This is a genomic window from Bradyrhizobium sp. BRP22, assembly GCF_020194175.1.
Taxonomy (GTDB): Bacteria; Pseudomonadota; Alphaproteobacteria; order Rhizobiales; family Xanthobacteraceae; genus Bradyrhizobium.
In genome coordinates, this window is record NZ_JADYVX010000012.1 from 1 (window position 1) to 192479 (window position 192479).

Below are 192479 nucleotides of genomic sequence, written 5' to 3' on the forward strand. Positions count from 1 at the left end.
AGTCCACTGCGCTGATACTGGAGACGAGCGGCTTTGGTCCACGGCATGGTGTCCTCCCTCGAATCTTTGCAAATCCGAAGGAATCACAGGCCCGCCAAAACCGCTCACCCTTTTTCGGTCAGGCTCTCAGGATGAGGTCTAATTTCGCGGCGAAATCTTAGACCCTCATGGTGAGGAGCGCCGCTTGCGGCGCGTCTCGAACCATGAGGCCCGCCTCGCGCAGATGCAATTCGACCTGATCTCATCGCGGGCTAGAGCATTTTCGGTTCTGATTGAATCAGAACCGAAGCTCTAGATTCTTGTTTGACGCGTTTTCTTCACGCGAACCGGTGTCCACTTGGCTCGAAAACGCTGTAGCAGCGAAGCGACGACGGCTTATTTTCCTCCGCGCACCTGGATCACGATCGCGCTGAGACGGGCGTTCAGGTTGGCGTAGTTGATATTGGGGCCACCCAGGCCGGCCAGGCATCTGCGCTTGCAGCCGCCGCCACCGCCGCCGCCGCGCGCAACCGGCTCGCCGAAGGTGGCGACCGGAACGGTGCCGGTGACCTGGAAGCCGCGCGCCATCAGCCGCGAGCGCACGGCAAGGCAATAGCTCACCGACAGACGGGAGAAGCGCGTCTCGCCGTGGCCGGCGCGGTACTTCATCACGGCGGTGCAGAGGTCGCCGCGGGCGAGCCGCCATGCCTGCGCGAGATAGGTCACACCATAATGGATGTTGGTCTCGGGCACGGCGAGTTCGGCATTGGTGCCGGAGAAGCCGAGCAGCCGCGCGGTCGAGGGCAGGACCTGCATCAATCCGATCTCGCCGACGCCGCCAATCGCGCCCGCATTGTAGCCGCTCTCGACGCCCATCACGGCTTCGGCGATTTCGGGCGCAAGGCCGGTGCCGGCGGTCGCCTTCTCGATCAGATCGCGATAGCGGGAACGCGGCTGCGCGTTCGAGCCCGCAACCGCTCGCGCCGGGGGCAAGCCGATCTTGGCATTCTCGCGCCAGCGCCGTTCGATGGCTGCCGGTGTCTCAGCCGGCGCGGGTTCCTTAGCGGGCGAAACCTCTTTTGCAGGCTCGCTTGCGTCATCGGCAGCGGCGGAGCCCTCCGCCACCGCGGGTGAGGTGTCGGCGAACGCGACGGCGCTGGTCAGGATGAGGCCGACGCCGGTCGTCAGCGCAAGCAACCATCCGCGCAACAACCTGGCCCCCCCGATGCCCCGCACGCCCCGCCTCGCTCACTCTGTGGATCGAAGCCGCAGCCGCTGAAGCATCTCGGGCGGCGGCGCGCCGGCATTGGCGGAAGCGAGCAGCGGACGCAGCCGGCCGCCAAGCTCGGGATCCATGCTGCCGTCGAAGGTGATGCGGTCCATCCTGCCATCAGGCGGGATCGAGGCGCTCACGACGAAGCTCAGCGGCTTGTTCTCTTTCTCTTGCCCCGCGGCGAAGCTAACAAGCCATTGCGACGTATCGCCGTCGGCCTCGAACGTGATTGGATTTGCACAGCTCATTCGGATGGGCTGAAGCACGATGATGAACGCCGCTAGCGGGCGCCGCCGGCCGACTGCGTCAACTCGCCGGCGATGCGGGACAGCGCGATCTCGTTGACCGCGGGCGGATTCTGCTCGAGCACGCGCGCGACATAGACGCGGCGGTTGAGCTCGGCGCGCTGCTGTCGCAGGCGCTGGACCAGGCCGTCCCGCACGTCGGCGAGCGGCATCGTCTCGGATGGCTTGGTCTCGATCAGCTTGACGATGTGGTATCCATCGGCGAGCTTGATCGGCTCACTGACGGTATTGACGGCCATTTCCATCACGCGCGTCTTGATCTCGGGAACGAGCTGCGGCTCGGGCAGCCAGCCGAGATCTCCGCCCTTGTCCGCGAGCTCGCGCTGGTCGGTGGTGTCCTTGGCAATCTGGGCGAAGTCCGCCTTCGGCTGCTTCAGCTTGGCCTGGATGTCCGCAACCTTCGCCTTGGCCTTCTCCTCAGTGGCGCTGTCGGATCCTTCCGCCAGCGCGACATAGATCTGCGCGAGATGAAAGCGGCGCGGCATGATCAGCGAGCCCTTGTTGGCGTCATAGGCCTTCTGGATTTCCGCCTCATCCGGATAATTCTCCGGCGGCGCCGACACCGACTGCAGGTAGCTCTCGACGATGGCCTCCTCGCGCAGCTTGGCGAGCTGGGCGACGACGGCCGGCTGCTCCTGCCACTTCTTGTCCCCGGCCTCTTTGAGGATGAGCTGCCGCGCAAAGATCGCGCGGAGCGTCTGGTTGAGAAGCGCGGGATCGCGGGCCAGCGCTGCGCGCTGATCGGGCCCGACGGCGGCCAGGAAGGTGCGGATTTCCGACGAGGAGACGTCGCGCCCGGCAACCCGCGCCACCGTCTCGCCGGTCGATGTCGGTGCTTCGGCATAGGGCGCCGGGGCGACCGGCTGGGCCGCAGCCGCAACGGGCGCCGGCGCCGCGGCGGACGGCTTCGGCTTCACCACCCGCTGCGGTGCCTGTGCCGCCGGCGGGGACGGGTTCTGCGCGAGGGCGGGTTCGACTGCAGACAATCCGATGATCGCCAAAACTACGAGATGACGGCCCGCGCGACCGCGACGGTATCGCAGAGAGGGGCCTTCAAACGCAGGACGATGGACAATCATAGTGACCTCAGGGTTCGATCTTCCGGTTCAGGATCCGGTCGCCATGGTCCTGCAGCAGGTTCTGGATCTCGACGCGACGGAATCCGAGCAGCGGTTCGTTGGGCCACTACTACATCACCAAATGTCACACTTTCATAACAAGGCGCGTTCGCAGCGACGCGGGGCAATCCTCCAGCCGACCGGAGGTATTTTTTGCACGCTGCGGAGCCGGGACATCAAGGCCGGCGGGCACATGGGCGAGCGGCATCAGCCCCAGACGTTCCGGTCGAGCCGGCCTTCGACGCGCCGCCTGTCTCTTCGTGTCACCGGCGAGCAGGTTCCTGGGCGAGAAGATTCTTGTAGACCTTCCCGCCTTTCATGATCACCAGGAAATTCTTCGCCGGTTCTTCCACGAGCCTGATGTTGTCGACCGGATTGCCATCGACCAGCAGGAGGTCGGCCAGCGCGCCCTCCTCCACGACGCCCAGCTTACCGGGGTAGGGATTTCGGAGTCCTGACAGACTGAGCAATTCGGCATTCGCCGATGTCGCCATGGCCAGCGCTTCGGCCGGCGTGTACCAGCGAGTGAGGTCGGCGAGCATGGCGCCTTGCCGCTCGGCCAGCGCCTTCGAGAACAGGATGTCGGTGCCGAAAGCTGTCTTGATTCCGTACTTCTTTGCCAGGGCATAGACTCTGTCGGTGCCGCCAACCACCTGCCGCATCTTCGCCTGCTCCGACGGCCCCAGTGCACTTGCACCCGCCAGATCGAGGAAGGGTTGCGTGCTCAACCAGATTCCCTTCTCGGCCATGAGGCGCGCGGAAGCCTCGTCCATCAGGTGGCCGTGCTCGACGCACTTTGCCCCGGCCGCGATCGAGCGCTGGATCGAAACCGGCGTATAGGCGTGCACGGCGACATAGGTGCCCCAGTTCTCGGCCGCTTCGACGGCGGCGCGCAGCTCGGGCTCGATGAAGGTGGATACATCGAGCGGGCTGAACGGCGATGCGACGCCGCCGCCCGCGGTGAGCTTGACCTGCGAAGCGCCCTGCATGAGCTGCTCGCGCGCGCGCACGCGAACCTCATCCGGACTGTCCGCCACCATGCTCCCGCCAACGCGTTCCATGCGGCTGAGCATGCCGCCGATCGTTCTCGGCAGATCGGTAAGCTGCCGGAAATCACCATGGCCGCCGGTGATGGTGATCACGGCGCCAGACGGATAGATGCGAGGGCCGGCGACGAGGCCATCGTCAATCGCGCGCTTGAGCCCAAAGGCCGGCCCGCCCATGTCGCGAACGGTGGTAAAGCCCCGCATCAGCGTGGCGGTCGCTTCCGCGGCCGCGAGAAGATTGTTGTAGCCGACATCGTCACCCAAAGCGGCCGCCGGCGTCGGGCGCACCAGCATCGCATGCCAGTGCGCGTCGATCAGCCCGGGCATCAGCACGCGTTCGCCGCCGTCGATCACCTGAGCATCGGCCTTGATCGCCGTCACCGAAATCGTCTCGATCTTGTTGTCGCGGACCAGGACATTGGATGGTGCGGAGAGCGCGGCGTTCTTTCCGTCAAAGATGCGAACGTTCTGGAACAGCACGGCGGAAGCCTGTTGAGCCTGCGCAGCCGGCAAAGCCGCGAGGCTCATTCCAATTGCGGCCAGGGATGCGGCGATCCTGAACGTCCGGCCCGGCTTCTTCAAGACTGACATATCTGATCTCCGCCAATGGCGCGTCGCGCAAGGCTCGCATTGATCCTGCTGTTGCGGGAAGAAACGCCCGCTGTGCTAGCGGGCGTTCAGCGCGTGTATGGCTCGCTCGACCCTCGCTACCCCGTTCTGGCAGCCGGCAGCCAGGCGAGGGTCAGCCATCCGACGCCGTGAGACAGCAGATCGATGCCCAGCAATAGTCCAAGCACCCATAGCCCGGTGGCCGGAAATCCGGTCAGGATGATGAGGCCCGCCACGACACCGAACAGCCCGGACACCAGCATGATCCAGCCAAGCTGCCGCCAATGGCTGATGCCGACCAGGATACGGACGATCCCGGAGATCAGAAGCAAAAGACCGAGGACATAGGTCAGGATCAGCGCGCTGGTCACCGGCTGGCTCACCAGCACGATGCCGAATGCAAGATAGAGCGCGCCGAGCAGCAACTGCCACACGAACCCTCCCCATCCCTTGGTCCAGAACGCGTGAACGATCTCGAAGCCGCCGGCGATGATGGCCATCCAGCCGATGAAGATGGTGCTGATCACGGTGAACAGCACGACATCGCCGAGCACCAGGAGGCCGGCGATGATCATGACGATCCCGAGCAGGATGCACAGCCACAAAGGCGGTGTCGGCAGCCCGGTCAGGCGCATCGTGGAGCCGTTGTCATAGGTGGTCATGTGATCCTCCTCGGTTTCAGGAGCAGTCGCCTGACGTCTCATACAATCCGGCCGTGATCATCACGGCCAGCGCGTGGTGGCAGACGGCGGCGTCGACCACGCGCTGCTTCGTGATCGGATTCACCCCACCGTCGGCCAGCGTCGCGCCCATCACGGCGAGGTCCCGGGCAGTTACATTCAGCGAGCACTGCCGCGTGTAGAGATCGGTCGCCTGCTTGGCGTCGCAATAGATGCGGTCCCGCGCCATAGACCTTCCCACTGGTCCCAACGACACACACGCCGAACAGCTCGCTCGAGACTCGGGCGAGTGCCGGATGGACCTGCGAATTCTTGCCGTCAGCGTTCGATTTAAGGCGCCGGTGTGCGTCTTCCACCAGCGACTGCACCATCTCGGGGTCAGGCAGATGACCGGTCGAAACGTAAGGCCGCTCATCGGTCGCCGCTCGTGACGCCATCGCACCACTCCGCCGAAGGGGCCATCAGCTCTGGAGCGTCATCCGTTCCAGAGCTCTATGCGGTAACATTCATCTAACGCTTACGTTTACGATTAGTCAATCTACAACCATTGCAACCATTTGCAGGCGACCACCAAATGTGAAGGCTGCCTTCTCATCTCGCGAGTGCGCAAGTTTCTCACGTTTGCTAGGTAAGGCAGGCTGTCGCAATCGCCATTATGCGCAATTGAATCAAAGCGCAGTCATTTGCCGCAGAATCCAGGCACGCAGGATCTTGCTACGTGGCCGGCTGAGTTGCGATTGTCTTCTGCCCACGAGCCTGAGCGGCATGCCAGCAACCCGTGCCGCTCAGGCGCCCTCTTGTTCGTTCAGCGCCGCCCCACAGGGGCCGAGTAGACCAGCGGCGGCGGCCGATATGGCCGCGCCGAGATACCAAAATTCTCGCCGTACTGCTGCTGCACCGCCGGTATGTTGATGACACCGACGCGGACGTCCGGCGATCGCGCGTCGATCGGCGGCTGATTCGTGATCGGAGGATTGACGCGGTCGACCTCGCCTCTCAAACGTTTGTTGAGATCGTCATAGCCGCGCTTGGCATTGCCGACGTTGCCGCCGGCGACGCTGTTATTGCCTGATCCCTGCTGTCCGATGCCGAGAGCCGGCGGCAGATTATTCCGCTGCGGATCGACGCTCACGGGCGGAAGGGAAAACGGCGGCTCCTGAGCCATGGCGGGCCCTGCCACGGCAAAAGCCGCCAGATTGACAAGCAATAATACGCGCATCCCAATCACCTGTTCGACAGTTACGATAGCGTGCACCCCTCCAATATGGTGCATGCCGCTTGCCAAAGCGTGTGTCTTGCGATGGGATATAATTCAAATTCTACGCGCGCCCATCGATTCCGCTAAACAACTTGTTCAATCGATACCCGATCAACATTTTCGGCAGGATCAACCCCAGGGTGATCGCGAGGGTGATCAGGAAGGCATTCGCTCCGTCCGCGAGTGTTGCCTGGAGCAGACTTGCGGAAACGTCACCGCCGCTCGCGACGAGTTCGACGAGTCCGTCCGCCATGCGGAACAGGAACACGCCGGGAATCAGCGAGACCACGGACGCGAAGGCAAGCCCCGCATAGGGTAATCTGAGGCGTTCTGCCACAGGCGTGGTGATCACGCCGACGATGAGGCAAGCAATCAGCGCGCCGCCCGCGAGGCTCGCGCCGGCCTTGGCCAACAACGCCCAGCGCGCGCCATGAGCCAGCATCCCGATCAGCATCGGGACTGGCAGCATCCGCCATGGCATGGAGAAAAAGGTACCATAGGCCGCGACCGCCACACCCGCGGCAATCACGTCATAGATCAACGGCACCGGCGGCGACGGCGCCGATGCCGGCAGGTTGGCCCCGCCGAACGACAGTCCGCCGAGCAGGCCGATGCAGATCGCGAAGATGATCAGGCTCGCATAGACCACCCGGCAGATCCCGAGCGCCAGGCGTCCGCGGGCAAGGTCGATCGTGCCGTTGAGGATATGCGGGCCCGGCACCAGCACCATGCAGGGACAGACGGCGACCAGTCGCTGCAGGCTGGAGAACTGGAGGTGGACGACCAGCGCGCCGATTACGCCGGCCAGTAGCGCGGCAGCAAGCTGCTGGGCAAAGGGGTTGTGACTCAATCCTGCGATCCAGCGGCGCAGGCAGGCGCCGAGGCCGGCGCTGACCGCGATGATGAGCAGGCTGGCCAGATGGGCGGCGCCGAAGATGACGCCGAGCGCGGCAGCGCCGATGGCAGCGAAGAATGCGAAACGGATGAGGGAGACGGGCGGGCGTGCTTGCACCTTTGCAAGCTCGGACCGCAGCAATTCCGGCGCAGAAGGGTGATCGCAGAAGTCATCGATCAACTTGGTCGCGGCGGCGACCTTCCCCATCTCGATCCCGACCGGCCTGGCCTCGACGGTGGTGCTCGTCGCTTTACCGCCATTCTCGATCGCGACGGTCACTTCGTCCCAGCGCAGGAAGACCCGCGCCGAAAAGCCGAGCGCTGTCGCCAGCCGCTCGACACAGTCGGTCGTGCGCTCGGTCGTCTGACCGTTCGTGAACAGCAATGTCGCGGCCGCCACGAGCAGATCGAGCGCACGTTCGGGATCGGTGCTTCGAGGTTCGGGCCGGGCGGTGGCCGCCATGTCAAGAGAATGGCTCATCGCATCAACGAAACCTGATTTCCGATCGAGCGGGCATCAAAACAGCGGTAGCGTCCGCTGCACGCATGATCTTTCCAATTGCCATAGCTCTTTTTCCGAATAGCCCGATGATGACCGTCCGGCCGCCTGCTGACTCGCTGCTCAGTGATCCGTCACGACCATGGCGTTTCGGCAAAAGGCGTGCGTCACGGAAATATTTCCCGGTTCGCTCCGCGTAGCCTAGCACGCTCGCCGCGAAGCGAGTTCATCTTCACCACATCCGGGAGTCACTCATGTCCGACAGTCAACTGAGGCAGCCCATCCGCGGCGCGAAGGGCGCAACCGATCCGGGTCCCCGCAACGCCCTGCTCGACAACCAGAACCCCGACATCCTGACGCCGCCGGAAACCGACAACGGCTCGCTTCCGAATCTCAAGTTCTCGTTTGGCATGGCCCACAATCGCCTCGAGGACGGCGGCTGGGCGCGCGAGGTGACGGTGCGCGAATTGCCGGTCGCCAAATCGATGGCCGGCGTCAACATGCGGCTCGATTCCGGTGTGGTGCGCGAACTGCATTGGCACAAGGAAGCGGAGTGGGCCTACATCCTGCAGGGCAATGTCCGCCTGACGGTGGTCGATGAGGATCGCAATGTCGCGGTCGACGATCTCAAACCGGGCGACGTCTGGCTGGTGCCGGCCGGCATCCCCCACTCCATCCAGGGCCTCGAAGGCGGCTGCGAATTCCTGCTGGTGTTCGACGACGGCAATTTCTCCGAGAACGAAACGTTGCTGATCACCGAATTCCTGGCGCATACGCCGCCCGGCATCCTGGCCAAGAATTTCGGCATTGGCGTCGAGCACTTCGCCAACATCCCGAAATCCGAGAAGTACATCTTCCGCCTCCCGGTCCCGGCCCCGCTCGAGACCGTCCGCAGGCAGCTTCCCGACAGTCCGCCAAAGCTCCCCTATGTCTGGCACGCTTCCGAGCATCCGCCGACCCCCTACAAGGGCGGATCGGTGAAAATGATCGACGTCACCAACTTCCCGGAAACCACCCTGTCGGCGCTGATCATGGAGATTGAGCCGGGCGCGCTGCGCGAACTGCACTGGCATCCCGATGCCGACGAATGGCAATATTATCTGGAGGGACAAGCCCGGATGACGGTGTTCGATGCCACCTCGAAGGCGCGCACCTTCAACTACACCTCCGGTGACGTCGGGTTCGTGCCGCGAACCATGGGCCACTACATCGAGAACATCGGCTCCACCACGCTGCGGCTGATCAACGTCTTCAACAAACCGCGCTACAAGGACATCTCGCTCAACAACTGGATGGCGCTAACTCCGCCCGATCTCGTCAAGGGGCACCTCAACCTTGACGACACCGCAATGAGGGCGCTGAAGCGCGAGCGCTGCGCCGTGGTTCGCTGATCTGCGATCACGCGAGCAGGCGTAACGTTGTCCGGCTGACGCGCGCCAGCCGGACAGCATCGAACAAAGCAACCACCCGGCGAGAAACCTTCGAAGGTTTCAATCGTTGGTTCCGGTCAATAAGCCAGGGAGGAAACCATGAATAGATTAGTGCCCGTTCTCTTGGCCGCGGCTCTGTCCGCAGGTGTGCCAAGCCTTGTGAAGGCGGACCAGCCGGGAGCGGACTGGATGCCCGCCCAGCAGGTGATCGAGACCATTCTCAAGTCGGGCTATACGCAGGTTACCAAGATCGAGGCCGACGACGGCCGTTGGGAAGGCAAAGGCATCAAGAACGGGCAGAAGATGGAGTTTCATGCTGATCCGAAGACCGGTGTGATCGCCCACGAAAAGCCCGATCGCTGAGAGTGCGGCAGCAATCCTCGCGGATCATGCCTGAGCGAGCGCCTTCTCGCGACTTGCGATCAGCACCCGCAAAGGCTCCGCCACGGCAACGGAGCTGTGGGTTCGCTGATCCGTGCATACCCACACGATCTCGCCGGTGGAGCGGAGCTCCTCGCCGCCCCTGGCGAAAATTGCGAGCGCAAGCGTGATCGAGGATCGACCGATCTTCGCGACCCGCACGCAGACATCGATCTCCTCGTCGAACCGGATCGGCGCCTTGTATTCGACGACCGACCTCACGAGATGGAAATCGACGCCGGTCCTCGAGACCTCGCCGAGATAGTCATAGCCGAGGGCGCGAAAATACTCGGTGATCGCCGTGTCGAAATAAGTCAGGTAGTGCGCGTTGAACACCACGGCCTGCGCATCGACCTCGGAATAGCGCACCCGAAACGGATGATGAAACCAGAAATCCTCGCGCATGCGTTCTCCTTCCACGAAGTGTCATCCATCCCCTGATATCACGATCGCCGCGGAAGTGCGCGAGGCCAAATTTGCCAATGGCCTGCCGATCCGGAGAATTGCGCTGGCGCCGGACGAAAAGATCGCAGGGCTGCTGGTCCAGAGCGGACTGTAGCGAGGTAATCCGCCATACAGAACGATATTGGCGGGCTAGCCTTCGCTAACCCGCCAACGAACTTGTCATTATTTCCGAATGCGGGAACGGCTCAGCTCGCGCGCCGCGATGGTTGTTCGCCTGCCCCGGAGCGGGACGCCTTGTTGCCGTCGATCGCCATCGCCTGCAACGTCGTCCGATCGACCTTGCTCAGCGCGTTGCGCGGCAAAGCATCGATCACGATGAGACGCTCAGGCACCTTGTAGGCGGCCAGCCGCGTCGCCACGTCGCTGAGGATGCCGGCAACGACTCGCTCGTCCTTTCCCTTTACGAGCGTGACGAAACCGATCACGCGCTGTCCGAGCACGGCGTCCGGCACACCGACCACGGCCGCTTCCTGAACCGAGGGATGGGCGGCGACCACCTGCTCGACTTCGACAGGCGAGATGTTGGTGCCGCCGCGGATGATGATGTCCTTCTTGCGCGCGACGAACAGGAGTTCGTCCTGCGCCTCGCGCCGCACCAGGTCGCCGGTGTAATACCAGCCGTCCTTCAGGCCTTCCGTCGTCGCCCTCAGATCGTTCCAGTAGCCCACGAACAGATTCGGACCGCGGACCAGGAGCTCGCCGAGTTCGCCATCGGCGACATCGTTGCCATCGTCGTCGACCAGCCGGATGTCCGCCGGCCGCATGATCCTCATCACCGGACCCGGCCGCAGACCGTAGCCGAGATTGCCGACGGCTTCCGTCGCGCCCCATACGTTATAAAGCGGAGCGTCGAAGGTGGCCGTGACCTGCCGCTGCAGTTCGATCGGGCAGGCGTCGGCTCCAGTCAGACAAAAGCGCAGTGACTTCAGCTCGCGCGGCTGGGCGCGCTGGCGATCGAGCAATGCGGCGTATTGTGCGGGAAAACCGACCTGCATGGTGCAGCTATGCCGCTCGATCGTGTCGAGGACGGTGTCGGCATCGAAGCTCTCGATCAGCACGAAGGGAATACCGGCCCTGATACAGGTGAGACAACAGATGAGCCCGCTTATATGCGCCACAGGCAGGGCCATGGCGATGCTATCGTGGCCGGACACGCCCCAATTGTTGATGAGGAGGTCGACCGTTTCAGCCATGCTGGAGGCGGTATGAACAACGAACTTGGGTTCGCCGGTCGTGCCTGACGTGGTGATGAGCACGGCAGGTTGATCCGCCGCGGGCAGATCCGGCAAGTCGCCACGGCCGGCGTCATCGAACAATTGCTGCAACGGCAATCCACCATGCGCGCCGGACGTCGTCTCGACCAGGAAGCGCTTGTCGCGCGGCAGGATCGAGCCGTCGATGGCGGCCACATTGCCGTAAAGTGCGGTCTCGCCGATATAGAGCGTCGGCCGCAGCCGCCGCAGAAGAGGCTCGAGCTCTGCCTGTTTGAAAGCGGTCCGCAACGGGGCCACGATCGCGCCCAGGAGAAAGCAGGCGTAAACCGCTACAACGAATTCGGGACGGTTCATCATATGCATGGCCACGCGATCGCCCGGTTTCACACCGTGGGCGACCAATCCGCGCGCGAGCAGCTCGGCCCCGGCCAGGATCCGTTCGTAAGTCCACACGTTCTCGTGAAACACCAGAGCCGCGCTTTTCTGCCGGACCTTCGCCTGCTCCCTCAACGCTTCGATCGGCGTGGGTTTCATCGGCTGCTCTCCCTGTCGTGAGTGAAGCAGGGAGACTGTGCGGGCGGCGCTACCGCACTGTTTCAGGCGACGGAAGAAATGGTTTCGATTGTAAGCAATCGGCGGAACAGGCCGGCAAGACGCTCAATTGCACGTGACCTCTTCGCGTTCGCAGGGCAGCTCGTGCAGTGACCGAGGCGCCCGGCAGCCGCCAGCGATCCCCCTTTCATGCTCCGGAGAATCTGCCATAGTAACAACAATGTGCTCCGCCCTTACCATGCTGACCCCGCCGCGGATTGCGACCGAAGCGTTCACCGACGCGGCTGCAGCGGTTGCCCGCCTGGAACAGATATATGAGCGCAACACCGCCTTCCTGCGGGATCGCTTCGAGGCCTATGCCAATGGCGGGCCGCTCACGGCGCGCGTGCGGGCCAATTATCCGTTCGTGCGCATTGCAACCGCGACCCATGTGCGGGTGGATTCGCGCCTCGCATACGGCTTTGTCGCAAGGCCCGGCATCTATGAGACCACGGTGACGAGGCCGGACCTGTTCCGCACCTATCTCACCGAGCAGATCGGACGATTGATCGACAATCATGGCGTGCCGGTGGAGGTCGGCGAGTCGAACGAGCCGATCCCGATCCATTTCGCCTATCGTCGCGACATCAACATCGAAGCCGCTCTCGCTCCCGGCGACAAGTCGAACGTGATGCGATCGCTGCGCGATCTGTTCGACGTGCCCGATCTGGCCGCGATGGACGACGCGATCGCCAATGGCACGCTTGAACTTCCGCCCGGCGCGCCCGAACCGCTGGCCTTGTTCCGCGCGGCGCGCGTCGATTATTCGCTGCGCCGGCTTTATCACTACACCGGCACCGATCCGGAGCACTTCCAGAACTTCGTGATCTTCACCAATTACCAGTTCTATATCGATGCCTTCGTGGAGATGAGCCAGAAGCGCGTGGCTGCGGGCCTAGCCGGGCCGGACGCCTTCGTTGGCCCGGGGAACGTCATCGCGCGCAACGCGCGTCTCGGCGGCGGCACTACGGGTATCGCTCCGGAGCGGATGCCGCAAATGCCGGCCTTTCATTCGATCGAGGCGGGTTATCGGGGCATTACCCTGATCAACATCGGGACCGGTCCATCCAATGCACGAAACATCACCGACCATGTCGCGGTGCTGCGGCCGCACGCCTGGCTGATGCTCGGCCACTGCGCGGGCCTCAGGAACACGCAGCGGCTCGGAGACTACGTGCTGGCGCATGGCTACGTGCGCGAGGATCATGTGCTCGACTATGAGCTGCCGCTCTGGGTGCCGATACCTGCGCTCGCCGAGATGCAGGTCGCGCTCGAGGAGGCGGTGGGCGAAGTGACCGGGCTCGAAGGGTTCGAGCTGAAACGGCTGATGCGCACGGGAACGGTCGCGAGCGTGGACAATCGCAATTGGGAGATCGGCGACCCCTCGGTCATCCGGCGCCTGTCGCAGTCGCGCGCGATCGCGCTCGACATGGAATCGGCCGCCATTGCCGCCAACGGCTTTCGTTTCCGTGTTCCCTACGGCACGCTACTATGCGTCTCGGACAAGCCGTTGCACGGCGAGATCAAGCTCGCAGGGATGGCGAGCGAGTTCTACCGGCAACGCGTCGGCCAGCATCTCGAGATCGGCCTGAAGGCACTCGAGCGGCTGCGCGAGCAGCAATTGGAGCGCCTGCATTCGCGCAAGCTCCGCAGCTTCGCCGAAGTCGCGTTTCAGTAGCGCGGCGGACCTATCCATGCCTTAACGGCGTTTCCATGCCTTAACGGCGTTCCTTGTCCGTCGGCCTGGAAACGCCCTGCAATGCGTCCTGCGCGGCCAGGCCTCTCGATCGGCCGAGATCGGCGAGCGCGATCACGCCGACCATGCGCTTGTCGCGATTGAGCACCGGAAGCCTGCGTACCTGATGCTTGGCCATGACCTGGGCTGCGGCCTCGGCATCATCATCATCGAAGCAGTAGCTGACGCCTTCGGACATGACCTCGCGCACCGCCGTATTGCCTGCGGTGCGGTTGTCGGCGACGGCGCGCACCACGATATCGCGGTCGGTCACCATCCCGATCAACCGGTCGTTCTCGCCGACCGGCAGCGAACCGACGTCATGGGCGCGCATCTTGCGCGCCGCATCACGGATCGACATGTTCGGATCGGCAATATCGACCTCGTGTTGCATGATCTCTCGAACCTGCATCGTCTATCTCCAGCTTTGATCGAAGATCCTGTTCCCCCTCGCCACCTGCCTCGGCCGCGAGTGGCCATCCGGAGGAACGTCCGGCTGCGGGATGAGTTGCGTTGAAAATTGCACGGCGCGCTCGTCCGGCTCCAGCCGGAGCGATGCGGTCGCAGGATCATCGGCGCGCGTTGCGGCAGGATCCGACGATGTTTGCTGCGCCGAGCCAACAGTCGCAAAGGGAACCCGGCATGGCCCATTCCCCTGCCACCGAGTGTTGATCATGACCGGCGTGCGAGAGCAGATCAGCGACGTCGGCATCGGTCCTCGCCATCTCGCCGGCATATTGGGCGTGCCCGAGGACGCGACCGCCATCGTGGTCTTCGCGCATGGCAGCGGCAGTGGCCGCAACAGCCCGCGTAACAATCAGGTGGCCGCCGGCCTGCGCAAGGCGGGCTTTGCCACGCTGCTGCTCGACCTCCTCAGCGAGCAGGAAGAGCGCGATCGCGGCAATGTCTTCGATATCGGCTTGCTGGCCTCGCGCCTTGCCGAAGCAGCCGACTGGGTTCATGCCAGGCGCGAATTCGCGATGCTTCCCGTCGGCTATTTCGGCGCAAGCACGGGCGCCGCGGCTGCACTGGTCGCCGCGGCCGAACGGCAGAATGTCGGCGCCGTGGTCTCGCGCGGCGGACGGCCCGATCTCGCCGGCGCCGCACTGCGCGTCGTCGCCGCGCCGACGCTGTTGATCGTGGGGGGTGCCGACCTGCCGGTTGTTCCGCTCAACCGTGCGGCCTTCGCTGAGCTCCGCTGCGAAAAGGATTTCGTCATCGTGCCGCGGGCCACTCATTTGTTCGAAGAGCCCGGCGCGCTCGAAGAGGTCATCGAGCACGCGAAAGGCTGGTTCCGCCGTTTTCTGTCATCGCCCCTGACAGGTAGCTTCGGCGAGCTCGTGTTCGCCGACCGCCGCGAGGCCGGACGCCGGCTTGTGCCGGCGCTCATGAAGTTCGGGAACGACGACCCGGTGGTGCTGGCACTGCCGCGCGGCGGCGTGCCGGTCGCATTCGAGGTCGCGCAGGCGCTGAACGCGCCGCTCGATGTCGTGCTCGTGCGCAAGATCGGAGCGCCCGGACACGAAGAGCTCGGGCTCGGCGCCGTGGTCGACGGCGCCAAGGCGCAAGTGGTGATGAACGACGAGATCGTTCGCGCCATCGAGCCCAGCGCCGACTATCTCGAGGCGGAGACATCCCGCCAACTCGCCGAGATCGAGCGGCGCCGCCAGCTCTATCGCGACAGCGAGGCGCCTGTCGACATTGCCGGTCGCACCGTGATCGTGATCGACGACGGCATCGCGACCGGCGGAACGATGAGGGCCGTGGTCAAGGCGCTCTCCCGAGCAGGCGCGCGTCGCATCGTCGTCGCGGTGCCGGTCGCGCCGCACGACACGATCGAGAGCCTGACGGCGGAGGTTGACGAAATCATCTGCCTGATTGAACCCGAGCCGTTCTTTGCGGTCGGCATGCACTACCGGGACTTCAACCAGACTTCCGACCGCGAAGTGGTGGAGCTGCTGCGTCGCGCCAAGGGAAATGGCGGCCGGCCGTGAGCGCCCGGCCGCGTCGATGATGAAGGCTCACATTCCGTACAGGATCCTCGGTTCGCCACCGGCGCGGGATCACCGGACATCCGATCTTCTTGCCGGCTTCCATCCTGTGACCGAGCGGTTCGCTAGTGCATTTTTTCGGTTCTGATTGAATCAGAACCGAAGCTCTAGATTCTTGTTTTGACGCGTTTTCTTCACGCGAACCGGTATCCACTTCGCTCGAAAACGCTCTAGAGGAGTGCGCCCACTCGGCAGACGGCATAGCTCAGCCGTCATACGCAAACAGCTCGATGGGTTCGCTGAAGCCTCGCACCGGATATTCGCCGACCCGTTCGAGAGCGAAGTCGCTTTGGACGAGATCGGCAAACGCGCGGGACAGCAGCACCTTTCTTCCCAATTGCTTGGTGAGAGATTCGAGACGCGAAGCCATGTTGACCGCGGGACCAATGACGGTGAAGTCGAGCCGGGTGCGCGAGCCGATATTGCCGTACATGACGTCGCCGACGTGGACGCCGATTCCGTAATTCAGCGGCTCACGACCGGTCTGGCCGTTCTTTTCGTTCAGGGCAATCATGGCCTGACGGGCTTCGCGCACGGCACGCAGCAGATTTGCGCAGGCCGATGGCTGGCTGAGCGGAAAAATCGCGAGCAGGCCGTCGCCGATGAATTTCAGTATTTCGCCGCCATGTCGCGCAATCGGCTCGGACATCGCGTCGAAATAGCCGTTCAGGAGATCAATGACGTCATCGCGCGGCCAGTTGTCGGAGATCCTGGTGAAGTCGCGCAGATCGCAGATCATGATGGCGGCGCGCACCGTCGTCCCGCTTCCGCGCCGGGTGGCGCCGGCCAGAATCATTTCGCCGGCATGCGGCCCGACATAGGTTTCGAGCAGTGTTCGCGCCAGCCGGTTCTTGACGCGGATTTCGCTGACCAGCGCCAGAACCGGCAACAGTTTCAACAGGCCGGCAATATGCGTGTCGGCGAAACCTCCGCGCCGGTCGGTTGCAAAGGTCACGACATGCCGCTTGCCGAGCGTATGGTACAGCGGCCAGGCCACGTAGTCGGTCAGGCCCTTCGCCCGCATCTCGTCATAGATGGCGTGCTTGCGTCCGAGCGAAGGATCGCGTTCCAGGTTTTCGCGCACCTCCGCGGCACCGTCATGAATTTCGTTGACGGGACTCCCGATGTATTCGGATCGCTCCCTGACATCGTAGTCCACTCTCGCAATCTCGGCCTCGCGCATTCCGTCGGCCCACGTCATCCGGGCGCCAAGCCATTGTGGATGGTGGATCAGGATATTGAGCGAGGCGCGCTTGACGGGAATGCCGGCTTGTTGGAGCCGAAGGCACAGCTCGGCGAAGATATTGTCAATGAAGCGCTCGTCGCGCGTGTCGTCTGTCAGCCAGCGCACGACGTCGTCGCCAGGATGCGCGGTGCCGGGATCGACGTTTGGCTGGGCGTTCATGGCGTGCTCCTGGGTCGCGAGCGGTATCGACGGTACAGCGTATGTCGTGTCCCCGCGCGATGGAGTCAACGGAAGTCCGCCCGCAATCTGCTCGCGCGCCGAGGGGTACGCGATCAGCCCTCCCTGACGCGGGCCGGAACCTGCCCGACGAAGAGATGGTATCTTGCCAAATGGGGTCCGGATGAGCGGGCGACCATCCCCTCAGCACGCTCAGGACCAGATGGATGCGATTGGCGATTGCGAACTCAGCGAGCCGTGAAGCCGCCAGATCGAGATTCTTCACGCCGGCCAGGCCGGGGATTCCGGCATGAACCCACATCACCTCGATGCCGCCCAACCTGAAGCGAAGATCACTGACCGCGGCAACGATGCACAGAGCTTTGCGTCGGATTTGAAATCCAACGAGGCTACATGCTGAAGCGTACCGGAACGACCAATTGGACAACCCTCTGACGAAGCTCCAGCGAAGGCGGCCGGAGTGGCGAGGCACGCTCGATCATCGCCAGCACTTCGCTGTCGGGCTCGGCATGCTCGGTTGAGCGGATTGCTGGGGGCGGCCGAGACCCCACCGCGCTCATCGGCTGCGCTTGGAGTTCGCATCACGACGTTACGCGTGGCCCACGACTTGGACAACGCGCAGGTCAGCAAACGGGACAGCCTCCGTCGCCCTCGCAAGAGCAGCCTGCAGGATTTCGACATCCGCTTCCGGACTAGGCTGCCAGCCGCAGGTGCAACCACCGGTCCGGTGCTGGTCGGCCACTTCCCTGTAGACCGACCCAACGACAGCCGCAGCCAGACTCATCACCGTCATCGGAGGGAGCCCGCTTTCGTTCATCACTTTGCAGAAAGCGGCCACAACGGCTCGGTGCAACTCTGCTCGTGCAGCCTCCTCGTTCGGACTGGAAGACATCTGGGCCTGTGTCCTTTCTTCGCTATCGGCTGCAGAAAGTGCGGGAAATTGTCCGCTCATCACGGCGACAGAAGGATTGTGACAAGCAAGCTGGCACGGCCAGAATGTCGAGAACGAATACGCCCCTGCATCACGATCATCAAGCTCTGTCCCCGATAGCCGATTTGAATAGTTCGAAATGACTGATGATGTCTGCAGAGACCTGTCACTGAACTCGCAACTGCCACGCGAACATGACGCCAGGTTGCAGTTGTAGTCGCGGCGGCGACTACAAGCAGTGATGGGGATATCGCGAAATGTCCCATGAACCTCGGCAACGATAGTTTGAGTTTTGCTCTGCGTTGTGCTTTTTTGCCCGCGTCATCGGTGCCCTTGTTAGGGTGAAACGGGAACGCGGTGCGGGAATCTTCCCAATGCCGCGGCTGCCCCCGCAACTGTAAGCGGATATTCGCGATCCGAATGCCACTGGGCCTGCCAAGCAGGTTTGGGAAGGCGGATCGCGAGACGACCGCGAGCCAGGAGACCGGCCGTTGACGGGTATCAACTCGTTCGACGGTGGGTCGGCGGAAGGGCATTCATGAGCTTGCGGCGTTTTCTTGCCGGGTGTGCGGCCGTTGTCGCATGCGGTCACACTGGCGCGATGGCTCAATCGCGTCCCGAACAACTTCCTGCGGTCGTCGTCGATCCGGACGCCCGGTCCAAGCCCGCATCGAGGAACAAGCGAACATCTTCAACGGCTCGTCCTGCGCGCCCAGCACCCAGCAACGAAAGCGCGCCGGCGGCTTCCGAAGTGGTCGTGACTCCTGACCGGACGCTGGAGCCCGCAAGCCGCACCGGAAGCTCGGTCAGCGTGGTCACCAACCAAGTGCTCGCAACCAGCAATCCGACCTCGCTCGTCGACGCGCTGCGGACGGTACCGGGGCTCGATATCACCGAAACTGGCGGCCCCGGCGCAACAACCAACGTGCGCTTGCGCGGCGCGAATACCGGTCAGACGCTGGTCATGATCGATGGCATCAGGGTCAACGATCCGACCGCTGCCAGCGGCGATTTCGATTTCGCGATGTTTGCCCCGAGCGCGATCGAGCGGATCGAGGTGCTGAAGGGACCACAGAGCGCGCTCTACGGATCGGACGCGATGGGCGGCGTCGTCAACATCATCACCAAGAAGGGCACCGGCCCGGCACAATTCGACGTCCGCACCGAGGGAGGAAGCTATGGGACCGCGAGCAGCAGCGCATCGCTGACCGGAACCTCGGGGCCCTGGTCCTACGCATTCACGGGAAGCGGACAGCACAGCAATGGCTTTTCGCGCTACGGCTATCGTATTCCCGCGCTCGAGGCGAAATATGGCCCGCTCGAACGCGACGGGTTCGACCGCGTCGGCGGATCGGCACGTGTCGGCTACGACGCTGGCGAAGGCGTACGCCTGGAGACCGGAATGCTGGCCTCGTTCACGCGGTCCGCCTACGATCAGGCCAGCGGGACGTTCCCGGACACGCCGTCGAGCGCCACGCGCCTTCTCGAACAGGTCTGGGGCCGCGCCTCCTTTGACACGTTCGGCGGCATCCTGACCCACAGCGTAAGCGCCTTCGAAACGCACATCGATCGTTCGTTCGATGACGTCACCTACAAGACCAACAAGCTGCCACAGAATACGACGTCCATCCTCTCCAATTTCGTCGGCGACAGCACGGGCCTGGAATATCAGGGCAACCTGAAGATCGGCCCGCTCGGCTCGCTCATCGTCGGGTCGCGCGTGCAGCACGAAACGGCGAGCACCTCCACCACCAATCTGCAGCCGATTCCCGGAGCGCCGACGCCGCAATTGACGGGAACCCAGGACACGAACTCGGTGTTCGCGCTCTGGCAACTGCCGATCGGCGAGCGACTCAACATCACCATGGGCGGTCGGGTCGACGATGTCGTGGATGTCGCACGCTTCGAGACGTGGCGGACCACCGCGGCGTACGCGATCGCGGAGACCGGCACCAAGCTGCATGCAAGCGCCGGCACCGGCGCCAAGGCCCCGACGCTCTATCAGCTATATGCGCCGACCTACGGCAATTCCGCCCTCAGCCCCGAGGAGAGCTTCGGTTACGATGCCGGCATCGATCAAAGCCTGTTCGGAGGCCGAGTCGTGGTTTCGCTGACGGGCTTCGGCAACAGGTTCAGCAACCTGATCGACTTCGTGATCGACACGGCACATCCGCTCGGGCATTACGTCAACATCTCGCGCGCCGAAACCGACGGACTGGAGCTTGGGCTCAATATCGACGTCGTGCCCGGCTACCTGCGATTCAACGCGGCCTACACCTATCTGGAGGCCAAGGATGTTTCGACCGGCCTGACGCTGGCACGCCGGCCGGAAAACCTGGCGAGATTCTCGTTTCCGATCACGCCGATCAACGATTGGCTGATCGAGCCGCGCGTACTGGCAGTATCCAAGCGCTACAGCGGTTCAAACGAAACGCTGCCGCTGAACCCTTACGTCCGTGTCGACCTCTACACGGAATACAAGATCGATGAGACCTGGAAGGTGTACCTGCGCGGCGAGAACATTTTCAACGAGCACTATCAGGAAGTGTTCAACTATGGCACGACGGGCCCTGCGGCTTATGTCGGATTTAATGCGCATTGGTAAAGCGGACGGGATGGACGCGCAGGATGCGCTATTTGGCCGAACGAAGCGCGCTGGCCAGCCGATCGAGACCATCGTCCGACGCGAGGCCAAATCGCAGGTATTCGCGTCTCCAGTCGAAACTCCGGCACCAGATGTGGCGTCGGGCCAGTTCGGCGTGGCGGATTGGTGCGTCGGGATGGGCCGCCAGACGAAAGAGCGGCGTTCCTCCGACGAGCCGGAAGCCGGCCTCCGTCAGGACATGGTCGAGTTTGGCCGACTGGCGGGTGAGCTTCGCACGCATCTCGGCAGCCCAGGATTGGTCGCGCAGAGCGGCCGTACCAACGTGAAGCGCGGGGCCAGAAACCTGCCATGGGCCCAGCGCCCCGGCGATACGTTCGACGATGTCGTGTCGTCCGACCGCAAAGCCAAGGCGAAGTCCGGCGAGCCCATAGAACTTGCCGAAGGAACGCAGCACAACGATCGGAAGGTCGGCGCTGATCCCGACAGAGCTGATGCCTGGCTCGACGTCGGCAAAGGCCTCATCGACGACCAGCCAGCCGCCGCGACGGTCGAGCCGTTCGGCGACGTGTCGGAGCGCACCGCTATCAACCATACGTCCATCCGGGTTGTTGGGGTTGACGATGACGGCGTGAATGGCGCGTTCGGGCAAGGCGGACAAATCATTCACTTGGATGACCTCCCGGCCCCCGCTGCTCCACGCGGCCGAATGCTCGCCATAGGTCGGACTGACGATGGCGACCGCGCCTGGGGCGGCGAGATGTGGAATCCATTGAATGAGGGTCTGCGTGCCGCTGGCAGCCGCGATAGCCGCATGGTCGGGCACGCCATAGGCTTTGCGCGCGGCGACGAGCAGGTCCTGCTCGTCGGCACGCGACGGCAAGCGTGTCCATGCACTGTCAGGAATGAGGTGAGGAATTCTCCACGGCCAGGGATTGATTCCGGTCGACAGGTCGAGCCAGTCCGTAAGCTCGCCGCCATGGCGCGCAATGGCTTCCGTCAGATCACCGCCGTGTTTCATGACCGCTTCATGCCATCAATCGCTCTCCTGCGCGAGGCCCTTGTTCGCGCACTGCGATTGGCGATCGGCGCAACGCTGTCGTTACTGGCAGCACTGTTCGGGGCGCATGTTGCGCTTGCAGCCGATCTGCCACGCGTCGCTTCCATCAACGTGTGCACGGACCAACTGCTGCTGGCGCTGGCCGACCCGAACCAGATCCTTGGCCTCAGTCCCTATTCGCGCGATCCCGCCCGCTCCTGGAACGTAGAGAAAGCCGCAGCCTACCCTCGACTATCGGGCGAAGCCGAAGATGTCCTGATACTGCAACCGGACGCGGTAGTCGCCGGCAGATTCACCAAGCGTGCGACGCGCGAACTGCTGAAGGACAACGGCGTCCGCGTGGTCGAATTCGACGCTGCGCGTTCGCTGGAAGGCGTGAAGAGCCAGATTCGGCAAATGGGCGAACTCTTGCACCAGACGGATCGCGCCGCATCCGAAATACAGCGGTTGGACACGGCAATCCAGCACGCCAAGGAAGCGGTATCGCAGCGACCCTATCGCGTGCTGGCCTTGTCGCGGCGCGGTTGGGTCTCGGGCGGCGGCAGCTTGATCAGTTCCATGCTCGCCACGATTGGCTTGAAGAACGCGGCAAGTGACCTCGGCAACAAGCTCGGGGGCTTCGCGTCGCTGGAAGCGATCGTCAACCTGAAGCCCGATCTCCTCCTCGTATCTGATGGCGGCGATTTCGCGGAAGACGAAGGCGAGGCATTCCTGTTGCATCCCGCACTCGAACGTTTCTATCCGCCGTCGAAACGCCTGGTTGTTTCCGACAGACTGACCGTCTGCGGCGGGCCGATGCTTTCGGAGGCGCTCGAACGTCTCGTCTCCGAACTCGGCCGCGTGGCCCGATAACATGCTGAGGGGCAGCGAGACGATCGCGATCGTGGTCCTGGCGCTCGCAGTCGACGCACTCATCGGCGATCCGGATCTGCTGTGGCGCCGCCTGCCCCATCCGGTGGCGCTGATGGGCTCGGCCATCCACCTGCTTGATCGTGCGCTTAACCGCGAGCAATGGTCGGCCGCAGAGCGCAAGGCGGCGGGATGCGTCGCCACCGGTTTGCTGGTCGCGATCTGCGCGGCCCTTGGCTTGCTGCTGGAAAGTGTGCTGGGACAGACGCTCCTCGGGCAGTTAGCCCAGGGGCTTGTCGCTTCCATGCTGATCGCGCAGCGAAGCCTCTATCAGCATGTCGGACGGGTCCTGTCCGCCTTCACCGACGGCGGACTTGCCGAGGCAAGGCGCGCGGTATCCATGATCGTCGGCCGCGATCCGGAACAGCTCGACACCAGCGGCGTGTCGCGGGCGGCGATCGAATCCTGCGCGGAGAATTTTTCCGACGGCGTCGTCGCGCCGGTGTTCTGGCTTGCGCTGTTCGGGCTGCCGGGATTGTTGGTCTACAAGGTCGTCAATACCGCGGATTCAATGATCGGCCATCGCAGTCCTCGCCATGAATGCTTTGGCTGGGCGGCGGCGCGGTTTGACGATCTCCTTAACCTCGCTCCGGCACGGTTGGCCGCGGTGCTGCTCGCCGTCGTTGCGCCGATCGCAGGCGGCTCTGTCGCCAACGCTCTCAAAGTGACGTGGCGCGATGCTTCGAAACACAGATCGCCGAATGCGGGTTGGCCGGAAGGCGCCATGGCAGGCGCTCTCGGTCTCGCGCTGGCTGGCCCTCGCCGCTATGGCGATCGCGTCGTCGATGACCCCTTCCTCAACGCCGGTGCGCGGATGGATGCAGGTCCTGCCGACATTCGTCGCGCACTCAATCTGCTGATTGCCGCCTGCCTGCTGGAGGCGGCGATCTACGCGGCGCTGGCGTTGGTGGTCTGACGGCTCCTTGCGATCTCGAGCATGCGGTCGATGTCCAGATGCGCTTCCAGATGGTCGGCCAACGCATCGAGCGCCGCCTCGATCTGCGCCTCATAGGCAACAGATGAAGCGATGCCGAGATTGGCAAGCCACGCCTTGCGGAAGGCATCATTGACGAACAACCCGTGCAGATAAGTCCCCTGCACGCGCCCATCGGCCGAGCTGGCACCATCGGAGCGGCCATCGATCATGGCCACGGGGCGTGCACAATCTTCACCGCTGGTGCGGCCGAGATGGATCTCATAGCCCTCGATCGGACTGCCCGTGGCGCAGTGAGTGGCCCGTACCAACGTCGTCGATTTGTCGGCGTCCATCGTCGTGCTGATATCGAGCAGCCCGAGCCCCTCGACCGTGCCGGCCGGACCATCGATGCCATCGGGATCAGCGATCGTCCCGCCGAGCATCTGGTAGCCGCCGCATAGTCCGAGCACCTGGCCACCGCGCCTGGCATGTGCCTTGATATCGATATCCCAGCCCTGCGCGCGCAGGAAAGCGAGATCACCGATCGTCGATTTACTGCCGGGCAGAACCACGACATCGGCCTCGGCGGGGATCGGCTGCCCCGGCCGCACGAACACCAGCCTGACGCCAGGCTCCATGCCGAGCGGGTCCAGATCGTCGAAATTGGCGATGCGCGCGAGCACGGGAACGGCGATGACCTTCTGCGCGGACGAGGTCTGCGCGCGATCGAGGTCGATGGCGTCCTCGGCAGGCAGCCAGGCTGCCTGTGGCAGCCACGGCACCACGCCGAGCGAGGGCCAGTTTGTCAGATGCGTCACGGCCTCAAGCCCTTGATCGAACAATCGGGGATCGCCGCGGAACTTGTTGATCAGGAAGCCGCGAATGCGCGCGCGTTCTTCCGCCTCCAACACCGCATGGGTGCCGACGAGGCTGGCGATGACTCCGCCGGGATCGATGTCGCCGAGCAGCACGACAGGTACAGCGGCCGCTGTGGCGAAGCCCATATTCGCGATATCGCCTGCTCGCAGATTGATCTCGGCCGGGCTGCCCGCGCCCTCCACCAGCACGATATCCGCTGCTTGGGCGAGATGGGCGAAACTGTCGAGCACGGCAGGCAGCAGCGCCGCCTTCTTTCCGAGATAGTCGGCCGCGCGAAGCGTGCTGCGTCGTTTGCCCTGCACGATCACCTGCGCGCCTGTGTCGGTCTCGGGTTTGAGCAACACCGGATTCATGTGAACGCTGGGCTGCATCCGCGCGGCACGCGCCTGCACTGCCTGCGCGCGGCCGATCTCGCCGCCATCGACCGCCACCGCCGCATTGTTCGACATGTTCTGCGGCTTGAACGGCGCGACCTTGAGGCCACGCTTCACCAGCGCCCGCGCCAGGCCCGCGACAATGGTGGACTTTCCCGCATTCGATCCGGTGGCCTGGATCATCAGCGCCGGCGTCGGCCGCGCCATCAGAATTCTATCCCCTTCTGGGCCTTCACGCCGGCGCGGAACGGATGCTTGATCAGCGTCATTTCGGTGACCAGATCGGCCATCTCGATCAGCGATGCATGCGCGTTGCGGCCGGTGATGACGACGTGCTTGTCGGCCGGCTTTTCGTCACGGAGAAACGCAAGGATCTCGTCGATCGGAAGGTAGTCATAACGGAGGACAATGTTGAGCTCGTCCAGAAGCACCATGCGGTGACGATCGTCGCGGATCAGTTCCTTGGCGCGCTCCCAACCTTTCCGGGCGGCCGCAATGTCGCGCTCGCGATCCTGCGTTTCCCAGGTGAACCCCTCCCCCATCACATGCAAGGTCACGAGCTCCGGAAACCTGGCCAATAGCCGCGCTTCTCCGGTATCCCACTTCGGCGACTTCGTGAACTGCACCACTGCGACCGGATAGCCGTGACCGATATGCCGAAACACCATGCCAAGCGCCGCGGATGTCTTGCCCTTGCCGGTGCCGGTATGGACGATCAGCAGTCCTTTTTCGCCGGTCTTGGTCGCCATGATCTTGTCGCGCGCGGCCTTGTGCTTGCGGGCTTTCTCGCGATGGCGGGCATTCTCATCGTCAGCCGCGTGGGATGGATTCGTCATGCGATTTCTCTTTTCGTTTCATGCAGACTTTCGGCAATCAGATCCGCAGCGCGATTGGAACGTGGCATCCATAACCCACGCCGGATTGCCTCCGCGAACCGGGCAGCCATCTCGCGGAGTGCCGCCGGGTTGGACTGTTCCATGAAATGGCGCATGCGGTCGTCTTCGAGATAGGCCGCGAACAATTGATCGAAGTGGTGATTTGAGACCGCATCGGTCGAGGCGGCGAAGCCGAACAGATAATCCACGGTCGCCGCCATCTCGAATGCGCCCTTGTAGCCGTGTCGCATGACACCGGCGATCCATTTCGGGTTGGCGGCGCGGCCGCGCACCACGCGGGATATCTCATGCGCCAGTGGCCGCACGGCCGGCATCTCGGGCCGTGACGTATCGATATGCGCAATGCGCGGCGGCTTCCCACGCAATGTCGACACTGTTGCCGCCAGTCCGCCAATGAACTGATAGTAATCGTCGGAGTCCAGGATATCGTGTTCGCGGTTATCCTGAGCCTGCGCGATCAGGTCGACGTCAGTCAGCCGCGCGACAAGATCGTCACGGGCAGCGCTTCCTTCGGCCCCGGCGCCATAGGAATAGCCGCCCCAATCCAGATAGACGTCCGCCAGATCGGCGCGATCGTCCCAGCCGCCCTCATCGATCAAGGCTTGCAGCCCCGCGCCATAGGCGCCCGGCTTCGAGCCGAACACGCGATTGCTCGCGCGGCGCTCGGCGAGCTCACGCTCGACGCCGCTTGCTTCCAGCGCCTGCTGCCGTCGGCGAACATTGGCTGCGATCGGATTGGCGTCGTCGGGTTCGTCGAGCGCCGCGACCGCCGCCACCGCGCTTGCGATGATGTCCATCTGGGTCGGAAACGCGTCCCGAAACAGGCCGGAGACGCGAAACGTCACATCGATGCGCGGACGCTTCAGTTCGGACAATGCGGTGATCGCAAAGCCGGTCACCCGTCCGGAAGTTTCCTCCCACACGGGCCGGGCGCCGATCAAGGCGAGCGCCTGTGCAACATCATCGCCGCCGGTGCGCATGTTGGCGGTCCCCCAGGCTGACAACGCGATCGTGCGCGGCCATTCACCGGTTTCCTGCCAGAAGGATTCGACGAGCCGTTCGGCCGCCAACTGTCCGATCCGCCAGGCCGAGGGAGTTGGCACCGCGCGCACATCGACGGCGAAGAAGTTGCGGCCGGTCGGCAGCACGTCGGGCCTGCCACGCGTCGGCGCGCCCGACGGACCGGGTGGCACGAAGCGGCCGGCGAGCCCCCGCAGCAATGCCGACATCTCCTGCGACGGGCTCGCGTCGATGGCCGGACGCAATCTCGTCTCGATCCAGTGCAGTACGGCCGTCGTGCGCACCCACGAGGGATCCGGCTTCATCTCACCCGAGACCAGCCGCTGCGCCAGTTCTTCGATCCGCTCGACGGTGTCTCCTGTCGTGCGCCACAAGCCCGAGCCGAGCTCGGCCAGGACCGCGGGTCGCGGCCCGGTGAATGTGCCAGCGAGATCGCGGGCCAGCGGATCGAAATCGGCAAGCCCGAGATCGAGCGCCAGCGAGCGATGCAGCGAGGCGTCTTCAGGCTTGCGGTCCGAACGCGGGACTCGCGCAATCGAGACGAGCAGATCGGTGCATTGTTTCGCATCCGGCGCACGCCCGAACACGTGGAGGCCGTCGCGGATCTGCATCTCCTTGATGTCGCACAAATGCGCGTCGAGCGCGCGCAGCGCCTCGCCGACCGGCATGTCCCGCGTCAGGTTGACGTCGGCATCGAGCCGCTGCGCCCGTGCCATCGAAAGGATGTCCTCGGCGATGACGGCCGCGCGTTTCGGATCGAGATCGGTCGCAACAGAATACTCGTCCACCATCGATTCCAGCCGCGCCAGATCGTCATGCAGTCCGGCGCGGGTCACCGGTGGCGTCAGGTGATCGATGATCACCGCAGAGGAGCGGCGCTTGGCCTGGACGCCCTCGCCGGGATCATTCACGATGAACGGGTAGAGGTGCGGCAACGGGCCGAGCACTGCATCCGGCAGGCAATCGGCGGAGAGCCCGGTGCTCTTGCCCGGCAGCCATTCGAGATTGCCGTGCTTGCCGAGATGAACGATCGCGTGGGCGTCGAAGACGCGGCGCAGCCAAAGATAGAACGCCAGATAGTGGTGGGGCGGTAGGAGGTCCGGATCGTGGTAGGTGCTCTTGGGATCGATGTTGTAGCCTCGCGCCGGCTGCACGCCGACCACGATGTTGCCGAAGCGATGCAGGCCGAGACGGAACACGCCGTCGGCAACGTGCGGGTCATGCGCAGGGGCACCCCAACGTTCCGTCACTGCACGCTGAACATTGGGAGGAAGCGCGCCAAATTCCGCCTCGTATTCGGCGAGCGGCCATGACGCGCCGCCACACCGCAAGGCGCGGTCGCTGAGCGCATTGGTCGGTCCCTCCTGCACGAGCCGCATCATGCCGGCCGCGTCATCAGGCGCGCCGAAAATCTCGTACCCCTCGTTTCTCATCGCAGCGAGGATTCCGATCAGGCTTTGCGGCGTATCCAGACCGACGCCATTGGCGAGACGGCCGTCACGATTGGGATAGTTGGCGAGAATGATGGCGATCCGTCGCTCGTTCGCAGGCGTACGGCGCAGCCGCACCCACGCCGCGGCGAGATCGACCGTGGCCTGGACCCGATCCTCGACGGGCCGAAAGGCCGTCGGCGTGAAGGAGCCGAGGCTCTGTCCGGATTCCTTGAACGCTATGGCATTGGCGAAGATGCGCCCATCGACCTCCGGCAGGACCACATGCATGGCAAGGTCGCGCGGATTGAGGCCGCGGGTCGAACTTTCCCAGCTCTTGCGGGAGATGCCGGCCTGAGCGACCTGCAGCACGGGACAATCGGTCTCCGACAAGATCCCCGCATTCGCCCGCGCGGTCGCCGTCGCAAAGGCCGTCGCGTTCACGATGATGTCGGGCGGATGCGCGGCAAGCGCCGTGCGGAGAAATGCGATCGAGCGTTCATCCTTGAGGCTCGTGACATAGAGCCCGACCACATTGAGACCGCGAGCCTTCAGCGCCGAGCACAGTGTATCGATCGCGGCCGTATCGCCGCCCGCGACCAGGGCTCGGTAGAAGATCACGGCGGCGTTGGGGCGCTCATCGGCGGCAGGTTCGCCGTTCCAGAAACCGGCCGCCGGCATTGGCCGCGCCGAGGGCGGCCGGTCGCCGTGGCCTATCAGATGCCCGGCGAAGCGAAGCGCCAACTGCGCGTTGTCGACTCCGCCTTCGGTGCAATAGCGCCACAGTTCATAAGTCGCGTCGGCATCCAGCGTGCCGCGCGCGGCCAGCGCTGCGTTCCATTCGGTTTCTCCGGGAAGGCAGGCGAACAACGTCCCGCGCCGGATCGCATCGCGCCGAAGGCTTTCGACGCCATGCGGCCAATAGCTTTCCCCGCCGAGCATCCTCAGCACGACGATCTTCGCCTCATTGAGCGTGCGCTCGACATAGAGATCGACAGAGGCAGGATGGCCCAGAGCCAGCAGATTGGTGAGGCGAAGGCTTGGGAAGTCCGAAGGCAACGCCGCATGCGCAGCGCCGAACGCCGCAAGATCACTGTCCGCGGCGGACAGTATGACGATGTCGGCGGTTTCCTGCCCGAGGTCGCGAGCGACGTCGCCGTCATCGATGCTGCCGCCGCTGTCGAGTTTCAGATGCATGCTCGCCCTTCAAAGGCTATCCGGCGAGCGTGCGGCGTGCTGCGTCGGCGTCGAAGCCTTTCAGGCCGATCACGACCAGATGCTCGGCCTGTTTGGCATCGGGTCGCGCAAAGGCCAGTTCGACACGGCTGCCGACCGCCTGCACAACGATTGGCGCAGGCTTTTCCGCGATCCTGGCATGGCCCTTGACGCGCAGCACGCCCGCCAGACTCAGGACGTCGCTGACCCGCGCGCGCATCGCCTCGATGCTCTCGGCTACCGCGGGCATCACGACAATGCTGTCGAAATCGTCGTGGTCGTGCTCTTCTTCCTCGCCATGATGGCCTGCCCGGGCAGCGAGGTCGTTCTCGGCGTCGGCCTTCATCCCGATCAGCACGTCAGGAGCAAGGGCTCCGTGGGAACGGACGACGCGAACGCCCCGCCTCAGTTGCGCGCCAAGCCGGCCTTCGATGTCAGCGAGCACATCTGGCGACACCAGATCGCTCTTGGAAAGGACCACAAGATCGGCGCAGGCGAGTTGATCCTCGAACACTTCCTCGATCGGGTCGTCGTGATCGATTTCCGCGTCCGCCGCACGCTGAGCCGCAACTGCATGTTCGTCGAGCACGACGCGTCCCTCGGACAGCGCCAGCGCATCGACGACGGTGACGACACCATCGACAGTCGCGCGCGTGCGGACCGCGGGCCACGCGAACGCCTTCAAAAGTGGCTGCGGCAGCGCCAGCCCGGAAGTCTCGATCACGATCGCATCCAGCGGCTGGTCGCGCGTGAGCAGCTTGTCCATGGTCGGAATGAAATCGTCGGCGACGGTGCAGCAGATGCAGCCATTGGTCAGCTCGACGATATCGCCCGGCGCACACGCCTTGGCTGCGCATTCCTCGACAAGACCGCCGTCGAAACCCGCATCTCCGAACTCGTTGACGATAACGGCGATGCGGCGGCCATCGGCCTGCGTCAACAGCGAGCGCAACAGCGTCGTTTTTCCGGCACCGAGGAATCCGGTCAGCACGGTGACGGGAACACGGGACATGTTTCAGGACTCCTTAGGAAGAACGTTTGAGCCACAGCGGAAGGCCCGCCACGACGAACACGACATTCGGAACGCTTGAGGCGACCATTTGATTGAGACGGCCCTGCGCATCGCGGAAATCGCGGCCGAGCCTGCTTTCGGGAACGATGCCGAGACCGACCTCGTTCGACACCAGGACGACAGGACTTGCAGCAACGCCAAGAAACTGCACGAGACGTTTCGCCTCGCCATCTACATCACGTTCGGCGAGCATCAGATTCGAGAGCCACAACGTCAGGCAATCCACCAGAACCGCGCGACCGGGCCGCGATACCTGCGTCAGGACTTCGATGAGCGCCAGCGGCTCCTCCACCGTGGTCCAATCCAAGCCGCGCCGGTTGCGATGATGCGCGATCCTGTCCTTCATCTCGCCGTCATCAGGCGTCGCCGTTGCCAGATACACGGCCGCAAGGCCGCTTTCGGCGATCATCCGCTCGGCAAAGGTGGATTTGCCCGAGCGTGCGCCTCCCAGCACCAGCGTGGTCGAGAGCGATGTCATTTCGGGGCGCTGCCATCTTCGGGCGACCAGCGAAGGGGCGGCAGCCGCGCCACCATCCCCTTGCGCAGGATTTCGGCGCGCTCGCGCCATGGCACCAGGCCATACATCGACTTGCGATAGGACTCGACGAAAGACATGACGGCGACAGCACCCTCGGGCTGAAGGTCGCCGAACAGGAATGTGTAACCGTCCGAACTCGAAACCGCCACCGTGGTCGGCCGCTTGCATACGCTGAGGCACTGCACGCGCCGCACCTGAACGGAGCCATTGTGCTCGGCCGCGGCGGCGTTGACGGCGTCGAACATCGCCGGGCCTGCCAGCACGCCGTCGGCCGTCTTGCAGGTGACGCAAACGCTCACGACGACGGGGCCGCCGGGCGCTGCGGCTGGCACAGTTTCATCCGGGCGAGGATCAGAATCTTGCTGATCGAAGTCGTTGCGATCCATCACAATGCTTACGTCTGGCCATGACGGCCGCGAGCTTTGTTGGATCGCGTTCGACGGTGGAACGACCATCGAACTCATTCCGTCCGGTGCACCCCGCCCGACGAACCTCCAAAGCACAGTGCGCGATGGCAGGTCTCCTGGCTCGCGGGTCGTCGCCTCCCGCCGCCTTCCCGGTCATCCCAGTGGCCTCGGCTTTGGCTCGCCGCTTACAGTTGCGGGGGCAGCGCCGGCATTGCACCGGCTTCCCTTTTTCACCTTCCCGAAGGAAGGACCATCGTTGCCACGCTAGCTGTCCCTGCGACGGCGGTCAACCGCGGTTGACCCACCCGCCTCCTTCGGTCACTTAAGGCGCGCACGAGGAGCCCATGACCTTCCAAATTCCATCAGACTGGCAAATCCCCACGATCACTCCCCTCGATCAGGCGCTTGCCAGGACGATGCGCACGCGCATCGACGGCAAAGCCAAGCCGCCGGGCTCGCTCGGACGGATCGAAGACCTGGCCGTGCAACTCGGCACGATCGCCCATCCATCCCCTGCGGCGTTCCAAAACGCCGCTCTGCTCGTGTTCGCCGGCGATCATGGGCTGACGGAAGAGGGCGTTTCGCAATATCCCTCCGCCGTGACGGCCGCGATGGTGAGGACCTATCTCGCAGGTCGCGCCAGCGCCAACGCCTTTGCGGCCGCCTCAGATGTCAGGGTCCGCGTCGTGGACGCCGGCGTCGCCGGCGAGTTGCCTTCGCATCCCGACCTCCTCGACATCAAGATTCGAGCCGGCACTGCGAATTCTGCGCGGCAGGCGGCCATGTCGCCTCAAGAAGCGCACAAGGCACTCGCTGCCGGTTTTGCGATAGCTTCCGCTGAGATCGAGGCAGGCGCCGACATCATCGCGCTTGGCGAAATGGGAATAGGCAACACGGCGTCTTCAGCGCTTCTGGTGCATCGGCTGGCGCCCGCTCCCTTGGATGACTGCATCGGCGTCGGCGCCGGCCAGGACGAGCCAGGCATGGCGCGTAAGCGCGCCGCCATCCACAAGGCGGCCAATCGCAGCGACGTCACCGCGCCGTTCGATGTGCTGAGGGAATTTGGCGGCCTGGAAATCGCGATGATGGCGGGCGCTGCGCTTGGCGCCGCATCACATCGGCGCCCGGTTGTCATTGACGGGTTCATTTCGTCCGCTGCCGCCCTTGTTGCCGTCCGGCTGGCGCCGGCGGCGCGTGACTATTGCGTGTTCGCGCATCGGTCGGCCGAAAAGGGTCACGATATCGTATTGACGGCCCTTCAGGCGCAACCGCTGCTCAATCTCGACATGAGACTCGGCGAGGGCACCGGCGCGCTGCTGGCGGTGCCGCTGCTGCGCGCGGCGTCCCGCCTGCTGACCGACGTCGCCGACCTCAGCGATGTGCTCGAGGGAAGGATCTAGCCTACGGCGCGGGAATTGCGAGCCGCTCGATGGTCTGGATGTGACGCGCGAGGAGGCTACAGGCTTGATCCACGTTGCGTGCCCGCAATGCGTGCAGGATCAGGCGGTGATCCTGATTGGACCGCGGCCGCCAACCGGCGTTGCGGGCCATTGCGAACACCAATCGCGAGTTTGCAAGCTGCAAGCCGTCGAGGCTAGCGAGCAGTCGCGGCATCGCGCAGGGGGCCACCAGCGCATGATGAAAGGCACGGTTGGCGGCCTCAAATTCGTGGATCGTCTCGGCGTTATCTGCCTCAATCAACGCCAGCTCGATACGCGCCAGATGAGCTGACGTCAGCTTCGGCGCGGCGTTCCGCAGCGCGACGACTTCGAGCGCCGCACGCATCTCGGCAATTTCCTTCACCGAGTTGGTATCGAGCGGCGCAACGCGCACCCCGCGACGGGGCACAGCGACGACAAGATGCTGAGCTTCCAGTTGGCGAAACGCTTCCCGCACCGGCACATGGCTCGAACCGAATTCCCGCGCAATGTGGTCCTGCCGAAGCGGCGCATCCGGCTGCAACGTGCCGTTGATGATGCGCGCCCCGATTGACTCGGCAATACGCCCCGCCGTGGTCGTGTTCTCATCACCAGCGATCATAGATTATCTATCATAAAAGCGCGTGCGCCTGTCAACGCCCTCGGCTAACATCAATCTTAGATAAGGATCATAGATAATATACCAATTTATCTATGAAATCGTCCCGTGAGAAAGGCAGGTCTTCTATGGTTCATGCGGTGAAAGCGAAGCGGAGCGACAGCCATGAAACAGTCCGCACTGACTGGGACCGCGCAGAGGCCGAGGCACTCTACGCCCTGCCGTTTGCCGACCTGATGTTTCAGGCTCAGAGCATTCATCGCAGCAATTTCGATCCGAACCATGTCGAGACGGCAAGCCTGCTCAGCATCAAGACAGGAGGTTGTCCGGAAGACTGCGGCTACTGCTCACAGAGCGCACATTACGACACCGGCCTGAAGGCCACGCGCCTGATGGACAAGGCGGACGTGATTGCGACCGCGCAGCGCGCGAGGGACGCCGGCGCTACCCGCTTCTGCATGGCCGCCGCCTGGCGCAATCCGAAGGACCGCGACCTCGAGAAGGTCTGCGAGATGGTGAGCGCCGTGAAAGGTCTCGGCATGGAGACCTGCGTCACGCTCGGCATGCTGACCCCCGATCAGGCCGCGCGGCTCTCCGAAGCCGGGCTCGACTTCTACAATCACAACGTCGACACCTCGCCCGAGTTCTACGACAAGATCATCACCACCCGCACTCTCAAGGATCGGATCGACACACTGGCGCATGTGCGCGATGCCGGCATCAAGGTCTGCTGCGGCGGCATCGTCGGCATGGGCGAGCGCGTTGACGACCGGCTGGGCATGCTGGTCCTGCTCGCCAATCTGCCCGTTCATCCGGAGAGCGTGCCGATCAACCTCTGGAACGAGGTCAAGGGCGTTCCGGTCAACGACACCGCGGAGCGGCCCGATCCGATCGCGCTGGTGCGGCTGATCGCGGTCGCCCGCATCCTGATGCCGAAGAGCGTGGTGCGACTCTCCGCGGGACGGCAATACATGAGCGACGAACTTCAGGCCCTCTGTTTCCTCGCCGGCGCAAACTCCATCTTCATTGGTGACGTCCTCCTGACCACCCAAAACCCGCAGCGCGATCGCGACGCGAACCTGCTGGAGCGGCTCGGCGTGACGTCCCGGCTTAGCCAAGGCCAGGTCGCATAGGATGTGACCAATGAACCCGGTCCATCTGGACAAGACCACTGGTTATGTCGCTGCTTTGCAGGCCTTGAAAGACGACGACCGGCTGCGCGGCCTCAGGCCCCGGGCCGGCATCGATTTCGTATCCAACGACTATCTCGCGCTGGCGAGCGCACCGCGCATGAAAAAGGCCATCGCGACCGCGCTCGAGGCCGGCACGCCGGTCGGAAGCGGAGGGTCGCGGCTTCTGCACGGAAATTGCGAGGAGCATGAAAGCCTGGAAGCAGAGGCTGCCCGGTTCTTCGGAGCCGAGACGGCGCTGTTTTTCGGCAGCGGATATCTGGCAAACTTTGCGCTTCTGACGACGCTGCCGCAACGAGGCGATCTGCTCGTCCTCGATTCTCTCGTACACGCCAGCATTCATGAAGGGGCGCGGGCCGGCCGAGCCGAGCATTCCATATGCGTCCACAACGATCCAGGGTCGGTCGAAAACACGATACGCGAGTGGCGAGCCAAAGGCGGTATCGGCCGCGTCTGGATCGTGGTCGAAAGCGTCTACAGCATGGACGGCGATGTCGCACCGCTTGAGGAACTCATCGCGACAGCCGACCGGCACGATGCATTCCTGGTCGTGGATGAGGCGCATGCTACGGGCGTCTACGGTGAGCATGGACGAGGACTGACAGCTCCCTATGAGGGGCGCGAGAACCTGATTGTCATTCATACCTGCGGCAAGGCGCTGGGTGCCGCCGGCGCGATCGTCACCGTACCGCGCGTGCTGCGCGATTTCATGGTCAATCGGTGCCGTCCGTTCATTTTCACCACCGCACCGTCGCCCCTGATGGCGGTCGCCGTGCAGGAGGCACTCCTCATCCTGCAGCAGGAACCCGACCGGCAGCAGCGTCTTGCCAACCTGGTTGCGTTCACGCATCGAGAGCTTGCCATACGCGGCAGCCGGAGTCCGTCACACTCGCAGATCGTGCCGTATATCGTTGGCGACAATGCGCGCGCGATGGCGCTGGCGTCCGCGATGCAGTCTCGCGGGTTTGATATCCGTGGAGTGCGGCCGCCAACGGTGCCGGCAGGAACGGCACGGTTGCGGATTTCGCTAACCCTGAACGTCAGCGAGGATGACGTGCGGGCCATGCTCGATGCCCTGTTCGAAGAGACGAAGGGCAAGTGCCAGTGAGCCAGCGCATTGTGGTGACCGGGACGGACACCGGGATCGGCAAGACGGTCTTCGCGGCAGGCCTCGCGGGCTTTCTCGGCGCCCACTATTGGAAGCCTATTCAAGCGGGTCTCGATGGCGGGACCGATTCCCAGCACGTTGCGCGACTGAGCGACCTTCGCGACGATCGCATCGTGCCAGAGCGTTACCGTCTCGAGACACCCGCTTCGCCCCATCGAGCTGCGGAGATCGACGGAGTGCACATCGACGCGGAGTCGCTCGAGGTGCCTTATACCGGGGAGTGCCCGCTGGTGATCGAGGGCGCGGGCGGGCTGATGGTGCCGCTTGGCGGCAGCAGACTGTATATTGACATCTTTGCGCGCTGGCGGCTTCCGGTCGTGCTTTGCGCGCGCACCGCGCTCGGCACCATCAATCACTCGCTTCTGTCGATCGAAGCGATGCAACGCCGCGGGATCAATATTCTCGGCATCGCATTCGTCGGCGACGAGAACACAGATAGCGAGAACATGATTTGCAGGATCGGACGGACACGAAGGCTCGGACGATTGCCCTGGCTTTCTCCTCTCGACGCGGACACGCTGCGTGCGGCATTCGAATGCTCGTTTGACCGCGACGATTTCAAGCAATGATGCCGGGAGAGAAATCGCGGATCTGGCATCCATTCACGCAGCACGCGCTGCAAGGCGCGATGACGAAGATCGTGCGCGGCGAAGGCGCGTATCTGTATGCCGCAGATGACCGTCGCATCATCGATGCAATCGCATCATGGTGGGTCGTGACCCACGGCCATTGCCATCCGCATATCGTCGGTGCCATTCAGAAACAGGCAGAGCAGCTCAACCAGATCATCTTTGCCGGCTACACGCACGAGCCCGCCGAAGAGGTTGCCGCACAACTTCTGAAACTTGCGCCCCGGGGTCTCGACTACGTGTTCTTCTCCGACAGCGGATCGACCAGCGTGGAGGTCGCGCTGAAGATGGCGCTCGGTTATTGGCACAATATCGGCGAGCCGCGGTCGCGCATCGTCGTGATGCAGCACTCCTATCACGGTGACACGATAGGGACGATGTCGGTCGGCGCGCGTGGCGTATTCAATTCGGCATATGAACCATTGCTGTTTGACGTCACCTCAGTCCCGTTTCCGGAGTGCGGTCACGAACAGGAAACGCTCGACGCACTCGAAGCTGCGTGCCGGAACGAAAATCCGGCGGCCTTTATTGTGGAGCCGCTGATCCTGGGCGCAGGCGGGATGCTGATGTATCCTGCGTGGGTGCTCAGGGAGATGAGGCGCATCTGCCAAGCATGGGGCGTCCTCTTCATTGCCGATGAGGTCATGACAGGCTGGGGCCGCACGGGAACATTGTTCGCGTGCGAGCAGGCAGAGGTGTCGCCTGACATCGCCTGTTATTCCAAGGGTCTCACGGGCGGATCACTTCCGCTCGCGGTGACACTCTGCCGCGCAGATATCTTTGACGCGCACTATTCGAAGGATCGCACCCGCACGTTCTTTCATTCGAGTTCTTATACAGCAAATCCGATTGCGTGCGCCGCAGCGAAAGCGAATCTGGATCTCTGGCAGGACCAGGCGATCCGAAACAATATCGCTGGCGTGGCGGCGATGCAGGAAAAGGGAATTGCACGGTTTCGCGCGGACGCTCGCTTCAGAAACGTCCGCCGGACCGGCACCATCACGGCACTTGACTTGGAAGTGGCTGACGGCGGCGGCTATCTTGCCAGCGTCGGTCCGAAGCTTCAGGCTTTTTTCTCCAGCCGAAACCTCTTGCTGCGCCCACTCGGAAATACGATCTACGTTATGCCTCCATACTGCGTTACGGCGGCCGACCTCAACGAGATCTATACCGGCATCAGCGACGCCGCCGACGTGCTGGCTTGAAGGTGGCGAAACCTCGCGAACCTTCGACCGTTCTCGCCGGGAGGAAGCGCAGAGAGAACCAGGACCGCAGTCAACGTTCCGCAGCGAGCTTGTCGCCGTGCAGCTTGGCCCGCCAGGTGCCTTGCTCGACCATCTCGGCAATCAGATCCGCCATGATGCGGGCGACGGCTTCACTGCCCCGAGCGTTCATGGTTCGTTGCGAAACCACGACGGCGAGGGTCCATGAAGGCACCGGGTCGACGATGGGAATTGCCACCATCTCGCCGCGCTTGAGCTCATCCGTGAATGCAAAATGCGGCATGACCGCCATGTAGTTGGCATTGCACACCAGCTTGCTGATCGCAGGCAGGCTGTCGCAATCCTTCACCGTGAGCGTCACATCGTGACGCGCCGCGAGTTGCTCGATCACGACGCGCAGCACGTTTGGCCGCCCAGGCAGCGCGATACGATCGGTTGCGAAGACCTTCCTGAACGGAACCGATTTCCGTCCGGCCATCGGATTGTCCCTGGCGACGAACAGCATCAGGTCCTCGGTCATCATCTCGGTCCAGGCGACGTGCTCGAACGCCTTGTGATTATACAGCAGAGCCACGTCGAGCCTGCCCGCCTGGATCAGTTCATCCAGGAAGCCGGTCATGGCCTCGACGAGGTGCAGCGTGACGTTCGGAAGCCGCTTTGCCATCACCTCGAACAGCGGCAATGAAAGTCCTCTCGCCGCGGATGTAGGTAGCCCGACGGAGACGCGCCCCGATGGCGCAAGCGTTTGCGAACGCACGTTCTTCTTGGCGTGATCGACTTCATCGAGGATGCGGCGGGCGTGATCGTAAAGTTGCTGGCCGTGCTCGGTGGCCGTCACCCCGCGCGCATGCCGTACCAGCAGGTCGACGCCGAGTTCCTCTTCCAGTTGCTTGATCTGTTGACTGAGGGAAGGCTGGGCGATGCGCAGCACCTCAGCCGCGCGCGAGACATTGCCGCTCTCGAATATCTGCACAAAGTACCGAAGCTGGCGAAGATCCATTGCGATTGAGACGCTTCAGTATGTCACTGCCAGCCTGCTCTCAAATTGAGCATCAGCGAAAACCTATTGCCTAGCGGAAGATATAGCGCATTGAAATCAATCATTTCCATCACGTCAAGCTGCTTGAAACGAGAGCATGCAACGTGACATAGGTTTCTCCTATATCACACCATTGGAATTTGATCTTGGTTCTCGAAGTTTTTTTCTCGTTAGCTGCCAACAAGAGGGGCGTTCGTTTCAGCAAAAGACATCGGGAGATCAGTTATGGGTTCGCGAATTGGGGTTGGCGCCGGGCTCGCGGCGGTGACGATGATGAGTTTGTTGTCGGCGGCGGTTGCCGAGCAGATGCCTTGCATTGGCAACTCGTCAGCCACGACCGGCCCCGCGGCCTTCGGCGGGCAGGCCATCAAGATGGGTGCCGAGATCGCCGTCGAGGAGATCAACGAGAAGGGCGGCGTGCTGGGCAAGAAGCTGAACTTCGTTCAGTACGACGATGCCGGCGCGCCGCCTCGCGGCGTCGACAACACCCGCCGCATCGCACTGGCCGACAAATGCATTGCGATGCTCGGCGGCTACCACTCGACGGTCGCTGTGGCGCAAGCTGAACCGGTCAACGAGATCGGCATTCCCTATGTCGGCGTGCTCGCGGCCAATACGAAAGCGATCGAAAACGGCCGCAACCCGAATTTCATGTTCCGCGTCTCCGCCAAGGACAAGTGGGTCGCGCGCTATCTGGTCGATCAGGCGCTGAAAGTCTCGAAGTCGGGCAAGGTCGCATTCTTTTATGAGAATACCGGCTGGGGCAATGGCGCGATCGTCGACGTGAAGGATGCGATGGCGAAGAAGGGCAAGGAGCTGGCCGCAGCCGAGACCTTCAACTGGGGCGACCAGGACATGTCGCCGCAGGTTATCCGCGCACGTGACGCCGGCGCGGACGTCGCGCTGTTATGGGCGCTCGATCGCGAGGGCAATCAGATCCTGCGCTCGATGGACAAGGTCGGCTGGAAGCCCACCATCATCGGCGCGTGGGGCATTGCCGGCAACCTCGGAGAGCTGGCGGGGCCTCTCGCCAACGGCGTCGAGGTCATCCAGACCTACACTTTCATGGGGTCGATGGACGCCAAGAAGCAGGCGCTGTGGGATAAAGTGAAGGCCAAGTATGGCCTGAAGGATCCCGCCGAGATCAAGATGGGCTCGGGCGTCGCCAATGCCTATGATGCTGTCCACATCATCGCCAAGGCGATCGAAAAGGCACAATCCTACGATTGGGAAAAGGTCCGCCAGGCCCTCTATACCGTGAACTATGACGGTCTGGTTGCCGAATACAAGCCGGCCTTTGAGGCGTCCGATCCCGAACGTCAGGACGCAATCCTGCCCAAATACTACAAGCTCACGGTGTGGGTCGACGGGAAGCTGTTGCCGATCGAGCAGACAGCTTACGGCAAGACGAATTAACAAGCACTTCCAGCGTTGCGGACTCCTCCTGAGCGCCCGCAACGCCAGCCGCCGTACCCAGCATCAATCAATTTCATGATCGCGCTACGAATGGCATCGTCCGAAGACGCCGCGAGTGTCTTCGGTCAATGAGCGCAAATCCGCCACGCCGCGTTCGACCGATTGGTGTGATTGCAAACCGCGAGTCCAGCAGTGACAACCACCATTCAATACATGCTGTCGGGTCTTGCCATCGGCGGCATCTATGCGCTCGTCGCACTCGGCTTCCACATCATGTGGTCGGCGGCGAAGGCGGTAAACTTTGCGCATGGCGACACGCTCATGCTGGGGGCCGTGGTCGCGGTGATCGGCGTCGATCAGGGCGTCCCCCTGCCCCTCGCCTGTCTTCTCGGCATCGCCGCCGGCGGCATATTCGGCATTCTGCTGGAACGATTTGCCGTCCGTCCGTTCGTGGGTGCGGCGACGTCGGTCGGGTGGATGCTGACGACGCTGGCCGTCGGCGTCATGACCGAAGCGCTCGCAACCCTGCAGTTTGGCGGATTTTCGCGGCCGCTGCCGTCGCCCGGTGTGACGGGTGCCGTTCATATCCTTGGAGCAGGCGTCTACCCTCAGGAGCTCTTCATTCCCGTTTTCGCCGTGGTCGTCGTGGTCGGCCTCAAGCTGCTGCAGCGGCACACGCTGGTCGGACGTGCCATGCAGGCGGTCGCCCACAACAAGCAGGCCGCCGCCCTGATGGGCATCAACGTCAACCGCATCACCGCGCTCTCGTTCGGCCTCGCATCCCTGTTCGGCGCAGCCGCCGGAATCCTGGTCGCGCCGGTGATCCAGGTATCAGCCAGCATGGGGGCAATTCTGGGCCTGAAAGGTTTCGCGGTCGCGATCATCGGCGGCATCACCAGCGCGCCGGGCGTTGTCATCGCCGGCTTCGCGTTCGGCGTGATGGAGAAGTTCGTTGAGGGTTATGTCTCGACGGCTGCCCGCGAGATCGTCGGCTTCAGCGTGATGGTTCTGGTCCTGCTCGCGTTCCCGCAAGGACTGTTCGGCAAGCGTGAGGTCCTCAAGGTATGAGGTACCTCAACGCGATCGGCTTCCTCGTCTTTGCTCTCCTCCTCGTCGCGGTTCCGCTTCAGGCGGCCAACGAGTACGAACTGCGCCTGTTCATGCTGTTCCTGATCTATGGCCTGATCGCAGCCGGATTGAACGTGCTTGTCGGGCTAAGTGGTCTGGTTTCACTGGGCCAGGCGGGTTTCTTCGCGCTCGGCTCATACACCGCGGCGATCCTCGCGACACGGCTGCATTTTGATATCGTCGCTTGCTGCATCAGCGCGGCCATCGTTTGCAGTCTCTTTGGCGCCCTGCTCGCCTATCCGTCGGTGCGCGTGCGCGGCGTCTATCTGGCGGTGGTGACCATTGCCTTCGGCATCATCGTCGAGAACGTTGCAATCGAATGGCAGTCCCTCACCGGCGGCACGACAGGGCTGACATCCATTCCCCGGCCGAACCTCTTCGGCATCAAGCTGTCCGGCTTCGCGTTCTACGGTGTGCTGGCAGGAGTTCTGTTCTTCGCGGTCCTGCTCATTCATCATCTGCGATATTCCCGCTATGGACGCGCAATGCTAGCCGTTGCCCAGAGCGAAACTGCCGCACGCGCCCTCGGCATCAACCCGACCGCGGTCCGCACGCTGTCCTTTGTCGTGGCATCGGTGACGGCGGGAATTGCCGGCGCGCTGTACGCCTTCCTGAATTCCTACATCTCGCCGGACATCTTCACGTTCTCCGACAGCGTGCGCTTCCTTTTGATGGTGATCCTCGGCGGCGCCGGATCGACCTTCGGCGGCATCATCGGTGCGTATATTCTGACCTACCTGCCGGAATATCTTCAGCAGTTTCAGGTTTGGCAGAGATTCGCCTACGGCGCGCTGTTGCTGCTGGTGATGTTCGTCATGCCCCTCGGCATCGTCGGCACACTGCGCGTGCTGTTGGACCGTCTCCGCCCGCCCGATCCCGCTCCGGCAGCGTCGGAAGGCGTTCCCGCCGAGAAGAGCCTGCATCATGAAGCCCGCGAACTCCCGGCCGAGCTCGTGGCCACCAATTTGACGGTTCGGTTCGGTGGCCTGACGGCCCTGTCGAAGGTCTCCTTGCGGGTCAAGGGCGGCGAAATCCACGCGCTGATCGGACCGAACGGCGCAGGCAAGTCCACCTTCGTGAACACGGTTTCCGGCTTTTACCAGCCGAACGAGGGACGGTTCGAACTCGATGGAATCGAGCTGACGGCGCGCCGTTCATACGACGTTGCGAGGCTCGGACTGGCGCGAACCTTTCAGAACACCGAGCTGTTCGGTGATATGAGCGTGCTCGACAACGTCATGGTCGGTTACCACCAGCGTCTGCGCTACGGACTCGCCGGTGCGCTGCTGCGCACGCGGAGGATGCGGCACGGCGAGCGCGAGTGCCGGGCCGCCGCCATTGGTCTGTTGGATTTCGTCGGGCTGCTGCCGCAAGCCAATGAGACCGCGCGGCACTTGCCGTTCGGCCTGCAACGCCGTCTGGAGATCGCACGTGCGCTCGCCACCAAGCCCCGGCTTCTGCTGCTTGACGAGCCGGCGGCAGGTCTCACAACCCAGGAAATCGACGATCTCGAGGCGATGATACGCCGGATCGCGAGCCTCGGCATTTCGGTGCTGTTGATCGAACATCACGTCGACCTGATCATGGCGCTCGCCGACACCGTCACCGTGCTCGACTACGGCCAGGTGATCGCAAGCGACACACCCGCCACAGTTCAGAACGACCCACGCGTCATCGAGGCCTATTTCGGCACGTCGCTCTCGCATGCCCTACCGGAAGAGGTCAGGGCATGAGCGAGATGCTGCTCGACGTCCGCGACATGGAGCTGCGCTACGGTGCCGCCATTGCGGTGCGCGGCGTATCGTTCACGATCAACCGCGGCCAGTTTGTCGCGGTCATCGGCAATAACGGCGCCGGCAAATCGTCGATGGTGCGCGGCGCAACCGGTCTGGTGCGGCCGTCCGGCGGACAGGTCTATTTCCGTGGCGAGGACACCGCCCACCTGAGCGCCGACCGCAAGGTCGCCCGCGGACTTGTGATGGTCCCGGAAGGGCGGCTGCTGTTTCCGGACCAGACGGTGAAGGACAATCTGATCCTTGGAGCCTATCTGCGCGGCGGCCTCAAGGATGATGCGTCGTGCGCGACGTTCGAAAAGGTTCTCGAGCTTTTTCCGCGATTGAACGAGCGATTGCTGCAGCAGGCGGGCAGCATGTCGGGCGGCGAGCAGCAGATGCTCGCGATTGCGCGCGGCCTGATGGCGCAGCCCGAGCTTCTCATCATCGACGAACTGTCGCTCGGCCTGGCGCCGAAGATCGTCGATCAATTGCTGACGACGCTCAGCAAGCTCAACCGGGAAGGCCTGACCATCCTGCTTGTCGAGCAGCTCGCTTCGCACGCGCTCGCGGTCGCCGATTATGGATTCGTGGTGTCCAACGGACGCATCACGCGCCAGGGCCCGAGCTGTGAACTCGCCCGCGATCCCGAGGTGATGGAAGCATTCCTCGGCAAGAAGAAAGCGTTCTCAACCCCAAAGCCTAAGGAGTGACCATGGCCCAACGTATCGTTGATCTCAGCCTGACTATCGAAGACAACATGCCGGCGCATAAGCTTTTTCAGCGGCCGGTGATGGCGGTCCACATGAGCCATGAGAGCACGAAATCGGCCAATCTCGGCGTGCCCGGCGACCCCATGACGTTCCAGACCAACTTCATCGCAATGCTCGATCACGTCGGCACGCATGTCGATGCGTTCAAGCACGTCAACCCGAACGGCAAGCCGATCGACGAAATGCCGCTCGAAACGTTCATGGGAAAGGCGGTTTGCTTTGACCTGCAGCACATTCCCGATCTTGGCGACATCACGGTTGCCGACATGGAAGCGGCCGAAAAGAAAGCCGGGGTCAAGGTCAACGGACACATCGTGCTGCTCTGCACCGGCTTCCACAAGCGCAACTACCCCGGCCTCGATTCAGTCTGGAAGAATCCGCTTCTGACCGTCGAAGCCACCAGATGGCTCCACGAGCGCGGATCGAAGATGCATGGCGTCGAAGGCCCTTCAACCGACAAGCCGACCGACAATATCTTCGCGCAACACCGCCTGTGCCGCGACCTCGGCATCAGCCATTGGGAATGGCTGGTCAATCTTGAAGAGCTGATCGGTAAGGGTGAATTCCAGTTCTTCGGCGTGCCGCTGAAGTTCAAGGGCGGCTCGGGATCGCCCGTGCGCGCCTTTGCTGTCCTCAACTAGAGCCGCCTCACCCAACTTGCGAAACAAATCCGGATGGGCTCCCCGTGTGCCCTCCGGAATTTCTCTTCTGCAAAGAGGTTACAGCGATGTCGGCCGAATTCGATACCATGAGCGCAACGGAGATGCGCCGACGCGTTGTCGCCAGGGAGATATCGCCGGTCGATTTGACGAAGCGCGCACTCGAGAAAGCCGAGGCGACGCAGTCGACGCTCAACGCATTTTATCTGTTGATGCCGGACGAAGCCCTCGCCGCAGCCCGGCAGGCGGAAACCGCCGTGATGAAGGGCGATCCGCTCGGCCCGATCCATGGCATTCCGTTCTCTGCAAAAGATTTGATGGCGGTGAAGGGCGTCGGTTACGCGTCCGGGTCGCTGACGATGAAATCGAACGTTGCCTGCGTCGATGCGCCGGCGGTCGAGCGGGCCAGGGCGGCCGGCGGCATCCTGATCGGCAAGACCACGACAAGTGAATTCGGCTGCAAGCCGGTGGGGGACAACCGGCTTACCGGCATCACCCGCCATCCCTGGAACCTGGGCAAGACGCCGGGCGGTTCCAGCGCTGGCGCGGCGGCATCTGTCGCCGCAGGCATCACGCCCTTCGCGCTCGGCACCGACGGCGGCGGATCGATCCGTATCCCCGCCTCCTTCTGCGGGCTTGCCGGGATCAAGGGACAGTTCGGCCGCGTGCCGGTGTGGCCGACTTCGGCGACACCGACCCTCGCACATGTTGGTCCGCTGGCGCGTTCGGTCGGGGATGCCGCGCTGCTGTTTTCCGCCGTCGCCGGCTTCGATCGCCGCGATCCATTCAGCGTCGCCGGCCCGGTCCCGGACGTCGTCGGAGCGCTGGCGCAATCCGTGGCCGGAATGAGAGTGGCTTACAGCCCGACGCTGGGCTACGCGCGGCCCAATGCCGAAGTCCTTGAGCTAACCGACCGCGCCGCGGAAACGCTTCGAACGCTCGGCTGCCAGGTGGACCTTATCGAGAAAGTCTTCGACGCCGATCCCGCGGATTTGTGGACGGCGGAGTTCTATGCCGGCGTGGGCATTCGTCTGCGGTCCTTCATGGAGAACCAGCGCGACCTGCTGGATCCGGCGGTCGCCGATGTGCTCGAACCGGCGCTGACCCAGGACATGCGCGACTATTACACCAAGGTATTTTCCCGCTATGCCCTGCGCGACACCGTTCGCGGCTTCTTCGAACGTTATGACGCATTGATCTCTCCGGTCCTTCCCGTCACCTCGCTTGAGGTCGGCAAAAATATCCCCGACGAGCTGCCGGACCGAAATCTCGTCTCGTGGGTCTATTTCACCTATCCCTTCAATCTCACCGGGCAGCCGGCCGCGTCGGTCTGCGCGGGAATCGCGGCCGATGGAATGCCGGTCGGACTTCAGATCGTCGGGCGATCGCACAGCGAGCATGACGTGGTCCGCCTCGCCGCCGCATTCGAGCGAGCCCAGAACCCCGGGTACAATGTACGCAACTATCTTGTAGGCAGTTGACGTCGACTTCGCAAATTTGTGCCGATCAGGCCTGTCTGCCGAGACGCCCCAGCCGCGGGGGGTTCACGGCCGGGGACTCTCGGGGGGAGAATGCCGTGGATCAACGGCACGGCTGTTCAATGCTTGCGTCGGAGAGACGTTCCTCTTGGGCATCGGCACGATGATATCGGGAACATCGAGCCAATAGGACTTGGCGCCGCAGCATGGAACAACACCTGCGTGAGGAAATTGCCTCTCGATGAAGATGACCAAGGCAATTCGCAAGCAGGCAGCAACCGCCGAGCGCGTGGCGGCAAGTACCGCGGACGCCTTCGTCGCGGAGCAGATGCGGTCGCTGGCCAACGCGTTCAAAGTCCAGGCCGAAGCTATGAAAAGGAAAAAGAAGAAGAAGAAACAATGAGCTTTTCCGTCAAGGCGATGTGCAAACACGGCGAAATCGTCCACCGCCGCAGGACCCCTGAAGCTGCACTCAGGAAAGCTCGGGAGCTGTCTCAAACTGGATGCTACGACGTCCACATCATCACACCGGAAGGACGCGACTATCACTCCTCGGAGTTCGGAGATCTGCCACGCTCACCGGCGCGATCCGTTCATGTGTCTCATCGAACGGGCCAGACTTCACGTTCTCACAGATAGGTGAGCTTGAGCAGTCGCATCGGTCCGATCCCGATGCCGCCTCAGGTCTCGGGCGGCGCTTCGAACCGGTACCCGACTTCGCTCGAAAACGCTCTAGGTTACGTTCTCGGCCATCGCGATGTTGGCCGTCGCACCTGGTGGAAGCTCACCAAGAGTGGCCAGGCGACGATCGATTGCGCTGATGACCTTGCGTGAAAAGGGTCCAAGATGCGCGTAGGCCGCAATCATGGCGACTGCGATTCGTGCCGAGGACGAGTCTCGCTTGGCGCAGTTGAGGAAGGTGCGCCAGAACGGATCGTGCGCTTCGGGAATGGCGGTGACGACGCGATGCACGGTCTCCAACGCCCGCACCTTGGCGCGGATGTCACCGTCAGGCAGTTCCTGACGCTGCCTCGAACGGTCGAGAATCGTCATCAGCCGGTCAACACGGCTCGCATACGCGGCTGGATGATAGACGCTCTCCAGAATTTGTCTGTAGTCCATCAAGATGTCGCGCAACGGACGTGTCGGATCGAAATTGATGCCATCGGTGCACTGATCGCCGCCGATGGTTGGTCCCAAATCGTGATTGGCGTGCAGCCGACCCTCGCGGGCGAGACGGCGCGTGAGCTGCGTGTTTGGCAAGGCATAGAGCAGGCCAACCATGCACACGGGGATGGCTGCTTCCTCGATGAAGTCGATCATGGCGTCCGCGATCGAGACTTTCTCGGTGTCGAAGCCCACGATGAAGCCCGCGGTGACGAGCATCCCGGCACCGTATATCTTGTGAATGCTCTCCGCGATATTGCGCCTTGTGTTCTGCTTCTTCCTCGTCGCTGTGAGCGTCGCCGGGTCCGGGCTTTCGATGCCGACGAAGATGCCGAAAAAGTTGGCCGCGGCCATCATGTCCAGGAGTTCCGGATCATCGGCCAGATTGATCGAGGCTTCCGTCGAAAACTCGAACGGATAGTCGTGCGCGCGTTGCCAGGCGGCGAGTTCGGGAAGAAACAGCTTGAGGGATTTCTTGTTGCCGATGAAGTTATCGTCGACGAAGTCGAGATGGCCGCGATATCCCATCTCGTAGAGCGCATCGAGCTCGGCGAGCATCTGCGGCGTCGTCTTGGTCCGCGGCACGCGCCCGTACAGTTCGATGATGTCGCAGAACTCGCAGGTGAAGGGGCAGCCGCGCGAATACTGCACGCCAAGATAAAGATAGTCCTGGAAGTTGAGCAGATCGAAACGCGGCACCGGCGTCTTGGTGACGTCGGCCTGGAACTTGGGCGCTGTGAAGACGCCCGATCGGGCGCCGCTCTCCCACGCCGCAATGAACTCGCCGATAACACCTTCGGCCTCGCCGAGCACCTGAAAGTCGGCTGCGGCATAGATATGCGGACTTGAGGTTGGGTCGGGGCCACCGACGACCACCGGCGTGCCCCATGAGCGACAAACCTCGATCAGCCGTAGCGTGTCCGCCTGTTGCGGCAACATTCCGCCCGTGAAGACGACGTCAGCCCAGGCAAGATCGTCATCCGCGAACGACGCCGTATTGCAGTCGATCAGGCGCACCGTCCAGCTTGCCGGCAACATCGCGGCGACGGAAATCAGGCCAAGGGGAGCTGCGGGGCGACGAACGCCCATCAGTTTGCAGGATTCGCCAAAGCTCCAGAACGAGTCCGCGGCGAAGCGCGGATAGAGCATAAGGACGTTGCACGGACGCGATGTGTTCATGATCACCCAACCCGGCCCATATACCGATCCGTCCGCGTTAAGAGACGAACGTAGCCCGGCCGAAGGGCAATGGTAGAACTAACCTGACGCTCCTTGCGGGTGCAACAAGAGGCTTTCAGGCCAATAGTTGGGCGATCTTTTTTTGACATACGTTGCAGAAATGGCACGCAATTAAGCAATTTTTGTGTTCCCCGGGAGTGACACGGCAGCCTTTGACACTCTATTTGGACCTCGCGCTGTGGCAATCTGTCGCCTGCAATCCGCACTGCAGGACATGAAGCAATCCTGTTGCAGCCGTGAGCGAGCTGGAACCGAATCGCCAATCCGTTCCCAGCACAGCAAGCGTTACGAGCTCCTGTCATTTCGTGAATGTGGTCAGTTGCAGGCCCTGCAAATAGATATCCGGTCCCGCCATCGCGCTTCGAAAGTGTCAGCGTCTTTCAGTGCCACCGCTTGCGCGTCTGATGGCTCGCTCGGCTTCGCTGTGAGGACGTCTCCAAATTTTCCGGATCCGGATTCGGCAGATGCCGCTTTGGGCCACTCCAGCAACGATTTCGAAAGCATCGGCTTGCCCGCATACCAGCACTTTCGTCCGTCGATCAGACGATAGGACCACCACTGCCCATTGGGATTTGATGGCATCGCGGCGCTGCATTGTTGCTTTGCCTGCGCATTCGGCATCGCGATCAACGGGAGCATGGCAATACAGGCGGTCGAAGCCAGCGATTGAAGCGGTTTTCTCATCGGCGCGCTCAACCGCTTCGTCGCTGCAATCGAATAGGACAGGGCCGGAGATATTCCGGCATGGGCTGGGCTTCACCAATTGCCTGCAAAGCCAATGGTTGATTACTCATTATAACCTACTCATCAAAATAAATGCAGCCAACGAAATCAGGAAAGGGAAAAATCAAGTCGTTTCTGCGATATATCCCCGCTGTCCTTCGAGACTATTGATCAATTTTTGTTTCAATTGCCGCTTATTTGGCGGACGAATGCCGGGATCGGCTTGCAATCCCTTGAACGGTCACGATGCCAACGAATGCCCTTGGTGGACGATCGTCATCGCGCGCGACCCAGACGACATCTTTCTTCTTTGCTTCCGAGCTCGGCTCGAGCCCGTACTCGCAGGCAGACGCCGAAAGAATTGCGACGGCCACACGACGGCAGGAGCTGCGCCTCTCGACCGCCTCGACAAACTGTTGCACGAAGGACGCACTCGATAACATCCACGTGCGCGAGCATCGGCGCTTCACGTCGGTCATCTTCCAAGACGGCTACGGCACCCCACATCTTCTCGACAGATGCGCCACTCGACCTGCCGCAACCGCCGAGCGCGCGTACGGCAGGCGTCGCCTCCTAATCAATATTTCGAACGGCGGATGATCGCGTTTTTGACGCGCGCATCAATGCCGAACGCCTGAACATGAATCCCCTGGAAGTCAGCTCTCATGGTTTCGACCTACACCAAGAACGCCATCGTGCTCGGCCTGCTGTCGGCGGTCGGCCCGTTCGCCATCGACATGTACCTGCCGGCGCTGCCGACCATCGCGCATGATCTGAACGCCTCGACGGCGGCGACGCAGATGACGTTGATGGTGTTCTTCATCGCCTTCGGCATCTGCCAGATCGTTTACGGTCCGATCTCCGACATGGCCGGACGCAAGCCGCCGCTCTATGTCGGCCTGGTGCTGTTCATCATCGGCTCGATCGGGTGCGCTCTTTCGCCCAGTGTCGGCTGGCTGATCGCCTTCCGCTTCGTGCAGGGCATCGGCGCCTCGTCGGTGATGGTAATCCCGCGCGCCATCATCCGCGACCTGCACACCGGCATCGAGGCGACACAACTGATGGCGCTGGTGATGCTGGTGCTGAGCGTCTCACCGATCCTCGCGCCGCTCGGCGGCAGCGCGCTGATCGTGCCGTTCGGCTGGCGCGCCGTCTTCGTCGCCGTCACCATCGTCGCGGTGCTGGCCTTCATCCTGATGGCGCTGCAACTGCCGGAAACACGGCCGGTGCACGAGCGCGTCGACGTCAGCGTGCGCCACGTGCTGGAAAGCTTCGGGCAATTGCTGCGGCACTGGCACTTCCTCGGCCTTACCTTCATCGGTGGGCTCGGCATGGCGAGCTTCTTCGCGTTTATCGCGAGCTCCTCCTTCATCTATATCGACCACTATGGCCTATCGCCGACCACCTTCAGCTTCGCATTTTCGATCAACGCTTTCGGCTTTATCGGCGCCTCGCAGTTTGCCGCGGGGCTCGGCCAGCGCTACGGCATGGGCCGGATGGTGATAGCGGCGACGGCGGCCTATGCGCTGTTCACCACGCTTCTGCTCGGCCTCAACCTCGCCGGCATCGACAGTCTTGCAGTGATGATGGTGCTGCTGTTCCTGGGCTTCGCCGCGATGGGGCTCGTGATCCCCTCGACCATGGTGCTGGCGCTGGAGGAGCACGGCCCGATCGCCGGCATGGCATCGGCGCTGGGCGGTACGCTGCAGATGGTGACGGGCGGTCTGATGATCGTGATCGTCAGCCTGTTCTTCGATGGCACCGCGCGACCGATGGTCGCGACGATCTCCTTGTGCGCGCTCGGCGCTCTCGCACTCTCGCTCGCCACCTTGCGCCGGCGCACGCTTGGCGCGCCGCAGCTTGCGGAGTGACCTCGGCTGCCTTTCCGATGACCGTACTACGCCGGCGGCGCGGTTCTGAACATGACGAAACCCGCTCGATGAACGGGGCGGAAGCATGAGCTGACGGATGCGTTTCATCGGCAACACAGTTCGGGCTTCCTGAAATCTGATCGTAGCCGTCGCCGTCGAATATGCCGCTTTGCCCTGAAACAGGAACAAGGACAGGCATAACAATGGATCTCGACATGGATCTCAAATCGGCACATCGACCGCGGGCCGATGCGGACGTCGATGTCGTGATCGTCGGTTCAGGACCGGCCGGGTCGACATACGCCCGCATGATCAGCGACAAGGCGCCCAACGCAACGGTGTTGTTGGTCGAGGCCGGACCGGCCATCACGACACCTCCGGCACAGCATAGCTCGACGATCGCCGACCGCGCGGCGCTCGATCACGCAAAAGCCATGTCGCAAGGTCCGTTTCGCGGCAAAGATGCTTCAGAGCGCGAATTGTCGGCGGACAGGATCGCAGGTCTGTTTCTTCTTTCGGACGGAAACGCCGAAACGCAAGGTTTTCCGGTGGCGTCGGCATCGAGCAATGTCGGTGGCATGGGATCGCACTGGCTCTGCTGCTGCCCGCAGCCGGGCGGCTCGGAGGTCATTGGCTGCATCCCGGAAAGTCGTTTGGCTCGGGCCTTTGCGCAAGCCAATCGGTTGCTGGATGTGGCATCCGATCGATTCGACAGCCCCGCCGGCCGATATGTCCGATCCGTCCTCGCATCATTGTTCAACGCCGGGCGCACAGCGGAGCGAGCCGTGCAGCCGATGCCCTTCGCCGGGTCCCATAGCGCCGGCAAGGCGATCCTGCACGGGCCCGCGGTGATCCTGCGCGACATTTTCGATCGGCCGGAAGGCTGCGTCAGATTGCTGAGCAAGACTCGGGCTCGGCGTATTTTCGTCGAGAACGGTTCCGCACGAGCCGTCGAACTGCAGGATCTCGACAGCGGGGAGATTTCTACGGTTCGTGCAAAATGGGTTGTCGTCGCTGCAGATGCGCTGCGTACCCCACAACTTCTGTTCGCGTCGGACATCAGGCCGCCGGCGCTCGGACGTCATCTGAACGAGCATGCCATGATGGTGACCATGGTGGAGTTCACCGGCTGTGATGTCGCGCCCTCGACCTCCAGGGAGGCTGGCATATGGCTCTCCTACGGCCTGTTCGCCAGCGCGGCCAATGGCGTGAGCTGGATACCGCCGCTCGGCGAGGACTTTCCTTGCTCCATCCAAACCTTCGAAGTCGATGGCAATTCGCTTGCGTCTGCGCAAGGCACCGCCGCGACCGGCAAGCCTGTGTTTGCAGTTGGCGCTTTCGTGGCCAAGGACATCCGGCCGGAGGACCGCATCGAATTCAGTGACAGCGAAACTGACTGGGCGGGTCTGCCGAAAATGACGATACGCTACGGCTTTACGCCGGTGGACCAAAAACGCATAGCCGCGGCTCGAGCGGCTCTGGACAAGATATCCTCCATTGGCAATCCGCTGTTCCCGGAGCCGCGCCTCCTGCCGCCGGGCAGTTCACTCCACTATCAGGGAACATACCGCCTGGGGGATCAGGACGACGGATCGAGCGTCTGCGATCCCACCTGCCGGGTCTGGGGGGTGAAGAATCTCTTCCTCGGCGGGAATGGTCTGATCCCCACCGAGACGGCCTGCAATCCAACCTTGACGACCGTCGCACTGGCGACGATCGGCGCCGAAGAGATCGTCCGGCATCTTTCGTCCGCCAACGGGCGATGAACGCGTTCGAGCATCGGGCTGCGAAGCGTGGAATCGAATGGCCACGGTCTGACCGCGCGGGGGAAGAAGATGCCGGATAAGTCGAGCGGCGTGGGATTTTTGGGAGGCGGTCTCGCCACACAGGCGATTCACATTCCGGTCCTCGCAACACTTCGCGACCGGTTCAACATTGTCCGCGTCGTGTCCCCTGATCCACGCGTGGCAGCCGAGGTCGCTCGCCGCTGCGGTGCAAAGGGGTCGACCCGCGAACAAGATGTCCTGGACGATCCGGCGGTCGAGATCGTTGCGATCTGCAGTCCTGATGCGGTTCACGCGCGACAGGTCATCGCGGCGTGCAAGGCGGGGAAAAAACTGATCTTCTGCGAAAAGCCGCTGGCCGTGACCAGGGCGGAGGCTGAAGAGATCGGCCGAACCGCTCGCGCGACCGGCACGCCGATCGTGGTCGGCGCCATGCACGCCTATGACCCTGCCTATAGAGCCGCGCAGGCGGCCTGGGCCGAGGCGCAGGAACAAGCTGATTTCATCCAGGCGACCGTCTTTCTTCCGAGCAATGACGTCTTCATCAATCAGGCGACGGACCCATTACCCTCTTCCCGAATGCAGCGGGCTGGAGTGCCTGGGGACGACCTCGCCTTCCGTCGACTCTTCATGAGAGGTGCGATCCTTGGTCTCGCCATCCACGACATTCCGCTCTTGCGAGACTTTTACCCCTCGGTAGGCACCGTCGTGTCGTCGCGCTTCCTGCCGCCGTTTGGCTATTCGATCTCGATGGCGTCGCGCGATGCGCAGGTCGAGTTTCTTGCCCTCCTCCCAGGCACATGGCCGGCAGATTGGCGTCTCCGGGTGATGGGCCGTCGACACGAGCTTACTGCCAGCTTTCCGCCGTCCTACGTCCTGGCCGGGTCGGCCCACGTGGTGATATCCCGGGCGCAAGGCACCACGGTCTTCGAGGAGCCCGTCAGTGGTTACCAGGCCATGTGTCCCACATCGGGGATGTAGCCCGCGGTGAAGCCGCTCCGTTGATCGCCCTTGAAACACTCCTGGACGACTTCGGCTTCGCGATGGACATCGTCGATTCCTGCGACAAGCTGCTGGGATCCGAGGAATGATCCGTCAGTTTACAGTATTGTTGCGCGAGCCGAACGCGACGGGGCCAGGTTACGGCGCCGTGCCGGCCAGTCTTGCCAGTATCCCGGCGCATTTTCGTGTCGTGGCCGATGGTCCGGCGGACGCGACCTACGCCTCGTTGGAGAATCCGCCTGCGGATGTCCGAATAGTCGTCTTCGACGCCGCCCGGCTATGGGCGCCGTCGACCCTGACGATTCCGGTCGCGCCGGCCTGGACCTATCTGCCGCGGATGGAAGCCGATGCAGGTTTCGCCGAGGCGTGCACGCGCTCATTCGCGGTGATCAATTGCATGGTCACAGTCGCCGCGGCGGAGGAGCGCCGACTGCGAGGGGCCTTTCTCGAGCAACTCGCCATATTGCGGAAGTTGACTGGCGCAGATCCGTCCGTCCGCGCTTTTCGACGCAACGCCAGGGGATATGTGGCCGACGTCGGCGTCGGGCCGACGTCGGCGTCGATGATCGGCAGAGTCTCGCCTCTGGCGCAGGATGCACTGCAGCTCCATGCCGTCGGTGTAGATCATCGCCTCGATGTCTCGATGGATGCGGCAACCTCTGCGCGGCCCGCGGCCATCCGGCTGTCCGGGGCGGATGGCCTGCGTCAGGCGATGCCGATCCACCAGAGCAGCCATCGCCTCACCTGGCTCAAGATCCACGCTTTCCTTGGCGGAAACGTTCCCGCTTCGGACCTGCCGACCGTCAATGCGGTTGACGCCGCGGCGGTCGCCCGTGCATTCGATGCTGCTTGACTGAATTGGCTTCGGGCCGCTGTCGCCCGTGACGAACTCCCGATAGACCGGGCTACCGCCCTTGTTGGGCCGCCTCCGGTCGATGCGATGAGCGGGCCGAGATCAGAATGCACCTGCCGCCGGGCGGCGTTGCACAGCCAGCGCATCGAAACTATAAGTCATTGAAATAATGGTCGGAGTGGCAGGATTCGAACCTGCGACCCCTGCGTCCCGAACTAGGGTACCAGCCAACACTTCATTGATTTTACTTACATTTCTATCCTCGACCGGGTACATTATTCGGCTTTTGTTCACGTTCATTCTGTACCCAATCTGTACCCCAAAAGATCCGGCCCGCTAAGATGGTACTACGTCATACATGCAATTTTAACGTTCAAGCCAATGGTCGTCCGGCGAGAACACCAAATCAAACCTCCTACGAGCACCTCGGCTGCCCGCAACGGCGTCATAGTTTGCGTTACGCTATAGCACACATCACGGAAACGTGACTCTATTAGGCCTAATAGATGCTCCTTTAGGCGCTAAGCCGTGGCATATATTGCCCGCGTCCACTTCCGGACCCCAAAGGAGCAAATCATGATGCCACAAGTAACCCTCGAAGCCTCGACAATTGAACGCATGAAGGCCTATGCAGAACCCTTGGTCGACACCATGGACTCGGTGATTCTGAAGGGCCTCGACGCGATCGATATGCTCAAGGCGAAGACGAACGAACCCGCTTCCGCCGAGCGCATCTTCAACCCCGCCTCACCTCCGAACTTGGCTTACACCACCGTCAAATCGATCGTGTGGAAAGGCAAGCGCCTGTCGCCCGCCGAAGCGTACTGGAATCCGCTGATGTTCATCGTGATCCGCGAATGCGTGAAACACATGACCAAGGAGCAGGCTCGTAATCTGATCCTGTGCAATAAGGTGACGGGAAAGAAAGAAGACAATGGCTACAAGTACGTCGAAGAAGTAGGCGTTTCGATCCAAGGGCAGGATGCCAACAACGCCTGGAAGACCACCTACAACGTCCTCCAGGCCCTCAAGATGCCAGTGGAAGTCATCTTCGCCTGGCAGGATAATCCCAAGGCCGCAACGCCTGGTGCAATTGGCAAGTTCGCCGTCACGTTTGAGTAAGCGAATGACCATTCCGAAATAAGGGCGGCCGAGGTGCCGCCCTTTTTCTGCAAGGCTGCGCGTCCGCCGTTACAGCGACGCTTGCAGGATCGACTACTGGCTACACCTTCTGTTCCACCGCGTCGTTGACGATAGCATCTTCATGTGCTGCCCTGAGAAGGGGGTTGATGAGGCTCTCAGCTCGCCAATGGGCACGGAGGGACTCGAAAGCCCGCTCTATCATCTCAGTTGCGTCTTCCTTGGTGATTGCATCCATCGGCGACACAATCTTATTTCCAGAAACGTCGACATAGGTGGAGTTGTTCTTTAGCGCCACCCGCTGCATTGCCTTGGAGCGCGCCTCCTTAAGCCATGCAATATCGGAGTCCGCCAGTAGGTCGAGTTCTCTTCCAAAAACGTATTGATGGAAATCGTCTGAATCGACTTTCGATTTATGATCTCGAAGTCGCTTCATAGCCCTATTCCAGTCGACGGGCTCGCACCTTATGAGGTTGCCCACAATGCCGACTATGATCGGCAGCTTCCCCAACTCCTCGCACGCGAAATGGGCGAGAAGATAAGCCCGCGCGTGGAAGCCCGCATCGAGCAGAACTTTCGCCTCCTTGTGCAGGCTTTCCGCATTGTCGAATATACGGAGCCTGAGCCCGTGCAGTTCATCGATAGATAATTGCTTCATATGATCAAAACGATTTTTGAGCTTTAGCTTGCCATCACCTCGCTCTTCACACCGAAGTGCGCTTCCACCATTGACCCGAGTCTCTTTCGAAATATGTCGTCGGAGCCAATCAGCTTAACCGTTTCAACAGCGGCGTTGCGCTCTCCCTCTGCGTACTGCAGCATCGCTGCACGCAAAGCAGCATCAACGCTCGTGTTGGAGTTCAATGGTCCATTGAGTTTACCCGAGATCGCACCGAGCGCCATACAGATGCGTGACAATCCGCGTTCGACAGCCGAAGATAGGACCTTTTTGGGAGCCGTTACAACAAGTGGCGCGTCGATAACATCTGTCTTGCGAGAAAGAATGTACGCGATCACTCGTCCCGCGGCGCCATCCCCTTCTTTCCCCTGATCGCTACACCCTCCAATTGCGCAAAATTGCGCGTGATGTCTGATGAAATCTACTTTGCGACACTCACTAGTCAGGAGACTGGCTTCCAGAAGAAATTCGCCTGTTAGATTGTGGTTCCAGTACCAGACCCCGTCGACATACCGAAGCGGCCCGTCTTCCCGGGCCGCATCGTAGAGCTGTACAGGAAGGTGCTTGACCTCTTGGTCGCTAATGAGAAATCGGCATGCCGGTGGCTTGTAGCCAGTCTGGGCTTCCACCCAATACACTTTCCGGCCCTTGACCAGATCCTTGAAATCGAATGTGAACTGCACACTTCCGTATCGCGACCCCCCAGTACCATTCGTTTGGTGAGAGCCAGACCACGGTAGTTCGCGAGTCATTCAACGCGCACTCGTCATAGATTAGTCCGCGAGCAATTTTACCGTCTTCCACAATCCGCAGCGCTGCTGGCGTGTGCGTGACGTGATGTACAGTATCCATAACAGTACATGTGCCAGTCGTTCGCTTACCCGGCACAGTGCATGCATACTTATTCCAAGGTTGGACCATGCTCACAGTCGCTTCTGCACTTCGCGAGGCACAGGCCGGATAATTCGAGAAACTACGAACGAACCCGGGTCGTTGACGTATACACGAAGAGACACATCATACTTTTGGCGATAGGTGATCTCGACATCTAGGGCGTCACCCGCCCCCAGTAGATGTTCGCGTCGATCCAATTTATCGAGAAATTCCTTATCTGTGACGGGCGCAGACAGGGGCACACCGTTCCATTCAAATGACCACTTGCGCCTGGCATGATTCAACCACGCCTTTAAGATGACTAGGCGCGCACGCTCCTTCCTAGTGCGTTCCAGTGGCTGCTCTTCCAGCTCCACAATAGGCGTCACGACGAATCGAAATTCAGAGCGCGGGATCGAGATGAGGGGGCGCGTGTCAGCAATGCTGCCGGTGATACCAAACTCCTTGACGTGAGTATCGGCCTCAAGGCTATCGAAGGTTTTTCTTACTCCTTCTTGAACCGCTGGACTTTTCTTCACGTTCTCAGTCGCATCATGGACCACACGCGGGACGATGATCGTGTCGGTCCCGTGCTTAATGATAACTTCAGTCGTGTTGACAATGATCTGGGGCTTGGGATCTGCGCCCTTTAGAGTCGCGTCATAGATGACGTTAGATACGACGTTCCACAAGATGGTGCCGGCAATGCCGGACAGCACACCGCCGGTGAACCCCTTCTTCAGTTTCCGAAGTACCGTTCGATAGCTGCCCGGACCAGTCGCCTCGACAATGATCTCGATTTCTTGGCCAGGATCGATCGCGGCGTTAACGGCGTAGGCTGTGTCAGCGAAGCCAATTAGAGCGTTCGCCAGCGTGTATGCATCGATGGTCCCCTCCGGACCACCGAAGTGCAGGACAATGGTGTCTTGAGAAAAGGCGTCGAGCCGAATGGTAGCCATCTTCCCCCCGGGAAAAATCCTAGGGGCACAACCAGCGCGCTACAAGACCCTACGCTCGTCTAATACGTGCTGTCGTCGAACGACGGCGTCAGCAAACCGCTTGCTCGTATTCAAGCAAAAATCGATCGCACCAATGCGCCCTTGAAATGCAAAGGCGACTTGTTCGACATCTACGACAACGGTAGGAGCAATACCTGAGCGCCCTGCGTGCGGCACGCACTACATGTCGCAAACCCGCGCCCAAAAAATGCGACCCATGCCGAATGCGGCCAGAAACATGCCGTTCAGGTCTAAATGAACTTAGTGGGAAGGCCGAGATTTGCTAAATCTGTACCCCAACCTGTACCCTGCGCTCAGGTTGAGCAAAATAGCAGAAAATAAAACTAAAGTATTTCAATGCTTTAGATGGTCGGAGTGGCAGGATTCGAACCTGCGACCCCTGCGTCCCGAACGCAGTGCTCTACCGGGCTGAGCCACACTCCGACTAAGAACGCGGCTTATAGCGTCGGGTTCGGGCGACCGCAAGCAGCGCATTTGAGGATTCTAGTCACAGTGGAAACCAGTCTAAAAACCCGGATTCTGCCGGCCGGAACAGCCGCGACCGCGGCGGCTGCCGACGTGCTCGCGACAGGCGGCCTGGTGGCGTTCCCGACCGAGACGGTCTATGGGCTCGGCGCCGACGCCACCAACGCCACCGCGGTCGCCCACCTCTACCAGGCCAAGGGGCGGCCGGCCTTCAATCCCCTGATCGCGCATGTCGGCGATCTCGCCGCCGCGCGGCGGATCGCCCGGTTCGACGCGGTGGCGACCGCGCTTGCCGAAGCGTTCTGGCCGGGGCCGCTGACGCTGGTGCTGCCGAAAGCCGAGGACTGCCCGGTGGCGGAGCTCGCGACCGCGGGGCTCGATACCGTCGCGGTGCGCGTGCCTGCCCACCCCATCGCCCGCGACATCCTGCGCGCCTTCGGCCGGCCGGTGGTGGCGCCCTCCGCCAACCTCTCCGGCCATGTATCGCCGACCACGGCGGAGCACGTCGCAAGCGACCTTGCGGGGCGCATCGACCTGATCGTCGACGGCGGGCCGGTCGAGGTCGGGGTCGAATCCACCATCGTCGGCTGCTTCGCGCGCGCCACGCTGCTCCGGCCGGGCGGGCTGCCGCGCAGCGAGATCGAGCGCGCGCTCGGTCACAAGCTTGAGCAGTTGCCCGCGGACGCCGAGAGCGACAGCGGCCAGCCGCTGGCGCCGGGTATGCTGGCTTCCCATTATGCCCCGCGCACAAACGTGCGACTCAACGCCGACAGGATCGAGCCCGGAGAGGCGCTTCTGGCGTTTGGGCCGTTGAGAATATCGGGGGTTGATTCGGCGGCCGCCGTGATGAATCTGTCCGCTGGCGGCGATCTTGCCGAGGCCGCCGCCAATCTGTTCGGCCATCTGCGCGCGCTCGACACCACCGCCGCGCGTGCGATCGCGGTGATGCCCATTCCCCATGAAGGTCTGGGCGAAGCCATCAACGACCGGCTGCGCCGCGCAGCCGTTGGCCGCGAATGAAAAAGCGGTCGGAATGAAAGAGACCGGGATGAACATCGCAGAGCCGCCCGCGCCGCAGCTTTCGCCGGAACTGATCGACAAGTTCCGCGCCATCGTCGGCAACAAACACGCGATGACGGATGCGACCGATATCGCGCCGTATCTCGTCGAGGAGCGCAACCTGTTCCAGGGCCGCTCGCCGCTGGTGCTGCGGCCAGGCTCGACTGCGGAAGTGTCGGCAATCTGCAAGCTCGCGAGCGAGCATCGCATCGCGCTGGTGCCGCAAGGCGGAAATACCGGCCTGGTCGGCGGACAAACGCCGCATCATGGCGAGGTCGTGATCTCGCTCAAGCGGCTGGACAAGATCCGCGAGATCGACACCGCCTCCAACACCATGACCTGCGAGGCCGGCGTGGTGCTGCAGGTGGCGCAGCAGCGCGCCAGCGACGTCGACCGGCTGTTCCCGCTCTCGCTCGGCGCCGAGGGAAGCTGCACCATCGGCGGCAACCTCTCGACCAATGCCGGCGGCACGGCGGCATTGGCCTATGGCGTGGCGCGCGAGATGGCGCTGGGGCTCGAAGTGGTGCTGGCCGACGGGCGCGTGCTCAACGCGCTGTCGAAACTGAAAAAGGACAATACCGGCTACGACCTGCGCAACCTCTTCATCGGCGCCGAGGGCACGCTCGGCATCATTACCGCGGCGACGGTAAGACTGTTTCCGAAGCCGCGGGCGATCGAGACCGCCTATGTCGGGCTGAAATCCCCGGCGGACGCCTTGAAGCTCTTGTCGATCTCGCAAAACGAGGCCGCCGGCAGTCTCACCAGCTTCGAGTTGCTGGCCGATATCGCGGTGGATTTCTCGATCCGGCACGGCATCGACATCCGCGATCCGCTTCAGGCCAAGCACCCCTGGTATGTGCTGATGGAGCTGTCCTCGCCGCGCGACGATGCTCGCGATACGCTGGAAGTCATCCTCGCCGAGGGCATGGAGGACGGCATCGTCGACGATGCCGTGATCGCGGCCAATCTGGGCCAGCGCCAGGCGTTCTGGAAATTGCGCGACGAGATGTCGGCGGCGCAGAAGCCGGAAGGCGGATCGATCAAGCACGATATCTCGGTGCCCGTCGCGGCCGTTCCGGCCTTCATCGAAGAGGCCAATGCGGCGGTGGTCAAGCTGATCCCCGGCGCGCGGCCGGTGCCATTCGGCCATCTCGGCGACGGCAACATCCACTACAATGTCAGCCAGCCGATCGGTGCCGACACCGCCGATTTCCTCAGCCGCTGGCATGAGGTCAATGCCGTCGTGTTCGACATCGTGCTGCGGATGGGCGGCTCGATCTCGGCGGAGCACGGCATCGGCGTGCTCAAGCGCGATGAACTGCCCGACGTCAAGGACAAGGTCGCGATCGAACTGATGCGCAGCATCAAGGCGATGCTCGATCCGCTCGGCATCATGAATCCCGGCAAAGTGCTGTGAACGTCGCGCCCTCAACCCCTGTCGCCGCGCTCGCGATCGCGCCGATCGCAGACGCTGACGTCACTGATGTCGTCACACTCTGGCAGCGCTGCGGCCTGACGCGGCCATGGAACGATCCAGTCGCCGACATCGCGCTGGCGCGACGCGGGCCGAATTCGGACATCCTGGTCGGCCGCGACAATGGGATGATCGTCGCGTCCGCGATGGTCGGCCATGAGGGCCATCGCGGCTGGGTCTACTACGTCGCGGTCGATCCTGACAGGCAGGGATCAGGCTTCGGCCGGGCGATCATGCGTGCGGCGGAGGATTGGCTGCGGGCGGCCGGGATTGCAAAGCTGCAATTGCTGGTGCGGCGGGAGAACGACAAGGTCGGCGCGTTCTATCAGTCGATCGGTTATGAGGAGCAGCAGCTTCTCGTCTTCTCCAGATGGATCGACGGGCGCTCACCGCCATGAGCATTTCCGACCGCGTCCGCATCAAGGACGAGCGCGTGCTCTCCGATGAGCATTACCTGCTGAAGTCCGTGACCTTCGACTATCGCCGGAATGATGGCGGCTGGCAGACCCAGAATCGCGAAGTGTTCGACCGCGGCAATGCCGCCACGCTGCTGCCGTACAATCTCGCCACGGGGAAGGTCGTGCTGGTGCGGCAGTTCCGCCTGCCGCCCTTCATCAACGGCCACGACGATCTCATGATCGAAGCAGCCGCGGGCATGCTGGACGACGAAACGCCGGAGAACCGCATCCGCGCCGAGGCGGAAGAGGAGACCGGTTACCGGCTTCACCACGTCCAGAAGATATTCGAAGCTTTCATGAGCCCGGGCTCGGTGACGGAGAAACTCCACTTCTTCGTCGCCGAGTATGACGCCTCGATGCGGGTAGGCGACGGCGGCGGCCTTGCCCATGAGGGCGAGGACATCGAGGTACTGGAAATATCGATTGATGAAGCGCAGGCGATGATCGCGGACGGCCGCATCGTCGACGCCAAGACCATCATGCTCGTGCAATACGCCGCGCTGAATATTTTCACGTAAAATGTAGGGTGAGCAAAGCGAGGCGTGCCCACTCTACGATTTTTTGCCTCACCCTACAGCTTCAGAACAAACTCCCCTGCCCGTCGTCTTCCACTGTCGGTGGCTTGCGCGGCGCGGGCCGCTTCGGCTTCGGCGCTTCCGCCGCACGCTCCTCGTCCGTGATCGGCAGCAGCAATTGCGCATCGTCATTGGCGGCGTGGTTGACCCGCGTCGAGACCTCATGCCAGACGAATTCGCCGACGGACGGGCCCTTCAGTAGCGGCATCGCCAGCGAGACCTCGTCGTTGCGGCAATCGAGCCAGCGCTCGAAAGCGTCCGGCGAAATCGTCACCGGCACGCGATGATGCAATCTCGCCAGATCGGCGCTGGCCGGTGCGGTGATGATCGCAACCGTATCGACCTCCTCGCCGTTCGGGCCCATCCAGGTCTCCGCCAGCGCCGCGAAGCCGACCGGCTGCTTGTCGCGGCGATAGATGAAGTAGGGCCGTTTGCGGCTGCCCTCATCGTGCCATTCATAATAGCCGTCGGCAGGGATCAGCGAGCGGCGGCGTCTGATCGCATTCTTGAAGGCGGGCTTCTGCAGCACCGTCTCCGAGCGGGCGTTGAACAAGAGGCCGACCTGACGGGGATCCTTGACCCAGGCGGGTATCAGGCCCCAGCGCATCAGGCGGAAATGCCGGCTGCCGTTCTCGAGGATCACCACGGGAACGGGTTGGGTCGGCGCGATATTGTGCCGCGGCGGGAAATTGGGCTGCTCAACGTAGCCAAAGAGCAGCCTGATCGCCTCCGGCGGCGAGGTGATGACGAAGCGTCCGCACATATTCCGGGAAAACTAGGTAGTCGTTCAGGACCTTTTAACCGCCCCTGTCGAACACTGGTTAGGATGAATTCAATGGGCTTACCAGCAGCGGAATCCGATCGCCCGACACCGCGACCGGCAGGCTCGGACGAGGCCCGGGCCGCGCAATTGCGCGCCGCCAACATCAATCCGCGCACCGGGCTTGCCACCGATTACCTCAATCACTTCAACGAAGCCATCATGCTGCTCGAAATGATTCCGGACATGGCGGAATGCGCCGAGGATTTCATGAGCTGGCGCCCGCTGTCCTATGCCGAGCATTTCACGGCCTCCAACTTCAGGGCGCGCGACCTCGCGATCGAGGCCTATGAAGCGGCCGATCCCAAGGTCCGCGCCGAGTTCGACAACATCACGACAACCATGACCTCGATCCTGACGGCCGTGAGCGCCGCGATGGGCAAGGTGCGTCAGGACAAGACCCGCGCCAAGCTCGCCGAGCAGGCCACGATCTGGGTCAAGCCGCTGGTCGCACTCGCCGGCGGCATCATCAATGGCGGCACCGAAGCCGACATCGAGCGGATCATGGCGAGCGAGTAGCGAGAGCGTGGCCATGGCTGGGCTTGACGAACTCTGCGGTTAACCTTTCGCCGCCAATCGGGCATGATCGGCGCCGATTTCTCTCCGTCCTGGATCGCTTCTTGACCTCCCCTGCCCAGCCTGCCCGTCCCCAGCTTGCCGTTTCCGGCGCAATCTTTCGCGACGGCAAGGTGCTGCTCGTCCGCCGCGCGCGCTCGCCCGGCAAGGGCTTCTATTCGCTGCCGGGCGGCCGGGTCGAATTCGGCGAATCCCTGCATACGGCGCTGCACCGCGAGGTCGACGAGGAGACCGGGCTCCGCATCGACATTGTCGCGCTGGCCGGCTGGCGCGAGGTGCTGCCGGGTTCGGCCGGCGGCGAGCATTATCTGATTATGTCGTTCGCGGCGCGATGGGCGGCGGGAGAGCCCAAGCTGAACGATGAGCATGATGACTTCAAATGGCTCGATCCTGATGAGATCGGCGATCTCAAGGTCACCGGCGGCCTGCAGGAGGTGATCCAGGCGGCCCGGCGGCTGATTTGAAGCCTTGTGGCGCGGCCTCCCGGCGCCTTGCCTGCAGCACAATCCAGGGGCATATGACGCTTCCATGTCGAAATATCTCCTGGCCGCTCTCATCCTGGTCACTGCATGCAATCTCTCGCCTGCGCGGGCGGAGGATGCGGCGGCGCCGTTCGACGGCGATCTGCAGCGGCTCGCCGAGATCCTCGGCACCCTGCATTATCTGCGCGGCATCTGCGGCAGCAACGAAGGCGCCAAATGGCGCAACGAGATGCAGGCGCTGATCGACGCCGAAACCCCTTCCGGCGACCGCCGCGCCCGCATGATCGCCGGCTTCAACCGCGGCTATAACGGGTTCCAGCAGACCTACCGCAGTTGCACGCCGGCAGCCGTCGTGGCGATCCGCCGCTACGTCGAGGAGGGTTCGAAGATCTCGCGCGACCTGACCGCTCGCTACGCCAACTGAGCCGCGCGGAACGATCGATAGAGCTTGGCTCGCGCCATTAACCTTTCCTAAAGATGTGGCCTAGGCGTGCCCAATCCGCATGCTACAGCTTTGTGCATGACGTGATTCGCCGTGAATCGCGCCGACATGCTCCGTGAGTTTCATGCGCATTCCAGCGTTCTCGATTGCCCGCGATCCCCTGCCCGACCACGAGCAGAAGCAGGCCGCGCTCAGCTACCTGAACGAAGCCTGGGCCGAAGCACGCCATGACGGCATCGACGGCGACTGCCTCGCGCAGGCGAGCCTGTTCGCCGCGCTGGCCGAACTGGTCGGCACCTATGGCGAGGAAGCGGTCGCGAAGTTCGTCGAAGGGCTGCCGGCGCGCGTGCGCAACGGCGAGTTTTCGCTGGCGCTGGCACGGCAGTAAGTCTCCACCTACTCAGTCGTCATCACCCGCGAAGGCGGGTGATCCAGTAAGCGGCAGCTTCTCGATTCTGCACTGCCGTCTCTGGAATACTGGGTCACCCGCCTTCGCGGGTGACGACAGCGACTATTGCCTCAGCGTCTCCAAGAACCGCACCGGCTCGCCCAGCGATGGCGTCACTACTTCGCCCTGCCACATCACCCGCTTGCCGCGGACGAATGTGCCCACCGGCCAGCCGGTGACGCGCATCCCGTCATAGGGCGTCCAGCCCGCGCGCGAGACGATCCATTGGTTGGTGATGGTCTCGCTGCGCTTGAGATCGACAATGGTGAAATCGGCGTCATAGCCGGCCGCGATGCGGCCCTTGCAGGCGATGTTGAAGAGCCGCGCCGGGCCGGCGCTGGTGAGGTCGACGAAACGCGCCAGCGACAGCCGGCCGGCGCTCACGTGATCGAGCATCAACGGCACCAGCGTCTGCACGCCGGTCATGCCGGAGGGCGAGGCCGGATAGGACTTGGCCTTCTCTTCCAGCGTGTGCGGGGCATGATCGGAGCCGAGCACGTCGATGATGCCCTGCTCGATGCCGTACCAGATCCTCTCGCGATGATCGGCCGAGCGCACCGGCGGATTCATCTGCGCGCGGGTGCCGAGCCGCTCATAGCATTCCGGCGCGGCCATGGTGAGGTGATGCGGCGTCGCCTCGCAGGAGGCGACATCCTTGTGGTCGCGCAGGAAATCGATCTCCTGCTTGGTCGAGATGTGCAGTACGTGGATGCGCTTGCCGGTCTCATGCGCGAGCTTGACCAGCCGCTGCGTCGCCATCAGCGCGGCGACCTCGTCGCGCCAGAGCGGATGCGAGCGCGGATCGCCCTCGATCCTGAGCGGCTTGCGATCGTTGAGGCGGTATTCGTCCTCGGCGTGAAAAGCAGCCCGGCGGCGGATCACCTGGAAGATGCGCCGCAGGCTTTCGTCGTCCTCGACCAGCAGCGTACCGGTGGAGGAGCCGATGAACACCTTGACGCCGGCGCAGCCCGCCGCGCGCTCGAGCTCCGGCAGATCCTGCACGTTCTCGCGGGTGCCGCCGATGAAGAAGGCAAAATCGCAATGCATGCGGTGATGGGCGCGCTTCACCTTGTCGGTGAAGGCGGCTTCCGTCACCGTCAGCGGATCGGTGTTGGGCATCTCGAACACCGCGGTGACGCCGCCCAGCACCGCGCTGCGCGATCCAGTTTCGAGATCTTCCTTGTGGGTCGGGCCGGGCTCGCGGAAATGCACCTGGGTGTCCATCACCCCGGGCAGGACATGCAGGCCCTTGCAGTCGATCACCTCGTCGGCCGAATCACAGTTCAGGCCGCCGATCTCGGCGATGCGGCCATTCCTGATACCGATGTCGCGGACGCCTTCGCCGTCCTGATTGACCACGGTGCCGGATTTTAGAATGGTGTCAAAACGCTGATTCATCGTTCCTCGCGCCCGTGTTCAAGCTGCCTGCCGGGCCTTGTTCGGTGTAGTTTAGCGCCTTAACTTCGCAGGGGATATCCGCTAGCTCCGTTTCCCAAAGGAACCTTGGAACAGGCCGAATAAAGCCGCATGAAAGCAGCATTTCTACCCGATCGAGGCGTGGTCAAGGTGACGGGCGAGGACGCCCGCAACTTCCTCAACGGCCTCGTCACGTCAGACCTGACCGACCTTGCGCCGGGTATGGGCCGGTTCGGCGCGCTGCTGACCCCGCAGGGCAAGATCATCGTCGATTTCCTGGTCACGGAGGCGCCCGCCGGCCATGGCGGCGGCTTCCTGATCGACGTGCCGCGCGCACTCGCGCAGGCGCTGGCCGACAAGCTGCGCTTCTACAAGCTGCGCGCCAAGGTCGCGGTCGAGAACCTCTCCGACGGGCTCGGCGTATTGGCCGCCTGGGATGGCGAGCCCGCGGTGAAGCCCGATCTCTGCTTCGCCGATCCCCGCAACGACGCGCTGGGTTTCCGCATCCTGGTGCCGGAGGATTTGAAAGAGAAGGTTGTGGGTCTGATCGGTGCCGACCTCGTCGACAGCGCCGCCTATGAGGCGCACCGCATTGCGAGCGGCATCCCGCGCGGCGGGCTCGATTTCAGCTATGGTGACGCCTTCCCGCACGAGACCAACATGGACCGGCTGCACGGCGTCGATTTCGACAAGGGCTGCTATGTCGGCCAGGAAGTGGTGTCGCGGATGCAGCATCGCGGCACCGCGCGCACGCGCACCGTCAAGGTCATCCTGGAGGATCTTTCGCCCGAACCGGGTGCCACCATCCTCGCCGGCGACAAGCCGGTCGGCACCATGGGCTCGACCGCGGGCCAGAACGGCCTGGCGCTGGTCCGCACCGACCGCGTCACCGATGCGCTCGATGCCGGCCTTTCGCTTTCCGCCGGCGGCCTCGGCTTGAGGCTCGCCGAGCCTGACGTCGTCCGCGCCGCGCTGAAAAAGACGGTCGCATGAGCCGCACTGCGCAACTGCATCCCGACGGCAAGATTCGTTGCCCGTGGCCCGGCGAGGACCCGTTTTACGTCGCCTATCACGACGAGGAATGGGGCGTGCCGGAATATGACGACCGCGCGCTCTATGAAAAACTGATCCTCGACGGCTTTCAGGCCGGCCTCTCCTGGATCACGATCTTGCGCAAGCGCGAGAATTTCCGCAAAGCGTTCGACGACTTCCAGCCCGAGAAGATCGCGCGCTACAACGCCAAGAAAGTCCATGCGCTGATGAACGATGTCGGCATCGTGCGCAACCGCGCCAAGATCGAGGGCACGATCGCAAGCGCGAAGTCCTATCTGAAGATCATGGAGGAAGGGCCGGGCTTCTCGAAGTTCCTGTGGGATTTCGTCGACGGCCAGCCCAAGGTCAACGAGTTCAAGACCACGGCGAGCGTGCCGGCCTCGACGCCGCTGTCGGTCAAGGTCTCGAAGGAGCTGGCATCGCGCGGCTTCAAGTTCGTCGGCCCGACCGTCGTCTACGCCTTCATGCAGGCGACCGGCCTCGTCAACGATCATCTCGTCACCTGCTTCTGCCATGAGGCCTGCGGCGGCAAGCATCGCAGCCCGCGCTTCAAAGTGAAATGACCGGCAGAAGATCGCCGGCGGCAAAAGCTGATGCCCGTGCCTGGCAGCGCATGCTGTCGGGACGACGGCTCGATCTGCTCGACCCTTCGCCGCTCGACATCGAGATCGCCGACATCGCCCATGGGCTCGCCCGCGTCGCCCGCTGGAACGGGCAGACCAGCGGCGCGCATATCTTCTCGGTCGCGCAGCATACGCTGCTGGTCGAGGCGGTGATGCGCCAGGAGATGCCGCGTGTCGACGTCAGCGTACGACGCGCCGCGCTGCTGCACGATGCGCCGGAATATGTCATCGGCGACATGATCTCGCCGTTCAAGGCGGTGCTCGGCGGCGACTACAAGACGGTGGAGAAGCGCCTGCTCTCCGCGATCCACATCCGCTTCGGCCTGCCCTCGGTGCTGGCGGAGGAGATCACGCAGCAGATCAAGGCCGCCGACCGCGGCGCCGCCTATCTCGAAGCAACCCGCCTTGCGGGATTTTCCGAGGCCGAAGCCAAGCGCCTGTTCGGCCGCGATCCCGCACTGCCCGAGGCGACCGAGCGCGACTACCTGACACCGTGGACCGCGGCAAAAGCCGAGAAGCGGTTCCTCGAACGCTTCAAGGCGGTGGCGGAGTAATCTCGTAAGGTGGGCAAAAGCTAAGCGCGCCCACCATCGAGACCTCCGCGCGAAAAGGTGGCATGCTTCTCTTTGCCGACCCTGCCCGCAGCGGCTATAATCGCGGCAACCGAAATTGCCCAAGGATCATGATGCTTCACGTCTGCTCGCTCGCCGCGCTTCCCGAAACCGTCAGACTGACCGGCGCCAGCCATATCCTCACCGTGATGGCCAATGTCGCGCAGGTGCGGCGGCCGGCTTCCGTGCTCGAGGCGAACCATCTGCGGGTGCAGGTCGACGACATCACGGAGATCATGGACGGCTTCATCGCGCCATGCGATGAGCACATCGAGAAAGTGCTGAACTTCGTGCGGGGCTGGGACCGCAGCGCCCCGATGGTGGTGCACTGCTATGCCGGCATCAGCCGCTCGACCGCGAGCGCGTTCGCCGCCGCCTGCGCGCTCAATCCGCATCGCGACGAGGTCGAGATCGCGCGCAGGATCCGCGCCGCATCCCCGATTGCCTCGCCGAACCGGCTGATGGTGAGCCTCGCCGACAAGGCGCTCGGGCGGGAGGGGCGGATGCTGCGCGCGCTCGACGCGATCGGACCGGGCGCCATGAGCATCGAAAACCAGCCTTTCCGCGTCGACCTGGAGTAACCCGCGCGGAAATGCCGCCTTAACGATTGAACTTTTTGCGGGCCAACCACCACTCAATGGATTGCGACGACCGCGGACGTGACTGCTCATCGCGCCCGCGCGCCTGGCTGGAGGCCTGATGCAGGAGTTCATTGTTTTCGTCATTGCGGTTGTCGCATTTGCGTTTGCGCTGAAGGCAAGGAACGAGATGGCCGCACTGCGCACGCGGCTGGACGCCCTCGAAAGCGCGAACGCTGCGGCGGCACGGCCGGTGTCGCCACCGCCGCTCGCCCCGGAGCACGAACCTGAGCCGACGCTTGCGACCTCGCCGCCGGCCGCGGCTACGCCTCCGCCATTGCCGCCCGAGGCCCTCCAGCCGACGCCCGCCATAGCCGAGCAAGCAGCGGCGCCGGATACGCCAACCGGCGCACCACCACCACCGCCGCCACCCGGCTTCGAGGAGACCATCGGCACCCGATGGGTGGTGTGGATCGGCGGCCTGACGCTGGCGCTCGGCGGCTTCTTCATGGTGCGCTATTCGATCGAGGCCGGCCTGCTCGGTCCCGGCGTGCGCACCATGCTCGGCGGTCTGTTCGCGCTGGCGCTGCTCGCGGCCGGCGAATGGACGCGGCGCAATGAAAGCATTTCCACGATCGCGCCACTGCCATCAGCCAATATTCCCGCAATCCTCACCGCCGCCGGAACGGCGGTGGCATTCGCGACGGTCTATGCGGCCTATGCGCTCTACGACTTCCTTGCGCCCGCTACCGCCTTCGTGCTGCTCGGACTGGTCGCGCTTGGCACGCTTGCCGCGGCGCTGTTGCACGGGCCGGCGCTGGCCGGGCTCGGCGTCGTCGGCGCCTTCGCCACGCCGATCCTCGTATCATCCGAAAAGCCGGACTTCTGGGCGCTCTACATCTATCTTGCGATCGTCACCGCCGCATCCTTCGGCCTCGCGCGCATCCGGCTGTGGCGATGGCTTGCCGTTACCACGGTCGTGTTCGCGCTCCTCTGGACCTTCCCCTGCCTGCAATGCGGGCCGTCGATGATCGGGCCGCACGCCTTCCATGTCATCGCGGGATCCATCCTCGCCGCGCTATTGGTCGTCTGCGGCTTCATGTTCGGACCGGAGGCGGAGGGTGAACAGGTCGAGCCGATCTCGTCAGGCTCGCTGATCGCCTACCTGTTCGGCGCGCTGCTCATCGCACTGAACAGTTTTCACGCCGACCCGGCGCTGATCAGCTTCGGCCTGCTGGTCGCCGGCAGCCTGTTCGTCGCCTGGCGGGCGCCGGCGGCTACCGCCGCGATCATCGCCGCCGCGCTGTTCGTGTTCGTCGTGTTCGCCGAATGGGCCGTGCGCGGCAATCCGGACATGCTGGTGCTGCCCGGCGGCCCCCTGCCCGGCATCGGGCCGAGCGCCACCGACGGCTCGGTCTCGCTGCACATGACCACGGCGGCGATCTTCGCAGCGATGTTCGGCGTGAGCGGCTTCCTCGCGCAGCGCCGTTTCACTGCAACTGCGATCACCGTGCAGTGGGCGGCGGTGGCCACCTTCACGCCGCTGGCGCTGCTGATCGCGCTCTATGCCCGCATCGCGCAGCTCGACCGTTCCATTCCGTTCGCGATTCTTGCGGTGCTGCTCGCCGCGGCCTTCGCAGCCGCGACCGAATTCCTGTCCAGGCGCGAGGACCGGCCGGGACTATCAGCTTCGATCGCGCTGTTTGCGACCGGCACGCTCGCCGCGCTGGCGCTCGCGCTCACCTTCGCGCTGGAAAAAGGCTGGCTCACGATCGCGCTGGCGCTGATGTCACTCGGCACCGCCTGGATATCGCTGCAGCGGCCAATTGCCTTCCTGCGCACGTTGAGCGCGATCCTCGCCGGAATCGTGGTGCTGCGCATCGGCTACGAGCCGCGGATCGTCGGCGATGCCGTCGGCAGCACACCGATCTTCAACTGGCTGTTGTGGGGCTACGGCATTCCCGCCGCTTCGTTCTGGACTGCCGGCATTTTCCTGCGCCGCAACGGCGACGACGCGCCGCTCCGCGCGGTGGAGTCGGCCGCGATCCTGTTCACGGTCCTGCTCGCCTTCATGGAGATCCGCCACGCCGTCAACCAGGGCGACGTCTACCGCAACAGCGCCGGCCTCACCGAGATCGCGCTGCAGGTCTGCACGGCGCTGGCGATGGCGATCGGACTGGAGCGCTTGCGAATCCGCACCGCCAGCATCGTGCACAACATCGGCGCGGTGCTGCTGACAGTGTTCGCCGGTCTCGCCGCTATCTTCGGCCTGATGCTGCTGGAGACGCCGATCCTGTGGCCGATCAATGTCGGCGGCAGCTTCATCAACCTGCTCCTGCTCGGCTATGCCCTGCCCGCGGTGCTGGCACTGCTGTTGTCTTATGCGGTGGCGGAACGGCGTCCGGCCGCCTATGGCAATACGCTCGCGGCCGGTGCGCTGATCCTCGCACTCACCTATGTCAGCTTTGAAATCCGCCGGCTCTACCATGGCCCCGTGCTGTCGCACGGCCCGACCACGGGCGCCGAGCAATACACCTATTCGATCGCCTGGCTGACGTTCGGCGTCGTGCTGCTCGGGATCGGCATCGTCGTTGGCTCGCAGCGCGCGCGGATGGCTTCTGCCGCTGTCATCGCCCTGACCATCGTGAAGGCGTTCGTGGTCGACATGTCGCAGCTCACAGGCGTCTACCGCGCGCTGTCGTTCATGTGCCTCGGCGTCGTGCTGGTTGCGATCGGCTGGTTCTATCAGCGCATCCTGTTCCGGCGGCAGGCGGCGCCGCCGCCGGTCGCCAGCACGGGGTGAGCTTGGCGAAGCCTCTGCCAACGCGTAGATAGACGGCATGGCAAGACCGCGCAGTTTCGATCCCGACGAAGTGCTGGACCTCGCGCGCGACGTGTTCTGGCGGAAGGGTTTTCAAGGCACCTCGCTCGACGACATCACCACGGCGACAGGCCTGACGAAGCCGAGCCTCTATGCCGCCTTCGGCGACAAGAACGCGCTGTTCCTGAAGGTGCTCGACCGCTACCACGCCTATATCGTTGCGAAGGCCGAGCAGGTCGTCAATGACGGGCCCTCCGCGCGCGAGGCGATCCAGCGTTGGCTGACCGGCTTCGTGCCCCGTTGTTCCGGCGTCAAGGGCAGCCGGGGCTGCCTCTCGGTCAACACCGCCGTCGATGGCGTGGCCGAGACGGAGGTGCGGAAACGGATTCAGGCCTTCAACGGCAAGCTCGAGCAACTGCTGCGCGATCGCCTACGCGCCGACCGTACCCAGTTCGCTGACGATTTCGATCCCGACGCGGTCGCGCATACGATCATCGCGATCTATCAGGGGCTGATGGTGCTGGCAAAGGACGCCCCCGATGCGGCGCGCGTCCGCGCCACGCTCGACCAGACGATGAAGCTGCTTTCTTGACAGCGTCTCCACAATTATATACTATGTAGTATATAACTAGGAGGCGCTGCCATGAAGGCGATCCAGATCGAGGCGTTCGGCAACCCGGCCGAAGTCATGAAACTCGTTGACGTTCCCGATGTCGGCGCGCCCGCCGCTGGCGAAGTCGTGATCGCGCTGGAGGCCTCGCCGATCAACATGAGCGACCTCCTGATGATCTCGGGCCGCTACGGCTATCGGCCGAAGCTGCCGAGCATCGTGGGAACGGAAGGTGTCGGCCGGGTCCTGGCAGTCGGTGATGGCGTCACGCATCTGAAGCAAGGCGACCGTACGCTCATCCCCTATCCCTCGCCGGCCTGGGTCGAGCGCATCAAGGCCGATGCCGGCCGGTTGCGGGCGCTGCCCGACGGCGACCCGCTGCAACTGGCGATGCTCGGCATCAATCCCGCAACGGCATACCTGCTGCTGACCGATTTCGTCACGCTGCCTCCTGGCGCCTGGGTGATCCAGAACGCGGCCAATTCCGGCGTCGGCCGTGCACTGATCGGAATCGCGAAGTCGCTTGGGCTGAAGACCGTCAATGTCGTCCGCCGCGACGACGTCGTGGCCGACCTCCAGGCGAGCGGTGGCGACATCGTGCTGGTCGACGGACCGGATCTCAACAAGCGCGTCGCCACCGAGACCGGAGGCGCGCCGATCGCGCTCGCCATCGATGGCGTCGCCGACACCGCGACGATGAACCTGCTGACGTGCCTGGCGCCCAAGGGCGTGCTGGTATTCTACAGCGCGATCAGCGGTAAACCGTTCGTCGGCCCGGCGCAGCCTTTCATCTTCCGCGACATCGCGATGCGCGGCTTCTGGCTCGCCAACTGGTTCAACAGCGCGACCGCCGAGCAGGTCGCCGCGATGTATGAACGCCTTGCGCCGCTGGTGGCTTCCGGCGCCATCACCGCGCCGGTAGCGGGCACCTACCGTTTCTCGCAAATCCCCGAAGCGGTGGCGGTGGCGCAGAAGAACCGCGGCAAGGCGATCTTCATCCCGGGCTGAGCGGCGGCGGCGGGGATAAATCGGCAGGTGCCGATCGGGCCACGTGACCCGCGAGCCCGCCCCCGGGGGCGTGGCTCCGACATCACGTCTCCGTGACATGATCCTGTGCATGACGAAGTGTCGCGTCGCCTCACGCCATTGGCACTGGACCGGGGCAGACATTTTCTCGACATAGTGTGAGCTTCAAAGAGCGATATTGCAGCGACCGACCATTTTAGCGAGGGGAGCGTTTTGCACCGAGACATTGCGGGAGCGCTCGCGCGGCTGGCGAGCCTGGCGATCATCTGCGCAACACTTGCGATCCAGCCTGCGGCAGCGCAGACGATGGCCGCGACATGTCCGTCGCAGCCCGGCGCCCGAGGCACGCAGATCCTGCTCTGCCGCGACGGCCTGACCGTCGTCGCCGAGGAAGGCGCGAAGTTCACGCTGCAGGGCCACGATGGCAGCGCCACGTCGGTCGACCTCCAGAGCAAGGCGTTGCTGCTGGATGCGCCGAGGCAGCCGGGCAAGAATCGCTTTCGCGTCAATACCCCGCAAGCGATTGCCGCCGTGCGCGGGACCAAATGGGCGGTCGATGTGCAGGAGGCGAGGACATCGGTGCTGGTGCTGCAGGGCCGGGTCGCGGTGCGACGGCCGCGCGGCGGAAACCAGGTGGTGCTTGGTCCGGGCGAAGGCGTCGACGTTGATCCGGGAAACGAGCCGCTGGTGGTCAAGCGCTGGGGGCAGCCACGCGTCGATGCGCTGCTCGCGCGCCTCGGACAATGATCGCTGGTGAGCGGCCGGATCCCTCAAACGTCAATCGCGCTTCTGCTCTCCTTGGTCTGGGCGGCCGCGCTGGGCGTCGGCTACTGGAACGGCGACGTTCAATTCCTCGATCGCGCCGAAGGCGCGCTGACCGACTTGCGCCTGCTGGCGCGCGGCGAGCGCGCAGCGCCGGACTTCGTCACGATCGTTGCCATCGATGATGACACGGTCGCCAAGCGGGGCGGCTATCCGCTGCCGCGCGCCGACCTCGCCGCGATCATCGAGACGATCGCCCGCCATGAACCGCGCGCGATCGCGGTCGACCTGCTGCTGCTCGACCATGGCAAGGACGGCGGCGATACGGCGCTGGCCCAAGCGCTCGGAAAGCGCCCCTCCGCCATTGCAGCGGCCGCCGTGTTTCCCGATGCGATCCAGATCCTCGAGGCGGACGACAAGAGCCCGCTTGCGCGGTTGCCGCGGGCCGAGAAATTCCTGCGACCCCTTCCCCTGTTCGCGGAACATGCGGCGGTTGGCGTTGTCAACCTGACCACGGACAAGTCGGGCACGCCGCGCGGCATCCCCTTGCTGGTCCGCACCAGCGACAAGGTCGAGTTGTCGTTTCCGCTGCGCGTCGCCGCGCTTGCCGCCGGCAGCGATCCGGTGATCGAGGCGGACGGCGTGCGCCTTGCCGGCCGCAACATCCCGACCGACATCGATCATGTGCTTCCCCTCGCCTATTACGGCGCGCGCGGCACGGTGCCGACCGTGAGTGCCGCGTCGGTGTTGGACGGTGACGTCGCACAAGCGGCGATCCGCGACCGCATCGTCGTCATCGGTGTGACCGTGACGGGTGGCGGCGACGTGTTTCCGACGCCGTTCGATCCGGTGATGCCCGGCGTCGAGATCATCGCGACCGCGATCGATCATCTGATGACCGGCGGCGGCATCCTGCGCGATCGTTCGACACGCCTGATGGACGCGATGACGACGGTGGCGCTGACACTCGCGATCGTTGGCCTTTTGGCATGGCGGCGCAGCGCGGCCGGCCTGCTCTCGATCGCGGCGCTGGTGGCGATCTGGGCCGTCGCCAATTACATCGCGTTTTCGCGCGGCATCTGGCTCAGCGCCGCATTGCCGATCGCGGCCGCAGCGCCGCCCGCAATCCTGTTTGGCTCGATCCAGCTTTGGCTGAACCGCAGGCAGGCGCAGTACCTTGCAGTGAAAAACCAATTGCTGCAGCAATTCCAGGCGCCGGCGCTCAACAAATGGCTGACCGGCAATCCGGCGTTCCTGCTCGAGCCGCGGCACCAGAATGCCGCGGTGATCTTCATCGACCTCTCGGGCTTCACGGCATTGAGCGAGACGCTCGATATCGACGCGGGCCTGGCGCTGTTGAAGGATTTTCACACGCTCGTCGACGACGAGGTCGAGTCGCACAACGGGATCATCACGAGTTTCCTCGGCGACGGCGCCATGATCCTGTTCGGCCTACCGGAAGCGGCCGGCGACGATGCCCGCAGGGCCGCGCATTGCTCGGTCACGCTCTGCAACCGCGCCGCGCAATGGATCGATTCGTTGCCGGCTACCGTCGCGCCACGGATTGGCTTCAAGGTGGGAGCGCATTACGGCCCGATCGTCGCCTCGCGGCTTGGCGGCCGCTATCAGCACATCACTGCGACCGGCGATACGGTGAACGTGGCAAGCCGTCTGATGGAAGTTGCGGCCAAGTATGGCGCGGCACTCGCGCTGAGCGACGACCTGCTGCAGCGCGCCGGCCCCGCATCCGCACTGTTCGAGAGCGGCACGCTCAGCGGCCCCAGCGAGACGCGCATCCGCGGCCGCACCGGCCTGCTCTCGGTCTGGCTATGGCGCAACGACTCCCGCGGCAGCTTTAATCCACCGATTCCGCAATCAGGCGGATTCTGAACACGGGCTTCTTGCTCTCGTCGATCAATTCCATCTGCCACTCGGCGTCCTGCTTGAGGCTGCGCGCGATGCTGCCGAGAAGATTGCCGCTGACCTTAGTCATCTCGGCCCAGGCGGCCTCACGGCTTTCGAATTCGGATCCCTGATCGGACGCGCCCGCAAAGCGACCGTGGCTGATCCTGAAGAAATATTGCGGCATGAGGAACTCAGTTGTTGGCCCACCCCCGGCCGTCTCCAGATTAGATAGGAGGGCAGTCGCTACCAAGCCATGAATTCGCGAACCCGTAGCACTACGGGTCTTCGCTGCCGCCGCGATCAGATGAAGTCGGCGGGACCGACGATCTCGATTACTCGGTCGAACGGCGCAATTCCGCCGCGCCTTCCGGCTGCGTCGGTTCGGCCCTGGTTTCGGGCTTCACCGCGTCGAGCTTGGTGCGCTCGACCGGCGGCGTCTCGACGCGCGCGGACACTTCGGTGCGGGCGGCGTCGGCCGAGCGGGTCGCTTCCGAGGCACGCAGCGAGCGCGGCCGCGCCACCGAGCGCGCCAGCAGCATCTGCTTGACGCCCTGATGACGGAAGTCGCAATAGGCAAAGCCCATGCCCGACACCGAGCCACGGAACGAGCGGTCGTCGCGCTTGTCGAGGTTGAAGCAGGGCTCGAACGGAAGCCCCTTCAGCGAGGCACAGACGGCCTGGCCGCGAACCTGCAGGGTGTTGCCCGGCAGCCTGACATGGCGAATCGGACCGGAGCCGGAGAACTGGATCGAGCCGGCGGCGCCCATGTCATCGAGGATACGGCCCGCGCCGCGGGTGCCGTCAAAACAGGTGAAGGCGAATACTTTGCCGGCGACGAATCGCCTGGCCTCTTCGGCGTTCATCATCCCGGCCAGCGCGGGCACGACCGTCGCCGCGGCCATGACCGTCCCCAATAGCAGACGCGCAAGCATGAGCCACTCCACTTACCCAGCGCGGGCACCCCGCCTTTACCCGCTGCTTACCATATCAACCAAGGCAACATTGGAGCAGCTTGGTTGGTAAATTCTGAACGCCGTCAGACTATTTTTACCACGATACGGCCGCGGACCTCGCCCGCGAGGATTTTCGGGCCATAGGAGATCACTTCGTTCAGGCTGATTTCGTGAGTGATATCAGCGAGTTTGGCCTTGTCCAAATCGCTGGCGAGGCGGCTCCAGGCGCGCTTGCGACGCTCAATCGGGCACATCACCGAATCGATGCCAATAAGGCACACTCCGCGCAAAATGAACGGAGCAACCGAGGACGGCAGGTCCATGCCGGCCGCAAGCCCGCACCCGGCGATGGCGCCGCCGTACTTCGTCATGGAGAGGATGTTGGCGAGCGTGGTCGAGCCGACGCTGTCGACGCCGCCGGCCCAGCGTTCCTTGCCCAGCGGCTTGACGGGGCCGGTGAGCTCATCGCGGTCGATCACCTCCGCAGCGCCGAGACGCTTGAGGTAGTCCGCCTCCGATTGGCGGCCGGTGGAGGCGATCACGTGATAGCCGAGCTTCGACAGCACGGCTGTCGCAACCGAGCCGACCCCGCCGGCAGCCCCGGTCACCACGATCGGGCCGCTCCTGGGCACAATCCCGTGGTCCTCCAGCGCCAACACCGAGAGCATCGCGGTATAGCCGGCGGTGCCGATCGCCATCGCATCGCGCGCCGAGATCGCGTCGGGCAGGCGTACCAGCCAGTCACCCTTGACGCGCGCCTTCTCGGCATAGGCGCCGAGATGGGTCTCGCCCATGCCCCAGCCGTTGCAGACAACCTTGTCGCCGGCCTTCCAGTCGGGATGAGTGGATTGCTCGACGGTGCCGGCGAAATCGACGCCGGCGATCATCGGGAAGCGCCGCACCACCGGCGCCTTGCCGGTCAGCGCCAGACCGTCCTTGTAGTTCAGCGTCGACCATTCGACGCGGACGGTGACGTCGCCATCCATCAATTCCGCGTCGTCGAATTGCGTGAGCGTGGCGGTCGTCCCCTTGTCCGCCTTGTCGATCCTTATCGCCTTGAACGTTGCCACGATGGACCCTCCCGTACTTGCGTTGATCTCTCGCCCGTCATGGCCGGGCTTGACCCGGCCATCCACGCGCTTGGGCTTCGCTCGACTGTAAAGACGTGGATGCCCGGGACAAGCCCGGGCATGACGACGAATTTGTGCGGAATCTGTTTATCGCATCAGGCAGGCTGCGCAACCGGGCGCGACACCGGCGCTTCCACGATCGGCAGGTTGATCAGCGCCGACAGCACGCCGAACAGGATCGAGAGCCACCAGATCGGCGTGTAGGAACCGTAATGCTCGAACACGATGCCGCCAAGCCAGACGCCGAGGAACCCGCCGACCTGATGGCTGACGAAGGCAAAACCGTAGAGCGTGGCGAACCAACGCGTGCCGAACATCAGCGCCACCAGCGCCGAGGTCGGCGGCACCGTCGACAGCCAGGTGAGGCCGGAGACCGCGCCGAAGGCGACTGCGGAGAAAGTCGTGATCGGGAACGAGATGAAGGCCACCGTCGCCAGCGCCCGGGTGAAATAGATCACCGACAGGATGTAGCGCTTGGGGAAGAAGTTCTGGAGCCAGCCGACGCCGAGCGAGCCGATGATGTTGAACAGGCCGATCGCCGCGATCACCCAGCCGCCGGTCGAAGTCGGAATGCCGCGATCGACGAGATAGGCCGGCAGATGCACAGTGATGAAAGCAAGCTGGAAGCCGCAGGTGAAGAAGCCGAGCACGAGCAGTACATAGGAACGATGGCCGAATGCTTCCGCCAGCGCCGTCTTGAACGACTGCTGGTCGGCGGCCGGCGCATCCGTCGTCTGCGCCGGCGGCGTTGCGATCGCAAGCGACAGCGGCAGGATCAGAAGCATCAGCACGGCGAACACGGTCAGTGCGGCCTGCCAGCCGAAATTATCGATCAGCGCCACGCCGAACGGCGCGAACAGGAACTGGCCGAACGAGCCAGCGGCAGTGCCGGCGCCGAGCGCAAGGCCACGCTTCTCCGGCGGCAGCAATTTGCTGAACGCCGACAGCACCAGGTTGAAGGAAGAGCCGGACAGGCCGAAACCGATCAGGACGCCGGCACCGATGTCGAGCGACAGGGGCGTTGCCGAATAGCGCATCATGTAGAGGCCGCCGGCATAGAGCAGCGCGCCCACGATCATCACACGCATGATGCCGAAGCGGTCGGCGATCGCGCCGGCGATCGGCTGGCCCAATCCCCACAGCAGGTTCTGCAGCGCCAGCGCGAGGCCAAAGACGTCGCGGCCCCAGGCGAATTCGCGGCTCATCGGCTGCACGAAGAAGCCGAGCGCCGAGCGCGGCCCGAAGCTGAGCAGCGCGATCGCGCAGCCGCAGATGATGATGATCAACGGCGTGCGCCAGCTATCGAGGCGGGAGGAAGACCGAAGGTCGCCGGTGGTCACAGCCATCAATTTCCCCCTGCACGCTGCATCATTGGCGGTCCGACCCGCCGGACGAAAGGTTACAGGGAGTTAATGCATTTGCATGAAAACCCCAAGGGGGCCCGGAGAGAAAAATTTCAGCGCAGGGCAGCTCTGCAGAATGATGGGAACGCTATGCCGTCGTCCCGGCGAAAGTCGGGACGACGGCAGACTTATCGCCGGTGTGAAGTCTATCGCTTCGCAGTCGCCTGTTCGGCGGAGCTTTGCGCGGCCTCGGCGAGCTCTGCGGAAATCTCCGCGGTCTCGGCCGGGCTGCCCCAGCTCGGCGCGTCGCTGCCATTGCCCCAGGCGCGTGGGCGATAGAAGGTGTGGACGCCGAACTTGTACATCTTCTTCATTTCGCTGACCCAGGACGGCCGCACCCAATAGGCGTGATAGTGCGTCGATCTGTCGACCTCGGGCAGCCAGAGCCGGCCATCGAGCATCGCCTTGGCGATCTTCCGCGCGCGGTCCCACATATCGGGCTCGCGGATGACGTCGCGGACGTTGTCGCAGGCGAAGGTGAACTGGCAGGCGAAGTGGCGGTACTTGTTCTGGTAAACCACGCCGCACACCGTAGTCGGATATTTGCCGGAGAAGGCGCGGTTCAGCACCACCTGCGCCACCGCGATCTGGCCGCGCACCGCCTCGCCCCTTGCTTCGAAATAGACGGCTTCGGCAAGACACTTTTCCGACTTGGCGCGCGACTTCTCGTCGAACAGGCCGAGCCGCTCGGCCGGCGTCTTGGCGTGCTGGTTGTCGGCATTGACCTCGCCCTTCGGCGCGATGCTCTCGCCCATGTCGCCGGCGCGCACCGGGCCATCGGCATCGACCGGCAGCGAGGTCATCACCTTCATGTCCGGATCAGGCGAGGCATCGGGCACGACGATCGTCGGCTCCTCGCCGGGCTGCCAGCGCTCCATGGTCTCGGGTGTTCCAAGCGACGAGCCGAAGAACAGGTTCGAGGTCTTGAACGAGAATGCGTCGCGCGGCGGCGCCGCGGTCTCGGGCGCGGCGGTCGGCACCTTGGGCTGCGCGTTCCTGACGTCGCCGCGCGGACTGGCCGCGGGCGACAGCGCAACATCGGATGGCGGCTGCGCCGGCGCATATTGTGGCAATGGCGGCGCATTGAGCGCGGCCTGCAATTCCGGATCGAGCGGCCCTTGCGCGGCGGGCGCAGCAGTCTTCATGCCCTTGACGGAAGAATTCGAGGTCGAGGGATCCTCGCTTGCCGGCCTGGACTCGCTGGGCATGGCTTCAGCCGGCATCGTCGGCGTGACGATGAGACGATCGCCCTTCAGCGTGCGATCGACCTTGGGAAAGTCGGAGGCGACATAGCGCGGCGGCGGCGCGACGATCGGATTGCGGGTGATGGAACCGGCAAGGTCGCCGCCCTGGCTGTCCAGCCGCGCCAGCCGATAGGTCGCAGTTTGCGGCGAGGACGTTCCGATCGGTCGGCCGAAACTGTAGGCGGCGACGTGGATCGTGCCCATGGCGGAGAACATGCGCTTCTGCCAGCGCTCGGCGACGCCGGGCTGACGGGCAAGCAGTGACGCGATGTCCTGATATCCGATCTCGGTCGGCATCAATGCGAAGATGCTAAGACCGAGTCCGAAGAGCGCGAACCGTGCGCCCTTCGGATGGTTACGCAACACTAACATCGATACGCTCACGCAACGCTTACACCGATCGAACGCAGTCCATCCGTGCAATTCGACCAAATTTGTTGGTATCGAATTTAGGTTGCCGCGGAGTTAATCGACGTGGCTTGCGCGCTACACACAAGAGATCGCAGGAATTTTGCGCGACGCATCGAATGCATTGGTAAATGCCTCGCGGATGAAAGTGGTAAATACGAGGTCAACGAACAGAGTGAACAAAGTCTTCGCGCACAGAGTTGCTCGCGTTCCAAATACTCTCGTCTATCCTGAAGCGACCGGGGACATCCGCGCCTGCAGCGACGAAGCCGCGCGACGCGTTGAGGCCCAGACCAGCAACGCAGCAGCGCTGAAAGCCGCTCCCACCATCGAGACGCTGGTCCACCCCGCGTATGCATTGGCGGTCGTCGCTGCGATGGCGCCGATCGCGCTGCCGATCGAATAGAACACCATGTAGCCGCCGACGAGGCGGCTGCGTGCCTCCGGGTAAAGCGCGAAGATGATGCTTTGATTGGTCACGTGGACCGCCTGACCGCGAGGTCGAGCAGCACCACGCCGACGACGAGCGCCGGGATCGAGACCGGCAGCAGCGCGATCAGTCCCCACGATGCAAGCAGGAGCATGAGCGACAGGCCCGTTGTCCATTGGCCGAGACCACGATCGACCAGCCTGCCCGCGCTGCCTGCTGCAGCGGCGCCAGCCACACCGACGAGGCCGAAAAGGCCGATCTGGCCATGCGAGAACGAGAACGGGGCAGCACTCAGCGGAAGCACCAGCGCCGTCCAGAAAGTGCTGAATGCTGCAAATATGAACAGCGCGAGGATGCCGCGCACGAGAAGGATCCGCTCGCGCAGGAAGAGCCTCGGGATGGAACGCAGCGTGACGAAATAGCTGTCGGAGCTTTCCGGCGGAAGATGTTTCGGCAGGATGCGGAAGAGAATGCCGGCCATGGCGAATGTCAGCGCCGCGGAGGTCAGATAGACCACGCGCCAACCGCCGAGATCGGCGAGGATTCCGGCGACGAAGCGCGCGGCCAGGATGCCGATCACAACGCCGCTGATCACCGTTCCGACTGCCTTGCCGCGCTCGGAAGGCAAGGCCAGCGTAGCGGCAAACGCCACAAGCACCTGGACCACGACCGCCACCAGGCCGACCACCGCCATGCCGGCGAACAGCACGCCTTCGGTCCCGGCTGTCGCGACAGCCACAAGAGCCGCCGCCGACATGATGCCCTGGATCACGACAAGACGACGACGGTCGAAGAGATCGCCAAGCGGCACGATGAAGATCAGCCCGCACGCGTAGCCGATCTGCGTGAGCGTCACGACGAGGCCGATCACCGCCGGTGCAATCCCGAAATCATCGGCCATCGCATCGAGCAGCGGCTGGGCATAGTAGATATTGGCGACACTCAGACCTGCGGCGACGGCAAAGATCAGCGTCGTGGTCTTCGACAGCCCGCCATGCCGCCGGTTTGCCGCTTCGTCCGTCTCAATGCGTCCCATCGCATCAACTCCTCTTCGCGAGCGCTATTGATCTAGTCCTATGTTAAGACTAGTTGCACTCAGCAAATCTAGTTCTATTTTAGAACCAGATTCGATGCCTTTGGCGCGAGGGAGATGGCAGCTATGGTAAAGCGTGTGAGCCTGTCGGGGGCGGAGTGCCCGGTGGCGCGGGCGCTGGATGTGATCGGCGACTGGTGGTCGCTGCTGATCATCCGGGATGCCTTCGAAGGCGTGCGGCGCTTCAGCGAGTTCCAGACGGGGCTCGGAATCGCAAAGGGGATGCTGGCGACGCGCCTGCGCGATCTCACCGAGAGGGGTGTGCTGGAGACCGCGCCGGCCTCCGACGGGAGCGCGTACAAGGAATACGTCCTGACCGAGAGCGGGCGCGGACTCTTCCTCGCGATCGTCGCGCTACGTCAATGGGGCGAGGACCATCTCTACCGCGCCGGCGAGCGGCATTCGGTGCTGGTCGATCGGACGAACGGCGACCCGGTCGCCCGCCTCGAACTGCAGGCGTCGGATGGACGCGTGCTGGCCTGGAACGAAACACAGGTGAGGAAAGCCGGAGAAGGCGCGGACTGAGCACCGCCGCACTCGAGCCAATTCTCGCACGATGAGATTTGGTAACACCGGCTTGTCCGCACGTTCACCTCTCCCGCTTGCGGGGGAGGTCGGGGCGTAAGCGCCGGGTGGGGGCTCTTTCCCCACGATCGGACAGCACTATTCGCGGAGATACCCCCACCCCAGCCCTCCCCCGCAAGCGGTCGCAAGCGGGAGAGGGAGCGCAGCTTCATCGCGGCTATACCTCAGCCTGATCGGATCACGATCTAGCCGTCGTGCAGGATTGCCTTCAGCCGACGGGCCAGGTCGGCAACGTGGAAGGGTTTCTCGATGATCGGAAACTCGTCCACGGCGTGATGCCGCTCCAACGCATCTCCGGCATAGCCCGACGTGAGCAGGATCTTGATGTCCGGGCACAGCCGGCGCGCCTCGCGCGCCAGCTCGATGCCGTTCATGCCGCTCGGCATCACGATATCGCTGAACAGGAGCGCGAAGCTCTCGCCGCTCTTCAACATCGTCAGCGCCTCGAGGCCGTTACGGGCGCAGACAATTTCGTAGCCGAACGAGCTCAACATCGCCGAGGTGACTTCGAGCAGGTCTTCATTGTCATCGACCACCAGGATCCGCTCCGATCCTCCCGGTATGGCTCGCGCCGTCCGCTCCTGCACCGGCGCATCAGGCGCCTTGTCGGCCTTGGGCAGGTAGAGCGCGACCGTAGTCCCTGCTCCCGGCGCGCTTTCGACCGTGATGTGCCCGCCGGACTGTCGAACGAAGCCGTAGACCATGCTGAGGCCGAGCCCGGTCCCTTTGCCGACTTCCTTGGTCGTGAAGAAGGGCTCGAAGATCCTGTCACGCACCTCGGGCGGCATCCCGTAGCCGGAATCCGTGACGGCCAGCCTGACATACGACCCGGCCAAACACTCCGCCACGGCCCCCTGCTCCAGCTCGACATTCCGCGTCTCGATCTCGAGCACGCCGCCGTCCGGCATCGCATCGCGTCCATTGATCGCGAGGTTGAGCAGAGCGGTCTCCAGCAGCGACGGATCGACGTGGCATTGCCACAATTGCTCGTCGGTCCGCAGCCTGACCTCGCATCCTCCCCCGACCGCCTGCTGGATCAGACCCTGAAACTCGGAAATGAGCTGGTTCGCGTTGACCAGTTTGGGATTCAGTATCTGCCGCCGCGAAAAGGCGAGAAGCTGCGAGGTCAGCTTCTCGCCTCGCTGGGTGGCGCGTCGCGCCGCCGCGGCGTACTGCCGAACCTTCGAAATGTCGGTGGCATCCTCGATCAGGTCGAGGCTGCCCGAGACCACCGTGAGCAGATTGTTGAAGTCATGCGCGATGCCGCCGGTGAGCTGGCCGACCGACTCCATCTTTTGGCTCTGGTGGAACTGCTCCTCGATCAGCCGGCGCGCTTCCAGTGCGTGCTTGTGATCGGTGATGTCGCGGAGAAAGATCGCCAGCCCCTGGCTGGAGGGAAACGCATTGACGGCGTACCAGACCTGTCGACGTGGACAGAACACTTCGAGGAATGCCGGCCGCTGCGTCGACGTCACCTCCAGGATCTGGCTGGTGATATCGAGGTCGTCGGCGTCCGGAAATGCCTCCTGCAGCGTCAGGCCCCTGACATCCTGCCCTTCCGCAATGTCTGCCCAGGCCGGTCCGTTGAGATAGGTGAGGCGCCAGTCCCTATCGATGATCAGCACGCTGTCGGTGGTGCTCTCGAAGATCATCGTAATCCGGGCCGCGGCTTCCTCCGCTTTCTTCCTCGCGTCGGACAGTTCGTGCTCGCGCTGTTCCAGCGCATCGGCCATGGTGTTGAATGCATCGGCCACCCGCGCGATTTCGGAAGTGCCGCGGATGTCCACCCGCCGGGTAAAATCGCCGAGCCGCCATCGGTTGGCGGCGTCGACCAATTGCCCGAGCGGGCGACGGACGAAGCGCCGTGCGCCCAATGATGTCAGGATCAGCACCAGCGCGGTGCTCAGGATGATCAGGAAGATGCCGCGCTGCGTGCCGTGCTGGATCGTGGTGAACGCCCGGTCCTTGTCCAGGCCAAAGCTGATCAGGAGGCCGCCGGAGCTGTCCGGCAAGGCCGCATAGCCGACGATCCGCTCCACGCCATCGAGATCCACGGTGTCGATGGCCCCGGATTTCTCGAGGACAGGATCACGCCCCTGGCTCAGTGTCCTCCCGACAAAGTGAGCATTGTCGGGATAGCGGGCGAGATACCTGCCGTTGCGATCCATGATTCCGAGCGCCGCTCCCGCCGGGGCGCCCTTGCGGGCAATGTAGTCGGCGAGCCAATCCAGGCTGAGGGTTGCGATGATGGCGCCCCCCATCTGTCCGTCCGGTTCGTAGAATGGTAATGCGAACTGAATGGCCCTTCGACCGGACGACAGCCCTAGCGAGAACTCGCCGACGGAGAATGCGCCGGTTTTCCGCAAATTGGCGAAATAGGCCCTTCCCGAGACATTGACCGGCTTGCGGTTGTCGTCGGGCGCGCAGAAGGTGACGCCGTTCAGATCGGTGACGACGATGGTGAGAAAGCCCGGGAATCGCTGCTTTATCGCGCCCATATAGGCGTTGCACGAAGCGCTATCCCTGGCCTTGATCGACGGAAGCTCCGACAGCGTGATCAGGACCTGATGAATGCCCTGGATGATCTGCTGTTGCTCCGCGGCGGCAAGTTCAGCCAGATTGAGGGCTTGGTTCTGCACCTCGATCTGCCGCGCGCGACGCAGGTCAAATTCATTATACGCTTGGATCGCTATTGCCGGCAGCAGAGCGACAGCCACCAGCACAAGCAGCCGTGATAAAAGCGTCACTTCCCATCAGGCCCCGACCCTGACGCTCGTCCGCCATGGCGCCGACGCTGCCCTGATCTCAATTGACGCAAAAACAATCTGAACCATCTCATGCCAACCTCAACTTCTTGGGATGAGGATTCGGAGCGGGGGTTACAGTTCGATTTCAGCACGCAGAAAGTTGGGTTACGGCTGTAACGCGTCCTGCCTTTGCGAGCGGATCCGGCAAGAAATGGCCGGGAAAGCCCGGCCATTTTCAGTTAGAGCGTTTTCGAGCGAAGCGGACACCGGTTCGCGTGAAGAAAACGCGTGAAAACAAGAATCTAGAGCTTCGGTTCTGATTCAATCAGAACCGAAAATGCTCTAGCGCGAAGAGATGATATTCGACCAGACCTGCGCTCCCTCTCCCGCTTGCGCCACAAGCAAGCGGGAGTGGCAAAGCGAGTTTGCGGAGGGACTTATCTCACGCCTGGCTGGCGATCGCCTTGCCGAGCGCGGCTTGGGCTGCGGCGAGCCGCGCGATCGGCACGCGGTAGGGCGAGCAGGAGACATAGTCGAGGCCGACCTCGTGGCAGAACGCAACGGAGGCGGGATCGCCGCCGTGCTCGCCGCAGATGCCGACCTTCAGGTTGGGCCGTGTCTTGCGGCCGCGCTCCACGCCGATCTTGACGAGCTCGCCGACGCCATCGCGATCGACCGAAATGAAAGGATCGATTTCGAGGATGCCCTTGGCGATATAGGTGCCGAGGAAGCTGGCGGCGTCGTCGCGGCTGATGCCATAGGTGGTCTGGGTCAGGTCGTTGGTGCCGAAGGAGAAGAACTCGGCGGTCTCGGCGACCTTGCCGGCCATCAGGCAGGCGCGCGGCAGCTCGATCATGGTGCCGACCTGGTAGGTCAGCTTGGCGCCGGTCTCCTTCATCACCGCATGCGCGGTGGCGTCGATCCGGCCCTTCACCAGGTCGAACTCGGCCTTGGTGGCGATCAGCGGCACCATCACCTCGAGGCCAACGGCCTTGCCGGTGCGCTTGCCTGCCTCGACCGCGGCCTCAAAGATCGCACGCGCCTGCATCTCGGCGATCTCGGGATAGGCGATCGCAAGACGGCAGCCGCGGAAGCCGAGCATCGGGTTGAACTCGGCCAGTTCGCGGGCGCGGTCGGCAAGCCGGCGCGGATCGGTGTTCATCGCGCGCGCGACTTCCTCGATCTCGGCCTGGGTGTGCGGCAGGAACTCGTGCAGCGGCGGATCGAGCAGGCGGATCGTGACGGGGAGGCCCTTCATGATCTCGAACAACTCGACGAAGTCGGCGCGCTGCATCGGCAGCAGCTTCGACAACGCGGCGCGGCGCGATTGCTCGTCTTCCGACAGGATCATCTCGCGCACCGTGCGGATGCGCGTCTCCTCGAAGAACATGTGCTCGGTGCGGCAGAGGCCGATGCCCTCGGCGCCGAACTTCACCGCGGTGCGCGCATCGTCAGGCGTGTCGCCGTTGACGCGGACACGCAGCCGGCGGACGTCGTCGGCCCAGCCCATCAGCGTGCCGAACTCGCCGGACAGCTCCGGCTCGATCATCGGCATGCGCCCGGCCAGCACCTGGCCGATCCCGCCATCGATGGTGATGACGTCGCCTGCCTTGAAGGTGCGTGAGCCGACGCTCATCGTGCCGCGACCGTAATCGACGCGGATGGCGCCGCAGCCGGAGACGCAGGGCTTGCCCATGCCGCGCGCCACCACCGCGGCATGCGAGGTCATGCCACCGCGGGTGGTCAGGATGCCCTCGGCCGCGTGCATGCCGTGGATGTCTTCCGGACTGGTCTCGACACGGACAAGGATGACCTTGCGGCCATCGGCCTGCAGCTTGGCGGCTTCGTCGGAGGAGAACACGATCTCGCCGGACGCCGCGCCCGGCGAGGCCGGCAGGCCGGTGCAGATGATATCGCGCGTCGCTGCCGGATCGATGGTCGGATGCAGCAACTGGTCGAGCGAAGCCGGATCGATCCGCGTCACCGCATCTTCCTTCGAGATCAGTCCTTCATTGGCGAGCTCGACGGCAATGCGCAGCGCCGCCTTCGCGGTGCGCTTGCCGCCGCGGGTCTGCAGCATCCACAGCTTGCCCTGCTCGACCGTGAACTCCATGTCCTGCATGTCGCGGTAGTGCTTTTCGAGCAGCGTGTAGATCCGCGTCAGCTCCTTGAAGGCGTCGGGCATCGCGGTCTCCATCGACGGCTTGTCGGAGCCGCTCTCCTGGCGCGCGTATTCCGTGATGTCCTGCGGCGTGCGGATGCCGGCGACGACGTCCTCGCCCTGCGCGTTGATCAGGAATTCGCCGTAGAGCTTGCTCTCGCCGGTCGAGGGATTGCGGGTGAAGGCGACGCCGGTTGCCGACGTCTCGCCCATATTGCCGAACACCATCGCCTGCACGTTGACGGCGGTGCCCCAGGATTCCGGAATGTCGTGCAGCTTGCGATAGGTGACCGCGCGCGCATTCATCCACGAGGAGAACACGGCGCCGATCGCACCCCACAACTGGTCGTGCGGATCCTGCGGGAACGGATGGCCGGTCTCGCGCTCGACCGCTTCCTTGTACTTGCCGACCAGCTCCACCCAGTCGTCGCCGGTCAGGTCGGTGTCCAGCGAATAGCCCTGGCTGTCCTTGAAGGCATCGAGGATGTCTTCGAAATGATGGTGCTCGAAGCCCAGCACCACGTCCGAGTACATCGTGATGAAGCGGCGGTAGCTGTCATAGGCAAAACGGCGATCCCCGGAGAGATCGGCCAGCGCCTCCACGGTCTGGTCGTTCAGCCCAAGGTTGAGCACAGTGTCCATCATGCCCGGCATCGAGGCGCGGGCGCCGGAGCGCACCGAGACCAGCAGCGGGTTCTTGGCATCGCCGAAGACCTTGCCGGTCAATTTGCCGACATATTCCAGCGCCTTCTCGACCTGCGCCTTCAGCTCTTTCGGATAGGTTTTCTCATGCTCGTAGAAGTAGGTGCAGACCGAGGTCGGGATCGTGAAGCCGGGCGGCACCGGCAGACCCAGATTGGCCATCTCGGCGAGGTTGGCGCCCTTGCCGCCGAGGAGATCGCGCATCTCGGCTTTGCCCTCGGCCTTGCCGTCGCCGAAGGTAAAGACCCATTTGTTGGGCTTGATCGCCGCCGCGGCCGGCTTTGACACCGGCGCCTTGGTCACGGACTTCACGGCCGGCTTGGCGGGCGCCTTAACAGCAGCCTTAGCAGCCGGCTTGGCGGGCGCTTTGGCAGGAGCTTTGACCGGAGCCTTCGCCGCCACTTTTGGCGCGCTCTTCTTCAGCGCCTTTCGGGCCGCCGGGGCGGCCGCACGGGCCGGGGCGGATGGCTTTGATTTCGCTGCGCTTTTCTCTGCTGCTTTCTTGGACTTCGCGACGGCTTTGGCCATGGCTCTCAACAATCCGGATGGAGGGGCAAGAAGAAGATGCGCGCCTTACACCACTTTGGTGTGGCGGGCGCAAGCTGCGAACGGCCTTTCGATTCTACAAATGCAACCAGCGCAAAAGGCCCATGCCGACCAAGCCCACGAAGATCAGGTAGATCGCGACGATGAAGTTCAAGAGCCGCGGCATGACCAGGATCAGAATGCCCGCGATCAGGGCCACGATGGCAGGAACATGCGCAGCGGTGATGACCATTTTAAGAAGCTCCAGCGGATGTGTTCGGGAAATCGAATCGAGGCGGGCATTGTACCGGCATCACGTTTTCGAGCGAAGTGGTACCGCTCTCTCATGAAGAAAACGCGTCAAATCCAGCATTCCCCACCGGGCCAACACGGCCAGCATTGGAGACGTTCGACGGTTCAATCGGTTCCGCCATTCACGAAAATTGCTCGAAATTGCCACGGATACGTCCGCGCTTTTTGCGGAACATCGGCGCGCGCGATGCATTGGCCCAGCATTGTGCATCGGCAAAAGCCGGCACGCGGTGTTCCCAAGGGTAACACCAGCTCAAGCAAAAGTCGTCGCAAAGGAGTGAGCCATGCGAAACAGATTATTTGCCGTTGCAGCGATGGCGTGCGCGATCGGTGCGCCAGTCGCGGCGCAGGCGCAGACCACGACCGGCGTCGTCGGCGGTAACACCGTGGTGGTCGAAGAAGGCGGCGGAATCACGGTGGATCAGCGACCGGCATTTCGTGAATATGTCGTGCGAGAACGCGTGCCGAACTACACGGTCCCCGATCGTGTGGTGGTCGGCGCCGTGCTGCCCGATACCGGCGTGACAGTCTACGACGTACCGCAGCGCTTCGGCTCAACCCCGTTCCGCTACACCGTCGTGAATGGCGAGACCGTCCTGGTCGAGCCGCGCTCGCGTCGCATTGTTCAGGTGATCGACTAACCCTGACGTGAGCGAGTAGTCCGGGCGCTACGCAAGCGGATGTGCGTGACAGCGACCGGACCCAAGAGCCCCGCCTGGCCCTCCCCTCCAGGCGGGGCTTTGCTTTCTCGGCTTACGATCGCAGCATCGACAGCAGTGTCGAGGTCGACTTGTAGTTCTTGATTGCGGCATCCTGGAATTCGGGCGTCCAGTTCGCAGCCAGCCGCTCTTCGCCGCTCATCGAGGAATAGGCTTGCAGGATGCCGAGACTGAGCTGGCGCGGATCTCCGGTCGATTGGCTCTGCTTCAGCGCGTCGAGCACGGAGGCGCGCGTTCGCGCATTCAACTCCTGCTTGGCGGCATAGACCTCCTCTCCGGAGAAGCGACTGTCCTGGTTCAGCGCGATCGCCGACAGCGAGCGATTGTCGAGCGGGGACAGATCGGCCAATTGTCCGGTCTTGCGGCGGGGGTCATAGACCAGCTCCTTGCCGTTGCTCGCGGCCTCGCTCTTCTGGCGGTCGAGAAACGCGCGCACGTCGCTGGCGAGATCGCCGAAGTTGCGGCTCTGGCCCGTCGCGGGGCTGGCCGTGCCGGCGAGCGCGGCCGCGATCGGATCGCCGGCAGTCCCTGACGGCGCCACTGTCGGGTCGGTCTGCGTCGCCTGATAACCCTTGAATACGGCGGCGCGCTGGGCGGCCCAGGTCGCCGTCGCCTTCTCTTCCGGGCTCGCGCCGTCGAGATAATCCAGCGCCGCCTTGTAGCTGACATTGTAGTCGCCGGTCAGGCGCGTGGTTGCCAGCGATGGCGCCAGCGCGGCATCGAAGCGCTGCTTCAATTCGCCTGCCGCGACCGCCTGCTCATCGGGACTGAACTTGCCGCCATTGTTGGTCGAGATCGCAAACAGCGCGCGGCGATCCAACGTCGAAAGATCAATCGTGGTCTTGCCATTGACCAGCGGTCCCTTGACGCCAGCCGCCGCATAGAGCCGGTCGAGCGTTGAGCGCGCGTCGTTCGTGACCGTCGTGAAGTCAGGCAGCGATGCTTTTGCCAATTGCGCACGGGCCGCCTCCGACAAGGTCAGGTTGGTCGCGCTGCCGCCGAGCGGATCGCTGTTTGCGCTGTCATTGGACAGTGTCGTCGCCAGCGACGGCGTCGCCGTTGCCCGCACATAGGCCGAACCATATTGGGCGTAAGGATTGAGCGCCGTGCCGATGGAAGTCATCGGTAAATTCCTGCGTTTGCGCGCGGGTGATGTCTTAAGAAACCGTTCACCCGTCGCGACATTGGCAGGACGTGGTTAATGAGGGGTAAATGTTGCGGGATATTTCTGGGTGGTGGCGTCATTCCGGGGCGATGCGAAGCATCGAACCCGGAATCTCGAGATTCCGGGTTCGGTCCTACGGACCGCCCCGGAATGACGGCGTCAGGTTCAATCCTGGATCTTGGAGAAATCCGCCACCGCCCGCGTTGCGGCGCGGATCTCATTCAACAGCTTCAGCCGGTTCTCGCGGACCTTCTGGTCGTCGTCATTGACCTTGACCTTGTCGAAGAACGCATCGACCGCCGGCCGCAGCGTCGCCATCACACTCATGGCACCGGCGAAGTCTTCCTGCGCCACGGCTGCACTCGCCTCGCGCTTCACCTGATCGATCGCCTTTGCCAGCGCCTTCTCCTCGTCCTGCCGATAGAGCGACGGATCGGGCGTGCCGTCGAACGTGCGCTTGTCCCGCTTCTCCTCGATCGCGAGGATGTTGCCCGCGCGCTTGGTACCCGCAAGCAGATTCTTGCCGTCGTCAGTGTCGAGGAATTTCCCGAGCGCCTCGACGCGGCGGACGACGAGCAGAAGATCGTCCTGGCCCTCTAGCGCGAAGACGGCATCGACGAGGTCGTGACGTGCGCCCTGATCGCGGAGTTGGACCTTGAGGCGCTCGGCAAAGAAGACCAACAGCGATGGCGCGATAGCAATCGGACTCTCAGCGGCCTTTACAGCGTCGCCCTCAAGGAGCGTGACGACGAATGTCGTGATCGTCTTGATTAGGCTGGTACGAATATCGTTCTCGAGGATAAGGCGGATCACCCCCAGCGCCGCCCGCCTCAGCGCATACGGGTCCTTGCTCCCGGTCGGCTTCTCGTCGATCGCCCAGAATCCGACCAACGTATCGATCTTGTCCGCGAGCGCCACCGCCACGCTTACCGGATCCGTCGGCACGCGATCCGCCGGCCCCTGCGGCTTGTAGTGCTCCTCGCTCGCCGCAGCGACCGACGCATCTTCACCCTGCGCCAGCGCGTAGTATTTCCCCATCAGCCCCTGCAACTCGGGGAATTCGCCGACCACTTCCGTCAGCAAATCCGCCTTCGCCAGACGCGCGGCGCGTTTCGTCTTCTCGACATCGGCGCCGACTAGCGGCGCGATCTCCGCGGCCAATCGCTCGATCCGCTTGATGCGCTCGCCCTGCGTGCCCAGCTTCTCATGGAACACGATCTGGTCGAACTTCGGCAGCCGCTCCTCGAGCCTGGTCTTGAGGTCCGTCTCGTAGAAGAACTTCGCATCACTCAGCCGCGCGCGGATCACGCGCTCGTTGCCGGCGACGATGGCCTTGCCGCCGTCACTGGCCTCGATATTGGCGGTGAGGATGAACTTGTTGGTGAGCTTCCCCGTTCTGGGATCGCTCACCACGAAGCATTTCTGGTTGTTGCGGATGGTGGCGCGGATCACCTCGTCCGGGATCGACAGGAATTCCTTGTCGAACGAACCCATCAACGCCACCGGCCATTCGACGAGGCCGGCGACCTCGTCGAGCAGCCCCTGGTCCTCGACCAATTCAAAATTCTGCGCCTGCGCCAGCGTCTTTGCATCCGCAAGGATCATGTCCTTGCGCGCTTGCGGGTCGAGCACGACCTTGGCCGCGTTCAGCTTGGCCTCGTAGTCATGAAAATGGCGCACGGAGATCGCGCCAGGCGCCATGAAGCGGTGCCCGAACGTGGTCTGCCCCGCCTCGATGCCGTCGACCGAGAAATTCACCACATCCGGCTCCTCGGTCTCGGGACCAAATGTCGCCGTGATCGCGTGCAGCGGGCGCACCCAGGTCAGCGCGCCGGGCCTTGCCGAACGCTCGCCCCAGCGCATCGATTTCGGCCAGGGGAAGGTTCTGATGATGACAGGCAGGATCTCGGCGAGCACGTCGAGCGCGGGCCGCCCCGGCTTCTCGATCAGCGCGATGTAGAAATCGCCCTTCTTGTCGCTCTGGATTTTTGCCTCACTGATCGAGGCGAGACCCGTGGCTTTCAGGAATCCCTGGATCGCGGGCTCGGGCCCGCCGACGCGGGGGCCGCGCCGCTCTTCCTTCAGATCGGGCTGCCGCGCCGGAATGCCGTGCACGGTGAGCGCCAGCCGCCGCGGCGTCGCGAACGCGCGGGCGCCTTCGTAAACCAAGCCCTCGGCCACGAGCTTGTCGGTCACCATGCGGCGCAGATCGTCGGCCGCCTTGGCCTGCATGCGCGCGGGGATTTCCTCGGAAAACAGTTCGAGCAGGAGATCAGGCATCAGGCGGCCCTGCCGGCTTCGGTGTGCACCCAGGCTTCGCCGCAGGCTTTCGCCAGTTCGCGCACCCGCAGGATGTAGCTCTGCCGCTCCGTCACCGAGATCACGCCGCGCGCGTCGAGCAGGTTGAACACGTGGCTGGCCTTGATGCACTGGTCATAGGCCGGCAGCGCCATCAGGTGCTCCCGCTGGTTGCCTCCCTCGCGCCAGCCCGCCGCGAGATATTTCCTGCAGGCTTCCTCGGCCATTCGAAACTGCTCGAACAGCATCGCGGTGTCGGCAATCTCGAAATTATGCCGCGAATATTCCTGCTCGGCCTGCAGGAACACGTCGCCATAGCTCACCTTCTCGGCGCCTTCGCGGCCGTTGAAGTTGAGGTCGTAGACGCGGTCGACGCCCTGCACATACATCGCCAGCCGCTCGAGCCCGTAGGTGAGCTCGCCGGCAACCGGCGCGCACTCGACGCCCGCGACCTGCTGAAAGTAAGTGAACTGCGACACTTCCATGCCGTCGCACCAGCATTCCCAGCCCAGGCCCCAGGCCCCGAGCGTCGGGCTCTCCCAGTCGTCCTCGACAAAGCGGATGTCGTGCAGCGCCGAATCGACACCGATCGCGGCCAGCGATTTCAGATAGAGCTCCTGGATGTCAGGCGGTGACGGCTTCAGGATCACCTGGAACTGGTAATAGTGCTGCAGACGGTTGGGGTTCTCGCCATAGCGGCCGTCCTTCGGCCGCCGCGAGGGCTGCACATAGGCGGCGTTCCAGCGCTTCGGTCCGAGCGCGCGCAGCGTTGTGGCGGGATGGAAGGTGCCGGCGCCGACCTCCATGTCATAGGGCTGCAGGATCACGCAGCCGTAATCCGCCCAGTAGCGCTGCAGCGTCAGGATCAGTCCCTGGAACGAACGTTCCGGGCGCATATGGGCAGGCAGGGCATCCATCGTCGGTATCGGTCTCGCGATGCGGGGGTTGAAAGCGCGCGGACCGTATCGGCGGGAAGACAGGGAATCAAGGCGAGAGGCGGGCCTGCGCCCGCTCCTCAGGATGAGGGCAGCTTTAGCCGGGCCGGTAGGCGCCGGTGACGGGGTCGCGGCGAAGTGTTGGAATCTCGCTCCGGCTGGCAGCCTCGGCCATGCGGGCGCGGCGCGCCTCTTCCAGTTCCTCATTGACCCGCAGCGCCGTGCGATAGGCCCAGCGCACCACGGCAAGCCCGCCCAAAACACCCGCAAATGCGATCATGGCTGGCATCGATCGATCCTTGTCGTCCATCTGTCGGACCCCCAATGCTCGATAGTTTCGCTTAAGCCGGGCTGCGCCGCAATCAACCTTTTGGGACCAAATGGCGCGGACACAGTGATGTCAGAACCCGAATTTGGCCCAGATCGCCCGCGTTTCCAGCGCCGAGATCAAATCGTCAGGCAGTCCTCCGAGCCGATCCAGCGCCGCCAGCGAGCCTGCCCCGGGCGCCCGCCTGCCCAGCAGCCCCGACAACAGCCCGCTCGCGGGGGCGATCACCGGCGTCAGCACCTTCTCGCCATAGCGGGCGTGGAGCGTCGAGCGGAGGTCGCCGATCCCATCGGCGAGGCCGAGCGTAACGGAGGTTTCGCCGGCCCAATATTCACCGGTGAAGAGGACATCATCGGCGCCTTTCAGCCGTGCGCCACGACTCTGTTTCACCAGCGCGATGAAGATCGCGTGAATCTCGCGCTGGATCGTCTTCAGCCGTTCCACCTCTTCGGGCTTCTCGGGCAGGAACGGGTCGAGCATCGCCTTGTGCTCGCCGGCGGTATAGAGCCGCCGCTCGACGCCGATCTTGCGGATCAGTTCCTGGAAACCGAACGTGCCGCCGACCACTCCGATCGAACCGAGGATGGACGACGGGTCGCAGAAGATCTCGTCGCCCGCACAGGCGATCATGTAGCCGCCGGAAGCCGCGACGTCCTCGACGAACACCAGAACCGGGAGCTGCTTTTCGGCGGCGAGCTGGCGGATCCGCAGGTAGATCTGGCGCGACTGCACCGGCGAGCCGCCGGGCGAATTGATCACCAGCGCCACCGCCTTGGCGTTGCGGATCGCAAACGCGCGTTCGAGCGTTTTCGCGATACCGGCGAGCGTCATGCCGGGGCGGAGCGGCGTCACCGCGCCGATCACGCCGGACAGCCGCACCACCGGCACCACGGCCGTGCCGCGCCGAAACCGCGCCGGGAGCCAGGCTTCGAGCCTGTCGAAGAGGCCCGACAGTCCGGGGCGATCAATTCTTTGTTCACTCATTCCCGTTACCTCGAATTAACCGTTTTTTATCCCACCACTGTCATCCAGTGAATGGAACGCCCCCTGCAACGCGATGTTCTGGCTGCAAGCTCGCAGCGGAGAGCAAGATGAAAATCTATCTGCTGATACTGCTGATCGGTACCCTGCTCACGGCGGTTCACTTCACCGCGGCGCCCGAACGGCAATCGGATACGCTCCCGCAGCAGTAGACCACGTCCACCGTCCGGCATCTTCTTCACCCGGCAAGCGGCAATATCCCTTTCCCCATCAGGCTCTCCTGAACCCCTTTGTTCGGCACGCCTTGCTCATCATTGAGCACCAGCGCGGCATGGAGTCGCGTCGGGGCGCGCCCGCCTTTGACCGCGCGCAGCAGAATGCGGCCCGCCACCGTGGTCACATCAGCGTGAACGGGCAGAATCTCGAGGCTGCCGAACCCGCGATCCAGCGCAGCCAGCACCTCGGCAATGCCATCGGCGCGCCAGATCAGCGTCAATTCTCCCCGGGATTTCAGGATGCGTCGCGCTGCACGGATCCAGCTCTCCAGGGTCGTCGCCGACGCCACATGTGCGACCTCGCGCGCTTTGTCCGGCGAAGCGCGGTGGCGTCTGGAATCGTTAAACGGCGGATTCATCAGCACGACATCGACGCTGTCGGGCGGCAGGCGGGCAGCGGCGAACGCCTCCGCCGATGCTTCGACGTCGAGCACGATCACATCGGCGGCAATCGCATTGGCGGCCGCATTCCCTCGCGCCAGTGCAGCGAGCTCCGCGTCGATCTCGACCAGCACCAGGTCGATGCCGGCAACGCGTTTGGCCAGCGCAAGGCCGGCGGCGCCGACGCCCGCGCCGAGGTCGACGACGCGATCGCCGTGTCGCGCGCGCGTCGCGGCCGCGAGCAGCATGGCGTCATGTCCGGCGCGGTGGCCGGACCTGAGCTGTCGCAGCAGCAATCGTCCGCCGAGAAAAGCGTCCTCGGTGACGACGTCACCGTGCCCGGTGACGTGTTCACTCATCGGCGCGCAATTCATGCGCGTAACCCGCGTCAGTCAGCAGCTTGCGCGCCGCGCGGTTGTCGTCCTCATGGACCAGGATCCGCCGCGGCAGGATGCCGAGCGATCCCTCGATGACGCTCATGTTCTGGTCCAGCACCAGATGATGGATGTCGGCGCTGTCGAGCAATGCGGTGATCGCGGACACCAGTACCATGTCATTGGTTCGGACCAATTCTCGCAAGCGTTCGTTCTCCATGTTCAGCCCAGCGCAGACCATGCGACAGATGTCAACAGCTTCATACCCTTGCCGCCCCAGCGCGCAGTTTCTATTGTAGTCCTGAGGTGCAGTGATCGATTGCCGGATCACGCCCTAGGATAGTGTGGTTTCGGCAAATTTGGAGACCAGCGTGGCGGTTATTGTCCCTTTTGAAAACCCGTCGAACGCTTCGATAGACCCGCTGGTCGCCCTGGTCGCCGCCGACATGGAACGCGTCAACGCGGCCATTCTGGCGCGAACCGGCTCCGAGGTCACGATGATCCCGGAGGTCGCCAACCACCTGATCTCCTCCGGGGGCAAACGCCTGCGGCCGATGCTGACATTGGCGATGGCCCAGCTCTCCGGCTATTCCGGCGACGGCCATATCAAGCTCGCCGCCGCGGTGGAGTTCATGCATACCGCGACGCTGCTGCATGACGACGTGGTCGACGAAAGCGAGCTGCGGCGCGGCAAATTGTCGGCACGGATGCTCTGGGGCAACGAGGCCAGCGTCCTGGTCGGCGACTTCCTGCTCGGCCAGGCCTTCCGCATGATGGTCGAGGTCGGCTCGCTGCGCGCGCTCGACATCCTCTCCTCCGCCGCCGCCACCATCGCCGAGGGCGAGGTGATGCAGCTTGCCGCGGCGAAGAACACCGCGACCACCGAGGATGAATATCTGGCCGTGATCCGCGGCAAGACCGCGGAACTGTTCGCGGCCGCCTGCGAAGTCGGCCCCGTCATCGCCAACCGGCCGAAGCCGGAGCAGACCGCGTGCCGCTCCGCCGGCATGAACCTCGGCATCGCCTTCCAGCTCGTCGACGACGTGCTCGACTATGGCGGCAAGTCCGCCAAGCTCGGCAAGAACGTCGGCGACGATTTCCGCGAAGGCAAGATCACGCTGCCGGTGGTGCTGGCCTTCCGCCGCGGCAATGACAGCGAGCGCGAGTTCTGGGTCAGAGCGCTGGAGCGCGGCGAAATCCGCGGCGGCGATCTCGACCACGCCATCGGCTTGATGACGAAGCACCGCGCGCTCGAGGACACGCTGACCCGCGCCCACCACTACGGCGCGATGGCGGTCGACGCGCTGGCACTATTCCCGGCCTCACCGATGAAGACCGCCCTCGAACAGGTCGTGGCCTTCTGCCTGGCGCGCTCGCATTGAGCGATCAGCAGGATGGGGAGAGCGAAGCGAAACCCATCGGTGCTTGCGGCACAATGATGGGTTCGCTTCGCTCTACCCATCCTGCGATTTACGCGAGCCGTTAGACCCTCATGGTGAGGAGCGCCGAACGCGCGTCTCGAACCATGAGGCCCCGCCGTGGCCTCGCCCTTCGAGACGCCTGCTTCGCAGGCTCCTCAGGGTGAGGGGATAGATGAGCGGGTTGCGCTACTTCAGCTCAGCACGCCCGAATGCACCCACCATGTCGGGTGCTCGCGGCGCAGCTGTTCGGCCGCGCGCTGGGCGTCGGCGGTGTTCTCGTAGATCGCAAAACAGGTGGCGCCGGAGCCGGACATCCGCGCGAGCCAGGCGCCGTTGGTGGCGTTGAGCGCCGAGATCACTGTGCCGATCACTGGCTGGATGCGCACCGCAGGCGCCTCCAGATCGTTCGAGCTGGCGGCAAGCGCCTCGACCCACTCCTCGAGCGAGCCGCCGTGCTCGGGCCAGGGCGGCGCCTGCAGCACCACGTCGGTGGCGCCGACCAGGAGGTCGCCGGGGCGCAAGCCAAGCGCCGCGAACACGTCCCTGGTGGCGACGGGAATCCGCGGATTGACCAGCACGCAGGGCAGCTTTGGCAGGTTCAATGGCATCAGCGTCTCGCCGACCCCGGTCATGTCGCAGGCGTGCGAGGCGACGCAGACCGGCACGTCGGCACCGGTTTTCAGCGCGACCTCGCGCAGCCGCTCATCGTCGAGGGCAAGATCGTTGAGCCGCGCGAGCAGCCGCAGCGCCGCCGCGGCATCGGCCGAACCGCCGCCGATCCCGGCGGCCACCGGCAACACTTTCTCCAGCGCAAAGCGGCCGGTCTTCAGGCCGGGAACGCGTTCACCGAGCAGCCGCGCCGCCTTCAGCACAAGATTATCAGCGGTCTCGCCGCAGGCTTCCGCCATCGGCCCTGAGGTCGTGAGCGTGAGTTCTTCGCCCGGCGTCAGCGTCAGGCGATCGGCGCAATCGGCGAACGCCACCACGCTTTCGAGGTCGTGATAGCCGTCGACGCGCCGCCCGATCACCCGCAGGGTCAGGTTGACCTTGGCACGCGCGTCCTCAATCAGTGCCGTCATCGGCGAAGCGCCCCCAATCTCTTTCGATCAGCCGCCCTTGCCGTCTTCCTTCTTCTTCTCGACGGCAGCGGCGTTATTGGAGGCGTCTTCGGGCAGGCCGTTCTCGATCTTGGCTTCGATCTTCGGCAGCTCTTCCGCCTCCGGCTTGAGATCGCGCGCATGGGCCCACTGGAACTTGGCTTCCAGCGTGCGGCCGACCCGCCAATAGGCGTCGCCGAGATGGTCGTTGATGGTCGGATCTTCAGGCTTGAGATCGATCGCGCGCTCGAGCTGCTTCACGGCCTCGTCGTAATTGCCGATGCGGTAATAGGCCCAGCCGAGCGAATCCACGATGTAGCCGTCGTCGGGCCGCTGCTCGACGGCGCGCTTGATCATCTTCATGCCCTCGTCGAGATTGATGCCCTGATCGATCCAGGAATAGCCGAGATAGTTCAGCACATGCGGCTGCTCGGGCTGCATCTCCAGCGCCTTGCGCATGTCGGCTTCAGCCTTGGTCCACTGCTTGGAGCGCTCCTCGCAGATGCCGCGGTAGTAGTAGGTGACCCAGGCGTTCTTGTCGCCGGCCGTCGGCATCGCATCGATCGCCTGCGTATAGGTGCCCGCGCAATCGGCGAATTTCTTGCGGCCACGCTCGATATTGCCGAGCGCCATGATGGCCTCGATGTCCTTCGGAGATTCGCCGGTGACGTCCTTGAGGATCTTGATCGCCTCTTCGCTGCGGTCGGCGGCGTCGAGATTGGTCGCGAGCTGGATCTGCGCGTTGCGCTTCAGCGGCGATGAGGCCGGCACGCGCTCATACACCTTGATCGCCATCTGCGGCTTCTTCACGCTCTCGTAGAGGTCCGCGAGCGAGAGCAGCGCCAGCGGATGGTTGGGCTGCAGGTACAGCGCAAGCTGCAGATAGACCAGCGCCAGATCCTCACCGCCGCGGCGCGTCAGCGTCGCGCCGATGCCATAGAGCGCTTCGGCCGCACCGGCCTGCGCCGATTCGACCAGCGGCGGCAGCTTCTTGCCGGCCTTGCTCTCGCGGATGCCCTCCTGCACCAGCGGATGGCGCGGCAGCTTCTTGTCGAAGGCCTCATAGAGCGAAGTCGCGGCAGCCGCATCCTTGTTGCGCGACGACCAGCGCGCATATTCGTCCACGATCCGCAGCATGGAATCGTCGAGCTTGTAGGCCCGTTCGAAGCGGGTGCCCGCGTCCTTCTCCTTGCCCGACAGCTCCAGGATCATGCCGGCGTGGAGATCCTTGAACAGCGGATACCATTCCGGACCGGTGAGCTTGTCGATGTTGGCGACCGCGGCCTTGGCGTCGCCCGCGCCATAGCTCGCCCAGCTCGCCAGCAGCGTCGCGACCAGGTCGGTGATCGGTCCGCGGATCGACTGGTTGATGTTGAGCTGCGCGGCTGCGTATTTCTTCAGCTTCAGGTCGCGCACGCCGACGACGAGCCGCGCAACGCGGTTCGACTTGTCCTGCGCGAGAATGCGATCGGCGAGCTTGACGGCCTCGTCGATGTCGCCTTCCGCCAGCGATGAGATGAAGGCGCGGTCGAGCAATTCGTTGTTCTTCGGATCAGTGCGAAGTGCCGAGCGGTAAAATGCCGCAGCGGACGCCGCGTCGCGCTCGACGCTGGCGTGGCGGGCGGCGAGATAGCTCCCGGCGGTCGTCAGCGATTTGAGGTCGTTCTTGGTCGGAAACTGCGCCGCGTTATCGGCGGGATGATCCGGCGTCTGCGCGGAGAGCGCGCCAGGCGCGGCGAGCACGGCCAGGCTGAGAGCAGCAATCGTCCAGCGGTTAAAGCGTGTTGAAAGCATCACGGTTCGCCTTGCTCCAAAGGATTTACGGCGGGATTTTTACGGCGGCGATCTCTTAGGATCAGTGTCGAATGCGAACCCAAGCGGCGGCATCCCGGCCAGCGACAATGCCGTTTTTGTCCTTCAACCGCAAGGACACGGGTGGCGAATCGATTGGCAGATGGCCTTTGAAGCCGCCGATTTAGCCAACAATACCGGAAAACGCTTCCAGTGTGGCGGTATCGTGGCCGCCCTGTCGGATTATCGGGGCGCCCACTCACACAATTGTGGTTGCCCTGCCTCCTCCATCGCTGCTTGTACCGGCCCCGTCACATCGCCTCATAGTTGGGCCCGCCGCCGCCCTCCGGCGGAACCCAGGTGATGTTACCATTGGGGTCCTTCACGTCGCAGGTTTTGCAGTGGACGCAGTTCTGCGCATTGATCTGGAAGCGCGGACCTGAAGCTTCCTCGACCCATTCATAGACGCCGGCCGGGCAATAGCGGTTGGACGGGCCGGCGAAGACGTCGTGCTCCGAGGTCTTCTGCAGGTTCATGTCGGCGACCTTGAGATGAACCGGCTGGTCCTCTTCATGGTTGGTGTTGGACAGGAACACTGACGAGAGCTTGTCGAATGAAATCTTGCCGTCCGGCTTCGGATAGGCGATCGGCTGGTGGCTCTTGGCCGGATCCAGTGTCTTGCGATCGGGCTTGGCGTGCGATTGGGTTCCGAACAGCGAGAAGCCAAAAGTGTTGCACCACATGTCGAGGCCGCCAAGCGCGACGCCAATGACGGTGCCGAATTTCGACCACAGCGGCTTGACGTTGCGGACCCGATGCAGGTCCTTGCCGACGGCGGAGTCGCGCCAGGCGTTTTCATACTCCACCAGTTCATCATTGGCGCGGCCGGCGCCGATCGCCGCCGCAACATGCTCGGCGGCGAGCATGCCGCTGCCCATCGCGTTGTGAACGCCCTTGATGCGCGGCACGTTGACGAAGCCCGCCGCGCAGCCGATCAGTGCGCCGCCCGGGAAGGTCAGCCGCGGCACCGACTGATAGCCGCCCTCGGTGATGGCGCGCGCGCCATAGGCGAGCCGCTTGCCGCCTTCGAACACGGGCCGGATCGAGGGATGCGTCTTGAAGCGCTGGAATTCGTCGAACGGCGACAGATACGGATTGTCGTAATTGAGGTGCACGACGAAGCCGACGGCGACGCGATTGTCGTCATAGTGATAGAGGAAGGAGCCGCCGCCGGTGGAATTGCCGAGCGGCCAGCCGAACGAATGCTGGATCAGGCCCTTCTTGTGCTTGGCGGGATCGATCTGCCACACTTCTTTCAGGCCGATGCCGAATTTCGGCGGCTCGCTCTTGGCGTCGAGCTGGTACTTCGCAATGAGCTGCTTCGACAGGCTGCCGCGCGCGCCTTCGGCGAACAGAGTGTATTTGCCGACGAGCTCCATGCCGCGGGTATAGGAGTCCTTGTGCGAGCCGTCCCTGGCGATGCCCATGTCGCCGGTGGCGATGCCGCGCACATTGCCGTTGTCGTCATAGAGCACTTCGGCGGCAGCAAAGCCCGGATAGATCTCGACGCCCAGCGCTTCCGCCTTCGGCGCCAGCCAGCGGCAGACATTGCCGAGCGAGCCGATATAGCAGTGATGGTTGTTCATCAGAGGCGGCATGATGAAGTTCGGCAGCCGGATCGCGCCGGCGGCCGTCATCCAGTAGAAGCGATCGTCCTTCACCTGCGTCTTCAGCGGACAGTCGGCGTCCTCGCGCCAGTCCGGAATCAATTTGTCGAGCGAGACCGGGTCGATCACCGCGCCGGAGAGGATATGCGCGCCGACCTCGGAACCCTTCTCCACTACAACGATGCTGAGGTCGGGATTGAGCTGTTTCAGCCGGATCGCAGCCGCAAGGCCCGACGGTCCGGCGCCGACGATCACGACGTCGAATTCCATGGATTCGCGGGGCGGTAGTTCTTCGCTGCTCATGATCTCTTCAGCCCGGTTGAGAACGCTTCTAATTCGTTAGGCTGCGTTGTTTCCGATTTTTGCCGCGAGGACAACCGTTGAAATGCATTTCGCGACGGCGCGATACATCCTAAATTGCGGGCGGAGGACTTGTATCCCACGATGACGCCCGAGCCCGCCCCTACGTTGAAGCAATTGCTGGCCTTTTATCTCGAGGCCGGGGTCGATTGCGCGCTCGGCGACGAGCCGGTCAACCGGCTCGCGGAGCTTGAGCCTGTTCCCGCCGCGCCGCCGCGCGAGGTGGCGCCGCCGCGTGCGACGCGGGAGCCGCCGCTAGCGGCGGCAGTTCCGCGCAGCGAAATCGCCATCACGCCGGATGCGGCAATTGCATCCGCGCGCGAGGCGGCACGGACCGCGCCGACGCTGGAGGCGCTGCGGACGCTCCTGGAGAATTTCGACGGCTGCGCGCTGAAGCATACCGCGACGAGACTGGTGTTTGCCGACGGCAATCCGGAGGCGCGGGTGATGTTCGTGGGAGAAGCGCCGGGTCGCGACGAGGACATCGAAGGGCTGCCCTTTGTCGGCCGCTCCGGCAAGCTGCTGGACCGGATGATCGCGGCGATCGGGCTCGACCGCGGCAAGGCCTATATTGCCAACGTGATCCCGTGGCGGCCGCCGGGCAATCGCACGCCGACGCCGCAGGAGACGCAGGTCTGCCTGCCCTTCATCCAGCGCCAGATCGAGCTGGTAAATCCCGACGTGCTGGTCACGCTCGGCAATCCCTCGACGCAGGCGCTGATCGGAACGCGCGAAGGCATCATGCGCACCCGCGGCAAATGGTTCGACTACGACACCGGCACGCGGGTGATCCGCGCCATCGCCACCTTCCACCCCGCCTATCTCCTGCGCTCGCCCTCCTACAAGCGAATGTCGTGGCAGGATCTCCGCGCCATCGCGAAGGCATTGGGGCAGCAAGGTTCTTCCTCATCCTGAGTCTCAGAGACTCCGTCATTCCGGGATGGTGCGTAAGCACCAGACCCGGAATCTCGAGATTCCGGGTTCGATGCTTCGCATCGCCCCGGAATGACAGGGCAGTTACGGCCCCTTCGGCCGCACGATGGCCCAGCCGATCCTGAGCAGCGGCTGCCGGCCGTTGACCAGCCATTCGAACGAGCGCGGCACTTCCGGCACCAGGCCGGGGAAACGTTGCGCGATCTCGGGCGGCGGGGTGCCCGACGTGTCGGACGCGCGCCAGACAATCACGCCCCCGGTCTCGCTGAACTTGGCCGGCGAGAGCCACGGCGTCCGCGGCTTTCCGTCGAGCAACAGATGCGGGCGCTGCGGGTCCATCGCGATCAGGCGCGCCAGTTCGGGATCGCCGGCCACTGCGCGCAGCCGCTGGTTGGTGCGCCGCTCGAAACTGTCGACAAAGAAATGCCCGATCGCAACCGCCGGCATCGAGGTCCGCACTTCGGCCGTGTCAGTCCAGGGCACGAACAGCGTCGCCGCGACGACGGCCAGCGCCGGCGCGGCAATCGTCGCCGCCCAGGCCGAGCGCAACAGCCGCTGGCGGTAGAGATGGATGAGATCGCCGGCGTTGACGATCACGGCCAGTCCCGACAGCAGCAGCGCGACACCCGCGCCGCCGACCACGTGGTCGAGTTTGTACAGGCCGGCGAGCAGGCCGCCGATCAGCGCCGGCGCGAAGGCGAAGAAATAGACGAACTGCCGCCCCAGCGGATCGACCGGCGCCCGATAGATGATCGGCGCCTCCTCCGGCTTGCGGGCGAACCAGGGGGAATTGAGGACGAGGAGCAACGCGATGCCGACCATCGACACCACGAGCCCACCAAGCAGGACGCCGGAGCGCATCACCCGCGCGCGCAAATCCGCGACCTCAGGCAGCAGCGGCAGCATCAGGCCATCCGACCGCATCAGCCAGATCAGATAAGGCAGCGCCAGCACGATCACCACGAGCAGCGCGAACAGCGGATCGAATGACGCCAGCGTGCGGCGTCCGCGCGGGGTCGCGAGCGCAAAGGCCACGACCAGAAGAATCATGCCGATCGCCACCGGCGTCGTCAGCAACAACAGGCCGCAATCGATCGACCAGGCAAACCAGGCGCTGCGCCGGTTCTCGCCGAACAATTGCCAGGAATGCAGCAGCAACAGCGCCCAGAGCGGGCGGGCCAGCACCAGCGGGCCGAACTCGAGGCCGGGCGAGGAGAAGGCGGTGACCGTCATCGTCAGCAGCACCGCGAGCACCGCCTGCTGTCCGCCGACGATGCCGCGGCCAAGGTGATAGAGGCTGACGAAGGTTGCGACCGCGCAAATCTGCGCCAGCAGATAGACGCCGAAGACGTGATTGCCGGCGGCGCGGAACGCGATGTCGGCGAGCCAGAACGCGAGCGGCGGACCGAGATCAGTGCCGACCTGGTACTCGCGGCCGAAGGCGAGCACGGTCGCGACGTCGCCAGGCGGGCTGCGATAGATCAGGAGCGGCACGAGCAGCCACAGCGCCGCCTGCGCCAGCACCACGATCCAGACCACGAGCCGCGGCCGGGCGCGGATCAGTTCGACGACCAGGGAAGTGAAACGCATGCGCCCTAAATGCCCCGAACCAGCCCTGAGTACCTCAGCCAATCCACTGGCTTGATAAAGGCCGCAGGCGATCGAAGCAACCGCCCTAGGCGGCGGTCGCCTCGGCCTCGATTGTCGGGTCCACCGTGAAGAGATCAGGGTCGACCGTTTCCGGAAAATGCTTCCGCCGGGCGGCGATCACGGGCGCAAAGAAGCTGCGGTGATGCGCGCTTGGGCCGAGACGATCCAGCGCCTCCAGATGTTCCGGCACCGCATAGCCCTTGTGCTGCTCGAAGCCATAGCCGGGGCAATCCAGCGCCAGCGCGCACATCAGCCGGTCCCGCGTCACTTTGGCGATGATCGAAGCGGCCGCGATCGACATCACGATTCCGTCGCCGCCGATCACAGCCTCGCAATCGCAGGTCACGGCGACCTTGTCGCGGCCATCGACGAAGACATGCTTGGGCGCTTCGGGCAGCGCCGCCACAGCGCGCGCCAGGGCCCAGAGCGAGGCGCGCAGGATATTGTCGCGATCGATTCGCGCCGGCGAGGCGAAGGCGACCGCGAACGCCGACGTCGCGCAGATCTGCGCGAACAGCTCTTCGCGCCGCTCCGGCGTCAGCCGCTTCGAATCATCGATGCCTTTCGGGATCCGCTTGGGGTCGAGCACGACAGCCGCGGCCACCACGGGGCCTGCCAGCGGGCCGCGCCCGGCCTCGTCGCAGCCGGCAACCGGCCACACCCCGCGCTTGATCAGCGCGCGCTCGCGCCGAAAGCTCGGCGGCGTCACCGCGATGACGCCCTTCGCCGGTTTGACCGGCTTTTTCTTCTCGGACTTGTCCCGAATCATGGGCGCGACTGTGCTTAAGCAGCCGCACCTGCGCAACCGGGAACCCGGTGCTCGTCCCCATTATTCAATGGCGGGGGTGTCTTAGAATAGGCTCAATTGCTCGCCGTTCGGCTTCGGCTTGACGAAATGATCGGTGGTCAGCTTGGAGCGTCGCTTGTTCAGCCCCAACTTTTCGCAGGCGATCTCGAACCGGCGGCCGATCATCCAGGCCATCGGCCCGGTGCCCTTCATCCGCGTACCCCATTGCGAGTCGTAGTCGCGCCCGCCGCGCATGTCGCGGATCAGAGTGAAGACGTGGCGGTAGCGGTCGGGATAGTTCGCGAGCAGCCATTCCCGGAACAGGTCGCGCACCTCCAAAGGCAGCCGCAGCAGCACGTAGCTTGCTTCCCTGGCGCCGGCATGCGCCGCCGCATCGAGGATGCGCTCGATCTCGGAATCATTCAGCGCAGGGATCACGGGGGCGACCATCACGGTGGCGGGGATGCCGGCATCCGCCAATCGCTTGATCGCCTCCAGCCGCTTCGGCGGCGTCGAGGCGCGCGGCTCCATGGTACGCGCCAGCTTGGCGTCGAGCGTCGTCACCGACAGCGCGACCTTGACCAGGTTGCGCCGCGCCATCCGCTGCAGGATGTCGATATCGCGCGTCACCAGCGCCGATTTGGTGACGATGCCGACCGGATGGCCGGCCCGCTCCAGCACTTCGAGGATGCCGCGCATGATCTTGTGTTCGCGCTCGATCGGCTGGTACGGATCGGTGTTGGTGCCGATCGCGATCATGCGCGGCTCATAGCCCGGCGCCGCGAGCTCTTTCTCGAGTAACGCCGGCGCATCGGGCTTGGCGAGCAGCTTCGATTCGAAATCCAGTCCCGGCGACAGGCCGAGATAGGCGTGCGTCGGCCGCGCGAAGCAGTAGACGCAGCCATGCTCGCAGCCGCGATAGGGATTGATCGACCGGTCGAAGCCGATATCGGGCGAATCGTTGCGCGCGATCACCTTGCGCGAAGTGTCGAGCGAGACGGTGGTCTTGAACGGCGGCAGCTCTTCCAAGCTCTGCCAGCCATCGTCGAAGGCAACGCGCGCCTCGGCCTCATAGCGGCCGCTGGCGTTGGATTGCGCGCCGCGGCCGCGCCGCCGTTCGCGCTCGATCGCGACGGCGAGTTCGGGAAACGCGGGGGGCGCACCCGCCGGTGTGGAGGGCGCCGTCACCGGCGGGTGCTTGAGGGCATGAGAGGATGCTCGGCTCATGTTCCCAAGCTAGCATGCCTAGAGAACAAATCAAGAACACATTCGCGAAATTCCACAACGGGCTGCCACAAAAATCTGCAGGCTTACGGCTGTTTTGACTGTGACAAGGTGATAACAGTTTTCGAGCTTTTCACCATTTTGAGCTGACGAAGCCGCTGTTGATGCTGAGCGTGATTATTCCGACCGAGGGCGACGAGCGGGCCGCGGTCGCGACACTCGCGGCGCTGGTTCCGGGCGCCGCGGCCGGACTCGTGAAAGAGGTGCTGCTGGTCGATCGCGCCAAGGATGGTGCCAAGACCGGCGTGATCGAGCGCGTCGCCGATGTCGCCGGCTGCCGCTTCATGGCGTTCGACGGCACGCGCGCCGCCGCGCTGGCGGCCGGCGCCCGCCAGGCACGCTCGCCGTGGCTGATGTTCCTGCATGCCGGCGCCGTGCTCGACAGCGGCTGGATCGAGGAAACCTCCCAGTTCATCCAGGGCGTCGCGATGAGCGGCCGGCCGCGGGCCGGCATCTTCCGCTACGCCCGCTCGCCCTATGCCGACACCAGCCTGCGCGACAGCTTCAAATTCGTCGCACGCATGCTGACCGGGCCGACCGCCGAACAGGGCCTCCTGATCGCGCGCGATCATTATGAGCAGCTCGGCGGCTACCGCCCCGATGCCCGCCGCTCCGAAGCGCGGCTGTTGCGGCAGCTCGGCCGCTCCTCCCGCACCATGCTGCGCAGCCGGATCGTGGTAGCGTAGAACGTCTCCCGTCATTCCGGGATGCGCCGAAGGCGCAGGCCCGGAATCCATCGGGCCGCACACCGTGCAGATGAATGGATTCCGGGTTCGCGCCGTTGGCGCGCCCCGGAATGACAGCGCTGGATACTTGCTAAAGTCAAACAATTATTTGACAATGGCAACTATCGAGGTGCCTCCATGTCAGAGCCGGATTCCGAAACACACGTCGCCGCGGTGCGGGCGTTCAACCGCTTCTACACCCGCAAGCTCGGCGTCCTCGACCAGCATCTATTGCAAAGCCCGTTCTCGCTCAGCGAGGCGCGGGTGCTCTACGAGCTCGCTCATCGCGAGGAGATATCGGCGAAGCAGATCGGAACCGAGCTCGGGCTCGATCCCGGCTATCTCAGCCGCATCCTCCAGAAATTCGACGAGGATGGGCTTCTGACCCGAACGCCCCTCGCCTCCGACCGCCGGCAATACCAGCTCGGCCTCACCGCGAAAGGACGGCAGACCTTTGCCAGGATCAACCGCGCCTCGCATGACGAGGTCGCGGCAATGCTGATGCGGCTTGCGCCGGACGATCGCGCGCGCCTGACGGCCGCAATGGGCACGATCGAGCGGCTGCTCGGCGAGGCCGCACCCCCGCGCGCGGTGCTGCGCGATCCCCGCCCGGGCGACATGGGCTGGGTGGTGCAGAGCCAAAGCGTGCTCTACGCCAGCGAATATGGCTTCGATTCATCCTACGAGGCACTGGTTGCCGAGATCGTCGCAAAATTCCTGACCTCGTTCGAAGCCTCGCGCGAACGTTGCTGGATCGCCGATCTCGAGGGGACGCCGGTCGGTTCGGTGTTCCTGGTCAGGCACTCCGACGACGTAGCCAAGCTGAGGCTGCTCGCGGTCGACCCGGCCGGGCGGGGACAGGGGCTCGGCAAGCGGCTGGTCGGCGAATGCATCAGCTTCGCCAAGGCCTGCGGCTACCGCAAAATCACGCTGTGGACCCAGAGCATCCTGATCGCCGCGCGAAAAATCTATCAGGACGCCGGCTTCGTGCTGGTGAAGAGCGGGCCGCACCGCAGCTTCGGGCAGGATCTCGTCGGCGAGACCTGGGAGCGGACGCTGTGAGGCTCGCGCGCCGCCATTCACCGCGGCGCGTCACTGCGGAGCTGCTTGCCTTCCATATCAGGCGAGCGCACGCGCTCCGCACCGAGGCTTATCGAGACATGATGCGTGCGTTGTGGGAGTGGTTGTATCTCCGCCGTCATTCCGGGGCATCGCGCAGCGATGAACCCGGAATCTCGAGATTCCGGGTTCGCGCTTCGCGCGCCCCGGAATGACGGCGGCGGTGGAACTAAGCCGTCGCGCCCTGCGCCTTGGGCCGCCGCAGGTGCTCGTCCAGCCGCGGCATGATCTCGACGAAATTGCAGGGGCGCGTGCGGTAGTCGAGCTGCGCGGCCAGGATGCCGTCCCAGCCGTCGCGGCAGGCGCCGGGCGAGCCCGGCAGGCAGAAGATGTAGGTCGCGCCCGCGACGCCCGCGGTGGCGCGGCTCTGGATCGTCGAAGCGCCGATCTTGGCGTGGCTCAGCACGTGGAAGGCGATCGAAAAACCGTCCATCCGCTTTTCGAACAGCGGCTCGATCGCTTCCGGCGTCACGTCGCGGCCGGTGAAGCCGGTGCCGCCGGTGGTGATGATCGCATCGATGCCGGCGTCTGCGATCCAGCGCCTGATCACGGCGCGGATCGCCTCGACATCGTCGGTGACGATCTCACGCGCTGCGAGCTTGTGGCCGGCGGCGGTGAGACGGTCCGCCAGCGTCGTTCCGGACTTGTCGTCGGCGAGCGTGCGGCTGTCGGAAATCGTCAGCACCGCGATGTTGAGCGGAATGAACGGTTTTGATTCGTCGATCGAGGCCATGGTGAACCTTCATCCGTCATTCCGGACAGGCCGCGAAGCGGACTGATCCGGAATCTCATCCACGCGGCGAAAGATTCCGGGTTCGCGCTTTCAGCGCGCCCCGGAATGACGCCAATAATAACAACTACAGCGCCCCGGCACCAAAGGTGTTGCAGGCCGACACCGTGCCCTGCTGGTAGCCGGTCATGAACCATTGCCGCCGCTGCTGCGCCGAACCATGGGTGAAGGAGTCCGGCACCACCCTGCCCGTCGCCTGCCGCTGCAAGGTGTCGTCGCCGATCGCGGTTGCCGTCTTCAGCGCCGCGTCGATGTCGCCGGCCTCGAGGAAGCCCGGCCGCTTCTTCTCTTCGCGGTTGACCCAGACGCCGGAGAGGCAATCGGCCTGCAGCTCGACCTTCACCTGCAGCGCGTTGGCCTCGGCCTTGCTGTCGGCGGCCTGTTGCAGTCGCGTCACGCGCGGGATGATGCCGAGCAGGTTCTGCACGTGGTGGCCGGCCTCATGGGCGATGATATAGGCCGCGGTGAACTTGCAGGCGCTGCCCGAGCAGCCGCGGAAGCGCGTCTCGACCTCGCGGAAGAAGGCAGTGTCGAGATAGATGGTCCTGTCCGGCGGGCAGTAGAACGGCCCCATCGCCGACTGCGCCATGCCGCAGCGGCCGCCATTGGTGGCGTTGCGGAACAACACAATCTTCGGACCGGTGAAGGTCTGTCCATTAGCCTGGAAGATCTCGCTCCAGCGATCATCGATCTCGCCGAGGATGCCGGAGATCATGCTGCCCATTTCGTCGGTCGGTGCGCCGGTCTTGCCGGACGCCGTCCGGCGGTCGGTCTGGTAGGTCGGCGCCTGTCCGCCGCCGGTGAGGATCTCCGCGCCGCCGATCAGGATGCGCGGGTCGATGCCGAAGGCGTAGCCGAGCAGACCGAGCACGATGATCGTGCCGATGCCGAGCCCGCCGCCGCCCATGGGGATGCCGAAACCGCCGCCTCCGCCGCCGCCATATCCGCCCTCGTCGCGACGATCCTCGATATCGTCGCTGCGGCGAAAATCATCGTAGCGCATGGCGGTTTCCCCTCAGTCCTATCCTATGTAAACGCCGAACAGACGTAAAATTTCCATTCCGTTAATCAATAGCCTGCCCGGCAAATATTGCCTAGTGCGACGCTGCGCCATCGGCGCATGACTGATGCTGCGACGTCATCGCGAGTCGCGTGAGCGTCTCGGCGACCAACTCGATTCCGATTCCGCTATCGCTGGCGCAATTCGCATATTGCGTGCTGCGAAGCAGCGCGCGATTCCGAATTCGAAAACGCGCGGCGACGAACTGCGCAGAACTTGTCGCGTGGTATTTTCGATTAAGTCGATTTTTACTTTGCGGGGTCATGGTGTCGCCAGTCGGTTGTTTGGTCCCGCGTCGCCGACAGCGTCGCCTGAGTCAGAGTCTTGAGTCATGGTTGAGTCGCGTCGCGGGGCGTCTGCAAGGACGCCCCGCACTAAATTTGAGTCCACGTCATCGGCTCGTATCGTCGTAGGCGATTGCGTCGCCGAGATGTCAAAGCTTGCAGCCGGTTCGGTCGATCTGGTGTTCGCAGATCCACCGTACAACCTGCAGCTCAAGGGCGATCTCAAGCGTCCGGATGAATCCCATGTCGATGCCGTCGACGACGAGTGGGACAAGTTTTCCTCTTTCGCCGCCTATGACGATTTCACCCGCGCCTGGCTGCTCGCCGCCCGTCGCGTCATGAAGCCGTCGGCGACGATCTGGGTGATCGGCTCCTATCACAATATCTTCCGCGTCGGCGCCATCATGCAGGACCTCGGCTTCTGGCTCCTCAACGATATCGTCTGGCGCAAGTCGAACCCGATGCCGAATTTCCGCGGCCGCCGCTTCACCAATGCGCACGAGACCATGATCTGGGCCGCGCGTGATGAGAAGGCCAAGGGTTACACGTTCAACTATGAAGCGCTGAAGGCGGCGAACGAGGACGTGCAGGCGCGTTCCGACTGGCTGATCCCGCTCTGCACCGGCGAAGAGCGCCTCAAGGGCAAGGATGGCAAGAAGGTCCACCCGACACAGAAGCCCGAGCAGCTTCTGGCCCGCGTGCTATTGTCGTCGTCGAGGCCCGGCGACCTCGTGATCGATCCCTTCAACGGCACCGGCACCACCGGCGCCGTGGCAAAACGTCTCGGACGCCGCTACATCGGCTTCGAGCGCGACAAGGACTATGCGGCCGCCGCCGAAGCGCGCATCGCTGCCATCGAACCGCTGCCGGACGCCACGCTCGCCCCGTTCATGACCGCGCGCGACGCGCCGCGCGTCGCCTTCTCGGAATTGATCGAGCGCGGCATGATCATGCCGGGCGCAACCCTCGTAGACGCCAAGAAGCGGGTCGGTGCCCTGGTGCGCGCCGACGGCGCCATCATGCTGGGGGACAAGGTCGGCTCGATCCACCGCATCGGCGCCGTCGCCCAAGGCTCCGGCGCCTGCAACGGCTGGACCTTCTGGCACATCGAGACCAAGAACGGCCTCAAGCTGATCGACGAACTGCGCGCGGAAATCCGCTCCGAGATGGCCGCGGGCTGAGCTCTTCGCCAATCCCTCCGTCATTCCGGGCTCGCGCAAGCGAGAGCCCGGAATGACAGGGGAGTTCCTGCTCATTCCCGTTATGCCCCGGCGGAACAGAGAACCACGCCTCACCGGATGTCACGATGACGCCGTGTTGAACGCTCTCGCCTTGATTCGGCCCGAACCCAGGGCCTACACTCCCCCGAACGGTCGCTGTTTCGATTGGATTGCCAGATGCGCAGACAATCCGAGACGTTGCTGCTTGTGCCGCTGTTGCCGATCTTCCTGATCGGCATGTTTCCGATCTTGCTGATTGGCCTGCTCGGCTTTCTCGGCCTCGGCATTTTCGGCATGCTGATGCTGTCGGTCGGCCTGACCAGCGCCATGGACGCGCATAACCACTTCAATCACGACGTCATTGTGAACGGTTATGGGCGCAGCAGCGAGCGTGCCGTCCAGGCCACCGATCTGCAAACCGCGACGCGCTTCGCCCTGCTCCTGGACGTGGGCGGCATCGTCCTGATCCTCGCCAGCGCCGTCAGCCTGATCTATTGCGGCTGATCGCCAGGCCGGCAAACACGCCTTCACAAATTCATCGCTTGCGCAGCTTACCGAAATGCGCGCATGACTCGCCGTCCGCGGCAACACGCCGCGTCATGGATTGACCGGCACAAAAAACGAAGGGAGTCATCCTCCATGCTCAAATTCTACTTCAATGGCGCGCCGAACCCGAACAAGATCGCGCTGTTCCTCGAAGAGTCCGGTCTGCCTTACGAACTGGTGCCGGTCGACACCCGCAAGGGCGAGCAATTCAAGCCGGAATTCCTGAAGGTCAATCCAAACGCCAAGGTGCCGGCGATCGACGATGATGGCGTGTTCGTGTTCGACTCCAACGCGATCCTGCTCTACCTCGCCGAGAAGACCGGCAAATTCCTGCCCGCCAATACGCCCGCGACCCGCGCGCAGACGCTGTCCTGGCTGATGTTCATCGCCACCGGCCTCGGTCCCTATTCCGGCCAGGCGGTGCATTTCAAGACCGTCGCGCCGAAAGAGCTCGAATACGCCCACAACCGCTACCAGTACGAGGCGAACCGCCATTACAAGATCCTCGACGATCACCTCGCCAGGAGCCGCTACATGGTTGGTGACAGCTACAGCATCGTCGACATGGCGTTCTGGGGCTGGGCACGGCTGGGGCCGTTCGTGCTCGGCGATGACGCCTATGCGAAATACCCAAACGTCAAGCGCCTTGTCGACGAGATTTCGGCAAGGCCGGCCGCTGCGCGCGCGATCGCATTGAAGGACAAGTTCACCTTCAAGGCCGAGATGGACGAGGAGGCGAAGAACTTCATGTTCGGCCATCTCAAGACCAGGGTGGCTTAACCGCCGTCCGGCATGCCGGCAGGCGCCTCGCATGTGAATCGCGGTGCAGATCGGGAAGGCGGGCAAAGGCATGCGCACTGTGCCCACCTTCCGATTGCGTCAGATCATCAGATCGTGCTGGGTGACGATAGCGCTCCCGGCAAGGTCCGAAACGAAGGCGAAATGATCGGCCGACTGCAGCTCCTGCAGAGCCGGCGCAATGGACTGCGCTCCCTCTCCTCCCTGGTTTCCCGCAGCCTCTTCATGATAGCTGCTATGGTCGGCATTTCCGAGGTCGAAACCGTCTGAACCCTCCTTGAAGTGAAATGTGTCTCCAGGCCAGAGCGTTCCGGCTGCCTCCGATCCAGACATCGTATCGGCAATTGAGGATCGCTCGAAATCCGCCGCGCCTTGCTCGGCAACAATGCTGCCTGTGCCTGCTTCGCCTGAGGTCGACTGATTGCCGCCATCAGACAGGGCACGCCATGCGAAATCGTTGCGGTCTGCGTCGCTGGCGCCTTGGATGGTGATCGTCACGACCTGCGCGGTGCCGTCGATGGTGGTCACCGTGAAGCTATCGGTCAGCGTGTCGCAGTCGTCGAGCGACTGCACCGCGCAGTTGGTATTGTCGAGCGTGTAGGTCCATACACCAGCCGCCGTCATCGTGAAGGTGCCATAGCCGCCATTGCTCGCCGTCGGCGAACAGACCGCGGTGAAGGTGTTGGGCGCATTGTCGACGTCGGTGTCGGTAAGCGTGCCGGTCGCGCTCGGCGTGCCGGGCCCGGCACAACCCGCCTCGATCACCGAGCCGCACGTCGTGCCCGAAACCACGGCCGCGTCGTTGGTGCCGTTGATGGTGACCGTCACGATTTGCGCGGTGCCGTCGATCGTGGTGACCGTGAAGGTGTCGGTCAGTTGGTCGCAGACGTTGAGCGCTTGCACCGCGCCGTTGGCGTTGTCGAGTGTGTAGGTCCACACGCCGGCCGCCGTCATCGTGAAGGTGCCGTAGCCGCCGGTGCTCGGCGCAGGCGCGGTGACCGCCGTGAAAAGATCGGGCGGATTGTCGATGTCGGTGGCGGCGAGCGTGCCGGTCGCGGTCGGCACGCCCGGCGCAGCATTGGCGACGCACCCGGCCTCGATCACGCAACCGGTGGTGTCGCCGGAAATGACAGCCGCATCGTTGCTGCCGTTGATGGTGATCCTCACCACTTGTGCAGTGCCGTCCGCGGTGGTCACCGTGAAGGCGTCGGTCAGGCTGTCGCCGACATTGAGCGCCTGCACCGCGCCGTTGGCATCGTCGAGCGCATAGGTCCACACACCAGCCGCGGTCATCGTGAACATGCCGTAGCCGGCGTGGCTTGCCGTCGGCAAAGTGACGGCCGTGAAGGTGTTGGGCGCGTTGTCGACGTCGCTTGCGGTGAGCGTGCCGGTCGTGGTCAGCATGCCCGGCACAGCACGGCTCGCCTCGATCACCGAGCCGGTCGTCGCACCGGAAATGACGGCGTCGTCATTGGTACCGCTGATGGTGATCGTGACCACCTGGGCCGTGCCATCGACGGTTGTCACCGTGAAGGTGTCGGTCAACGTGTCGCCGACATTGAGCGCCTGCACCGCGCTGCTGGCCTCATTGAGCGAGTAGGTCCACACGCCAGCCGCCGACATCGTGAAGGTGCCGTAGCCGCCGGCGCTCGTCTTCGGCAGGCTGACCGCCGCAAATGTATTCGGCGGATTGTCGACGTCGGCGTCCGTGAGCATGCCGGTCGCCGGCGGTGTGCCGGGCACGGCGCCCCCCGCCTCGATCACCGCGCCGACCGTGGCGCCCGAAATGAAGGCCGCGTCGTTGACGCCGTTGATGGCGATCGTGAAGATCTGACTGGCCGAGAGCGTGCCATCCGATACCGTGATGACAAAGTTTTGGGCTGTCGTCGCCGTCAGCGCATTGATCGCACCGCTGTCGGGAACGAAGGTGTAGGCGCCGGTCGTGCTGTTGACGTAAAGCGTGCCATAGAGACCGGCCTCCGATACATCATACGTCGCCCCTCCCAAGACCGTATTGCCGACGGTCCCGCCGGCGATGCCGTAGGTCAGTACAGCGCCGCTGCTGGAACTGCTGGCGGCGAACGTGCCGCTCGTCGCCGTGAACTGGTCGAACACCACTGTGTCGATTTCCGTCGGTCCCGTCGCGACGGTCAACACCGGCGGCGAACGCAGGACGAACAGCTCAGGAACCACCATCGACGGCGGCGGCGGAAGCGAATTATGGATCGGGAGAACGTCGGTCTCGATGAAATCGATTCGTTGAACCGGCAGCGCATCGATCGAGGGAGGCGTGCTCGACCCGGTTGCCCCCTGTTCCTTCGCGAAGTTGGCGAGCACGTCCTGCTGGGCGGCATGCAACTCCTCCATTCGAGTTGCATTGTTCGCGGTCTGGTTGATGCCGACCGAGGACCCTCTCCTGCTCAGGATGGTCGTCTCTCCGGGATCCTCGACAATGATGTGTCGCGGGATCGCCTCTTTGGTCACGAGCTCGAATACGCCATGCTCGAGATCCTTGTATGTGATCCTGTCGTCATCGAGATAGGTGGCGTCCGGCTCCGCGGCGTGGACTTGTTTCATGACCGCGAAGGTCAGTGCCGCGAGCGTCAATGTGCCGATCCCGCCGGCATGAGCACGGCCCCGAATGCTTCCAACCGGCGTATCGACCGTGAGGCAACCGGTTCTCGCCACCCGTCCGGCAATGAAAGCGAAGGTTCCTCCGGTCACGCCAAACAAGGCCGAATGCGAGGCGCCGTTGGCGTCGCAGATCAATTCGTTCAGCACCAGGCGGGTGCCGGGACACAGGCTGAATACGGTGCCGTCGATGAAGCGAACTCCGATCCGCCCGTCGGCTGCCGTCTCGATCACGTCTCCTTGGTAAAGGGGATCGCCGGAGGTGAGTTGAACGGCAATGCCCGTCGCTCGGCTGACGGTGCAGCAACCGATCGCGGTTTGAACATCGCCTATAATCTGGGGAGGCTCGGCGAGCTTGATGTCGCCGGTGGGCTCGACGCAAGACGCAACGAACATGGCTTCGACCTCGCCCGCTGAGTAATTTCAGGCCAGCGTGGTGCCGAATTCTTCTTGCTCTGGCTTAGCCCTACGCCACGAGGTCAAAATCTTCTTGGCGCTGGCAGCCCTGGGCTGGCCCGCCGAAACATCTCGATCCAAATTAAATGTAATATATCGGGAAAAATCGGCACATTCAACGCATGATTCAAATGAATGTCCCGGTTAAGTCATCCGGGGGGCGCGGCCCCGGTATCGAGCGAGACGCGATCAGCCCGGTCACTCGAGCTGCAACGTTGCAGTGGCGTTTCGCCTGCATCAGGATTACGATGATGATGAATTTAAACGAGAGGTTCAGTAGCAGCCGCTCCGACGTCGTACATATTGCATCCGTATTGCGACCCACCCGCTATTAAGGCCAGCGGACAGTTACACGCAAAAGATCTTCTCAGGAAGGGGGGATCATGTGCACGCATACGATTATCGCATCGCTGACAAGTCTGGTTGTGGCGCTGACCATTCTTTCGCCTGATGCAGCGCACGCGCAGATCGCCCCTGCCGGACCTGCTGTCCAGAATCTCGCATCGAGCAACCCCATCGGAAAAGTCGTAACGGCGACGGGTTCGGTCACAATTGAACGTGCGAGTGCAATGGTCGTTCAGGCAAATATATCCGGCCAAGCGGGCCAGGTGAAAGTTGGCGATGTCGTCTATCTCGGCGATGTGGTCCGCACCGGAGCTGACGGCAAACTCGGCATCAACTTTGCCGATGGCAGCTCGTTCAAACTATCGAGCAACGCCCGAATGGCGTTGGACGAATTCGTATACGATCCGAATGGGAAGTCCAACTCGACCTTGTTTAATCTGACCAATGGAACGCTGACGTTTGTTGCCGGCAATGTCGCGAAGACCGGCGACATGAAGGTCGATACCCCGGTCGCAACGATGGGTATTCGGGGCACGACCCCGCATGTCGAAATTTCGGATGACGGGACAGTCAAGTTTTCAACCCTGATCGAAGAGGGCAAGAGCAAGCTGACGAAGAAGCCCGCCCCGTCCACAGCGCAGCAATCCGAACAGAAAGCCGATCGCAAGCTCAATTTGAATATCTGCCGAGGGTGCTAGGCCGATTTTGCTTGAATCCAGCTCAGGCGCAACGCACCAGCAAGACGTGACGGCTTTCCGCGGAAAATCGACGCAGATTTCCCAATTTCCAGAGTGAGGAAGCCTGATATGGACGCCAGTACGAGGGGAGGCATCATTGACGGCCTGGCGTGCACGCTCATCCTGCTGTTGCTCGGTTCACCCGCGGCGGCGCAGGATGCAAAAAAGGACAGCTTTCTGAGTGATATTGCGTTGTGCAACGGCTCGGATCAGGCGTCGCTTGAAGCTCGGATCAATGGCTGCACGGCGCTCATCGATTCGAACCGCGGCAAGACCACGGCCCTGGCTATCGCCTATAACAATCGCGGCAATGCTTATACAGCGCAGGGAGACTATGACCGCGCCATCCAGGATTTCGATCAATCGATCAAATTCAATCCAACTTACGTCAAGGCCTTTAACAATCGCGGCGTGGCTTACTTGAAGAAAGGCGAATACGACCTCGCCATCAAGGCTTTCGACGACGCGATCAAGCTCAATCCCGGCTACGGTGGCGCCTTCGCCAACCGTGCCCGGGCCCACCTGAAAAAGAACGATTACGATCGCGCGGCGCGGGATTATGACGAGGCAATTCGTCTTGAGCCCAATTTGCAAGCCGCGTGGGGCGGACGCTGTTGGACGCAGGCCGTCCTCGGCGCCTTGGAGGTGGCGCTGGAGGACTGCAATAAGGCGCTTCAATTGGGCTCGAACAACGCCGCACTGTATGACTCGCGTGGGCTGATCTACCTTAAAATGGGCAAATTCGGCGCAGCCATCGATGACTACAGTTCGGCGCTGCAACGCGATCCGAAGCTGGCGACCGCGCTCTATGGGCGCGGGCTCGCCAGGCTGAAAACGGGCGACAAAGTTGGCAGCGACGCCGATATCGCGGCGGCAAAGACACTCCAGGTCAGGATCCGTGACAACTTCACGCGCCTTGGCGTGCGGTAGATACCAGTCTCGCGCGTGAACGCGGCCACCGTCGAACCTGCAAGGTCCAGCGCTCGCCGCGTCCACATGGGGGCCTGTTGGCGCCGGCGCGACGTCTCAACCCGCCGCGCGGACCTGCGGCGCGGGAAACGGCCCCAGCGCCTTCTCGGTCAGTACCGAGTCGCAATATTCCCTGATCTCCTTGATCTTGCTGTCCTCGAGCCGGAACACCAGGCAATAGTCGTTGTCGTAGCGAACGCCTTGCTTGGTGACGTTGTCGCCTTTGGCCTCGACCACGACATGGTCGTCGTCGGCGATGAAGCGATGGGCAACAGTGCGCGCCCGTTCCGCCAATAGCGAACGCACGTGACCATGCAGATCGTTGAGGATCGATTGCTTGCCGCGGAAGGTGCGCGACCAGGAATACTGTCCGGTCACCGTCCATGTCGCATCGTCGGCGAGGCTCGCGGTGAACAGCGCACGGTCGCGCGCGGCGGGATCGGGATTTCCCGCCGCGGCAAAGATCTGCTGCATCAGTTTCTTGTTGTCGGCTGCGCTCATGGCGGCTTCTCCATGGATTGATTGAATACGCCCCCCTTGTGACGCGACGCCGATCATTCTTCAAATCGATAGCCAATATGATATCTATTCACCCCATGAATTTGAATTCCCTTGACCTCAATCTCCTGACCGCGCTCGATGCGCTGCTGCGAGACGCCAGCGTCAGCCGCGCCGCGATGCGGCTTCATCTGTCGCAGCCGGCCGCAAGCCATGCGCTGCAACGGCTGCGCGATCTGATCGGCGATCCGCTTTTGGTGCGCAACGGCGCGCGCATGGAGCTGACGCCGCGGGCGCAGGCGTTGCGCGCGCCGCTGGCGCAGGCGCTCGACCAGGTGCGCGCGCTGTTCGTTCCCGACGCGTTCGACGCGGCGCGAAGCGACCGGCATTTCCGGCTGATGATGCCGGACCTCGCGGTCGAGCTGCTGATGCCGCCGTTGATGGAGAAGATCACGCAGCTCGCGCCGCATGTGACGATCGATGTGGTGCCGTGGCGGGGACCGGCGATCTTCACCGCCGAGTTCGCGCGCACCATCGATCTCGTGATCTCGATCGGCGACGCTTTCAAGGGCTTCCACCGCCAGCGCCTTTATGTCGACAGCGACGCGCTCGCGGTGCGCTGCGGCCATCCCGTCGGCGCAAGATTGAAGAAGCGCGAGGCGTTCCTCGCGGCAAGGCACGTCGCCGTGGTGATCCGTGGCCAGAACGAGGATCTGATCGATAGCTGGCTGCGCTCCAAAGGCATTGAGCGGCGCATCGCCCTCGTCGTGCCAGGCTATATCGAGGCGCTGCACGTCACGGCCCGCACCGACCTCGTCGCCTTCGTGCCGCGCCGCCTGATTGCAGCCCTTGCCGGGCAATTGTCGCTGCTGACGGTGACGCCGCCGCTCGATCCCGGCATCGACGAGCAGCATATGTTCTATCCCACCCGCGCCCAGATGGATCCCGGCTCGATCTGGCTGCGCCAGTTGATGCTGGAGACCGGCCGGGAGTTGGATACGCGGAAGACGTAGACCCGCGTCGAGCGCGACGCCTCTCTCCGTCATTCCGCGGCGACGAAGTCGCGAGAGAATCCACCAGGCCACGGCCGCAGCCGGCAAGATGGACTTCGAGTTCATCGCGAGCCCGCATCGGGCCGCGCCACATCTGCCTGATGGCTCTGCGCCAGCCTCTCCCTGTTAGTGCTTCGCCAGGCTTGGATAGATCAGTGACTGATCTTCGACTTCCTGGTCCGGGAGCTTACTCAAGTTGGCCTTGGCGTGAAGGTCCTGCAATGGCGGCATAGCGGCAGTTCTGGCAGACATCTTGGGTGGCGTATGCGACCAGAGCACGGTGGTTGCTGCGAGCAAGGCGACGGCTGCAATGGCAGAAATCATCGGATGCTTCATGTGAAACCTCCTGTTCGATTTCGATAGGTCAATTTGCAGCCGCTTGAATACGTTCAACGGCCGCCGGCGAACGTGAATTGCCTCACATCTCACGCGCTCGTGTCTGCCAAGTTGTGAGTTTGCGATTTGCGGGCCGGCCTATTTTTCCAGCCGCCTTGGGCGCAATTAACCTGACCACGGCGTACCGCGAAGAGCGAACGTTCGAGACGTTACCGGATCGCTCGGCGGCCATGAGGGTCTGGTGTCACGTGCGCGGCGAGACGAATTATGCGAGCAATTTCAGCGTGATTTGCCCTGTCCACTCCTGGCGCAAAAAACATTCCGCTTCCGTCGTCGGGCAAATCAGCATTATGACTCCGCGCGTCTCACCCGAGAGAGGGGCGGGTCGCGATCGTCACGAACGTTGCGGTGAGATGCGGTGGACGTGATGGGTGTGACTGACGAGCACACACATCACGGACGGCGAAGTCGTGTGGTCCTGGCGCCCCGACGCTGGCGCTAAGCTTCTTACGAAGTGACGGTGGCAAAAGAGCCCGGTCACCGGGGAGAGCACGAAGTAAGCCGTAAAACCATCGCGCAGGGAAAGCCGGTGCTGCTTCGGTTGACCTGTGGTCCTACCCCCGTGCTTTTTGTTGCACGGGGCCCACGGGTGCGACCGGCACCCGGCTTTCCCTGCGCCCTCACTTCAATGAGAGGGTGACACGAGACGCAAACCTCGGACGCCATGCGCCGCGAGAACGCGAACTCACATCCCTTACTCCCACCGTCATGCCCGCGAAGGCGGGCATCCAGTATCCGGCGAGCTCTCGGCTCAAGCACGACCGCCTCTGGAATACTGGATCGTCCGCCTTCGCGGACGATGACAGCAGAAAGCTGTTTGACATTTGAATCAGAACCTCTCCCCCCGTCATTGCGAGGCGCGAAGCGCCGCGGCAATCCATTGCCTCCACAAGCGGAAAGATGGATTGCTTCGTGGAGCCCGTCATCGGGCGGCGCTTCGCGCCGACCCGGTGGCTCGCAACGACGCGCACGGGTCACGACAGTCGTAGGACGGGTAGAGCGCAGCGAAACCCATCATTCACGCTGCTTGCTCCCTCGCGATGGGTTTCGCTTCGCTCTACCCATCCTACAGCAGAAGCAGAGGCATCGCGTCAGCGCAAAGCGCTTACGCCTCCGCCTCGAGCACCTTCTTCACCGCGGGCCGCTCGGCCATGCGCTTGCGGTGATCGACCACTTTCGGCACCGCCGCGAGATCGACGCCGTCGCCTTCCAGCCACTGCGCCATCGTGAACAGATAGATGTCGCAGATCGTGTAGGCCTCGCCCATCACCCACGGTCCCCTGAGCATGTCGCGTTCGACCAGCGCAAAGCTTGCACCAACCGTTTTCGGGATCATGCGCTTCATGTCGGCAAAGGAGGATTCCTCCGCCGCCCAGCGATAGCCGCGCATCTTGTGGGCATGCGCGACATGCAGCGTGGAGCAGAGATAGCTGTTGAACGCCTGCACTTGCGCGAAGGCAAAGATGTCATCGAGCGGCGCCAGCTTCGCCTTCGGGAAGCTCTGGGCGATGAAGGCGAGCAGCGCGGGCGTCTCGGTGAGGACGCCATGATCGGTGACCAGCGCCGGCACCCGTCCCTTCGGATTGACCTTGAGATAGTCCGGGCTGTTCTGCTGGTTGGTCTTGAAGTCGATCCGCTCGATCGTATAGGGCGCCCCGGATTCTTCGAGCGCGATGTGCGAGGCGAGCGCGCAGGTGCCGGGGGTGTAATAGAGCTTGAGCATTTTCCGTCCCTCATTCAGAAGGACGCGAAGTTAGCGGCGCACCCGTGTCCCGTCCATCCCCGCTCTGGCCGACGGGCTTCAGCGAACCGCCTTTGCCGTCTCCACCAGGCGCGCGCTGGTCGACGCCGTCGCGAACACCGCGCCGTCTTCCGACGTCAGCCTGCCTTCAACGAAGGCGACGGTCTTGCCAAGCTGGACGACCTTCGCTTCGCCGATGATCGTCCCCGGCTTCGCCGGCGCCAGGAAATTCACTGTCATCGAAATGGTCGCGGTGTAGAGCTTGCCATCGGTCATGACGAACACCGCCGGGCCCATGGTGTCGTCCAGCATCGCCGACAGGATGCCGCCCTGGATGAAGCCGGCCGGGTTGCAGAACTCGGGTCTGCCCTCGAATCCGATCCGGATCCAGCCTTCGTCCGGGCGCGCATCAAGCAGGTGCGAGCCCAGCAGCCTGGCGCAGGGTGGCGTGGCAAGACGGTCAAGCGCGGTCGCGATCATGGGAGCCTCCGTTGAGCTCCCGTCTAACGCAAGGCTGCTGCCAGCATGCTGTCAGCACCCTCACAGGCCAAGCCCATGGGCGACCACCTTGCGCATCAGGTTCGGGAACGCTTCCTCCGCGAGGGTGGTGACCGGAACCCAGCGCATCCCCTCCGGCGCACGCGTGCGCGGCGGAACCGTCGCCGTGTAGACCGCCAGCTCGAGCGGAAAATGGGTGAAGACGTGGGTGACGACGCCGACCTTGCGGTGCCAGCGCGTGGCGCCCTTCAGCGACGGCGCCCGCGCAAGCGCGGCCGCATCGTCCTGCCCGGCCAGCCAGTCGGAGGTCGGCACTTCCGTCATGCCGCCGAGCAGGCCTTTCGCGGGGCGGGTTCGGACCAGGAGTTCATCGCCGCGGGTGACGATAAAGGCGGCACCGCTACGCAGCGCGCCGCTCTTCTTCGGCGCCTTACGCGGAAAACTCTCCTGATCGCCGCGGGCGCGCGCTGCGCAATCGTCATTGAGCGGGCACAGCGCGCAGGCCGGCTTCTTCGGGGTGCAGATCGAGGCGCCCAGATCCATCAGTGCTTGAGCGCTATCGCCAGCGCGAGACTTCTCGTCGCCGGCGCGCGAGGGGCCGAGCAAGGTGCTCGCCAACTCCTGGATCAGCGGCTTGGCCTGCGGCAAGGCCTCCTCGACCGCGAACAGCCGCGACACCACCCGCTCGATGTTGCCGTCGACCGGCATGGTGCGGCGGTCGAAGGCGATCGCGGCGATCGCGGCGGCGGTGTAGGGCCCGATCCCGGGCAGCGTGCGAAGCCCCTCCTCGCTGTCAGGAAAGACGCCGCCATGGTCGCGCAGCACCGCCACCGCGCAGGCATGCAGGTTGCGCGCCCGGGAATAATAGCCGAGGCCCGCCCACATCCGCAGCACGTCCTCGAGCGAAGCGCGGGCAAGCGCGGCGACATCGGGCCAGCGCGAGATGAACTTCTCGAAATAGGGTCCGACCGCCTTGACGGTGGTCTGCTGCAGCATGATCTCCGACAGCCACACCCGGTACGGATCGGCCCGCTCGCCCGCCGCCGCCCGCCACGGCAGCCGGCGGCGATGCCGGTCATACCAGGCAAGCAGCAGCGCAGGCCGCGCGGCAACCGCGTCAGGCGCTTCTCGTGGTTTGGTCCTGGCGGCTGCGCGAGAGCTCATAGGTCTATCTTAATGTGGCCGCGCAAATCTCTCCACGTCGCGCCCGCGCTTGTCGTGGGCATCCACGTCTTTATTCCTGCGATCGTTGCGAAGTGATATGAGAAACCATGGCAAAACCCGGCCCGATCAGCGCAAAGCCGCTTTCCATCCTGCTCAATGACGTCTTCTCCGACGCCTATGCCAAGCAGGGATTCGCCGCGCGCGAACTGGTGACGCGGTGGGCGGAAATCGCGGGGCCTGAGATCGCCGGGTTTTCCGAGCCGATGAAGATGCAATGGCCGCGACCGGTCGAGGGACAGCCGCAGGAGCCGGCAACGCTGGTGCTTCGGGTCGAGGGGCCGATGGCGCTGGAGATCCAGCACTCCTCCGACCGCATCCTGGAGCGGGTCAACCGCTTCTTCGGCTGGCACGCGGTCGGCCGGCTGGCGTTGCGGCAGGCGCCTTTGTCGCGGCGGCAGCGCCCGGCACGTCCACGCCCGCCCGACGCCAGGGCGGTGGCCGCGGTCGAAAAGACGCTGTCGGCCGTGGAGGATGAGGCGCTGCGCGCCGCGCTGGCGCGATTGGGGGCCTCGATCAAGCGAAATTGAGGCTTTTTCGCGCGATTGGTATTCGAGCGCGGCATTGCCACAATCCCTATTTCAAGCTAGCGAAAGCTCGCTTTTTTGGACCTCTTTGGGCGTGAATGCGCCAATCCGGGAGCCGACCTTGATCATCACGCGCCGCGCCTTCACCGCCGCTCTGTCACTGACCGGTCTTGCCGCCCTGATCGGCCTGTCGCCCCTGCGCCTGATCACGGAGGCGATGGCGCAGACCGCCGCCGATGTCGCCAAGCCGCAGTCGCTGCCGGACATGGCGCTCGGCCCGCAGAACGCCCCGGTGACCATCACCGAATACGCCTCGATGACCTGCCCGCACTGCGCGAATTTCAACGACACGGTGTTCCCCAAGATCAAGTCGGAATACATCGACACCGGCAAGATCCGCTACGTGTTCCGCGAATTCCCGCTCGACATCAAGGCGGCCGCCGGCTCGATGCTGGCGCGCTGCATCGCCAAGGACGACGCGCCGAAATATTTCGCGGTCATCGATCTGTTGTTCCGCCAGCAGAACGACTGGGTGATGAAGAACACCACGGAGACGCTGACGCGAATCGGCAAGCAGGCGGGCCTCAGCCAGCAGCAGGTCGAGGACTGCCTGAAGGACCAGGCGCTGCTCGACAAGATCGCCGCCGACCAGAAATACGCCAACGACGTGTTGAAGGTGAATTCGACCCCGACCTTCTTCATCAATGGCGAGATGCTGAAGGGCGAAACCTCGTTCGACGAATTCAGCAAGCGCATCAATTCGTTGTTGAAAAGCTGATTCGTCCACAGCTATTCGCAACCGCGCGATAAACCCAGCAAAAGGCTTGGGAAAAGCCTGAGGCGGTGGTTGCCGGTGCGGCCCGGCCTCGCCATTGTCGCGGCCGTGAGGGCCGCAGCGAGCGGTCCGCCTAGATACCGACATTGCCATCCATGGTATTGTCACGGCAGGGAGATTCGCGCCCGGCCAACAGAGATTTGTGTTCATGAAGCTCACGCGCCTACGCCTCCATGGTTTCAAGTCGTTCGTTGAACCCACCGACTTCATGATCGAGCCGGGCCTGACCGGCGTGGTCGGGCCGAACGGCTGCGGCAAGTCCAACCTCGTGGAAGCCTTGCGCTGGGCGATGGGCGAAACCTCGCACAAGTCGCTGCGCGCCGCCGACATGGACGCGGTGATCTTCGCCGGTTCCGGCAACCGCCCGGCACGCAACCATGCCGAAGTCGTCATGACGATCGACAATTCCGATCGGACGGCGCCGGCGGCGGTCAACGACAGCCAGATTCTGGAAATCTCCCGCCGCATCGAGCGCGAGGCGGGTTCCGTCTATCGCATCAACGGCCGCGACGTGCGCGCCCGTGACGTGCAACTCTTGTTCGCCGACGCTGCGACGGGCGCACGCTCCCCGGCGCTGGTGCACCAGGGCAAGGTCGGCGAGATCATCCAGGCCAAGCCGGAACAGCGCCGCCGCATCCTGGAGGACGCCGCCGGCGTCGCCGGCCTGCACGCCCGCCGCCATGAAGCGGAACTGCGGTTGAAGGCGGCCGAAACCAATCTCACCCGCGTCGAGGACGTGATCGGTCAACTCACCGGCCAGATGGACGGGCTGAAGAAGCAGGCGCGGCAGGCGATCCGCTACCGCGAGGTCGCAGCCAAGGTGCGCAAGTCCGAGGCGATGCTGTTCCATCTGCGCTGGATCGAAGCCCATGCCGACGTCAACGACGCCGCCCAGACCCATGATCTTGCCGTTCGCGAGGCGGCCGAGCGCACCCGCGAGCAGGCGGAATCCGCCCGCATCCAGGCAATCCGCGCCGCCGAACTGCCGGCACTGCGCGAGGCGGAAGCCCGCGCCGCGGCAGGCCTGCAGCGCCTCAACAATGCGCGCGAACTGCTCGACCGCGAGGAGGAGCGCGCCAAGGAACGTGTGTCCGAGCTCGACCGGCGCCTGGCGCAGTTCGTCGCCGACATCGCGCGCGAGCAGCAGCAGACGGCGGACGCCGACGTCGCGCTGCAGCGGCTCGACACCGAGGACGCCGAGCTCAAGGAAGAGATCAAGTTGCGGGTCGAGCAGCGCTCCGGCGTCGACGAGCGCGTCGCGGAAGCGGAAGCCGTGCTGGCAGAAACCGAGCGCCGGTTCGCCGAGCTGACCACAGAGCTCGCCGACCTCACCGCCAAGCGCAACCAGCTCGAAGCCGGCGTGCGTACTCATCGCGAGCGGCTCGCCCGGCTCGACCAGGAGATTGCGAACGTCCAGGCCGAGGACGAGCGGCTTGCGCAGGAGACCGGCTCGCTGGGCGACATCGACGTGCTCGCGGCCGCGGTTGAGACCGCGCAGCAGACGCTGGCCGAGGCCGAAGCCACCGTGCAGGCGAGCGAGACCGGACACGTGGTCGCGCGACAGACGCTGGAAGCCTCCCGCAGCCCGCTGACCGATGCGGAAAAGCGCGTGCAGCGGCTCGAGACCGAGGCCCGCACGATCTCCAAGATCGTCAATGGCGAGACCAAGAATCTGTGGCCGCCGATCATCGACGGCATCACCGTCGCCAAGGGCTATGAGAAGGCGATCGGCGCCGCGCTCGGCGACGATCTCGATGCACCTGTCGATCCTTCGGCGCCGATGCGCTGGACCAACGTCCCCGCCAGCGAGGATCCAGCGCTGCCCGAAGGCGTCGATTGCCTTGCGAACCATGTGCAGGCGCCGACGGAACTGGCGCGGCGCCTCGCCCAGATCGGCGTCGTGACCAAGGAGCGCGGCGCGGAGCTGGTGTCGCAATTGAAGACCGGCCAGCGGCTGGTGTCGCTCGAGGGCGACGTCTGGCGCTGGGACGGTTTTGTCACCGCCGCCCACGCCCCGACCGGCGCAGCGCGGCGCCTCGCCGAGCGCGCCCGCCTCGTCGATATCGAGCATGAACTCGAGCAGGCGCGCAGCGAGGTGATCGCGAAGCGCCAGGCGCTGGAGAATGCGGAAGCCGAATTGCGGGCCGCCTCTGCCGCCGAGACCGCCGCGCGTGAAGCGGCACGGGCTGCCCGCCGCGAGGCCGATGCTGCGCGCGAGCGCCATGCCGCCGCCGAGCGCGAGGTCAACCGCCATGCGGCGCGCAAGTCGGCGCTGACGGAAGCACAGACCCGCCTCGCCGCCGACCGCGCGGAAGCCGAGGCTGCGCACGAGAATGCGAACGCCGCGCTCGCCGAATTGCCGCCGAGCGTGGAGACCGAAGGCCAACTCGCCGCGGTCCGCGCCGAGATCGAGAACCAGCGTCGCAAGGCCGCGCAGGTGCGCGCCGAAGCGCAGGCGCTGGCCCGCGAGGCCGAACTCGCCGACCGCCGCGTGCAGGCGATCCTGGCCGAGCGCAACGAGTGGCAGAACCGCAAGGCCAGCGCCGCCTCCCAGGTCGGAACGATCGAGGCGCGCATCACCGAGGTCACGGCGGAGCGCGAGGAACTCGCCAATGCGCCGGAGGTATTTGCGGAGAAGCGCGGCGCGCTGATCAGCGAGATCGAGCACGCCGAGAATGATCGCCGTACCGCCGCCGACGCACTCGCCGCTGCCGAGACCGCGATGGCGGAAACCGACCGCGCCGCCAAGGCCTCGCTGGAAGCGCTCTCCAGCGCCCGCGAAGCGACCGCCCGCGCCGAGGAGCGGATGGAAGGAACACGGCGTCGGCTCGCCGACATCGAGCGCGAGATTCACGACATGCTCGAAGTCGAACCGCAGGCTGTCGCCGGCCTTGCCGAAATCGAGCCGGGCGCCGAACTGCCGCCGGCCGGCCAGGTCGAGGAAGAGCTTGAGAAGCTGCGCCGCGACCGCGAGCGCCTCGGTGCCGTCAATCTGCGCGCGGAGGAAGAGCTGCGCGAGGTGGAGACCCAGCACACCGGGCTCACCACCGAGCGCGACGATCTCGTGGAAGCGATCAAGCGCCTGCGCCAGGGCATCCAGAGCCTCAACCGCGAAGCGCGCGAGCGGTTGCTGACCTCGTTCGAAACCGTGAACAACCACTTCAAGCGGCTGTTCGTTGAACTGTTCGGCGGCGGTGAAGCCGCGCTGCACCTGATCGAGAGTGAGGATCCGCTCGAGGCCGGCCTCGAGATCATCGCAAAGCCGCCGGGCAAGAAGCCGCAGTCGCTATCGCTACTCTCGGGTGGCGAGCAGGCGCTGACGGCGCTGGCGCTGATCTTCGCGGTGTTCCTGACCAATCCCTCGCCGATCTGCGTGCTGGACGAGGTCGACGCGCCGCTTGACGACCACAATGTCGAGCGCTTCTGCAACCTGTTGCATGAGATGACCGCATCGACCGAAACGCGCTTCATCACGATCACCCACAACCCGATCACCATGGCGCGGATGAACAGGCTGTTCGGCGTCACCATGGCTGAACGCGGCGTCTCACAACTGGTCTCGGTCGACCTTGAAGGCGCGGTCGGCATCCTGGATCAGCACGTGGCGTGAGCAGAGTGCTCATCCCGTTGGTACCGTCATTGCGAGCGCAGCGAAGCAATCCATAGCGCCGCGAGCGGAGAGGTGGATGCTTCGCTCCGCTCGCAATGACGCGAGGACAGCGGGTCGTGACGTGACGAACAGATGATCTCGCCCGATCTTCCGGCTGAATTGAAAGTTGCGCTCGACGCGAAACTGCAAGGATTCTCGCGCACCGAAGCGGCAAGCCGCGCCGCCACGATCTCGCGGACCTACCGCGACGGCGGCGGCTCGGGCACGATCAAATCCGAAACCGATGCGCTCGCCTACGCGCTGGCACGGATGCCCGCGACCTACGCTGCCGTCGCCGCCAACCTCAATGCACTCATCGAGATCAAGCCGGACTTCGCGCCGACGTCGCTGCTCGACATCGGCGCCGGCCCGGGCACGGCGAGCTGGGCGGCGGCGGAAGCATTTCCGTCGCTGCAACGGTTCGTCCTGCTCGATGCCAACGCCACGTTGCGGGCACTGGCGCTTGGTCTCGCCGGCATGCGGCTGCGCGACGCGCGTTATGAACTTGGGCCGGCCCGGAAGCTGCTCGCCGATGCCGCGCCAGCCGATCTCGTGATCGCGAGCTACATGGTCGGCGAGGTCGATGAGGCCGAGCGAACCGCGCTCGCCGGACTGATGTGGGAGAAGACGCGCGAGACACTTGTGATCGTCGAACCCGGAACGCCCGCGGGCTATGCGCGGACCATCGCGCTGCGGGCGCAACTGATCGCGGCCGGCGCCCATGTCGCGGCCCCCTGCCCGCATGACGAAGAATGCCCTCTTGAGGCGCCGGACTGGTGCCATTTCAGCCAGCGGCTCTCCCGCTCGCGGGCGCATATGCAGGTCAAGGGCGCGGAAGTACCGTTCGAGGACGAACGGTTTGCCTATGTCGCGCTGACGCGGGCACCAGTCACGAGCCACCCCTCGCGTGTGCTGGCGCAACCTGTCGTCGGCAAGGCGGAGGTGACCGCAAAACTCTGCACCCCGGATGGCCTCTCGATCGCAAAAATCCCCCGCCGCGCCAAGGCCAACTACGCCCGCGCCCGGCGCTGGCGATGGGGCGACGCCGTGTCGGACGCTTGAACTAATCCCCGGCCCGACCAACGCAGGCCCACCGCAGGGGCGGGCTGACGCGCGCCTAGGTTTTCGTCTAGGTTTCGCGTGTCCTTCCCATCAGGAGTTTGTCCATGTCGACCGGCTGGATCGTTCTCGGCGTCATCGTCGTCCTCGTGCTGTTTGCGTTTGCCGCCTACAACCGACTGGTGGCGCTGAGCCAGCGCGTCAACCAGGCCTTTGCCGACATCGACGTCCAGCTCAAGCAGCGCCACGATCTGGTGCCGAACCTGGTCGAGACCGTGAAGGGTTATGCGGCGCACGAGCGCGGAACGCTCGACGACGTGATCAAGGCCCGCAACTCGGCGATATCAGCACAGGGGCCAGCGCAAGTCTCAGCCGCGGAGAACCAGCTCAGCGGCGCGCTCGGCCGGCTGATCGCGCTGTCGGAAGCCTATCCGGACCTGAAGGCCAACGCCAATTTCCAGCAGCTCGCAAGCGAACTCTCCGACCTCGAGAACAAGATCGCCGCCAGCCGCCGGTTCTTCAACAACGCGGTCCAGGAATACAACACCGGCATCCAGCAGATGCCGGCCGCTTTGTTCGCCGGCATGTTCGGCTTCACGCGCAAGGACTTCTTCGACCTCGGCGCCAGCCGCAGCGAAGTCGAGACCGCGCCGAGCGTGAAATTCTAAACGCCTCGCGCCTCTCGGCGAGCAGCAGCGCATCATGGCCGCCTACGGTCTCTACACCCACATCGCATCGAACAAGTTCCGTTCGATGCTGCTGCTCGCCGGACTGTTCGTCCTGATCTACGTGCTGGTCTATTCCGGCGCGCTAGTTGCGGAAGTCATGATCGACAGCGGCCGCTCGGTCGACGACTACCTGATGCGGGCGCTGCATGACCTGATCTCGGCTTCCCCCTACGCCACGATCGGCGCGGCGCTCTGGATCGTGATCGCCTATTTCTTCCACCAAAACATGATCGACGCCGTTACCGGCGGCGAGAGCGTGACGCGACAGCAAGAGCCGCGGCTCTACAATCTCCTGGAGAATCTTTGCATCTCGCGCGGCATCCCGATGCCGAAGCTGAAGATCATCGACAGCCCGGCCCTGAACGCCTTTGCCAGCGGACTGAACCAGCGCCAATATGCCGTCACGGTCACCACGGGCCTATTGCGGGCGCTGAACGACCAGGAGATCGAGGCCGTGCTCGGCCATGAGCTCACCCATATCCGCAACGGCGACGTGCAGCTGATGGTGATCGCGGTCATCATTGCCGGCGCGGTCGGCTTCTTCGGCGAACTGTTCTTCCGGATGTTCACCAACCTGTCGTGGAATTCCACCGGCGGCGGCTGGTCGTCCTCCTCCTCGTCATCATCATCCTCCTCGTCTTCGTCCGATCGAAAGGGCTCGGGCGGCGGCGCGATCATCGTGATCATCATCGCCATCGTCCTGATCGTGCTGGCCTGGCTGCTGTCGCAGGTGGTCAAGCTGGCGCTGTCGCGGTCGCGCGAGTACCTGGCCGATGCCGGATCGGTCGAACTGACCAAGAATCCCGATGCGATGATTTCGGCCCTGCGCAAGATCGAAAATCGGGGCGAACTGCCGGGCGCGACTTCGGCGGTGATGGAACTATGCGTGGACAATCCGCGCGAGGGCTTCGCCGACCTGTTTGCGACCCACCCCTCGGTGCAATCCAGGGTGGATGCATTGGTAAAGTTCGCCGGTGGTCATGATCCCGGGCCGATCGCCCTCCCGGTGGATTCCGCGGCGGCTCCCGGAGAAGGCTCACAGGAACTGGTGGCACAGGGCGAACCTCCGCCTCCCGTTCCGCCAAGCCCTTCGCGTGGCCCTTGGAGCGACCCGGCTGAGCCGGCTCCGCCGTCGCAGCAACCGCCCACTCAGGGCCCCTGGGGCCGACATTTTTGATTGTGGCGTCACGCCCTTCAACTCATTAAGAAAATCCCTACCAAATGCGCTGCTTGGCATTCAAGGAATTGAATTCTCCCTTGTTTCTGCCATGTTCGCGCCCAAAGCAGAAAACGGGGACTTGCCGATCGCCCTCGCGGTCGGGAGCGCGCGTGTCTTAAGGGATTTCCATGGCAAAGCCAGTCGTGATTGTGGTGGGCGCGGACAAGGGCGGGGTCGGCAAGACGACCGTATCTCGGACGCTTCTGGACTATTTCAACGCGAACAACGTCGGGACCCGGGCGTTCGACACCGAATCGCCGCGGGGAACGCTGAAGCGCTTCCATCCTGAGATCACCGAGATCGTCGACATGACGACGACCGCGGACCAGATGAAGATCTTCGACACCCTGAATTCCGGCCCCATGGTCACCGTGATCGACGTCCGCGCCGGCCTGTTGTCACCGGCGCTCGCCTCGCTGCGCGACATCGGCTTCCTGGATGCGGCCCGGTCCGGCCAGATTACCTTCGCGGTGTTCCATATCCTCGGCCCCTCGATCGCCTCGCTGGACGAGATCGCCGAGACCGCCAATTTCATGAGCGGTGCGAAATACTTCCTAGTGAAGAACTTCATCAACGACACCCAGTTCTTCCAGTGGGACCAGTCGACCTACAATTCCTATTTCCACCGCATCAAGGACGCGACCGACCTGACCATCCCGAAGCTCAACGAGATGGCCTATGAGCAGGTCGAGGTCGCTTCCGTCCCATTTCTCAAATTCGTCGCCAACAAGGGCCCGCACGACGAGGCGGCGAACTATTCTTTCGTGCTCCGCGGCTATGTCCGGCACTGGCTCGCCAACGTCTGGAGCGAGTTCGACCGCATCAAGCTGACCGACCTGGTCGGCGCCAAGCCGGTGACACGAAGCGGCGAAAAATAGTCGCCCGTCCGGGGCATGCGGGGCTGGATTAGGCACGAAAATCGCCTGATATAGCAGGCGATGTCAGCGACGCCGATCTACATCATCTGCTCGCCCCGCCCCCAGGTCGGCAAGACCCTGGTTGCGCGGCTGCTGAGCGAATTCTTGCTGCTGAAGAACGGCGACGTGATTTCCTTCGACATCAATCTGAAGGAGCCGTCGCTGCTCGACTATCTCCCCAGGACCACCGAGACTGCTGATGTCATCGACACCTATGGCAAGATGCAGTTGATGGACCGGCTGATCGTCAATGACGGGACAGCGAAGGTGATCGACCTCGGCTACCACGCCTTCGACGAATTCTTCAAGATGATCGACGAGATCGGCTTCATGAAGGAAGCGCTGCGCCGCCACGTCGCGCCGGTCATCCTGTTCGTTGCCGATATCGACCGGGCCTCGGCGCGCAGCTACGAGATGCTGCGCCGGCAAATTCCGCCGCGGGCGCTGATCACCATCGACAACGAGTTCGTGGTGCGCGGCGAGTTGCCCGCGGCCATGGGCCAGGGCCGGGTGCTCCGCCTGAGCGCGCTGCCGGTGTTCCTGAAGACCTATATCGACCGGCTGAACTTCTCCTTCACCGCCTATCTCAGGCACGAGAAGGACTCGTCCACCGAACTTCATCAGTGGATCCGGCGGAATTACACGATGTTCCGCGATCTCGAATTGAGCGTGATGCTGCAGCGGTCGTAGCCGTGGTTCCTGCGAAAGGTCGTAGCCCGGGTGGAGCGGAGCGCAACCCGGGACATTACCAGCGGCCCCGGGGTTACGCTTCGCTTCACCGGGCTACGGAACTGCAGCGGTCGTGACTGTCGTGCCTGAGAAGGCTAATGCCCCTCGAACGACATCAGCGTGCGGACGGGGACATCCATCGCCCGCAGCTTGGCGGCGCCGCCGAGTTCGGGCAGGTCGATGATGAAGCAGGCGGCGACGACGTTGGCGCCGATCTGCCGCAGCAGCTTGACCGCACCCTCGGCGGTGCCACCGGTGGCGATGAGATCATCGACCAGGATCACGCGCTCGCCGGGATGCACCGCGTCGGCATGCATCTCCATCTCGTCGAGGCCGTATTCGAGCGAGTAGGCGATCCGCACCGTGGTGTGAGGCAGCTTGCCCTTCTTGCGGATCGGCACGAAGCCGGCGGACACCTGGTGGGCTACCGCGCCGCCGAGGATGAAGCCGCGCGCCTCGATGCCGGCGACCTTGTCGATCTTCGAGCCGGCCCATGGATGCACCAGTTCGTCCACCGCCCGGCGGAAGGCGCGAGCGTCGGCGAGCAGCGTGGTGATGTCGCGGAACAGGATGCCGGGCTTCGGATAGTCCGGAATGGTGCGAATGGCGGCCTTCAGGTCGAGGTCAAATGTCATTGCTGTCTCGCTTTAACTGTCATTCCGGGGCGGTCCGTCAGGACCGAACCCGGAATCTCGAGATTCCGGGTTCGATGCTGCGCATCGCCCCGGAATGACGAGTGTGAAATCCTGCCCTCAATTCGCCTTCGCATCCAGCCGGAACGCGTTTTCCACGATGCGCAGGCCCACTTCGCCGCCGAGCGACATCAGCGATTCCGGGTGGAACTGCACGCCGCCGACCGGCAATGTCTTGTGCTCGATCGCCATCGCGATGCCGTCCTCGGTGGTCGCCGTCACCGACAATACATCAGGCACGCTCTGGCGCTCGACATAAAGCGAATGGTAGCGGCCGATCACGATCTCGTTCGGCAAATTTTGCATTAACCGGCCGCCGCGGACCTGGATGCGCGAGGGCCGGCCATGGGCGGGCTGGCCGAGCTGGCCGAGCTGGCCGCCGAAATATTCGCCGATCGCCTGCACGCCGAGGCACACCCCGAAGATCGGCAGCTTCTTGTCGATCGCCGCGCCGATGGTTTTCGAGATCCCGAAATCCTCCGGCCGCCCCGGACCGGGCGAGAGCACCAGCAAATCCCAGCCCTTCCGCTTCAACATCTCCTGGGCATGGACATGCCGGACCACGGTGACGGCGGCGCCGACCTGCCGGAAATAGTCCGCCAGCATGTGCACGAAGCTGTCGTCGTGGTCGATCAGGAGCACCTTCTTGCCGGAGCCGGTGGCATCGGGGGCAATGGTCGAGAGCCGCTTCGGCGGATCGCCGCGCAGCGCCTGGAACAGGGCTGCGGCCTTCACCTGGCATTCGCGGTCTTCGGCCGCCGGATCCGAGTCGAACAGACAGGTGGCACCGACGCGCACCTCCGCGAGCCCGTCCTTCATGCGGATGGTGCGGATGGTGAGGCCGGTGTTGATGCTGCCGTCGAAATTCACGCAGCCGATGGCGCCGGCATACCAGCGTCGCGGCGAGCGCTCATGGTCTTCCACGAACTGCATCGCCCACAATTTCGGCGCGCCGGTCACCGTCACCGCCCAGGCATGGGTGAGGAAGGCATCGAGCGCGTCGAAACCCGGACGCAGCATGCCCTCGACGTGATCGACGGTGTGGAACAGTTTCGAGTAGGTCTCGATTTGCCGGCGCGCCAGCACCTTGATGGTGCCGGGTACGCAGATGCGCGCCTTGTCGTTGCGGTCGACGTCGGTGCACATGTTGAGCTCGAACTCGTCCTTCTCCGAGTTCAGGAGCTGGCGGATCTGCTCGGCATCGCCGATCGCATCGCTGCCGCGGGCGATCGTGCCCGAGATCGGGCAGGTCTCCACGCGCCTTCCGTCCGAGCGGACGAACATTTCCGGCGACGCGGACACCAGGAATTCGCCCTCGCCCAGATTCATCAGCGCGCCATAGGGCGACGGGTTGATGCGGCACAGCCGCTGAAACACTTCCGCCGGCGAACGCTCGCAGGGCTCGGCGAAGAGTTGGCCGGGCACCGCCTCGAACAGGTCGCCGCGGGCAAACGCGGCGCGCGCGACCTCCACGGTCGCCTGATATTCGCCAGGCGCATGATCGGCAAAGCCTTGACGGTCGGTCTGGCGATAACGGCTCTCAGCGGTGTCGCGCGGCAGGCCTTCGGTGGACTTGCCGTTCCAGGCGAAGTCATATGTCAGCACCACGCCACGGCCGGTGGCGCGGTCATAGGCGAGCAGCCGATCGGGCACATACAGCACGATGTCGCGCTGGTCGGCCTCGCGCGACCGCTTCTGCAGGAGATCCTCGATCTGGAACACGAGGTCGTAGGCGAAGGCGCCGAACAGGCCGAGCAGCGGATCGGCGCCGGACGAGAAGGCCGCCACGAGATCGCGCACCAGCGACATCACACTGGCGCGCCGGGTGCGCTGGTCTTCTTCGACCGGGGCTTCGCCGCGGATGATATGGCCCGCGAGGCGTGCCGCACTCTTCTGGGTGATGACGACGCAGGGCTCGCGCAGGACATCAGCGAGGAAGGCGATCAGCACCTCGCCGCGCTGGTTCAGTGCCGACAGCGAGAAATTGGTGCCGGTGGTTTCCAGCACCAGCGGCGGATCGGAGAAGCCGAGATCGAAGCTCTCGTAGCGCCCCGGGACGGTGGTGCCCGAGGACAGCACGACGCCGCGGCGGCGGTCGAGCAGATCGATCAGGTCATCGAGGCGGCCGGCGTTGCCGGTGAACTGTTCGACCACGCGGGCGACCGCAAGCCCGCCATTGGTACGGTACTCGCTTTTCGCCGGCAGGGAGAAGACTGTCCTGTTCATGTGTTCCTCTTACGAGAGTTAGCGAGGGAGCGCCACACAGGACAACCGAAGGGACCGTCGCACTGCGATGGCGACCTTCGACGATATTTTGAATGAAATCGCACCGGCCACCTAGGAGAAGGTGGGCCACCAAAGACAGGATGGGCGGAAAACGGTGCTCATACCCGCTAAACACCACCCGCCGGGAGCCATGTCAAGGGACGAGCCTGGCCACGAGCCTGCCCAAAGTCCATCTTTGGGGTTTGAAGGCGGGCGAATTCGCGTAAGTTTGATCCCAAGGAGCGGCGGGCCAACCGCCCAATGGACAATGGTGGAGGCGCATATGGGACTATTGGGTCTCGGATATGCCGGGTTCGGCGCCACTGAGCTCGATGACTGGCGGGAATTCGGCACCACCCTGGTCGGCCTGCAGGCGATCGAGCGCGGCAATTCGCTGCTCGCCTTCCGGATGGATGACCGCAAACAACGCATCGTGATCGATCGCGCCGCTGCGGAAGGATCGCGCTTCTTCGGCTGGGAGGTGGCGGACGCGGCGGCACTGGATGAGCTTGCCGCCCGGCTCGAGCAGGCCGGCGTCGCGCTGACTGCGGAGCCGCAAGCCCTCGCCGACGCCAGGCATGTACGCGCCCTGATCTCCTTCCACGATCCCGAAGGCAACCGCCTGGAAGCGTTTCATGGCGCTGAGATCGATGCGACGCCGTTCAAACCCGGCCGCGCGATCTCGGGCTTCCGCACCGGCCCGCTCGGGCTGGGACATGCGGTGCTGACGGTACAGCGCATCGACCCGATGATGGCGTTCTACGTCGACGTGCTCGGCTTCGGGCTTTCCGACTACATGTTGAAGCCGTTTCGCGCCTATTTCTTCCACGTCAACCCGCGCCATCACAGCCTGGCGTTGATCGAGACCGGGACGAGCGGCATCCATCATCTGATGGTCGAGATGTACTCGCTCGACGATGTCGGGCAGGCTTACGACGTCGCGCTCAGCCAGCCCGACCGCATCGGCACCTCGCTCGGCCGGCACACCAACGACTTCATGACCTCGTTCTACGCCAGGACGCCGTCATCCTTCATGATCGAATGCGGCTGGGGCGGCCGCGAGATCGATCCGGCGACCTGGCAGCCTTACGAGATGCAGGACGGCCCGAGCCTGTGGGGCCACGAGCGCGTCTGGCTGCCGGCCAGGGATCGCGAACTTGCCCGCGAGATGCGGATGCACGCCGCCGCAGAGGGCCGCCGCGCGCCGGTGCAGGTGATCGAGGGCAACTTCAAACGCATGTCGGGAACGTGCCCGTGGTGGGACGGAGTGAAGAACGAGGCGTGAATCTCTACATCGTCCCGGCGCACGCCAGGCCCCATAACCACAGGCTACAGTGATTCGGCGAGATGTCTGCCCACGTGCCTATTACGACGGCCGCGGAGTATGGGTCCCCGCTTTCGCGGGGACGACAGCTGTCGGGTGATCGCAGCCAGGATCACCCCAAATGCTTCTTGAAGAAGTCCGTCGCCCTGCCCCAGGCGAGCTCGGCGGCCCGGCGGTCGTGCACCGACATCCGCTGCTCGTTGACGAAGGCGTGCTCGGCGTCATAGCGGAAGAGCTCGAGCGACTTGCCGGCTGCCTTCATGCCCTTCTCGAAGGCGTCCACCACCTGCGGCGTGCACCAATCGTCCTTGTTGGCGAAATGCGCCTGCAGCGGGATCTTCACGTCTGCCGGCTTTGCCGCCTGCTCCGGCGGGATACCGTAGAACACGACACCGGCGGTCAGTTCCGGAATCTTGGTGGCGCCGATGATGGTCACCGCACCGCCGAGGCAGAAGCCGGTGAGGCCGACCTTCGCGCCGTTGCGCGCGAGATACTGCGCGGCGCCGCGCACGGTCTGCGTGGTGGCATCCATGAAGTCGAGCGAGTTCATCTCGCGACCCGCAGCGTCGGTGTCATGATAAGGCACCACCGTCCCCTTGTAGAGGTCGGGCGCCAGCGCGTCGAAGCCGGCCCGCGCGAAACGATCGCATAGGCCCTTGATCTGCTCCTGCAATCCCCACCATTCCTGGATCACGACCACGCCTGGCGCATCGCCGCGCGCCGCATTGGCGAGATAACCGCTGGCGTCCTTTCCGTCCGGACGCTTGAAGGTGATGGTGGTGCCCATGAATTCCTCCGGAATGTTTCTGGGGGGGGGGTGCGGGTATCTTGACTACTCAGCGCACGAGACGCAATCGCGCCAACAAAAAAGCCCCCGCAGGGGCTTTTTCAATTCACGTTGCCGAAAGCGCGATCAGTGCGCGTTGGCCCAGACCTTCTTCTTGGTGAAGTACATCAGGATCGAGAACAGGATCAGGAACACGAACACCTGAAGCCCGAGCCGCTTGCGCGCCTCCATGTGCGGTTCCGCGGTCCACATCAGGAAGGTCGTGACGTCGTGGGCATATTGCGCGACCGTGGTCGGCGAACCATCGGTATAGGCGACCTGACCGTCGCTCAGCGGCTTCGGCATCTTGATGGCGTGGCCCGGGAAGTACTTGTTGTAGTAGGAGCCCTCGGGAATCGTCACGCCGGCCGGCGGATTCTCCTCGAAACCTTCCAGGATCGCAGTGACGTAATCCGGGCCCTGCTCCTGGTACTGGGTGAAGAAGTCGATGATGAACCAGGGGAAGCCGCGCTTGTAGGAACGGGCCTTGGTGATCAGCGAGAGGTCCGGCGGAGCCGCACCACCATTGGCCGCACGGGCCGCCTGCTCGTTCGGGAACGGAGACGGGAAGTAGTCGGCCGGCCGGCCCGGACGCTCGAACATCTCGCCCTGGTCGTTCGGGCCGTCCTTGATCTTGTATTCGGAGGCGAATGCGGCAGCCTGGGCCGTCGAATAGCCGGGTCCGCCGGGATCGGCGAGATTGCGGAAAGCGACAAAGGACAGGCTGTGGCAGGTCGCGCAGACTTCCTTGTACACCTGCAACCCGCGCTGCACCGCGCCGCGGTCAAACTTGCCAAAAGGGCCTGAGAACGACCATTTCTGCGCCGGCGGCGCAACCTCACCCCCCTCGGCCCTGGCGCTTTGCGCACCGCCGACGAGCAGCCCGCCTGCCACCATGATCGCGATCACGGTCGATACCATCGGCGCAGCCTTGCGGCCCGTCTTCGCCAGCACGTCGTCGGCGATCGAGTTCGGCACCGGCCTCGGCGTTTCGATCCGCGAGAGCAGCGGCAGCACGATCAGGAAGTAGGCGAAGTAGCAGACCGTGAGGATGCGGCCGGCGATCACATAGATGCCCTCCGGCGGCTGCGCGCCGAGATAGCCGAGCAGGATGCAGACGACGACGAACATCCAGAAGAACTGCTTGGCCAGCGGACGATACTTCGACGACCTGGTCTTGGAGCTGTCGAGCCAGGGCAGGAAGCACAGGATGATGATCGCCGCGAACATCGCGACCACGCCCACGAGCTTGTCCGGGATCGAACGCAGGATCGCGTAGAACGGCAGATAATACCATTCGGGCACGATATGCGCCGGCGTCACGCCGGGATTGGCCGGGACGTAGTTCTCGGCGTCGCCGAGATAGTTCGGCATGTAGAAGATGAACCAGGAATAGAAAATCAGGAAGCAGGAGACGCCGAACAGGTCCTTGATCGTCGCGTAGGGCGTGAAGGCGACCGTGTCCTTCTCGGTCTTGGCCTCGACGCCGGCCGGATTGTTCTGGCCTGCCACATGCAGCGCCCAGACGTGCAGCACGACGACGCCGGCGATCACGAAGGGCAGCAGATAGTGCAGCGAGAAGAAACGGTTCAGCGTCGGGTTGCCGACAGCGTAACCGCCCCACAGCAGCGTCACGATGCTCTCACCGAAATAGGGCACGGCGGAGAACAGGTTGGTGATGACGGTGGCGCCCCAGAAGCTCATCTGGCCCCACGGCAGCACATAGCCCATGAAACCGGTTGCCATCATCAGGAGGTAGATGATGACGCCGAGGATCCACAGCACCTCACGCGGCTCCTTGTACGACCCGTAATAGAGGCCGCGGAACATGTGGATGTAGACGGCGAAGAAGAACATCGATGCGCCGCAGGCGTGCATGTTGCGGAGCAGCCAGCCGTAGTTGACATCGCGCACGATCAGCTCGACCGAGCGGAAGGCGAGATCGGCATGCGGCGTGTAGTGCATCGCCAGGACCACGCCGGTCACGATCTGCACCGCCAGCATCATCGAAAGGATGGCACCGAAGGTCCACCAGTAGTTCAGGTTGCGCGGCGTCGGATAGGCGACGAAGGAGGAGTGAATGAGGCCGAAGATCGGCAGTCGCCGTTCGATCCACCTCAAAGCGGGGTTGGTCGGCTGATAATCGGATGGTCCGCTCATTGATGCGATCCTGAAGAAAAAAGACGACGCGATCGTTCCAAGCCTCGGCTGGGCCGAGACTTAACCGATCTGGATTTTGGTGTCGGAAACGAACTGATACGGCGGCACGGCCAGATTGGCGGGCGCGGGCCCCTGGCGGATACGACCGGAGGTGTCGTATTGCGAGCCATGGCAGGGGCAGAAAAATCCGTCGTAATTGCCCTCATGGGCGATCGGGATGCAGCCGAGATGGGTGCAGATGCCGATCACAACCAGCCATTGATCATGGCCGGACTTGACCCGCGCCTCGTCGGTCTGCGGATCAGGCAGGCTCGAGAGCGGAACGCTGCGCGCTTCCTCGATCTGCTTCTTGGTGCGGTGACTGATGTAGATCGGCTTGCCGCGCCAGAACACCTTGATGTCCTGCCCCTCGGCAATCGGCGTCAAATCGACCTCGATCGGCGCTCCGGCGGCGATGGTCGCCGCGTCCGGGTTCATCTGATCGATGAATGGCCAGACCGTCGCAGCCGCGCCGACCACGGCAGCAGCACCCGTTGCAACAAAAAGGAAATCACGGCGTGTCGGATGGTCCGCCGAAGACGCTGTCGTCACGATTCCAAGCCCTTTCTTGTCTGCAGCCGGTGGAACCGCCCCGGCAGCGCCCATTGCGACCGGGAGGCCTGCCGGCGCCCGCGGCCCCCCGCGGCGGCAGAAAACCACTATCCCTCCTCCCTAATGGCGGAACAGCAGTCCAGAATCGTTCTATTGGCACCCTTGCCGGACGAGCGCAAGCCCGCTATCGGCTCGCAAGCGTGCAATGCACGAGATGAGCGCCGAACGTTGTTTTATTGAGACATTTCGGCACGACCCAACCAAGCACCACGGCCATGCAGATCGCGCTGTTCCAGCCCGATATTCCACAGAACACCGGCACCATCCTGCGGCTGTGCGCCTGCCTGGATGTGACGGCCCATATCATCGAGCCAGCAGGCTTCCAGACCTCCGACCGGCATTTCCGCCGGGCGGGAATGGACTATATCGAGCACGTCCGGTTGATGCGCCATGATTCCTGGACCAGATTCGAGGAATGGCGCCGCGAGGCGGGCTACCGGCTGATCCTGTTCACGACCAAGGTCGCCAGTTCCTATCTCGATTTTCGCTATACGGCTTCCGATATCTTGTTGTTCGGGCGTGAGTCTGCAGGGGTCACCGACGCTGTGGTGGCGGCCGCCGATGCGCGGCTGGTGATTCCGATCAAGCCGCCCCTGCGTTCGCTCAATGTCGCAATGTCGGCGGCGATGGCGATCGGCGAGGCCTTGCGGCAGACCCGCAGCCTGCCGCTGAAGGAGATTCCGTGAGCTACGCGGTGAAGGAGATTTTTCTGACCCTGCAGGGCGAAGGCGCGCATGCCGGCCGCGCCTCCGTGTTCTGCCGCTTTGCCGGCTGCAACCTGTGGAGCGGCCGCGAGCAGGACCGCGCCGGCGCAACCTGCCAATTCTGCGACACGGATTTTGTCGGCACCGACGGCACGCTCGGCGGTCGCTACGCCAGCGCCGCGGCACTCGCCGACATCATCGCCGCGCAATGGACGGGCGACAATGTGGAGCGCTATGTCGTGCTGACCGGCGGCGAGCCGCTGCTGCAGGTCGATGCGCCGCTGATCGAGGCGCTGCATGCGCGCGGTTTTGCCATTGGCGTCGAGACCAATGGCACGATCATGCCGCCCGACGGGTTGGACTGGGTCTGCGTCAGCCCGAAAGGCGGCGCGGAACTCATGGTGCGGAAGGGGAACGAGCTGAAGCTGGTCTATCCACAGCAGGACGCCGCGCCGGAAGATTTCGTCGATCTCGATTTCGAGCGCTTCTCGCTGCAGCCGATGGATGGGCCTGACGCAATTCAAAACACCGCGCGCGCGGTCGAGTACTGCTTGCAACACCCGCAATGGCGACTGAGTGTGCAGACGCACAAGACGCTGGGCATCAGATAGGAGTTGGACTTTCAGGATGTGGGAACTGACGAAATCGTTCCGCTTCGAGGCCGCGCATGCGCTCTCCGGAACGACCCTTGGCGCGAGCAGCGAGGAGATCCACGGCCATTCGTTTCGTGCGGAAGTGACGGTGCGCGGTACGCCGGATCCAGCGACCGGCATGGTGCTCGACCTCGGTCTGCTCGAACGCTGCATCGCCGAGGTGCAGAAGATGCTCGACCACAAGTTCCTCAACAAGATCGAGGCACTTGGACGACCCACGCTTGAAAACCTGTCGCGCTTCATCTTCGAACGGGTGCAGCATGCGGGCAAAGTCACCCGCGTCAGCGTGCATCGTGACAGTTGCAACGAGAGCTGCACCTATTTCGGACCGGAAGCCTGAAGTCATGGAAAAATCCGCCATCGAACAGCGCAAGGCGCGCGCAAGAACCTGGTTCGAAACGCTGCGCGACGATATCTGCGCCGCCTTCGAGCGGCTGGAGGATGACGCGCCTGCTTCGCTCTATCCAGGCGATGCCGGACGCTTTACGCGCACGCCGTGGGAACGCACCGACCATACCGGCAAGCCCGGCGGCGGCGGCGTGATGGCGATGATGCGCGGACGCCTGTTCGAGAAGGTCGGCGTGCACTGCTCGACGGTGCATGGCGAATTCGCCCCTGAATTCCGCGCCCAGATCCCGGGCGCGGCGGATGATCCGCGCTTCTGGGCCTCGGGCATCTCGCTGATCGCGCATCTGCATAATCCGAACGTGCCGGCAGTGCATATGAACACCCGCTTCGTCGTCACCACCAAGGCGTGGTTCGGCGGCGGTGCCGACCTCACGCCGGTGCTGGACCGGCGGCGCACGCAGAACGATGCGGATGCCCTCGCCTTCCACGCCGCGATGCAATCGGCCTGCGATGCGCATGCGCGGATCGCGCCCTATGAAAAATACAAGAAATGGTGCGAGGACTATTTCTACCTGCCGCATCGCAAGGAGGCGCGCGGCATCGGCGGCATCTTCTACGATTGGCACGACAGCGGCGACTGGGACGCCGATCTCGCCTTCACCCAGGATGTCGGCCGCGCATTCCTGAAGATTTATCCTGAACTGGTCCGGCGCAATTTTGCGACGGCATGGACCGCGGATGACCGCGAGGAGCAACTGGTGCGGCGCGGCCGCTATGTCGAGTTCAATCTGCTCTACGACCGCGGCACGATTTTCGGCCTGAAGACCGGCGGCAACGTGGATTCGATCCTGTCGTCGATGCCGCCGCATGCGAAATGGCCATGAGATCGTGATGGCACCCAAACTTCCCCGCGCCATGCTGATCGACATGGACGACACCATCCTGTCGGCCTACGGCCGGCCCGAGATCGCCTGGAACACGATCGCTGCCGAGTTCGCCGATGAATTGGCGCCGCTGGATCCGCCTGTGGTCGCCGCCGCGATCCTCGCCTTCGCGCGAAAATTCTGGTCCACGGCGGAGCCGGTCTGGCGCCTGAAGCTCGAGGAGGCGCGCCGCGAAACGGTCAGGGGCGGCTTTGCCGCGCTTCGTGCGAGCGGCTACCCGCCCCTCTCAGATGATCTGGCGATCCGGATCGCCGATCGGTTCACGACGTTTCGCGAGGAAAGCATCTTCGTGTTTCCAGGCGCGCACGATGCGATCGACGGGCTGCGGGCGCTCGGCATCAAGCTTGCGCTTGTCACCAACGGCGCCGCGCTGATGCAGCGCGCCAAGATCGAGCGCTTCGCGCTGACGCACCGCTTCGACCACATCCAGATCGAAGGCGAGCACGGCTTCGGCAAGCCGGAAGAACGCGCTTATCGGCACGCGATGCAAGCACTCGACGTCAACGCATCCGATACTTGGATGGTGGGCGACAATCTGGAGTGGGAAGTCGTGGCGCCGCAGCGGCTCGGCATCTACTCGATCTGGATCGACGTGCACGGCGATGGCCTGCCGGCGGGATCGAGCGTCAGGCCGGATCGCATCATCCGCGCCCTGACAGAACTGCTGCCCGGCGCCGCTCGCTGACGATGGCGGCACTTCGCCGCGCAAATTGATGCCCGTGGAAATCTTGTAGAGGCGATCTTTCGTGATCGGATTGTCATGACGGCTCTGTAACGTGCCCGCGCGTCAATCAAGGCGAAGGGTGGACCATGGAACTGAAACCAGGCGATGTGGTGATGCTGAAATCGGGCGGGCACCCGATCACGGTGGCGGAAGTCAACGAGGACTCCGTCGAATGCGTTTGGATGGGTATCGACGGCGATCTGTTTCGGGAAACGCTGCCAGTCGCGGTCCTCGAAGCCGCCAATCCCGATGACGAGGAAGAGGACGACGACGAGGAAGAGGAAGAAGACGACGAGGACGAAGAAGACGAGGACGAAGACGATCGCCGCAAGGGCAAGGTTGCCTAAGCCGCTGCCTGCGATGCCGCTTGGTTTGCTAAACCCCGCGGAGTGAGCCTCGTAGCCCGGGTGGAGCGCAGCGCAACCCGGGACAGCTCCGTCAACATTTGCCAGCGGCCCTGGGTTACGCTGCGCTTCACCCGGGCTACGGCATTACCTCAAGGCCGACGAGGACGCCGGCGACCAGCGCAAGCTGGAATACAGAGATATCGGAAAAACTGACCGGCGAGGATGTTCACAGCCGGTGGTCGTGGGTGAAGCGGGCGACAGTCTCGTCGGCGATTGCCGAAAGCGCGGCCCCGTCGAGCGGAAACTCCGCGGCAAGCCAAGCCTGCTCGGCCTGCGCGAGTACATGGCCGAGCGCAGGCCCTTCGGCAATCCCGCGCGCGATGAAATCCGCCGCCTTCAGCGGAAATTTCGGCGCCTGCCAGCGCTGCGGTAGCCGTGCCAGTTCGCGCCAATGAGCGGTCTCGTTGCCATCGCCCATCCGTGCCCACGCCAGCATCAGCCGGTCGAGATAGGCGGTCTCGCCGAGACGGTAGAGCCAGCGGCGCGCTGCCGCCTCGTCGAGGCCGGCGAGTTGCCACCAGTGATCCGCCATCGCTTCCAGCGCCTTTGCCTCCGCGTTGGTGAGCCGCAGCTTTGCGGCAACGCGCCTTGCGTCCTCGGTGATGACAAGTGCGAGCGCACCCAGGCGGCGCACCGCGCTCGGCGCGATGCCGAGTTCGCGCTCGGCCGCGATCATGCCTGCGAACGGCCCGGTATAGCCGACGCCGCCCAGGATCATCTGCAGCAGCCCGCCGTCGGCCATTGCGGTGACCGCGACCACCGCGCCGTCAGCGACCACGAGCTTGAGCATCTCCATGCGCACGCGCTCCGCTGAAAGCTGCGCCAGGCCGGCGCGACCGGCGATACAGGCGAGACAGCCGGCGCGATCCGGATCGCCGGCGCCGTAAGCCGCGTGCATGCGGAAGAAGCGCAGGATGCGCAGATAATCCTCGGCAATGCGCTGAGCGGGATCGCCGATGAAGCGCACGCGGCGAGCGGTGATATCGTCGAGCCCGCCGACATAGTCGTGCACCACACCTTTGGCATCGACCGAAAGGCCGTTGATGGTGAAGTCGCGCCGCTCGGCATCGCGCGCCCAGTCGCGACCGAATGCGACCTTGGCCTTGCGGCCATAGGTTTCGGTATCCTCGCGCAGGGTCGTGACCTCGAACGGATGCTTGTCGACGACCAACGTTACCGTGCCGTGCTCGATGCCCGTCGGCACGCTCTTGATTCCCGCGGCCTTGGCGCGGCGCACCACCTCCTTAGGCACCGCCGTGGTCGCGAGATCGATATCGCCGATCGGCCGCTGCAGCAGCGCGTTGCGCACGGCGCCGCCGACCACGCGCGCTTCTTCACCGTCCCCATTGAGCAGCGCCAGCACGCGTGCGGTGGGTCCCGATCTCAGCCATGGCGCCTGCTCCAGCGCGCGTGCGTGGCTCATTTCTCAACTCCGGGCACGAGCTTGCCATTCTCGATATGGGCGGGAACATAGGTCGAATTCGGCGGCGCGCCGGAGAAATGCGCGAGCATCACGAAGCTGATCACGACCAGGACCAGCGCTCCCAGCACGAGCTTCGCGACCAGAGGCAGCGGCCAGGAAGACTTCGCGAAGACGCCGGAGCGCGTTGCAATGAGGAACAAGGCATAGACCGCGAAAGGGATCAGGAAGATTCCGATCTCGGTCAATACCGGACGGATCATGGCATGTAGATCCGTTCGTACAGCACGCGCAAGATCCCGGCCGTGGCGCCCCAGATGTAACGTTCGGCAAAAGGCATCGCATAATAGGAGCGCTCCATGCCGCGGAATTCCTTGCTGTGGATCTGGTGGTTTGCCGGATTCATCAGGAACGAAAGCGGCACCTCGAACGCGTCGACGACTTCACTTTCGTTGATCTTGAGCTTGAAGCCGGGCTTCACCCGCGCCACCGTCGGCAGGATGCGAAAGCCGAACGCGGTACCATAGAGATCGAGATAGCCGATCGGCTCGATGAAGTCGCGCGTGAGTCCGACCTCCTCATCCGCCTCGCGCAGCGCGGCGTCGAGCGGGGATGCATCCGTCGCGTCGATCTTGCCGCCGGGGAATGAGATCTGGCCGGCATGGTTGCTCAAATGCTCCGAGCGCTGCGTCAGCAGCACCGTCGGCTCATCGTGATCGACCACCGGGATCAGCACCGCAGCCGGCCGCACCGGCTGCTCGCGCGCGATGATCTCGAGCATGCGGTCGTTGCCGGAATCGCCGGTCCTCGGAACGATGTTGGGATCGACCAGGCCGGGCGGGACATCGAAATTCAGCCGCGCGTGGCTGCGCGCGAAAAATTCCGCCGAGCTGATCGCCGCCGGCTCCGTCTTCAGCATCGGCTCGTTCAAAGCGCGTCCCTCACCTCTTTCGCATCCGCCATCGCGAAGAACGCGCCGCCAGATTCGATTCCAAACATCGGATGACCATCGACCATCCGCTCTTCCCCCATGTCAACCAGATCGTAGTAGAGCGGACGCGTGATCTTGGCCCAGAGATCGGCGCGGACATGCAGATAGGGCGTGAGCCCGCCGTCATCCGCCTGCTCGAAGCGAAGGGCGTGCGCGGCGTCGCAATTGACCCAGTCGTCGACATTGGTGCGAAACCTGAGCAGCCGTCCGTGTGCGTCCTTCTCCTTTTGCATCTCGACCGCTAGGAACGGCGCATCGTCGACGCGGATGCCGACCTTCTCCACCGGCGTGACCAGGAAATGCTTGCCGTCCTCGCGCTTCAGGATGGTGGAGAACAGCCGCACCAGCGCCGGCCGGCCGATCGGCGTGCCCATGTAGTACCATGTGCCGTCGCTGGCGATTCGCATGTCGAGATCGCCGCAGAACGGCGGATTCCATAAATGCACGGGGGGAAGGCCCTTGCCTCCGGCAGGATTTGTTTTTGCGGCATTGGTGGCCGCGGCGGTGAGCCCATCGAGACCGTGACGGCTTGCTTGCCCTTCGTTCGCCATGGTTTGCCTTAAGGTTGAGGACCTCAATCTGGCACGATTGGTGCACGTACCCCAGATGTGTGTGGGATGCCGTTCTCGCCACATCGTGATGGCGTTCATACCCTGAAAACCCGTTAAGGTGGGGATAGTTTAATTCAACGAATACATGGCTTTCACTTATGCTTAGCTTAGGCCCATGGCATGACGATGCGAGGTTGCGTCGTCGATAAGGAGCACGGAATGGCTGGTGCAGACAGTGTCGAAAAACTGGAAGACGTGATCGTCCGCTCGGCCGAACAGGTTGCCGGCCAGATCCGCACGGCAAAAGAGGCGATTTCCACCGTTATTTTTGGCCAGGACCGGGTCATCGAGAACACCCTGGTGACGATTCTGTCCGGCGGACATGCGCTGCTGATCGGGGTTCCCGGCCTCGCCAAGACCAAGCTCGTGGAGACGCTCGGCATCACGCTCGGTCTCGACACCAAGCGCATCCAGTTCACCCCCGACCTGATGCCGTCGGACATCCTTGGTGCCGAGGTGCTGGACGAGAGCAGCACCGGCAAGCGCTCATTCCGCTTTATTGCAGGTCCGGTATTCGCACAGCTCCTGATGGCCGACGAGATCAACCGCGCCAGCCCGCGCACCCAATCGGCGCTGTTGCAAGCCATGCAGGAGCAGCACATCACGGTTGCGGGCGCCCGCCATGATCTTCCCAAGCCGTTCCATGTGCTGGCGACGCAGAACCCGCTGGAACAGGAAGGCACCTATCCGCTGCCCGAAGCGCAGCTCGACCGCTTCCTGATGGAGATCGATGTCGACTATCCCGACCGTGAGGCCGAACGTCGCATCCTGTTCGAGACCACCGGCGCCGAAGAGACGCTGGCGAAGGCCGCGATGAACTCGGAACTTCTGCTCAGCGCACAGCGGCTGGTGCGGCGCTTGCCGGTCGGCGATTCCGTGGTCGACGCCATTCTGTCGCTGGTTCGGGCCGCGCGGCCCAATCCGGAAGGCGAGAAGCTGATCGCCTGGGGACCTGGCCCGCGCGCCAGCCAGGCCTTGATGCTCGCGGTCCGCGCCCGCGCCCTGCTCGACGGACGGCTCGCGCCGTCGATCGACGACGTGCTCGATCTCGCGGAACCCGTGCTCAAGCACCGCATGGCGCTGACCTTCACCGCGCGCGCGGAGGGCCGCACCATTCCGGACGTGATCCGGCAATTGAAGACGCGGATCGCTTGATGGCCGCAGACAACAAGCGCCTGGACGGGGAGATTGTCGCGATACGACGTGCCGATGGCGAAAGCCGATCGCTCGCCGCATCGCTGCCGCGCCTGGTGCTCGAGGCCCGCCGCATCGCCAACAACGTCATCCACGGTTTGCACGGCCGCCGCCGCGCCGGCGCCGGCGAAAGCTTCTGGCAATATCGCCGCTTCGTCTCCGGCGAGCCGTCGCAGAACGTCGACTGGCGGCGCTCGGCGCGCGACGACCATCTCTATGTCCGCGAGCAGGAATGGGAGGCGGCGCACACCGTCTGGATCTGGCCCGACCGCTCGCCTTCGATGGCGTTCGCATCCAAGCAGGCGCGCGATTCGAAGCTCGAGCGCGGCTTGATCGTCGCCTTTGCGCTGGCCGAATTGTTGGTCGCCGGTGGCGAACGCGTCGGCATTCCCGGATTGATGAGCCCGACCGCGAGCCGCAGCGTGATCGACAAGATGGCGCAGGCGATGCTGCACGATGATGTGACCCGCGCCAGCCTGCCGCCGTCCTTCGTGCCGTCGGCGCTTTCCGAGATCGTGGTGCTGTCGGACCTCTGGTCGCCGATGTCGGAGATCCGAGCCACGCTCGCCGGGCTGTCGGCCTCCGGCGCGCACGGCACGGTGATCCAGATCGTCGATCCCGCCGAGGAGACCTTCCCCTATTCCGGCCGCGTCGAATTCGTCGAGCCGGAAGCGGGCACCATGATCACCGCTGGCCGCGCCGAGAGCTGGGCCGGCGACTATGTCGCGCGCGTCGCACTGCATCGCGACGAGATCCGCGCCGAGACCAACCGGCTCGACTGGTTGTTCTCGACCCACACCACCAGCCGCTCCGCAGCGGAGCTGTTATTGTTCCTGCACAACGGCATGACGGTGAGCAAGGCGAGTGTACGGTCCACCGTCAAAGTGGGGCTCGGCGCATGATCGCAGGCCTGCCGCTGTCGTTCGCCGAACCGATGCTGCTGCTGGGCCTGTTGAGCCTGCCGGCGCTGTGGTGGCTGCTGCGCGTGATGCCGCCGCGTCCAAGGCGCATCGAATTTCCGCCGACCAGATTGCTGTTCGACATCCAGCCCAAAGAGGAGACGCCCTCGCGCACGCCATGGTGGCTGACGCTGCTGCGCCTGCTCGCCGCCGCGCTCGTCATCTTCGCCGCGGCCGGGCCGATCTGGAATCCGCAGACCGGGCTTGCGTCCTCCAAGGCGCCGCTCTTGATCCTGCTCGACGACGGCTGGAGCTCGGCCTCGAGCTGGGACGCGCGGGTCAGGGCCGCCGACGAGTTGATCGCCAATGCGGACAATGACCGCCGCGGCGTGGCGCTGGTGCCGCTATCAGAACCGGCGCGCGACATCACGCTGATGCCCGCCGGCAACGCGCGCGTCGCGCTGCGGCAGTTCGCGCCAAAGCCTTATTCGATTGACCGCGTCGACACGCTGGCCGTCATCGGCAGGTTCCTGAAGGCCACCGGCGATTGCGAGATCGCCTGGCTGTCCGATGGTGTCGACACCGGGCGCGGCGCGGAATTCACCGAAGGCCTCGGCAAGCTGATCGAGAACCGCACCCTGACGATCTACGAAGGCGGCGCGCCGTCGGCGCAGGCCCTCGTTGCCGCCGAGAATGCCGCGGCCAAGATGACCGTGAAAGTGCTGCGCACCGAGACCGGCATCACCTCGGGCACGGTGCGGGCGCTGGATGCCAAGGGCTCGCCGATCGGCGAGGCGCGCTACACCTTCGCCCCGCAGGATCGCGAGACCGAAGCGGCGTTCGATCTTCCGGTCGAATTGCGCAACGACATCGCGCGGCTGGAAATCGCGGGCGAGCGTTCCGCCGGCGCGGTGCAGCTCCTCGACAAGAGGTGGCGACGCCGCGCGGTCGGCATCGTCTCCGGTGCGACCAGCGACACCGCGCAGCCGCTGCTCGCCTCGACCTTCTATCTGTCCCGCGCGCTGTCGCCGTTCGCGGATGTGCGTCTTGGCGACCGCGGCGCGCCGCAGCAGGCGATCGCCCAGTTCCTCGACCAGCGGCTGCCGATGATCGTGATGGCCGATGTCGGCACGCTGTCGCCGGAAATCCGCGAGCGGCTCAATGCCTGGATCGACCAGGGCGGCGTGCTGGTGCGCTTCGCCGGCCCGCGGCTGGCGCAAGCCGATGACGATCTGGTGCCGGTGAAGCTGCGCCGCGGCGGCCGCACCCTCGGCGGCAGCCTGACCTGGGAGAAGCCGCAGCATCTGGCCACGTTCACCGCCGACGGCCCGTTCGCTGGCCTTGCGGTGCCCAAGGACATCACCGTCAGCCGGCAGGTGCTGGCCGAGCCGGATGCCGTGCTCGCCACCAAGAGCTGGGCATCGCTGGAAGACGGCACGCCGCTGGTCACCGGCGAGCATCGCGGCAAGGGCGTGGTCAGCCTGTTCCATGTCGGTGCTGACTCGCGCTGGTCGGACCTGCCGATGTCCGGCACCTTCGTCGAGATGCTGCGGCGGCTGGTCGACATGTCCGGCTACACCTCGACGCCTGGCGCGGGCGTTGCCGGCGAAGCCAAGGCCGAGACCGTGGCGCCGCTGCGCACGCTGGATGGCTTCGGCGCGTTCGGCCCGCCGCCGTCGACCGCCAAGCCGATGCCGGCCGACTATCGTGACCGCGCGACGCCGGATCATCCGCCCGGCTTCTACGGCCCGGCCGACTCGCCGATCGCCGTCAACACGCTGGCGACCGCCGACCGCATCGCTCCGCTCGATACGTCGGCGCTACGCGCGCGACGGGCGAGCTACACCAATGCCGAACCGCGCGACCTCCGCGGCATCCTGCTGTCGTCGGCACTCGGCCTGTTCCTGCTCGATGCGATCGTGGTCGCCATGCTCGGTGCGGGACTTGCCGCGCTGTGGCGACGGCGCGCCGCGCCGGCCGCGCTGGCGCTCGCCTTCCTGCTGGCATCGATGGCGCCCTCGGTCACGCGCGCCGAGAACAGCGACGACTTCGCGATCAAGGCGGTCTCGCAGACGCGGCTCGCTTATGTCGTCACCGGCAATGCCGACGTCGATTCGATCGTGAAAGCCGGCATGTCCGGACTGACGCTGTTCCTGGCGCAACGCACGGCGCTCGAGGCCGGCGATCCCGTCGGCGTCGACCCCGCACGCGACGAACTCGCCTTCTTCCCGCTGATCTACTGGCCGATCGTGCCCGGCGCGCCGAAGCCGCCGCAGGACGCCATCAACAAGATCGACGCCTATATGAAGCAGGGCGGCACCGTGCTGTTCGACACCCGCGACGCCATCGAGGCCGGGCCCGGCGACAACGGCGCCTCGCAGACGCCGGGCATGCAGGCGCTGCGCGAGATCCTGTCCTCGCTCGACGTGCCCGAGCTCGAGCCGGTGCCGCGCGAACACGTGCTGACCAAGACGTTCTACCTCCTGCGCGACTTCCCCGGCCGCTTCAGCTCGGGCCAGACCTGGGTCGAGACGCTGCCGCGCGAAGACGATGACGAGGCCGCGCAACGCCCGGCGCGCGGCGGGGACGGCGTCTCGCCTATCATCATCACCTCCAACGATCTGGCCGGCGCCTGGGCGATCCGGCCCGATGGCCAGCCGATGCTGCCGCTCACCCCCGGCGAGCCGCGCCAGCGCGAATTTGCTTTCCGCGCCGGCGTCAACATCGTGATGTACACGCTGACGGGCAACTACAAGGCCGACCAGGTGCACGCGCCGGCCCTGATCGAACGGCTGGGACAATGACATGAATTATGGCATTGCCTTCACGCCGCTGGTGCCCTCGCTCGTGCTATGGCTCGGGCTTGCGGCGATCATCGTCATAGCGGCGCTGCTGCTGTTGTCACGCTCGCGCGGCGCATGGATCCGCGTCGCGGCGCTGGCGCTGGTGCTGCTGGCGCTCGCCAACCCCTCCTTCACCCGCGAGGACCGCGAGCCGCTCTCCTCGGTCGCCGCCGTCGTGATCGACAAGAGCCCGAGCCAGAACTTTGGCACGCGCAACCAGGAGACGGCGAAGGCGCAGGAGGCGCTGGTCGACAGTCTGAAGAAGATCAAGGGCCTGGAAGTGCGCGTCGTCGACGCCGGCCAGGCCGATGGCGAGACCGACGGCACCAAACTGTTCGGCGCATTGTCCTCCGCATTGTCTGACGTTCCGGTCGACCGTGTCGCCGGCGCCTTCCTGATCACCGACGGCCGCGTGCACGATATTCCCGCCAACGCAGCCGCCCTCGGCTTCCAGGCCCCGGTGCACGCGCTGATCACCGGACGCAAGGACGAGCGCGACCGGCGTATCGCCATTTCGGCCGCGCCGCGCTTCGGCATCGTCGGCCAGAGCCAGACCATCACCTACCGGCTCGACGATCAGGGTGTAACCGGCCAGAGCGCCAGGATCACCGTGCGTCGCGACGGCGAGGTCATCAATGAGCGCACGCTGCAAAGCGGCCAGACCGCCAATGTCGATATCGACATCAAGCATGCCGGTCCGAACATCGTCGAGATCGAGGCGTCGCCGCTCGACAACGAGCTGACGCAGGTCAACAACCGCGCCGTGGTCGCGATCGATGGCGTGCGCGACAAGCTGCGCGTGCTGCTCGTCTCCGGCGAGCCGCATTCCGGCGAGCGCACCTGGCGCAACCTGCTGAAGTCCGACGCCAGCGTCGACCTGGTGCATTTCACCATTTTGCGTCCGCCGGAGAAGCAGGACGGCACGCCGATCAATGAATTGTCGCTGATCGCGTTTCCGACCCGCGAATTGTTCCAGCAGAAGATCAACGAATTCCAGTTGATCATCTTCGACCGCTACGCCCGCCAGGGCGTGCTGCCGATCGCCTATTTCGACAATATCGCGCGCTATGTCCGTTCCGGCGGCGCGGTGCTGGTCTCCGCCGGGCCCGACTATGCCTCGACGACCAGCATCTGGCGCACGCCGCTCGACTCGGTGCTCCCGGCCGAACCTGTCGGCGTCACCGAGAAGCCGTTCTATGCCCATCTTTCCGACGCCGGAAAGCGCCACCCGGTGACACGCGGGCTGGAAGGCTCCAATAGCGAGCCGCCGCATTGGAGCCGCTTCTTCCGCACCGTCGACACGCGCAATGCCGTCGGCCATTCGGTCATGACCGGCGCCGACGGCAAGCCGCTGCTGCTGCTCTCGCGCTTCGGTGAAGGCCGTGTCGCGCTCCTCCTCTCCGACCACATCTGGCTGTGGGCGCGCGGCTATGAAGGCGGCGGTCCGCATCTCGATCTGCTTAGGCGGATGTCGCACTGGCTAATGAAGCAGCCCGACCTGGACGAGGAGGCGCTGCGGCTTCAGATCCAGGGTCACGATCTCGCCGTGGTCCGCCAGACCATGGGCGACAGCGTCCCGCCGGTCACCGTGACCTCGCCAAGCGGCGCCACGCGCGAGATGACGCTGACCCCGGGCGAGCCGGGCGAATGGCGTGCGACGCTTCCCGCCAACGAGCTCGGCCTGTGGCAGGCGACCGACGGCACGCTGAAGGCGCTGGTCAATGTCGGCCCGACCAACCCGAAGGAATTTTCGGAAGTGACCTCCACGACCGAGATGCTGAAGCCGCTGGCGCAGGCGACCGGCGGCGACGCCCGCCGCGTGGTCGACGGCACCAGCCTCGATATGCCCCGCATCGTGCCGGTCCGTGCGTCCAGCGTATTCCGCGGCGAAGGCTGGATGGGCGTCAGGATGCGCGACGCCAGCGTCGTCAAGGGCGTCGGCGTGCTGCCGATGTTCGCAGGGCTCATCGGCCTGTTGCTACTGCTGGGCGCCTTCGCCGCCACCTGGCTCCGCGAGGGACGGTAAACGAAACCGGCCACGGCCTCCCCCTCATCCCGAGGAGCCGCGAAGCGGCGTCTCGAGGGATGGCCCCCGGGGGAGATTGGGGCGTCATGGTTCGCGACGCGCGAAGACGCGCTCCTCACCATGAGCGTCTGTCACCTCGCCGTCGTTGCAACAATCACACAGACGGCACGGATCGCTCGATGGTCGCCGCACCGCGGTTGACACCGCCATCTCCTTCCGATGTTATAATGTAACATCGGAACGGTTGGGGTAACCGTCCGGGGGTGGGCGTATACTTGTGAAGTGGATTCGAAAACACGTCAAACTTGGCGCGCGGCTGGCGCTGTTCGCGCTCGTCGTCCAGTTTGTGCTGTCGTTCGGCCATTTCCATCCGGCACAGGCCGCTCCCGCACTTCAGACCGCGACATCGCAGACCGACTTCCTTCGTGCTGCAGATCTCGTAGCCAAGGATGCGACGAGCCCGACCGCGCACAAGCAGCAGCTTCCGCAGCAGGATCACCATCCGCAGCCCGCCGACGACTGCGCCATCTGCGCCGTCATCGCGATGGCGCACGGCATGCTCTTCGCCACGCCGCCTGTGCTGTTGTTGCCGCAGGCGGTCGAACTTCTCCAGCTCACCACCGAAGCCGGCTTCGCACATCTCGGCGCCACCCATCGGGCGTTCCAGTCGCGCGCCCCACCCCTCTCCTGAACGATTAACCGAGCTACCTTCGCACGCCCGCCGATCAAGCGAGATGCGAAGGACATCACAATCGGTCCGTCGGCTTGGCCCGACGGCATCAGGATCAGGAAAATGGGATTCAAGAGAAAACGAGCGTTCCACATCGGTGGAGCAAGCTGGCTAGTCCTATGCGCGTTCAGTAGCGGCGCGATCGCCCAGGATGCACCGGCATCAGCGCCCGCAACACAACTGCCGGACATCAATGTCACCGCACCGAGCCCGATCGTGCGGCGCCACCGAACCGTTGCTCCGGCACGCGCTCCCGTTCGCGCCGCGCGCAGCGCGCCCGGCCGCAACCGCGAGCGCGTGGCACAGCAGCCGCAGCCCGCGCCGGCAGCTCCGCCGGCGCCGCAGCAAGGGGTGCTGCCAATCGTGACCGACCAGTTCGCCACCGTCACCGTGGTGCCGAACGAGGAAATTCGCCGAGAGGGCACCGCCCAGCTCGGCGATCTCCTGTTTTCCAAACCCGGCATCACTGGTTCGAGCTTCGCGCCCGGCGCCTCCAGCCGTCCGATCATCCGCGGGCTCGACGTCAATCGTGTCGGAATAATCGAGAACGGCAACAACGCAGGCGGCGCCTCGGATCTCGGCGAGGACCATTTCGTCCCAGTCGATCCGCTTGCCACCAACCAAGTCGAGGTCATTCGCGGGCCGGCAGCGCTGCGTTACGGTTCGACTTCGATTGGTGGCGTCGTGAGTGCGACCAACAACCGCATTCCGGACGCCCTTCCCTCATGCGCGGCGCCACCGTTCCAAACCTACGGCCTGCCGGCGAAAGCGCCGCTAGCTGGCGCGCCTTCGTCACCTTGCGTGAACGTCGAGACGCGAACCTCCGTGAACTCCGCCGATCGTGGCGTCGACGGCGGCATCCTGCTCGATACCGGCGCAGGCAATTTCGCGTTTCACGCCGACGCCTTTGGTCGCAAGTCCGGCGATTACGACATCCCGAGCTATCCCTACCTGTTCGACACATCGAGGCCGGTGAACTACCGCCAGCCGAACTCGGCGGCGCAAGCGGATGGTGCCTCGATCGGCGGCTCGTACATCTTCAATGGCGGCTTTATCGGTGCTGCAATCACCCAGAATGATTCACTTTATCACATCCCCGGCATCGACGGCGCTGACCATCAGACCCGGATCGACGCACATCAGACAAAGATCACCATAAAGGGCGAATACCGGCCGGATGCGGCGGCCATTGACGCAATCCGTCTCTGGGCCGGCGCGACCGACTACAGACACAACGAGCTTGGGCTGGCCGATCCAGCCAATCCGTTCAGCGACGGCGTACGCCAGACCTTCACCAACAAGGAGCAGGAAGCCCGCGTCGAAGTGCAGTTGATGCCGTTCAACGCGCGCTTTGCCGAGGTGACCACGGCGTTCGGTGTTCAGGGCGGCCACCAGGAATTGACCGCTCCAAGTCCGGACGATCCCGGTTCGCTGTTCAACGGCCTGTGGAATCCGAACAACAACAACCGCGTCGCCGGCTACGTCTTCAACGAGTTCAAGTTCTCCGAGACGACCAAGGCCCAGATCGCCGGCCGTATCGAGCATGTCGAGCTGCACGGCTCGACACCCGATTTTCCGGCCGACTTCCTGCCAGACGGAAATCCGCAGTTCAGCACCGCGCGCAATCCGTCCTTTACGCCGAAGAGCGGCAGCATCGGCTTGATCCAGGACCTGCCCTACGACCTCGTCGGCAGCATCACCGCGCAATATGTCGAGCGCGCGCCGAAACCGGCGGAGCTGTTCTCGCGCGGCCCGCATGACGCGACCGCCACTTTCGACATCGGCAATCCCAACCTGACGATCGAGACCGCGAAATCGGTCGAGATCGGCCTTCGTAAGGCGACCGGACCGTTCCGCTTCGAGGCGACCGCCTACTACACCCGTTTCGACAACTTCATCTATCGCCGGCTCACCGGCGTGATGTGTGATGAGGACTTCAATTCCTGCGGCGCGCCCGACGGCGAATTGAACCAGGCGGTCTATTCGCAGCAGAACGCCACCTTCCGCGGCGGCGAATTCCAGAGCCAGCTTGATATCGGACCACTCAATGGCGGCATCTGGGGCATTGAGAATCAGTTCGACATTGTCCGCGCTACCTTCAGTGACGGCACCAACGTGCCCCGCATTCCTCCGATGCGCGTCGGCGGCGGCGTCTATTGGCGCGACACCAACTGGTTCACGCGCATCAACCTGCTGCACGCATTTGCGCAGAACGACGTCGCTCCAATTGCCGAGACGCCGACTGCTGGCTACAACCTGCTAAGGGCGGAGGTCAGCTACAAGACCGCGCTCGATCCGTCCTGGTTCGGCGCGCGCGAGATGACCATCGGCCTCGTCGGCAACAACCTGCTCAACGAGAACATCCGCAACTCCGTCTCCTACACCAAGGACCAGGTGCTGCTGCCCGGCATTGGCGTAAGGGCCTTTGCGAACCTGAAGTTTTGAGCCGGTTCTTTTCCCCTCTTCCGCCTTGCGGAAGAGGGGAAACAACGGATGCAATATGACTTGGTAATCAAAAGGCGCGGTGCCGGGCCGTGGTACTGACACCGAAACTGGCAAGCCTTGCGCTGTTCTCGCGCAAGGCAGCGATGAGGCGAATGACGTTAACTGGGATCAGCGCCCCGTGCAGGATCATGATTGGGATGAGATGAAGGGCGAAAGCATAGACGAGGAAAGCGAAATTGCTGCAGAGCGCTACCAGCCGCAGCGGAATCATGCCTTTCATGTAGAACGTCAGAAACACCAATGAACATGCAATATATCCGGCCAAATCCACCCAAGGCACGGTAGACCTCCGTCATTCCGATCGACCGGTCGTCTTGAAGACGGCCGAGATGTTTGCAGAGCTAGAATAGGAGATTGGCGCGCGCAGTCATCATCCGATCGGGTGACCGCTCACTGCTCGCCATCCTCGCGTCCGATGTGCAGGCTGCCGACGGCAGTGATCAGGCCGGCGAGTTCGACCTGCCGGCCGGTCGCGGTTTTCGCGAACACGCGCCGCAGATGCGTCTTGATCGTGTTCGGCGAAAGCTTCAACAACTGCGCGGTTTCGACGATGGTGTTGCCGGACGACGCCGCCAGCGCCACCCGCGCTTCCGCCTGCGTCAATCCGTATGCATCCATGATCTGGGTCAGCGGGATCGATCGCCGGTTGGCGGGATCGACGACGAAGAGAAGCACTGCGGGATCCTTCATGCCGGCGTCCGAGAGCCGACCGATGTCCTTGCTGCGGATCGAGGCGACGAGGATGGTCAGGAGTCGCCCGTCGACGCTGCGTGGCAGGCCCATGGTGCCGCCGGCCGCTCCCTGCAGCGCCGACCTGACCAGGTCGGTCAGGCGCTGCGAATGCGGCGGCGAGCAGGTAGCGATCGGCTGCCGGAGCCGCAAGAGGCCTTCCGCCTCGAGGCGCCGCGCGGCTGCGTTGGCGAATACCAGCCGCGCACGTCGATCCAGCACGATGACGCCGTCCGCAAGCCGTTCCAGGACGTCGAAAGCCGCGTTCTGCATAGCCAGATAGCCGTCAATCCTGAAGCCAAGCGTGACCGAGCGGCACAGATGCGGCGCCAACCATTCCAGGAACCGCTGCTCGTCGCGTTCGAACGCGCCCCGCCTTTCGCTCCGGCACAGGTTGAAGGCAGCGCGAAAATCCTCCTTCGCCGCCAGCGCCATCATGCCGTTATGGGCGATGGTCTGCGGCCGCAGCACTTCGTCGTAGAAGGGAGTGAGGCGCAAGGCCGGGAGATCAATGAGTTCATCCGACATGACCAGGCGCCCAACCGGCTGGCGTTCCATTCCCTCCGACCACGGATTGCGCATGTGCCGCTCCTGATAGACGCGGTTGCATTCTTCATCCAGGCGGCCGTTGAAATCGAAATAGATCTTCTGCGCAGTGAACGATTGCCCGAAGAGGATGCCACCCTGGCTGTGGGTCAGATCGGCGACGGCGGTGAGCACATCGCGCCAGAGGTCGTTCTCGGCCGCGGCATCGTAGATGAGATCGAGAACCTTCTCGGTCTGCTCAATTGAGATGTTCACCCGCTCCCCCTGCCCGCAGGGCCATTCGACCGATCATTCTGAGCAAGTACTGTGACAATAAATCGACTTGACGTTTGTCGCCTCACCCAGGTGGGTGATGACCGCACCGGCCTGAGATCACCAACGCCGTGGGCAGCAAGTCAGCGGCGGTCGCTCCACCTCCAGCCCCTGATTTGAGGCAGTGCTGATGGGGAAATCGGCCGAAAATTGAAGACCCGGGATTCTACCGCGCCTTGCTCCAATCGGGGCCGATCGGTCCGGAGACGTCGGCGAAGGCGCCTTCCACCAGTTCGGCTACCAGCAGGCGGTCGTAGTCGACCGGACCGGGCATGGTCGCCCTGCCCTTCGGGATCACCTTGAAGCCTACGCGACGATAGTAGGGCTCGTCGCCGACGAGAATGACGAGACGGTGCCCTTTGGCCTTGGCATCGGAAAGCGCGCGGTCGAGCAGCGCGCGGCCGACGCCGCGGCCGCGGAACGGCGGCTCCACCGTCAGCGGGCCCAGCATCAACGCTGGCGTATCGCCAATCATGACCGGCAATTGCCTGACCGAACCGACCAGGAGCGTGCCGATGCGCGCCGTAAAGGACAGGTCGAGCAAATGGTCGACATGCTCGCGCAGCCGATAGGCGCTGAGCACGAACCGGCCCGGCCCGAATGTGCGTTCGTGCAGGCGCTCGATCGCCTGAGCGTCGTTCGGCGTTTCCGGCAGGATGGTCAGGGACAAATCACTCATGGTGAAGCGCGGGATAGCACCTGGATCGGGCGCGGTCCATCGCCCGCGTCATTTCTTGTTGATGGCCGGCTGGGACAGGTAGGCAAGCAGTTTCATCTCGCGGCGACCACGCGTCACCGTATCAAGCACCACTCCCGACGAGACCGACAGCATCGCCACGATCATCAGGCCGGTCGACAGCACCGCGGTCGGCAGCCGCGGCACGACACCCTCCTCGATGAAGGTGATGACGATCGGGATCGCCAGCACGATCGAGATCAGCGCGAGAGCCACCCCGATGCTGGTGAAGAACCGCAGCGGCTTCTCCGAGCGATAGAGCCTCAGGATAGTTCCAAGAATCCGAAAGCCGTCGCGCCAGGTGTTGAGCTTGCTGACCGATCCCTCCGGCCGGGCATAATAGGGCGTCGCGATCTCGCCGACCGGCAGCGCCAATTCCAGCGCATGGACGCTGAGTTCGGTCTCGATCTCGAAGCCGTCCGACAGCACCGGAAAAGATTTGATGAAGCGGCGCGAGAACACCCGGTAACCGGACAGCATGTCGCGAAACGCGTGGCCGAACACGGCGGAGAGGAAGCCGGTCAACATCCGGTTGCCGGTGCGGTGGCCCCTTCTGTAGGCGGCCACGGATTGATCGATCCGGACGCCGACCACCATGTCGAGATGATCGTTCACCAGCGCTTCGATCATGCGCGGGGCGCTCGGCGCGTCGTAGGTCGCATCGCCATCGACCAGGACATAGATGTCCGCGTCGACGTCGGCGAACATTCGGCGCACCACATGTCCCTTGCCCTGCCGCCGCTCGCTGCGAACCTCTGCACCCGCGGCACGCGCGATCTCGGCGGTGCGGTCACGCGAGTTGTTGTCGTAGACGAAGATCTGCGCCTGCGGCAGTGCCTTGCGGAAATCTGCAACCACGGTGCCGATCGCCGCTTCCTCGTTGAAGCACGGCACAAGTACCGCGACGCGCAATGCGGAAGCCGTCATCGCCACCGTCGCCGACCGAGCCGTGACGTCCTCGCTCGCCATCAGGCACTCGCTTTTTGTGGCAAGCCAAACTCGTCCGCGAGCTTCGGCGCCCAATGATCCAAGGTGGCGAACAACAGCGTCCACAATGACTGCATGATGATCGGGATCACGTAATAGGGCGTGAAGACGGGATGGGTCATGAAGAAAATGAGATTGATGACGAGGTTGAGTGCGACCACGGCAACGACCTGTCTAGTCGCCACGTGCCCGCCGGACCGCCACAGCGCCGCTACCCAGGCGATCGCGATCAGCAGCAGCGGGAATTGTCCGTCCCGCATATACTGCAGCAGGACGGACGCGTCCAATTCCGGCGGTACCGCGTCGATACCCGCATAGGTGGTCGAGAACGGGCTTCCCGCATTGATCGCATTCGCGATCAATGTCGGTGCCATGCCGATCAGGAACGCGATGCCGAACGCGAGCCCCTGCCAGAACGTCCCCATATTCCGTGCGCGCAGGAAGGCGATGAGGAAGAACGCGGCATAACCCGCTGACAGAAACAGGTTTGGCAGACGCAAATTCACGGAGACGCCGATCAACAAGCCGACCATCGCGGCGAGCAGGATGCGATGCGCGCCGGCACTCGCAAACAGCCGCACGGTGAGAAATCCGGCCAGTGCGCAGACGACCATGGTCGGCGCCACCGAATAGCTTGCCTTGGACGGATTGATCATCATGTAGAGCGCCACGATGCCGAACACGCCGGCGAGCGCGACCGAGGAGCGCGTGGTAGCGCGCGCCAGTGCGAGCAGCCCAAAGCCGAAAATCGCGATCGACGCCGTGACATAGAGCGAGATCACCTGGAAGCCTGCCGGAAACAGCGCGAGCACGAAGCCGGTACCCGGCGGATATTGCAGCACGACCTTGTTCAGCGCCGCCGTGAAGGTATGGCACGGCCAACGCGCCGGATCACCCGGATCCGGGAAATGGATCTCCTGCAGCTTTCGCGGCATGTAACGGTCGTCATCCCTGGTGACATTCGTGTCCAGCCCGCTTGCACCGAACCGCTGGAACAGGTGCGCCTGGCGGAGATAGCAGATGTCATCATAGACGCCGCGGCTTTCGTTCCATTTCGAGATCGTCCAGATGTTGCTGACCAGGATCAGCAGCAACACGACGCCGAAGGCGGTTTTCAATTGTTTCATCCGGCCTCTGTCGCCGCGTTCGATACTTTGTCTTGGGCATGATCTTTTCGGAAAACCGGTATCCACTTTTCCGGATCATGCTCCGGGACGGGTCTTCTAGCACAAGCGGTCGCTAGCGCCATGTGGCGATCGGGGCCCCGCCGCCGACCACTTCGGCGATCCGCAGGCGGGTGCCGGGCGTGGTGTCCGCAGGGAGTGCCGCCGGATCGAAGAAGCCGGTGTCCACGATCTCGTGGTTCGGCTCCGGCGGGCGATCCTGGCGGTAGTGCCGGACGATGTAGACCGCGACATGGTCACGGCGGGAGACGTGGCGGTTGAGGAAGATGCCGTGCAGCACCGGGACGCCGGCAAGCTCGATGCGCCCCTCCTCCGCAAGCTCGCGCCGCAGCGCCTCCATCAGCGTCTCGCCGATCTCGACGCCGCCGCCGGGCAGGTACCAGCCGCTGACGTAGCTGTGCTTGACCAGGAACACCTTGTTCTCATCGTTGAGGACGACCGCGCGCACGCCGAGCGTCATGCCGCGGGCCAGCCGAAAATAGAGATGGAACACCCGCGTGAGCTGCAGCTCGTAGCGCCTGCGCAAATCCATCAGGATCGTCACGAAAACCTCGACTGGAACGACACGACGTTTGATCCTTGCGCACAAGCCGCCCGCTTGCCAATAGAATGCAGATCATCAGAGAATGACCATGCCGCGGCTGTATATCACGGATAGGCCAACAGGGACGGAATGATGGCGGCGTTTCGGTTGGCGCATCTGTCCGATCCGCATTTGCCGCCGCTGCCGGTGGCGCGGCTGCGCGACCTCGCCGGCAAGCGCGCCTTCGGCTATCTGAACTGGACCCGCAACCGTCACAAATACCATCGCCGCGAGGTGCTGGACGCGCTGGTGGCGGATCTGCACGGGCAACACCCGGATCACATTGCGATTACCGGCGATCTGGTCAACCTGGCGCTGGAGACGGAGTTCAAGCCGGCGCATGCCTGGCTCGAGAGCGTCGGCCCGCCGGACCGCGTGACCGTCGTTCCCGGCAATCACGACGCCTATGTGCGGGCGACGCGGCATCGATTCGCCACGACTTTCGCCGACTATCTCCGCGGCGATGACGCAGATGGCGCCGCATCGTTTCCGTTCCTGCGCCGGCGCGGACCGGTGGCCCTGATCGGCACATCCTCCGCGGTGCCGACGCCGCCGTTGATGGCGACCGGCTGGCTCGGCCAGGCGCAGCTCGCCGCGCTCGAGCGGATGCTGGCGGAGCTGTCGACCGAGGGCGCATTCCGTGTGCTCCTGGTCCATCATCCCCTGCATTCGGATGCACGCGTCAAGCGGTTGACGGATTCGCACAAGCTGCTCGATCTCATCAGGCGATATGGCGTGGAGCTGATCCTGCACGGCCATGATCACATCCACTCCACGATGTGGTTCGACGGGCCCAACGGCAAGATCCCGGCGATCGGCGTGCCCTCGGCTTCGGCGCTGCCGCGCCATCACTATCCGGCGGCGGCGTATAATCTGTTTTCGATCGAGCGCGACGGCAATGCCTGGCGTTGCGAGCAAGTCGTACGCGGGATCGACGACGACCTGCGCGTCGGGCGTTTGAGCGACACGCGCCTGATGTGACGCCGCTAGAAATCCTGCAGGCTCGCAAACAATGCGAGGGCGAACAGCGCGAGCGCGCCGAGGATGAAGCCGAGCAGGAACATCCCGAACCCGCGACGCCGCCGCGGCTTCTCAACAGGGACCGGCTCCGCCGCCTTCGGCGTCGCCACCATCGCATGCTCGCGCTCGATCATGCGGCGGGCGACATAGTCGGTGACGGCATCCACGATGACCGGCACGTCGTGCGATTCGGCGAGCACGATGCGGCCGAAGCGGGTATCCTGCACGAAGCGGTAGATCCGCTTGTCGCGCCCCATCAAGACATGGGCGACGACATCGATCCACAGCCTGGGCGTCTCGCCCTGGCTGATGCCGCGGTCGAACAGGTCGACCTTTTCCGGCACCTGCGCGAACAAGGGATCGAGCGCCTCGTTCAGGATCTCCAGCCGCGCCACCTCGGCGTCTCGGAGTTCGACGACGACGCCGGTGCGGTCCGCGGCCTCGATCCGGGCCTTCCGCAGAGCTTCGCGCAGCGTCGGCCGCATATCGCTCGCGGCATTGCCGGTATTCTGGGCGTCCGACATCCCTTGCGGCCTCGTCCTGACGGGTTGTTCGCGCATTAACCTATCAGTAACCGTTACTTCCGCAAAGGCCGTTGGTTCCCAAGCGCTTATGGCGGCGGTTATCCCCAAGGAGCGTCCCGAAATCAGACAGCCCCACCCGGAAATCCGGATGGGGCCGTCCGTCCTTGGACGTCTTCTTCAACACGGACCGTTGGCAGACTCAGGCCGGGACGCGAGAGGGCTCTTCCACGATGGAGAAGCGCACGCCCGCCTTGTGGCGGTTCTCTTCCGACACTTCGCGCCAGCAGTCCTCCGCTTCCTTGCGGGTCTTGAACGGACCTTTGACCTGGGCCGAGCCTTCGACGAGCTTGTGGAAGTTCATCGAACCGAACTCACCGCCGATCACCCAGAAATTGCTGCCTTTGGTCATGATAGCCTCCTGATCGATTCCACGGTTAGCCGAACTGGTTCATCGTGTTGTGGACGCCGCCCGCCTTCAGAGCGGCTTCACCGGCGAAATATTCCTTGTGATCGTCGCCGATATCGGAGCCCGCCATGTTCTGATGCTTGACGCAGGCGATACCCTGACGGATCTCCTGGCGCTGAACATTCTTCACATAGCCCAGCATGCCCTGCTCGCCGAAATACTCCTTCGCCAGATTGTCAGTCGACAGAGCTGCCGTGTGATAGGTCGGCAACGTGATCAGATGATGGAAGATACCCGCACGCTTGGCTGAATCGGCCTGGAAGGTGCGGATGCGCTCGTCGGCTTCGATTGCCAGCGGCGTGTTGTCGTATTCCGCTTTCATCAGCTCGGCACGGTTGTACTTGCTGACGTCCTTGCCGGCTTCCTTCATCGCGTCGTAGACCTGCCAACGGAAGTTGAGCGTCCAGTTGAAGGACGGCGAGTTGTTGTAGGCCAGCTTCGCGTTCGGAACCACCTTGCGGATCCGATCGACCATCTTGGCGATCTGCTCGATATGCGGCTTCTCGGTCTCGATCCACAGCAGGTCGGCACCGTTCTGCAACGAGGTGATGCAGTCCAGCACGCAGCGGTCTTCGCCGGTGCCAGGGCGGAACTGATAGAGATTGCTGGGCAGCCGCTTCGGACGCATCATCTTGCCGTTCTGGTTGATGATGACATCGCCGTTCCGAGCGTTGGCGGCCGTCACTTCCTCGCAATCCAGGAAGCTGTTGTACTGGTCGCCGATGTCGCCAGGCTTGTGGCTCACGGCGATCTGCTGCGTGAGGCCGGCGCCGAGCGAGTCGGTGCGGGTCACGATGATGCCGTCTTCGACGCCGAGCTCGAGGAAGGCGTGACGGCAGGCGCGGATCTTCGCCAGGAACACCTCGTGCGGCACGGTGACCTTGCCGTCCTGGTGGCCGCACTGCTTCTCGTCCGAGACCTGGTTTTCGATCTGCAGGGCGCAAGCGCCCGCTTCGATCATCTTCTTGGCGAGCAGATAGGTCGCTTCCGCGTTGCCGAAGCCGGCATCGATGTCGGCGATGACGGGCACGACGTGGGTCTGGAAGTTGTCGATCTTCTCGATCAGCGCCTTTTCCTTCGCCTTGTCGCTTTCCTTGCGGGCGGCGTCGAGCGCGCGGAAGATATCGTTCAGCTCGCGCGAGTCCGCCTGACGCAGGAAGGTGTAGAGCTCCTCGATCAGGGCCGGCACCGAGGTCTTCTCGTGCATCGACTGGTCCGGCAGCGGTCCGAACTCGGAGCGGAGCGCGGCGATCATCCAGCCGGACAGGTACAGGTAACGGCGATCGGTCGTGCCGAAATGCTTCTTGACCGAAATCAGCTTCTGCTGGGCGATGAAGCCGTGCCAGCAACCCAGCGACTGGGTGTACTTGGTGGGGTCGCCGTCATAGGCGGCCATGTCGGCCCGCATCAGCGCCGCGGTGTAGCGAGCGATGTCGAGGCCGGTCTTGAAGCGGTTCTGCAACCGCATGCGCGCCACGGCTTCGGCGGTCACACCGTTCCACGTGTCCTTGGTCTTGAGGAGCGCTTCGGCGGCTTCAATCTCGCTCAGATAGGAAGCCGGTCCCTGGATAGCCCGGTCGCTGATCCCACGTGGCTGGTAGTTCATGTGCATGATCCTCTCAGTGACGACAACCTTGAGGGTCGCCAATCGACATTCGTGACAGTGCATTGCGAAATGCGTGTCAGAGCTAAACGCCAACCACCGGAAATAGTACAGATACCTTGCATTCGAATGGTGATGTCATGTAACATCGGTTCTTGTGTGAAATGTCATTTTGTAAATTTTGTAAATAATAGGTCAGGAAGGCTGCCATGCCTGCCGATACCGGAAAGAAGCTGTTCGTTGGCCCTCGATTCCGCCGGATCCGGCAGCAATTGGGGCTGTCGCAGACCCAGATCGCCGAGGGGCTCGGCATTTCCCCGAGCTACATCAACCTGATCGAGCGCAACCAGCGCCCGGTCACGGCGCAGATCCTGCTCCGGCTCGCCGAAACCTACGATCTCGACCTGCGCGATCTCGCCACCGCCGACGAGGACCGCTTCTTCGCGGAACTCAACGAGATCTTTTCCGATCCGCTGTTCCGCCAGATCGACGTTCCCAAGCAGGAACTGCGCGACCTCGCCGAGCTCTGTCCCGGCGTGACGCACGCGCTGCAGCGGCTCTACGCCGCCTACACCGAGGCGCGCCGCGGCGAGACCCTGGTCGCCGCGCAGATGGCCGACCGCAACGAGGGTGCCCGCTTCGAGGCCAATCCGATCGAGCGTGTGCGCGACCTGATCGAGGCCAACCGCAACTATTTCCCCGAGCTCGAGACCGCGGCCGAGACCCTGCGCGACGAATTGAACGTCGCTGCCGACGGGCTGTTTGCGGCGCTCTCCGCGCGGCTCCGCGAAAAACATTCGATCGTGACCCGGATCATGCCTGTCGACGTGATGCGGGAGACGCTGCGGCGCTTCGACCGCCATCGCCGCCAGCTCCTGATTTCCGAGCTGGTCGACACGCCGAGCCGCACCTTCCAGCTCGCGCTGCAGATCGCCCTCGCCGAATGCAGCGCAAGCATCGACGCCATCGTCGGCCGCGGCGGTCCGCTCGACGACGCGGCGCGACGGCTCTACCGCATCACGCTCGCGAACTATTTCGCGGCTGCGGTGATGATGCCCTACCAGCCCTTCCTCGCCGCCGCCGAGGCGCTGAGTTATGACGTGCATGTGCTGGCGCAGCGCTTCAACGCCGGCTTCGAGCAGATCTGCCATCGCCTGACCACGCTGCAGCGGCCGAACGCGCGCGGCGTGCCGTTCTTCATGCTGCGGGTCGACAATGCCGGCAACGTGTCCAAGCGTTTTTCCTCCGGCACGTTCCCGTTCTCGAAATTCGGCGGTACCTGCCCGCTCTGGAACGTGCATTCGACCTTCGATACGCCGGACCGCCTGCTCAAGCAGGTGATCGAACTGCCCGACGGCACGCGCTATTTCTCGATCGCGCAGATGGTGCGCCGACCGATCGCGCCGCATCCGCTGCCGCAGCCGCGCTTCGCGATCAGCCTTGGCTGTGAGATCCGCCACGCCTCGCGCCTCATCTACGCGGCCGGCATCGACCTCGAGAAGGAAGAGGGCACCCCGATCGGCGTCAACTGCCGCCTCTGCGAACGCGAGAACTGCGCCCAGCGCGCCGAGCCGCCGATCACGCGCACGCTGATCCTGGATGAGAATACGCGGCGGGTGTCGTCGTTCGCGTTCTCGAATGCGCGGGAATTGTGAAGCGACGGAGCCGTCATTGCGGGAGAACCTGGATTCAAAATGTCAAACAACGTTCCGCCGTCATCGTCCGGCTTGACCGGGCGATCCAGTATTCCAGAGGCGGTCGTGCTTATGCCGAGAGGCCGCCGGGTACTGGATGCCCCGCCGGAGCCTGTCATCGGGCGGCGCGTACGCGCCGACCCGGTGGCGGGGCATGACGGTGGAATGGATGTAAGTTCGCGTTCTCGCGGCGCATGGCGTCCGAGCTTTGCATCTCGTTTCACGCTCTCATCGAAGTGAGGGCGCAGGGAAAGCCGGGTGCCGGTTGCACCCGTGGGCCCCGTGCAACAAAAAGCACGGGGGTAGGGCCACAGGTCAACCGGAGCAACTCCGGCTTTCCCTGCGCGATGGTTTACGGCTTACTTCGTGCTCTTCTCGGTGACCGGGCTTTCTTGCCACCGTCACCCGCGGCAGCTCTTGCTGCTCGCGAGCTTAGCGCCAGCGTCGGGGCGCCAGAACCACACGACTTCGCCGTCCACGGATAGCTGCGTTCGTCGTTCGCAACACCCGCGTCCACCGCATCTCACCGCAACGTTCGTGACGATCGCGAGCCGCCCCTCATTCGGGTGAGACGCGCGGAGTCATAATGCTGATTTGCCCGACGACGGAAGCGGAATATTTTTCGCGCGAGGGATGGACACGTTTCTACTGATTTGCCCGTCGGGTTGATATGTCGCACCTAAAGTAGCCAAATCGTCATTGCGAGCGGAGCGAAGCAATCCATAGCGCCGCAAGTGGAGGCGTGGATTGCTTCGCTTCGCTCGCAATGACGGAGAAAACGTTGCGTATCACCCGGCCGGCTCATCCGGATCGAGCGCGGCCTGGAAGCGGGCTGCTGCATCGCCGCCTTCGCCGGCGGGACCGAAGACTGCGGCCGCGGTGATGTCCTTGGCCAGATGAGTGCATTCAAGCCAGATCAGATTGAGCATCAAGGGCGGCAGTTCGCGCGCCTGCTGCATATTCCTGCAGCGCGCCTCCGCGCCTTCCATGCCCCACCACTGCTGGGCGACCGTCACGACCTTGCGGAAGCTGCGCAAGGTGCCTGACGCCTTGGCGCGATCGACCCTGGCGAGCAGCGCGCAATGGTTCAGCCAGTTCAGCCCGGCGATGATGGCGATTGCGACGTCGTCGACCGCGCGTCCCGTGAAGTCGATAACCGTGTCCTCGTGCGGTTGCTGGCGCAGGAAGCCATCGATCATCTCGGCCTGCCGCGAAGGCTCCGTCAGCAGAGCGGAGTCGCGCCCCGGGATCATGGTCAGATAGCGCATGCCTTCCAGGCGCGTGTGGCGCCAGATTTCGCGCGGGGTGCCACTGACATCATTCGGCTTGCGCTTGCAGGCGGGATAAACGAAATCGCCGCGATCGGCCTTTTCGAGATATGTCGCGACGATCTTGTCCAGCCCCTGCAACAAGGTATCCGCCCCGGCCCTGGCATCCAGAACCTCCTCCGACGGCACCTCTCTGCCCCAACCGAACAAGGCCATTGCTTGTTTCCGGCGTGATTCCTCATTGGCGAGTGTAGCACCGGCGCGGCCGATTGCACTGCGCCAATCCGCCGTATTTTTCAGCAGGGAGCGGACCGCCGACGGCGGGATTCCGGCGGAACCCCCGCTCCGTTCCCGGCGAAAACACGTTAGCGGTTGGCGAGCCAGAGGACCACGCTCAGCACGATGCTGAGCAATAGCGATGTCATCACCGGGAAGTAGAAGGAATAGCTCGATCCCTCGACATGGATGTCGCCGGGCAGCCGACCGAGCCCGAGCTTGCCGATCATCGGCCAGAGCAGCCCGGCAGGGAGGAGGATCAGTCCGAGGATGATCAGCGTGCGCTGCATCCGGCACCCTGGCTCCTTGCACGAGGCGGGTTACGTTCGCCAACCCGCCCTACAGATCCACCGCTCAACCCCACGGTCCGCGCGAGGTGGACGTGCGGCCCCATGGGCTGCGTGAGGGATAACGCTGTCCGGCGGGCGCGCTCGTGCCACCACCGCCGAGTTCGGCGGCGAGCTGCTGCAGCGCCGCGATGCGGTTCTCGGTCGAGGGGTGAGTGGCGAAGAGATTGTCGACGCCACGGCCCGACAGCGGATTGATGATGAACATGTGGGCGGTCGCGGGATTGCGCTCGGCCTCCCAGTTCGGCACCTGGTGCGCGGCATTCTCGATCTTCATCAGCGCGGAGGCGAGCCACATCGGCTGGCCGGCGATGCGCGCGCCGAGATTGTCGGCGGCATATTCCCGGGTGCGGCTGATCGCCATCTGCACCAGCATGGCGCCAAGCGGCGCCAGGATCATCAGCGCGATCGAGCCGATGATGCCCGGGCCGCTGTTGTTCTCGCGATTGCCGCCGAAGAACATGCCGAACTGCGCCAGCATCGAGATCGCGCCGGCGATCGTGGCGGTGATCGTCATCAACAGCGTGTCGTGGTTCTTGATATGCGCGAGCTCGTGTGCGATCACGCCGGCGAGCTCCTCGCGGCTGAGCTGCTGCACGATGCCGGCGGTGACGGCGACCGCGGCGTTCTGCGGATTGCGGCCGGTGGCGAACGCGTTGGGCTGCGCCTCGTCCATCAGGAACACGCGCGGCATCGGCAGGCCTGCGCGGCCCGCAAGCTCGGCGACAAGGCCGACGAGCTCGGGCGCGGTGCTCGCATCGACCTCATGGGCGCCGTACATGCTGAGCACCATGCGGTCCGAGTTCCAGTACGTGAACAGATTCATTGCGGCCGCGATCACCAGCGCGATCATCGCGCCACTGGCGCCGCCAATGAGATAGCCGACACCCATGAACAGGGCAGTGAGGCCGGCAAGAAGAAGAGCTGTCTTGAAATAGTTCATCGTCTTTCCCCTGCGTCGTTGCGGAAAAACCACTGTTGCAGGCGCGACTTAGGTAAGGATTTGCCCGTCCGTACCGCAAGAGGCGGAAGGTGCGTCCGGGCGACGCGGCCGAAATGTGCTGGCTCGCTCCCCACGTCGTCCCGGCGAAGGCCGGGGACGCCAGGGAGGGATAGCCCGAGCGTGAAGCTTCACGTAGAGTCGCGGCTCTCTCAACAGGATTCTCAGCCCCCTTCCTCCTGCCGGCGAGTTCTGATGTTCAAGACCCGATTTGCGATCGCGGCCGCCATGATGATTGCGGCGTATTCATCTGCGGCCCCGGCGCAGCCATTGGTGCCGGCACCGACACGTCAGATACCGTCGGCTGCGCGGCCGGCGACTATGCCCTCGCCGCGCGCGGCGGCTTGCCATAACGGCGCGAGCTTCGAGCGCTTCCTTGCCGATCTGAAGCAGCGCGCAGTGTCCGAAGGCGTGTCGCAGCAGGCGATCGCGGAAGCCTCGCCCTACCTCGTCTACAACCAGGGCATCGTCAACCGCGACCGCGGGCAGCGCGTGTTCGGGCAGCTCTTCACCGAGTTCGCAGGCCGAATGGCTGCGCCCTATCGGATGCAGCAGGGACAGCAGCGCATCAAGACCTATGCGGCAGCGTTTGCGCGCGCCGAGAAGGAATACGGCGTGCCGCCGGCTGTCATTGCGGCGTTCTGGGGACTGGAGAGCGACTTCGGCGCCAACATGGGCAATCTGCCGACGCTGCCCTCGCTGGTGTCGCTGGCCTATGATTGCCGGCGTTCGGAGATGTTCCAGAACGAGACCATCGCCGCCTTGAAGATCATCGACCGCGGCGATCTTTCGGCCGAGGACATGGTCGGCTCCTGGGCGGGCGAACTCGGACAGACGCAATTCCTGCCGACGCACTATTTCAACTATGCCGTCGACTATGACGGTGACGGCCATCGCAACCTCTTGCGCAGCGGGCCCGACGTGATCGGCTCGACCGCGAACTACATCGCCAACGGATTGAAGTGGCGGCGCGGCGAGCCGTGGCTGCAGGAAGTGCGCGTGACCGCTTCCAACTTTCCGTGGGACCAGGCCGACCTCACGACAAAACTGCCACGATCGAAATGGGCGCAACTCGGCGTGACCTATCCTGATGGACGGCCACTGGCGAATGACGACATGCCGGCGTCGCTGCTGTTGCCGATGGGGCGGCTGGGGCCGGCGTTCCTGGCCTATGCGAATTTCGCCGCCTACACCGAATGGAATAATTCGCTGATCTATTCGACCACCGCCGGTTATCTCGCCACCCGCATCGCAGGCAGCCCGCCGATGCTGCGGCCGTCAGGACCGGTGGCGCAACTGCCGTTCAACGAGATCAAGGAATTGCAGCAGCACCTGGTGCGCGCGGGCTTCAATGTCGGCAAGGTCGACGGCGTGCTCGGACAGGCGAGCCGCACCGCGGTGAAGGCGATGCAGATCAAATATGGACTGCCGGCGGATTCCTGGCCGACGGCGGAATTGCTGGCGCGGATGCGCGGGCGCGCCCAGCCGACCGAAGCCGCCATGCCGGCGCCGCGCTAGGAAATGACGGCGTCGTGACAGCCTTCCATGGGAGGCCGTTCATGCTGCGCCAATCCGGAATTTAGAACAAATCTTACCGTGCCGGCGAATGTGTCGCGTTTGACCTCTTTCAAATGCCGGACGGCCGCGCGGCTAGAGCATTTTCGGTTCTGATTGAATCAGAACCGAGCTCTAGATCCTTGTTTTGACGCGTTTTCTTCACGCGAACCGGTATCCACTTCGCTCGAAAACGCTCTGGTCTGCACAGGCTGAATGGCTGGGGCATTGCGCCCATCGCCGCGATGCACAAATGTTGGGTATCGTTCATTTCTGGAAACCCATCCCATGAGCCAATCGTCTAAATTGTTTGAGCCCTTCAAGCTTGGCCCGCTGACGCTGCCCAACCGGGCGGTGATGGCGCCGTTGACGCGTAACCGCGCGGTGCCGTCGAGCTTCGTTCCGGGCCCGCTTGCGGTCGACTATTATGCGCAGCGCGCCTCCGCCGGTCTGCTCATCACCGAAGCGAGCCAGATCTCGCAGCAGGGCCAGGGTTACCAGGACACGCCCGGCATCTACTCCAAGGAACAGGTTGCGGGATGGCGCAAGGTCACCGACGCCGTGCATGGGCGCGGCGGGCGCATCTTCATCCAGCTCTGGCATGTCGGCCGCATCTCCCACACGCTGCTGCAGCCGAACGGCGGCGCGCCGGTTGCGCCTTCCGCGATCCGCGCCAAGACCAAGACCTTCGTGGGCGGCAGCTTCGCCGATGTCTCCGAACCGCGGGCGCTCGAACTTGCCGAAATTCCCGGGATCATCGATGACTACCGGCGCGCCGCGGCGAACGCGCTTCTGGCCGGATTCGACGGCGTCGAGATCCACGGCGCCAACGGCTATCTGCTCGATCAGTTCGCCAGGGACGGCGCCAACAAGCGCACCGACGCCTATGGCGGCGGAATCGAGAATCGCGCGCGGCTGATGCTGGAAGTCTCCAAGGCCGTGACCGCCGAAGTCGGCGCCGAGCGCACCGGCATCCGCATCTCGCCGGTGACGCCGGCCAATGACCTCTCCGACTCCAACCCGCAGCCGCTGTTCGATTACATCGTGGATGGGCTCAATGCGCTGAAGCTGGCCTACATCCATGTCGTCGAAGGCGCAACCGGCGGGCCGCGCGACGTCGCGCCGTTCGACTACGCCTCGCTGCGCAAGCGCTTCAAGCAGGCCTATGTCGCCAACAATGGCTACGACTTCGCGCTGGCGAACAAGGTGCTGGAAGCCGGCGCCGCCGACCTGATCGCATTCGGCAAGCCGTTCATCTCCAATCCCGACCTGGTCGAGCGCCTGAAGAAGGGCGCAGCCCTGAACGAATGGGACAAGGCAACATTCTACGGCGGCGGCGCCAAGGGATACACGGACTATCCGACGCTGGAGGCGGCGGAAGCGGCGCAGTAATCGCACACTCCGTCATTGCGAGGAGCGATAGCGACGAAGCAATCCATGCTTCCGCGCGTTCGGATAGATGGATTGCTTCGCTTCGCTCGCAATGACGGAGGAAGGGACGACGTCTCTCTCGTGCTGTCATTCCGGGCTCGCGCTGCGCGCGCCCCGGAATGACGAAAGGCCGGGATCGCTCCCGGCCTTTTGTCTTTCTCCGTCATGCCCCGCGCAGGCGGGGCATCCAGTAATCACCGGCATCAGCGATCATGCCGAAGCGCCGCGGCGTACTGGATCGTCCGCCGGAGCCTGTCATCGGGCGGCGCTTTTGCGCCGACCCGGTGGCGGACGATGACAGTGAGCAAACGTCACTTCGCTTCCGCACGCTTCGGCGGGGTGGCGGGCCACGACTTGATCAGGGTGTCGTAGTCGACCGTCTCGCCCTTGGGCTTCTCGTTGGCGAGCTTGCGCTGGGGCGCGACGGTGCCCTCCTTCTCGGCCTTGGCGAACCAGTATTCCGGCTTCTCCTTCTTGTTCAGCTTCGGGCCGCAGGCGCCCTGCACGCCCGATTTCTCCAGCCGTTCCATCACCGAATCCTGCGCCGCGGCGAGCGCGTCCATCGCCTGCTGCGGCGTCTTCGCGCCCGACGACGCATCGCCGATGTTCTGCCACCAGAGCTGGGCGAGCTTCGGATAGTCAGGCACGTTGTTGCCGGTCGGGGTCCACTGCACGCGCGCGGGCGAGCGGTAGAACTCGATCAGGCCGCCGAGCTTCGGCGCGCGCTCGGTGAACGACTTGTCCCAGATGTCGGACTCGCGGACGAAGGTGAGTCCGACATGGCTCTTCTTCAGGCTCACCGTCTTGGAGACGATGAACTGCAGATAGAGCCAGGCAGCCTTGCGACGGTCCGGCGGCGTCGACTTCAGAAGTGTCGCTGAACCCGCGTCCTGGTAGCCGAGCTTCATGCCCTCCTTCCAGTACGAGCCATGCGGCGACGGGGCCATGCGCCATTTCGGCGTGCCATCGGCGTTCATGACGGGAATGCCGGGCTTCACCATGTCGGCGGTGAAGGCGGTGTACCAGAAGATCTGCTGGGCGATGTTGCCCTGCGCCGGCACCGGGCCCGACTCCGAGAAGGTCATGCCCTGCGCCTGCGGCGGAGCATACTTCTTCAGCCAGTCGAGATATTTGACGATCGAATAGACGGCGGCCGGACCGTTGGTGTCGCCGCCGCGCTCGACCGAGGAGCCGACCGGGCGGCAGCCTTCCATGCGGATGCCCCATTCGTCGACCGGCTTGCCGTTCGGGATGCCGCGGTCGCCGTTGCCGGCCATCGACAGCCAGGCGTCGGTGAAGCGCCAGCCGAGCGAGGGGTCCTTCTTGCCATAGTCCATATGGCCGTAGACCTTGACGCCGTTGATTTCCTTGACGTCGTTGGTGAAGAACTCGGCGATGTCCTCATAGGCCGACCAGTTCACGGGCACGCCGAGCTCGTAGCCGTACTTGGCCTTGAACCTGGCCTTGTAGTCGGGGTTGGTGAACCAGTCGTAGCGGAACCAGTAGACGTTGGCGAATTGCTGGTCGGGCAATTGATAGAGCTTGCCGTCGGGCGCAGTCGTGAACGACTTGCCGATGAAGTCGTTGACGTCGAGATAGGGATCGGTGACGTCCTTGCCCTCCCCGGCCATGTAGTCCGACAGCGCGATGGTCTGGCCGTAGCGGAAATGCGTGCCGATCAGGTCAGAATCGTTGATCCAGCCGTCATAGACGTTCTTTCCGGACTGCATCTGCGTCTGCAGCTTCTCGACGACGTCGCCTTCCTGGATGGTGTCGTGCTTGAGCTTGATGCCGGTGATCTCGCTGAACGCCTTGGCGAGCGTCCTGGCTTCGTATTCATGCGTCGTGATGGTTTCCGACACGATGTTGATTTCCATGCCCTTGAAGGGCTCGGCCGCCTTCGCGAACCATTGCAGCTCCTTCATCTGCTCGTCCTTCGACAGGGTCGAAGGCTGGAATTCGGTGTCGATCCAGCGCTGGTTGACGGCGTCGTCGGCGCGCGCCGGCACGCTGACACTGGCGGCGGCCGCGACGAGCGCGGCGGCGCTGGTCATCGTAAGCAGACGGCCCCCGATCGCGGGAAGATTTGTTCTTCTCAAATGTCGCATGGCGATTCCTCCTGATATAGCGACAAAACAATTCAGGCCCGGGTTGATCCCGGATCTGCTCTTCTTCACTTCCTCAGACGGTGCGAAAAATCACAACGGCCGTGGCAAGCGAAATCAGTGTGGCGAGCCACAGGCTCGAAACCTCGACGCCCTCCTCTCCGATGGGCAGCGTGTAAATCGGATCGGTGCCGACGACGCCGATCCAGACGAGATGGATGACGGCGGCGAGCACCAGCGAGATGAACAGCCGATCGCCGCGCGTGGTCGGAATCCTGAGCACGCCGACGCGCTCGGCTTCGGGATAGGCGACCGCGAGCCAGGTCATGACCAAAAGCGTCATGCCGAGCAGCACAAAGAAGATCGCCGTCGGCAGCGTCCACGCCATCCATGCGATGCTCTCCATGAGTCACTCCTTGCGCATGATCTGTTCCGAACACCGGTTCCCACCTTTCGGGATCATGCGCTCCTCCTCAGACCCGACCCAGCGCGAAGCCGCGCGCGATATAGTTGCGGACGAACCAGATCACGAGCGCGCCGGGGATGATGGTGAGCACGCCGGCGGCCGCGAGCAGGCCCCAATCCATGCCGGCGGCGGAGACCGTGCGCGTCATCACCGCCGAGATCGGCTTGGCATCCACCGAGGTGAGCGTGCGCGCCAGCAGCAGCTCGACCCAGGAGAACATGAAGCAGAAGAACGCCGCCACCCCGATGCCGCTCGCGATCAAGGGCACCAGGATCTTGACGAAAAAACGCGGAAAGGAATAGCCGTCGAGGAACGCGGTCTCGTCGATCTCGCGCGGCACGCTGGAGACGAAGCCTTCGAGGATCCAGACCGCGAGCGGAACGTTGAAGATGCAGTGCGCCAGCGCCACCGCCCACGGCGTATCGAACAGGCCGATCGCGGAATAGAGATTGAAGAACGGCAGCGCAAACACCGCCGCCGGCGCCATGCGGTTCGACAGCAGCCAGAAGAACAGGTGCTTGTCGCCGAGGAAGCGGTAGCGCGAAAATGCGTAGGCCGCAGGCAAGGCCACCGATATCGAGATCACGGTGTTGATGACGACGTATTTCAGCGAGTTGATGTAGCCGGAATACCAGCTCTCGTCGGTGAAGATGCGCATGTAGTTCTCGATCGTCGGCTGGTGCGGCCACAGCGTCATGGTCGAGACGATCTCGCTGTTGGTCTTGAAGCTCATGTTGACGAGCCAGTAGATCGGCAGCAGCAGGAAGATCAGGAACAGCGAGATGATGAGGCGGCGGCCGGGAATCGTGCCCATCACACAGCTCCCTCTTTTTGCGGGCGCTCGGCGCCGGCATTGGTCATGACAGTGTAGAACACCCAGCAGACGATCAGGATGATGAGGTTGTAGACCAGCGACAGCGCGGCGGCCTTGCCGAGATCGAACTGGCCGAGCGCGATCTTGACGAGCTCGATCGAGATGAAGGTCGTGGAATTGCCGGGACCACCACCGGTGACGACGAACGGCTCGGTGTAGATCATGAAACTGTCCATGAACCGCAGCAGCACCGCGATCAGCAGCACGCGGTTCATCTTCGGCAATTGGATCGCGCGGAACACCGCCCAGCGCGAGGCGCCGTCGATCTGGGCGGCCTGATAATAGGCATCCGGAATCGATTTCAGGCCGGCGTAGCAGAGCAGCGCCACCAGGCTGGTCCAGTGCCAGACGTCCATCACGATCACGGTCGCCCAGGCGTCGAGCTCGTTGGAGACATAGTTGTAGTGCAGGCCGAGGTGGTTGAGCGTGTAGCCGAGCAGGCCGATATCGGGACGGCCGAAGATCTGCCAGATGGTGCCGACCACGTTCCACGGGATCAATAGCGGCAGCGCCAGGATCACGAGGCAGACCGCGACCGTCCAGCCCTCGCGCGGCATCGATAGCGCGACAACGATGCCGAGCGGGATCTCGATCGCAAGGATGATCGCGGAGAAGATCAGGTTTCGCCAGAGCGAGGCGAAGAACCGCTCGCCGAGGTCGGTCGACGGATCGAGCAATTCCTTGAACCAGCCGACGCCGTTCCAGAAGAACTGGTTGTTGCCGAAGGTGTCCTGCATCGAATAGTTCACGACCGTCATCAGCGGCAGCACCGCCGAGAACGCCACCACCAGGAACACCGGCAGCACCAGGAACCAGGCTTTCTGATTGACGACCTTGTCCATCAGGCGACCCCCTCGACCAGGCGGCTGTCGGCATAGACGTGCACATGCGCGGGATCGAACACCAGCCCGGCCATGTTGTCGGGCACCGAAAATCCCGGCGGCACGCGCGCGGCGAATTTGGAATCGCCAACGCGGACGCGCGCAAAGCGGATACGTCCGAGATCGTCGATGCGCTCGATCGTCGCCGACAGGAGGCCGGAAGCGGGCGGCGCGATGTCGACGAATTCCGGCCGCACCCCGATCTCGATCTTCGCGCCGGAGGGCAGCACGCCGTAATTGCGATGCAGGCCGATGATGTGGCCATCGATCCGCGCCTCGCGCCCATCGACGTGCGCCGGCACGATGTTCATGCCGGGCGAGCCGATGAAATAACCGACGAAGGTGTGCGCCGGCTTGTCAAATAGTTCAGCCGGCGTGCCGCTCTGCACCACGCGGCCGTCATGCATGACGACGACGGTGTCGGCGAAGGTCAGCGCCTCCGTCTGATCGTGGGTGACATAGATCATCGTCAGGTCAAGTTCGCGATGCAGGGCCTTCAATTTCGAACGGAGCTGCCATTTCAGTTCGGGATCGATGACGGTCAGCGGCTCGTCGAACAGGATCGCGGCGACGTCGGATCGCACCAGGCCGCGGCCGAGCGAGATCTTCTGCTTGGCGTCGGCGGTGAGCCGCGTCGCCTTGCGGTTGAGGTAGGGCGCAAGATCGAGCAGTTCGGCGATCCGCTTCACGCGCGCGACGATCTCGGCTTTCGGCACACCGCGATTCTTCAGCGGGAAGGCCAGGTTCTCGCCCACGGTCATGGTGTCGTAGATCACGGGAAACTGGAACACCTGCGCGATATTGCGCTTCTGCGTCGAGAGCGGCGTGATGTCGCTGCCGTTGAACAGGATCTTGCCGCGCGACGGCGTCACGATCCCCGAGATGAGATTGAGCAGCGTGGTCTTGCCGCAGCCGGAGGGGCCGAGCAGCGCATAGGCGCCGCCCTGCCGCCAGGTCATCGTCACCGGCTTCAGCGCGAAGGAATCCGGCGGCGCATCATTGCCGCTATAGGAGTGCGCGAGATCGACGAGGTCAATGCGGGCCATCAGGGCATCTCCCTCACTGCCTGCCCAGGGGCCGCGACAAGGCGGTCGGCCAGGTCGAACACGAAGACATTATCGGGATCCAGCGCGGCGTTGAGCACCCGCCCCGGTTCATACTCATGCACGCCGTGCAGCACCGCGACCCAATTGGCGGAATCGCGCTGCAGGTGGACGAAGCTTTCCGACCCGGTAATCTCGGTCACGGTAACGGTGGCCCTGAAAGTGTGACGGCCGGCAACGTGACTTCCGACTTCGAGCTGATGTGCGCGGAAGCCGACGCGATAGGCGCCATTGGCAAGGGCTGCATAGAGGCCGGTCGCCGGCGCCCGCATGCCGCCGGAATAGTGCACGAGGTCGCCCTTCTTTTCGACATTGACGATGTTGAGCGGCGGATCGGAATAGACCTGGGCGACGCGCAGCGTCTCGGGCTGGCGATACACCCTCGAGCTGGCGCCGGCCTGCAACACGCGGCCCTGCCACATGCAGATGGTGTCGCCGCCGAGCAGCAGCGCTTCCAAGGGTTCTGTGGTCGCATAGACGAAGATCGCGCCGGAGGCCTCGAAGATGCGCGGCAGTTCAGCGCGCAGTTCCTCGCGCAGCTTGTAGTCGAGATTGGCGAGCGGTTCGTCGAGCAGCACGAGATCGGCGCCCTTGACCAGCGCGCGCGCAATCGCGGTGCGCTGCTGCTGCCCGCCGGACAACTGCAGCGGCGTACGCTTCAGGAATGGTTCAAGCCGCAGCAGCCTGGCCGCGTCAGCCACGCGCTTGTCGATCTCCTCGCGCGGGCGTCCCTGCACGCGCAACGGCGAGGCGATGTTCTCATAGACCGAGAGCGAGGGATAGTTGATGAACTGCTGATAGACCATCGCGACCGAACGCTGGCGCACGTCGATGCCGGTGACATCCTTACCGTCAACCAGCACGCGGCCGGTGGTCGGCCTGTCCAGACCGGCGAGCAGGCGCATGATCGAGGTCTTGCCTGATAGCGTCGGCCCAAGCAGCACGCTGAGCGTGCCGCGCTCGAGCGTGAGCGAGACATCGTGAATGGCCGGAATGCCATCTACGGTGCGCGTGACGTGGTCGAGCGTGACGCTCATGGCCGTCCTCCCGCTTCGCGTAGCGGACGTTCAGGGGACAGGCGATGAGCGGCGATCCATTCGTCGAGCGCCGATATCTCGGCCGCCGACATTCTCAAACCCAGTTTGGAGCGGCGCCAGACGATATCTTCGGCGGTCAACGCCCATTCGTTCGCCATCAGGTACCGGACTTCGCTTTCCGTCAAGGTGGCGCCGAACGACTTTCCGAGATCGCCGATTGATTTCGCATTGCCGAGTACTTTTGTCGCACGCGTGCCGTAGGCATGCGCGAGCCGGCTCGCATACGGCTGCGACAGGAACGGATAATCGCGCACGAGTTCCGCAGCGAGCGCGTCGAGCGCGGAGACATCCATGTCACCGCCGGGCAGCGGCGACTTGCCGGTCCAGCCCTTACGCGCTTTTGCGCTGCGCAAGTAGGGCGCAAGACGCTCCAGCGCCTCCTCCGCCAATCGCCGATAGGTCGTGATCTTGCCGCCATAGATCGAGAGCAGCGGCACGCCGCCGGGCGTATCGAGTTCGAACACATAGTCGCGCGTGGCGGCCTTCGCCTCGCTCGCACCGTCATCATAGAGCGGGCGGACGCCGGAATAGGTCCAGACCACATCCTCCGGCTTGACCGGCCGGGCCAGGTATTCGCTGACAGAGGCGCAGAGATAGCTGATCTCCTCCTCCGTCGCCTTCACCTTGGCGGGGTCGCCGTCATAGTCGCGGTCTGTGGTGCCGATCAGCGAAAAGTCGTTTTGATATGGAATCACGAAGACGATGCGCCCGTCCGCGTTCTGGAAGATGTAAGCGCGGTCGTGGTCGTAGAGCTTCTTCACGATGATATGCGAGCCCTGTACCAGTCGCACTTTTGCGCGGGCGTTGACGCCGGCGCCCGACGCCAGCACCTCCTCGACCCAGGGACCACCGGCATTGATCAGCGCACGCGCCCTCACCGTCCGGCGCGCGCCGCTGCCGCGGTCCTCGACCGTGACGCTCCAGAGACCGTCGGCCTGCCTGATCTCGACGGCGCGACTGCGCGTGCAGATCTCCGCGCCGCGATCGGCGGCGTCGCGCGCGGTCAGCACGACCAGCCGCGCGTCGTCGACGAAGCAATCGGAATATTCAAAGCCTTTGACGTAGCGATTCTTGATCAGGGGCTTGCCGACCTCGTCGCGAGAGAGATCCACGGACCGGGTCGGCGGCAGCAGATGCCGCCCACCGATATGGTCGTAAAGAAACAGGCCAAGCCGCAGCAGCCACGCCGGGCGCAGGCCGGCGTGGTGCGGCAAGACGAAACGGAGCGGGCGGATGATATGGGGCGCGATCTGCCACAGGATCTCGCGTTCGATCAGGGCTTCGCGGACCAGGCGGAACTCGTAATACTCGAGATAGCGCAGCCCGCCATGCACGAGCTTGGTCGACCAGGACGATGTCCCGCTCGCCAAATCATTCATTTCGCAGAGGAAAACAGAGTTCCCCCGGCCGGCCGCATCGCGCGCGATGCCGCAGCCGTTGATGCCGCCCCCAATGATTGCGAGGTCGAAAATCCGATCCAACAGACGCTTCCCCGGCCGCTTACGTTCGCTTTCGGCGATTTCGCTTTCGAATTTGATTAGATCACAACGAAAAGCGAAAGCAAACCGAAAATCAGGAACCAGGGATACGACCTGGTGAGGGGGCGGTGATTGGCTGGTTCGACAGCAGGGCCTCATCCTTCGAGACGCGCGTTCCGCGCTCCTCAGAGGGGCAGGCGGCCGCGTGTACGTATCCATCTCCTCACCCTGAGGAGCCTGCGCAGCGGGCGTCTCGAAGGGCGAGGCCACTGGCGGCGCTACACGCTCCGCAGCGTCACCGGTGCGGGTTCTGGCGTCGTATCGTCGATATCGGCCGCCGGCTTGTCCATCGCGACGACGACCTCGATGCCGCGGGTGTGGCAGATGTTGGCGAGGCCGGCCGGCAACGCGGTGTCGGTAATGAACGTCTGGATCTGGCCGATATGGGCGATGCGGACCGGGGCGCTGCGGCGGAGCTTTGTCGAGTCCGCCACCAGCATCACGTTGCGGGCGTTGGCGATGATGGCCTGGGCGACCTGGACTTCGCGATAGTCGAAGTCGAGCAGCGCGCCCTCCTCGTCGATCGCGGACGCGCCGATGATCGCATAGTCGACCTTGAACTGGCCGATCAGTTGCGTCGCGGTCGAGCCGACCACGGCGCCGTCGGCGCGACGCACGGTGCCGCCCGCAACAACCACCTCGATGCGCGGATGGCGGTAGAGCAGCATCGCGACGTTGAGGTTGTTGGTGATGACGAGCATATCCTCATGCGAGGTCAGCGCGCTCGCGACCTCCTCGGTCGTGGTGCCGATGTTGATGAAGAGCGAGCTGCCGTTCGGAATAAGCGCCGCAGCCGCCGCCCCGATCGCCTTCTTCTCTTCTGCAGCGACGAAGCGCCGCGCCTCATAGGCAAGATTTTCCACGCCGGAGGCAATGATCGCGCCGCCATGGATGCGCGTCAGCGAACGCCTGTCGCAGAGATCGTTGAGATCCTTGCGGATGGTCTGCGCGGAAACCTCGAAGCGCTTGGCCAGATCCTCCACCACCACGCGGCCGAAGGCGCGGGCAAGGTTAAGGATCTCGGTCTGGCGATGGGTCAATACGGGCACGGCGCACCTTGGACGTAGGATGCCACATCGTGCGGCGGTTTGGTGTCTGGGTCAACGCGGGAGATCGCCGCCGATTGAGGCGTCATCGTTTCCACGCCTCGTCCTCGCCCTGAGCAGGGACGACGGAGACAGGATCCTTCAGGATGCCAGCTTGAACTCGCCATCGGCGAGACGACGTGCAGCGCGCTCGGCTTCGCGCGCGTTGCGGAAAACCTGACCTTCCAGCCGGTTGAACTGATGACTGGCTGCGAAGAAACGATAGCCACGCTCATCGCGCACGACGATCCCGGCTGGATTGGAGCCGACTTCGATAATGTAGGTATCAGACATTCCCAGTCCCAATTGAAGTGCGGGCCAATAACGGGATGAGAGCCTGATTGTTCCTGGTGTCATCGCTGTTGCAGCTCAACGAAAAGCGATGCCGGCGCGACGAATTGTCCTGATATCGCCGCATTCCCGAACCCCGAATCACCTGCTCTCGCGAGATGTGGGATACGGGCGGCTGGTAACAATCATGTGTAAGCGGCGAGACGTCTTGGTTACGTCGGAATCGTAGCGCCGTCGCGCTGAATCGGCTGCGGGTTACCGTGGTCGTCGATCGAGACATAGGTGAAATTGCCGTCGGTAACCAGGATCGATTGCCGCTCCTTGCGACGGAGCACCCAGGCTTCGAGATGGACGGTGATCGAGGTGCGGCCGATCCGCACCAGGTTTGCGTGCACGGAGACGAGATCGCCGACATAGACGGCTTTACGGAAATTCATCGCCTCGATCGCGACCGTCACGGTGCGTGATTTCGCGACTTTAGAGGCGAACACGCCGCCGCCGAGATCCATCTGGCTCAGCAGCCAGCCGCCGAAGATGTCGCCATTGGCATTGGTATCCGCCGGCATCGCCAGCGTGCGGATGCAGAGATCGCCGCGCGGTTCGTTCTCTGACAGAGGAACGGTGGTGTCGGTCACTTGAACGTCTCCCAGCCGGCATCGGGCGCGAAGCGATCACCGAACTTCTGTGCGAGCGCCTGCAGCGTCGATACCACGTTCTCGATGCCGCGGGTGCGGGCGTAATTCAAAGGACCGCCGCGGAACGGCGCATAGCCGGTGCCGAAGATCATGGCGCCGTCGACCACGTCGGCATTGTCGACGATGCCTTCGCGCAAACAGGCGACGCAGACGTTCGACATCGGCAGCACCAGGCGATCGATCATTTCCTGCGTCGGCTCCGAGGTCGAGACCGGAGCGGACGCCGTGTCCCGCTTGCCGTCCTTCCAGAGATAGAATCCCTTGCCGGTCTTGCGGCCGAGCTCGCCCTTGGCGACCTTCTCGCGCAGCCACGCCGGCGTCGGCGGCAGGAGGTTGCCGAATTTCGAGCGCAGCATGTCGCCGACATCGAGACAGATATCGAGGCCGACCTGGTCGGCAAGCTCGATCGGCCCCATCGGCATCCCGAACTTCTTCGCCGCCGCATCGATCACCGATCTGTCCACCTTCTCGTCGAGCAGCAGCATCGCTTCCAGCATGTAGGGCGTCAGCGCGCGGTTGACGACGAAGCCCGGCGAGCTCTTCACCGGCAGCGGCAGGCGGTCGATGGCGCCGACGAAGGCGAGCGCCTGCTTCAACAGCTCGGCGTCGGTGCCGTCATGGCTGACGACCTCGACGAGCTGCAGTCGCGAGACCGGATTGAAGAAGTGCAGGCCGAGCAGCCGTTCGGGCTTTGCGAGCGTCGCGCGCAGATCCTGCAGCGGGATGCTCGAGGTGTTGGTCGCAAGGATCGCGCCCCGCTTCATCTTCGGCTCGATGCCGGCATAGACCTTCTGCTTCAGCTCGAGTTTTTCCGGCACTGCCTCGATGATGAGGTCGGCGTTGCGCACGCCCTCGCCCTCCATATCCGGGATCAGCCGATCATGCGCGTCGCGCACCTTCGTGCGCTTGCGGATGATCTTCCTGTAGAGGTCGTCGGCGCGCTTGATGGCGCCCGCGATCGGTTCGGGCTTCATGTCCGACAAGGTGACGCGCAGATCCCGCCCTGCGCACCAGGCAGCGATATCGCCGCCCATCGCGCCGGCGCCGATGACGTGGACATGCGCGATCCTGCTGCCGCCCCCTGCGAGCTTCTTCATCTGCTCGCGCAGGAAGAAGACACGGATCAGGTTCTGCGCCGTCGGGGTCACCATCAATTCGGCGAAGGACCGCTTCTCGGCGGTGAGCATCGCCGACTTCTCGCTGCCGTATTTCTCCCAGAGGTCGATCAGCGCATAGGGCGCGGGATAATGCGCCTGCGGCGCAGCCTTGGCGGCCTCGCTGCGCATGCGGGAGGCAAGAAAGCCGCGCACCGGACCGAAATTCAGGAGCGTGTTGAGCGAGCCGGGCCTGGCGCGCTTCAGCCGGCCGAATACCGCGTCCTTCACCGCGTTTCTGACATGGCGCTCCTGCGTCACCGCATCGACCAGGCCAAGCGATCTGGCGCGGCGCGCATCGATGGTCTTGCCCGTCAGCATCAGGCTCATCGCCTGCATCGGGTTGACGAGCCGCGTGAAGCGCACGGTGCCACCCAGGCCCGGATGCAGGCCGAGCATCACCTCGGGGAAGCCGAACCGCGCGCCATCAATGGCGATCCGCGACTGGCAGGCGAGTGCGACTTCGAGGCCGCCGCCGAGGCAGAAGCCGTGGATCACGGCGACCGTCGGCACGCGCAGCGCTTCGAGCCGGTTGATCACCGCATGCGCCCGGCCGATCTCGGCCTCGACCAGGCGCGCGTCGCTGGCGCCGCGGAATTCGTTGACATCGGCGCCGGCGATGAAGCCGCTGGTTTTCGCCGAGCGGATGACGAGGCCGGTCGGCCGCTGGCTTTCGAGCGAGGTCAGCACCGCATCGAATTCCTCGAGCACCTCGGCGTTCAGCGTGTTGGCGCTGGCGCCTTCGCGGTCGAACAGCAGCCAGGCGATGCCATCGTCATCGCGCGTCAGCTTGAAATTCTTGTAAGGGCCCGCCTCCGGCGTGGGCCCGAGTTCGAGAATCCGATCCCCGAGGACCTTCATGATCTCGGAATCCATGATCACACCGTCTCTATCAGCATGGCGCCGCCCTGCCCGCCGCCGATGCATTCGGTGGCGACGCCGCGCCGCTTGCCGAGCCGCCTCATGGTGTTGACAAGATGCAGCACGATGCGGTTGCCGCTGGTGCCGACGGGATGGCCGAGGCTGATCGCGCCGCCATCAACATTGAGCTTGGCGTGGTCGATCTTACCTGCGGCGCCGTCGAGGCCGAGAATCTCGCGACAGAACTTGTCGTCATTCCAGGCGGCGAGGCAGCCGAGCACCTGCGTCGCAAAGGCCTCGTTCAACTCCCAGGTCTCGACATCCTGCAGGCTCAATCCATTGCGCTTCAGGAGCGCGGTTGCCGACAGCACGGGGCCGAGCCCCATGATGCCGGGATCGAGCGCGGCCCACTGGCTGTCGAGGATCACGGCCTTCGGCTTCAGTCCGTGCTTGGCCACCGCCTGTTCGGAAGCGAGGATCACCCAGGAGGCGCCGTCGGTGATCTGCGAGGAATTGCCGGCGGTGACCTGGCCCCAGGGGCGTTCGAACACCGGCTTCAGTCTTGCCAGCGTCTCCGGCGTTGAATCCGGCCGGACGCCGTCGTCGTGATCGTAGAACTTGCCGTCGCGCGAGAACGACGTCTCGACTTCACCCTTCAGCCAGCCTTCGGCTTGCGCTTTCGCCAGGCGCCGGTGGCTCTCGGCGGCGTAGGCATCCGATTGCGCGCGGGTGATGCCGAAGAGATGGCCAACGACCTCGGCTGTCTGCCCCATGTTGAGCTCGGTGATGGGATCGGTGAGCCCACGCTCCAGGCCGATGATCGGCTTGAAATAGCCGGGGCGGAGCTTGAAGAAGGCGGCGATCTTCGCGCCCATGCTTCTGGCGCCGGCAAGCCCGGCGAACCAGCGTACGCCGGCATTGGGCCAGACCAGTGGCGCGTGGCTCAGCGCCTCGGCGCCGCCGGCGAGGATGAGATCGGCCGTGCCCTCGCGGATGTAGCGATAGCCGGTGTCGATCGACTGCATGCCGGAGCCGCAATTGATCTGCACGGTGAAGGCGACCATCTTCTCGCCCATGCCGAGCCTGAGCGCCGCGACGCGCGCCGGGTTCATCTCGTCGGCAATGACATTGACGCAGCCGAGGATCACCTGATCGAAGCTATCGGGCGCGAACGGCTGCCGTGCCAATAGCGGCCGGCCGCATTGCACGGCGAGATCAACAGGCGTGAACGGCCCTGGACCGGAGCGCGCCTTCAGGAACGGCGTCCGGCTGCCGTCGACGATAAAGACCGGTCGCGCCATCAGCTCGCCGCCCTCTGCTCTCCCAATTCCTGGAAGAACTGATGCACGTCGGCGGCCTTCCTGTAAATCGGCGACAGCGCCTCGGGCGCGAAATCATCGACCTCGATCACTGCCGCGACCGCCGCGCGGGCGGCGACGAGCTTGTCGGCATCGGACTGGGTGATGACGCCCTTCTTCACGGCTTCGTCCGGATCGCGCAGGCGCGCCGCGCGCATCTGCTTCGCGATATCCTCGGTGGCGGCGACCAGGCGGAAGGCCTTCTCCAGCCGTGCGAGGCCGCCGTCATCCTCGACGAAAGCAAGATCGGGTGTGACGCGATCGCGCGCGACTGACGGCTCCAGCACCAGCGCGGCGCATTGATGCACGACGCGGTCGGAGGGTCCGAGCACACGCGCGCCGAACGGCTGGATCAGGAGCTTCAGGATTGCAGCGACGAACCGGTTCGGCAGGTTGGCGATGATCTCCGCAAAACGGTTCTCGATGGTCCTGAAGCCGCTCGCCATGCACCATTCGAGCGCGGCGAAATCCTCTTTCTGCCGGCCTTCATCCTGCCAGCGCTTCAGCGCGGCTGAGAGCAGATAGAGCTCGGAGAGGATATCGCCGAAGCGGGCCGAGAGCATTTCCTTGCGCTTGAGCGCGCCGCCGAGCGTCAGCAGCGCCATGTCGGCACAAATCGCAAAGCCTGCGGAATAGCGCGAGAGCTGGCGATAGAATGTCGTGGCGTCGCCCGCATCGGGCGCCGGCGCGAACAGGCCGAAGGTCCAGCTCCGCCCCAAGGCGCGGAACATGGTCTTGAAGGTGTGGCCGACATGCCTCCACAACACCTTGTCGAAGGCGTCGAGCCCCTTGGCGCGGTCGGTTTCGCCGAGCGCCGTCATCTCCTCGAGCAGATAGGGATGCGCGCGGATCGCGCCCTGGCCGAACACGATCAGATTGCGGGTGAGGATGTTGGCGCCTTCCACGGTGATGCCGACCGGCACCGCGCGATGCAGGTTGCCGAGATAATTTTGCGGGCCGTCGATGACGGCCTTGCCGCCATGGATATCCATCGCGTCGTCGATCGCGATCCGCATCCGTTCGGTGGCGTGCAGCTTCATGATGCCCGAGATGACAGCGGGATGATGGCCGGCATTCAGCGCGGCGCAGGTCAGCCGCCGCGCGGCGTCCAGCAGATAGGCCGTGCCGACGATACGGGCGAGCGGCTCCTCGACGCCTTCGAACTTGGAAATCGAGATGCCGAATTGTTCGCGGATGCGGGCATAGGCGCCGGTGGTGCGCGCGGCATAGGCGGCGCCGGCAGCGGAGAGCGACGGCAGCGAGATGCCGCGGCCGGCGGCGAGCGCCGTCATCAGCATCTTCCAGCCCTGTCCCAGCCGCTCCTGGCCGCCGATGATGTAGTCGAGCGGGATGAAGACGTCGTGGCCCCGGTTCGGGCCGTTCTGGAACACCTGCATCGCCGGCAGATGGCGGTGGCCGATCTCGACGCCGGGCAGATGGGTCGGGATCAGCGCCACCGTGATGCCGAGCTCTTCCTGCTCGCCGACGAGATGATCGGGATCGTAAGCCTTGAAGGCGAGGCCGAGCAGCGTCGAAACGGGTCCGAGCGTGATGTAGCGCTTGTGCCAGTTGAGGCGCAGGCCGATCGTCTCGCGGCCTTCGAAATTGCCCTTGCAGATGATGCCGGTGTCGACCATCGAGGCCGCATCCGAGCCGGCTTCGGGGCTGGTGAGGCCGAAGCATGGGACGTCATGGCCGGAGGCGAGGCGCGGCAGCCATCTCTCCTGCTGCTCCCTGGCGCCGAAGCGCATCAGGAGCTCGCCGGGGCCGAGCGAGTTCGGCACCATCACGGTGACGGCGGCGGTCAGCGAGCGCGAGGAGAGTTTTCGCACCACTTCGGAATGCGCGTAAGGCGAGAAGCCGAGGCCGCCGAACTCTTTCGGGATGATCATGCCGAAGAATTTTTCGCGCTTGATGAAATCCCAGACCTCGCGCGGCAGGTCGCGCCATTCCCAGAAGATCTTCCATTCGTCGAGCATCCTGCAGAGCTCGTCGACGGGGCCGCTCAGGAAGGCCTTTTCTTCCTCGGTCAGTTCCGCTTGCGGATAGGCCAGCAGCTTCGACCAATCGGGATTGCCGGAAAAGAGGTCGGCGTCCCACCAGACGTCGCCGGCTTCCAGCGCCTCGCGCTCGGTGTCCGACATCGTCGGCATCACGCCGCGGGCGAACCCAAAGATCGGCTTGGTGATGAAGTCGCGACGAAAACTCATGGCGGTATCCTCATGATCGGCGGCGCGTACCAGCATATGTTAGCGGAATGTGGCCGACAGAAGTGAACACTTCGCTGGCAAACTGACGCGAATTGACGCGGTCGAGATAACGACCGAAGCGCGGTGCCAGTTCCGGGTGAGAGATAGCGCAGGCGGGTCACCTCGCCCCGCTTGCGGGGAGAGGTCGAAATTCAAGCACGGCTTGAATTTCGGGTGAGGGGGAGCCTCCGCGAGTCGGTCTGTCGCCGTGATCGCGGAGAGAGCCCCTTGTATCTGCTCGGACATGATTTGTGCGATGGAAGCGACTTGCGCTTTGGCCGGTGGCCACCGGCCAAAGCGCGTGGCGATGTCGCCCGTTTCCCCCTCCGGCTACAACCGTGGGTGAGCTTTG

At 63.9% G+C, this 192479-nt stretch carries 170 protein-coding genes, 1 tRNA gene, 2 pseudogenes and 2 riboswitches; of the genes and pseudogenes, 80 read left to right on the forward strand and 93 right to left on the reverse strand.

Going from position 1 to position 192479, the window contains the following annotated elements; translation table 11 throughout:
- Window positions 1-375 precede the first annotated feature (375 nt).
- The 8 genes and pseudogenes from I6F35_RS17220 to I6F35_RS17255 form a co-directional block, all read right to left on the reverse strand.
- Window positions 376-978: a transglycosylase SLT domain-containing protein gene (locus tag I6F35_RS17220; RefSeq protein WP_225119041.1), complete on the reverse strand. Its 603-nt coding sequence runs from the start codon at window positions 976-978 to the stop codon at window positions 376-378.
- A gap of 249 nt (window positions 979-1227) precedes the next feature.
- Window positions 1228-1500 carry a hypothetical protein gene (locus I6F35_RS17225; RefSeq protein ID WP_225118884.1) on the reverse strand — a complete coding sequence of 91 codons (273 nt, stop codon included), beginning with the start codon at window positions 1498-1500 and terminating at the stop codon, window positions 1228-1230.
- 32 nt (window positions 1501-1532) lie between these two features.
- Window positions 1533-2543: a peptidylprolyl isomerase gene (locus tag I6F35_RS17230; protein WP_225118885.1), complete on the reverse strand. Its 1011-nt coding sequence runs from the start codon at window positions 2541-2543 to the stop codon at window positions 1533-1535.
- A 395-nt stretch (window positions 2544-2938) separates the two neighbouring features.
- Window positions 2939-4249, reverse strand: a complete 1311-nt coding sequence (locus I6F35_RS17235) for an amidohydrolase family protein (RefSeq protein WP_225119042.1) — start codon at window positions 4247-4249, stop codon at window positions 2939-2941.
- A gap of 179 nt (window positions 4250-4428) precedes the next feature.
- Window positions 4429-4992: an HdeD family acid-resistance protein gene (locus I6F35_RS17240; RefSeq protein ID WP_225118886.1), complete on the reverse strand. Its 564-nt coding sequence runs from the start codon at window positions 4990-4992 to the stop codon at window positions 4429-4431.
- A 25-nt stretch (window positions 4993-5017) separates the two neighbouring features.
- Window positions 5018-5206 (reverse strand): annotated as a pseudogene (locus tag I6F35_RS17245) (glutaminase); the annotation flags it as partial.
- A gap of 609 nt (window positions 5207-5815) precedes the next feature.
- On the reverse strand, window positions 5816-6295 hold the full coding sequence (locus I6F35_RS17250; RefSeq protein WP_225118887.1) for a hypothetical protein: 480 nt from the start codon (window positions 6293-6295) through the stop codon (window positions 5816-5818).
- 34 nt (window positions 6296-6329) lie between these two features.
- A complete protein-coding gene (locus I6F35_RS17255; protein ID WP_225118888.1) occupies window positions 6330-7625 on the reverse strand; it encodes a threonine/serine exporter family protein in 1296 nt (431 codons plus the stop codon).
- A 290-nt stretch (window positions 7626-7915) separates the two neighbouring features.
- On the opposite strand from I6F35_RS17255, the gene I6F35_RS17260 reads away from it, so the two are divergent.
- Window positions 7916-9052, forward strand: coding sequence for an oxalate decarboxylase family bicupin (locus I6F35_RS17260; RefSeq protein WP_225118889.1), 1137 nt, complete (start codon window positions 7916-7918; stop codon window positions 9050-9052).
- A gap of 138 nt (window positions 9053-9190) precedes the next feature.
- Entirely contained in the window at window positions 9191-9454 is a 264-nt protein-coding gene (locus I6F35_RS17265; RefSeq protein ID WP_225118890.1) for a PepSY domain-containing protein, read from the forward strand.
- Window positions 9455-9478: 24 nt separating this feature from the next.
- Here I6F35_RS17265 and I6F35_RS17270 read toward each other — a convergent pair whose 3' ends face one another.
- Window positions 9479-9916: a thioesterase family protein gene (locus I6F35_RS17270; RefSeq protein ID WP_225118891.1), complete on the reverse strand. Its 438-nt coding sequence runs from the start codon at window positions 9914-9916 to the stop codon at window positions 9479-9481.
- Here I6F35_RS17270 and I6F35_RS17275 point away from each other — a divergent pair.
- Window positions 9915-10070, forward strand: a complete 156-nt coding sequence (locus I6F35_RS17275; protein ID WP_225118892.1) for a hypothetical protein — start codon at window positions 9915-9917, stop codon at window positions 10068-10070. The two genes, I6F35_RS17270 and I6F35_RS17275, sit on opposite strands and share 2 nt — an antisense overlap.
- Before the next feature lie 91 nt (window positions 10071-10161).
- Here I6F35_RS17275 and I6F35_RS17280 read toward each other — a convergent pair whose 3' ends face one another.
- The gene (locus I6F35_RS17280) at window positions 10162-11724 is read right to left on the reverse strand and encodes a class I adenylate-forming enzyme family protein (RefSeq protein ID WP_225118893.1); all 1563 of its coding nucleotides are present in this window, start codon (window positions 11722-11724) and stop codon (window positions 10162-10164) included.
- A 256-nt stretch (window positions 11725-11980) separates the two neighbouring features.
- On the opposite strand from I6F35_RS17280, the gene I6F35_RS17285 reads away from it, so the two are divergent.
- Window positions 11981-13459, forward strand: a complete 1479-nt coding sequence (locus tag I6F35_RS17285; RefSeq protein WP_225119043.1) for an AMP nucleosidase — start codon at window positions 11981-11983, stop codon at window positions 13457-13459.
- Window positions 13460-13499: 40 nt separating this feature from the next.
- On the opposite strand, the gene I6F35_RS17290 is transcribed toward I6F35_RS17285, so the two are convergent.
- Window positions 13500-13928 carry a CBS domain-containing protein gene (locus I6F35_RS17290; protein ID WP_225118894.1) on the reverse strand — a complete coding sequence of 143 codons (429 nt, stop codon included), beginning with the start codon at window positions 13926-13928 and terminating at the stop codon, window positions 13500-13502.
- 262 nt (window positions 13929-14190) lie between these two features.
- On the opposite strand from I6F35_RS17290, the gene I6F35_RS40515 reads away from it, so the two are divergent.
- On the forward strand, window positions 14191-15510 hold the full coding sequence (locus tag I6F35_RS40515; RefSeq protein ID WP_346283175.1) for a phosphoribosyltransferase family protein: 1320 nt from the start codon (window positions 14191-14193) through the stop codon (window positions 15508-15510).
- A 262-nt stretch (window positions 15511-15772) separates the two neighbouring features.
- On the opposite strand, the gene I6F35_RS17305 is transcribed toward I6F35_RS40515, so the two are convergent.
- Entirely contained in the window at window positions 15773-16972 is a 1200-nt protein-coding gene (locus tag I6F35_RS17305) for an adenylate/guanylate cyclase domain-containing protein (RefSeq protein ID WP_225118895.1), read from the reverse strand.
- 1257 nt (window positions 16973-18229) lie between these two features.
- Window positions 18230-18429, forward strand: a riboswitch (cobalamin riboswitch).
- A 249-nt stretch (window positions 18430-18678) separates the two neighbouring features.
- Between I6F35_RS17305 and I6F35_RS17310 the strand changes: the two genes are divergently transcribed.
- A complete protein-coding gene (locus tag I6F35_RS17310; RefSeq protein ID WP_225118896.1) occupies window positions 18679-20526 on the forward strand; it encodes a TonB-dependent receptor in 1848 nt (615 codons plus the stop codon).
- A gap of 28 nt (window positions 20527-20554) precedes the next feature.
- On the opposite strand, the gene cobD is transcribed toward I6F35_RS17310, so the two are convergent.
- Window positions 20555-21544, reverse strand: coding sequence for a threonine-phosphate decarboxylase CobD (gene cobD, locus I6F35_RS17315; RefSeq protein WP_225118897.1), 990 nt, complete (start codon window positions 21542-21544; stop codon window positions 20555-20557).
- A gap of 9 nt (window positions 21545-21553) precedes the next feature.
- Here cobD and I6F35_RS17320 point away from each other — a divergent pair, with 9 nt between their 5' ends.
- Window positions 21554-22435 carry an ABC transporter substrate-binding protein gene (locus I6F35_RS17320; protein ID WP_225118898.1) on the forward strand — a complete coding sequence of 294 codons (882 nt, stop codon included), beginning with the start codon at window positions 21554-21556 and terminating at the stop codon, window positions 22433-22435.
- A gap of 1 nt (window position 22436) precedes the next feature.
- On the forward strand, window positions 22437-23408 hold the full coding sequence (gene cbiB, locus I6F35_RS17325) for an adenosylcobinamide-phosphate synthase CbiB (protein WP_225118899.1): 972 nt from the start codon (window positions 22437-22439) through the stop codon (window positions 23406-23408).
- Here the strand turns inward: cbiB and I6F35_RS17330 are convergent.
- From I6F35_RS17330 to I6F35_RS17355, 6 genes are read right to left on the reverse strand one after another with little or no spacing between them, the layout of a single operon-like run.
- Window positions 23381-24868: a cobyric acid synthase gene (locus I6F35_RS17330; protein ID WP_225118900.1), complete on the reverse strand. Its 1488-nt coding sequence runs from the start codon at window positions 24866-24868 to the stop codon at window positions 23381-23383. The two genes, cbiB and I6F35_RS17330, sit on opposite strands and share 28 nt — an antisense overlap.
- The gene (gene cobO, locus I6F35_RS17335) at window positions 24868-25497 is read right to left on the reverse strand and encodes a cob(I)yrinic acid a,c-diamide adenosyltransferase (RefSeq protein WP_225118901.1); all 630 of its coding nucleotides are present in this window, start codon (window positions 25495-25497) and stop codon (window positions 24868-24870) included. The genes I6F35_RS17330 and cobO overlap by 1 nt, the downstream gene beginning before the upstream one ends.
- The gene (gene cobN / locus I6F35_RS17340) at window positions 25494-29204 is read right to left on the reverse strand and encodes a cobaltochelatase subunit CobN (protein ID WP_225118902.1); all 3711 of its coding nucleotides are present in this window, start codon (window positions 29202-29204) and stop codon (window positions 25494-25496) included. Before cobN ends, cobO begins: the two co-directional genes overlap by 4 nt.
- A gap of 16 nt (window positions 29205-29220) precedes the next feature.
- Window positions 29221-30234, reverse strand: coding sequence for a cobalamin biosynthesis protein CobW (gene cobW, locus I6F35_RS17345; RefSeq protein WP_225118903.1), 1014 nt, complete (start codon window positions 30232-30234; stop codon window positions 29221-29223).
- Between the two features lie 13 nt (window positions 30235-30247).
- On the reverse strand, window positions 30248-30772 hold the full coding sequence (cobU, locus tag I6F35_RS17350; protein ID WP_225118904.1) for a bifunctional adenosylcobinamide kinase/adenosylcobinamide-phosphate guanylyltransferase: 525 nt from the start codon (window positions 30770-30772) through the stop codon (window positions 30248-30250).
- The gene (locus I6F35_RS17355) at window positions 30769-31164 is read right to left on the reverse strand and encodes a DUF1636 domain-containing protein (protein ID WP_225118905.1); all 396 of its coding nucleotides are present in this window, start codon (window positions 31162-31164) and stop codon (window positions 30769-30771) included. Before I6F35_RS17355 ends, cobU begins: the two co-directional genes overlap by 4 nt.
- Before the next feature lie 163 nt (window positions 31165-31327).
- Window positions 31328-31509, reverse strand: a riboswitch (cobalamin riboswitch).
- Window positions 31510-31583: 74 nt separating this feature from the next.
- Here I6F35_RS17355 and cobT point away from each other — a divergent pair.
- Window positions 31584-32639 carry a nicotinate-nucleotide--dimethylbenzimidazole phosphoribosyltransferase gene (gene cobT, locus I6F35_RS17360; RefSeq protein ID WP_225118906.1) on the forward strand — a complete coding sequence of 352 codons (1056 nt, stop codon included), beginning with the start codon at window positions 31584-31586 and terminating at the stop codon, window positions 32637-32639.
- A 1-nt stretch (window position 32640) separates the two neighbouring features.
- Here cobT and I6F35_RS17365 read toward each other — a convergent pair whose 3' ends face one another.
- Complete coding sequence (locus I6F35_RS17365) at window positions 32641-33279, reverse strand: GntR family transcriptional regulator (RefSeq protein ID WP_225118907.1); 639 nt, start codon at window positions 33277-33279, stop codon at window positions 32641-32643.
- Window positions 33280-33404: 125 nt separating this feature from the next.
- Between I6F35_RS17365 and bioB the strand changes: the two genes are divergently transcribed.
- Genes bioB through I6F35_RS17385 form a run of 4 tightly spaced genes read left to right on the forward strand, consistent with a single transcriptional unit; the run spans window position 33405 to window position 37468 of the window.
- A complete protein-coding gene (gene bioB / locus I6F35_RS17370) occupies window positions 33405-34409 on the forward strand; it encodes a biotin synthase BioB (protein WP_225118908.1) in 1005 nt (334 codons plus the stop codon).
- A gap of 10 nt (window positions 34410-34419) precedes the next feature.
- Window positions 34420-35574: an 8-amino-7-oxononanoate synthase gene (locus I6F35_RS17375; protein WP_225118909.1), complete on the forward strand. Its 1155-nt coding sequence runs from the start codon at window positions 34420-34422 to the stop codon at window positions 35572-35574.
- Window positions 35571-36203: a dethiobiotin synthase gene (gene bioD / locus I6F35_RS17380; RefSeq protein ID WP_225118910.1), complete on the forward strand. Its 633-nt coding sequence runs from the start codon at window positions 35571-35573 to the stop codon at window positions 36201-36203. The genes I6F35_RS17375 and bioD overlap by 4 nt, the downstream gene beginning before the upstream one ends.
- Window positions 36200-37468, forward strand: a complete 1269-nt coding sequence (locus tag I6F35_RS17385) for an adenosylmethionine--8-amino-7-oxononanoate transaminase (RefSeq protein WP_225118911.1) — start codon at window positions 36200-36202, stop codon at window positions 37466-37468. The genes bioD and I6F35_RS17385 overlap by 4 nt, the downstream gene beginning before the upstream one ends.
- A gap of 70 nt (window positions 37469-37538) precedes the next feature.
- Here the strand turns inward: I6F35_RS17385 and I6F35_RS17390 are convergent, their stop codons facing one another.
- Window positions 37539-38486, reverse strand: coding sequence for a LysR substrate-binding domain-containing protein (locus I6F35_RS17390; protein WP_225118912.1), 948 nt, complete (start codon window positions 38484-38486; stop codon window positions 37539-37541).
- A gap of 264 nt (window positions 38487-38750) precedes the next feature.
- On the opposite strand from I6F35_RS17390, the gene I6F35_RS17395 reads away from it, so the two are divergent.
- The 7 genes from I6F35_RS17395 (at window position 38751) to I6F35_RS17425 (ending at window position 46154) form a co-directional block, all read left to right on the forward strand.
- The gene (locus I6F35_RS17395) at window positions 38751-39941 is read left to right on the forward strand and encodes an ABC transporter substrate-binding protein (RefSeq protein WP_225118913.1); all 1191 of its coding nucleotides are present in this window, start codon (window positions 38751-38753) and stop codon (window positions 39939-39941) included.
- 192 nt (window positions 39942-40133) lie between these two features.
- Complete coding sequence (locus tag I6F35_RS17400; protein WP_225118914.1) at window positions 40134-41009, forward strand: branched-chain amino acid ABC transporter permease; 876 nt, start codon at window positions 40134-40136, stop codon at window positions 41007-41009.
- Window positions 41006-42802, forward strand: coding sequence for a branched-chain amino acid ABC transporter ATP-binding protein/permease (locus tag I6F35_RS17405; protein WP_225118915.1), 1797 nt, complete (start codon window positions 41006-41008; stop codon window positions 42800-42802). Before I6F35_RS17400 ends, I6F35_RS17405 begins: the two co-directional genes overlap by 4 nt.
- Window positions 42799-43554: an ABC transporter ATP-binding protein gene (locus tag I6F35_RS17410; RefSeq protein WP_225118916.1), complete on the forward strand. Its 756-nt coding sequence runs from the start codon at window positions 42799-42801 to the stop codon at window positions 43552-43554. Before I6F35_RS17405 ends, I6F35_RS17410 begins: the two co-directional genes overlap by 4 nt.
- Window positions 43555-43556: 2 nt before the next feature.
- Window positions 43557-44255 carry a cyclase family protein gene (locus tag I6F35_RS17415; protein ID WP_225118917.1) on the forward strand — a complete coding sequence of 233 codons (699 nt, stop codon included), beginning with the start codon at window positions 43557-43559 and terminating at the stop codon, window positions 44253-44255.
- Window positions 44256-44341: 86 nt separating this feature from the next.
- The gene (locus I6F35_RS17420) at window positions 44342-45754 is read left to right on the forward strand and encodes an amidase family protein (protein ID WP_225118918.1); all 1413 of its coding nucleotides are present in this window, start codon (window positions 44342-44344) and stop codon (window positions 45752-45754) included.
- A 238-nt stretch (window positions 45755-45992) separates the two neighbouring features.
- Complete coding sequence (locus I6F35_RS17425) at window positions 45993-46154, forward strand: hypothetical protein (protein ID WP_225118919.1); 162 nt, start codon at window positions 45993-45995, stop codon at window positions 46152-46154.
- 329 nt (window positions 46155-46483) lie between these two features.
- On the opposite strand, the gene I6F35_RS17430 is transcribed toward I6F35_RS17425, so the two are convergent.
- Window positions 46484-48097, reverse strand: coding sequence for a B12-binding domain-containing radical SAM protein (locus tag I6F35_RS17430; RefSeq protein ID WP_225118920.1), 1614 nt, complete (start codon window positions 48095-48097; stop codon window positions 46484-46486).
- A 375-nt stretch (window positions 48098-48472) separates the two neighbouring features.
- Window positions 48473-48841 carry a hypothetical protein gene (locus tag I6F35_RS17435; protein WP_225118921.1) on the reverse strand — a complete coding sequence of 123 codons (369 nt, stop codon included), beginning with the start codon at window positions 48839-48841 and terminating at the stop codon, window positions 48473-48475.
- Between the two features lie 704 nt (window positions 48842-49545).
- Here I6F35_RS17435 and I6F35_RS17440 point away from each other — a divergent pair.
- The 5 genes from I6F35_RS17440 (at window position 49546) to I6F35_RS17460 (ending at window position 55512) form a co-directional block, all read left to right on the forward strand.
- Window positions 49546-50751 carry a multidrug effflux MFS transporter gene (locus I6F35_RS17440; protein WP_225118922.1) on the forward strand — a complete coding sequence of 402 codons (1206 nt, stop codon included), beginning with the start codon at window positions 49546-49548 and terminating at the stop codon, window positions 50749-50751.
- Between the two features lie 203 nt (window positions 50752-50954).
- Window positions 50955-52517, forward strand: coding sequence for a GMC oxidoreductase (locus I6F35_RS17445; RefSeq protein WP_225118923.1), 1563 nt, complete (start codon window positions 50955-50957; stop codon window positions 52515-52517).
- Window positions 52518-52586: 69 nt separating this feature from the next.
- Window positions 52587-53516, forward strand: coding sequence for a Gfo/Idh/MocA family oxidoreductase (locus I6F35_RS17450; protein WP_225118924.1), 930 nt, complete (start codon window positions 52587-52589; stop codon window positions 53514-53516).
- Window positions 53517-53622: 106 nt separating this feature from the next.
- Complete coding sequence (locus tag I6F35_RS17455; RefSeq protein ID WP_225118925.1) at window positions 53623-54390, forward strand: hypothetical protein; 768 nt, start codon at window positions 53623-53625, stop codon at window positions 54388-54390.
- A gap of 576 nt (window positions 54391-54966) precedes the next feature.
- Window positions 54967-55512 carry a hypothetical protein gene (locus tag I6F35_RS17460; protein ID WP_225118926.1) on the forward strand — a complete coding sequence of 182 codons (546 nt, stop codon included), beginning with the start codon at window positions 54967-54969 and terminating at the stop codon, window positions 55510-55512.
- 100 nt (window positions 55513-55612) lie between these two features.
- On the opposite strand, the gene I6F35_RS17465 is transcribed toward I6F35_RS17460, so the two are convergent.
- The 4 genes from I6F35_RS17465 to I6F35_RS17480 all read right to left on the reverse strand — a co-directional run bounded on the left by I6F35_RS17465 (window position 55613) and on the right by I6F35_RS17480 (window position 58524).
- On the reverse strand, window positions 55613-56188 hold the full coding sequence (locus I6F35_RS17465; protein ID WP_225118927.1) for an AbiV family abortive infection protein: 576 nt from the start codon (window positions 56186-56188) through the stop codon (window positions 55613-55615).
- Window positions 56189-56211: 23 nt separating this feature from the next.
- Window positions 56212-56892: a hypothetical protein gene (locus I6F35_RS17470; protein WP_225118928.1), complete on the reverse strand. Its 681-nt coding sequence runs from the start codon at window positions 56890-56892 to the stop codon at window positions 56212-56214.
- A 240-nt stretch (window positions 56893-57132) separates the two neighbouring features.
- The gene (locus tag I6F35_RS17475; RefSeq protein ID WP_225118929.1) at window positions 57133-58041 is read right to left on the reverse strand and encodes a hypothetical protein; all 909 of its coding nucleotides are present in this window, start codon (window positions 58039-58041) and stop codon (window positions 57133-57135) included.
- 406 nt (window positions 58042-58447) lie between these two features.
- A tRNA-Pro gene (locus I6F35_RS17480) sits at window positions 58448-58524 on the reverse strand.
- 69 nt (window positions 58525-58593) lie between these two features.
- Here I6F35_RS17480 and I6F35_RS17485 point away from each other — a divergent pair.
- The 4 genes from I6F35_RS17485 to I6F35_RS17500 are packed head-to-tail and all read left to right on the forward strand — an operon-like array spanning window position 58594 to window position 62075.
- Entirely contained in the window at window positions 58594-59586 is a 993-nt protein-coding gene (locus I6F35_RS17485) for an L-threonylcarbamoyladenylate synthase (protein ID WP_225118930.1), read from the forward strand.
- Window positions 59587-59614: 28 nt separating this feature from the next.
- Window positions 59615-61042, forward strand: coding sequence for an FAD-binding oxidoreductase (locus I6F35_RS17490; protein ID WP_225118931.1), 1428 nt, complete (start codon window positions 59615-59617; stop codon window positions 61040-61042).
- Window positions 61039-61497 (forward strand): GNAT family acetyltransferase, encoded by a 459-nt coding sequence (locus I6F35_RS17495; RefSeq protein WP_225118932.1) that lies wholly within the window; start codon window positions 61039-61041, stop codon window positions 61495-61497. Before I6F35_RS17490 ends, I6F35_RS17495 begins: the two co-directional genes overlap by 4 nt.
- Window positions 61494-62075 (forward strand): NUDIX domain-containing protein, encoded by a 582-nt coding sequence (locus tag I6F35_RS17500; protein ID WP_225118933.1) that lies wholly within the window; start codon window positions 61494-61496, stop codon window positions 62073-62075. Before I6F35_RS17495 ends, I6F35_RS17500 begins: the two co-directional genes overlap by 4 nt.
- Window positions 62076-62136: 61 nt before the next feature.
- On the opposite strand, the gene I6F35_RS17505 is transcribed toward I6F35_RS17500, so the two are convergent.
- Complete coding sequence (locus I6F35_RS17505; protein WP_225118934.1) at window positions 62137-62895, reverse strand: SOS response-associated peptidase; 759 nt, start codon at window positions 62893-62895, stop codon at window positions 62137-62139.
- 72 nt (window positions 62896-62967) lie between these two features.
- Between I6F35_RS17505 and I6F35_RS17510 the strand changes: the two genes are divergently transcribed.
- The 4 genes from I6F35_RS17510 (at window position 62968) to I6F35_RS17525 (ending at window position 64840) form a co-directional block, all read left to right on the forward strand.
- A complete protein-coding gene (locus I6F35_RS17510; RefSeq protein WP_225118935.1) occupies window positions 62968-63471 on the forward strand; it encodes a hypothetical protein in 504 nt (167 codons plus the stop codon).
- A 101-nt stretch (window positions 63472-63572) separates the two neighbouring features.
- Window positions 63573-63992, forward strand: coding sequence for an NUDIX hydrolase (locus I6F35_RS17515; protein ID WP_225118936.1), 420 nt, complete (start codon window positions 63573-63575; stop codon window positions 63990-63992).
- A 64-nt stretch (window positions 63993-64056) separates the two neighbouring features.
- Complete coding sequence (locus I6F35_RS17520) at window positions 64057-64434, forward strand: TIGR02301 family protein (RefSeq protein WP_225118937.1); 378 nt, start codon at window positions 64057-64059, stop codon at window positions 64432-64434.
- A gap of 142 nt (window positions 64435-64576) precedes the next feature.
- Window positions 64577-64840, forward strand: a complete 264-nt coding sequence (locus I6F35_RS17525; RefSeq protein WP_225118938.1) for a hypothetical protein — start codon at window positions 64577-64579, stop codon at window positions 64838-64840.
- Window positions 64841-64963: 123 nt separating this feature from the next.
- On the opposite strand, the gene I6F35_RS17530 is transcribed toward I6F35_RS17525, so the two are convergent.
- On the reverse strand, window positions 64964-66298 hold the full coding sequence (locus I6F35_RS17530) for a dihydroorotase (protein ID WP_225118939.1): 1335 nt from the start codon (window positions 66296-66298) through the stop codon (window positions 64964-64966).
- Between the two features lie 129 nt (window positions 66299-66427).
- On the opposite strand from I6F35_RS17530, the gene I6F35_RS17535 reads away from it, so the two are divergent.
- The 9 genes from I6F35_RS17535 to I6F35_RS17575 all read left to right on the forward strand — a co-directional run bounded on the left by I6F35_RS17535 (window position 66428) and on the right by I6F35_RS17575 (window position 76290).
- The gene (locus I6F35_RS17535; RefSeq protein WP_225118940.1) at window positions 66428-67309 is read left to right on the forward strand and encodes a folate-binding protein; all 882 of its coding nucleotides are present in this window, start codon (window positions 66428-66430) and stop codon (window positions 67307-67309) included.
- Window positions 67306-67932: a DNA-3-methyladenine glycosylase I gene (locus I6F35_RS17540; RefSeq protein ID WP_225118941.1), complete on the forward strand. Its 627-nt coding sequence runs from the start codon at window positions 67306-67308 to the stop codon at window positions 67930-67932. The genes I6F35_RS17535 and I6F35_RS17540 overlap by 4 nt, the downstream gene beginning before the upstream one ends.
- Window positions 67929-68546 (forward strand): HD family hydrolase, encoded by a 618-nt coding sequence (locus tag I6F35_RS17545; RefSeq protein ID WP_225118942.1) that lies wholly within the window; start codon window positions 67929-67931, stop codon window positions 68544-68546. Before I6F35_RS17540 ends, I6F35_RS17545 begins: the two co-directional genes overlap by 4 nt.
- A gap of 131 nt (window positions 68547-68677) precedes the next feature.
- Entirely contained in the window at window positions 68678-69184 is a 507-nt protein-coding gene (locus tag I6F35_RS17550; protein WP_225119045.1) for a protein-tyrosine phosphatase family protein, read from the forward strand.
- Window positions 69185-69302: 118 nt separating this feature from the next.
- The gene (locus I6F35_RS17555; protein ID WP_225118943.1) at window positions 69303-71984 is read left to right on the forward strand and encodes a DUF2339 domain-containing protein; all 2682 of its coding nucleotides are present in this window, start codon (window positions 69303-69305) and stop codon (window positions 71982-71984) included.
- A gap of 37 nt (window positions 71985-72021) precedes the next feature.
- Window positions 72022-72594, forward strand: coding sequence for a TetR/AcrR family transcriptional regulator (locus tag I6F35_RS17560; RefSeq protein WP_225118944.1), 573 nt, complete (start codon window positions 72022-72024; stop codon window positions 72592-72594).
- Window positions 72595-72645: 51 nt separating this feature from the next.
- Complete coding sequence (locus tag I6F35_RS17565; protein WP_225118945.1) at window positions 72646-73620, forward strand: zinc-dependent alcohol dehydrogenase family protein; 975 nt, start codon at window positions 72646-72648, stop codon at window positions 73618-73620.
- A 324-nt stretch (window positions 73621-73944) separates the two neighbouring features.
- Window positions 73945-74385, forward strand: a complete 441-nt coding sequence (locus tag I6F35_RS17570) for a FecR domain-containing protein (protein ID WP_225119046.1) — start codon at window positions 73945-73947, stop codon at window positions 74383-74385.
- A gap of 6 nt (window positions 74386-74391) precedes the next feature.
- Window positions 74392-76290: an adenylate/guanylate cyclase domain-containing protein gene (locus I6F35_RS17575; RefSeq protein ID WP_225118946.1), complete on the forward strand. Its 1899-nt coding sequence runs from the start codon at window positions 74392-74394 to the stop codon at window positions 76288-76290.
- Here I6F35_RS17575 and I6F35_RS17580 read toward each other — a convergent pair.
- From I6F35_RS17580 to I6F35_RS17605, 6 genes and pseudogenes are all read right to left on the reverse strand, one after another.
- Entirely contained in the window at window positions 76256-76489 is a 234-nt protein-coding gene (locus I6F35_RS17580; protein WP_225118947.1) for a hypothetical protein, read from the reverse strand. The genes I6F35_RS17575 and I6F35_RS17580 overlap by 35 nt on opposite strands.
- Before the next feature lie 148 nt (window positions 76490-76637).
- Window positions 76638-77237 carry a hypothetical protein gene (locus tag I6F35_RS17585; RefSeq protein WP_225118948.1) on the reverse strand — a complete coding sequence of 200 codons (600 nt, stop codon included), beginning with the start codon at window positions 77235-77237 and terminating at the stop codon, window positions 76638-76640.
- A 104-nt stretch (window positions 77238-77341) separates the two neighbouring features.
- Window positions 77342-78328 (reverse strand): MDR family oxidoreductase, encoded by a 987-nt coding sequence (locus I6F35_RS17590; protein ID WP_225118949.1) that lies wholly within the window; start codon window positions 78326-78328, stop codon window positions 77342-77344.
- Window positions 78329-78483: 155 nt separating this feature from the next.
- A complete protein-coding gene (locus tag I6F35_RS17595) occupies window positions 78484-79734 on the reverse strand; it encodes an MFS transporter (protein ID WP_225118950.1) in 1251 nt (416 codons plus the stop codon).
- Window positions 79735-79937: 203 nt separating this feature from the next.
- A complete protein-coding gene (locus tag I6F35_RS17600) occupies window positions 79938-81407 on the reverse strand; it encodes a cell wall hydrolase (RefSeq protein WP_225118951.1) in 1470 nt (489 codons plus the stop codon).
- A gap of 261 nt (window positions 81408-81668) precedes the next feature.
- Window positions 81669-82909: pseudogene (locus I6F35_RS17605) on the reverse strand (MFS transporter).
- Window positions 82910-83032: 123 nt separating this feature from the next.
- Here I6F35_RS17605 and I6F35_RS17610 point away from each other — a divergent pair.
- Complete coding sequence (locus I6F35_RS17610) at window positions 83033-83491, forward strand: helix-turn-helix domain-containing protein (protein WP_225118952.1); 459 nt, start codon at window positions 83033-83035, stop codon at window positions 83489-83491.
- Between the two features lie 245 nt (window positions 83492-83736).
- Here I6F35_RS17610 and I6F35_RS17615 read toward each other — a convergent pair whose 3' ends face one another.
- From I6F35_RS17615 to I6F35_RS17625, 3 genes are all read right to left on the reverse strand, one after another.
- On the reverse strand, window positions 83737-86298 hold the full coding sequence (locus I6F35_RS17615) for an ATP-binding protein (RefSeq protein ID WP_225118953.1): 2562 nt from the start codon (window positions 86296-86298) through the stop codon (window positions 83737-83739).
- A gap of 442 nt (window positions 86299-86740) precedes the next feature.
- Complete coding sequence (ppdK, locus tag I6F35_RS17620) at window positions 86741-89689, reverse strand: pyruvate, phosphate dikinase (RefSeq protein WP_225118954.1); 2949 nt, start codon at window positions 89687-89689, stop codon at window positions 86741-86743.
- 94 nt (window positions 89690-89783) lie between these two features.
- A complete protein-coding gene (locus I6F35_RS17625; RefSeq protein WP_080663951.1) occupies window positions 89784-89939 on the reverse strand; it encodes a DUF3096 domain-containing protein in 156 nt (51 codons plus the stop codon).
- A 343-nt stretch (window positions 89940-90282) separates the two neighbouring features.
- Between I6F35_RS17625 and I6F35_RS17630 the strand changes: the two genes are divergently transcribed.
- On the forward strand, window positions 90283-90639 hold the full coding sequence (locus I6F35_RS17630; protein WP_225118955.1) for a DUF1236 domain-containing protein: 357 nt from the start codon (window positions 90283-90285) through the stop codon (window positions 90637-90639).
- Between the two features lie 112 nt (window positions 90640-90751).
- Here I6F35_RS17630 and I6F35_RS17635 read toward each other — a convergent pair whose 3' ends face one another.
- The 7 genes from I6F35_RS17635 to I6F35_RS17665 all read right to left on the reverse strand — a co-directional run bounded on the left by I6F35_RS17635 (window position 90752) and on the right by I6F35_RS17665 (window position 97659).
- Window positions 90752-91840, reverse strand: a complete 1089-nt coding sequence (locus I6F35_RS17635; protein ID WP_225118956.1) for a hypothetical protein — start codon at window positions 91838-91840, stop codon at window positions 90752-90754.
- 207 nt (window positions 91841-92047) lie between these two features.
- The gene (gene glyS, locus I6F35_RS17640) at window positions 92048-94162 is read right to left on the reverse strand and encodes a glycine--tRNA ligase subunit beta (protein ID WP_225118957.1); all 2115 of its coding nucleotides are present in this window, start codon (window positions 94160-94162) and stop codon (window positions 92048-92050) included.
- Window positions 94162-95097 carry a glycine--tRNA ligase subunit alpha gene (locus I6F35_RS17645; protein WP_225118958.1) on the reverse strand — a complete coding sequence of 312 codons (936 nt, stop codon included), beginning with the start codon at window positions 95095-95097 and terminating at the stop codon, window positions 94162-94164. Before I6F35_RS17645 ends, glyS begins: the two co-directional genes overlap by 1 nt.
- Before the next feature lie 115 nt (window positions 95098-95212).
- On the reverse strand, window positions 95213-95404 hold the full coding sequence (locus I6F35_RS17650) for a hypothetical protein (RefSeq protein ID WP_225119047.1): 192 nt from the start codon (window positions 95402-95404) through the stop codon (window positions 95213-95215).
- Window positions 95405-95515: 111 nt separating this feature from the next.
- Window positions 95516-96427, reverse strand: coding sequence for a S49 family peptidase (locus I6F35_RS17655; protein WP_225118959.1), 912 nt, complete (start codon window positions 96425-96427; stop codon window positions 95516-95518).
- A gap of 235 nt (window positions 96428-96662) precedes the next feature.
- Window positions 96663-97439: a methyltransferase gene (locus I6F35_RS17660; RefSeq protein WP_225118960.1), complete on the reverse strand. Its 777-nt coding sequence runs from the start codon at window positions 97437-97439 to the stop codon at window positions 96663-96665.
- Window positions 97432-97659, reverse strand: coding sequence for a DUF2007 domain-containing protein (locus tag I6F35_RS17665; RefSeq protein ID WP_225118961.1), 228 nt, complete (start codon window positions 97657-97659; stop codon window positions 97432-97434). The genes I6F35_RS17660 and I6F35_RS17665 overlap by 8 nt, the downstream gene beginning before the upstream one ends.
- Before the next feature lie 166 nt (window positions 97660-97825).
- On the opposite strand from I6F35_RS17665, the gene I6F35_RS17670 reads away from it, so the two are divergent.
- A complete protein-coding gene (locus I6F35_RS17670) occupies window positions 97826-98836 on the forward strand; it encodes a polyprenyl synthetase family protein (RefSeq protein WP_225118962.1) in 1011 nt (336 codons plus the stop codon).
- Between the two features lie 230 nt (window positions 98837-99066).
- Here the strand turns inward: I6F35_RS17670 and I6F35_RS17675 are convergent, their stop codons facing one another.
- From I6F35_RS17675 to I6F35_RS17685, 3 genes are all read right to left on the reverse strand, one after another.
- Window positions 99067-99954, reverse strand: a complete 888-nt coding sequence (locus I6F35_RS17675; protein ID WP_225118963.1) for a 4-(cytidine 5'-diphospho)-2-C-methyl-D-erythritol kinase — start codon at window positions 99952-99954, stop codon at window positions 99067-99069.
- A gap of 27 nt (window positions 99955-99981) precedes the next feature.
- Window positions 99982-101766: a tetratricopeptide repeat protein gene (locus tag I6F35_RS17680; protein ID WP_225118964.1), complete on the reverse strand. Its 1785-nt coding sequence runs from the start codon at window positions 101764-101766 to the stop codon at window positions 99982-99984.
- Window positions 101767-102074: 308 nt separating this feature from the next.
- On the reverse strand, window positions 102075-103733 hold the full coding sequence (locus I6F35_RS17685) for an electron transfer flavoprotein-ubiquinone oxidoreductase (protein ID WP_225118965.1): 1659 nt from the start codon (window positions 103731-103733) through the stop codon (window positions 102075-102077).
- A 141-nt stretch (window positions 103734-103874) separates the two neighbouring features.
- Between I6F35_RS17685 and I6F35_RS17690 the strand changes: the two genes are divergently transcribed.
- The gene (locus tag I6F35_RS17690; protein ID WP_225118966.1) at window positions 103875-104705 is read left to right on the forward strand and encodes a uracil-DNA glycosylase; all 831 of its coding nucleotides are present in this window, start codon (window positions 103875-103877) and stop codon (window positions 104703-104705) included.
- Window positions 104706-104807: 102 nt separating this feature from the next.
- Here the strand turns inward: I6F35_RS17690 and I6F35_RS17695 are convergent, their stop codons facing one another.
- The 3 genes from I6F35_RS17695 to I6F35_RS17705 form a co-directional block, all read right to left on the reverse strand.
- Window positions 104808-106313, reverse strand: a complete 1506-nt coding sequence (locus I6F35_RS17695) for a glycosyltransferase family 39 protein (protein WP_225118967.1) — start codon at window positions 106311-106313, stop codon at window positions 104808-104810.
- A gap of 85 nt (window positions 106314-106398) precedes the next feature.
- Window positions 106399-107142, reverse strand: a complete 744-nt coding sequence (locus I6F35_RS17700) for a ribonuclease HII (protein ID WP_225118968.1) — start codon at window positions 107140-107142, stop codon at window positions 106399-106401.
- Window positions 107143-107223: 81 nt separating this feature from the next.
- On the reverse strand, window positions 107224-108387 hold the full coding sequence (locus I6F35_RS17705) for a PA0069 family radical SAM protein (protein ID WP_225118969.1): 1164 nt from the start codon (window positions 108385-108387) through the stop codon (window positions 107224-107226).
- A gap of 161 nt (window positions 108388-108548) precedes the next feature.
- Between I6F35_RS17705 and I6F35_RS17710 the strand changes: the two genes are divergently transcribed.
- Together I6F35_RS17710 and I6F35_RS17715 are read left to right on the forward strand one after the other, a co-directional pair.
- The gene (locus I6F35_RS17710) at window positions 108549-109130 is read left to right on the forward strand and encodes a glycosyl transferase (RefSeq protein ID WP_225118970.1); all 582 of its coding nucleotides are present in this window, start codon (window positions 108549-108551) and stop codon (window positions 109128-109130) included.
- 177 nt (window positions 109131-109307) lie between these two features.
- On the forward strand, window positions 109308-110231 hold the full coding sequence (locus I6F35_RS17715; RefSeq protein ID WP_225118971.1) for a helix-turn-helix domain-containing GNAT family N-acetyltransferase: 924 nt from the start codon (window positions 109308-109310) through the stop codon (window positions 110229-110231).
- Window positions 110232-110457: 226 nt separating this feature from the next.
- Here I6F35_RS17715 and moaB read toward each other — a convergent pair whose 3' ends face one another.
- Window positions 110458-111021: a molybdenum cofactor biosynthesis protein B gene (gene moaB / locus I6F35_RS17720; protein WP_225118972.1), complete on the reverse strand. Its 564-nt coding sequence runs from the start codon at window positions 111019-111021 to the stop codon at window positions 110458-110460.
- A 124-nt stretch (window positions 111022-111145) separates the two neighbouring features.
- Window positions 111146-112081, reverse strand: a complete 936-nt coding sequence (locus I6F35_RS17725; RefSeq protein ID WP_225118973.1) for a neutral zinc metallopeptidase — start codon at window positions 112079-112081, stop codon at window positions 111146-111148.
- 388 nt (window positions 112082-112469) lie between these two features.
- On the opposite strand from I6F35_RS17725, the gene I6F35_RS17730 reads away from it, so the two are divergent.
- From I6F35_RS17730 to I6F35_RS17740, 3 genes are all read left to right on the forward strand, one after another.
- The gene (locus tag I6F35_RS17730; protein ID WP_225118974.1) at window positions 112470-113603 is read left to right on the forward strand and encodes a site-specific DNA-methyltransferase; all 1134 of its coding nucleotides are present in this window, start codon (window positions 112470-112472) and stop codon (window positions 113601-113603) included.
- A 216-nt stretch (window positions 113604-113819) separates the two neighbouring features.
- Window positions 113820-114146 (forward strand): hypothetical protein, encoded by a 327-nt coding sequence (locus I6F35_RS17735; protein ID WP_225118975.1) that lies wholly within the window; start codon window positions 113820-113822, stop codon window positions 114144-114146.
- Between the two features lie 135 nt (window positions 114147-114281).
- Window positions 114282-114968 (forward strand): glutathione S-transferase N-terminal domain-containing protein, encoded by a 687-nt coding sequence (locus tag I6F35_RS17740; RefSeq protein ID WP_225118976.1) that lies wholly within the window; start codon window positions 114282-114284, stop codon window positions 114966-114968.
- Window positions 114969-115067: 99 nt separating this feature from the next.
- On the opposite strand, the gene I6F35_RS17745 is transcribed toward I6F35_RS17740, so the two are convergent.
- Window positions 115068-117851 (reverse strand): VCBS domain-containing protein, encoded by a 2784-nt coding sequence (locus I6F35_RS17745; protein WP_225118977.1) that lies wholly within the window; start codon window positions 117849-117851, stop codon window positions 115068-115070.
- 33 nt (window positions 117852-117884) lie between these two features.
- On the opposite strand from I6F35_RS17745, the gene I6F35_RS17750 reads away from it, so the two are divergent.
- The 3 genes from I6F35_RS17750 (at window position 117885) to I6F35_RS17760 (ending at window position 120085) form a co-directional block, all read left to right on the forward strand.
- Window positions 117885-118034, forward strand: coding sequence for a hypothetical protein (locus I6F35_RS17750; RefSeq protein ID WP_225118978.1), 150 nt, complete (start codon window positions 117885-117887; stop codon window positions 118032-118034).
- Between the two features lie 422 nt (window positions 118035-118456).
- Window positions 118457-119116: a FecR family protein gene (locus tag I6F35_RS17755; RefSeq protein ID WP_225118979.1), complete on the forward strand. Its 660-nt coding sequence runs from the start codon at window positions 118457-118459 to the stop codon at window positions 119114-119116.
- Between the two features lie 108 nt (window positions 119117-119224).
- Complete coding sequence (locus I6F35_RS17760) at window positions 119225-120085, forward strand: tetratricopeptide repeat protein (protein ID WP_225118980.1); 861 nt, start codon at window positions 119225-119227, stop codon at window positions 120083-120085.
- 96 nt (window positions 120086-120181) lie between these two features.
- Here the strand turns inward: I6F35_RS17760 and I6F35_RS17765 are convergent, their stop codons facing one another.
- The gene (locus I6F35_RS17765; RefSeq protein ID WP_225118981.1) at window positions 120182-120625 is read right to left on the reverse strand and encodes a nuclear transport factor 2 family protein; all 444 of its coding nucleotides are present in this window, start codon (window positions 120623-120625) and stop codon (window positions 120182-120184) included.
- Window positions 120626-120720: 95 nt separating this feature from the next.
- Between I6F35_RS17765 and I6F35_RS17770 the strand changes: the two genes are divergently transcribed.
- Complete coding sequence (locus tag I6F35_RS17770; RefSeq protein WP_225118982.1) at window positions 120721-121635, forward strand: LysR family transcriptional regulator; 915 nt, start codon at window positions 120721-120723, stop codon at window positions 121633-121635.
- A 165-nt stretch (window positions 121636-121800) separates the two neighbouring features.
- Here the strand turns inward: I6F35_RS17770 and I6F35_RS17775 are convergent, their stop codons facing one another.
- The 4 genes from I6F35_RS17775 to mutY form a co-directional block, all read right to left on the reverse strand.
- Window positions 121801-122010, reverse strand: a complete 210-nt coding sequence (locus I6F35_RS17775; RefSeq protein ID WP_225118983.1) for a hypothetical protein — start codon at window positions 122008-122010, stop codon at window positions 121801-121803.
- A 1165-nt stretch (window positions 122011-123175) separates the two neighbouring features.
- Window positions 123176-123793, reverse strand: a complete 618-nt coding sequence (locus tag I6F35_RS17780) for a glutathione S-transferase N-terminal domain-containing protein (protein WP_225118984.1) — start codon at window positions 123791-123793, stop codon at window positions 123176-123178.
- Between the two features lie 78 nt (window positions 123794-123871).
- Entirely contained in the window at window positions 123872-124291 is a 420-nt protein-coding gene (locus I6F35_RS17785) for a PaaI family thioesterase (RefSeq protein WP_225118985.1), read from the reverse strand.
- A gap of 60 nt (window positions 124292-124351) precedes the next feature.
- On the reverse strand, window positions 124352-125473 hold the full coding sequence (gene mutY / locus I6F35_RS17790) for an A/G-specific adenine glycosylase (protein WP_225118986.1): 1122 nt from the start codon (window positions 125471-125473) through the stop codon (window positions 124352-124354).
- A 107-nt stretch (window positions 125474-125580) separates the two neighbouring features.
- Between mutY and I6F35_RS17795 the strand changes: the two genes are divergently transcribed.
- From I6F35_RS17795 to I6F35_RS17830, 8 genes are all read left to right on the forward strand, one after another.
- The gene (locus tag I6F35_RS17795; RefSeq protein ID WP_225118987.1) at window positions 125581-126060 is read left to right on the forward strand and encodes a DciA family protein; all 480 of its coding nucleotides are present in this window, start codon (window positions 125581-125583) and stop codon (window positions 126058-126060) included.
- Between the two features lie 118 nt (window positions 126061-126178).
- Window positions 126179-126835, forward strand: coding sequence for a DsbA family protein (locus I6F35_RS17800; RefSeq protein WP_225118988.1), 657 nt, complete (start codon window positions 126179-126181; stop codon window positions 126833-126835).
- Window positions 126836-127040: 205 nt separating this feature from the next.
- Window positions 127041-130502 (forward strand): chromosome segregation protein SMC, encoded by a 3462-nt coding sequence (gene smc / locus I6F35_RS17805; protein WP_225118989.1) that lies wholly within the window; start codon window positions 127041-127043, stop codon window positions 130500-130502.
- A gap of 132 nt (window positions 130503-130634) precedes the next feature.
- A complete protein-coding gene (locus I6F35_RS17810; protein ID WP_225118990.1) occupies window positions 130635-131603 on the forward strand; it encodes a small ribosomal subunit Rsm22 family protein in 969 nt (322 codons plus the stop codon).
- Between the two features lie 104 nt (window positions 131604-131707).
- Window positions 131708-132268: a LemA family protein gene (locus I6F35_RS17815; RefSeq protein ID WP_225118991.1), complete on the forward strand. Its 561-nt coding sequence runs from the start codon at window positions 131708-131710 to the stop codon at window positions 132266-132268.
- A 34-nt stretch (window positions 132269-132302) separates the two neighbouring features.
- On the forward strand, window positions 132303-133505 hold the full coding sequence (locus I6F35_RS17820; RefSeq protein ID WP_225118992.1) for a M48 family metallopeptidase: 1203 nt from the start codon (window positions 132303-132305) through the stop codon (window positions 133503-133505).
- Between the two features lie 170 nt (window positions 133506-133675).
- Window positions 133676-134425, forward strand: a complete 750-nt coding sequence (locus tag I6F35_RS17825; protein ID WP_225118993.1) for a hypothetical protein — start codon at window positions 133676-133678, stop codon at window positions 134423-134425.
- Between the two features lie 60 nt (window positions 134426-134485).
- The gene (locus I6F35_RS17830) at window positions 134486-135154 is read left to right on the forward strand and encodes a hypothetical protein (RefSeq protein ID WP_225118994.1); all 669 of its coding nucleotides are present in this window, start codon (window positions 134486-134488) and stop codon (window positions 135152-135154) included.
- Window positions 135155-135288: 134 nt separating this feature from the next.
- Here I6F35_RS17830 and I6F35_RS17835 read toward each other — a convergent pair whose 3' ends face one another.
- Together I6F35_RS17835 and I6F35_RS17840 are read right to left on the reverse strand one after the other, a co-directional pair.
- Window positions 135289-135828: an adenine phosphoribosyltransferase gene (locus I6F35_RS17835; protein ID WP_225118995.1), complete on the reverse strand. Its 540-nt coding sequence runs from the start codon at window positions 135826-135828 to the stop codon at window positions 135289-135291.
- A gap of 117 nt (window positions 135829-135945) precedes the next feature.
- On the reverse strand, window positions 135946-138111 hold the full coding sequence (locus I6F35_RS17840; protein ID WP_225118996.1) for an anthranilate synthase component I: 2166 nt from the start codon (window positions 138109-138111) through the stop codon (window positions 135946-135948).
- Window positions 138112-138433: 322 nt separating this feature from the next.
- On the opposite strand from I6F35_RS17840, the gene I6F35_RS17845 reads away from it, so the two are divergent.
- Complete coding sequence (locus I6F35_RS17845) at window positions 138434-139435, forward strand: VOC family protein (RefSeq protein WP_225118997.1); 1002 nt, start codon at window positions 138434-138436, stop codon at window positions 139433-139435.
- 151 nt (window positions 139436-139586) lie between these two features.
- Here I6F35_RS17845 and I6F35_RS17850 read toward each other — a convergent pair whose 3' ends face one another.
- From I6F35_RS17850 to petA, 3 genes are all read right to left on the reverse strand, one after another.
- A complete protein-coding gene (locus I6F35_RS17850) occupies window positions 139587-140261 on the reverse strand; it encodes a dienelactone hydrolase family protein (RefSeq protein WP_225118998.1) in 675 nt (224 codons plus the stop codon).
- A 126-nt stretch (window positions 140262-140387) separates the two neighbouring features.
- On the reverse strand, window positions 140388-142460 hold the full coding sequence (locus I6F35_RS17855; RefSeq protein WP_225118999.1) for a cytochrome c1: 2073 nt from the start codon (window positions 142458-142460) through the stop codon (window positions 140388-140390).
- Between the two features lie 60 nt (window positions 142461-142520).
- Entirely contained in the window at window positions 142521-143051 is a 531-nt protein-coding gene (gene petA / locus I6F35_RS17860) for a ubiquinol-cytochrome c reductase iron-sulfur subunit (RefSeq protein ID WP_225119000.1), read from the reverse strand.
- A gap of 275 nt (window positions 143052-143326) precedes the next feature.
- On the opposite strand from petA, the gene I6F35_RS17865 reads away from it, so the two are divergent.
- From I6F35_RS17865 to I6F35_RS17890, 6 genes are all read left to right on the forward strand, one after another.
- Complete coding sequence (locus I6F35_RS17865; RefSeq protein ID WP_225119001.1) at window positions 143327-143797, forward strand: tRNA (cytidine(34)-2'-O)-methyltransferase; 471 nt, start codon at window positions 143327-143329, stop codon at window positions 143795-143797.
- On the forward strand, window positions 143794-144426 hold the full coding sequence (queE, locus tag I6F35_RS17870) for a 7-carboxy-7-deazaguanine synthase (RefSeq protein ID WP_225119002.1): 633 nt from the start codon (window positions 143794-143796) through the stop codon (window positions 144424-144426). Before I6F35_RS17865 ends, queE begins: the two co-directional genes overlap by 4 nt.
- A 16-nt stretch (window positions 144427-144442) precedes the next feature.
- Window positions 144443-144808, forward strand: a complete 366-nt coding sequence (locus tag I6F35_RS17875; RefSeq protein ID WP_225119003.1) for a 6-carboxytetrahydropterin synthase — start codon at window positions 144443-144445, stop codon at window positions 144806-144808.
- Between the two features lie 4 nt (window positions 144809-144812).
- Complete coding sequence (gene hemF, locus I6F35_RS17880; RefSeq protein WP_225119004.1) at window positions 144813-145700, forward strand: oxygen-dependent coproporphyrinogen oxidase; 888 nt, start codon at window positions 144813-144815, stop codon at window positions 145698-145700.
- Between the two features lie 7 nt (window positions 145701-145707).
- Complete coding sequence (locus I6F35_RS17885; RefSeq protein WP_225119005.1) at window positions 145708-146445, forward strand: HAD family hydrolase; 738 nt, start codon at window positions 145708-145710, stop codon at window positions 146443-146445.
- Between the two features lie 125 nt (window positions 146446-146570).
- On the forward strand, window positions 146571-146831 hold the full coding sequence (locus I6F35_RS17890) for a DUF2158 domain-containing protein (RefSeq protein ID WP_225119006.1): 261 nt from the start codon (window positions 146571-146573) through the stop codon (window positions 146829-146831).
- Between the two features lie 226 nt (window positions 146832-147057).
- Here the strand turns inward: I6F35_RS17890 and I6F35_RS17895 are convergent, their stop codons facing one another.
- Genes I6F35_RS17895 through I6F35_RS17910 form a run of 4 tightly spaced genes read right to left on the reverse strand, consistent with a single transcriptional unit; the run spans window position 147058 to window position 149853 of the window.
- Complete coding sequence (locus I6F35_RS17895; protein WP_225119007.1) at window positions 147058-148314, reverse strand: CCA tRNA nucleotidyltransferase; 1257 nt, start codon at window positions 148312-148314, stop codon at window positions 147058-147060.
- Window positions 148311-148574: a DUF6111 family protein gene (locus tag I6F35_RS17900; protein ID WP_225119008.1), complete on the reverse strand. Its 264-nt coding sequence runs from the start codon at window positions 148572-148574 to the stop codon at window positions 148311-148313. Before I6F35_RS17900 ends, I6F35_RS17895 begins: the two co-directional genes overlap by 4 nt.
- The gene (locus tag I6F35_RS17905) at window positions 148571-149242 is read right to left on the reverse strand and encodes a CoA pyrophosphatase (RefSeq protein WP_225119009.1); all 672 of its coding nucleotides are present in this window, start codon (window positions 149240-149242) and stop codon (window positions 148571-148573) included. The genes I6F35_RS17900 and I6F35_RS17905 overlap by 4 nt, the downstream gene beginning before the upstream one ends.
- Window positions 149239-149853: a DUF1285 domain-containing protein gene (locus tag I6F35_RS17910; protein WP_225119010.1), complete on the reverse strand. Its 615-nt coding sequence runs from the start codon at window positions 149851-149853 to the stop codon at window positions 149239-149241. Before I6F35_RS17910 ends, I6F35_RS17905 begins: the two co-directional genes overlap by 4 nt.
- A gap of 219 nt (window positions 149854-150072) precedes the next feature.
- Here I6F35_RS17910 and I6F35_RS17915 point away from each other — a divergent pair, with 219 nt between their 5' ends.
- The 6 genes from I6F35_RS17915 to I6F35_RS17940 all read left to right on the forward strand — a co-directional run bounded on the left by I6F35_RS17915 (window position 150073) and on the right by I6F35_RS17940 (window position 160050).
- On the forward strand, window positions 150073-151068 hold the full coding sequence (locus tag I6F35_RS17915) for a MoxR family ATPase (RefSeq protein ID WP_225119011.1): 996 nt from the start codon (window positions 150073-150075) through the stop codon (window positions 151066-151068).
- The gene (locus I6F35_RS17920; protein ID WP_225119012.1) at window positions 151068-152009 is read left to right on the forward strand and encodes a DUF58 domain-containing protein; all 942 of its coding nucleotides are present in this window, start codon (window positions 151068-151070) and stop codon (window positions 152007-152009) included. Before I6F35_RS17915 ends, I6F35_RS17920 begins: the two co-directional genes overlap by 1 nt.
- On the forward strand, window positions 152009-154810 hold the full coding sequence (locus I6F35_RS17925) for a DUF4159 domain-containing protein (RefSeq protein ID WP_225119048.1): 2802 nt from the start codon (window positions 152009-152011) through the stop codon (window positions 154808-154810). The genes I6F35_RS17920 and I6F35_RS17925 overlap by 1 nt, the downstream gene beginning before the upstream one ends.
- Window position 154811: 1 nt before the next feature.
- Window positions 154812-156875 carry a hypothetical protein gene (locus I6F35_RS17930; RefSeq protein WP_225119013.1) on the forward strand — a complete coding sequence of 688 codons (2064 nt, stop codon included), beginning with the start codon at window positions 154812-154814 and terminating at the stop codon, window positions 156873-156875.
- A gap of 277 nt (window positions 156876-157152) precedes the next feature.
- Entirely contained in the window at window positions 157153-157566 is a 414-nt protein-coding gene (locus I6F35_RS17935; protein WP_225119014.1) for a DUF2946 family protein, read from the forward strand.
- Window positions 157567-157668: 102 nt separating this feature from the next.
- Window positions 157669-160050, forward strand: a complete 2382-nt coding sequence (locus I6F35_RS17940; RefSeq protein ID WP_225119015.1) for a TonB-dependent receptor — start codon at window positions 157669-157671, stop codon at window positions 160048-160050.
- Window positions 160051-160117: 67 nt separating this feature from the next.
- Here the strand turns inward: I6F35_RS17940 and I6F35_RS17945 are convergent, their stop codons facing one another.
- The 6 genes from I6F35_RS17945 to I6F35_RS17970 form a co-directional block, all read right to left on the reverse strand.
- The gene (locus tag I6F35_RS17945; protein ID WP_225119016.1) at window positions 160118-160390 is read right to left on the reverse strand and encodes a hypothetical protein; all 273 of its coding nucleotides are present in this window, start codon (window positions 160388-160390) and stop codon (window positions 160118-160120) included.
- A gap of 110 nt (window positions 160391-160500) precedes the next feature.
- Window positions 160501-161640 carry a hypothetical protein gene (locus tag I6F35_RS17950; protein ID WP_225119017.1) on the reverse strand — a complete coding sequence of 380 codons (1140 nt, stop codon included), beginning with the start codon at window positions 161638-161640 and terminating at the stop codon, window positions 160501-160503.
- Window positions 161641-161863: 223 nt separating this feature from the next.
- Window positions 161864-162376: an N-acetyltransferase gene (locus tag I6F35_RS17955; RefSeq protein ID WP_225119018.1), complete on the reverse strand. Its 513-nt coding sequence runs from the start codon at window positions 162374-162376 to the stop codon at window positions 161864-161866.
- A gap of 48 nt (window positions 162377-162424) precedes the next feature.
- On the reverse strand, window positions 162425-163360 hold the full coding sequence (locus tag I6F35_RS17960; RefSeq protein ID WP_225119049.1) for a glycosyltransferase family 2 protein: 936 nt from the start codon (window positions 163358-163360) through the stop codon (window positions 162425-162427).
- A gap of 41 nt (window positions 163361-163401) precedes the next feature.
- Window positions 163402-164547, reverse strand: coding sequence for a hypothetical protein (locus I6F35_RS17965; protein WP_225119019.1), 1146 nt, complete (start codon window positions 164545-164547; stop codon window positions 163402-163404).
- A 112-nt stretch (window positions 164548-164659) separates the two neighbouring features.
- Window positions 164660-165136 (reverse strand): NUDIX domain-containing protein, encoded by a 477-nt coding sequence (locus tag I6F35_RS17970; protein ID WP_225119050.1) that lies wholly within the window; start codon window positions 165134-165136, stop codon window positions 164660-164662.
- A gap of 144 nt (window positions 165137-165280) precedes the next feature.
- Between I6F35_RS17970 and I6F35_RS17975 the strand changes: the two genes are divergently transcribed.
- A complete protein-coding gene (locus tag I6F35_RS17975; RefSeq protein ID WP_225119020.1) occupies window positions 165281-166168 on the forward strand; it encodes a metallophosphoesterase in 888 nt (295 codons plus the stop codon).
- 5 nt (window positions 166169-166173) lie between these two features.
- Here the strand turns inward: I6F35_RS17975 and I6F35_RS17980 are convergent, their stop codons facing one another.
- From I6F35_RS17980 to I6F35_RS17990, 3 genes are all read right to left on the reverse strand, one after another.
- The gene (locus I6F35_RS17980) at window positions 166174-166731 is read right to left on the reverse strand and encodes a hypothetical protein (RefSeq protein WP_225119021.1); all 558 of its coding nucleotides are present in this window, start codon (window positions 166729-166731) and stop codon (window positions 166174-166176) included.
- A 199-nt stretch (window positions 166732-166930) separates the two neighbouring features.
- The gene (locus I6F35_RS17985; protein WP_027581316.1) at window positions 166931-167140 is read right to left on the reverse strand and encodes a hypothetical protein; all 210 of its coding nucleotides are present in this window, start codon (window positions 167138-167140) and stop codon (window positions 166931-166933) included.
- A 25-nt stretch (window positions 167141-167165) separates the two neighbouring features.
- Window positions 167166-168803 (reverse strand): isocitrate lyase, encoded by a 1638-nt coding sequence (locus I6F35_RS17990; protein WP_225119022.1) that lies wholly within the window; start codon window positions 168801-168803, stop codon window positions 167166-167168.
- Window positions 168804-169009: 206 nt separating this feature from the next.
- Here I6F35_RS17990 and I6F35_RS17995 point away from each other — a divergent pair, with 206 nt between their 5' ends.
- Entirely contained in the window at window positions 169010-170455 is a 1446-nt protein-coding gene (locus I6F35_RS17995; protein WP_225119023.1) for an XRE family transcriptional regulator, read from the forward strand.
- Window positions 170456-171282: 827 nt separating this feature from the next.
- Here I6F35_RS17995 and I6F35_RS18000 read toward each other — a convergent pair.
- The 3 genes from I6F35_RS18000 to htpX all read right to left on the reverse strand — a co-directional run bounded on the left by I6F35_RS18000 (window position 171283) and on the right by htpX (window position 173328).
- Window positions 171283-171978, reverse strand: coding sequence for a hypothetical protein (locus I6F35_RS18000; RefSeq protein WP_225119024.1), 696 nt, complete (start codon window positions 171976-171978; stop codon window positions 171283-171285).
- A 149-nt stretch (window positions 171979-172127) separates the two neighbouring features.
- Window positions 172128-172328, reverse strand: a complete 201-nt coding sequence (locus I6F35_RS18005; protein WP_225119025.1) for a DUF2905 domain-containing protein — start codon at window positions 172326-172328, stop codon at window positions 172128-172130.
- 64 nt (window positions 172329-172392) lie between these two features.
- Window positions 172393-173328 carry a zinc metalloprotease HtpX gene (gene htpX, locus I6F35_RS18010; RefSeq protein ID WP_225119026.1) on the reverse strand — a complete coding sequence of 312 codons (936 nt, stop codon included), beginning with the start codon at window positions 173326-173328 and terminating at the stop codon, window positions 172393-172395.
- Between the two features lie 252 nt (window positions 173329-173580).
- Here htpX and I6F35_RS18015 point away from each other — a divergent pair, with 252 nt between their 5' ends.
- On the forward strand, window positions 173581-174903 hold the full coding sequence (locus I6F35_RS18015) for a lytic murein transglycosylase (RefSeq protein WP_225119027.1): 1323 nt from the start codon (window positions 173581-173583) through the stop codon (window positions 174901-174903).
- 324 nt (window positions 174904-175227) lie between these two features.
- Window positions 175228-176331 carry an alkene reductase gene (locus tag I6F35_RS18020; RefSeq protein WP_225119028.1) on the forward strand — a complete coding sequence of 368 codons (1104 nt, stop codon included), beginning with the start codon at window positions 175228-175230 and terminating at the stop codon, window positions 176329-176331.
- Window positions 176332-176681: 350 nt separating this feature from the next.
- Here the strand turns inward: I6F35_RS18020 and I6F35_RS18025 are convergent, their stop codons facing one another.
- The 13 genes from I6F35_RS18025 to I6F35_RS18085 all read right to left on the reverse strand — a co-directional run bounded on the left by I6F35_RS18025 (window position 176682) and on the right by I6F35_RS18085 (window position 192088).
- A complete protein-coding gene (locus tag I6F35_RS18025; RefSeq protein WP_225119051.1) occupies window positions 176682-178424 on the reverse strand; it encodes an ABC transporter substrate-binding protein in 1743 nt (580 codons plus the stop codon).
- A gap of 127 nt (window positions 178425-178551) precedes the next feature.
- A complete protein-coding gene (locus I6F35_RS18030; protein WP_225119029.1) occupies window positions 178552-178881 on the reverse strand; it encodes a DUF2160 domain-containing protein in 330 nt (109 codons plus the stop codon).
- Between the two features lie 67 nt (window positions 178882-178948).
- A complete protein-coding gene (locus tag I6F35_RS18035) occupies window positions 178949-179755 on the reverse strand; it encodes a carbohydrate ABC transporter permease (protein ID WP_225119030.1) in 807 nt (268 codons plus the stop codon).
- Window positions 179755-180657 (reverse strand): sugar ABC transporter permease, encoded by a 903-nt coding sequence (locus I6F35_RS18040; RefSeq protein WP_225119031.1) that lies wholly within the window; start codon window positions 180655-180657, stop codon window positions 179755-179757. Before I6F35_RS18040 ends, I6F35_RS18035 begins: the two co-directional genes overlap by 1 nt.
- A complete protein-coding gene (locus I6F35_RS18045) occupies window positions 180657-181742 on the reverse strand; it encodes an ABC transporter ATP-binding protein (protein WP_225119032.1) in 1086 nt (361 codons plus the stop codon). Before I6F35_RS18045 ends, I6F35_RS18040 begins: the two co-directional genes overlap by 1 nt.
- Window positions 181742-182836: an ABC transporter ATP-binding protein gene (locus I6F35_RS18050; protein WP_225119033.1), complete on the reverse strand. Its 1095-nt coding sequence runs from the start codon at window positions 182834-182836 to the stop codon at window positions 181742-181744. Before I6F35_RS18050 ends, I6F35_RS18045 begins: the two co-directional genes overlap by 1 nt.
- Window positions 182833-184377: a glycerol-3-phosphate dehydrogenase gene (gene glpD / locus I6F35_RS18055; protein WP_225119034.1), complete on the reverse strand. Its 1545-nt coding sequence runs from the start codon at window positions 184375-184377 to the stop codon at window positions 182833-182835. Before glpD ends, I6F35_RS18050 begins: the two co-directional genes overlap by 4 nt.
- Before the next feature lie 275 nt (window positions 184378-184652).
- Window positions 184653-185483 (reverse strand): DeoR/GlpR family DNA-binding transcription regulator, encoded by an 831-nt coding sequence (locus I6F35_RS18060; protein WP_225119035.1) that lies wholly within the window; start codon window positions 185481-185483, stop codon window positions 184653-184655.
- A 138-nt stretch (window positions 185484-185621) separates the two neighbouring features.
- Window positions 185622-185813, reverse strand: a complete 192-nt coding sequence (locus I6F35_RS18065; protein ID WP_225119036.1) for a hypothetical protein — start codon at window positions 185811-185813, stop codon at window positions 185622-185624.
- Between the two features lie 209 nt (window positions 185814-186022).
- The gene (locus tag I6F35_RS18070) at window positions 186023-186445 is read right to left on the reverse strand and encodes an acyl-CoA thioesterase (protein ID WP_225119037.1); all 423 of its coding nucleotides are present in this window, start codon (window positions 186443-186445) and stop codon (window positions 186023-186025) included.
- Entirely contained in the window at window positions 186442-188535 is a 2094-nt protein-coding gene (locus I6F35_RS18075) for a 3-hydroxyacyl-CoA dehydrogenase NAD-binding domain-containing protein (RefSeq protein ID WP_225119038.1), read from the reverse strand. Before I6F35_RS18075 ends, I6F35_RS18070 begins: the two co-directional genes overlap by 4 nt.
- 2 nt (window positions 188536-188537) lie before the next feature.
- Window positions 188538-189821 carry an acetyl-CoA C-acetyltransferase gene (locus tag I6F35_RS18080; protein WP_225119039.1) on the reverse strand — a complete coding sequence of 428 codons (1284 nt, stop codon included), beginning with the start codon at window positions 189819-189821 and terminating at the stop codon, window positions 188538-188540.
- Window positions 189821-192088 carry an acyl-CoA dehydrogenase gene (locus I6F35_RS18085; RefSeq protein ID WP_225119040.1) on the reverse strand — a complete coding sequence of 756 codons (2268 nt, stop codon included), beginning with the start codon at window positions 192086-192088 and terminating at the stop codon, window positions 189821-189823. The genes I6F35_RS18080 and I6F35_RS18085 overlap by 1 nt, the downstream gene beginning before the upstream one ends.
- Window positions 192089-192479: the final 391 nt, after the last annotated feature.

Coding starts and splice junctions, on each gene's coding strand:
- I6F35_RS17785 (WP_225118985.1), bottom strand. CDS start 124,291: ATGATCGCGACCGCGCTTGACCGTCTTGCCACGCCACCCTGCGCCAGG.
- I6F35_RS17410 (WP_225118916.1), top strand. CDS start 42,799: ATGAGCGAGATGCTGCTCGACGTCCGCGACATGGAGCTGCGCTACGGT.
- I6F35_RS17235 (WP_225119042.1), bottom strand. CDS start 4,249: ATGAGCCTCGCGGCTTTGCCGGCTGCGCAGGCTCAACAGGCTTCCGCC.
- I6F35_RS17610 (WP_225118952.1), top strand. CDS start 83,033: ATGGTAAAGCGTGTGAGCCTGTCGGGGGCGGAGTGCCCGGTGGCGCGG.
- I6F35_RS17705 (WP_225118969.1), bottom strand. CDS start 108,387: ATGAGCCGAGCATCCTCTCATGCCCTCAAGCACCCGCCGGTGACGGCG.
- cobN (WP_225118902.1), bottom strand. CDS start 29,204: ATGCATCTGAAACTCGACAGCGGCGGCAGCATCGATGACGGCGACGTC.
- hemF (WP_225119004.1), top strand. CDS start 144,813: ATGGAAAAATCCGCCATCGAACAGCGCAAGGCGCGCGCAAGAACCTGG.
- I6F35_RS17565 (WP_225118945.1), top strand. CDS start 72,646: ATGAAGGCGATCCAGATCGAGGCGTTCGGCAACCCGGCCGAAGTCATG.
- I6F35_RS17900 (WP_225119008.1), bottom strand. CDS start 148,574: ATGATCCGTCCGGTATTGACCGAGATCGGAATCTTCCTGATCCCTTTC.
- htpX (WP_225119026.1), bottom strand. CDS start 173,328: ATGAACTATTTCAAGACAGCTCTTCTTCTTGCCGGCCTCACTGCCCTG.
- I6F35_RS17570 (WP_225119046.1), top strand. CDS start 73,945: ATGGCCGCGACATGTCCGTCGCAGCCCGGCGCCCGAGGCACGCAGATC.
- I6F35_RS17490 (WP_225118931.1), top strand. CDS start 59,615: ATGAACATCGCAGAGCCGCCCGCGCCGCAGCTTTCGCCGGAACTGATC.
- I6F35_RS17535 (WP_225118940.1), top strand. CDS start 66,428: ATGAAAGCAGCATTTCTACCCGATCGAGGCGTGGTCAAGGTGACGGGC.
- I6F35_RS17830 (WP_225118994.1), top strand. CDS start 134,486: ATGTCAGCGACGCCGATCTACATCATCTGCTCGCCCCGCCCCCAGGTC.
- I6F35_RS17585 (WP_225118948.1), bottom strand. CDS start 77,237: ATGCTTGCGCGTCTGCTATTGGGGACGGTCATGGCCGCGGCGACGGTC.
- I6F35_RS17835 (WP_225118995.1), bottom strand. CDS start 135,828: ATGACATTTGACCTCGACCTGAAGGCCGCCATTCGCACCATTCCGGAC.
- I6F35_RS17795 (WP_225118987.1), top strand. CDS start 125,581: ATGGCAAAACCCGGCCCGATCAGCGCAAAGCCGCTTTCCATCCTGCTC.
- I6F35_RS17545 (WP_225118942.1), top strand. CDS start 67,929: ATGACCGGCAGAAGATCGCCGGCGGCAAAAGCTGATGCCCGTGCCTGG.
- ppdK (WP_225118954.1), bottom strand. CDS start 89,689: ATGGCCAAAGCCGTCGCGAAGTCCAAGAAAGCAGCAGAGAAAAGCGCA.
- moaB (WP_225118972.1), bottom strand. CDS start 111,021: ATGGCCTCGATCGACGAATCAAAACCGTTCATTCCGCTCAACATCGCG.
- I6F35_RS17405 (WP_225118915.1), top strand. CDS start 41,006: ATGAGGTACCTCAACGCGATCGGCTTCCTCGTCTTTGCTCTCCTCCTC.
- I6F35_RS17420 (WP_225118918.1), top strand. CDS start 44,342: ATGTCGGCCGAATTCGATACCATGAGCGCAACGGAGATGCGCCGACGC.
- I6F35_RS17930 (WP_225119013.1), top strand. CDS start 154,812: ATGAATTATGGCATTGCCTTCACGCCGCTGGTGCCCTCGCTCGTGCTA.
- smc (WP_225118989.1), top strand. CDS start 127,041: ATGAAGCTCACGCGCCTACGCCTCCATGGTTTCAAGTCGTTCGTTGAA.
- I6F35_RS17385 (WP_225118911.1), top strand. CDS start 36,200: ATGATGCCGGGAGAGAAATCGCGGATCTGGCATCCATTCACGCAGCAC.
- I6F35_RS17730 (WP_225118974.1), top strand. CDS start 112,470: ATGGTTGAGTCGCGTCGCGGGGCGTCTGCAAGGACGCCCCGCACTAAA.
- I6F35_RS17440 (WP_225118922.1), top strand. CDS start 49,546: ATGGTTTCGACCTACACCAAGAACGCCATCGTGCTCGGCCTGCTGTCG.
- I6F35_RS18045 (WP_225119032.1), bottom strand. CDS start 181,742: ATGGCCCGCATTGACCTCGTCGATCTCGCGCACTCCTATAGCGGCAAT.
- I6F35_RS17255 (WP_225118888.1), bottom strand. CDS start 7,625: ATGGCGGCCACCGCCCGGCCCGAACCTCGAAGCACCGATCCCGAACGT.
- I6F35_RS17965 (WP_225119019.1), bottom strand. CDS start 164,547: ATGAAACAATTGAAAACCGCCTTCGGCGTCGTGTTGCTGCTGATCCTG.
- I6F35_RS17715 (WP_225118971.1), top strand. CDS start 109,308: ATGTCAGAGCCGGATTCCGAAACACACGTCGCCGCGGTGCGGGCGTTC.
- I6F35_RS17630 (WP_225118955.1), top strand. CDS start 90,283: ATGCGAAACAGATTATTTGCCGTTGCAGCGATGGCGTGCGCGATCGGT.
- I6F35_RS17980 (WP_225119021.1), bottom strand. CDS start 166,731: ATGTCGGACGCCCAGAATACCGGCAATGCCGCGAGCGATATGCGGCCG.
- I6F35_RS17285 (WP_225119043.1), top strand. CDS start 11,981: ATGCTGACCCCGCCGCGGATTGCGACCGAAGCGTTCACCGACGCGGCT.
- I6F35_RS17885 (WP_225119005.1), top strand. CDS start 145,708: ATGGCACCCAAACTTCCCCGCGCCATGCTGATCGACATGGACGACACC.
- I6F35_RS17450 (WP_225118924.1), top strand. CDS start 52,587: ATGCCGGATAAGTCGAGCGGCGTGGGATTTTTGGGAGGCGGTCTCGCC.
- I6F35_RS17685 (WP_225118965.1), bottom strand. CDS start 103,733: ATGAGCAGCGAAGAACTACCGCCCCGCGAATCCATGGAATTCGACGTC.
- I6F35_RS17645 (WP_225118958.1), bottom strand. CDS start 95,097: ATGGATGCCCTGCCTGCCCATATGCGCCCGGAACGTTCGTTCCAGGGA.
- I6F35_RS17465 (WP_225118927.1), bottom strand. CDS start 56,188: ATGAAGCAATTATCTATCGATGAACTGCACGGGCTCAGGCTCCGTATA.
- I6F35_RS17600 (WP_225118951.1), bottom strand. CDS start 81,407: ATGTTAGTGTTGCGTAACCATCCGAAGGGCGCACGGTTCGCGCTCTTC.
- I6F35_RS17855 (WP_225118999.1), bottom strand. CDS start 142,460: ATGAGCGGACCATCCGATTATCAGCCGACCAACCCCGCTTTGAGGTGG.
- I6F35_RS17895 (WP_225119007.1), bottom strand. CDS start 148,314: ATGAGCCACGCACGCGCGCTGGAGCAGGCGCCATGGCTGAGATCGGGA.
- I6F35_RS17810 (WP_225118990.1), top strand. CDS start 130,635: ATGATCTCGCCCGATCTTCCGGCTGAATTGAAAGTTGCGCTCGACGCG.
- I6F35_RS17500 (WP_225118933.1), top strand. CDS start 61,494: ATGAGCATTTCCGACCGCGTCCGCATCAAGGACGAGCGCGTGCTCTCC.
- I6F35_RS18000 (WP_225119024.1), bottom strand. CDS start 171,978: ATGGCCTTGTTCGGTTGGGGCAGAGAGGTGCCGTCGGAGGAGGTTCTG.
- I6F35_RS17655 (WP_225118959.1), bottom strand. CDS start 96,427: ATGAGTGAACAAAGAATTGATCGCCCCGGACTGTCGGGCCTCTTCGAC.
- I6F35_RS18020 (WP_225119028.1), top strand. CDS start 175,228: ATGAGCCAATCGTCTAAATTGTTTGAGCCCTTCAAGCTTGGCCCGCTG.
- I6F35_RS17555 (WP_225118943.1), top strand. CDS start 69,303: ATGCAGGAGTTCATTGTTTTCGTCATTGCGGTTGTCGCATTTGCGTTT.
- I6F35_RS17725 (WP_225118973.1), bottom strand. CDS start 112,081: ATGCGCTACGATGATTTTCGCCGCAGCGACGATATCGAGGATCGTCGC.
- I6F35_RS17635 (WP_225118956.1), bottom strand. CDS start 91,840: ATGACTTCCATCGGCACGGCGCTCAATCCTTACGCCCAATATGGTTCG.
- cobO (WP_225118901.1), bottom strand. CDS start 25,497: ATGACGAATCCATCCCACGCGGCTGACGATGAGAATGCCCGCCATCGC.
- I6F35_RS18005 (WP_225119025.1), bottom strand. CDS start 172,328: ATGCAGCGCACGCTGATCATCCTCGGACTGATCCTCCTCCCTGCCGGG.
- I6F35_RS17695 (WP_225118967.1), bottom strand. CDS start 106,313: ATGCGTTTCACTTCCCTGGTCGTCGAACTGATCCGCGCCCGGCCGCGG.
- I6F35_RS17270 (WP_225118891.1), bottom strand. CDS start 9,916: ATGCGCGAGGATTTCTGGTTTCATCATCCGTTTCGGGTGCGCTATTCC.
- I6F35_RS17845 (WP_225118997.1), top strand. CDS start 138,434: ATGGGACTATTGGGTCTCGGATATGCCGGGTTCGGCGCCACTGAGCTC.
- I6F35_RS17775 (WP_225118983.1), bottom strand. CDS start 122,010: ATGAAGCATCCGATGATTTCTGCCATTGCAGCCGTCGCCTTGCTCGCA.
- I6F35_RS17290 (WP_225118894.1), bottom strand. CDS start 13,928: ATGCAGGTTCGAGAGATCATGCAACACGAGGTCGATATTGCCGATCCG.
- I6F35_RS17390 (WP_225118912.1), bottom strand. CDS start 38,486: ATGGATCTTCGCCAGCTTCGGTACTTTGTGCAGATATTCGAGAGCGGC.
- I6F35_RS17520 (WP_225118937.1), top strand. CDS start 64,057: ATGTCGAAATATCTCCTGGCCGCTCTCATCCTGGTCACTGCATGCAAT.
- I6F35_RS17275 (WP_225118892.1), top strand. CDS start 9,915: ATGCGTTCTCCTTCCACGAAGTGTCATCCATCCCCTGATATCACGATC.
- I6F35_RS17595 (WP_225118950.1), bottom strand. CDS start 79,734: ATGGCTGTGACCACCGGCGACCTTCGGTCTTCCTCCCGCCTCGATAGC.
- cbiB (WP_225118899.1), top strand. CDS start 22,437: ATGCTGAGGGGCAGCGAGACGATCGCGATCGTGGTCCTGGCGCTCGCA.
- I6F35_RS17680 (WP_225118964.1), bottom strand. CDS start 101,766: ATGCTTTCAACACGCTTTAACCGCTGGACGATTGCTGCTCTCAGCCTG.
- I6F35_RS17710 (WP_225118970.1), top strand. CDS start 108,549: ATGCTGAGCGTGATTATTCCGACCGAGGGCGACGAGCGGGCCGCGGTC.
- I6F35_RS17675 (WP_225118963.1), bottom strand. CDS start 99,954: ATGACGGCACTGATTGAGGACGCGCGTGCCAAGGTCAACCTGACCCTG.
- I6F35_RS17780 (WP_225118984.1), bottom strand. CDS start 123,793: ATGCTCAAGCTCTATTACACCCCCGGCACCTGCGCGCTCGCCTCGCAC.
- cobT (WP_225118906.1), top strand. CDS start 31,584: ATGACCTTCCAAATTCCATCAGACTGGCAAATCCCCACGATCACTCCC.
- I6F35_RS17840 (WP_225118996.1), bottom strand. CDS start 138,111: ATGAACAGGACAGTCTTCTCCCTGCCGGCGAAAAGCGAGTACCGTACC.
- I6F35_RS17560 (WP_225118944.1), top strand. CDS start 72,022: ATGGCAAGACCGCGCAGTTTCGATCCCGACGAAGTGCTGGACCTCGCG.
- I6F35_RS17940 (WP_225119015.1), top strand. CDS start 157,669: ATGGGATTCAAGAGAAAACGAGCGTTCCACATCGGTGGAGCAAGCTGG.
- I6F35_RS17375 (WP_225118909.1), top strand. CDS start 34,420: ATGAACCCGGTCCATCTGGACAAGACCACTGGTTATGTCGCTGCTTTG.
- I6F35_RS17735 (WP_225118975.1), top strand. CDS start 113,820: ATGCGCAGACAATCCGAGACGTTGCTGCTTGTGCCGCTGTTGCCGATC.
- I6F35_RS17265 (WP_225118890.1), top strand. CDS start 9,191: ATGAATAGATTAGTGCCCGTTCTCTTGGCCGCGGCTCTGTCCGCAGGT.
- I6F35_RS17455 (WP_225118925.1), top strand. CDS start 53,623: ATGATCCGTCAGTTTACAGTATTGTTGCGCGAGCCGAACGCGACGGGG.
- I6F35_RS17865 (WP_225119001.1), top strand. CDS start 143,327: ATGCAGATCGCGCTGTTCCAGCCCGATATTCCACAGAACACCGGCACC.
- I6F35_RS17435 (WP_225118921.1), bottom strand. CDS start 48,841: ATGAGAAAACCGCTTCAATCGCTGGCTTCGACCGCCTGTATTGCCATG.
- I6F35_RS18050 (WP_225119033.1), bottom strand. CDS start 182,836: ATGAGCGTCACGCTCGACCACGTCACGCGCACCGTAGATGGCATTCCG.
- I6F35_RS17225 (WP_225118884.1), bottom strand. CDS start 1,500: ATGAGCTGTGCAAATCCAATCACGTTCGAGGCCGACGGCGATACGTCG.
- I6F35_RS17820 (WP_225118992.1), top strand. CDS start 132,303: ATGGCCGCCTACGGTCTCTACACCCACATCGCATCGAACAAGTTCCGT.
- I6F35_RS17920 (WP_225119012.1), top strand. CDS start 151,068: ATGGCCGCAGACAACAAGCGCCTGGACGGGGAGATTGTCGCGATACGA.
- I6F35_RS18065 (WP_225119036.1), bottom strand. CDS start 185,813: ATGTCTGATACCTACATTATCGAAGTCGGCTCCAATCCAGCCGGGATC.
- I6F35_RS17890 (WP_225119006.1), top strand. CDS start 146,571: ATGGAACTGAAACCAGGCGATGTGGTGATGCTGAAATCGGGCGGGCAC.
- I6F35_RS17395 (WP_225118913.1), top strand. CDS start 38,751: ATGGGTTCGCGAATTGGGGTTGGCGCCGGGCTCGCGGCGGTGACGATG.
- I6F35_RS17625 (WP_080663951.1), bottom strand. CDS start 89,939: ATGGTCATCACCGCTGCGCATGTTCCTGCCATCGTGGCCCTGATCGCG.
- I6F35_RS17985 (WP_027581316.1), bottom strand. CDS start 167,140: ATGACCAAAGGCAGCAATTTCTGGGTGATCGGCGGTGAGTTCGGTTCG.
- I6F35_RS17580 (WP_225118947.1), bottom strand. CDS start 76,489: ATGCCGCAATATTTCTTCAGGATCAGCCACGGTCGCTTTGCGGGCGCG.
- I6F35_RS17815 (WP_225118991.1), top strand. CDS start 131,708: ATGTCGACCGGCTGGATCGTTCTCGGCGTCATCGTCGTCCTCGTGCTG.
- I6F35_RS17260 (WP_225118889.1), top strand. CDS start 7,916: ATGTCCGACAGTCAACTGAGGCAGCCCATCCGCGGCGCGAAGGGCGCA.
- I6F35_RS17850 (WP_225118998.1), bottom strand. CDS start 140,261: ATGGGCACCACCATCACCTTCAAGCGTCCGGACGGAAAGGACGCCAGC.
- glyS (WP_225118957.1), bottom strand. CDS start 94,162: ATGCCTGATCTCCTGCTCGAACTGTTTTCCGAGGAAATCCCCGCGCGC.
- I6F35_RS17915 (WP_225119011.1), top strand. CDS start 150,073: ATGGCTGGTGCAGACAGTGTCGAAAAACTGGAAGACGTGATCGTCCGC.
- I6F35_RS17825 (WP_225118993.1), top strand. CDS start 133,676: ATGGCAAAGCCAGTCGTGATTGTGGTGGGCGCGGACAAGGGCGGGGTC.
- I6F35_RS17280 (WP_225118893.1), bottom strand. CDS start 11,724: ATGAAACCCACGCCGATCGAAGCGTTGAGGGAGCAGGCGAAGGTCCGG.
- I6F35_RS18015 (WP_225119027.1), top strand. CDS start 173,581: ATGTTCAAGACCCGATTTGCGATCGCGGCCGCCATGATGATTGCGGCG.
- I6F35_RS17330 (WP_225118900.1), bottom strand. CDS start 24,868: ATGGCGCGGCCGACGCCGGCGCTGATGATCCAGGCCACCGGATCGAAT.
- I6F35_RS17475 (WP_225118929.1), bottom strand. CDS start 58,041: ATGGCTACCATTCGGCTCGACGCCTTTTCTCAAGACACCATTGTCCTG.
- cobU (WP_225118904.1), bottom strand. CDS start 30,772: ATGACATCGCTCTCGACCACGCTGGTGCTGGGAGGCGCACGCTCGGGC.
- I6F35_RS17875 (WP_225119003.1), top strand. CDS start 144,443: ATGTGGGAACTGACGAAATCGTTCCGCTTCGAGGCCGCGCATGCGCTC.
- I6F35_RS18025 (WP_225119051.1), bottom strand. CDS start 178,424: ATGACCAGCGCCGCCGCGCTCGTCGCGGCCGCCGCCAGTGTCAGCGTG.
- I6F35_RS17990 (WP_225119022.1), bottom strand. CDS start 168,803: ATGAACTACCAGCCACGTGGGATCAGCGACCGGGCTATCCAGGGACCG.
- I6F35_RS40515 (WP_346283175.1), top strand. CDS start 14,191: ATGACCGGCGTGCGAGAGCAGATCAGCGACGTCGGCATCGGTCCTCGC.
- I6F35_RS17975 (WP_225119020.1), top strand. CDS start 165,281: ATGGCGGCGTTTCGGTTGGCGCATCTGTCCGATCCGCATTTGCCGCCG.
- I6F35_RS17510 (WP_225118935.1), top strand. CDS start 62,968: ATGGGCTTACCAGCAGCGGAATCCGATCGCCCGACACCGCGACCGGCA.
- I6F35_RS18035 (WP_225119030.1), bottom strand. CDS start 179,755: ATGGGCACGATTCCCGGCCGCCGCCTCATCATCTCGCTGTTCCTGATC.
- I6F35_RS17755 (WP_225118979.1), top strand. CDS start 118,457: ATGTGCACGCATACGATTATCGCATCGCTGACAAGTCTGGTTGTGGCG.
- I6F35_RS18085 (WP_225119040.1), bottom strand. CDS start 192,088: ATGAGTTTTCGTCGCGACTTCATCACCAAGCCGATCTTTGGGTTCGCC.
- I6F35_RS17430 (WP_225118920.1), bottom strand. CDS start 48,097: ATGAACACATCGCGTCCGTGCAACGTCCTTATGCTCTATCCGCGCTTC.
- I6F35_RS17960 (WP_225119049.1), bottom strand. CDS start 163,360: ATGACGGCTTCCGCATTGCGCGTCGCGGTACTTGTGCCGTGCTTCAAC.
- I6F35_RS17955 (WP_225119018.1), bottom strand. CDS start 162,376: ATGAGTGATTTGTCCCTGACCATCCTGCCGGAAACGCCGAACGACGCT.
- I6F35_RS17770 (WP_225118982.1), top strand. CDS start 120,721: ATGAATTTGAATTCCCTTGACCTCAATCTCCTGACCGCGCTCGATGCG.
- I6F35_RS17540 (WP_225118941.1), top strand. CDS start 67,306: ATGAGCCGCACTGCGCAACTGCATCCCGACGGCAAGATTCGTTGCCCG.
- bioB (WP_225118908.1), top strand. CDS start 33,405: ATGGTTCATGCGGTGAAAGCGAAGCGGAGCGACAGCCATGAAACAGTC.
- I6F35_RS17740 (WP_225118976.1), top strand. CDS start 114,282: ATGCTCAAATTCTACTTCAATGGCGCGCCGAACCCGAACAAGATCGCG.
- cobW (WP_225118903.1), bottom strand. CDS start 30,234: ATGTCCCGTGTTCCCGTCACCGTGCTGACCGGATTCCTCGGTGCCGGA.
- cobD (WP_225118897.1), bottom strand. CDS start 21,544: ATGAAACACGGCGGTGATCTGACGGAAGCCATTGCGCGCCATGGCGGC.
- I6F35_RS17505 (WP_225118934.1), bottom strand. CDS start 62,895: ATGTGCGGACGCTTCGTCATCACCTCGCCGCCGGAGGCGATCAGGCTG.
- I6F35_RS17995 (WP_225119023.1), top strand. CDS start 169,010: ATGCCTGCCGATACCGGAAAGAAGCTGTTCGTTGGCCCTCGATTCCGC.
- I6F35_RS17660 (WP_225118960.1), bottom strand. CDS start 97,439: ATGAGTGAACACGTCACCGGGCACGGTGACGTCGTCACCGAGGACGCT.
- I6F35_RS17525 (WP_225118938.1), top strand. CDS start 64,577: ATGCGCATTCCAGCGTTCTCGATTGCCCGCGATCCCCTGCCCGACCAC.
- I6F35_RS18040 (WP_225119031.1), bottom strand. CDS start 180,657: ATGGACAAGGTCGTCAATCAGAAAGCCTGGTTCCTGGTGCTGCCGGTG.
- I6F35_RS17690 (WP_225118966.1), top strand. CDS start 103,875: ATGACGCCCGAGCCCGCCCCTACGTTGAAGCAATTGCTGGCCTTTTAT.
- I6F35_RS17425 (WP_225118919.1), top strand. CDS start 45,993: ATGAAGATGACCAAGGCAATTCGCAAGCAGGCAGCAACCGCCGAGCGC.
- I6F35_RS17765 (WP_225118981.1), bottom strand. CDS start 120,625: ATGAGCGCAGCCGACAACAAGAAACTGATGCAGCAGATCTTTGCCGCG.
- I6F35_RS17305 (WP_225118895.1), bottom strand. CDS start 16,972: ATGAACGCCCAGCCAAACGTCGATCCCGGCACCGCGCATCCTGGCGAC.
- I6F35_RS17445 (WP_225118923.1), top strand. CDS start 50,955: ATGGATCTCGACATGGATCTCAAATCGGCACATCGACCGCGGGCCGAT.
- I6F35_RS18075 (WP_225119038.1), bottom strand. CDS start 188,535: ATGGATTCCGAGATCATGAAGGTCCTCGGGGATCGGATTCTCGAACTC.
- I6F35_RS17550 (WP_225119045.1), top strand. CDS start 68,678: ATGCTTCACGTCTGCTCGCTCGCCGCGCTTCCCGAAACCGTCAGACTG.
- I6F35_RS17700 (WP_225118968.1), bottom strand. CDS start 107,142: ATGATTCGGGACAAGTCCGAGAAGAAAAAGCCGGTCAAACCGGCGAAG.
- I6F35_RS18030 (WP_225119029.1), bottom strand. CDS start 178,881: ATGGAGAGCATCGCATGGATGGCGTGGACGCTGCCGACGGCGATCTTC.
- I6F35_RS17415 (WP_225118917.1), top strand. CDS start 43,557: ATGGCCCAACGTATCGTTGATCTCAGCCTGACTATCGAAGACAACATG.
- I6F35_RS17650 (WP_225119047.1), bottom strand. CDS start 95,404: ATGCCAGCCATGATCGCATTTGCGGGTGTTTTGGGCGGGCTTGCCGTG.
- I6F35_RS17530 (WP_225118939.1), bottom strand. CDS start 66,298: ATGAATCAGCGTTTTGACACCATTCTAAAATCCGGCACCGTGGTCAAT.
- I6F35_RS17910 (WP_225119010.1), bottom strand. CDS start 149,853: ATGGCGAACGAAGGGCAAGCAAGCCGTCACGGTCTCGATGGGCTCACC.
- I6F35_RS17240 (WP_225118886.1), bottom strand. CDS start 4,992: ATGACCACCTATGACAACGGCTCCACGATGCGCCTGACCGGGCTGCCG.
- I6F35_RS17460 (WP_225118926.1), top strand. CDS start 54,967: ATGATGCCACAAGTAACCCTCGAAGCCTCGACAATTGAACGCATGAAG.
- I6F35_RS17320 (WP_225118898.1), top strand. CDS start 21,554: ATGCCATCAATCGCTCTCCTGCGCGAGGCCCTTGTTCGCGCACTGCGA.
- I6F35_RS17970 (WP_225119050.1), bottom strand. CDS start 165,136: ATGGATTTGCGCAGGCGCTACGAGCTGCAGCTCACGCGGGTGTTCCAT.
- mutY (WP_225118986.1), bottom strand. CDS start 125,473: ATGAGCTCTCGCGCAGCCGCCAGGACCAAACCACGAGAAGCGCCTGAC.
- I6F35_RS17760 (WP_225118980.1), top strand. CDS start 119,225: ATGGACGCCAGTACGAGGGGAGGCATCATTGACGGCCTGGCGTGCACG.
- I6F35_RS17365 (WP_225118907.1), bottom strand. CDS start 33,279: ATGATCGCTGGTGATGAGAACACGACCACGGCGGGGCGTATTGCCGAG.
- I6F35_RS18080 (WP_225119039.1), bottom strand. CDS start 189,821: ATGGCGCGACCGGTCTTTATCGTCGACGGCAGCCGGACGCCGTTCCTG.